Origin of the sequence: Thalassotalea hakodatensis, from assembly GCF_030295995.1 — a bacterium.
GTDB lineage: Bacteria > Pseudomonadota > Gammaproteobacteria > Enterobacterales > Alteromonadaceae > Thalassotalea_C > Thalassotalea_C hakodatensis.
The window spans coordinates 57,672-288,357 of the sequence record NZ_AP027365.1; the positions used below are offsets into that span (position 1 = coordinate 57,672).

Consider the following 230,686-nt stretch of genomic DNA (forward strand, 5'->3'; position numbering starts at 1 on the left):
GAAGAAAAGCAGCCCATCATTTATTATTAGCACATGGATTGGCAATGCAGGTACTCGCCAAAGAAAGCCCAAACACGCTAAATGGTATTGTTCTTAATTTTACCCCGGGATATCCCGCAAGCAAAAGTATGGCAGATATTAGAGCGACTGAAATGGCGAATGAATACCATAATTATTGGTATGCTAAACCTATTTTTGATGGTGAATACCCTGCGTTAATTGACTCATTACCCAAAGCACATTTACCTGATATTTTTGATGGCGATATGGCGATTATTTCCCATGAAATTGATTTTATCGGGGTAAATTTCTATACCCGAGCCGTATATGAAGCTGATGAAGAAGAAGGCTTTAAAGAAGTAGCGTTGCCCGATGTTGAACGTACTGATATTGGGTGGGAAGTTTATCCTCAAGCATTTACTGATTTGTTAATTGATCTCAATACCCGTTACCAGCCACCGGCAATTTATATCACAGAAAACGGTGCCAGTATTGATGATGAAATTGAAGAAGGTGTAGTAAATGATCAGCGCCGTATTAGTTATTATCAACGTCACTTAAATGCAGTACATGTTGCCATAGAATCAGGGGTTCCTGTTAAAGGTTACTTTGCTTGGAGTTTGATGGATAATTTTGAGTGGGCAGAAGGGTATTTAAAACGTTTTGGTATTGTTTATGTTGATTATCAAACTCAACAACGCACGATTAAACACAGTGGCTTAGCCTATCGTGAGTTAATGACTAGCCGTAAAAATTAATCTAGGAATATTATGCATAAATTAGCGATCGGAGAGAAGCTCGGTTATGCCGTAGGAGATGCTGCAGCAAACCTTGTATGGAGAGGAGCTTTAGCATATTTAGCGGTGTTTTATACTGATACTTATGGTATTAGCGCTGCCGCTGCGGCCATGTTATTTCTCGTGGTTCGCTTATCCGATGGTGTCACTGACATCATTATGGGCATGATTGCCGATCGTACAGAAACTCGGTGGGGGAAATTTAGACCATGGATTTTATGGTCTGCTCCTGCACTTGGATTATTGATGGTACTTTGTTTTACCACGCCAAATTTTTCGGATACTGGTAAACTGATATACGCCTATATAACCTATATTGGCTTAACATTAGCGTATACCATCAATAACGTGCCGTATTCTGCATTAATGGGGGTTATCACACCATGTGATACAGAAAGAACGAGTCTTTCTAGTTATCGATTAGCTGGCGCATTTGCTGGTGGTTTGTTGGTAATGGGCTTCTTGCCCGATCTTGTTGCTTACTTTGGTCAAGGTGATGATGCGCAAGGATATCAATTAACCATGTATGTTTTTGCAGCATTACTGATCGCTTTAATGGTGATTACGTTTGCTACTACGAAAGAGCGAGTAAGTTTAGCTACAGAAAGGAAACTATCCTTAGGCCGAGAACTAACCGACTTACTAAAAAACTTACCTTTTATTATCTTACCGCTTTTGGCCGCAACACTATTTTTCTATTATCGTGGAATTTATAGCGGTATCTTTTTCTTCTGTGTGTTGATTGGCATGTGGCTTGTGGTTAAAAAGTTACTGGCGATCCCTGCAGAGCGATTAACTGGTACACAGCGCGATATGGTTGATTTGTTAACCAATAAACCATGGTTGATTATGCTCGGCATGGGCTTTATTACCATGATGTATAACGGCATTAAGTATGGCGTAATTGCTTATTATTTCAAATACTATATGGGTGATGAGCTACTGACAGGAAAATATTTTGTCGCGCTATTAGTCGTGTCAATATTAGGTGCTTTGGCAACCAGCCCTTTAGCAAAAAGGTTAGGAAAACAACGTTTATTCATAATAGCGTTGACCATCAGTGGTTTATTTACCGTGGCTTTGTATTGGGTGCCACAAGGAAGTGTGGCAGGGATATTTATCATTGGTTGTATGTCTGAATTTTTCGCTGCAATGCTACCCACATTGTTTTTCACTATGTTAGGTGATAGTGCTGATTATTCTGAATGGAAAAACCATCGAAGAGCGACGGGGTTGATATATTCGGCGGGCACATTTGTACAAAAAACAGGGGGAGGCTTTGCCGGCGCGTTAGTGTTAGTTATTCTGGCCAATTATGGTTACAACGGCATGGATCTTACAACCGTGTCAGCAGCTTTACCGGGCATGCAAATTCTAATGAGCTGGGTACCAGCTGCGTTCGCCTTTGCAGGAGCTGGTTTAATGATTTTTTATCCGTTAAATACTCAACTTGTTAAAACGGTTACTGCCGATTTAACGGCACGACGATTAAGCGTGACGCAATAGGGGATCTTAGTGGCACTTCGTACCATTATTACCTGTAATGTGTTAGCCTTGGCACCATTATATTACAGGTAACCAGTTGGTTTACAGAAACTTATGACCACCATTTATCAGGTATCAGAACTTGCCAAAGTCTCGCTTGCAACCGTATCTCGTGTGATGAACGGTAATCCTCGTGTAAGTGATAAAACACGCGAGAAAGTGTTAGCGGCAATGAAAGAACTCGGCTATCGTCCAAACTTAACCGCTCAATCGTTAGCTTCTAATCGCAGCAACTGTGTTGGCTTGCTTGTTTCTGAAATTCATGGGCCTTTCTTTGGGCAAATGATGAGTGCGGTGGAAACTGAACTACGTGCAGCGGGCAAGCATGTCATCATCACTGCAGGCCATAGTGATGAGGAAAAAGAAAAAGATGGCATTGAGTTTTTAATCAGCCGAAATTGTGATGCTATCATCGCTCATGTAGAGGCGGTGAGTGATGAGTATATTGAAAGCATTGCAAAAGAAAAAACACCGATGATTTTTATTAGTCGTTATGTAGCAAGTCTTGCCGATAAGTGTATCAGCTTAAATAATGAATATGGTGGTTACTTGGCAACGTCGACCATGATCAAACATGGGCATAAAGAAATCGCCTGTATTGCCGGGCCACAATCAAAAGCAGACGCAGTTGCTAGGCTTGCAGGTCATAAACGTGCAATGGCAGAGCATAACTTACCCATTAAAGAGTCGTTAATATATGAAGGTGAGTTTAAAGAAATAGGTGGTGTGCTAGGGTTAGAAAAATTTATTAAGTCTAACGATAATTTCACCGCAATTGTTTGTGCTAATGATGAAATTGCTTCTGGTGTCATGACCTATGCTCGGGAGCATGGTTTACACCTGCCTGATGATTTATCAGTTATAGGCTTTGATAACGTTGTATTTGCTTCTCATTTATATCCTAAGTTAACTACCATTGAAAATCCCGTTGATCAGATGGGGCAAATGGCGGCTAAAATAATTTTGCGTGATGTCTATAAGCAACAGCAAGACGTGATACAACACTTTTATTCACCAACGTTAATCAATAGAGATTCAATCGCTGATTTAACGTAATTTAAATCAACAGACTCTAGCTAATTGATCACTATTTAATTTCAAGGCATTGCTTGATTGGTTCAGTTGCTCTGTCATCTGCACCGATTCATCCGCCATGTTCGCTAATTTATTTATTCGAAGGTTCACTTTATCAGCGGCGTCTAATTATTGTTCAGTAAGTTCACCCTGTTGATATAAGGCATAGTAGTGCTCAGCGATACTGACAGCAGATTGCACAACTTTTTGTTGTTGATATAAAATGCTGTATTGAGGTGAAAGTAGTTTTGCACCAAGCAATAACAAACCTGATAACGTAATAGCTAAAATGATCGCTAACCGGTAGCGTATGGAAGTTTTCCGTAGTGCTTTCATATCGACTTCTCAAACGTAGGCATATATCAAGATTAGGAAATGATCGATATATTTATTAAAATGACCTATAAAAAGATCAAGTGGAGCAATTATGTTGGAAGGTAGTGCGAGTATTTGTCCGTTGTGTCAGCAACATAATCGCTGCAATGTTGATGGTAACCAACCATGTTGGTGTGTGAGCACTAACATACCTAAGGCATTGTTAGCGAACGTGCCAAAGAAGAAAAAAAATAAGGTATGTATCTGTGCTAAATGTATTGAAAAATATCATCTAGATTTAGCACAGCAAGTGAAATAATACGATAAGTTTTATCTACTGACTTTGTCAGCTGTTTACTTTTTTACCACAGTATATATTTTATTGACGATTTTCCATTCGCCGTTATGTTTCAATAATGACAAGTAGTCGACATACTTCCAGCTGCCCATATCCCACTCAGCCCGCACTGAAGCGGCGGAATTTTCAATATCCATAGCGATAATACTCGTGGTATGTTTGCCGGGTTTATCTTTACTAAAAAAGCCTAAAAAGGTCTGTAATTCGTAAACATTGTGCTTGCCGTCGGTTACTCCTTGAATTTTGGCATCAGGGTGAAACGCTTTTGCGACAATATCAGGGTCACCAAGTTTACTTCCTTCTAAGTAATAATTGACCGCTTTTTCTACCGCATCTTTTTGTGATGTGTCCCCGTGGTACTGTGTACCGCTAATTGCTTGAAAACTAAAAAGTAGTGTACATAGGATTATTGCTTTCATAATGGTTCCGTTACTGTTGATGTGTTAAATTAAAGTTTTTAAGAACTGCTTAGGTGAAATACCTATCTGTTGCCTAAACATATAAATAAAGGATGAACTAGATTGGTAACCTAACAATGCCGCTATACTGGCGATTTCATCTTTTTGCGCTAAATGCTTGATTGCTATTTGTATATTTAACCGTTGTCGCCATTGACTATAGGTTAATCCGGTTTCCTTTTTAAAATTTCTAGTTAATGTTCTTGCAGAAGTTTGAACAAATTTACCCCATGATAATAGATCACTTTTCATGGAAGGGTATTTTTGTAACTTTTCTATGATTGCGAGTAAACGTTCATCTTGTGGATAAGGTAAAAACATATCACGTTTGGTTAATTGTGGTAAATAATCTTGGAAAACAGCAATAAGCCGGTGATGTATTAAGGTTTGTTTGTTAGAGGAAGGTAGGGTGAGAAGCTCATTCATTAATGCTTTAAAAAATGTTGAAGCATGTGCGACAAAAGGTTGATCAATGGTAGTTTCAAAGATGTCATCCGTTATATAAACCGCAGTTAATGCGACATCAGTTTTTGCGAGTAACTCATGCCTAATATTCGCTGGGATCATAATACCATGACACGCGGGTATAAAATAACGACCAGACCTAGTAATGACAGCAAGTACGCCAGATTTTATATATAAAAATTGGCTTTGCGGATGCTGATAAAACTCAACTCCAGCTTGAGCGGGGATATTCAAGTGTTTAACATTGTAAACAGCGTTATTTTGCTGAATATGCATTGTCATAATATCTACACTAAGTTAATAATGATCTTAATATGACAATTAGTGTTGTTTATTTTTACGAATAAAGCAAGATGGTCAAGAGAAGAGATGAAATGAAAAAGTTACTAAAAGTCCAGACAAGTTTTATTAAAGTGTATACAATCCTAACGACCCGTCATTACAAATGCTTAAGATTATATATTTGTGATAACAGAGAAAAATAACTAATGGAACAAATCATGAAAAAGTTTTTAATGCTTAGTTTGGCAATGTTTACTCACACATGCTTTGCTAATGGTGAAACCTTCTATCAAGTGTCATTTGACAATGCCGTACACCATGAAGCGCAAATTAGCGCGACATTTACCGAGGTTGAAAATCAAGTCTTAGAAGTGCAAATGAGTCGTGCGTCACCTGGACGATACGCAATGCATGAATTTATTAAAAATGTGTATAACGTCTCTGCAGTGAATAGTGTTGGACAACCATTAAATATTAAACGTGTTAATCCGTATCAATGGAATATAGAAGGCCATGATGGCGAGGTAACGTTAACTTATACATTATTTGGTGATAGAGCAGACGGCACATATTCTCAAATCGATAGAACGCATGCTCACCTGAATATGCCAGCTACTTTTGTGTGGGCTACAGGCCATGAAGACCGTGCAATCAATTTAGAATTTACGCCGTTTAATCCTCGATGGAAAGTAGCAACACAATTGCCAAAAGGTAAGGGTAGTTATGCGTTTACTGCACCCAATTTAGCTTATTTTCTTGATAGCCCAGTAGAGTTGAGCGATCATCAGGTACGTTCTTGGCAAGTAGAGTCAAACGGCGAGAGTCAAACAATTCACTTAGCGGTTCATCACAATGGTACAGATGAAGATCTTGATAAATTTGCCAATATGGCAAAAGCGGTTGTCGCTGAACAAATAAAAGTATTTGGTGAGTTACCAACATTTGATTACGGCGAATACACCTTTATTGCTTGTTACCTACCACACGCAAAAGGTGACGGTATGGAACATAGAAATTCTACCATACTCACTAATGCTACTTCGTTAGATGAAGCTGAGTTTAGCCAGTTAGGCACCTTGTCTCATGAGTTTTTTCATGCATGGAATGTTGAACGTATTCGTCCCGCAGAACTTGAGCCTTTTAACTTCATTGGTGCAAACATGACATCAAACCTATGGCTTGCTGAAGGCTTTACGACATACTACGACAAATTATTGATAAAGCGCGCTAATGAGTGGGATGAAGAGAAATTTTTGACGCACTTAAGTAGTATAGTGAATCAAGCATATTATCAGCGTGGACGTTTATATTTGTCACCTGAAGGTGCAAGTCAAATGGCAACATTTGTAGATGCTGGCGTATCCGTAGATCGTACCAATTACAGTAATAATTACTTTAGTTATTATACATACGGTAGAGCTATGGGGTTAGCGTTAGATCTTATGATTCGTACGTCGTTTCCTGGCAAGTCACTAGATGATTATATGAAACAATTATGGAATGACTTTGGTAAAACAGAAACGCCATATACCCGTGATGATGCCCGCTTAACCTTAGGTAAAGTAACGGGTGATCAGCAATTTGCTGATACGTTTTTTGCGGAGCATATATATGGTCGCACTAAAGTCGATTTTTCTGCATTATTATCAGCGGCTGGCTTAACCATCGAGCAAAAAGATGATGAGAGTGCATTTCTAGGTAAAGTTAACTTTAATTTCGTAGGTAAAGATGCCATGGTAAGTAATACCATGTTAGTTAACTCTCCGTTATATCAAGCGGGCGTAGAATATGGCGATCAAATCGTAAAATTAGGCCGTAGAACGATTCGTTCACAAAAACTTTGGCATAAAGCACTCGCGCAATTTAAACCTGGAGATACTACCACCATTGAATATATTCAACGTGGTGAAACAGTGAAAAAATCGATCACGTTTATTGCTGATCCAGCGGTTAAAGTGTCTGTACAAGATGATGATATCACCGATCAACAAGCAGAATTTAAAGCCGCTTGGCTAGGTGAAGACAAAAAGGATGAACAAGTAGCAGAGGCTGGTATTTAGTTTTTTACTGTTCAGGATGATAATTAAAAAGGCTCAGGTAGAGCCTTTTTTAGTAAAAAGGTAAACAAGGTGTATACACAAAAGCAAATCGAACATTTAACCGCTGAGCTACGCTCAAGGTTGGGTGACAATATTATATGGAAATATGAAGATCGTTATAGGGTAATGTTGAGCGAATTTGCGCAAAACAAATCTGATGATGTGTTTGAGAGGCTTGAGCCCATATTCCCGTTTCAATGGGATCATAAAGCGGCGAAAAAACTACCTAATGTGTTAAAGAATGAATTAAAAGATTTGGCTCGCATTGGAAAAAAACAAAAACTATTGTTAACTCCAAAGAATGAGAATTCACCTGCGATAGTTGCATTTTGGTGGCCATGGGGTCATGGAGGCACCTATTCTCTAAGGCTAAAAGTCTTAGAATACAATATCTCAGTTGACGAAATAAATGAAAAGCAAAGCGGACTATTCGATCGACTATTCTCTTGGTTGAGTTGATGACATATCAATGTGGCGCAGAAGATAAGCTTATGGAAAAACGTATAAAGATATATTCGTCACCACATTGAGAGTTTTTTTGTACCTTCTCTGTCATCTTGAGAAGGTACACTGCTATTCTTCTGTCGCTCTAAGGCATTTAATCACAGGATTTGCAACATATTGCCTGATGGGTAAGTAACACCCTATAAGCGTAACACTAACCACTATAACCAGTGTGACAGACAACCAAATAATTGCACTAGCATTAATGAGATCATTGAGTTGTTCATCAAACATGAAAAACAAGCAGGAACTTGTAAATACACTGCCAATTAGGCCACAGAATAAAGCCTTCAGGTTTTCTTTAAACATCATTGATAATATATCAGAACCTTTGGCGCCTATCGCCAAACGTGTACCAATTTCATGACGTCGAAGTTGGCTTGAGTAACTTAAAATGCCATATAGACCTATTATTGCTAAAAAAAGCGTCAGTATTGTTAAACAGCCTGTGACCGCGATGGTTGTATACTGCATAAATAACAAACGGTGCTTATCATCATCAAACGGTTTAATTTCTCGAATGGTGTAGTGAATGGATACAGACTCTACCACGCTAAGCAAATCCGCCTTTTTAAGCGGGGTAGATACTATTGACTTCAACATGATATTGGCGCGCTTTCTGCTATCGGGAACGTATGCCCTAGGAGGGACATCAAGATCGTTTGGCAGCTGCAAATCTTGTACAACACCAATAACGTTATAATCACGCCCCCAAAAGCGAACTTTTTTGTTTATCACCGTCTCTGTTGACGCAAGTAAATGGGCCATTTTTTCATTGATCACCATCACAAATTCACCATCTAAAACTTGTTGTTCGGTAAAGTTTTCACCCGTGATAAACGTTTGACTAAGCATGGGAAAATACCCGTCATCAATTAATTTTACTTCTGGCGTAAATTGCGTATTTTGCTCTGGATCGAATATTGGGTAGTTACCAAACCATATTAATGGTGATAACGAAATTGTCGATTGAGCAATTTCTGGGTGTTGATTTAACGCACGATTGATTTGGATTAAATCATTGCGAAGTGTTTCCGTTGGCGTCTCTGTAGGGTTTTTCTCCATTAACCTTAATTGCCATAGGTTATCTACTGATATCCCCATTGGTTGATTAATTGTCTTATATGCCTGATTAAACATAGCAAGATTAATAAAAATTAATGTGGCGGCAATGGTGATTTGAATAGCAATTAAACTTGATCTAACGGATGCTTTAATTTGTATTCCACTACCTTTACCACTTTGGTTCAAAGCATTGTTAAGCCGATGATATGGTACCAGTTGTCGACATACTAGGGTAAAAATCGTATTGAGCAACACTAGTACGCAGGTGCTAAATGCTAATGAAAACCAAGATAAAGACAGCTCTTCAGCTCTAGGTAACACTGAGGTTAGATGTTGTTGTAGAAGATAGAAACCCAAATAGGCAAAAGCCAATACAAAAGGGAGCGCAATCAATAACAACATACCATATTCTATGAACAACAATGTAAACAGGTTAAACTTTTTAGCACCTATGGCGGCATGAATCGCTAAATTACGCTGTTGTTCAATTGTTCTCGACATAAACAAATTAGTGATGTTTGTCATTGCGATGAAAAAAATGCCTAAACAAGCAAAAAACACGTAATAAATAAGCTCTGATTGTCCTTGATAGATGGCATTACTCAGTTCAATGAGTTCGATGGATATCTGCCAATCTTGAAAACTTGGCTGATTAGCAAAAGTTTGTTGCCATAAATCACGCTGCTGATTATTCAATTGGTGTTTTAAGTTATTAACATTCTGATTTTCATGTAGTTTAAATAACGTGTGAACAGCGCCGTCTATTGAAGATAGCTCACCCCAGCCCATTTGTTCTGCCCAGTTAAAATCCCAAGCTAACCAAAGCTGTGTTTTTCGGCCAATACCTTTGATTTCTGGCTCAACAAAACTTGGCGACAACACTCCAATAATGGGATGAGAAATACCTCGGATATCAATGCTTTTTGATTGTATATTTGGATCGCTACCAAATTGCTCTTGCCAAAGTTGATAACTGAGAATAGCGCCAGGGGTAAAGCTCTCTATTTTTTGTTGATGGGAAAAATTACCGCCAACAATGAATGTTGCGCCTAATAAATCAAACCATTCATTGGTGACATAACCACTTTCAATGGTAACGGGCTCTGCCAATGAGGTGATAACATCGGTTATCAAGTAGCTAAGTGCTACGTTTTCATTCTCACCTTGGCTGTTATATAGTTGTTTTGCCGCCGGATAAGAAAATCCTTCACCGATAAAATCACCCTCTTGATTTACCATTGCTTGCTTAGCAAGATATAGTTTTTCCATTTCTGGGTAAGGTAAAGGTTTTATCAACATGAGATAAATTAGGGTGGTCGCACATAATAATGCGCCTAATGTGATCGCAATTGTTGCAACCACATTGGCACCAAACATCGGGTGTCTTGTTATCGATTGCCATGCTTGTTTCATGTGATATGTCATTGATGCAGCTATCACTATCATCCCACCCTAAGACTAAGTACTGCGGGGTGATTTATATACTTTTTCACCGGTAAGTAACTAGCGATTAGCACAATAGCGCTAACAATAATCAGGCTTATGAGGAAAGTCCATATAAGGTGTTGATTAATATATTCATTGAGTAGATTACTATAAATATAAAATCCCGCGCTTATGATGACCAAGTTGATAATTACACCTAAAATGAGTGGCTTGATGTTTTCACCACATACCAATTTTATGATATCACGTGCTTTAGCGCCTATCGCAATACGTGTACCTATTTCAAAACGTCGCATCTCGCTGTTATATTTTAAAATGCCATAAAGGCCAATTGAACATAATAGTAACGTGATAACGATAAGTGTTAAGGTCGTGATGGTTGTCGTTTTACTGGCAAATAAACGAGCATCTTTATAATGCTGAATTGGCTGATAACTAAAGATATTCAGCTGTGGGCTTATGTCAGACACTATTGCTAGAATGGCATCACGAGACAATATTTGATTTGGTTTAGTCTTTATTAATAAGATATTACGCGACGCTTGAGATAAAAAGTAGAACCTGGGCTCAGGTGCTTTTTGCCCTGGTACAATGATACTTTTTACAATACCTGAAACAAAAGATGAATTGTTGATTTTAAGCCCAATCACGTCACCGTCAGGCGCCATTTTATGCGCTAATAGATCATTTACTACGATGCCGCGCAGATCATTATTGCGATGTTTGTTCTGTACGTTTTCTCCAGTAATTAAGGGCTGGCCAACTAAAGCAAAATAATTTTCATCAATATCTTTAGCACGCTCGGAATATTTTCGTCCGGATTGTTGCTCGGTAAACGCTAAAGTGAAAAAGGCTGATGGTCGATGAGATTGGCTAACAGCTGCAACGCTAGGGTGTGCCTTAATTTTACGAATTAGGCTTTGCATTGTGTTTTCGCTCATTCCTTGATTAGCACTTGGTAAAGCCATGACCAATGAATGAATATTATCAGTTTGATACCCTAAAGGCTTCTTCATAACCTTGTAAGCATCGGTTAATAAAATACTATTAGCAAAAATAAGGAATATCGCGATAGTTATTTGGCTTGTGATCAATACGCTACGCATTTTTTTTGAAACTTGTACTTTGGTACCTTTACCGCTACTCCTTAGGTTGGTGATCAGCTGACGATAATTGGTAATACGTAAACTGAGCGCGATGAAGAATACGATGAGAATAATTAAAATAGCTAGCGCGGCACCAACAGAAAAAAAGTTTAAGCTTAATTCGGCAGCACGGGGTAAATAACTATCAAGATAAGTGCTAATAAAACTAAAACCCAATTCAGACACCATTAGGCTCAGTATTAACGCGATGGTCAGTAGAATAATTGCTTCAGCAACAACCATTGTAATAATGCCAGATGTTGGTGCTCCTACAGCAGCGTTTATAGCAAGGGTGTGCTGTTGTTGTACAGTACGTGCTAAATAAAGGTTTGCGATGTTTGCAATGGCGATAATCGCGAGTCCTAATGTACCTAATATTAATAAAAATAGCAGTTGCTCGTTATCTTGAATGAGCAGTTCGCTTAATGGAGATGTTTCGATATTAATTGACCAACCATCAAAAAAATTATGCTTTGATACATTTAATCGCCAATTATCATTAATTAACTGTGACAAACGCTGTGATGCTTGTATATGGTTCATGTTTTTCGGTAACTTTCCAACAAAGGTTAATGAACCGTCGTCGTTACCCCAACGAACCCTTTCTGAATCTGGCACAGAGTTGAAATCCCAGGGAACAAACATTGCAGATTTAACCCCTGGAGCGGCTAAATTGAGTTCATTGAAATCAGGTGCTAACACACCAATTACTTCAAACGATTTACCACCAAAACTAACACTGTAGCCAATGATATCTTCACGCGAACCAAACATATCTTGCCATGTTTGGTGGCTTAAAATAGCGACGGGATTATAGCTGTTTAGTTTTTCACTTTGTTCAAAACGGCGACCTAACTGCATTGGCGCAGCAAAAATGTCGAACCATTCGGGTGTTACATAGGATATTTCTACAAATGGCTTAGATGGTTCTGACGTTACTATTTTAGCGTCGAGGTATTGCATGGCAACTTCAGAAAAAATGCCATGATTTTCATATAAATGCATTAAGTTTGGATAAGTAAATGCCCGGCCATCTATTTTTTGTTCATTATTGATAAGCTGATGTTCAACATAGGCTAATTGCTGCTGATCTGGGTATGGTAACGGTTTGTATAACATGACAAAAGCTAACGTGAGTGCACAAATTAATGCACCTAAGGTTAACGCCAATGTGGAAATAACAGCAAAGCCATAGCTTTTATTATGTTTAAGATTTTTAAGTGCTAAAGTCAGGTGAAATAGAAATAATTTCATCACAGAACCCTTGTTTTGTTAGTTTCAATTAAATAGAGGCTTTTGTTACAGGGGCGTGTAAGACCTTACCGTCAAGCAGTTGTACTTTAATTTTTGCCATATCTGCATATCTTGGATCATGCGTCACCATACAAATAGTGGTACCTTGATTGTTCAGTTCTTCAAGTAAGTCCATGACTTGATCTCCGGCTTTTGAATCAAGGTTTCCGGTTGGCTCATCGACTAATAAAATGCTTGGATTGGCGATTAAAGCACGGGCGATGGCAACACGTTGTTGCTGACCACCTGACAATTGGTTCGGTTTATGGCTAATTCGATGTGATAGGCCAACTTGTTCTAAGCGTGCGACTACACGTTTTTCTATCTCTTTACTGCTAAATTTCTGGCTGTGATAGCGTAATGGCAAAGCGACGTTGTCAAAAACACTTAATTCATCGATCAAATTAAATGATTGAAATATGAAACCAATTTTTTCGTTTCTCATCGTTGCAGCTTGATTAAGTGTTAACGAGGTCGCATCTTGACCCTCAATAAAGTACTGACCTTTCGTTGCAAAATCTAAAAGCCCCATAATGGATAACAAGGTTGACTTACCACACCCCGAAGGTCCAGAAATTGATACGTATTCTCCTTGATGTATCGTTAAGCTAATGCCTGATAAAGCGTGCGTTTCTAATTCTTCAGTTTCAAATATTTTCGTTATTTGCTCTAATTTTAATATTTCGTTCATGTGGGGTCCTTAATTTAATGCAATTTCTGAGGCTTGGTAGTTGGTTAAATCAGTTAATATAAAGCTGTCGCCAGGTACTGCACCTTTTATAATGGCAACGTAGCGTGACGTTTTTTGACCAAAGGTAATTTCAACGCGTGTTGCCTTGTTGTTACCTTTTTCTAATCGATACATGGCTTGTTGGCTTTTAGCCTGAATATTGGCTGGTCGTTCGATATAAGCGACATTTGATAAAGTATCAGTAATGATTTCAGCATCAACGTTTTGTTCTGGGCGCATGTTGTTATCAAGAGGTTGAGTAAATGTGACATCAATCAAAACTGAGTTATCTTGGACTATCGGGTCAATGCGCGATACTTTGCCTAATAAGATAGATTGACGTGTATCTATTTCTACTTGTTGGCCTATGCGTATTGCGTTAGCTTGTGATTGTGGGATTTGAATTTCTGCAATTAAATCACTAGTGCTGCCAATTAACGCTATTTCTTGCCCTGGATTAATACTTTGACCAAGGCTTACCGGTAGCCTCTGCAAAATTCCATCAAATTTTGCGACAACATGTAATGCATCTAAGCGATCTTGAGCATTCTTGACCGTATTTAATTGCTGGTTGATGCGCTCTTGTTGAATCAGCAAAGCTTCCTGATGTACATCTTGCAAATGTTTTAAGCTTTGATTAGCTAGGGTAATTGTTGTTTTTAATTGTTTTTCATTCAGCTGAGATTCTCGAAATTTAAGGCCAGAAACGATACCTTGTTTAAAAAGTTTTTCTTCAGCTTTCCTTTTTAAACTAGCAGATTCGAGTTTTGCAGAGTATTCGGAAATTTTTGACTGTTCAGCAATTACCTCTCTTTGTTGGTTAAGCGCTAATTGTCGAGAGTTAGCTTGTAAACTAACAAGTTGTTGTTGCGCGCTAGAAAGTTGATAGCCAAGTTCAGGGTTTTCAAGTTTCACAATCAAGCTACCTTTCTCTACGACGGCACCAGGTTTTAATACGATTTGTTTCACCGTTGCTCGAGTTAACGAAGTGATTAACTCTTGTTTATGAGAAATGAGTTTGCCATAACCATCCACTGTCACTCTTAATTCACCTTGAGTAACTTGGCCGATCACTAAATCTTTTTTGTTTAAAGTAACTTGATTTACATTTTGTTTAATTAAATACATTGATAACAAGCCAAGTAAAACGATTATAGCCATGGCTATTCGTTTTACTGATTTGTTGTTAAAAGACTTTTGTTTTACAACATCCATAATATAACTATAAAAAAATTGAATCACGACGTTATATTGCGAAAACCGTGCCAGTCAAAATATTCATAAAATCAGGGGCTATAAGCCATGTTGTTCGAATTGTTAAGACAAAAAGTTCGAAATCGGACGACTTAATTTCAAAATCAGACTGATTTATAATATTGCTCTTTCGCATTTTTAACTGCACTATGATTTATACCAATTCGCATAAAGATTAAGTCAGTTCAGAGCGATGTCAGAGGTGGGAGAATAAGCGAAACGTGTGCAGGTATAGTTGTTCTACATCAAACACGTTTTGCGCAATTATCGCGCCTCTAACACGCTCCCAAAGGGCGAGTTTAAACGCTTCATAGCCTGTGTTGTTGATTTTGAAAAGGACGCTACAAGGATGTAGCTTATTAGAGAACGCAGGAGCACGTTCTCCTGCTCTGCAATCAACGCCGTGCCTCTAAAGTGTTTAATTCTCGCTGAATGACCGAATATTTATGCGAATTGGTATTAGTGAATGTTAATGAGGATAGATATGAAGCAATATTTAATTTGGGATTTACCCATTCGACTTTTTCATTGGTTGCTAGTGGGCACTTTATTAGCCCTATGGTATACATCTGAGAATGGTTTAATCGAAAATCACATCAAGTGCGGTTACTTTGCGCTTAGTCTGATTGTGTTTAGAATTGTTTGGGGGGTTGTCGGAACACGACATGCTAAATTTACTGCGTTTTTTCCAACACCATCTCGATTAAAGAAATTCCTGATAGATAAGCGAGAGCCACCTGGCCATAATCCACTAGGTGCTTTAATGATCATCCTAATGTTAGTGCTGATTGGATTACAGGCTACTTCGGGTTTGTTTATAGATGATGACATTTTTTCCTCGGGTCCTTATTACGGTGTATTAAGTAGTGAACTAGAAAAAATCATGAATACTATTCACCATAACGGCTTTGATTTTATTTTGATTGCTTCAGCAATACATATTGCAGCTATAGCCTATTATCGAGTGGTAAAAAAGCGTGATTTAATCAAGCCGATGTTAACAGGTAAGAAGCCAGATAATGATGTCAACGAAAAAGACGGAATCGCACACTCTAAAATTATTACTTTTATCGTTGCCGCTACAGCCGTTGGTTTTTTTATTTATTGGCTTGTGGTGTTAAATGCGCCGGTAATAGAAGAGTTTTATTATTAGGGCTTGTTGATTTTTCTGTGGTGTTTCATGATTTATCGGAGTCCCCTTTATTACATACGTTCAACTTGTACAATCACCAAATTAAATGCTGAAAAAGTATACTAAAAACATTAACACGCGCTAAGATATTCTTGAAAAGAACATTCTCGAGTGTTATCAGACCATCTAACCTATGTATGCATTAGGTTAGATGGTAATTGATGGTGTGATTAATCCATTTTGAAGTTATCGTGACAACCACCACAGCTTTTTCCTACACCGCTAATGGCTTTCTTGATAGCAGCTTCATTACCTGACGCTGAAACTGTTATTAGCTGCGCTGAATTTTTGGTTAATTTTTCAATCGCTTTTTCAAAACCTGCTCGGTCTTGCCATACCTTATCTAAAGCTTCCGTTGTTACATCAAAACCAGATGTATCTAGGCTAGTATGATCGTTAATCATTAATGATAATTGATTAATCCTAGTGGCATGTTTTTCTACGGCAGCTGCGTCAAATGCAATTTTTCCTTTAGCCATTGCCCCTAGTGGAGACATATTGGCGCCCAATAACTTAAATACGGCTTGTCGTGTTTCGGCCGCGCGACTTGCTTGTTTTTCAGATTTAGCTACCTGTGCATTTACCGATAAAACAGATAAAGTTAATGCACTTGTTACTGCTATTTTTGTCATTAGTTTCATGATATGCCCTTACGCATGAATGTATTTATTTACCCCTCTATCTTAACGATTTACGACGATATGCCTAGTCTTTTCATCTTAACGGATCTGCTATTTGGCGAAAAGTAAATTTTTATAAGTCGTTATAAATGTTGATTTTATATAAAATCATAATGAAAGTTTTACTTGTGAAACTTTAACTGAATAGTGTTTTACGCTAATTGAATCTCTGTTTGTTGGAAAAAGCAACAGTGTTGAATTGGTGGGGTAATGAAAAATAGTGTTATAATTCATCTAGTTGTTTTTAAACGGTTCGAAATCGAACTTTTTTATCCCATAATCGAACTTGTTTTCTTATAGCTTACGTTACTTTTTAACAGGCAGAATAATCATTACAGTAACACCTTTATTTGTATTATTGTACAATTCTATGATGCCATCATGCTGTTCAATAATATTTCTACAAAAACTTAAACCGATCCCCTGGCCATCAGGTTTAGTTGTGTAAAGCGGCACGAATAAATTATCTAAATTGTTAAAGCCATGACCATCATCTGTTACTTCTATGATGATATGTAGATCAACTTCTTCAATGTTAATATTGACTGTTGAAGCATTTGCTTCAAATGCGTTCTTAGTTAAATTAATAAGCACTTGTTCAAAAAAGCTAATGTCGACCCAAATCGTTGTTAATGAGCTCTGTAAAGAAACATTCTTGCCCTCGAAAAATTTATGTAAAAGGTTAGTAAGGTAATCAATACTTACATCATTTCTTTTAAGCTCTATTTGTTTAGAAATTGTAGAGTAACGGTCAACAAAACTTTGTAAATGTGCACAGCGATCGGTAATAACAGATAATATTTGTTTATCCCTATCAACCAATGCTTTTTCGGCGAGGGTTTCTGCCATTGATGAAACCGGCGTTAGTGAATTTCTGATTTCGTGACTTAACACACGTATGATTTGTTGCCACGCTTTAAGTTGGTTTTCACGCAGTGCTGTTTCGATGTCGATAAAAACAAGTAATAAATATTGTTCTTCGTTGTCGATAAATTCACTGTGTTTAATTTGCCACTTAGATACTGCTTTATTGAATACCCAATGATTTCCTTTGAAGCTTAAATCAAGTAGTTCAGGAGTGGCGAGTCGTTGCATTTGCCAAGGTTGGTCGTATAGTTGATGAAAAGCTTCATTGGCAAAGGTTAATTGTTGCTTTTGATTAAACACTAAAATAGGTGAGGTTAATTCAGAGATTAACTTATAAACTAAAAAAATATGTTGATCATAGCGTGATTTATTTGCTTGAAGTGTGGTGCTCAATTGGCTGAGTTGTTGATGAAAATCTTTTACTTTACCTTCAGGAAAGGGAGATTTTGCAAATTGATTAAAGTCTTCTTGTTTGATGGCGTCAAGGTGTAAACCAGCTCGGTTATATGATCGAAACACTTGAAACTTAATCGTGACCATTAATAAGGCGATAAAAAGTATATAACAGAAAAGTGCTATGGCATGCCAATGCCATAGCACTTCAAGTTTATTAAGGTAAAGCCAAATAAAAATTGCCCCTGGTAATGCAAGCAAAACAATACGTAAGGTCAGAAAGTTTTCTAGTGAACGCATATTAATTTAACCCGTATTTTTCAATGCGGCGATACATTGATGATTTAGTTAACCCTATTAATACAGCGGCTTTTGGTATATTACCGTCAGTTTGCGAAAGCGCTTTATTTATGAGGGAAATTTCAGCTTCTTTTAAGGTCATTAACGGAAGATCTATTGAAGGGGCGCTTGCGGTTAAACGTAATTCGGTATCATCTATCACGCCGGTTTTATTTAATAAAACCGCGCGTTCTATTAAGTGACTTAATTCACGCAAATTACCAGGCCAATGATAACCAACCAATGCATTCTCGGCGGAAGTTGAAAGTTCACAATGTGGCTTTTTATATTTTTGACAGAAGTTGGCAATATAATATCGGCTAAGTGGCACAATATCGATATTTCTTTCCTTAAGTGATGGAACACGCAATTCAATAGTGTTTAAACGGTAATATAAATCTTCACGGAATTTTTCTTGTTGAATAAGAACTGAAAATTCAGCATTGGTAGCACTAATGATTCGGCATTTAGCAAACTTAGTTTTGCTACTGCCTAACACTTCATATTCCCCTGATTCTAATACTCGCAATATTTTGGCTTGTTGTTCTATTGGAGTGTTAGCTATTTCATCAAGGAAAAGCGTGCTGTTTTCAGCTAATTCAAATCGACCTAAACGGTTAGCTTTAGCATCAGTAAACGCACCTTTAATGTGACCAAACATTTCACTTTCAAATAAATTGGTTGAAATAGCGCCCATATTAACTGATACCATGGGCGCATCACGCTGCTCTGAATGATTGTGAATCCAAAGAGCGAGATCGCTTTTACCTGTGCCATTTTCACCGGTCAGTAAAATATTAGCATTGGTAGCAGCTACCGTTTCGAGTTCATCAAAAAGTTGTAACATACATGAAGACTGCCACTGATATTGGTGTTGTTGCTTGTCGTCACGTTGCTGTTTAAAGCCAGCGTTTTCTTTACTTAATATTTGCAATGATAGTTGTTGTTTGATGGCATTGAGTAGTTGCCGGTTTTTCCAAGGTTTGTCGATGAAATCTGTTGCACCTAATCGCATTGCTTGTACGACTAGATCAACATTGCTCCAGGCTGTCATGGCTATTACCGGTAATGCAATGTTGCTTTGTTGCATCCAATTTAAGAACTGTAAACCTTCATCGCCAGAGGTTGTGTCTAAATTGAAATTCATGTCGAGCAAAATTAAGGCGATATCGTACTCTTTTAACAGTACTTGTGCCTGTTGTGGGCTGTCGGCCTCTCTTACTGAATAGCCATGTTGCTCTAGAAGTACAACAAGACTTAATCGGATATCAGCTCTATCATCTACAACTAAAATTTCTACCATGAGTCACCTAAATATGTATCTGTTCAATGTCATCGATTTAACTACAGCAATTGTCGAGCCAGGTTGCGGCAATTGTGAGTCATTATGTTAATTGGTTTTATCTGGGTTGTTCATTATTTCATTCTTTAGCCAATCGATGAAAATATTAATACGCGCCAACTTAGATGAATGCTGATCATATAAAAGAAAACGATACCATTGTACAGGGTGTTGAATATTAAACGGTATTACAACTTGTTTACTCGCAAAATAAGTTGAAAATAACTCAGTTGCTGCAAGAGTAACCCCATACCCTCCTAATACAGCACTTAGCGCCATATCAGTAGATGATACTTCGGTTTTCATTTTATGTTGCTCATAGCCCGTTACACCAGCCTCTTCAAACCAACGTTGCCAAGTCACCTTTCCTTGATTCGCTAAATAAATGAGTTGGCAATTGAGTAAGTCTTTAGGTGTTGTGATGTTATTTGATGAGATTAACTTTGGTGAACAAACGGGAAAAGCTTTAATGGTACCACATTGCTCAATAGTCAAATGCTCTGCTTGTAGTCTGCTTTTATCTAGGCCAAACCGTATCGCAACATCAATATGCTTTTTCGCCATGTCTTCTAAGGTATTTGAAGCAAGAATGCGAATGTTAATATCAGGATGTAATAACGAGAACTTATATAAACGAGGCATGAGCCATAAAGAACAAAAGGCCTGTGTTGACGTAATAGTGAGTTCACCCGCTATGCCGTCTTGTTTTACTTTATTTAATCCATCAATTATATACTTGAAGCCTTGACTACAAGCGTGGTAAAGCTCTTGACCTTGTTGTGTTAATAGCATGTTTCGGCCACTTCTAATAAACAACTTAACGCCTAAACTTTGTTCTAGCAGACGAATTTGTTGGCTAACAGCTGCTTGAGACACAAATAATTCTTCTGCAGCCATGCTATAGCTAGCAAGCCTAGCAGAAGTGACAAAAGTATTGAGCGCGTTAAGGTGTTTTAAACGAGCATCCATTATAAATCATATATAAGTTTAACTTATGTAAGATATTAGTTCTTATCGTTGGCTAAGTAAACCAAGGTTATTCACACTTACCTCAGTTTTATTAGGAGGATAGTCAGAATGTTAAAAGAAAAAAGAAGAAATGAAATTACCATTAAATCGAGTTTATTCGGTAAATATATCACGCTAATAAGTCGGATAAACATGTCTTACTGGCATCAATTTAAATAAGGTTAAGTTATATAAAGTTGGAGCGAAGATGAGCATCGGTTTAATGGTTACTCACTTTTTAACATGCGTTCAAATTGTTTAATCGAAAAACCATTTAAGATAGCATCGCCTATTTTTAAGACAGGAACTGCTCTATAGCCTAACCTTGCAAGCTCTTTCTGACCCGATGGTGTTTTAACATTGCATAAACGATAGGGCAAATTGCGTTTGTCTAAGTATTGTTGTGCTGTTTTACAATGTGGACAATTTTTCATGGTGTAAAGGGTAATTTTTTTCATATCAACCGGTATTTTATGAAAGAGTTTGTCGTTAATTATGAGTGATTAACATTTGGAAGTAACACGCGCTAGTGTCATAACTACGTTTACTTGTAAGCAATTGCTATAATAGCGAGGTTAACAAGAGGCGGTATTATATGAACAGAAAGAAAAAAGTAAAATCAACATTGCTTGCTAAGCAGAAAAAAGCAAACGCAAAGAAACAAAAGAGCAATAAACCAAAATATATTTCTAAAGCGGAACGAGAAAAGCAAGTGCTAGCTGAAAACACAATGGATGAGTCGAAAGCGTAAGTGCTAACTTATGTTTTCTTGGGCTTCATTGCTGCTGAGAACTGAAAAATTAAAAAGCCAATAGTTGATAATACAATAGCGATTTCATAACGACTATAAGCCACTGAAACACCAATGGCTCCAGTATTCCATAAGCCTGCGGCCGTTGCTGTACCTTTTACTCCATCATTATTTTTGAAAATAGCACCACCACCAATAAAACCCATGCCGGTAATGATAGCGTACATCACGCGAGCCTCTGCATTAGAACCTTCGTAAACACTCATACCTACAAGCATAAATGCACATGATGCAATCGTCACTAAAGGGAAAGTGCGTAACCCTGCGCCACGATCATTTAATTCACGATTTAGGGCTATCGGTAGAGATAATACAAATGCGATACTCATTTGCATAAAGTTAAACATAATTAAATTAACATCTAAGTCAATGCCAAACATTTTTAAGCCTTATATCAGTCTCTTATTATATTGATATAACGTTTATGGGATACATGTCAATTGTGAAATGCATTCAGCATAGGTCAAATTAAGTTTATCAAGTTAGAACTTAAATGAATCAACGCTTATAAACAATATTGATCTGTAAGGTTAACATTATGCGTTGGTATGCTTTTAATTCTAAGTATATGGTCTATTAATTTTCCAACATTAATTAAACCGCTTGCCCACAAGCCACGCCTTGGCTCCAGCAGGCTTGAAAATTATAGCCTCCGAGCCAACCGGTAACATCGATCACTTCACCAATAAAGTACAGATTTTTCACTTTGTTGCTTTCATAGGTTTTTGACGATAATTCATCGGTAGCAACGCCACCTAGCGTAACCTCGGCGGTGCGGTAGCCTTCAGTGCCATTAGGTTTGATTTGCCAATGGTGTAGGTAAGTACTCAATTGACTGATTTCTGCGTTAGAAAGTTGGTTAATCACTTTGTCGGTAATTTCTTGCTGGCTGATCATTGCTTCAATAAAGCTTTTTGGCAATACCGTGCAGAGTAAGTTCTTTAATGATTTCTTTGGGTGAAGTTCACGCCATTGTGTTATCAAGTCTTCGAAGGGGGTGTCGGGCAGCAAATTGATTGAGATCGACTGTCCTGCGCGCCAGAATGATGAAATTTGTAATATGGCTGGGCCAGATAAGCCACGGTGGGTGAACAAAATATTCTCTTTGAAATTTGTGCCACCTTCGCTGCTGACCATTGTGGGAACACTAATGCCTGATAAACCTTCAAAACGTTCTTTATCTTGCGGTTGTAGAGTAAAAGGTACCAGTGCGGCCATGGTAGGCAATACTTGCAAACCAAACTGTTTAGCGATGTTATAGCCAATAGGTGTAGCGCCCAATTTAGGCATAGTGAGTCCACCAGATGCTACCACCAATGACTGGCATTGATATTGGTTAGTAGAAGTATTCACCATAAAATGCTCAGCTTGTTTTTCTACACTTACTACTTCATTACGAAGATTGATATTTACGCCGGCCCAATCACATTCGGTCATCAAAATATCAACGAGATCTTGTGCGCTGTTATCACAAAATAACTGACCAAGTGTTTTATGGTGAAATTCAAGGCCGTGTCGTTCCACTAATTCAATAAAGTCTTGTGCTTGATAACGACTTAACGCTGATTTTAGAAAATGAGGGTTTTCACAGAGATAATTATCTGGGGTGGCATTTTCATTAGTAAAATTACAACGGCCACCGCCTGAGATCAGAATTTTACGTCCTGGCTTTTTCCCCATATCAACTACCGTTACCTTTTTGCCCCGATAGCCAGCTGTTGCTGCGCACATTAAACCTGCTGCGCCGGCGCCAATGATTAAAACGTCAGTATGTATCAAGTTATAAGCCTTAGATTAAATCAGGCAGGCATTATAAAAATATTTTGCTTTTATCACCAGTGTATTTACTGCGGACTGAGTCACAGACTTCTTTGAGTAACGAAAAAGTGTCAGCATTTTGTAAGGAAATACAAAGATTCAGTAAATAAACGCAAAGCTTAAGTAAAGAAGTGCAAAGATTGAGTAAATCGTTGAACGAACATAAAAATGGCTTCTCTATATGCAGACTTTTGATATCAGCTTGGTATCGATTAACGATGTATAAAAATGAGATGAAAAATGCTGAATTGTACGAAACAACGTAATGAAAAATTTTCCTATAGCACCTTAATGATTTTTTTATTATCAAGTGTGGTGTTAATTATGGCCGGCTGTGGCTCTAGTGATAGCAGTGATAATAAAGTTGGTTATTTAAAATTTTATAATGCTTCTACGAATGCACCGTCATTGTTTTTGACTGTTGATGAAAATCTAGATGAAGATGAAGACGATGAAGTTGAAATTACTTTTAGCGGTACAGCATATGGTACTGCTGATACGCGCAGAGAATTGCCAACAGGTGATTATTTCTATGAGTTAGCGTGGCAAGATGAAGATAGTGCTGCACGTGCTGATTTAGAAATGATATTTCAAGATCAAATCTCGATTGAACAAGACACTATCAAGTTCGTAGTGGCTAGTGGTGATATCAGTCAACCTCAAGTAAATGTGTATGATATCTCATTAGTAGATGATGAAGATGACTCAACGCTATCGTTATTTAATCTTCGGGTTTTGAATATGCACGGCTCTAATCAAGCGTTAGATATATATCTTTCTCAAACCGATGAAACGTTTAATGAAGCAACAATGATTGGTAGCTATTCGTTTCAAGAGCTTTCGGAAAACCAAAAGTTCGATCAAGATCAATATGTGTTTTATATTACCCACGCAGGTGAAGATGAGGTGTTGTTTCAATCGAACAATGTAAGTTTTTTATACCCGTCACAATATGTCATGGTTATTCGTGAAAACATAGGAAATAGTGATTCACCTTATATTATCGATAAGGTGTCGTCTTCGTACACTGAAACCTTTCTTGATTACAACGCAGAAGCTCATTTTCGCGTATTTAATGCCATTGACCAGCATGAGCTGATTGCAGACTACAATGATGCTATTGATGTTGAAATAACGGGTGGCAATACAACATCTTCTTTATCATCACTTGAACGCGGAACGTTTAGTGATGAAATCGTAAAAGAAAATGGCGACTTTAGCGTTAAGGTGACGGTCAGTGATAGCGAAACCATTTTACTCAATAATCATTTATTATCACTACCTGAAAATGCCAATAAAACACTCTTTTTATATTTAACAGAAGATAATGTTGATCATGATGGCGATGGTGATGTTGACGAGAATGGTGACGGCATTGTTGATGAAATTGAAATTTCTATTAACTCGTTGGTCGTTGATAATAGTGTCAGAGAAAGTATTTATGATCATCAATTACAACTCGTTAATTTAGTTGATAGTGATGACTTTGGGGTAGTTGAGTTTTATTTTGTACGTAGTGATGAAACAATCGCAACGGCTTATTATTCAAGTGCTGTTTCTTACGCAAATGCCGAATCAATCATTTTGAGAAATAATACCTACCAAGTTTTTGCGGTGGCAAAACATAACAGTAGTGAAATAGTGCTGGCTAACTTTGAGTTAACTTTAGATGAAAACAGTGATGAGTTGTTTTTAATCATTGAACAAGATGACACCGCCGCTAGCGGTTATCGGGTTACAACAGAAGAACAGTTATAGCTTAAATACCGATTAACTTTTTTATAAAAAAGGGGCTTTGTAGCCCCTTTAACATATACGAATATAATGATTATGCGGTGGGCGAATTTGTCATTATGCTAGAAGAGCCTGTTTTTGCTAGCTCTGCTAAATCTTTATCAACAAAAAATAGTGCGTGGCCATCATGGCCAACTAAGTTAATTTTATCTAAAACACTTTTAAATAAAGTTTCTTCTTCATGCTGTTCAGCCACATACCATTGTAAGAAATTAAAGGTAGAATAATCTTGGTTAGTAAAGGCTTGATGTGCGAGTGAGTTAATGCGTTCAGTAATTTCACATTCATGCTGATAGGTTTTTTCAAATACATCGGCAAGAGACTCAAACTCATGTGGTGGCGCATCAATGGCCCCTAAAATTGGCAAAGCACCGGTTTCACTCACATAGGTAAATAATCGCGTCATATGATCCATTTCTTCAGCAGCGTGTTTACGCATAAACTCAGCTGCGCCTTCAAAGCCTTGCTCCTCACACCAAGCACTCATTTGTAAATATAAGTTAGAAGAGTAAAACTCTAAGTTGATTTGCTCATTAAGCTTCATGATCATGTCTGATTTCAACATATTACACCTCGATAAAAAAGTTTGCGCATTATTACGTATCAAGTAGTGCTATTGCAAGTAAAACCTAATAAAATCAATGTCATAACAATGATAATTGTTTACGTTTGTGTTTGTTATAAGTTTTGTAATATTGATTCTCCGTCACTAACAGACAGTTCACCTGCTTCTTCAGCAGCTAAATGAATAACTGTACCGTTGTCGATAATCATCGCATAACGTCTGGAGCGGTAACCACCCAATGGCTCCATGTCGAGACCTAACCCTAATGAACGAGTATAGCTACCGTCAGCATCTGAGAGCATGGTAATATGTTCAGCGTTTTTAGCGTCTTGCCAAGCCTTCATTACAAACACATCATTAACAGCAATACAGATAATGTCATCAACTCCTTTAGCTTTAATTTGATCGGCTAAGGCGATATAACTGGGTAAGTGGTTGTCAGAACACGTTGGAGTAAACGCACCTGGCACAGCAAATAGCACGACTTTTTTGCCCGCGAATAAATCAGGTAATTGATGGGTGATAGTATCGCTATCTGTACGTTGATGAAGTTGTCCGCTCGGCATTTTTTGATTTACGTTAATCATAATTTTCCTTATCGACTTGAGTAAAAGAGAGCTTTGTTGGTTTACATAAAAAACCTTTTGAGTGTGCAGCACGCGCACAGTCTTTACATGCAAAGCGTGGCTGCACCACAATTTGAGTAATAATGTGTATGTTTTTTTCTATGTCTTTTTTCTTCCATTTACAAAGCGACTTAGTCATACACTCATTACTCAAAAAGTCTTGCTGCTGTTAGTCTAGTAGAAACTAGCAATGAACGCACGGCGACTTAGCTAAACGATTAAATAATCAGATAAAAAATCTTAAAGGTGCGTTGTTCTTGTTGTGTTGGTAACTCAGGTAAAGATATTATAATGTGCACCAACTTAATTAGCAGGGAAATACCATGATACATCGCGTTAATCAGTTTTATGCCGCAGATAACCAAGCACAATCATTAAAAGAGTTTTTTCAAGAGCTTGTTGATTACATTAACAATAGTGAAGGATGTATGGGTTGCCAACTTTTACAAGATGAGCAAGATGACTCACATTTTGTGATCTTAGAGCAATGGCAAACGAAAGAAGCCCATCAGGCATCGTTAAGTCAATATCCTGCGGATAAGATGCAAGCTGCTATGCCGCTTTTTGGCAAGCCACCAGAGGGCGATTATTACACGTTGATTAAAGAGTAATGAGATCTTGTCACTTTCTATAATGATTTTCGACGCTGTAATATTAAAAAAAGGTAAAAACTTATCAAAGTATGAATAATAAAATTGTTTTAAAAGGTATTCATCACGTAGCGATTATTTGCGCTGATTATCAACGTACTAAAGCCTTTTATGTAGATATACTTGGGCTTGAAATTATTGCGGAAAATTATCGAGCAGAGCGCCAATCATATAAATTAGATCTAGCGCTACCTGACGGTAGCCAACTCGAAATATTCTCATTTGCTAATGCGCCGAAACGCCCTAGTTACCCAGAGGCGCAAGGATTAAGACATTTAGCTTTTCGAGTAGACTCTGTTGAACAAACGGCATTATTATTGACCAAAAAAGGTATTGAAGTAGAGCCGATTCGCGTTGATGAATTTACTGGGAAGCCATTTACCTTTTTTAGTGATCCCGACGAGTTACCCATTGAAATATATCAAACATAGTAGAGGAAAAGATGTATAAAGGCAGTTGCCTCTGTGGCAAAGTACAAATAGCGATTGATGGTGCTATAAGCGATATTATTCATTGTCATTGTTCTTTGTGTCGCAAAAATAGTGGCACAGCTTATGCCACAAATGGCTTTGTTGAGCGAGAAGACTTTACCTTTGTTTCTGGTGAGCATGAACTCAGTCAATTTTCATATAAAGCTAATCGAGTGCGCCACTTTTGCAAACATTGTGGCTCTCCTGTTTATAGTGAAAACTTAGAAGATATTCAACGAATTAGATTACGCTTAGGGCTATTAGATACACCGATAATTGAAAGGCCAATGTCGCATAATTTTGTGACCTCTAAAGCCAATTGGGAAGAGATGGATGCAAAGCTTCCTCGGTATGAAGCGTTTGAACCTGAGCGACAAAAATAGCTGTTTTTAACTATCTTCGTGAAGTTGAATTCAATACAGTAAAAAGCCGTTTTATGCGTAACACGAAACGGCTTTTTTACTGTTAAAACTTGCTATTTACTAGCATATTATTTTTTTAGTGTTTCAAAGGTAAACTCTTTAGGTGGTGTTACCCCTTTTAAATGTTCAACGAAATAGTCCCAACGTTTACGCAACATAAACGGTTCACGTGCAAAACCGTGACCGCGATTCGGTAGCATGATCATGTCGAAATCTTTATTGGCGTCAATTAACGCTTCTACTACAACTAACGTGTTGTATGGTGGTACGTTAGTATCTGTCGTGCCGTGTGCAATTAATAACTTACCTTTTAAACGATCGGCAATAAGTTGATTCGCTTGGCTGTCGTAGTTGGTTGTACCGTCTTCATTGTTCACTAACATACCATGCCATTTTTCACCCCATTCATCCGCATAGTTACGGTTGTCATGATTACCTGCTTGAGACACTGCAACACTATAGAAATCTGGGTACATTAATAACGCGCGAGTAGAGGCAAAACCACCACCTGAATGTCCCCAAATACCTACTTTACTGTCATCTATCCAACTGTGTTTACTTGCAAGTTGTTTAATCGCTGCTACTTGGTCGGGAATGCCACTATCGCCCATGTTGCCATAATAAAATTCATGAAACGCTTTTGAACGACCCGGTGTACCTAACGCATCAATCTCAATGACAATAAAACCTAGTTCAGCAATGGCTTGGTTGTCACCTCGTGATGCACGAAAGTTACGGCCACGAATTGAACCTACTTGCGGGCCAGGATATAAATAGTTTACGACAGGGTATGATTGCTTAGGGTCAAAATTGCTTGGTTTATACATTAAACCGTAAATATCATGTTCACCGTTTCTATCTTTGACAATAAACGGCTCTGGTGCGACCCAGTTTTTCGCTTTTAACTGTTCGATATTCATGGTTTCAATGGCAAAACCTTTACCAGTGTTGGTGCTTCGCACGTAACTTTTTTCTGGTGTAATATACGTTGAAACGCGATCGACAAAATATTTACCATCTTCACTTAAGGTAATGCGGTGGTGTTGTTTTTCTGGCGTTAACAGCGTTAAATTTGAGCCATCAAGATTTACGCGATAAAGGTAATGAAAATATGGATCACCGCCTTCACGCCCTGCACCGGTAAATAAAATAGTGCCGCTTTCTTGGTCAACATGAAGTAATGAAATGACCGTCCAGTCACCTTGGGTAATTTGTTTTTTTACCTTACCCGTTTTTGCGTCTATTAAGTAAAAGTGTCCCCAATTTGAACGTTGAGAAAACCATAATATTTCATCGGTTTTATCAAGATACTGCCAACTAACCCCTTGAACACCGGACTCAAAAAAGGTTTCTTCGGTTTCTGTGAAAACTGTTGTTACTTTACCTGATTTGGCATCAGCAAAACGTAACGTTGCTTTTTTATGGTCACGAGAAGAAGAGACAAAAGCAAAGTGCGAACTATCTGTTGACCAATCAATATCAAGTAAACTGCCATCGCGTGCGGCAACATGGTCAGTGATAGTAGAGCGATGCTCATCAGGCGCCATATCTAATGGAATAACCTTCGCTTTATCTACGTCGATAACAACACGATGAATTTTAAAAACATGCTCATCGCCGGGTAATGGATATTTCCAAACATCAATTTTTGGGTGGCCAACAGCCGTGGATACAATACCCATGTCGCCAACTTTTCGGCCGTCATGTTTAAAGGTGGTTAGCTTGCTTGAATCAGGTGACCAGGTCACAACAGGTTTGCTACTACGCACCCAGCCAGCATTGTTTGTTGCATAGCCGAAATCTTCAATGCCATCAGTGGTCAGTTGCGTTTCTGTATTATCAGCAAGGTTTCGTAACCATAAGTTATGCTCACGAATAAATACTGACTTATTACCATCAGGCGAAACAAATTCACTACGCTTTATTGATGTTTCATCTTTTTTACAAAGATAATTACTTAATGGACACTGGTAATTAGTACCTTTGTAGTTGACGTTGAGTACGTTATCGTCACTTATAGTGACTTGATAAAAGGGTAATTTATTTTGGTTTACTTCACTTTCAGAAATACGTGCAAGTGACTCAGCAAGTTTTTGATGATCAAAGGCAGGTGCTTTAGTTTGCTTGTTAGCATCTACTTTAAAAAATCGTAACCCTTCAGGGGTTTGGCTTCGATAAATTAAGGTATTGTTGTTAGACCATTTTGGATAGTCGACGGTACCAGTCACCAGTTTTGTGGTGGTGGTTGATAATTGTTGTTCTGCGCGTTGATAATCGGCTTTTGTTACGTCAGCGTGTGCAACGCCTGAAACCGATATCATCGTTGCAGCCAAAGACAAATATTTGTTCATGGTGAAGAAACCTGCATTTTAGTTGTTATAAATCACGCTAGTTAAGCGTAATTGTCGCTGACAAAGAGCTTAGCATACATTCGTAAGAAAAAAGCTGGCACACTCGACCAAAGGTCATGAATATACGATAAAAAGTCCCATGCTTTTATCGATTAACAATCTTTTGTTAGCGAGTAAATATCTTTGGAATACGACTAAAGTCTAATGATAAATGTCACTCTTATAGACTTAGGTCTAATTTCTAAATGGCTGTTTAGCCTCTACGGTTATACCCAGAAAAAAAATAACAGTTTAAAAAAACGATAAATAGCTGACAGATTGTTAAGTTTTCTTTCTCAGGCTATACACGAAATATGGGGAAAGTAGAGATGAAAATTGATAAAGCCGGTATACTGGCGACAGGCTTATTAACGATTGCAAGTTCAGCACATGCAGGATATGAAATTCAATTAACGGAAGAAGATAAAATTACCTTCGGAGGGTTTATACAAGGTGATATTCGTTACATTGATGGTAATGCATCTTCAACGTTAACCAATGATGATTTTTGGATTGGTCATGTGGTTAATGATGATATTTCAAACACCCGCTTTTCTGCCAGTTCAACACGCTTCAATACAAAATATCAACATGGTGATATCACCGGTTTCATTGAGATGGATTTTTATGGCGGTGACGGTAACGAGCGCTTAACGAATTCTCGCCACCCGCGCTTACGTCATGCGTTTATTAAATACAAAAATTGGACTGTAGGTCAAACTTGGTCAACGTTCGTCAATACTAGCGCTTTAGCTGAAGCTGCCGACTTCGGCGGACCTTTAGTTGCTGCGGCATTTATTCGTCAAGACTTGATCCGTTATACCAACGGTAACTTTCAGATTGCGATTGAAAATCCAGAATCATACGGTGGCTATACAGGAGCAGGTGGTTATGGTTCACAAGATTCAGTGCCTGATGTTATTGCTAAATATACCTTCTCAGGTGATTGGGGTAATGTTTCAGTTGCGGGTGTCGCCAAACAATTAGAAACAGTCAGTGGCGAATCAGAATCAGGGTTTGGCTATGGTATTGCCGGTAGAATCAAAACGGTGGGTAAAGATGATTTTAGGTTTCAACTTCATGGTGGCAATACCGGTCGTTATGTAGGAGCTGCTGCCGCGACTGACCTTGTCGGTGAAGAAGTCGAGGAAACAACATCTATTTCTGTTGCTTATCGCCATTTCTGGACTGAAACCTTAAGAACGAATGTATTTTACGGTAGAACTGAAACAGAAGAATCTGATCGCGAGCGTACACACTGGGGCGTAAACCTGTTTAAAAACATTACGCCAAAACTTTCGTACGGTGTTGAGTTTGGTAATTTTGATGCAGAAGATCTCGCTGCAGATTCTAATTACGCACAACTTTCTGTGAAATATGTTCTATAACGTTACTGTGTTAACACGTCTTTGCGTTAGTTAGCCTCACTGAGGTTATCTTTATAGGGAAGCATTGCTTCCCTTTTTTTGTGTTAACTTTGAGCTTGTTATTATTCCGTAAATTTATTGTGGCTATTAAATAACCTGATCTCGGGATAACAACTTACTTTCTAGCAGTTGTTTTTCCTTATTACTGCGTTAAATTTATTTGCAATAGACACGTTATTGACGCACAAATCTGCCTTGCACTAAGAAAAAACTCCGTGCTAGAACAGTGTGACAAATAAAAGCTTACCGTTTCAGTTGATAAGTTAACTTCTTATCCCAGGCTCAGGTTAAGTAAACCTTTAAAAATTTTATATTTTTTTAACAATTTGGATTTTTTGCCGATATAATCTTTACTTAGATAAACCATTTACAAAACTTCAATACGGAATTTAAAACCTTAATGAATATCACAACGAATGAAGTTACTTTTTCACCTTCTGAGCAGCTTGTTTCGATTACTGACACTCAAGGTGTGATTTTATATGCCAATGAAAATTTTTGTCGAATAGCGGGATATTCACAATCTGAACTAGAAGGGCAGCATCATAATATTGTTCGTCACCCTGATATGCCAAAAGCGGCTTTTGCTGACTTATGGCAAAAACTTAAACGAGGTGATTCTTGGCGAGGCATGGTAAAAAACCGTTGTAAAAACGGTGACTTTTATTGGGTAGATGCCTACGTTACCCCTTTATACGAGGGAAATAATATTGTTGGCTACCAATCTGTTCGTTGTTGTCCTACGGCTGAACAAAAACAAAAGGCACAGGCGCTGTATCAACAGATCAATCAAGGGAAATCGATAAATGAATTTTCTACGAATGTGTCTTTAAAGCGTAGCCTGGCAGCTGCACTTGTTTTATCAATCACACTATTACTAGCGTGGTTTATCTCTATGTACGCGGCAGGGGCATTATTACTGACTGTCGCGTTACTGGTTATAATTTTTAAAGATGAGTTTATTGCTATACCTGATCAAATTTCACAATATAAACAAGAGTTCGATAGTCCATCTAGGTTGGTGTTTAGTGGTAAAGGCATTGCCGCGTTAATGCGATACCCGTATTTAATGCAGCAGGCAAAAATAAGAACAATTTTAGGAAGAAGCCGTGATTCAGGTGAAGGGCTTGTTAATCTTGGTGTGAAATTAAAAGATACCTCTGCTCGTTCTTTGGAAGGTCTATTTAATGAGAACTCGCAGTTAGATCAATTGGCAACGGCAATGACAGAAATGTCTGCCACCGTTCAAGATGTCAGCCAAAGTACTACAGATGCTTACGATAAGGTCGTGGTAATGCAGTCTGAATGTAATCAAGCAATTAGTGTTATTGATCATAGTCAGAAGAAAATCACCGTATTATCCGGTGAGGTAGAATCTGCGGCAAATACTGCAACTAACCTTGTTACTGATATCACCCGTATTTCAGATATCATGACTGAAATTCAAGGCATTGCTGATCAAACGAACTTATTAGCTTTAAATGCAGCTATAGAGGCTGCTCGTGCTGGTGAACAAGGACGAGGTTTTGCTGTTGTCGCAGATGAAGTGCGAACCCTTGCTGGTAGAACGCAATCTGCTACCGAGCAAATACAAGGTTCAGTGGTCGAGCTCCAGCAAACGCTTCAACAATGGAGCGCAACCATGGTCTCAAGTCAAGGTGAAGCTGAATCATGCGTAGAAGATGCAACAGAAGCAAAAGCTGGTATGGATCGCATCAAAGGTATGATGGATGAAGTAACAGATATTGCGGGGCAAATAGCAACAGCTACTGAACAACAAAGTGCTGTCGCTGCAGAAATGACCCAAAGCGTGCATAGTATCGATGGTATTTCAAAAGAAAACACTGAAATTGCTGAACAAGTTAACCGTTACGGTATTGAGGTGAATAAAAGTGCCGAAACGTTAGAGTCGCTAAGCTCAACGTTCCGATAATGTAAAAGTGTAAAGCATCTTATTGATCATGAAATAAGATGCTTTATTATACCAAAAATACACCGTTATGGTTTCAATTAATCTGATTTAAATCTGCTTCAGTGAAGTTACTTTTAAAGGTAAATGCGTAGGGTGAATCCCCTTGTTTTCTTAAATGCATCAATCGTTCAATCGCCTCTTCTACTGTAGGTATATGATTAACGGGTATCCACCATAATACGTACGAGTCTTCGGGTATGCGATGAAACCACTCTTGTTTTCTTTTGAGAAAATCAATGTGATGAGTTCTGAACATAAAATTCTTTAATGATTCAATATCTTGCCACACAGACATGTTTACGATGATATCTGGATCATCCATTACCTTGATATCTGTTGCGTCACCACTGTCATCTTTTAAGCGCCAAACAAAGCCATCGCTGATTTCTGCAATAGCATTGATCGGTTCTAAATTGTTGATGAATTCTGCTATTTCTGGTGCGTCTAGTGCGTATTTTGCTTTTGCAATATTGAGCTGTGCAAGATTCATTTTCTCTCCTTAGATTAGAATAATACAGCCTAGAAGGCCTTATTTTTTTAGCTTGGCAAAGGCATCAGCAAAGGCATTTCCCATGGCGGCATTTTCTACCGGTTTCGGTTTTTTGTTGTGATGCTGTTGTTTCGCTTGGTGTTTACTTTTCGTGTTACTCTTCGGTGTATGAGTTGGCTGATATTTTTGTTTTGTAGGCGCAGATGCTTCATCTGTAAGTCGCATAGTAAGGCTAATACGTTTTCGTTCAACATCTACTTCCGTTACCTTCACTTTGACAATATCGCCTGCTTTTACCACATCGCGTGGGTCAGAAATAAACTTATTGGTGATCGCAGAGATATGCACTAAGCCGTCTTGGTGAACACCCAAATCAACAAATGCACCAAAGTTAGCCACATTAGATACTACGCCTTCAAGCACCATACCAACGTTTAAATCTTTGATTGATTCTACACCCTCGGTAAATGTGGCAGTTTTAAATTCAGGACGCGGATCTCGAGCCGGCTTTGCCAGTTCTTGCACAACATCTTTTACGGTAATATCACCGAATTTATCATCAACGAGCGACTGAAAATCAATTTTACTCGCTAACTTGTCTTCGTTCAGTATTTGGTCAATTGAGCTGCTTAGTTGAGCGACAATTTTATCTACAATAGGGTAGGTTTCAGGGTGAACGCCAGAAGCGTCTAGTGGATTAGTGCCATCAGAAATACGTAAAAAACCAGCGGCTTGTTCGAAGGCCTTAGGACCTAGACGTTCAACCGATTTGATATCTTTTCTACTGTTAAAACGACCGTGTGCATCTCGATAACGAATAACATTATTGGCAATGGTTTTATTTAATCCAGCCACTCTGGTAAGTAATGCCGCAGAAGCGCTGTTAATATCAACACCAACTGCATTTACACAATCTTCAATGACATTATCGAGGGCTTTACTTAATTTACTTTGACTTACATCATGTTGATATTGCCCTACACCAATGGCTTTAGGATCAATTTTAACTAATTCAGCCAAAGGATCCTGTAAACGACGAGCAATTGATACCGCGCCACGAATAGACACATCAACATCAGGAAATTCTGTCGCTGCAAGTTCAGAAGCTGAATACACAGAAGCACCTGCTTCGCTTACGATAATCTTTTTGATTTTTCCTTCGCATGCTTTTACAACTTCACCTGCTAACTTATCGCTTTCTCTTGAGGCAGTGCCATTGCCGATAGCAATCAGGTTAATCTTGTATTGGCGAGCTAAATTAACCAGAGTACGAACAGATTTATCCCAGTTATTTTGTGGTTCATGCGGGAAAATAGTAGCCGTTTTTAGTAACTTGCCGGTTGCGTCTACCACTGCTATTTTACAGCCAGTTCTAAAGCCTGGGTCGATCCCCATTGTTACTTTTGGCCCAGCAGGTGCAGCCATTAATAAGTCTTTCAGGTTTTTAGCAAAAACAAGAATGGCTTCTTGTTCTGCTTTTTCACGTAAAGTGCCTAAAAACTCAGTTTCTAGTGATTGACTAAATTTTACTTTCCATGCCATATGTACCACTTTGGTAAGAAATTTAGTTGCTGGCTGCGAAGATAAGTTGAGCTGATAATGCTCGGTAATAATGTGTTCTGCTGAAGAATAGTGGCTATTATCTTGCTGTGGGTCTACGTCAAGCGATAAGCTTAAAAAGCCTTCGTTTCTACCTCGTAATAATGCTAATGCTCGATGTGAGGGAATTTTTACAATTTTTTCAGAATATTCGAAATAATCACGGTATTTAGCACCTTCTTTTTCTTTTTTCTTTAGCACCTTACTTTTTAAGTGCGCTTGTTTGGCAATTAATCTACGTAGTTTTGCCAGTAGTGCTGCGTCTTCGGCGAAGCGCTCGATTAGAATGTATATAGCTCCCTCTAACACCTTATCAGTATTTTCAAAACCTGCTGGAATATTAATGTACTGCTCAGCCTCTATTTCAGGGACGAGTTGCCATTGCTGAAACAATGCACTAGCTAAAGGTTCGAGGCCGGCTTCTATGGCGATTTGTCCTTTAGTTCTTCGTTTTGGTCGATAAGGGAGGTACAAATCTTCAAGACGTGTTTTGTTGTCTGCATCAAGAATCGCCTGTCGCAGTGGTGGTGTTAACTTATCTTGTTGTTCAATATTGGTTAATATAACGTGTCTGCGTTCTTCGAGCTCTCGTAAATATTCAAGGCGTTGTGATAAGGTTCTAAGGTGTCCATCATCAAGCCCTTTGGTTGCTTCTTTTCTATATCGAGCAATGAAGGGGACGGTTGAGCCATCATCAAGTAACGATATTGCGGCCGTTACTTGGTCTGTTTTTACATTGAGTTCTTGGGCAATTTTTGCAGCAATTGCAGACATTATGAGTTGTCCTATAGGGTAATTAGCGCTTTTTTCTATATATATGGGTGCAAATAACAATTTCTAGGCTATTGAGTAAATATCAGTGAATTTTTAAATGTCGTACATGCGATGTGATAAAGCCTAATAGCGCTTCTAATCGATAACTATTAGGCTATAAATCTAGCAATTATTCCATCATATTATTATCAAGTGCTTTCACGGGGAAGCTTTTTGCAAAGGCTAGCACAGCATCTTTATTTGCTGAATTTGATTCAAACGCTAACATGCCACCGCTTTTTAATGAAACGGTTAGCTTTGTAGAGCCATCAGTGTGCTCTAAGCTTGCATTGCGCCTTTGAATACGAACTTTATTGTTACTAGAGGTCATACCAAATTGTGCCAGAGCAGCAAAGGCAGATGCGGCAGCGCCAGTGTTTCCTGTTGTTAAGGTGACTTGTATGTATTGATCATTATGATGATATTCACGTTCAATAATATTCATTCCCATGGCAGATTGATGGGAAAGCTCATTACCCGAAAAATCGTTGATTTTATCTTTGAAAAAACTGCTAATTTGATTGTTTTTTAATTGCTCAAGTTGTGTAACACACCAACGAGCCTCTTCTAATGCGCCTTCAATATCTCCGCTTTCAAATAAGCTAGCGGCATTTTTGCAAAGCTTTGCTGGATCTTCATCATTCGCCATTGTGTTTAATGTGATTGTACAAAGTAGTAATGGGAGTAAGAGTTTCATGGTAAATATCCTTATAAAATAATTAATATGAAGTGTATGAAAAATACACAAGAATTAATAGCGTATCCATGAGTTATTTTAGTGGTGTTTCTATGTTAATGACATTTCTAGGGTCGAGATGACCACTGAAGAAGATGAAAGAAAAAAAGGCAGATATCGCGTTGTTGATAGGTAATACTTTGTGTCTTCATTTAATTGTCATGAAATTGTCACGTTTTTATCTTTCTAGTGTCATCAAAAAATATAAAAATATATCTGGTCTAGACCAGTTGTGTTTTTATATAGAGGAAATTATGAACTTTACAAAGAAAGAACTTAAGAAAGCAATTGCTTGCATTTGGGGCTTATCAGCTCTTGTGTTGGTAGGTTGTAATGATAGTGAGACTCAGCAAACTTCAATTATTACAGCGGATAAAGATCCAGAGAAAAGGGTGCTAGTTATTGGTATTGATGGTCTGATGTATGACTATATTGATGATATAGATAATGTTGATATGAATGAACCGGTGCTACAGCACTTTCCACGATTAAGCATTTCAAAAGCACTTGCTGGAGGTTACCTAGGTACTCAGAGCCACCAAGCTAGCTCGTCGGGACCATCTTGGTCAACAATTTTAACTGGGACATGGGTTGATGGACACTCAATAAGTTCGAATAATAACCAGCCAGCCAAAACGAAGACTGTTTTTGAATATCTTCACAACGCCGATAGCACTATTGATATGGCAAGTTTTGCAGCATGGTCTCCAATAAATACAGGCCATGCTGCTAATGGAATGCCGTTACTTAAGCAACGCGCTGATGGTAGCGCAAGACCAAGTAATATGTCAGTTGATGAGTTTATCGCCACAAAATTAGTAAACGAACTAAAGGATGAAGATTCAAATTTAGATTTTATCTTCACTCACCTAGATGAAATTGATGGTGCTGGGCATACGTGTGGATGGTGTACGTCATATGAGGAAGTACTGTCTAAAATTGATAACTTATTAGGTCAAGTTTTAGACGCTGTTGAATACAGAGAATCAAACCTAAATGAACAATGGTTAGTTTTAGTTGTTTCTGATCATGGTCATGTTAAAACTGGTGGTCATGGTGGGGATTCTATTGAAGAACGTACTTCGGTTATCGGAACAAATAAACCAGATTTAATGAATGAACTGTTTGCCAATAACTCGAGCGTATTTTCACTAGCTAGTGAAGAGCAAAATGTACTGATGGGATACCCTGGAATAACTGCGATAGTTCCGACTGTGTTGCATTATTTAGGCTATGAACTCAACGCTGAACATCAATTTTCTAGTCCTTCGTTGATTGGAAACGTTGGTTTAAAAAATAGTTACATACAAACAGAACAACCACTTTCAACAAGTGTTACGAATAAAATAAGTTGGCGTGCAACATCCGATGTTAATACGGTTAGTATTTTTAGGGGAGATGAGAAAATAGCAGAAGTTTCTGCTAGTGACGAATCATTTGAAGATATAATCACCTTGGATATTTTACCTGAAGGAGATCATCATCTTGCTTATACATTAAAGCCAAATACTGGGAATAGCATTACGGCTTGGACAAAGTTTGCAATAGGTGAGGCAGCATCTGTTGATACTGTGCTTGAAGATGTTGCGGAACATGTTAGCTTTCAAGAGAGTATTTCTCCATTTAGTTTTATTTCAAACAATGCAGATTCTGTGATTTATGAAAAAGGCCCTTTTGATTCAGGCAAAGCGCTCCGTATCAATAGAGATGATGGCTATTTGACAACTCCAATTTCATTCCAGGATGTTACACAGAGAACCTTGGGATTTTGGTTGAAAGTAAACGGTGAAATTACAAGTGATCCTAACGTGATTTCAAATAAAAACTGGGATAGTGGTAGTAATCCAGGATTTACAATTGCCATTACAAATTCCAGTTTAAAATTGAATATAGGTGACGGTGTAAACCGATCTGATATTTCATTACCTTATACCAAAGATACATGGATATTTGTTGTTGCAAGCTTTGATCTGATAAACAATGAAATAGCGTTATATATTCAAGATCCAAATTTAGGGTTTCAAGAAAGTAAATCTTCTTCATCTAATGTTGCATCGTTAGCCTCAGAGTTTCCGTTGAACATAGCTGAGGGTGGTGATGGCGATTATAACCTCAATTCCATCATAGATATATCAATGGCTGATTTGTTAATTTTTAATCGAGTATTAGCGAATAATGAGGCGAGAGCTTTGTCGAATATTGAAACTAGAGTGAGTTTTTAAGGGAGGGTAAGAGAAGTGATCTATAGCACTAGAACACTTCTCAGTTCTATGGCCTATTTCAATAATTACGCTGCAAATTTATTGTAAAAATCAGCAAAAGCATACTATGACTTAAATTATCTTAGCATCTTCATGCGCTTTCGGCGGGACAGGTTTCAAACGTATTTAAACGTTAATGAACATTTTTGTGTTTTATATTTTGCGCTATTGCATCGCGTTCCTTTATTAAATAATTCATATAAAGACGATATATGTATAATTTGAGCAATTACACTATTCACTAGAAAACACCCCAAATATGGGTATAATCAAGCGATTAATAATCACACAGTGTTATCTTACACAAGTGGCATGAAGGTAATAAAAATGCGCGCTAAAGAGTACTTATTTCACCATCCGGTTGCTTTTTGGCTAGGATGTTTGTTGATCACTTTAGGCGTACTCTCTCATATTCCAATGTTTATTCATGCAGCCCACATGAATTACCAGATGGCTGGCATGATGATGGATAGCACCATGCTGATTGGCATGGCATTGATTCCATTTGGTTTGGCATTGGCTTGTTATGGCTTAATGCCTCGCTTAGCAACATTAAGGGTAAATAACAGCACTGAGGAAATTCAGTTTCATGTTGCTGATAACAGCCCACTCAATGCAGAACATATTAAATTAGTGATAGCGCTATTAGTCGCAGTAATTGTTGATGTAATGAAGCCAGCTACATTAGGGTTTGTTATGCCAGGCATGACTGATGAATACCAAATAAACAGTGAGACCGTGGGAACCTTAGCACTTGTTGCCTTGACAGGAACAGCTATTGGTTCAGTTTTGTGGGGCAGAATGGCAGATCTATTGGGTCGTCGTGCTGCTATTCTACTCTCAGCATTAATGTTTATAGGTACAGCCATTTGTGGTGCGATGCCGAGTTTTCAGTGGAACCTTATTATGTGTTTTTTAATGGGTTTATCTGCAGGTGGCTTATTACCTATAACATTCACCTTAATGGCTGAAATGGTACCTGCTCATCATCGAGGTTGGTTACTTGTTGCACTGGGCGGTATTGGTACTTCTGCAGGTTATTTGCTCGCGTCAGGTGCTGCTGCATTACTTGAACCATTATTTAGTTGGCGAGCACTTTGGCTTTTAGGTTTACCAACAGGCCTTATTGTTATTATTTTCAATAAATACATCCCAGAATCCCCACGTTTTTTAGCAAATATGGGTTTGATCAATCAAGCAAAAGCGGTATTAACTAAATACAATGGCGAACTTGATGAGCCCAAACCTAAGAAAACGTTGTCGGTAAAAAGTGAAGAAATTGAATCAAGTACCTTATCTCAAATGATGAGAGGACCATATGCTTTAATTACACTAGCACTTATTGGCACTGGCGTAGCGTGGGGGGTTGCCAATTTTGGCTTTTTGTTATGGTTACCGACGAATTTGCGTGAAATGGGTATGAGTGCTCAAGCGACGAATCAGTTGTTAGCACAATCAGGTTTATTTGCGCTTCCAGGTATTCTGATGGTTGTATGGCTTTATCACCGATGGAGCAGTATCAAAACGTTAGTACTTTTTGTTGCGTTAACGGCACTCAGTTTAAGTTTGTTTATCATTGGCGATATACTTGATCAACTTAATAGTACCGTGATCATTACTTCTACAGTGTTGCTGTTAATCAGCAGTAGCGGCGTTATCGCCATGTTAATTCCTTACGCAGCGGAAATTTATCCCGTACAGCACCGTGGTATAGGGGCAGGTCTTATTGCTGCAAGCTCTAAATTTGGTGGAATAGTTGGCGCATTACTCGGTGTTCTGGGATTATTTGAACAATTAGGGCTATCTGCTTTCACGATTGCAGTTCCATTAGTATTGTGCGCTATCGTTCTTACTAAAAATGGGATAGATACCCGCGGACGTCGCCTAGAAGATATACATTTAGCGTTTGTTAATCGCACTTAGAAGCAATTATACCATGCAACCTCAGCAGCCAAAATTGATGTACATGGGTGAAGTATCAATACAAATAGGCTTATCAATTAAAGCTATTTGATTTTATTAAGAAAAGGGCTGTTCATAAAAACTAGCAGGAATGGATGATATAGAGTGAATGGCGCGATAGATATTGAGGTTTGAATCTGCTTAAAGAAGCCAAAGCGTTAAGCGCATCCTTGTCGATTCTTAAGGGAGTTATTATTTGCTATCAATATTCAAACCATTCTATTCAAGATATTGCTCTACTTGCAATACTATCGTAACGTGTTAATTTCTATTCTTAATTGACCGATCTATTTGTTGGCGGAGCTGATAAACGCTTACTCGGCTTCGCTTTTTATGCATACAATGTAAGCACATACTGACCCGCTGCCGCGGTGTTTTATAAGGATATCAAGTGAAAAAACGTTTAATACTACCATTAATATTATCTACATTGTCATTACATACCATGGCACAAGAAAAACCCATCGATGAACTTTTCAGTGTTATGGCAATGGAAAAGCAAATGGCGGGTGGGTTTGAAGCAATGCTACCTGTGATTGATCAAATGACTGCTAAATTTAAATTAGATAGTAAAGGCAAGGCAGAGCTTAAAGAAATATTTCGTACTTGGTATAACGAAGATATTGATCGTACAAAGATGATAAATGAAATGAAGAAACTGTATTCACAAGCATTTACCGCCGATGAACTTAGCGAAATTATCAGTTTTTATAAGACGCCTATCGGTCAAAAATTTTTAGAAACATCACCGAAATTAATGCAACTTGGCGCTCAAATAGGTATGCAAGAGGCACAATCTAAACAAGTTAAGCTTATGGAACGTGTGCAACCTTTTTTAGAAAAGCACGGTATTAAACGGTAAGCAAATCTATCAGATTATAGAAAACTTTACGTTATCTAGTTTTTCAACGAATGAGGTAACGTAAAGACTTTAAGCATTCATTGTTAGATTGTAATACCAAAGCGTTTAATTCTCGCTGAATGACCGAATATTTATGCGAATTGGTATAATGTACTTTATTTGTTTGTTTCTGCAACGCTGTTAAGTTGAGCATAATCCCAAACGTGCATCCATTTTCAAATTAGATTGAGAATCATCACATTAACAATGCCTGTAATCACATAATAGTTGCCGTTTATCCTGTCAAAAGCTATTTTCTGATGAAATAAATCTACAAATTGATGAATATAAAATGCATACGTTACCTATTCTATCTTTCCTGATCGCTTGTACGCTATCATTAACGGCTACAGCTAATGATGTAAGTCCTGTTACCATAAATAAAACAGCCAATATTCCACTTTTAGATGGCCACTGTGATAGTACTGAATGGCGAGGAGCAACGTTGTTGCAACTACCTGCAAATATTAATATTCATTTAATGCAGAATGAGCATTCGGTATTTATATGCGCACAAGGAAAAGCTGAAGATTACACTGTTCTCGATTTATATATAGAGCATTTTGACACGAAAACACTATATAATTTACACGCCTCAGCTCAGCTTCTAGAGCGAAAATTAATTGAACAACAGTGGAGCCAATCTGATTTTTGGAATCATAAAGAATGGGCTGGATTTTGGGTGCCTTATGCCGGTGAAGAATCTTCTGAAGATGGGAAACGAACAAAATTTCTCACTGGGTCAGCGAGAGAAATTCAAGTGTTAAAGAAAAAATTTTCCGGTGATGCGTGGCAGATGATGGTTGAAATTAGTGGTATTTATCAAAACGGTAAATATGGAGCTAGTTTTACCTATCCTAAAAATGCGATAGATACAAATAGATCAACGTGGGCAACATTCTCATTTTCAACTCATTAATCGTGTAAAGCTTGTTAAATTTTATCATCGTGGTGTGAAAAAAATTAATGTTTTACTCACAAAAAATTCACATCACATTTAAATTTTTTGAAAATACATGTCAGTTTTTTTTACAGGCATCTCAATTTCTTCTTGACGATTAAAAGTGTATTAAATTTTAATTTTATATATTACAGCGTATTACGCGGGGTGTTGATGAAGCCTTGCGATCTGGTCTGATGATTGCTTTGTTGTATATTAGTACAATATTGGAATGATATTGACGTTGTAACTTTAAGATGGATGTTCAAATGAAAAAATTTATTAGCAAACTAACCGCTGTCGTAACATTGAGTGTAGTGTCTACATTTTCAAATGCAGATTTGATCACAACAATCACGCATGACTACGGTCAACAACAATATACGCCTAACAGTTTAGCGTCTAATAATAGTTGTGATACGTTAAATGCAGATTCAGTCACGATTACCGATAACTCAAATGGTTGTGGTCGTTTTTATGACTACTTTGACTTCTCTACTGTGAATTTTAACACCATTGATAGTTTTGAATTGTCGTTAGACTTTTCGAATGTATCTGATAGGAACTTAGATTGGCTTTTTGGTTTTATCCCTGTCTGGAATAATGAGAACTGGAATGTAAGACCAGGTGCTTCGGCATCTTTAAATTCTGGTTATGACTATAGCCATGATCAAGATATTGCCACTACAATCAACATTGATGCCAATACCGTTGATGCGCAAATTTTTCAAAATATGATCACTAACCAAAACTTTTCATTAATGTTTGCGGAAGAGTCAATGGGCAGTGATAGTTTTACTTTAAATAGTGCTTCATTAAGTATTTTTGGTACGCTAGGTGAACCATTAGCTGCTGAAATACCAGAGCCGGCACCACTTGCATTGTTAGCTTTAGGAATGTTTGCCCTAGGTGCTTCAAAGCGTCGTAATGCAAAATAAGCGTTAAATACGTGTAGAAAATTATATTGTAAATAACCTCTTTCGTTGGGTGAACCAATGAGAGAGGTTTTTTTTATGCCTACTTAAATGAAGGAAATAAATTGGCTGAAGTAAAGCCTTCGCTGTAACCTAATATGTCGGCATGATGATAAAAATTACGCTGGTACATCACATCTCACAACAGGTATAATCGCCACTTTAGGCTATTCAGCCTTTTCTTCATATTTCTTATTTTCAGGGGCAATATGCCAGATTTTCTACTCTCCCAAATATTAGTGACGTTTACCTTAGTTATTGAATGCTTTGCTATGCAGCTTAAAGATAAAGATCGTATCTTGGCGTTGTTATCATTAAGTTGTTTGTTTAATGGTCTGCATTATTTGTTATTAGATCAGCCAACGGCCGGCTATATTTTTCTGTTTTCAAGTATCCGTTTCTTGTTGTCTATTAAATGGAAGTTTCAATGGATGGCTGCGGCTTCATTGTGTGTTAGCTTGTTCATCACAATCTACACGTACACGGGTTTATTAAGTATATTGGGCTTTATTGCAACCGTTTTTATTACTACTGGTTCCTTTAGCAAAAATGATAAATTTCTACGCTTGATGATGATCTTAGGTGGTTCTCTATGGTTAACGCATAACGCTATATTGTGGTCGCCAGTTGGAATTCTTGTCGAGGTTATTTTTGTGGGTAGCGGTGCAATTGGCTATTATCGTTATTACCTTGCGGGTAAGTTAAACACCTCGCACCGCGATTAATGTAGCAAGACTGAATAATGTATCTTATCAACGTTAAAACAATGGTTAATTATCATGAAACGTAGTCATTACATCACACGACAAGGCTGGGATATGCTCGATCGTGAATTAAAGTATTTATGGAAAGATGAACGTCCTCGCGTTACAAAGTCGGTGTCTGAGGCTGCAGCGTTAGGCGATCGAAGTGAAAATGCAGAATATATTTACGGGAAAAAACGTTTAAGAGAAATTGATCGCCGTGTACGATTTTTGTCAAAACGTTTAGATGAATTAACCATTGTTTACCCTGAAAAACAGCAAGAAGGCAAAGTATTCTTCGGTGCATGGGTAGAAGTGATTGATGAGCATGATAAAACATTTACCTATCGTATTGTGGGTTCAGATGAATGGGATGTATCCAAAGGTGAAATCAGTATAGATTCTCCTGTGGCACGTGCATTAATCGGTAAACAAGTTGATGACGAAGTGGTAGTGAAAACACCAGAGGGTGAGCGTATTTTAGATGTGGTAAAAATTTGGTATAAAAAATAGGGTGTATATACGGTGAGTACACCCTTCAGATGACAGTCATCTGACTATTGACACAAATAACTTAGCTGGTCTCTTTTGTAACAATTACTGTGGTATTACTTTAACGTCTACTTTTGATTGGCAAATATCTAGCACAGGTATTGGTTTTTTATAAAAGAAAGGATTATCGCGTAATCGTTTTTTATTAATTTTATTTTCATAAAGTGAGTTATCGGTATTTTCGATGGCGATTTTGAGTTGTTGTGCTTTGGGTAAATCTGCCATTACGGTCATACTTTTTATGGGAGTAAACTGCTTAGGTAATATTTCTGGCATACCTTCTATAACAGCTGTACGTTGGATTGACTGAACATGCTGCATACCGAGTACAACTCTGCCAAAAATGGTCATAATGCGGTCTAAATAACGTGGCGCTTGGCCATTGGTAATATAAAAGTGACTGGTGCCAGTATTAGGTGCTGATTCTCTTGCCATGGCAATGACGCCTGGACAATGTAACAACCACGCCTTTTGTTCTTTCTGTGAATAACCAACGGCAAAACCTTTTCTAAAGCCCGTTTGTGGTGCAAACATATCGTGTTGTTGAACTTGGGTAAACGACCAGTGTTCGTCAGTGGTTATTTCTTCTTCAATGGTTAACGGTGTAATGCCTTTGTCTTTATCTGAACCATCCTGTGGCCCCGCTTGGGCAACAAAGCCGTCAATCACGCGATAGAAGCTTTCACCTTGATAGAATCCATCTCTTACTAATTTTTTGAAACGTTTTACATGATTTGGGGCGAATTCAGGCGATAACTCTAAAACCACATCACCTTGCGGCAACGTCATAATCACGGTATTTTCCGGTGAGAGAATACGCCAATTATTATCTCGTTTTTCCTTTGCACTAGTCGTAAAGCAAATTATTAATAAACACGTTAATATGGCTTTAATCATCATAAATTCCTATGTAATGTTAGTGTTTCACGGTAACTCAACTGGCTTGGCGTGATCAAGATAGCTTGATAAAATAACATAAAATTTGCCAACGTATCTAATTGGAGACAACATTGAATAAAAGTTTAATAACCAATGTATTAGCGCTGTTAGTAACCATTAGCGGTTATTATTTTTCTATGAATGTTGTTTATGCCATGGGGATTTTTGCCTTATCGGGTGCGATTACTAATTGGCTTGCTGTGCATATGCTCTTTGAAAAGGTGCCTTTTTTGTATGGTTCTGGCGTTATACCTGCGCGTTTTGAAGAGTTTAAAGCTGCTATTCGTTATTTGATGATGGAGCAATTTTTTACCGAAGATAACATTGATCGGTTTTTATCTGACAATGCCGGTAAAGCGAGTACCTTTGATTTAGTACCTGTGATTGACAAAATAGATTTATCGCCTGCTTTTGATAATTTAGTAAAGGTGATTGAGAGCTCTTCTTTCGGGGGGATGTTAGCCATGGTAGGCGGTAAAGAAGCACTTGAACCGATGCGTGAACCTTTCATCTTGAAAATGAAAGAAACGGTAGGGGATATTTCGCAAAGTGAACAATTTAACGAAGCATTGCGGGCGCAGTTAGAGCAACCCAATGTTATTGCTGAAATGCGCGAAAAAGTGAGTAACATTATTGAAAAACGATTGAACGAATTAACCCCTAAATTAGTAAAAGAGATTGTGCAAGAAATGATTCGCCAGCATTTAGGTTGGTTAGTTGTTTGGGGTGGCATTTTCGGCGGTACTATTGGTTTAATTGCCGCACTTACGGGTAATTTTTAATCATTAGTATAGGTAAAGTGGGCTTACCAATTCATTTGTCTGTTACGTTAACCTCCTTAATTAATAGGTGATTATTTTCGTTAGTGCCTTTTGTACTAAAAGGTAACTGATTTTTCTGTCAAATTGCTTTAATTATCACTAGATAGTCGCTATGCTAGCCCTTTCAAATCGGGATTTTATTGGCATTACGTGCGATGGCGCACCGCAATGCAAAATCTCACTCTATCTATAAGGTAAATGGAGACATGTTTGGTAGCTTAAAGGCATTGCCTGCCGATCCTATTTTAGGTTTATTGGCTAAATATCGTGAAGATTCAAATCCACAAAAAATTGATTTAGGCGTGGGTGTTTACAAAGATGAAGCTGGTCATACGGCTATTTTAAAGTGTGTGAAAACCGCTGAAAAGCATCGTAACGATACCGAAGATACCAAGGTGTATATTGGCCCAACGGGCTCTCCTTTATTTAATGATGAAATGTCGAAGCTTATTTTCGGTGATCATAAAGTACTGAGTGAAAACCGTGCCCGGACCGTTTCTACCCCAGGTGGTACGGGTGCATTACGTGTAGCAGCTGAATTTATTAAATCATGTAAAGCAGGCGCAACCATTTGGGTTTCAAATCCTACATGGGCAAATCATACTGGCTTATTTGAAGCCGCAGGTCTTACAGTAAAAACCTATCCTTATTATGATCACGAGAATAAGTGTTTAGACTTTGATGGTATGTTAGCAGCACTGAAAGAAGTCAGTGCTGCTGATGCGGTTTTACTACACGCATGTTGTCATAACCCGAGCGGTATGGATTTAAATCAAGAACAATGGCAGCAAGTAACAGAAGTTGCTAAAGGTGTTGGCTTTCTACCGGTTGTTGATATGGCATACCAAGGCTTTGGTACAGGTTTAGATGAAGATGCTGCTGGTTTACGTCTTTTAGCTGACAATGTTGAAGAAATGATTGTATGTAGTTCATGTTCTAAAAACTTTGGCTTGTATCGTGAGCGTATTGGTGCCACCACCATCATAGGTAAATCAAATACTGCCGTTGATATTGCGTATTCAGTATTACTTTCGGTAGTACGAGTTATTTATTCAATGCCACCTGCACATGGTGCAGCATTGGTTGAAACAATTTTATCTTCTGATGAATTACGTTCTCAATGGCATCAAGAATTGGCTGAAATGCGTAATAGAATTAACGGTAATCGCCAGATCATTGTTGATAAACTAATAGAAAACGGCGTTGAAAGAGATTTTAGTTTTATTACACGTCAAAATGGTATGTTTTCGTTCTTAGGTATTACCCCTGAACAAGTACAACGTTTACAAGACGAATTCAGTATCTATATGGTTGGCTCTAGCCGTATGAGCATCGCTGGCATTGCAAAGAGTAATGTAGATTACTTGGCACAATCAATTGCAAAAGTACTGTAATTGAAACCTTTATTTTGTTGAGTCACTTTAAGAGCCGAGTATATTTATGCGAATTGGTATTACTCGGCTTTTTTATGTTTGGTGGTTAAGAACGACAAGGATTGGTTGGATGCTTTTCTATCTAGAAAAGCCATTGAATATCATCGTTATCTACTGATGCTTATGATTAGAGCGCATTAATAAAATGAATAAACCTGCAAATATAATCAATATAGTGGAAGGCTCAGGTACCGAAACAGATGGTGAAGCAGTACGAACGGTTTGAAAATTACCAACAAGTGCGTGATTGGTATAAAATCTAACATCATCTAGTGTTGCACCGTCGCCTGCATTAAAAGCACCTTTAGTCGCTAAAAATGTGCCACTAATATTTGCACCACCAAAATTTAATGATGAAAAGTTATCATCAATAAAATTAAACAAAACATTTGCAGACGTTAAACCATCCGATAATAATATTTGCGCACCCGAGGCAATTTGTGCGTTGCCTAAAATGTTGATAATTAAGTTATCATTACTGCTACCATTTATTTGTAAAATATCTGATGAACTCAGTGTGATTGAATCTACATTTACAACATTAAGTTGACTAGCATCTAAGGTGGTTGACTGGCTAATAGCCCCTTGAGCAACACCCGCTAAGTTCTTAGCTGCTTCGCTTGCGGAGGCAATATCTCTTGATAACTGATCAAATTGACTACTGTCATTTTTCTGTACATCGGCACAAATACTTTGCGTACCAGTAACTTTACTTGCTGACCCCATGATAAATGTGTTTGAACAAGCATTGCCGTAAACGATCGACCCTGATGCAAAACCGATATCTTTACTGGCAGCAACATTACCATAAATGTAGGCCTCACTGCCTAGCACTAATGAGCCATCTACAGGCGAACCGTGGAAGTCCCATTGCCCCACACCAATAGTGTATTTATCAGCAACACCAAGATCTACGCCTAAGTCGATCAGATCGGCTTGTGCATTGTTCATAAGAAACACGTAAAAAATAGCGGTAGTAAAAGCTTTAAACCCGTTCACGTTGTAAGTCCTTTATTTATAACTATAATGCAAAATGACAGCGCTATCATATCATAAAAAGAAATTAGAGTAATAGCTCTTAATTAAAAAATAATCAAAAAATGTGTGAAAAGCAATCGACAATTATGGTGAACATAGCCTTGTTTATGACTTAGGTAGGAGAGCGAAAAATAGTTTTCCAATCATTTTTCATGTCTACCACGTGCCAGTTTAACGCCTTGGCATAACATAGGGTATTTTTGCCCCAAAACCTAAAGCGACAATTAGGGCTGTATTTGTACTCTCTAACGCTATCAGTATGATGTATTAGCACACAAAGAGAATGTTTGTTGGATGTCCAACGTAACATGTCGACATCACCATAACTATTGCCAAAAGCAGCAATGGGTCTAATTGAAATTCGTCTTTCAATACTTAATACTTTTCGCGCACGGCTCTCAATGGAAAAGGGAATCGGCTCTAATTTAACGGTGAGATTGTTGTTTCTCTTTGATAGCTTCGTTTTTAAGCTGCTACCAATAACGCGATTTACCGATACTTGATAAGCTTCTTGTGACCAAGGTCTAACGAAGTTTGCTGTACTTCCTGTGACGATATAATTGCTAAAATTATTTTGTTGAAAGTAAGCAAGCACTTCTAACATAGGCTGATAGGTTAGGTTGGTATACTGAGTGTTAAACCTTGGGTGTTCAGCTTGGCTGATCCACCTAGCAACAGATGCGCGATACTCTTCTGTGGTCATGCCTTTACGCAAAAAGTAACAGCCAACTTTCATGATATTAAAAAAATCAACAATAGCGGTTTTGCACCAGTGACATATACGTTTTGAATGACTAGTCGTGTTCAATACGTGTTGATTAAAAAACTTTCGTTTAAAGTAGGCTACTTGCGCCATCACTGGTTTTTCAACGATTAAAGTACCGTCGTTATCGAACGTTGCAATGCGATTTTCTATTGGTACAAAATGAGGAGAGTGTTGGTCGCAAACCTGTTCGACAAATGAAATGATGCCTTGTTTAACCTTGCTATCGTGCCACGACGGCAAGGGATCGATGATATTACCCATGATGTGATTAATTAATTTTAGGAGGGATTAGAATGTTCGTATCGAAGTTAAATAACTTTCCGCTCCAAATAAATACTTGCCACACTAAAACGCCAAAAGGAATATATCCAAAGTAGCCTAATAACGGCATTTCCGAGAATATATGGATGACATCGACATACGGAATATTATAAACCCAGTAATTTGGGTTTGTGATCGGCTCTGGGTTAGGATTACTGGAACCAAAGTTCCACATTTCCCAAAATAAACCGTTCAATAATGAGGATACACCAATCAGTACGCCTGCACTCCAGTTTCCTTTGGCGATATCGGTGAAGGGGTTCCAAATGTTTAAGCGCATAAGTATACCAGTCATTACTGCGTAAGGGCCGATCCATACAACCCAAAACAACGCATACGGCCAGTAAACCATAGCGGCAATAAGTAATGCGCCGATAAAGATCATATAATTACCGTTTAATGGCATTTTGGGGCCGTTTTGGTATCGTGCGACTAGTTTAGGAAAAGTGTTTAACAAATTATACCAAGTAAGAATTACCGGGGTGACAGTTGAGTAGGTAATGAGAAATTCAATAACGATAGTTGCTCTAGACCAACCTACTTGATTCGCGTTAGGGTAAAACCAGTTACCTAATACGAAATAATCGTAGTATTCAAAGTACGCCCAGCCAACGATTGAAACCAACGCACTGATGAACAATGTTTTTGGTTTTTCTGAAAATAAGGATGCCCCGTTATTCCGCTGATATACAATGCCGTCTAGAAGGAAGATAAACCCCCACCAAAGTGGTGTAAACGCCCAAAAAACCAGATCGCCAAAGGGGGTAACGCGGGTCCACATTAACCACCAGAAAAAGCCCATTACAACGCCACCACACCAAAACCACCACGGTAGAGATACCGTTGAAGGTTGACGAGGTTTTACGGTTGCGCCCTTAAAACCGAATAGCTTTGGAAATAAAATCAGGCCAGTAATAAAAAGCGCACTGGCTGCCATGATTAAAAAGTAGGTTAAACTAAACCCTGGTACTTTTCCGGCGAAAGTGGGGGGAAATTCACCAAAGCCTGGTGGAAGGTGGTTAGGGTATACAAACCAAGCGACCACCAGAGGGACTAATAAAGTGAGTAATATTGGCCATAATAGCTGCCATGGTGTAACTTTTTGCATAAGTAAACGTCCTGTATTGTTATTATCATTGTTATTTTTTACGCATTAAACAGCATGCTTTGCTCACTTTAGCGACTTTATGATTTTCTGTCTATAAAGTGCAAACGGAAGTTAAAGGGTTAAAAGCGATATTGCAAGGTTGCCCCAAACTGTCTGGCTTCACCTTTAAGTTCAGTCACCGCACCCAATGCCGCTATAGAGTCAAAGCGTAACTCGGCAAATTCCGTTTTGGTCAGGTTTTTTCCCCATAACGTCAATGAAAAATCAGGATGAAAGGCATAATGTATACTGCCATTAAATACTGTATAACCGTTCTGTTTTGTGTAGGGGTTCTCGTTTTGATCAAAATAAAATTCAGATTGATAATCAAAACCTAATTGCATGGTTAGTGGATTGGTAAAAAATTGAAACTCAGTTAATAGATAACCTGATACATTCCACTTCGAAGAGAATGGTAGACGGTTATCGTTAACAAATAGATTTTCTTGTTGAAATTTACCTATCGATGCTTCAGGTAAATAACCAATATTTAACACAAATTCCAGTTGGTTAGTGGGTGCATAATAGAATTCGCTATCTAAACCGTAAATTTCTGAAGCCCCTGCGTTTTTTAACACGTGATAAGGGACAGCGCTATCTTGAATATTAATGAATACTTGCTGATCTTGATAGTCATAATAGAATGCGGCTAAATGCCAACGAGCATTATGATCTAACCATTGCACTTTTGCACCAGCTTCATAAGCGTTTAGTGTTTCAGGTGCATATTCAGAATTCATCGCTTGCTCTGGAGAGGTGGAGTAACCAGCATTGTAGCCACCGCTTTTATAACCACGGGTATAGCTGGCGAATAGATTTATATCATTCGCGAGTGCGTGGTTAATCGCCAGTTTACCTGAAAACTCGTTGTCGGATATGTTACCTGCTAAATCCCATAATTTAGGTACATTACCATGCACAGTATTAAGGTCAGCCTTTGCCTTGTAATCAGTTTCTTCCTTCGTAAAGCGAATACCGGTGATTAGTGTAGTGTCTTTTGTTAACGTATAGTCAAGTTGACTATAGAGTGCAGTCGAGGCATTTTCTAATGAGTTGTCATAGAAGAAGGTTGCTGGTACATCAGCCAGTGAAGGTATGCTTCTAAAATCTCGAAATAAGTCAAAGCTATTGTTTTGTTCAATGGTTTCTTTTAAATAAAAAATACCTGTTTGCCAAAAATAATTTTGCTGTGTGATACTCAAGTTCACTTCTTGTGAATACAAGTTGTTATTGGTATCAAATGTACCCTCAATTAAGTTTCTTGCTCCATCAGAATCAAAAGAATGAAAACGTGTTAGTTTTCTCACTCCTGTGATTGACGTTAACTGGCTGTGCTCCGTTAGTTGCCAATCAAGGATTAAGGCGCTACCCCAGCTATCGGTATTATGTTTTCTATCGGCAGTATCTGCGCGAACATCCCAGAAATCATCACCCCCCACTAGCTGGTCATAAGCATCAACGCAGTCATTACTACCAACGATGCTTGGTTTACATTGACCGCTGTTATCTTTTCGATAAATACCATTACTTGCAATAGGCTTTGGTTTACCCGTTGATCTTTCTTTATGCAGTTTTATAGTTGCAGTTAAATCATCAAATTGAGAGCGAACAATGAGCCTAACATTAGTTTGCTTTAAACCGCCATCAGGCTGTTCAGGCATTAAATTATTGGTAGAAAATTGATAGTCGTCGTGATCAAAGGCTATTCGAGCGGCCGTTGTATCGCTAAAAGGGAGATTAATCGCGCCATCAATAGACGTAGTTTGATATTCAGCTACGCCGGCATTTATATACCCACCAAATTGCTGCTCTGGCATCTTTGAACGCAATAAAATAGCACCGCCAGTAGTATTTCGGCCAAATAACGTGCCTTGAGGGCCCCTTAAAACTTCGACTTGCTCAAGATCAAAAATATTTGTTGCTAAATTATTGGCACTACCGCTGACAATACCATCACTATATACCGCAATGGGTGATATGGTTGATGTATTGTAATCAATCATACCGATGCCGCGAATGTTAAATGCCGGCGGTGTACCTTCGCCAGCATTGTTGGTGATTTTCATGTTTGGAGTGAATTTAGCAAGCTGCGAAGTATCTTTGATCTGTTGTCGTTGAAGAGCGTCTTCACTTACTACCGTAACCGCAACCGAAACATCTTGTAGTTTTTGCGCACGTTTTTGCGCATATACTTCTATTACTTCAACTTGTTGTAGGCTTTCTTTACTCATGACCGTCGTCGAGGAAATGATAAACAAAGAGATAAAACAACAGCGTATATATCGACCAAATTGATGCGTATTGATCATGTACAACCTTCTCACGAAACAGGCTCCGCCTAATTATAAATACCAAAAAACAGTTGTAAAAACCAAGTGTGAATGGTCAACAACCCCTAGCTTATTAAGTTATAGCTTGTGTTTACAGAAATTGCTCATAAGTTTGATTTTTGTGCAATTTTCACGCTGAATAAACAGCTTTATTTATTGCTGCTATTTTACAGTGAAGCATAGCACGGCTTCGTTTAACGCGGAATATGAAGGGGTCTATATTCGTTTAGTTATATGTATTTTTTTTTGATGAATGAATAAAGCTTGTTACATCACCTATGTTGAAGAATCTATCAATGTAATTGCGATTATCTTGTACTATCATTGAATTTTTATGGCTAAACGCTTATAACTATAGGGGAATGAATAAGGATGTACAGCTCTCATGATTGCGCTTCAAGGCTATGAAATACAACGCCACTTTTTTAGCATTTCAAACGCCATAAAAGTGTATTTAGCCAAAGATAATAAACAACAATTAGTGCTAATAAAGCAGTTTATCAAAGATGACAGAAGCCGTTCTACATCACAGTTTTTCGAGCGCGCGAAACTGGCAAATAAGCTCAATATATCGCAAGTAATACCCCCTCAACAGCAACAACAAGATCAACAAGCCTGTTATTGCGTATACCCATATCAAAAAAATTGGCTAACATTACAACAATTATGTGATGAGACAGAGCTCAGTACTGAACATAAACTAACTATATCGACAAATCTTACCCGGTTAGTTCAACGCATTCATGATAAAAAAATATTTCTCAACGGTTTATCTCCCTATAGTATTCTCATTGATAACACTACTTTTGAATGCTTTCTTATTGATTTAAGTTTCGCTAGTTCAGTTGCGGTTTTACATAAAAAATCTAAACGCATCATGTTTGATAAACAGCGTTTAAAAACACTAGCACCAGAGTCTACAGGAAGAATTAATTGGCCGGTTCAGCGCTTTGCCGATTTATATTCTTTAGGCGCGTGTTTGTTTAAACTTTTTAGTGGTCGATTTCCTTTTAATATTGAAGACGACATGGAAATGATCCATGCACATATTGCCAAATCGCCCCCTAAAGCTTGCCGAATAGATAAAACGGTGCCAAAAACGGTATCGTCGATTATCGATAAATTGCTACGTAAAAACCCTGAATCGCGGTACCGCTCAGCAGAAGGACTGCTACATGACTTGCAACGTTGTTTATTACTATGGCAAGAACATCAGAGCATTTCTACTTTCAAACTGGCCCAAAAAGATAGTAACAATCAGTTGCACTTTTCTCGTACGTTGTTTGGTCGAGAGCAAGAATTAAACATTCTATTAAACGGCTATCAAACCGCTAAAGAACAAGGCCAGTGTCAATTAAGTGTGATTAGCGGTTATGCTGGCGTAGGTAAATCTCGATTAATTAAAGAAATACAACAAAGCATCGTGACTGATGAAAATTACTTCGCTTTAGGAAAGTTTGAACAATATCAAAATAGCACAGCATATTTTGCCCTTGTAATGGCCTTAAAAGATTGGGTAGATCAATTATTATGCGAAAGTAATGAGTCACTTGCCAAATGGCGTATTACGTTAGAAAGTGCGTTAGCGGGTAACGGGCAATTATTGGTAGATTTGATCCCTGAATTAGCCTTGATTATTGGTCCTCAGCCGGTGGTGCCATCAATGGCACCCAGTGAAGAAAAAACACGCTTTAATAATGTGTTTATTGCTTTCTTAAAAGCCTTAGGCGCGACCAGTAAAACGGTCGTAATTTTTCTTGATGATGTGCAGTGGGCAGATCACGCAACCATAAAACTATTAGAACATATTGTAGAGCACCCTGATCTTGGCCACTTATATTTTATTATTTCATATAGGGACAATGAAATTGTTAAAGAGCATCCATTAAACGCGCTACTTAATTCCATTGATATTGCACCATCATTTCATAGTCATCAACAATTGCAGCCGTTGACTGTAGAGGCGGTAAAAGATTTTTTAAAAGCATCACTTGGTGGTAATAACAAAATGTTGAGTGGTTTAGCAGATACCTTGATAGATAAAACACAAGGTAACCCATTTTTTATTAAAGAATTCATTAAGTCGCTGGTAGATAAAGGTTTTTTATATCAACATGAACATGGTGAATGGCAATGTAGTGTAGAAGACATCGAACGTATTAGTGTAACAGATAACGTTGTCGACTTAATGGCTAACCGTATTCGCCGTTTAAATGACCAACAACAAGACGTGTTACATATCGCCGCTTATATAGGTGTGAATACTCACTTGCCTGTATTGAGTTATGTGCTTAATTGCAGTCAAGACGATTTAACTGATGCCATTACCGTCTTGGTTGAAGAAGGGTTTTTGTATGCCTTTGAAAGTAGTGTAGAAAACTCACAAATAGATACACTGCGCTTTATTCACGATAAAGTGCAGCAGGCGGCCTATCAGCTTAATCGGCCACTCAGTAAAACCAATATTCATTTTCGCATCGCACAGTACTACTTGCTGCACCAACCGACGACTATTTTTAAATATATTGAACATTTGAATGCAGCGTCGAGCATATTTATTGAGCGCGGTGATTTTTTGTTGTTGGCAGACGGTAACTTATCTGCAGCTAAAAAAGGCTTAGAAAGCAATGCCAGTGCAGATGCAATGTATTATCTTGAGCAAGCAGAGCAGTATCTACCTAAAGATCATTGGCAAAGTTATTATCAACAAAGTGTAGATATTACTCTTGCAATGGCAAAAGCCTGTTATCTAAATTTAGACTTTGAACAAGGCAACCAGCGTTTCGATAAAGCAGTATCTTGTATCAAAGGTGATATCGAATTTGGCTATTTAGCGCGAACTCAAGTATTAGCATTAATAGCACAAAACGAGATGCTTCAAGCGTATGAGCTTGGTGTAAAAACACTTGAAAAATTAAAGGTAAACCTTATCAGTGCAGAAAACATAGCAGAAAACTATATCGCACTTGATAACAAAAAAAGGCCTGATGAAATCGCCGCGTTAATTGACTTACCGGTAATGACCGAACCTCGATACTTAATGGCAATAGAAATATTAAACGCCATTCAAACGCCGGCATATTTACTTAATCCTATCGATTATATGCGAGTCGCGTATGCCAGCTTGTCATTATGTTTACACGAAGGTTTAAGCCCTGGCAGCAATAAAGTATTTGTCACGCACGGTTTGTTACTCTGTGGTGCGTTTTCACAATTCACACGAGGAAAAGCATATGCTGATTTAGCATCTCGATGCATTGAAAAATACCCATCTGCGCATCTGTATATTGAAGTTGAATTTGCTAAGCATGTGTCGATAGAGCATTGGAATGCTCCGCTAGCGTCCTCTTTAAAGCCACTTGAAGATAACTTTTACCGAGGTATTGAAGTGGGAAACATTGAATATGCTTTCCACTCTGCATTATTTTATTGTAAGCATTTACTGTTCTCGGGAACGCCACTACCCGTGGTTAAATCGAAATATAAGGTGATTTTACCAACCGTAATAGAAAAAAAACAAACGTATCATTTAACCTTTATTCAATTATGGCACCAATTTATCCTGAATATCAGTGAACCAACGATAAATCCAATAGCGCTTCATGGTTCCGCTTTCGACGAGCATAAAGAGTTGCCCATATTGCTTGAAACCAACAACGTAACCATTCAATTTAGTTACCATTTGGTGAAAATGAAGTTAGCGTTTTTATTTGGTGATCAAGCGCACGCTTTTTCACACTTTGAACAAGCCGAGCCGTTAATGAATACGGCATTATCTTTATATAATTATACTGAGTTTTCGTTTTACGCAGCATTAGTGTTAATCGAACGATTAAGGTGTGCAAATGCAGACGATTCGGTGTTGTTTGATAAGGTTAATCACTTCCATGAACAACTGAGTTTGTGGTCAGAAAACGCCGCTGAAAATCACCACCATAAAGTGAAACTTGTCGCAGCAGAACTCGCAGCACTCGGCGAGCAAAACAATGCATGGCATTTATATCAACAAGCGATTGATTTGTCTTCTAATAGCGGTTTTATTGAGCATCAAGCATTGTCGCAAGAGCTTGCTGGCCATTATTGGCGCCGCCAAGAAAAAGCATCTATGGCGAAAGACTATTTTCAACAAGCTTATCAAAGCTATGTAGACTGGGGAGCCAATACTAAAGCGAAGACGTTAGCGGATAACTATTTAACCACCAATGATAATCATATCCGTCAAGGTACTTTACCGCAGCAGCCAAACAGCCTTGCGTCAAACAATGAATTAGATTTCGCTTCGGTATTAAAAGCTTCAGAAACGTTAAGTGGTGAAATAGATTTACATGCTTTTTTACATCGCATGATGGTGATTATTATGGAAAATGCCGGCGCTCAAAAAGGCAGTTTACTGTTGATCACTGAAGGCATGCTTAATACCGAAATTTCGGTGTCTATGGATGGTAGTACACAAGAAAATGTTCAGTTGCCGCTAAGCTTAATTAACTATGTATCTCGTACCTTAAAGCCGCAAATTATTTCTGCTGATCATCCTCAATTTTCTCATGATATTTATTTTAAACACCATCATGCAAAATCGATTTTATGTGCTCCCATCATCGTTAAAGGCGAGCTTAAAGGTGTCTTGTATTTAGAGCATCTAGCGGTTGAAAATGTATTTAGTATAGATCGCATAAACGTGCTGCAAATGTTAGCTAATCAAACGGCAATTTCTTTTGATAATGCAACGTTGTATCAACAGGTTGTGTCATACAATCGGAACTTAGAACAACAAATTCATGAACGAACAAAAGAACTTGCAGCGGAAAAAATAAAGGCGGAACAAGCGAACCAAGCAAAATCAGACTTCTTGGCAAACATGAGTCATGAAATAAGAACACCGATGAATGCGGTTATCGGGTTAAGTCAGTTAGCACTACGTACCGACCTGAGCTCCGTGCAACATGACTACTTAACTAAAATTCAAGATTCTTCTCGTTCACTACTCGGCTTAATTAACGATATTTTAGATTTTTCTAAAATAGAAGCGCAGAAACTTACCTTAGAGCAGGTGTCTTTTTCATTACACGACATTCTGCAAAGAGTCGTCAACGTATGTACATTTAAAGTACATGAAAAAGGGTTAGAGCTAGTTGTTGATATTGCCCATGATGTGCCTAAAACGTTGGTCGGTGATCCATTACGGTTACAGCAAATCATTGTAAATTTGGCTAATAATGCGGTTAAGTTTACTGAACAAGGAATAATCCATATTAATGTTAAGCACCTACACAGTGATGAGATAACTAGCCAGTTAGCTTTTGCTGTGCATGATACAGGTATTGGCATGTCAGCACAGCAGCAAGAAACGCTGTTTCAATCGTTTTCACAAGCTGATAGCTCTGTAACCCGAAAATATGGTGGAACAGGGTTAGGGTTAGCGATTAGTAAACAATTAACCGAGCTTATGGGAGGAGAAATTTGGCTTGAAAGCACTGAAGGCGAAGGTTCTACCTTTTATTTCACCTCAACCTTTGAGCGTGCTGAACCAGATATGATAGAAACCGTAGCGATTGATAAACAATATTTGTCATCGTTAAAGGTGCTTGTGGCTGACGATATTGACATAGCGCGCAATGTCGTACTAGACGCTTTACTACAAGCTGATATTAAAGCAACAGGTGTATCTGATGGAAAAGCAGCATTAGATGCAGTACTCGCAGCCGACCGTGATGGTGAACCATTTGATTTAGTTTTCATGGATTGGAAAATGCCTGAAATGGATGGTATTGCCGCAGCAACACAAATTCATCAACATACCCGTGGGTCATTACCTCATATTTTAATGATGTCAGCGTATGATAAAGACGAGGCGAAAAAGCTCGCGGAGCAACACGTTTTCGATAAGTTTCTTGAAAAGCCTGTGACCGCCTCGTTACTCATTGATGCTGTGCTAGAAACCTTAAGTAAAGAAAGCGATCGCATGACAACGGTCAATGAAGAAGAAGTGACTATTGATATTCCTGATTTAAGCCGTTTTCATGTGTTATTAGTTGAAGATAATATGATAAATCAACAGGTCGCTTTAGAGTTTTTATCGGATACGAAAATAAAAATCACCTGTGCAGAGAACGGCGTTATCGCGCTTGATTTACTTGCAAAACAAGCATTTGATATTGTGCTAATGGATATTCAGATGCCAGAAATGGATGGCTTAACAGCAACATCTGAAATAAGAAATACGCTGAAAATTCATGATTTACCCATAATAGCGATGACAGCACATGCAATGGAAGGCGATGTAGAAAAAAGCGTCATTGCTGGGATGAACCATCATCTGACTAAGCCCATTGAACCACAAATACTCTACGATACTCTATGTAAGTACTTGCTAACTAATAGGTTGATTACTGAAACTGTTGCGATTAATGATAGTGAGGGTGAGCAACAAATGACGCAAGAAGCAATACAATTAAACACGTTAAAAAATCATACTTTGTTAAAGGTTGAGCATGCTTTAGATAAGGTACAAGGAAAACAAACGTTGTACTTACAATTAGTGCATGATTTTTGGCATAAGTACCAAACATTATCTGATAGCTTAATGTCACTCTATCATGATAATGCTAGTGAAGAACTCTATCGTGCTGCGCATTCGCTCAAATCAACTGCGCAATATATTGGTGCTTTTGATTTATCAAAGTCTGCATTATCACTCGAAAGCGAAGTGAAACAGCAAGGCAGCTATATTGAATTAACCTTAAACGAAGTCACCACTCAATTAGACTTTCTTATTGCTCAATTAAATAGAATATACCAACATAAAGAAGAAACATCAGGTGAAGAGCAACTCGATATTGCTCAAGCTCAAATACTCATCTCTTCTTTAAAGCGTTTAGTAAGTGCTGCTGATATAATGGCTGAAGATGTTTCGAAAGAGTTGCTGATGCTGGCAAGCCATACAACGGTGTATCAAGACGTAAAAACGTTTCATCAGTTAATTGCTGATTTTGAGTTTGAGCAAGCTTTATCATTAATAGACGACTTTGAAGTTTCGCTGACCCCTCAGACAGGTATTGAACATGACTGACCAGTATCTTGATACAAATCGGCGTGCAACGGATAAGCAATTTACCCTACTTTGTATTGACGATGAAAGTGCTAACTTAAAAATATTAGCGTCTATTTTCAAAGATACTTATAAAGTCGTGGTGTGCAAACAACCAACTCAGGCATTAGCCATCGCGTTAGATGTGCTACCCGATTTAATATTACTTGATGTGGTCATGCCAGATATTAATGGCTTTGAATTATACGAGCAATTCAAGGAACAGCCTGAAGTTAAACATATCCCTATTATTTTTATTACGGGCTTACAAAGTGCAGAAGATGAAGAAAAAGGCTTAGTGCTTGGCGCGTGTGATTACATTCAAAAGCCTTTTAATTACGGGATTGTTCGGGTGCGTGTTAACACGCATATGGAAATTATTCGCCAGCGCAAGTTATTAGAGTCCTTCGCGCATATTGATAGTTTAACTGAACTGCCCAATCGACGGAAATGGCAAGAGGATAGTGCTAATCAGTGGGAATTTGCTAAGGCGAACAACAAACGATTGGTATTAGGGATAATTGATATAGATTTTTTCAAAAAATATAATGACTCCTACGGGCACCAACAAGGTGATATTGTGTTGAGAAAAGTTGCCAATGCTATTCGGCGAGTGCTGTTTGAACATGACGGTGCGATTTATCGTTGTGGCGGCGAAGAATTTTATTTTTATTTTCCTTCTGAAAAGCGCATTAATATTGAAGAAATATTGGCCCAATGCTTAGAAGCTGTTAGCGGCTTAGAAATTCAACATCAATCCTCTTTAGCATCATCAATATTAACCGCCAGTTTAGGTGCCGTGGAAGTACAGCCTAATGATGAGCATTCAGTTGATAGCATGCTTGCAATTGCCGATGAAAAACTTTATCGAGTTAAAAATACCACGCGAAATGCGGTACACTTTTCGCAAATACCATAGGAATTATTGCCGACAGTCAGTGCTTTCAGGTATAGTTCGGCATTATCGTTATTGAGAAGAGAATTAAATGGCTGCCAAAGGAAATTTATTCATCCTATCTGCGCCAAGTGGTGCTGGAAAATCTAGCTTGATTTCCGCATTGCTAAAGCAAGAAAGTACACGTCCAATGCAAGTATCTGTGTCTCATACCACAAGAGCTCCTCGCCCGGGTGAAGTTGACGGTCAGCATTATCACTTTGTTTCTGTTGAAGCATTTAAACATCAAATTGCACAAAAGCATTTTTATGAATGGGCAGAAGTATTTGGTAACTATTATGGCACATCGGCGCTCGCTATTGACGATCAATTAGCGAAAGGAATCGATGTGTTTTTAGATATTGATTGGCAGGGCGCACAGCAAGTACGGATGAAAAAACCCGATGTTACCACTATTTTTATAAGCCCACCGTCAAAAAAAGAGTTAGAAAATCGATTACGTGGTAGAGGGCAAGATAGCGAAGCCGTAATTGCTGATCGCATGGCACAAGCACAATCAGAATGTTCGCATTATCAAGAGTTTGACTATATTATTGTCAACGATGACTTTACGCAGGCATTACAAGATTTAACCACGATTGTCACCAATCAACGCTTAAAACGTAGCCAACAAATCGAAAATTATAAACTTTTATTCACACAGCTATTGGCTAACGATTAAGCATTTAGTAAAATAGTCTGCTATTTTGTAAATTTATTGAATTCTGGAGTGACCAAATGGCTCGCGTAACCGTAGAAGATGCCGTAGAACAAGTTGGTAACCGTTTTGACCTAGTACTTATTGCGACACGTCGTGCTCGTCAAATTGCTACTGGGGGTAAAGAACCTTTGGTTGAATTAGAAAATGACAAGCCAACCGTTTTAGCATTACGTGAAATTGAACAAGGCTTGATCACAACAGATGTGATGGATCAACATGATCGTCATGAAGCTGTGCAACAGGAATCTGTTGAGTTAGCAGCAGTAGCAGCAATTGTTGGTGGCCAAAACCAACAATAAAACTGTTTGAAAAACGTTTAAAACGCGCAATTGTGCTTCCCATGATTGCGCGTTTTTCGTTTCTGTTCGTGGTAATTGCATTGGCAAGCGGGTTAAATCAACGTATTCTAATGTTGAGATGATTAAACGTTTCGCTAGCCTACAATACAAACGATGATCAATCACAAAAACAACGTGTCTTCTAATCTGCATTGAAGGAAGTATTGAGTGTATCTTTTTGAACCACTTAAAGAGTATGTATCGAGCTACTTATCGAAAGTACAAATTGATCTGTTAAAACAGGCATACATCGTGGCACGCGATGCGCATGAAGGACAAATGCGTTCAAGTGGTGAACCCTATATTACCCACCCCGTAGCGGTTGCGCATAATTTAGCAAAAATGCACCTAGATCACGAAACCTTAATGGCAGCACTACTGCATGATGTGATTGAAGATACGCCAGTAACCAAAGACGAATTAGCAGAATTATTTGGTCATACCGTTGCTGAACTTGTTGAAGGGGTGAGCAAGTTAGATAAACTTAAATTTGATAACAAAGAAGAAATGCAGGCGGAAAATTTTCGCAAGATGGTCTTGGCCATGACGCAAGATATTCGCGTTATTTTGATCAAATTGGCTGATCGCACCCATAACATGCGAACACTAGATGCTCTGCGCCCAGACAAACGCCGCAGAATAGCGCGTGAAACGCTTGAAATTTACGCGCCTATTGCTAATCGGCTCGGTATTCATGATATTAAAAACGAATTAGAAGTGTTGGGTTTTGAAGCGTTATACCCAATGCGTGCTCGAGCCCTGAAATCCGAGGTTAAAAAAGCACGCGGTAATCGCAAAGAAATTATTAATAATATTCGTGAAGAAGTCGGGCAACGTCTGGCAGAACACGGCATCAATGCAGAAGTGTCAGGGCGTGAAAAGCATTTGTTTTCTATTTATCGAAAAATGAAAAACAAAGAACTAATGTTTAATGAAGTGATGGACATCTATGCATTTCGCGTCATCGTTGATAACAAACTTGATGAGTGTTACCGTGCGTTAGGTGCCGTGCATAACCTCTTTAAACCAATAGAAAGCCGCTTTAAAGATTATATTGCTATCCCTAAAACGAACGGTTATCAATCATTGCATACTTCACTAGTGGGCCCGCACGGTATACCGGTAGAAATACAAATTCGTACAAAAGATATGGATCAAATGGCAGACAAAGGAGTTGCTGCTCATTGGCTATATAAACAAGACGGTGATGATGGCGGTACAACTGCTCAAATGAAAGCCCGTCGTTGGATGCAGAGCCTATTAGAACTGCAACAAAGTGCTGGCAGTTCTTTCGAATTTATTGAAAATGTAAAAACTGATTTATTCCCAGAAGAAATTTACGTGTTTACCCCGGATGGTCGCATTATTGAGCTCCCGATGGGAGCAACGCCCGTTGATTTTGCCTATGCAGTACATACTGATGTTGGTAATTCTTGTGTTGGGGCTAAAGTCGATCGTAAGCCTTATCCGTTAAGCCAAGCGATTGACTCAGGCCAAACTATTGAAATCGTCACCTCGCCTGCGGCACACCCTAATGCAACATGGTTAAACTTTGTGGTAACAGCTAAGGCGCGTTTACAAATACGCACCTATTTACGTTCACAAGAAAAAAATCATTCACACATGCTCGGTAAACGTTTACTCAGTCATGCATTAGGTAAAGTAAAGCTAGACGATATACCACCAGAAAAAATCCAACAAGTTTTGCAAGAAACTAGTAATAAAAGCTTTGACGACTTATTGATCAATATTGGCTTGGGCAACGCGCTAAGTATCGGTATCGCACGTCGGTTAACCGATGAATTTACTGAAGATAGTGAGTTAAATCCGCCAACCAGTAAAACAAAAATGCCGATTAAAGGCACTGAAGGCATGCTCGTTAATTACGGTAAGTGTTGTCGTCCTATACCAGGTGATAGCATTATGGCTTATTTAAGCCCTGGAAAAGGCTTAATGGTACACCAAGCGGGTTGTCGAAATATTAAAGGCACGCAAGAGCAGCATTTATTCCCCGTAAGATGGGATTCAGAAATAGATCGAGACTTTATTGCAAAGTTACGTATTGAAATTATCAACCATCAAGGTGCGTTAGCAAAATTAACCAATGTGGTGGCCAAATGTGACTCTAATGTGCATACCTTGAACTCTGGTGAAAAAGACACCGGTTTATACGTTATCGACTTAGAATTAACCTGTCGAGATCGTATCCATTTAGCGGATATTATTAGAAAAATCAAAGTGATGATAGACGTACAAAAAGTAGTGCGTAATAAATAATCATTTATTAAGGTTTATCTTGAGATAAACAACAAGGACAATTATGAAATCAATTATTCGTACGGAAAATGCACCTAGTGCCATTGGTACTTATAGCCAAGCCGTAAAAATTAAAAATACTGTTTACTTGTCAGGCCAAATACCATTAGTGCCTGAAACCATGGAAGTCGTCGCTGATGATTTCGCCACACAGGCTCATCAAGTGTTTAAGAACTTATCAGCAGTATGTGAAGCTGCCGGCGGCACATTAAATGATATGGTGAAAGTGAATATCTTTTTAATGGATTTATCACAGTTTTCAACCGTTAATGACATTATGTCAGAGTACTTTTCGCAACCATATCCAGCACGTGCTGCCGTGCAAGTTGCCCGTTTGCCAAAAGACGTAGCCATTGAAATTGATGGCGTTTTAGAATTGCCAAACGTTGATTAATAACAGTTTATAACAAGACGTATAAAGAAAATGACACCGGAACGCTTACGCCGAATTAACGCAATGCTGGATATGCGCCAGCCAGATCTTACTGTATGTATGGAAGGGGTGCATAAAACCCATAATCTTGCAGCGGTGGTGAGAACCGCAGATGCTATAGGTATTAGTGATGTACACGCAGTTTGGAAAAATGAACGTATGCGTGTATCAGGTGGTAGTGCTGCGGGTAGCCAACATTGGGTTGATGTGCACAATTATTCAAGCACTAAAGAGGCAATTGTTGAGTTAAAAAAGCAAAACATGCAAGTGTTAGTAACTCATTTGTCAGATACTTCGGTTGATTTTCGTGACATTGATTACACAAAGCCAACGGCGATTATTTTAGGACAAGAAAAGTTTGGCGCATCTGAGCAAGCATTAGCAATGGCCGATCAAGATATTGTTATTCCCATGGTAGGCATGGTGCAATCGTTAAATGTTTCAGTAGCAAATTCAGTCGTGTTGTATGAAGCGCAAAGGCAACGAAAAGCTGCGGGCTTGTATGATACTCCACGAATTGAAGAAGCCCGTCGTCAACGCTTTTTGTTTGAGGGGGGGCATCCTATTTTTGCTCAAGCATGTCAACGAAAAGGTTTGCCTTATCCAAACATAGATGAAGAGGGGCAAATTGTTGCGTCAGATGAATGGTGGCAACAAATGCAGATGACCCAAGAAGCGTGGCAACAACTCGACAACTAATTCAGTAAAAAGGATTTTCAATGGCGTCATCCGCAATAGGACTTGGTAACCTCGCTCGTATTGCGGTTTCATCGCTAAAGGGCGTTGGCCCTAGCATGGCAGAAAAACTCGCCAAAATAGGCATTGAGTCAGTGCAAGACTTATTGTTCCATCTACCTAATCGCTATGAAGATAGAACGCGTATTACGACAATACGCGATTGTTTCCCTGGGGTCTTTACTAATATTATTGGTGAAATTACCCATAGCCAAGTGGTGCAGGGCCGTCGACGTATGCTGGTAGTATCGGTAAATGATGGTACAGGCGGTGTGAATTTACGGTTTTTCAACTTTACGGCGGCACAAAAAAATAACTTATCTATTGGCCGTGAAATACGCTGCTACGGTGAAATGACCCGTGGCGGGCGTGGCCTTGAAATTATTCACCCAGAATATAAATTTTTAGAGCAAGATAGCGCACCAACACCGGTAGAAGAAACGCTTACGCCGGTGTACCCTACTACCGATGGGCTTAGACAAATTACCTTACGTAATTTAACTGACCAGGCTATTGTTCGCTTACAGCGTGGTGATATTGAAGATATTGTCCCTGATGAATTTATTTATGAACCTTATTCGTTAAAGCAAGCCTTAAGTTTTATTCATCGGCCAACACCAGATACTTCGGTTATTCAGCTTGAGGAAGGTAAACACCCTGCACAATTACGGCTGATCAAAGAAGAGTTATTAGCACATAATTTGAGTATGTTAAAGCTTCGACAGTCGGTAGAAAAGTTTCAAGCAGTGCCGTTAACGATTGATAAATCATTGGAAAGGAAGTTTTTAGCTACGCTGCCATTTTCACCCACTAACGCCCAAGCACGCGTGGTTAAAGAAACACGAGACGACTTAACAAAATCTCAGCCTATGATGCGATTAGTGCAAGGTGATGTTGGTTCAGGCAAAACATTAGTGGCAGCTTTAGCCGCTTTAACGGCGATAGGAAAAGGCTTTCAAGTGGCGTTAATGGCGCCAACTGAAATACTCGCTGAGCAACATGCGATCAATTTTCAGAAATGGTTTCAGCCCTTAGACATTGCCGTTAGTTGGTTAGCAGGAAAAACAAAAGCAAAAGCACGTCGAGAAGCATTAGCGCATATTGCTGATGGTAGCGCGCAAATGGTGGTTGGCACGCATGCTTTGTTTCAAGATGACGTGGTCTTTAATCAGCTCGCGCTGATTATTATTGATGAACAACATCGTTTTGGCGTACACCAGCGACTATCGCTTCGTGAAAAAGGTGCCTTTGATGGTCATTATCCGCATCAATTAATTATGACAGCAACACCTATTCCAAGAACGCTTGCGATGACAGCCTATGCTGACTTAGATACGTCAGTCATCGATGAATTACCACCAGGCAGAACGCCAATTACCACGGTAGCGTTACCTGATAGTCGCCGAGATGATGTAATAGAGCGTATTCATCAGGCATGTATTGGTGAAAACAGACAAGCTTATTGGGTGTGTACCTTGATTGAAGAATCAGAAGTACTGCAATGCCAGGCGGCTGAAGATACGGCTATTTATATACAAGAACATTTACCTGAATTACGCGTTGGTTTAGTACATGGCCGGATGAAAGCGCAAGAAAAACAAACGGTGATGGAAGCTTTCAAAGCTGGAGACGTTAACTTATTAGTGGCAACAACCGTTATTGAAGTTGGCGTTGATGTACCCAATGCAAGCTTGATGGTGATTGAAAACCCAGAACGTTTAGGTTTAGCGCAACTGCATCAATTAAGAGGACGTGTAGGCCGAGGTTCTGTGGCCTCTCACTGCGTGTTAATGTATAAAAGCCCACTATCAAAAACGGCTACTAAACGATTAGCCGTGTTACGAGAAAGTAATGATGGTTTCGTGATTGCGCAAAAAGACTTAGAAATACGTGGTCCTGGTGAATTACTAGGAACAAAGCAAACAGGGTTAGCGGATTTAAAAATTGCTGATTTAATGCGAGACGCAGACCTTATTCCTCAAGTGCAGCAACATGCATATTTATTGTGGCAACAATCACCTGATAAAGCGATGGCGTTAATCGACCGTTGGCTCGGCAGTCGCGAACATTATTCTAATGCGTGATAACGATGATTTGCCTTTGTTGTTAATAAACACGAAATACATGAGATAAACTTTGATTTGTATGAAAATAAATTTCACTACAAATAATTTTAATAGCCTTGCAGACGGAAAAATCAAATGGATGTAAATCCCCGTTTTTATGAGATTGACCTTTATCGTTTTTTAGCCGCTACTGGTGTGGTTATTTTTCATTATACCTACACTGCCTTTATGGAAGGTTATGCGCCTATCGCTAATTTTCCTGAATTAAGAGAAGTAACGCGCTACTTTTACATGGGCATTAATTTCTTTTTTGTGATCTCTGGTTTCGTCATCTTTATGAGTGTTGCTGACGGCAGTGTGAGAAAGTTTCTCATTTCACGTTTTGTACGATTATATCCAGCCTATTGGGCTGCACTTATTATGACCAGTATCGCGACAGTATATTTTGGTGGTGAGGTATTTTCTATCAATTGGCCACAGTTCTGGGCCAATGCAACCATGATTAATGAAACAATGGACTATAAGCCAATAGACGGCGCATACTGGACATTGTATATCGAATTAAAGTTCTATCTATTTATGCTGTTTATTCTAGCAACAGGTGTAATGAAGTACTTTCAATCTATTATTGCACTCGTATTAGTCGGCTCGACAGTTGCGTTATTTTTTCCTTGGGCTGTTAATATCAATATGTTTACGGCAATGTTTCCCCATTGGAGTGGTTATTTCGCTGCAGGCTGTATTTTTTATCTCATTCGTCGTGATGGCATTAACTTCTATCGCACTTTACTGTTGGCACTTGCCTATTTTTATATCATTAAGCAATCAACATTGTTTGGGGGACTTATGGGGCAATGGTTCAGTATTACTTTTGACTTGATGGTAATCGTTTGGATTAATAGTGCATTCTTTGCTTTGTTGATGGTGACAGCCTTAGTGAAAGAGAACCCTCTGCGCAAAGCCTGGTGTTACTATTTAGGGATTTTTACTTATCCTATCTATTTAGTACATCAACATATAGGTTACATGGCGTTTAATTATTTTGGTACTGAGAACAATATAACCTGGTTAGTTGTTTTGACCGTTTTAGTCATGGCAATACTTGCGTGGTTAGTACATCAATTAGTAGAAGTAGAAATAGGAAAGCGCTTGTCTGTGATCTTGAAACGTAAATGGTTAACGAATACAGATAAAGCGGTAGATTGTCAGACAGGGTAATAAATGGGTATTAATTATTACCACAAACTGCGCTAAACTAGCAGCACTTTTATTATTCAACCATTGAACGTTACCATGAGTGAAGAAAAACAACCCGTTGATGAGCAAAATGCTTCATCAACACATTTTGGGTATCAAACCGTAGATACCGAAGTAAAAGAGTCTAAAGTTGCCGGCGTCTTTCACTCTGTTGCACAACAATACGATGTGATGAACGATTTAATGTCATTTGGCATTCATCGATTATGGAAACGATTCACTATTGACGCTAGTGGTGTAAGGCCAGGTAACAACGTACTTGATTTAGCTGGTGGAACAGGTGACTTAACCGCGAAATTTTCAAAACTTGTCGGCCGAGAAGGTCGTGTTATATTGGCTGATATTAACAGCTCCATGCTCAATGTTGGCCGTGATAAATTGCGTGATAAAGGCTTAGTGCAAAATATTGAATATGTACAAGCTAACGCCGAATACTTGCCATTTGAAGACAATACCTTTGACATCATTACTATCGCTTTTGGTTTGCGTAACGTTACTCATAAAGATCGAGCATTACGCTCTATGTACCGTGTGTTAAAACCGGGTGGCCGTTTACTGGTATTAGAGTTTTCAAAACCTGAACATGAGATCATGAATAAAGCATACGATTTTTATTCGTTTAATATATTGCCTAAAATGGGTGAGTTAATTGCGAAAGATGGTGATAGTTATCAATATTTAGCGGAATCGATTCGTATGCATCCCGATCAAGAAACTTTAAAGCAAATGATGGACGCTGCCGGTTTTGAGCAAACCAGTTATAAAAATTTAACCGACGGTATTGTCGCACTACACAAAGGTTTTAAGTTTTAATTCGCATGTCTACTATTATGCATCATCAAATGTTGTGCGGCTTTATTGAAAAAGTGGTTAACGCACTCCTTAGCATGAACTTATCTAGTAACGCATCGCTTGTAGCGCTAGAACAAAAAAACCTTGTGGTCTCGTTAGCTGAGCTTAATTTTCCATTATCGTTAACGGTTAGTGATAAACAACTCCTTGTCACTTGCATTACTGAGCGCAGTGATTGTCAAATTGATACGAGCCTTGCAACACTGAAAACACTAAAAGAAGAGCAGCAACTTACCGAGTTAATTAAACAAGATAAATTGAATATTGTTGGTGATGTTAAAGTCGCACAGCAATTTTCTGATGTTTTTCAACAGTTAGACATAGATTGGCAGTCAGAAATAGCAAACTATATAGGTGATGTGCCTACATACAAGTTAGGACGGTTTCATCAATGGCTTTTGGCTAAAGTGATATTTGCTAAACAGCAAGTTTCAGCTGATGCGAGCGAATGGTTATTACATGAAAAGCGTGTATTAGTGTCAAACGGTGAACTTCAGCAATTCTATGGTCAAATTCAACAGGCTCAGCAAGCGGTTCAACAAATAGAACAACGTATTTCACAACTGGATGATGCGATTAACGCATCACATCAGGAGTCATTGTCTTGAAGAGTACACGACGGTTATATCGAATTACCGCAACGTTTTTCCACTACGGTTTAGATGAATTGATCCCACCGAAGTTGATCCCTTGGTATGTCAAAATAATGCGTTGGTCACTGTTTTGGCTTCGCAATAAGCATAAAGAAAAACCAAGAGCTGTTCGGTTTCGATTAGCGATCGAATCGTTAGGCCCCGTGTTTATTAAGTTTGGTCAAATGCTTTCTACCAGACGTGATTTACTACCCGATGACTTTGCAAATGAGTTAGCCTTATTACAAGATCAAGTACCGGCTTTTGATGGCGAATATGCTAGAAAAGTGATTATCAATGCGGTAGGCAAAGAGGTATTTGAGCAGTCATTTTCCCACTTTGAAACCCTGCCTTTAGCCTCAGCCTCCATCGCCCAAGTACATACCGCAACATTGTTACAAGATGGTCAACAACAGAATGTGGTGATCAAAGTATTGCGCCCGGGCATAGATAAAATTATCAAAGCTGATGTGAGCATGATGGCGAAGCTGGCTAAGGTTGTGTCAAGGTGGCTGCCTGATGGTAAACGATTAAGACCAACAGAAGTCGTAGCTGAATATAAGAAAACAATTTTAGATGAGCTTGATTTACAACGAGAGTCGGCAAATGCGATTCAATTAAAACGCAATTTTAGTTTAGGCAGAGAAAACGACCATATTCTGTATGTACCTGAGGTTTATAGCCAATTTTGTCATAAAAATGTACTGGTAATGGAGCGTATCTACGGCGTAAGTGTCGGTGAGGTGGAAACGCTTACTGGCCTTGGCGTAGATATGAAACTGTTAGCTGAACGTGGCTTAGACGTATTTTTTACGCAAGTATATCGTGATAGTTTCTTTCACGCTGATATGCATCCGGGTAATGTTTTTGTTGATGCAACCGATCCTGCAAACCCTACTTGGATCGCAATAGATTGTGGCATCGTTGGTACGTTAAACCGTGAAGATAAACGCTATTTAGCAGAGAATTTTGTTGCATTTTTTAATCGAGATTATCGTAAAGTAGCGCAGCTACATGTCGATTCAGGGTGGGTGCCGCCACAAACAAGTGTTGATGAATTTGAATTCGCTATACGTACAGTATGTGAGCCTATTTTTAATAAACCATTGGCTGAAATATCATTTGGCCAAGTGTTGGTAAACCTGTTTAATACCGCGCGGCGCTTTAATATGGAAGTGCAGCCTCAGTTGGTGTTATTACAAAAAACCTTGTTATATGTTGAAGGGTTAGGGCGTCAGTTATACCCGCAATTAGACTTATGGCAAACCGCAAAACCCTTCCTGGAAAACTGGGTAAAGGAACAAATGGGCGTTAAAGCGGTTTTTGCCAAAGTGAAAGAAAATTTACCTTTTTGGAATGAAAAACTACCTGAAATGCCTGATTTGGTTTATCAGTATTTAAAAGAGGGTAAACACGCGCAACTACAACAGGTTGAATTGTTAAAGCACATTAAACAACAACAACGAAAAAGCAATCATATTTTAGTTTATGCAGTTATTGCCAGTAGTCTAATTATCAGCTGCGCCATTGTGTTTGGCTGATAAGCTGACAGGGTTTTCTGAGTAAGGTAAAGTAACGTGCAAAGCGCTGATTAACCACCATCTGTTCTAAGTGATATATACATGCAACATTCTAATAATAAATCATTGCCTACGTTAATTGCTGGCCCAATTTTAAGGCATGTATCTTCTACAGAAGTCACGCTTTGGTTGGTAACATCTACACCGAGTTGTTTGTCATTATCGTTATTTACCGAGACTGAACAAGTATTTGAACAACAATTAACGCAAGAGCAACACCAAACGATTGATATTGGTAAGCATGCCTATATACACCTAGTGACGTTAACAGATGTAGCGCTTAAAACTGAACAAAACTATTATTATGACTTTACTTTTCATTATCAAACGCAGAACGAAAAACTCAGTGAAATAGCACCCGCGTTATTATATCAATCGCAGCAATATTGTAGCTTTACTGTACCTGATAAAGTAGAGCGTATGCTACATGGCTCATGCCGTAAACCGCACTTTCCTTCAGATGATGGATTAGCGCAAGTAGACGCGGTGATTGAGCAAACAATTTCAACACCAACAGAACGACCTGCATTACTCATGATGTCAGGCGATCAGGTGTATGCTGATGATGTGGCAGGTCCAATGCTATCGGCAATACATCAGGTCATAGCTTTGCTTGGCTTATATGATGAAACATGGCAAGGGGCAGTGATTAACCACAGTCAGCAACTGTATGACAGTGAGTTCTGTTATTATCATCGTGAACGTTTACTGCCTCATACGCGAGCCAATGAAGCACTTTATGATAAGTTTTTTGCTGCAAGTAAAAAGCCCATTTTTACCTCGGTGAATGCTAAGAATCACTTAGTCACCTTAGCTGAATGTTTTGCGATGTATTTATTGGTTTGGTCGTCGGCAATGTGGCGCTTAGTGGAATTTAATACGCCTGACTTATCAGCTGACGATTTAGCAAAGTTTACCCAAGAACAGCAAGTACTCACTGGTTTTCAACAAACATTACCACAAGTGGCTAGGGCACTAGCTCATATTCCAACGTATATGATTTTTGATGATCATGATATTACTGATGATTGGAATTTAACCCGTGGCTGGGAAGAAGCGGCATACGGTCATCCTTTTTCTAAGCGAATTATTGGAAACTCATTAATCGCCTATTGGTTGTGCCAAGGTTGGGGGAATGCACCGAAAAAATTTACCGCGTTAAATAAAGAGGCAAATAAATATTTTGCTCAGGGATACTTACAACTCGACGAACTGGTTGAACGCGTGCTTGATTGGCAAGACTGGCACTATAGTTTACAAACTACACCCAAAATAGTGGTGTTAGATACTCGTACGCAACGTTGGCGTTCAGAAAGCCGCTCTTCTAAACCTTCTGGTTTAATGGATTGGGAGGCTTTGTCAGAAATGCAACAAGAGCTCATTAATGAGCCTCAAGTTATACTCGTGTCAGCAGCACCAATATACGGCGTCAAGATGATTGAAACTATTCAACGTATTTTTACGTTTTTTGGTCAACCGTTAATGGTTGACGCAGAAAACTGGATGGCACATAAAGGCACTGCTAATGTCATGCTAAATATTTTTAGGCATGTTAAAACACCGCCGGAGTTTATTATTTTATCTGGCGATGTACATTATTCGTTTGTTTATGATGTTAGCCATCGTTTTCAGCGTAGCCAATCTAAAATTGTACAAATAACCAGTAGCGGTATTAAGAATAAGTTTCCTGATAAGTTATTAAATGCCTTAGATAGATTAAACCGTGCTTTATATGGACCATATTCGCCGCTTAACTGGTTTACTAAGCGACGGAATATGAAAGTGAGAGTGCGTAAACCAAGTAACAGTAAAAAAGGGCTCACTTTAGTCAATGCGAGTGGCATAGGTGAAATACGATTAACACATGATGAACATATTGTTCAGGTAAATACGTTAACTGCATCAGGAGAAGCGATTCATTTTACCGTTGACAAAGATGAAGCATCGTAAGCTTCTTTAAGTTAAGCAATTCTTATGCGAGCATATTCGCCGTAACGAAATATGCTCATCAACATATTTAAGCACTTTGTTTTTGTTGGTTAATCCAGTCTATTGTTAATTCTTCAAGTAGTGCCATCGGCAAGCTACCATTCTTTAACAGTTGATCATGAAAAGCGCGAATATCGAATTTATCGCCAAGTGTTTGCTCTGCTAATGCACGTAATTCACGGATTTTAATTTCACCAATTTTGTAAGCGAGAGCTTGAGCTGGCCAGCTGATATAACGATCAATTTGGGCGATTACATCTGCCATACTTAACGCCGTATTCTCAGCTAAATAATCGATGGCTTGTTGTCTGCTCCAGCCTTTAGCATGCATTCCTGTATCTACTACTAATCGACAGGCACGCCACGCTTCATAGGTTAAACGGCCAAAATCACTGTATGGGTCTTGGTAAAAGCCTATTTCTTTGCCGAGGCGCTCTGAATACAACCCCCAGCCTTCACCATAAGCTGCATGATAGAGGGTTTTACGAAATTCAGGCATATCGACTTCTTGTGCAATCGCACTTTGTAAATGATGTCCAGGTTCAGCTTCATGAAAGGTCAACGCTTCAAGCGTGTAAAGTGGCTGGCTTTTTAAGTTTTTAGTGTCAATAAAGTAAGTGCCTGACGTTGTGCCACTACCATCTGAGGCAACATAATAAGCTCCGCCGTTTGGTGCTGGCTTAATATCAAACGTTTGACGTGGTAGCACCGAAAACCATTTTGGCAGTTGAGCTGCCATTTTACGGGTGATATAACTGGCTTTTTCGATTAAATCTCGTTCTGTATCAGTATAAAATTTTTCGTCTGTTCTCAAATAGGCAATAAAGTCTTTAAAACTGCCATCAAAACTCACTTGTGAAATAATTGTCTCCATTTCAGCACGAATACGTTTAACTTCATCTAAACCAAGTTGATGAATATCATCCGCTTTCATGTTAGTTGTGGTATAAAATTCAATTAAATATTGATAGTAATCTTTACCACCAGGTAAATCACTAATACCGACGGTTTTACGACAGTTTGCCATGTATTGATTAATAAAAAACTGATGGAATTTCTTATATTCAGGGATGACTTTTTCAGTAATGAGTTGGCTCGTTTTTTTGGTAAAATAAGCCTTGTCTTGTGCTGAAAATGAAGCAGGCATGTTCGTTATTGGCCCATAAAAAACACTGTCTTTCGCTTGCTCAACAACATGTTTACTGATCGATTGGTCATAACCTTCAAAAGATTGGCAATAATGCACGTGACCTTGCTTAATTGCTTGGGTGAGAGTGTTAATATGTTCTTGATTGTAAAGTGGAAAATCAGCAAGGCTAATTAAATACTGTTGATAATCTTCCTTGGTTAAGAAGGACATGTTTGCTGGCGCACCTGCGAAATAACTGTGGAACCCTGAGTAATAATTTAACGGATAAAAATGATCAAGTTGTTGATAACTTTTGGCTTCTGTTTGGCGTTCATACTCAAAGAGTCGATAGGTCACTTGCTCGTCAGAAGTTAAGGCGTCTTGGTCAATTTTAGCTAAACGTTTCAGCAATTGTGCGTTATATTTTTCACGGCGATCTCTGTCCGCTTTCGACATTTCAGGCAATTTGCCATTCATGCGGAATGCGTCAGGATCTTTTCTGAAGAAAATTTGTTCTTGGTTTGCTGTTTTCCAATGGTCGTTGAGTAGTTGCGTAAAGGATTGAGAGGCAGTTTGTGCTGTTGCCGTGACACTTATGCCAAAGGCGATTACACTTGCAACAACAAGTTTATTTTTATTATTCATCTTATTATCCTGATTAATAGGTATCACGATGGATTATAAAGCATATAGTACCAAGGTATAATAAGCAGCATTAATTGGCGATAACAACTTGAAATTTGCAAGTTTACATAAAGGGGCATTATGCTTAAATTATCTCGTGCAGGTTGGAACAACGTCATTATTTTTGGGGTTTTGGCTTTTATTTTATTAATTAATGCCACCCATGAAAATGTCTTTACAGACGAGCAAGCGCTACAAAAAGATGACAGCTTTTTCCCAAACTCTGCGGTTATCTTAACCATGTCGTTAAATCAACAAGTCACCATCGAGCGTATAGGAAAAACATGGCGTGCTACTCCTGCGGTCATTGAGGGACAAGCGTTGGCGCAAATGATGCGCTCATGGCAGCAATTGTCAGTCGAGCCCACTACCCCCAATAATAATGTTGATCCGCAATTATCGTTATTAGTGAGTATCGAGATATCAGGTCAAGATGAAGCAATAAACTTACGATTAAACGCACAAACTGATCAGTTGCTCATTTATCATCAACAAAAAGAACGTTGGTATGTATTACCCTTAGCGATGTATGATCAGCTTGTTCCACAAGAAATTTTCGGGTCAAAGTTATTAAATGATAATGCGTAAATGTGCTTTTTTATCCATGGATTCGTTAGATGACTTTGAGTCTTACGATCACCTCGTTGAACCCCATTTGAATGCTTTAGGCTGGCAATTGGATACCATTTCATGGCGAAAAAAACAGGTGAATTGGTCAGACTATGAAGCAGTGATCATTAGAACGCCGTGGGATTACCAGCAAGACGAACAAGCTTTTTTAAACGTGCTAGCTGAAATAGAGCAATCGAGCGCACATTTAGAGAACCCGTTAGAGATTGTGCGTTGGAATATTGATAAAATTTATTTGCAATCGTTAGAACTGCTCGGTGCAACCTTAGTGCCTACGTTGTGGCATTCACGATTAGCAGAACAATCTTTAACAGAACAAATGGTTGATAATTTTTTTGCACATTTTTCCTGCGCGCAATTGATTATTAAACCGAGAATTAGTGCTAATGCGGATAATACCTTTTGGCTCGATAGAGATTCCGCAAAAGCGCGGTTAATTCAACTAAATAAAACCTTCAGTAATCGTGACTTTATGGTGCAGCCTTTTATGGAGCATATTTTAAATGAAGGTGAATATTCATTATTTTATTTTAACGGGCAATATAGTCACGCCATTTTAAAAACACCAAAAGAGCATGATTTTCGTGTTCAGGAAGAATTTGGCAGTCGGTTAACACAAATAACCCCTGAGCCAGCGTTGCTTAAAGCGGCACAAACGTGCATGGCTGCTATAGATAAGCTGCATGTTATGCCCTTATATGCTCGTGTCGATTTTGTTCGTCATCAGCACGGGTTTGCATTAATGGAAGCAGAACTTATCGAACCCTCTTTATATTTTAATATGGATCAACAGGCCGCAAAACGTTTCGCTGATGCGTTTGTTGAACGTATGCACCAGTTAACCTTATAAGAAATTACTATGCCTGAATTACCCGAAGTAGAAGTATGTCGTTTAGGGATCAGCCCACATATTGATGGTCAAACCGTGAAAAAGGTGACTGTTCGTCATAAACAGCTGCGCTGGCCGATCCCCGAAGAAGTATTATTGCTCAACGGGTTAACTGTATTGGCGGTTAATCGACGGTCTAAATATTTATTAATAGAATTTACTACAGGAACCTTAGTATTACACCTGGGAATGTCAGGAACCATACGTGTTATTGATGAACATACTCCTGTGGCAAAACATGATCACTTCGACCTAGCTTTTACACATGGCAAGGTATTACGATTAAATGATCCAAGGCGGTTTGGCGCGGTATTATGGTTGGCTGATCATCAGGATGAACAAGGGCTTTTTACTCGTTTAGGGCCAGAGCCCTTAAGTGATGCGTTTGCATCGGGGTATTTATTCGAAAAAGCAAAAAACAAACGAGTGGCAATAAAATCATTTTTAATGAATAACCATGTTGTTGTGGGTGTGGGGAACATTTATGCCAATGAAGCGTTGTTTTTAGCAGGTATATCGCCGCTGACAATCGCAGGTGATATTAGCGAGCAACATTATGACCGATTAACTGATATCATCAAGCAGGTACTCGCAGCAGCCATTGAGCAAGGTGGTACCACGCTCAAAGACTTTACCCAAGCTGACGGAAGACCGGGCTATTTCGCGCAAAAATTGTTGGTTTATGGCCGAAGCGGTAAGCCTTGCATAAATTGCCAAACGCCTTTACAGGAAGTCAGGCAATCTAATCGTAGCTCGGTGTTTTGTTCTCAATGCCAGCCAGTAGTGAGCGTATAATCAGTTTACTGGTTAGAGGTTTCTTCTTCCGGTGGGTTTTTTATCGCAAATATTGCATCTTCTTGTTCTGATGTGATCGGGTAAATTTTTTCAATGCGACAATTTAATGCTGGTTGCCCCGGTATTCCTATAGAATCAAATTTTGCGTGCAGTGAAGAGTCCATTGAGCGCTCTAATTTGATGGTATGTGCCCAACGAATATCTGAACAATAACCTAATAACTCTATTAAGTATTTACGTTTTGGCGATGAAGTTAATACAAGAAACTCATCAGAAATACTATTCCAACCATGAAAACGAAATGATGAAACGCGATCGACAGCGGTTATGTCATTAGCCGTAATATAGTGGCGTATATCGGTATTCATCTGTGTTAGATTGGTTGAACGATTGGCACAAGCAGTGATTACTGTTAATAACAAAAGAATGACACTGTGCTTAAACATATAAATTCTCCTTTAGGGAATCGTTAATTGTTCAATAATTTAGTTTCTAGGGCTTTTTTTACAGCAGGGTGAACAAATTCGCTTACATCACCTTGATGAATGGCGACTTCTTTAACCAGTGATGAAGATATAAATGAATTTTCTTCCGCGGGTGTAAGAAAAATACTTTCAAGTTCAGGTGAAAGTCGTCGATTCATATTGGCTAATTGAAATTCGTATTCAAAATCAGACACTGCACGCAAACCCCGGATTAATACGGTAGCTTGGTGTTCTTTTGCAAAGTTAACCAATAAACCCGTAAAGCCGACAACGGTAACATTGCTAAGGTGTTGCGTAACCTCTTGTATTAACTCAACGCGTTGCGATAAATCAAACATCGGTTGTTTGCTAGGGCTTGCAGCTACGCCTACGGTAACTGACGCAAATAATTTGCTCGCGCGTTCAATAAGATCAACGTGACCATTAGTGACAGGGTCAAATGTACCTGGGTAAATTGCTTTAACGTTCATAAAAATTCTGATTTTTCAAAGGTAATGTTTATTTTAGTCAGCAATTACATGGAAGACAACACAGGCTTATGCATTATCTGTCTTGACTATGACAAGTACAACTTAAAGTATTTACTCGAATATCTTTACCTCGAGTAATTTTTGATAGTATGATGTTAAAATTGAGCAATTAACAAAGCAATCTAATGAGCATGAAAACCCGTGATAAAATAATTCAAGCCAGTATCGAGTTATTTAATGAGCAAGGAGAGCGAAACGTAACCACCAACCATATTGCTGCTCATTTAGGTATTAGTCCAGGTAATCTTTATTATCATTTTCGCAATAAAGAAGACATTATTTTGTCGATTTATGAAGAATATGCTCGTAACTTGCTTCTTGAAACCTTTCCACAAGTCAACCCGAATACTAAGCCGCTTGATACTATTATTTTATATATGGATGCCGTATTTCAGGCGTTAATGAAGTTTCGCTTCTTTTATGCAAACCTACCGGTACTTTTGGCAAAAAGTCCACAGCTTCATGAAAAATATGTTGAAGTTCAACATACCATTTCGCAACGGTTAAGCGAGATGCTTATCGCGTTACGTGATGCTGATATGATGACTTTTGCCGATGATGAATTGGCTGATATTGTTAGTATTTTACGTTTGATAAATACCTTTTGGTTAAGTTTTTATCAAACGCAAAATGAAAACACTGAAATAAATGATTCTGTATTTTTAGATGGTGTTTTAAAAATATTAGTCATGATCAGGCCGTATATTACAGAATCAGCGATGAATGACTTTTTAACGGCTAAAGCTATGTATCAGAAACGACATAGAGATGCGTTAGCGGTAGCTTAACACGTGAAGTTACCGCTATATTTAGATTTATTACGCTAAATAGCCGGTTAATAGCGCCTTCCAGAATTCATTCTGCCAATTAAAACTGCTGTTTAATTGTTTTTCTTTATTGAATGATCTGAGTAAACGATTCATATTTGCTTGCTGCCATTGGCGCTCTGGCGTTCTTTGTTCACCGCGGTCAAAATCGATTAACCAAATTTTATCGTTGTTATCGATTAAGATGTTGTGTGCGTTTAAGTCATGATGATAAATACCATGATGATGAAACTGTCTGAGGCAGCTGCCAATCTTTTGCCATTGCTGATGGCTTATTACTTCACACTTCAATATTGCAACTAAGTCTTTTGCTTGTGCTATGCGTTCTGTCAAGATGTCTGCTTGGTAAAGCAACCCATGCTTTTTGACCTGGATGGCGACTGGTCTAGGTGCAGGCAATGATAATGCTTGCAGTTTTTTCAGTAATGCAAATTCACGTGCCGCACGGGTATTTTGATGACCAGTAAAGAAATAGCTGTCATGAATTAGCTTGCCAATTAAACCACCACGATAATAGTGTTTTAATACCCACTGATCTTTATGATGTTGCACAAAATATGTTGTACCTCTACCTTGTGCCGTGCCAACTACAGCGTTTTGCTCTTGCCAATAGCTTGGAGTAAGCATTGTAGGGGAGAAAGTCTCAATTTTATTTGCATCGTACAGGCAAAAAATATTACCTTGCTGGAAAGGTTTTTCATCACAGGGTTTTACAATTGTGGAAGGGTTCAAGATAATAGCGCCTAATATAAACATTCTATCTACTATTGTGGTGATTCCTTTATGCCGGGTCAATTAGCAGCACCAAAAACTTTATGTATTTTACGTCTTTCAGCGATCGGTGATGTTTGCCATGCTGTTGCGGTGGTTCAACAAATCCAAAAGCAGTATCCAGATATTAAGATCACATGGGTCATTGGCAAAGTTGAGGCAATGTTACTTGATAAATTACCAGGCGTAGAGTTTGTTGTTTTTGATAAATCAGCAGGATTGAGTGGCTATCGTCAGCTTTCACAGGCATTTAAAGGACGAAAATTTGATGTGCTTTTACATATGCAAGTAGCATTAAGAGCCAGTCTTGCTAGTTTATGTATTCCGGCAACAACTAAAATAGGTTTTGACCGCCAGCGCGCGAAAGAAGGGCAGTGGTTATTTACAAATAAACGTGTTGAGCCGCTTGAACAACCACATGTGTTAGATGGTTTTTTAGGTTTTGCTCAAGCAATAGGGGTAAATGTTGAAAAACCGACGTGGAACATGCCGCTTAGCGACGAAGATTTATTATGGGTAAGTGAAAAAATAGCGACGGATAAACCCATTGCGGTGATTTCACCTGCAGCCAGTAAAGTAGAACGAAATTGGCATGTTGAAGGTTATAGTAAAACGGCAGATCATTTATCAGCATTAGGTTTTCAAGTGGTGTTATGTGGTGGGCCTACTACGGTTGAAACGTTATTGGCACAACAAATAGAAAGTCAAAGCCAACACACGCTATGTAATTTGGTAGGGCAAACCACATTAACACAATTGTTATCCGTTTTAAAATTAGCACATTTAGTGATCGCGCCAGATACTGGTCCAGCTCATATGGCGGTTACTGTTGGCACACCTGTGATAGGGCTTTACGCACACTCTAACCCACATCGAACAGGGCCTTATTATTATCAGCATTATGTTGTTAGCTGTTATCAGCATAATGTACAGCAACAATATGGCAAACCTTTAGCAAAACTACCTTGGGGTATTCGAGCAAAAGGTAAGTTATTAATGAATGGTATTTCGGTGGCACAAGTAAAAGATAAAATTAGACAATTAATCGCTGATCATTACCCAGAAATGGTAGGAAGTGAATAGCGATCAACAGACTCTAGATTTACTGTTATTAAGTAGGGTAAGTATCGCTTGTTGAGTTTTACAACTCGCCCCTTGATTCTGTTTAACCACGCTTAATGCCGCCTTACCCATGTGTTGGCATTGCTCGGCGTTATTTAGCAGCGAGATAGTCTTCTCTGCTAATTGTTGACTGATGATTTCTACAGATGAGCCAGCATTATATTCAAGTTGACATAAACCACTAGCGCTGAGTAATTGTTGGGTAACCTCTTTAAAATTAGCCATGTCATGACCGACAATAATTGGCTTTTCAAATAATGCAGGCTCTAATGGGTTATGACCACCAATATTACTAAAGCTTCCCCCCATTGTAACGATATTGGCTAAAGTACAGCAGGATAATAGTTCACCAAGCGTATCAATCAACCAGATATCATGATGTTGTGTTACCGACATTTTTTCGCTGCGAGAAACTAACTGCCAGCGATGATCGAGACAGCTTTGTTTCACCATCGAGAATCGTTCAGGGTGTCTCGGAACTAAAATCATTAACAAGTTGGGTAACGCTTTTTTAATTCTTGTGAAGGCAGCAAGTATAATTTCTTCATCACCAGGATGTGTACTGGCTACTAGCCATACCGGCCGTTCATTTTCAATATACTGATTAAGCTCATTCGTTTTAGCGGTAGTTTCTTCCGTTACGCTGATGTCATATTTTAAGTTTCCGGTTACTTTGGTATTTTCAGCTTTGCTGCCTAATGAAATAAAGTTTTCTTTATTATCATTGCTTTGAGTTAATATTTGTTCGAAGTGCTGTAAGCTAGGTTTTATTAACCAAGAGAGCTTACGATAACCGTTCATTGAATTGTCAGATAATCGACCATTAATTAATAATAGTGGGATAGATTGATTAGCACACTGAGCGATGACGTTCGGCCATAGTTCGGTTTCCATCAAAATGAGTGCAGCTGGCTTGAGCTTGTTTAAAAATAACGTACTACAAGGCCAAAGATCTAATGGAAAGTAACAATGTTGTACGCTCTCACCAAATATTTTACTAACCTGGGCAGAGCCTGTGGGAGTAAATGTTGTTAAGGTGATTTGAGGGCAGTTAGCTTGTGCAATTAATTGTTGTACTAACGGTTTTAAGGCGATTACTTCACCCACACTCGCGGCATGGATCACAATCGTATTTTGTTTAAAGTTTTTTGGTACCCAGCCTAAGCGCTCAAATAATCGTTGGCGGTAGGCAACGTTATCACGTGAACGTATCAACAGCGCTAGTAAAAGCAAGGGTGACAATAATAAAAAAATAATACGGTAAAGTAATAAGCTCAAAAAAGTACGCACAATTCTTTAAATATTTTGCAATAAAGTACTCAGTATACTGGAAATGTTGTCGTTAAATAATCTGTGTTTGGTAGTTTAGTGAGAAAAAATAAGATAATCTGTTAAATAAGCATAAAGAAAAGGGGATGACAGTGCGTTTAATCAAGGTGTCTATGCAGTATTTAAAAGCAATGCGCCGGTATTGCGTTATATTCTCTTTAGTCTTAAGTGTATTTTCCGTGAATGCTTGGCAAAGTGAAGAATTGTTAGCCACTGAAACTTCTGAAAATGAAATCCCAATGCATCAAGTGACGATCACCGCGAATGATGGTTTTGAACTGGTCGCGCAATATTATCCCGGAAAATCTGATGCTTCAGGCGTATTGTTATTACATGATTGTCACCACGAGAGTAAAAGTTATCAAACATTACTAACGACCTTATCTTCATTAGGTTTACATGCACTTGCCGTTGATTTTCGCGGTTATGGGAAAAGCACGTCTGAAAAATTTTCTCACGCAACCATAAGAAGTAGCACTAAAGATTTTGCTACCTACCAATTAGAAGTGGCGCGATTAACTGCATTTTGGCCAAGTGATGTATTAGCAGCGCATCAATTTTTACGGGAAAGATTAAATAATAATGCCGAAATGGCAGTGGTATCTTCCGGCTGTTCTGCGGTACAAGCGATTGAGTTAGCGGAAAAAATGCGAATAAATGCTTTTGTTATGATTACGCCAGAATTAACGTACATGCAGAAAGAAAGCTTTAAAAATTTGATCGACATGCCTATATATTTTCTCAGCTCAGTGTATCACGCGAATACTTTTTTAACCGCTAAAGAGCTTTTTGATTGGAATGGTGATTCTCGTTCCCTGTCGCAAGTATTTAAAGGCGCAAAGCATGGTGACTCATTATTAAATGGTCGTCGTTTTATCATCAAAAATGTAGCATCATGGTTAGAAGATACACTTGATCATTAACCGATGAAAACTCTTTGTCGGGTTAACGTTCAAAGATAGTATCTAAAATAATTGAAGAATTTGTTCTTTCAACGCCATCCAATGCACAAACAATATTTAACGTATCACTGAGCTTTTCAAGTGTTGCTGCTTGTACCGTTACCAATAAATCAAATTCACCACTGATGGAATAAATGTGGCTGATTTGATGCATTTTTCGCAAGGTAATACTGATGTTCTTACGTAAATTGGGGTGTACTTTCAGCGACACATTGGCCGAAATCATTTTATTGTTGTATTCACTGCCTAACACAATGCTATAGGCTTTAATAATACCGTTGTTTTCTAGTTTATTGATGCGATTTTGAACCGCTGTGCGTGAAACGCCTGTTGCCCTGGCAATATCAGAAACACTCGCCCGTGCATTACAGCGTAAAATTGATAAAAGCTCTTCATCTTTTTCTGATAACACCATTTCAGCCTTCAATTTAACTCATATATACCCACCATGTTACATATTGACTACTTTGCCTGTCAATATGACTAAAAATAAATGCAATTTGATAATTTATGTCACTTTCTTTGTAAATTCGTCTAGGCTGATAATATTGCACATAACAGATCACTTAATAACCAAGGAATTACTGTGACAAATTCAGCATCAACAACGACGTTTTATCATCATTTAGCAGAGCAAATTGAACAAGTAAAACAAGATGGCTTATATAAAAGCGAGCGTGTGATTACTACCGCACAACAGGCAAAGATTGCCGTTAATACCGGTGAAGAAGTGATTAATTTCTGTGCTAACAATTATCTTGGCTTAGCGAATCACCCAACCTTGATTGAAGCGGCAAAAACAGGTTTATCAGAGCACGGTTTTGGTATGGCGTCTGTTCGTTTTATCTGTGGCACACAAGATATTCATAAAACCTTAGAAACTGAGCTTTCAACATTTCTTGGCATGGAAGACACCATTTTATATTCTTCTTGTTTTGACGCAAATGCGGGATTATTTGAAACTTTATTAGGCCCTGAAGACGCGATTATTTCTGATGCATTAAATCATGCGTCTATCATTGATGGCGTTAGGTTGTGTAAAGCAAAACGTTTTCGTTACGCGAACAACGACATGAATGAATTAGAGTCGCGCTTACAAGAAGCAGATGCTGCCGGTGCTCGATTTAAGTTAATTGCAACCGACGGTGTATTTTCAATGGATGGCGTGATCGCCAATTTAAAAGCGGTATGTGATTTAGCCGATAAATATGGTGCATTGGTGATGGTAGATGATTCACACGCAGTAGGTTTTGTGGGTGAACAAGGTCGAGGTAGCCATGAATATTGTGACGTAATGGGCCGTGTAGATATTATCACTGGTACATTAGGTAAAGCCATGGGTGGTGCTTCTGGCGGCTATACGTCAGGTAAGAAAGAAGTTATTGACTGGTTACGTCAACGTTCACGTCCCTATTTATTTTCAAACTCACTAGCTCCTGCCATTGTGAATGCGTCGATTAAAGTACTTGAATTATTGGCAGATGGTGACGATTTACGTAAAAAGTTAAGAGAAAATGCCAGCTATTTCAGAAATAGCATGGAAGCGGCAGGCTTTACATGTGCCGGTGCAGACCATGCAATTGTACCAGTTATGCTTGGAGATGCGAAAGTGGCTAGCGCTATGGCTGATAGACTATTAGCGGAAGGCATTTATGTGATTGGCTTTTCATTCCCTGTTGTGCCAAAAGGACAAGCACGTATTCGTACCCAAATTTCAGCGGCACATACGCAAGAGCAATTAGATAAAGCCATCGAAGCATTTATTCGTATAGGCAAAGAAATGGGAGTCATTTCATAATGAAATCATTAGCTAAGCTACATGCAAAAGAAGGCATTTGGATGACAGATTCGCCTGAGCCAACGCTTGGGCATAATGATTTACTGATCAAGATAAAAAAAACAGCGATATGTGGTACAGATATTCATATATATAACTGGGACGAATGGTCACAGAAAACGATTCCTGTTCCAATGGTTGTTGGCCATGAATATGCCGGAGAAGTTGTTGGTATTGGTGAAGAGGTAAAAGGTTTTGCGATAGGCGATAGAGTATCGGGCGAAGGGCATATAACGTGTGGCCATTGCCGAAACTGTCGAGGTGGTCGTACGCATTTGTGTCGTAATACTGTTGGTGTTGGTGTTGATCGTGAGGGGAGTTTTGCCGAATACTTAGTGATCCCAGCTTTTAATGCCTTTAAATTACCGGATGAAATTTCGGATGATCTCGCTGCTATATTTGACCCGTTTGGTAACGCTGTACATACTGCGTTATCTTTTGATCTTGTTGGCGAAGATGTACTTATAACAGGTGCCGGGCCTATCGGCATTATGGCTGCTGCAGTCGCAAAACATGTGGGTGCTCGTCACGTTGTGATCACGGATGTTAATGAATACCGCTTAGATTTAGCGAGAAAAATGGGCGCAACTCGTGCCGTAAATGTTGCTACTGAAAAGCTTGCAGATGTTATGAATGAGCTTGGTATGTCAGAAGGCTTTGATGTTGGTATGGAAATGTCGGGAGTGCCCATGGCATTTACTGACATGCTCGATAACATGAACAATGGCGGTAAAATTGCCATGTTAGGTATTCCTGGTAGTGATATGGCGATTGATTGGTCAAAGGTCATATTTAAAGGCCTAATCATAAAAGGGATTTATGGTCGCGAAATGTTTGAGACTTGGTATAAAATGGCAAGCCTTATTCAGTCTGGCTTAGATTTAACGCCGATCATTACTCATCACTTCGATATTGATGACTTTCAGCAAGGATTTGATATCATGCGTTCAGGCCAATCAGGCAAAGTGATTTTAAACTGGGAGTAACAGTATTGTGAGCGAAGTAGGGTTTAAACATATGAATATTAGCGATCTGCATCAGGTACTTGCAGATAAAAGCCACGTAGTTGTTGATATTCGCGATCCTGCTTCATTCCAATCGGGGCGAATTCCAGGCGCATTGCATTTAACCAATGACAATATCAGCGACTTTGTACGTGAAGCAGACCTAGACGCTCCTCTAGTCGTATGTTGTTACCATGGTCATTCAAGCCAACAAGCCGCACAATTCTTAGCGAGCCAAGACTTTACAGATGTGTACTCGCTTGATGGCGGCTTTGTGGCGTGGCAACAGTCTTACCCTGAGACGGTTGAAACCGCGTAAATCTTTTCTATTAGCTAGGTTCGTTTTATGTCTGATATTCAGCTTTCGCCGTTAGCTGCGGTTAAAGAGCATTCAATAGCGTTGTTATTTGCAAATTATTTACGCGCTCAGCAGATTTCGAGCGATGTTCGCCCGCATGAAGGTGAATTTGTTGTACTTTGTGATCAACAACATGTTGAGCAAGCAAAAGACTATTTTCAAGAGTTTGTACAAAACCCTTATGCGGAAAAATATCAGCAGGCGGCTTGGCAAAGTGGTGAAGCGGTACACGTTGAAAAATCAGCGTTAACAGCTAGCTTTAAACAGCAATTTTTATCGCATGCAGGCTTAGTTACCTTAGTTATTTTTGTTTTATGCTGGCTAGTTTTTATTGCATCAGCATTGGGCTGGAAACAATCATTGTTCTTTGAGCTTCGCTTTTTTACACAATTATCCTTAGCGAACTTGGTCAGTGAACCTTGGCGATTAGTAGGGGCGGCTTTTTTTCATTTTTCATTACTGCATATTGTGTTTAATACTATGTGGTGGTGGCAACTTGGCGGCGCCATTGAAAAAATGATGGGTAAAACTGAATTACTCAATGTCTTTTTTGTCTCCGCTATTTTATCCAATTTCGGCCAATATATCGTTTCAGGTCCTAACTTTGGCGGCTTATCAGGTGTGGTGTATGCTGTTTTTGGTTATGTTTGGATAGCGGGTTGGCTAGCGCCAGAAAAAGGCTTACACCTTGCCAAGCCTATCATCGGTTTTATGTTGTTTTTCTTATTGTTAGGTTTTGCAGACTTATTGCCAATTAATGTCGCGAATACTGCACATACAGTAGGCTTGTTATCAGGGTGTTTTTTGGCGTGGATGCGTTTTGGAAAATGGAGCCAGCGTTAACACTGGTGCGCTGACTTCAATTAATAATAGATTTTAGTTATCAAGCCATTGAGTAAACAGTAACTTTTTAATTAATGGTTGACCTGTTTCCTGAGTAAGCAGGCTTTTTACTTTTTCTTCACACAGCTTTTGAATTTCATGACGGCCATTAATCGATTTTATTTTGGCTTCAGGTTGTTGACCAATAATACTAATAATCGCGTCTCTTAAAAGGGGAGCATTGTGCTCTACCGCCTCATAATTAGCGGAATCTTCGATCATTAATTCTACTGATAAACGCACGTAGCCCATTTTCTTTTTAACGGCGACGTAGTTAGTCACAATCTGGGGTTCGAAGCCATAGTATGCGTAGTCAGCGGCAAGTGTTTTTGGCGCAAAAGTACTTAGCAGTAACAGGGTAAAAAGCAAAAATTTCATAAAAAACAACCTGTAATTCAGTAATATCTTAATCAATATTGTTCATTATTGTAGCCTTGTTATTGTAGTTTTTCACCATTAATTATCGATCTTGTCAGAATAATCCTGATATCATACGTTCGGCAGTTTTTATCAGAGTTTTTGAGGTAATGATCGAACAGCAGCAAGAAATGGTGACATTTCCAATTACTTTACCGGCAACATGGTGCGCCGCACACACAGCAACGCTAACACCACTATTGCGTGATTGGTTGCTTGACCCAGGCTCCTTAACACAACGTTTAAAGCAGCATTGTCAGCAGTTTAAGGTGCATGTACTTGGGCAACAGGTTGAGCCATGCTCTGCCCTTGAAGCAAATGCTGATATTATTGAAGGCGAACAAGTTTTAGTGCGTGAAGTGCTATTATGTTGCGATAACGTGCCTCAAGTATTTGCCAGAAGCCTATTGCCATTAACGTCTCTCACTGGTGATGAACAAAAATTAGCGCACCTAGGTACACAGTCGCTAGGGCATGTTTTATTTACCAATCCTAAATTGCAACGGAAAGAAATAGAGGTCGCGTGCTTTGACTCATCTACTAAAGTGGCTCAGTTAGCACGTTCATATCATTTATTCAGTGAATTACCCATCTGGGGGCGACGTTCAATATTTCTCGTTGAGCAAAAGCCGTTAATGGTTGCTGAAGTTTTTTTACCACAAGCGTTTGCATACCAACAGGCGGTGATTGATTCATGAGCCAAACGATAACCCTAAAAGAAAAATGGCAAGCCGTTAAAGACATTACCCGTATGGATAAGCCGATTGGCACGTATTTATTATTGTGGCCAACATTGTGGGCGTTATGGGTGGCTGTGGACGGTTGGCCTTCCTTACATTTACTGGCGGTGTTTACCCTAGGTGTGTATGTAATGCGCTGTGCAGGATGTATCATTAATGACTATGCCGACAGAAAAGTTGATGGTCATGTTAAGCGAACTGTTAATCGACCTTTAGTTACGGGAGCTCTTACCGAAGAACAAGCACTGTGTTTATTTGGTTTTTTTATTGGTGCAGCGTTTGCTCTAGTGCTTACACTTTCTTGGTACACAATTTCACTTTCATTGGTGGCATTGCTGTTAGCGGCGAGTTATCCGTTTATGAAGCGTTATACCCATTTCCCACAAGTCGTTCTCGGTGCTGCATTTAGTTGGGGGATGATCATGGCTTTTGCTGAAGCAACCGGTGAAATACCTACTGTTGCTTGGCTACTGTTTGGTGCCAATTTATTGTGGACGGTTTCATACGATACTATGTATGCCATGGTTGATCGCGATGATGATCTAAAAGTGGGTATAAAATCTACAGCTGTGCTGTTTGGTAAATATGATAAAAAAATCATCGGGGCGTTGCAGATAACAACGCTATTAATGTTGATGGCAGTCGCAGAAATATTGGCATTTGGTTGGCCGTTTTATTTATCACTGGTGATTGCGGCTGCGTTGTTTAGTTATCAACAAATGCTTATTGTTAATCGCCAACGAGATGCCTGCTTTCAAGCATTCCTACATAATCACTGGGTAGGGCTAGTGATTTTCATTGGCATCATCATCGAACATTTATAGAACCGATTGTGCTCCCTAGTGACTTATTCGTCACTAGGCTATGTCTTTATCGTGCAATACTTTGTAAAACTGAAATATCGACTAAGTTGTTCACGTTTTCTTTTAAGGTAATTAGCGTACTATTCGGCGTTAATTTACCACTGTCATCTTGTGCGAATATTTCTTGTTCTTTCATGCTGTTAATCAGGGTTGACTGAGCTTTCTTATCAATAAACTCTGGCGCATTAATATTATTTACCACCGATAAACGTTTTGCGATCGATACCGCTTTTTCACTTAATTCATTCTTGCTAATCGGCGCTAACCGCGTAGCAAGAGAAGTGATAATGGCGAAACGTTGTAAGGTTTCATCAGCAACTTCGCCCAACACTTGTACATAATTTTGCGTTTCGGTATTTTCAACTAAACTCCAAAAACCTGCTTTGGTTTGTTTAGCAATATTTTCTTGGCTAAGAAAGTGTAAAATATTGTCGATTTGCTTAGTTACTTCTGTTGAGCATTGCCATAAAAATAAATCATTTTTTAACAACACAATAAATTGTTGAATTTGTGTATGTATACCTTCATGACTAATTTTGGCTGTTCTATCAAGTAAACGACAGATTAACGCGGGTAGAATGTAAGCATGTAATACGTTATTGCGGTAATAACGCATTTCTAAGGCAGCAAAATCACCTAATGAAATAATGTCACCACAACTGTCTTTATCAACGATCACTTTTTTCAGTGCGATAACATCAGCTAATAAGGCGCTGCCAGATACCTCTGGAATGGTTAACTCATCGCTATAAGGTACTGCTTTTTGTAAAGATAGAAAAAAGTTAAGTAAATATTCAAGTTCACTGCGTGGTAGCGCCTTATTTTCCGTAGCATGCAAAACCATAGCTACAAGCGAGACACCATTTAGTGCAGCACATTTATTAATAGCCACCATCACTTGGTTCGCAAGTAAATTCACGCTTGGTGTTAACCAACTGGGCTTTTGAGGGTCGACAGGGTCAATATCGTCTTTCCAATTTTCAACATGTTGATTTAAAAATTGGTTGATGTTGATTGGGGTACCAAAATTGACAAAACCTTTACCGTAATTGCGTAAATTTTTGATCGCTTTTAACACGCCAAAAATAGATTCATTTTGTTTCTTACTACCGCTCAATTCCTTATAGTAAGTGCCTACTTCCATAACATGTTCGTATCCAAGGTACACCGGTACTAATGTAAGTGGTCTATTAATGCCGCGTAACAAGCTTTGAATGGTCATAGCAAGCATGCCTGTTTTCGGCTCAAGTAATTTACCGGTTCTGCTGCGACCACCTTCCGAGTAATACTTTACTGAATACCCGCGTTCAAATAATAACCCTAAGTATTCGCGGAAAATAGCGGAATACATCCTATTACCTTTAAAACTACGACGAATAAAGAATGCGCCCGCTTTTCTAAAAATAGGGCCTGCTGGCCAAAAGTTTAAGTTAATACCGGCGGCAATTCTGGGTGTAACCAAACCTTGTTGGTAAATAATATAGGTGAGTAATAAGTAGTCCATGTGGCTACGATGACACGGCACATAAATAATTTCCTGACCGTCATCAGCAAGCTCCCGCAAGGTATTAGCATTATTAACATTGATACCGCTATATAACCTATTCCACAGCCAATGTAATACCCGTTCGCCAATGCGGATCATACCTTCGCGATAATCACCGGCGATTTCATCCATAATGATCAGGGCTTGTTTTTCAATTGCCTCTTTCGATATACCTTTAGCCTGTCTTTCATCTTCCATTAATCGCACGATTGAAGGGTTTTTTAATAAGGTTTTAAACATCTGCTGCCGGTGCATTAAGCGCGGGCCGGTTGCTGCTACTTTTTGGCGATGAAAATGGAAACGAGCAACACGTAACAGCTTATGTGCGTTACTTTCGTCACTACCAAATTTATCGGTCATATAGCGGATAGATAACGGCTCGCTGAGCCTTACTAACGTATTTCGCCCTAGAAATAAGACAATAAAGAATTTTTTTAGCCAACTTGGTGATTCTTGTTCTGCAAGTACTTCTCGTACACCGGTATTATGTTTTTCTATGGTAGGTTTTCGCCCCCACACTAAGCTTGCCGGTATCAGTTGTGCGGCAAGGTTTTCATCTTGTTCGTGCGCGTTAAGAATTGATAAGCTTTGCTGCATTGCACTCGATGCTTTTCTGCTAAATAACAATGAACTGGGTGTATCTATACATATGGTACGGGGAAAAGCTTGCCCTTTGATCATGACAGTAGATAATGGATCAGGCAGTGCGAGTTTTTTGCAGGCTTTTTGCAACGCCAGCAAGTCGCTAGCAGAACGATGCCTGACAATATAAAAGATTGGCTTGCTCTCACTATCGGTGAGTTTTTCTGATAGCTCGTCGGCGACGATTCGACATTTTACCCAAAGAAATATTGGAAATTTTAATAGAAGATAAAAAAAACTTCTCAACGCTGACATCTTATTTACTCATTATTGTGTGAACAAGAATTGTAGCATTATGAAGATGTGTTGTCTTTGCTTACGCGGGTGTTGCTTTTAATGCTAATCATCAGTGCCAACGGTTCTGTGAATATCACCCCCTAGGCTTTCTAAATGACTAACCATGACGCCGTGTTCCGCTACATCATAGCCATAGTAACCTTGTAGCAAGTGTTTACTGGATTGCCCATTGCTATTCAATGGTGTTTTAACTATGAAATAATCGCCTTGCTGTCGGGTTGCATAGTATAAGTTTTTATTGAATATTTTAAGGTGGATATATCCGCGAGGCATAACAAAACCTGTATCTATGACGGGTAAATTTTCTGCAGTCAATTGTTGTTTGAATTCTTCGAGTTTCGCTTTGAAAAGCCGATTTGTTGTTTGCTCAATTAAATACACATGTTCAGGGCTTTTATGATCAAGTAAGAGTTGTTTCCAGCGTAAGTCTAACGTTTGGTTATTGTTCGAATATGTGGTGATAATAGCAGGTGATTTCTGATTCAGTGAAGTGACTGCCACGGTATGATTATCTATCCAATCGATATTTGTGATTGGAGACTGACTAGTGAAAATTTTCTCTTCTTCAGTTAAAGAGAGTGTAGGATTTTCGCGATTTAGTGCTGCACGAGAAATTTTCCATACGTTATTTTGCGTCGCTATTAATAGCGTTTTATCATCAGGGCTTAGCTGTATAAATTGGAAGACATAATATTGTTCGAAGTTAGATAAAACAACCGCGTTACCATTAGCTAGATTTCCCAAATAGAGTTGGCTTTTTCCAGAGCGTTTAGACGAAAAGATATAACGATTTTCATGATGAAATAACGCAGGGATAATATCGTATACCGTTGAATTATTGATTATTAGCTTATCATTGCTATTGGTTAACCACTGATTACTAAAATTTGGTGAGCGAGTAGAAAATAGGATCGACTTATTATCATTGTGTCTAATCATATCACGTGATAAAAAGTCAGAAACACTGACGACAGAGTGGGCAGTTTTACCCTCAAGATCTGCTAATAATATTTGATGGGATGGCGGCGGAGCAAAATAATAAACATGTTTACCATCATGATGCCATATTGCTTCCGACACAAAATAATCCAACTGTTGATGTTTAACTAATTGATTTGTTGTTAAGTGCAAAACATAAAATTGCGTATTCCGTTTGGAATTCGTGTTCATGATTAACATTCTTTCACCATCTGGTGATACATCAAAAGCATGGTTTCCCATGCCCAAAGGTGAAGGTTGAAACAGTAACGATATTTGGTTGGTGTTTAAATCGTATTCATACAATTGAAAGCTCGTTTGCTCGGGTAAACGAGCACTATAAAAAAGGTGGTTTTTATTATTATCAAAATAAATATTACCCAAGACCATTTCAGAGCAATCAAATAACGGGGTTAAATTTTCCAGTTTCTGGTGTATCACCTGTGCTTTGACGACATAACATTGTTTCTGCGCCTGATGAGCAAAATACACTGACACTTGCTTAGTGCTATCATCCTGTATCCCTGCAATCAGTTTAAACATTGACACGTTATTAAGCGCAATTTTGCTTGCTTGTCCTGAGGTTAAATCTTTAAGCCACAGTTCTGTGTTCTTTTGATTTAGTTGCTCTCTTAAATACAGTAACTGGTTAGTTGAAGGAATGATTCTGGGTGAATGCTCTTGACCAGCTTGCCTAGTGATCTCCAAGGTGTGACTAGGTTTATCAAGCTGGCCATTATCATGCTTTAATAGTGTGAATAACAAGATGCTTAGCAATATCAAGGAAAATATGGTGCTGAATAGCAATGTTTGACTATTTTTTGAGTTATTGGTGTGTTCGGCGGAAGCTGTTTCTTTTTCGAACGCTTCTATAGGACAAATTAACCGATAACCTATTTTGGGTACTGTTTGTATATAAGTCGCATTTTTAGGGTCGTCATTGAGTATTTTTCTCAGATTTGCGATTTGCTTGTTCATAGCATTATCAGTGACATAACGACCCAACCATAAACGCTCAATGATGGCTTCTCGTGTTAACACTTGATTAGGACGTTCAATAAAAAGCAGTAATAATTGAAAGAGTTTAGGCTCAATGGCTATTTCTGTTCCTTGATGAATAAGTTTGCCGTGCGTGATATCGACACAAAATTGACCTAATTTGATCATTGATTAATTACTGCTTTGAACACTAATGGTTGAGGTACTTTATTCTGTCAGAGTTTCACACAGAGTTGAAATTAATCACCTTCAAAATCGTTATAAAATGCGCAATAAACTAAAAATTCACTTTTAATTCAGCTTTTTTCCCTAAGTTTTCACAACATTACACACAAATTGTGTGATGTTGTTTGTTGTTATGTCATTCAATGTATAAACACGATGAGGGTTAGTTATGACGATGATTTTAAAAGGTTCTTGGTTGATATGGTTGCTATTAGGGATGATCGTTTTTTCACCCCATCAAGCTAATGCAAATGAAGAAAAATACTATGCTTCGCTTCGTTATAATCATGTCTCTTTACATGCAGAAACTAAAGGTATTTTACCTATTTCACCACAACAGGCTGCAAAGCAACCGCACTATGTTTTTAAGTACAATGAGGCGGAAAAGCTGGTAGAGATAATTAACAATACTTATCAAAATGCAAAACTTCATCCGTTAACGCATTTTGCAGTAAAGCGCGTAAAAATTGACTATTCTACAGGCAAAAAAACACTTACCTTTTACGATATCAACAATAAAAGAATGCCAAATATTCGCGGCGTATTTAAAGAAGTGTATCGTATTGATGATACTGGGTTTGTTGAACAGCTCAATTTTTATGATGCAGATGATAAAGCGATGGAATCGCGTTGGAACATTGCTGAGTATCGCTGGCGCAAACATAACAACTTGGTGATTGAGCAACGATTTAATACTGCAGGCGTAAAACAGCCGTTATCACCTTATTTCCCCTTTAATGACACTGCGATTGAATATGATGATGCTGGCAATCCTTACCGTCATTTTAACCTAGATAAGGCGCTTAATATTGTTAATAACAAAGACGGTATTGCTTATTACGAAGATACATACAATGAGCTGGGTTTGCATATTAAATATGCTTATTATGATCAGAACTACCAATTGACGCTCAATGCATGGGGCTTTGCTTACGCAATAAAACACTATGATAGCCAAGGACAATATACTGGCCGAACAAAATATGACTTGCAAAGCGAAAAGATACCTAATTTACTTCCTAAGGCGGTGCTGAATGATAAAAAAGAGATTGAAGCCATTAAACAAGTATCAATTGATTATCTTAACGCCTTAAAACAATTAGACCCTAAGTTAATGAAATCAGTCATGCACCCTGACTTGTCAAAACATACGGTACCACCGTTTCCTGCCCCAAATGGTGAAGTTTCTTTGCGTGAAACGACTTATCAACGGATGATTGAACATGCAACTTACTGGAACCGAAGCGGTATACGCTTTCCGCCTATTATGACGAATCAAGTCACTGTATTAGATCAACACAACAATATAGCCACGGTGAAAATGGTTTCAGATAACTGGATTGAGTACCTGCATTTAGTTAAATTGAAGGGTAAATGGCAAATTAAGAATTTGTTGTGGGATTATAATCGTTAATCATGTAAAGGTCTGTTGCTCTTCGTGTTTCGTTCGAACAAAATTTAATTTCGGAAGATCAACAGACTCAAGGAATCACTGTGCGAAAAATAAAGAGTAAAGTAACAGCGGGTGTGATTAGCATCTTGTTAATAGTTATGGGATATAACATCAGTCAACAATATAGGCAGGAATACACCTCTAGTTATATTGATCAAACCATTTATTCTGAAACACTTGATGAACATAGAAAAGTTTTTATTCGTTTACCTAAAACGTATGATCAGAACAAACAGTATCCGCTCATTATAAGATCAGACGGGAATTTTAATTTAAAACGTTGGGATGAGTCGTTGCATTCATTAAGTGAACAGCAATTAGCTGAAGATACAATTCTAGTCTCAATACCTAATCTATTTTGGCAAGATACCCGCAACCGTGATTTAGTCCCCCCTTATGCAAGAAAGGATGTGAATATAGAAGCTCGTCCAGCTACAGAAAATAACCCAGAAATCTTTGGCAAAGCAGATTTGTTTTTAGCCTTTATTGAAAAAGAACTCATACCGCATATTGAAAAACAATTTAATGTTAATCAAAACCGAATATTAAGCGGCTTCTCAGCGGGCGGAAGTTTCGTGTTATACACCCTGGTAAACAAACCAGAGCTATTTACTGGCTATTTTGCCTTCAGCCCCGCAGCTTGGTATGACGACTCCGTGGTGGTAAAACAATTTAGTAAACATTTAGCTAACACGTCAGGGAAGCCGCTGTTTTTATATTTAAGCTTAGGCGCCAAAGAGAATGATATTATAACTGGTTCATTTGAAGGGCTACTTGAAGCGTTAAAAACAAAGGCTCCTAAAAATTTGTATTGGCAATCTAGCTATAGTGCTGATGCTGGCCATGCGGACAACCCATTTATTTCAGTACCGAAAGCGTTAAAAGCATACGATAACTTTGTTGAAAGTTTAAAAAATTAAAAGTTTTAATCACACAGTTGCGATTATTTACAGGCTGTATATACTAACAGTGAAGCTGTCCATATATACAGGGAATAACCGTGAGCGAGTTTAAGCCATTAACTAACAGACAAGAACAAATTTTTGATCTGATTAAAGAGAAAATATCAGAAACTGGTATGCCGCCTACCCGTGCAGAAATAGCGACCTTTTTTGGTTTTAAATCTGCTAACGCTGCAGAAGAGCACTTAAAGGCGCTTGCTAAAAAAGGTTACATTGAAATGTTACCAGGTACCTCTCGTGGTATTAGGTTAGCTGACGATTTTGTTGAGGAACAAGGTTTACCTTTAATAGGTAGAGTAGCCGCAGGCGAACCTATTCTTGCACAAGAGCATGTTGAAGAAAGGTACCAAATTGATGGTAGTTTGTTTCACCCTGCAGCAGATTACTTATTACGAGTGAACGGCGAAAGCATGAAAGACATTGGTATCTTCGACGGTGATTTGCTTGCCGTTCATCAAACGACTGATGTACAAAATGGTCAGGTTGTTGTGGCCAGAGTTGAAGATGATGTAACGGTGAAGCGTTTGAAGCGAGATGGTAATGTTGTATACCTTCATGCTGAGAACGAAGACTTCTCACCGATAAAAGTCGATTTAACCAGCCAACATTTCAATATTGAAGGTTTGGCGGTAGGTGTAATTCGATCTGCCGATTGGATGTAAATAATTGTATTGCTGGTAAACAGGTATTATCGCTTTTTCTGGGGAATAACACCTGTTTTTCATTCTCTTGATTAAAAATCAACCTTTAATTGCTAAATCTTCATATTAACCAGTGCTCACTACCAAATAACCCTGTGTATAAGTGCTTTTCTGTTTAAATAATCGCCATCTATAATAAAGCGAAGAAAAAACTTTTTTAGAGTAAATGCTTAAAAAGTATACATTTGCGCTATGCCCTGTGTAATGCACCCTCCAGTCGTTTAGAGTTTATACTCAATTGTATTTATTATCTTTTTATTGCTTATGTCGATCAAATTAAAAATTGACCCAGATCAAATATTAAGTAATTCTAGAACAGAAAGTAAACAACACTAATAATAAGGCGAACTTTCACCTGTTTAAAAAATCGCCATAAAAAATAACAATAAAATCGCATCAAAAACATAAGTAAATAAGAGCTAAGTAATACTAAAGTACTTTGTTTTTGACTTAGAAAGGGTATAAGGAGATGTCGAGTGAAAAGACGTAACCTAGGTTGGCTGTTATCTGGAATTTTATTTCCCGGTATGGCTTGGGCTGATTCAACGTTAAACATGACCCCTGGGGTCACAGAGATAAGTAACGAAGTATACGGACTACACATGTATGCTTTGTATATTTGTACGGGGATAGGTGTTGTTGTATTTGGCGCCATGATCTGGTCAATGATTTTCCATCGAAAGTCGAAAGGCTTTAAACCTGCAACGTTCCATGAAAGCACTAAGGTTGAAGTGTTATGGACAGTAATTCCTATTATCATTTTGATCGCAATGGCATGGCCAGCAACCAATACGTTAATCGCGATGGAAAATAATGATAATTCTGATTTAACCATTCAAGTGACTGGGTCTCAGTGGAAATGGCATTATAAGTATTTTGATCAAGACATTGAATTCTACTCTGTATTATCCACTCCGCGTGAACAGTTCGATAACAGAGCGGGCTTAGGTGACGTAAAAGGCGAAAATTATCTTTTAGAAGTTGATAAACACTTGGTAATTCCAGCCAATAAAAAAGTACGTTTTCTGATCACGTCTGATGATGTAATTCACTCTTGGTGGGTACCGGCATTTGCTGTTAAACAGGATGCCAATCCGGGTTTTATCAACGAAGCATGGGCAAACGTACCTGAACCCGGTATTTATCGCGGGCAATGTGCCGAGTTATGCGGTAAAGATCATGGTTATATGCCTGTGGTTGTTGAAGTAAAAACAGAGCAAGATTACCTTGCTTGGGTTGAAGAACAAAATCGCCTGAAAGAAGAAGCAAAAGCTGCTGAAGCGGCGTCATTAAATGCATCATTGTCGATGGATGAATTAATGACCTTGGGTGAAACTACATACACCGCTTATTGTGCAGCATGTCATCAACCAAATGGTTTAGGATTACCACCAGCATTCCCAGCATTAAAAGATAGTGCTATCGCGAAAGGCGATGTAAATGCGCACATTGATATTGTGTTTAATGGTAAAGCAGGAACTGGTATGCAAGGTTATGGTAAGCAGCTGAGTTTGAAAGAAATAGCTGCGGTAGTAACTTATGAGCGTAATGCTTGGGATAATAATACTGGCGATACAGTACAAGCCAGTGATGTACAAGCAGCGTCAAGTGGTTCAGAAACCACGACCGAAGCTACACCTGTTGAATCTGATGTCACTGAAACTGAAACAGTTGAGCAAGTTGCACCGCCGGAAGAAGATCTGAGTAAAACTTATTCACTAGAAGAGCTAATGACAAAAGGTGAAGAAGTATATGCAACGCGATGTGCGGCGTGCCACAAAGCGACAGGTGAAGGCTTACCACCAGCATTTCCTTCCTTAATTGGTAGCCCTATTATCACAGGTGATGTGTCTGCCCATATTGATATTGTTGTTAATGGCAGCAAGAAAAACCCAGCGATGGCAGCTTTTAGCAGTCAGTTAACGAAAACAGAAATAGCCGCTGTTATTACTTATGAGCGAAATGCTTGGGGTAATGATTCTGGTGATCTTGTGCAACCCGCCGATGTTGATGCGGCAAGTGCTAAGTAAGGAGGACGAATAATGACTACTGATACTATTCACGACTCGCATGGGCACGATCATCATGATCATAAAATGACGGGTATTAAACGCTGGCTTTATACAACAAACCATAAAGACATAGGTACATTGTATCTATGGTTCTCTTTTATTATGTTATTAGTCGGTGGCGCTTTAGCGATGTTAATTCGCTTAGAGTTGTTCCAACCAGGTTTACAGTTTGTTGAACCAGACTTTTTTAACCAATTAACCACCGTACATGGTTTAATCATGGTATTTGGTGCCATTATGCCAGCCTTTACAGGGTTTGCTAACTGGATGATCCCAATGATGGTAGGGGCGCCAGATATGGCATTACCTCGTATGAATAACTGGAGCTTTTGGATTCTACCTTTTGCTTTTGCTATTTTGCTGTCATCATTTTTTATGGAATCTGGCGCACCAAACTTTGGTTGGACATTCTACGCTCCGCTTTCGACGACATTTTCGAATGGCAGTACAGCATTCTTTGTATTTGCGGTTCATATCATGGGTGTGTCATCCATTATGGGGGCAATCAATGTGATCGTCACTATTATGAATATGAGAGCGCCTGGTATGACATATATGAAGATGCCGCTATTTGTGTGGACATTCTTTATCACCGCCTATCTATTGATAGCCGTAATGCCAGTACTAGCCGGCGTGGTAACCATGGTGTTAACCGATACCTATTTTGGTACTAGCTTTTTTGATGCTGCTGGTGGTGGTGACCCAGTTATGTTCCAACATATCTTTTGGTTCTTTGGGCATCCAGAAGTATACATCATGATATTACCGGCTTTCGGTATTGTATCTACGATTATTCCTACTTTTGCGCGTAAAAAGCTCTTTGGTTACAGCTCAATGGTATACGCAACTGCATCTATTGCCTTTTTATCGTTTATCGTATGGGCGCATCACATGTTTACCACGGGTATGCCATTATTTGGTGAGCTGTTTTTCATGTATTGCACCATGCTGATTGCCGTACCAACAGGGGTTAAAGTGTTTAACTGGGTAGCCACGATGTGGCGAGGCGCAATGACGTTTGAAATACCGATGTTGTTTTCATTGGCGTTTGTTATTTTATTTACCATTGGTGGTTTTTCTGGATTAATGCTGGCATTAACGCCTGTAGATTTCCAATACCATGATACGTATTTTGTAGTAGCGCATTTCCATTATGTCTTGGTAACAGGTTCATTATTTTCAATTTATGCTGGCGCATATTATTGGTTACCTAAATGGACCGGCCATATGTACAACGATAGGTGGAGTAAAGCACATTTTTGGTGTTCGTTAATTTCAGTCAATATTTTGTTTTTCCCAATGCACTTTTTAGGCTTAGCGGGCATGCCTCGACGTATTCCTGATTACGCGCTGCAATTTGCTGACTTTAATAAATGGGTGAGTATTGGTGGTTTTGCGTTTGGCTTATCACAGCTAATTTTCTTAGTAGTCGTGATTAAGTGTATTCGCGGTGGTAAAAAAGCGGAAGCAAACCCTTGGGAAGCTACCGAAGGCTTAGAGTGGACCGTTGCAAGTCCTGCGCCTTATCACACTTTTGAAACACCACCAAAAATTGATTAATCAATAGTGGATAACGAGTAATAGTTTAGCAACAGTAAGGAGAAAATATGTCTAAAGGTACAGATCAAAATATTCAAAAAACGGTGAAAAAGCTTATGCTGATCGTTTTTGCAATGTTTGGTTTTGGCTTTGCTATGGTGCCTTTATATGATGTGTTTTGTGATATTACTGGTTTAAATGGCAAAACGTCTAATGTTGCTGCACAAGAGAATCAAGAGGGTATTGATAAAAGCCGCTTGATCACTGTGCAGTTTATTAGTCATTTGTCTAAAGGGATCCTATGGAAATTTGAACCAATGGTTAAGGAAATCAAGGTGCATCCAGGGGAAATGAAACTCGTTAAATTTTATGCGAAAAATGAAGCCACTCATGACATCATCGGACAAGCAGTACCTTCTGTTTCTCCGGGAAGAGCGGCTATTTATTTTCAAAAAATAGAGTGTTTTTGTTTTAACCAACAACCTTTAAAAGCGCAAGAAGATGTGGAAATGGCATTACAGTTTTATGTTGATACTGAGCTGCCAAAAGAAGTCAGTACCATCACCTTGTCTTATACTTTATTTGATATTACTGGTCGAATTGAGTCATAACGGTTAACGCGAGATCACAGGGGAAAAAAGATGACAACAAAAGAATATGAATCTTATTATGTGCCCGCCAAAAGCCATTGGCCTATTGTTGGTGCTGTAGCTTTATTTTTAATTGCCGTTGGTGCAGCAAATTACGTCACTGACCTTAAAAATGAGCAATCTGGTTTCGGCGGCTATATTTTAATAGCGGGTATCGCACTTGTTATTTATATGGTTTATGGCTGGTTTAGTAATGTGATCACCGAATCGATGGCAGGTAAATATAGCCATCAAATGGACACCTCATTTCGTCAAGGTATGAGCTGGTTTATTTTTTCAGAAGTGATGTTCTTCGCCGCCTTTTTTGGTGCACTTTTTTATGCGCGTATGTATTCCGTGCCTTGGTTAGGCGGTGATGGCAATAATGCCATGACCTTCGAAGTATTGTGGCCTGAATTTACTGCTCAGTGGCCACTCATAGCAACACCAGATGGCACAACGACGACAGCAATGGGTTGGTATGGTTTACCACTGATCAATACGGTTTTACTATTAACATCGTCTGTTACTGCGCATTTTGCACATGTTGCCTTAGAAAAAGATAATCGTGGACAACTAAAATTTTGGTTAGGTTTTACTATTTTATTAGGGGTCGTTTTCCTTTATTGCCAAGGCCTTGAGTACGCCCATGGTTATGCAGAAGAAATGAAGCTCTACTTAACCAGCGGTATATATGGCAATACCTTTTATTTACTGACAGGATTCCATGGTATGCACGTTACTTTGGGAACGGTGATGTTGATCGTGATGTTTATACGCATCATGAAGGGGCATTTTACGCCAAAAAATCACTTTGCTTTTCAAGCAACCAGTTGGTACTGGCACTTCGTTGATGTAGTGTGGGTAATATTGTTTGTGTTTGTCTATATTATCTAAAATTAATGGCACGCTGAGCGTGCCATTTTTAATATGGGCGAGGGTTTGGTGTGATCACACCTGTTAAAACCCCAACAAGTAATAACAACACAATCACAACAGAAGTCATCACGCGACGTCCAATAAACTTCGACATACTGGGCTTATTGGGGTCGTTTTTACTCATCAAGCGTAGTGCTTGAAATAGGTTATAAATCATATATATGAGTAAGCCTATAATAATTACCTTGATGATCATTGTTCCCTCTATTTAATTATCTATCGGTGTTGTATGAAGGTAGCAAAATTAAAAGATTATTTATATCAGTTAAATTGGCTATTGGTCATTTTAACTTTGCTAGTCTTTAGTGGATTAATCAAGCTTGGTTTGTGGCAGGTATCAAGAGCGGTTGAAAAAGAACAACGTATCGAACGTATCGCTGACATACAACAAAAAGAACAGCATTCGTTGGTCAGTATATTGTCGTTGATAGATGATGAAAATATTAATGATTTACCCGTCGCAGTTGTTGGCCGCTTTGATAGTAAGCACGTTTTTTTGCATGACAATCAAACCCATCAAGGGCAGGTTGGTTACCGCGTTTTACAAGTATTAACCAGCGAATATGGTAGTGTGTTAGTGAATTTGGGCTGGATAAAAGGTGATAGAAGTAGGCAAACGTTACCAATAATTAATCCTGTTGAGGGAACCCACAAGATCAATGGGCATATCAGAATGCTTGAATCCGGATTTATTTTATCGGAACAAGTTTTTTCAAACGTTAGTTGGCCGTTAATTGCTCAACAAGTCAATTTGAATAAATTTTCACAATTAATTGGTCAAAAACTGTTGCCCTTTGTCATTTACTTAGATAAAACAGAGAGCATAGGATTTGAAAAAAACTGGCAACCTATCGTGATGCCACCTGAAAAACATCGGGGTTATGCTTTTCAGTGGTTTTCGTTAGCACTTGCTTGGCTTGTGTTAATGCTAAGTGCCAGTATTTGGTTTTATAACAATAAAATCGACAATAATAATAAAAAGGATCCCAATGTCAGCAGTAAAAAATAAAAGGGCTCGACAAGCTTTTATCATAGTCATCGTAGTCTTTGCTTTGCCTGTAATACTCGCAAAATTAGCATTACACTTTCAATGGTTTGATTCAGGTGTCACCAATTATGGGCAATTATTTGCATCGGAAAAGTCGTTAACTGATTTAGCGCTAGACCAAGAAGCCATCAAAGAACAATGGTTGTTACTGTATTATCCGAATAAAAACTGTCAACAAGTTTGCCAACATGCGTTAACCACGATTAATAGTACTTATGTGTTGTTGGGGAAAGAAATTCCACGAGTAACGCCTATTATACTTACCGATACCGTATTTTTTGACAATCACCGCGATAAACTCACTCACCATAAATGGCAAAACTGGTCGTTAACAAAAGAAGCGGCATTAGAGCTGAGTGAAGGCGATGTGGTTATTGTTGATCCGCTAGGAAATTTGGTGGTGAAGCATTTAACCCCTACCGAAGATAGTGAGATAGTGTCGATGGGTAAAAAACTACTTGCTGACATGAAAAAGCTTTTAAAATATTCGAGAGTGGGGTAACGCTATGCAAGATAAGAATATTGTTACTATTCGGAAGCTTGTTTTTATCAGCATTTTGTTGGCAATTTTGGTTGTGAGCTTAGGTGCTTATACCCGATTAACTCATGCTGGACTTGGCTGTCCTGATTGGCCTGGTTGCTATGGACATTTAGATGTGCCGAATACTGAAGCACAAATCGCGAAAGCTGAACTCGCCTTTCCTGATCGTCCTGTTGAACCGCATAAAGCATGGAATGAAATGATCCATCGCTATTTTGCTGGCACGTTAGGGTTATTAATTTTAGCAATAGCATTGTTAAGCGTTAGAGCGAGAAATGCAGGCGCGCCTGTCTTTTTACCCACACTTATTTTATGCGTAGTCATTTTTCAAGCAGCACTCGGAATGTGGACTGTCACCATGAAATTAATGCCGATTGTGGTGATGGGGCATTTAATCGGTGGTTTTACCACGCTATGTTTGTTGTTCTTACTTTATTTACGATTAAAACCCTATCGTGTACCTGGTGGTGACCCTGCCATTAGAAAATATGCCCGTTATGGCATTATTGGCTTGGTATTACTGACAGGACAAATAGCGTTAGGAGGTTGGACATCGTCTAATTATGCGGCACTCGTGTGCACAGAATTACCTATATGTCAGGGAAATTGGAGTGAGGAGTTAACCTTTGAAAACTCATTTGATTTAATACCACCTGAACGAGAAAGCTATGAGTTTGGTCATTTACAGCATGATGAAAGAGTGACGATACATGTCATGCATCGCTTTGGTGCTATTCTTGTTAGTGTGTATTTATTATGGCTAGTCTTTACTATTTTCACCAAAGCGCAAAGCCAATTTTTTAAACGTTGTGCGCTTGGTTTATTGGCAACATTATTGCTGCAAATAGGGTTAGGTGTCAGTAATGTTGTCTTGTCATTACCATTGTTTATTGCAGTGAGTCATAATGTTGTGGCTGCTTGCCTAATGTTAATGTTGATTTTGCTGACATACAGCTTAAAACGGAAAACGTAGGGGAAAGTAATATGACATCAGCACAAAATGCCATTGAGCGTACTACATCGGCGTCGTGGCGAGATTACTATGAAATTACTAAGCCTCGTGTTGTTGCGTTGTTAGTACTTACTGCGCTTGTTGGTATGTGTTTGTCTGTACCGGGTGCAATTCCATGGCAAGTGCTAATTCCTTCGATAATTGGCATTGGCTTTTTATCTTCTGCAGCAGCGGCAATTAATCATATTGTTGATGAAAGAATAGACAGTGTAATGGCACGGACACATAATCGGCCTGTTGCTACTGGCCGGTTAACAACGACACAAGCCACTATTTTTGCCGCGCTATTAGCGTTAGCTGGATTTGTAATGCTGTATTTCTTAGTGAATCCATTAACGGCTTGGTTAACGCTTTCAGGGCTTGTGGGTTATAGCTTTGTTTATACGATGTATTTAAAACGTGCAACGCCACAAAACATAACCATTGGTGGGCTTGCTGGTGCTATTCCTCCTTTACTTGGCTGGACAGCGGTGACCAATGAAATTCATCCGCATGCATTATTATTAGTGTTGCTTATTTTTACCTGGACACCACCGCATTTTTGGGCACTAGCTATTCATCGTAAAGATGATTATGCCAAAGTAAACATTCCCATGTTACCGGTAACGCATGGCATCAGCTTTACAAAAACTCAGATATTGTTGTACACCATTTTATTGTTTGTTGTTGGATTACTGCCTTATCTTGTTGGCATGAGTAATTGGCTGTATCTGGTAGGAGCTATAGTGCTTAACTTGATATTTTTTGTGTATGCATGGAAGTTAAAGTTTAATGCTGATGATAATACGGCAATGGACACTTTTAAGTTTTCTATCATCCACTTAATGTTATTATTTATTATTTTATTGGTAGATCACTACCTGTTACCGGTTTAGCGAAAGGGCATCGTTGTGAATAAGTTATTGGTTGTTATTGTGGCTGTTATCGCGCTGGTTAGCGGTATATTTATCTATAAATCAGCGTTTAATAAGGTTCAGCCTGAATTTTCATTGTATTATCAAACCCCTCGAGTTATTCAACCGTTTACAATGACTAAACATACTGGTGAACAATTCAGTAATACACAATTAAAAAATAAATGGTCGTGGGTGTTTTTTGGTTATACTTCCTGCCCTGATGTGTGTCCAACAACACTACAAGAACTAAATTTTCGTTATGATGATTTAAAAGCTGTCGCTGATAATACTCAGGTAATATTAGTGTCGGTTGATCCGCAGCGTGACTCAGCAGCACGTTTAGCAAAATATATTGCTTATTTTAATCAAGAGTTTATTGCGTTAACGGCGGATCATGCATCGTTATTTCCATTTGCCCGAAATTTAGGCTTAATGTATGCCATTTCAGATGAGGCACAAAGTTCAAGTTATTTAGTCGATCATAGCGCGTCAATTGTGTTAATTAATCCTCAAGGTAAAATTGCGGCAATCTTCAAACCTAAGCATGAGCTAGGACAGGTGCCGATTATCTCTGGAGATGAATTAGTGAGCGACTTCGCTAAAATCGTAGAACTTGAAGGCTAGTGCCATAGAGCGTATCCGTTCTGAATTGGTGACTTATGCTCAAGGTAAACCGTAAGCCACCTTAAACTTGTTGTAGATTTAAAAAGAAACAGTTTTTAATGCGGATACCAACTGCCGTCTTCGTTTAAAATAAACCACGGTTTAGAATACCAGTAGTAACGTCCAGGCTGGCTAATACTTGGCGCAGTACAGTTACTACGCACTCTGCCACTGGGCAACGTTTCGGTAAAGGTAATTGACAGTTGTTTATCCTCTAACCATTTAACGGGTTGCTTGCCAACACTTGTGACATAACAATTAAGTTGCTCAGTTCGAATATCATCGCTATTAATTGTCATGGTGACATTTTTTAATGCACCTTTCGTGTAAATGGTTTGTGCATCTTGATCAGATAGTGTCACCGAGAGTGGTAGCGAGTGTAACTTATCTTTTAAGCTAGATAACTTGTCGTATGGTTGCGAAGCTGGAAACCTCGGTATGCTGGTTAAATCAGTATCTTGGCCAACAGCGCCACTTTGCTGCGAGAATGCGATAAATTGATTTTGCTCTAGCAGTTGTTGAATGCGAGGAGAAAATTCACCGTAAGGATACGCAAAGTATTGCCAAGATTGCCCTGTTTCAGTTTTTATTTTCGCTTCTGCTTTTTTGAGTAAAGCGATTTTCTGAGCGAGCCAGGTATTGAAGTTAGTGTCTTTTGGAACGCGCGTCCATGATTCATGCTCAAAGCCATGATTGGCGATCATGACGCCATCATCTGCCATTGCTTTTAACTGTGACCACGATAAATAATGCGCCGAGCCTTTATCAACAATGCCCGGGTTAATAAAAATAGTAAACGGAAATTGATGTTGATCGAGAATGGGCTTGGCATTTTCTAAAATGTTTAAATATGCATCATCAAAGGTGATAACAACGCTTTTATTTGGCAAAGGTTGTTGTTGTTTTATCGCATCAACAACTTCGTTTAGCGGAAGTACGGTAAAGTCATTGTCAGCTAAATATTGCATATGTTTAGCAAACTGTTGCGGCGAAATGCTGGTGCTTTTTGGTGTATCGTCACTAACGTGGTGATATTGTAAAATAACACTTGCATTAGTAGAGTACGTAAATAAACAAGTTGCGAGCAGCCCTAACAACATTGAGGTAAATGATTTCATATAATTAGCTTACCTATTGGTGAATTACTGATATAGTTTAGCATCATCTTTCCTGTGTCTCGAACTGAATACTCATTGTTTATAACTTTTACTTTTTACCTTTCGATTAATTGATATGACAACAGTTACTCACCGCCAACTTTTTGCGTTAGCGATCCCTATGATACTATCTAATATTACTGTGCCCTTGTTAGGCTTAGTAGATACAGCTGTTATTGGGCACTTGTCTCATGCTTATTATCTTGGCGGTAGCTCCGTTGGGGCGATGATAGTGACTGTGATCACTTGGCTGTGTGGCTTCCTTCGCATGTCTACTACGGGCCTTTCTGCTCAAGCATATGGTAAACAAGACGTTGCGCAAAGCTGTAAAGTATTAGTCAAAGGAGTGGTGTTAGCCGTTGCGATAGCGTTGGTTGTATTAATTTTTCAACAAGCCTATATATCCCTCGCGATTGAACTTGCAGGTGCAAGTGAACAAGTGGCTTTTTATGCACGCGAATACGCAGAGATTAGGATTTGGGGTTTGCCAGCAGCGTTAATAAATCTTGTATTGATAGGGTGGCTGCTGGGGAATCATCAAGCTAAAGCGGTGATGTGGCTATTAATCATTACCAATATGATTAATTTACTGCTCGATTTGTTATTCGTGGTGGTTTTTGATTGGCAAGTCAAAGGCGTTGCTTACGCGACACTAATCGCTGAATATTCATCCTTACTAATTGCTACGGTAATCGTATTCTATTATCAAAAAGCTTATTGGCGTCAGCTTACTTGGCAGATAATTTCCCAATATTTATCTTTGGTAACCTTGAAGCAATATTTAGCGCTAAATCGAGATATTTTAATACGTACTTTATCTTTACAAGCTTGTTTTGTTTTTATTACCTTTCAAGGAGCACGATTAGGCGATAATGTTGTTGCAGCTAATGCAATTTTGATGAACTTTTTACTGTTTATCTCGTTTGGTTTAGACGGTATAGCGAATGCAGCAGAAGTATTAGTCGGTAAGGAAAAAGGCGCACATAAACCAAAAATGCTAAATGATGTAGTGAAAATGAGCTTACTATGGACATTAATCTTTGCTGTGGCTTATTGTTTAGTATTTTTTATCGCGGGTCATTGGATGATCCGTCTCATTTCAAATATAGAGCCGGTGGTTAACTTTGCTGAGCAATTTATTGGCTGGATTATTATCTTACCCATTGTGGCTTGTTGGAGCTATTTATATGACGGAATTTATATTGGGCTAACACAAGCAAAAACAATGCGAAATAGCATGGTGTTTTCTACATTTGGTGTGTTTTTTCCGAGCTGGTTCATCTTTCAACACTTAGGAAATCATGGCTTATGGTTAGCTTTTACGCTCTTTATGGCAGCAAGAGGAATTGCATTAGCTATTGATTACCATCGCAAAGGTGCACGTTACCTTCAGCCATAAAAAAGCCGAGTGTCTTGTACTCGGCTAATAACAGGCGTAGATAAATACTTAACCTGAGCTCAGGTTAGTTAGTAGTATGAGTGCTCACCTCTTTCGTGCTCTGTCATATCTTTAACCCCTTTAATTTCGTCACCCATCATGTCGATTAGCTGTTTTTCAATGCCGTCTTTTACCGTAACGTCGATTTGACTACAACCATTACAGCCGCCGCCAAATTGTAATACGGCATAACCGTCGTCAGTAATTTCCATTAACGTACATTCTCCGCCATGGCCGGCTAATTGAGGATTTACTTCGGCTTTAATGAAGTAATCAATTCGGTCGAAAAGTGGAGCATCGTCAGCGACCTTTCGTAATTTAGCGTTAGGTGCTTTTAAAGTAAGTTGCGAGCCCATTTGGTCAGATACGAAGTCGATTTCGGCGTCTTCTAAAAAAGGTTTACTGTCTGCGTCAATGTAGGCTGAAAAACCTTCAAACGACATCTTAATATCTTCAGGCTCTACTGCATCAGCAGGACAATATGAGACACCACATTCTGCGCTGGCAGTTCCTGGGTTAACAACAAATACCCGAATACTCGTGCCTTCAGCTTGTTGTTCTAGCAGTTTAACGAAATGTGCTTGAGCATTTTCTGAAATGGTGATCATAATCTTTGTACACTCTTACTAATTGGAAAATGAAATAGCGGTATACCTGAGTAATTTAGTCAAGTATGACACCATTTTACTCTTGATAGACGCGATCTTCCAGTGGTGTTTTATTTGTCGGTAATATTTTCATCGATGAAATTAAGAATAGAGTTAAAAAAGAGATAACGATCAAAGCTTTTTGGCGCTATGAACTGGATGGGCGTAGAAGAGTTTGTTATGTTGTTGAAGTCAAAAATTATGGGAATTTATCTACAATGCGCATTCAAATTTTATTACTTGCCGTGCTGGTTACATGTTTTAGCGTTGCCGTTCAAGCAAAAAAAGTTACCGGCTATTTACCGAATCATGTTTTTTTGGAAGAGATTGACACGCCAGAAAAACACTTAGGATTTGAATTGGGCGAGCGCCATATTCGTCATGATCAACTGGTGCAATACATGGCAAAAGTAGCGGAACAATCTAGCCGAGTGCTGCTTACTGATATTGGTTTTACCCAAGAAATGCGTCGTCAGGTGTTAGTGACTATTTCATCGGAAGAAAATTTAAAAAACTTGCCTTCATTGCTACAACAAAAAACTAAAGGTGATAGTGAAAATGACCCGGTAGTTGTCTGGTTAGGTTATTCAGTACACGGCGACGAAATTAGTGGTGCTAATGCATCGTTAGCTGTGGCGTATTATTTAGCGGCTAGTCAAAATAAAGCGGTTAAAGATATGCTTGCTGACACGGTGATTGTTTTAGAACCAAGCATGAACCCTGATGGTATGGACAGATTTACAAATTGGGTAAATATGCACCGTGGTACAACACCAAATGCTGATCCTAATCATATTGAACATCATCAAGACTGGCGTTCTGGTAGAACTAACCACTTTGGTTTTGATTTAAACCGCGACTGGTTGTTACTGTCGCAAAAAGAAAGCCGCAATCGCATTCCATATTTTCACCAATATCAACCTCATGTGCTAGGTGACTTCCACGAGATGGGGGCAAACAGTAGTTTTTTCTTTCAGCCAGGTATTCCAACAAGAACACACCCACTAACACCCAAACGTAATACAGAGCTGACGCAATTGATGGCGACCTTCCACAGTGCCGCCTTAGATGCTGAAAATAGACTTTATTACAGCCAAGAAAACTTTGATGATTTCTATTATGGCAAGGGTTCAACGTATCCTGACATTAATGGCGGTGTAGGTATATTATTTGAACAAGCAAGTAGCCGAGGTTACCAACAACAGAGTATAAATGGCTTACTGACCTTCGAGTATGGTGTTAAAAATCAAGTATTGACCTCTTTGTCTACGATTCAAGGTGCATGGGAAAGCAAAGAGACTTTCAGAAAATATCGAGCAAAATTTTATGACGAGGCAATGCAAGCCGCTAAAGATGAGAAAATTAATGGCTATATTATTTCTGAAGCGCACGATACGCAGCGTTTAGAACATTTTCTCGATAAATTAGCTTTACACCAAATAGACGTGTATCCGTTAACAAAAGATTATCGTCTTGATGATACAACCTATGCGAAAAATACAAGTTTTTATGTGCCGCTAGCACAAAAACAGTATCGCGTTATCCAAGCGTTGTTCAGTCAAGGCACTAACTTCCAAGACAATACCTTCTATGATGTCTCTGGTTGGACTATGCCATTAGCCATGGATATTGACTTTGCGCCGGTTAAACGAAGCAGAGGCCTAGCATTAGCAGAAAACACGTGGCAACAAACACAAAATACTGTTAAACCAGTAGATCCAAATGCTTATGCCTATGCATTTGAATGGCACCATATGTATTCAGCTAAGCTGCTTAATAATGTATTAACGAACAATATTAAAGCACGAGTAGCAACGAAACCGTTCGCTTCAACGATTAATGGTAAGGTAAAGCAGTTTTCATCTGGTACTATCGTTATTCCAGCAGGAATTCAACAGGCTAAACAATGGCGTGATCTTGTTGCTCAGCTTAGTAAAGATACTGGTATTGACATGTTCAATATTGATACAGGTCTGACTATTCAAGGGATTGATTTAGGTTCTCGTTCAATGCGTGCGTTATCACCGGTTAAGCCTTTATTAGTTGGTGGCAAGGGAAGTTCACAATACGAAGCTGCTGAATTACGCTTTTATATTGATGACATGCTAAACATTCCTTTAACGGTTGTAGAGCAAACACGTTTATCAAGAATTGATCTTTCAGATTACACGCACATCTTGTTAGTTGATGGAAACTATAAAGGTTTAAGTAAGAAATTTGTTGAAAATTTCAAGCGCTGGTTAACAAATGGCGGTACCGTTTTTGCTCAAAAACGTGCTGCTCAATGGTTAGCCGAAGAAGAAATATTGAAAGTGAAAATGGTTAAGAAAAGCGTGATAAATGATTTATTCACTACCGATAGCTTAACTTATCAAGATAAAGAAAGTTTATCGGCACGTAAACGTATAGCAGGTGCAATCTTTCAATCAACATTAGATTTAAGTCACCCATTAACTTACGGTTTTAATAATGAGGGTTTACCGTTATTTAAAAACAGTACGCTAATTATGGAGCAAGCAGACGCTGCATTTAATACAGTGGCAAGTTACACACCTACACCGTTATTAAGCGGTTATACCGATAAAAACTTAGTTAATAAAATTGCACGTACTCCAGCATTAGTTGCTCACAATGTAGGGCGTGGGCGTGTTATTGCAACGCCAAATGTATTGGCTTTTAGGGGGTATTGGATGGGTAGTGCTCGATTGATTTCGAATAGCTTGTTCTTTTCAAAAGCATTTAGCGCTTCAGCAAATTAATGCTCAGGTAAAGATAGGCTGATTGCCAAGATGGTAATTGACTGAACTCCATGTTGCTTTAACAACTGGCTTATTGTGTTTACGGTAGAGCCAGTTGTTACCACATCATCAAATAATACGATATGTTTAGGCAATGAAACTTCTTCATTAAACATAAAATCTTGCGCCATTAGTCGTCGTCGCTCTTTACCTGAATATCCTACCTGACTCTTTTGTTGTTCTACTCTATATAAAGCATGGGGTAAATATTGACAGCCAATGTGTTTGGCAAATCGCCGAGCAATTAAATGACTTTGATTATAGCCGCGTTGCTGCCATTTTTTAATATGGCTGGGTACGACTAACAAGGTGGTTTCTTGTGAAACGACTTGGCAAGTATTATTAGTAGTAATAAGCAATTTTGCTAATAGTTTGCTTAATTCAAATCTATTATGAAATTTAAGTTGCGGTAGCCACTGATTGAATGGAAAAACATACGGGGCTACACACACAAGTTGATCAAAATCGCGTCTCGGAAATAAACGATCGATAGCGGGCCAATATAATAAATTTGTTCCAGATAATGAGTAATTAAATAGCGGTAAATCATTGACACAATGATGGCAAAGTAAGGGGATAGCAACAGGCTGTTGATGACATAAATCACAACTACCAAGAGAGAGCAAAAGCTGCTGATAATGCTGCATGCAACGATTGATAATGCTGTTATTGTAATATTGTAAAAATTCCATTTAACGATATCTTTAAGTAAACTATGCCCTTTAACTGTTAAGGGCTTACGCTAAAAGCATGGCAAATAAATCAGATTTTGCGAGTCAAAAACAAGGTGTACCCATTGTATTTATTCATGGCTGGGGGTTAAATGCAGGGGTTTGGCAACCATTGGCAGAAACGTTAGCGGATAAATTTCGTATTATCACTGTTGATTTACCTGGTTATGGAGAAAATCATCAACAGTTGTGTTCGCCCTATTCATTAACAAACATAGCAGAAAAAATTTGCCAAACTATTAATGAACCCGCGGTGTATGTAGGTTGGTCGCTTGGTGGTTTAGTTGCCAATCAAATTGCGCTTGAATACCCCAGTCTTGTAACCGGTTTAGTGAATGTAGCGAGTACGCCATGTTTTTTACAACAAGATAATTGGCGAGGAATTCAACCCACGGTGCTAACAAACTTTCATCGCCAATTAGCACAGGATACGCAGAAAACCATTGACAGCTTTTTAAAAATTCAAGCCATGGGTAGTCCGCATATTCGACAAGATATCAAACGAATTCGAACATTAATTATGCAATACCCGATGGCGAATAAAAACACGCTAATGCATTCTTTAACTTTGTTAGAAACAACAGATCAGCGCAATAAGTTAATTAACATTAAATGTCCGTATTTACGAATGTATGGCAAACTTGACGGGTTAGTCCCCAAAGAGGTGATAGCTAATATTGCCAGATTAGCACCAACCAGTGAGCAAGTTATTTTTGAACAATCATCGCATGCCCCCTTTATCAGTGAGTTATCGTCGTTTACTGACCAGCTACAAACATGGTTAGAAAAAGTAACAAATTAACGGTAATACAACGTACTGACTAAATGCCGCATATTCCACGCAACGCTTTACATTTTGGCTTGTTTGATTAATAATTAAACAGATTGTATTTGAGCTAGTATCAGCGGTCTTATTACCATGAATATTTGGTAAATGTGATATTAAGGAGAAGTAAATGAACATTGATTCTGCGTTTAATTCAGGCTTACAAGGGTTTCAAAAAGCAACTGAAACGGCTAATCAGGCTGCATCAGACATAGCAAGAGCTGTGGGATACAACCCAGAAGAGCCTACCTTAGGTCAGCAAGAAAATGACAACATGATGAACCAAAATACTGGTTCAGGTGAGTTAGCTGATTTGAATAAATCTATTGTGGAAATGCGAGTGGCAGAACATCAAGCAAAAGCTTCTGCTAATGTCATTCAGACGGCTGATGAAAACCTTGGCACGTTACTAGATGTTAGCGTATAACGAATGAACATTACGACGCATACTGCGAATATTCCTGTCCCGACGGTTACAAATCCGCCAACGGAAGCATTGCGTCGTGATAATGTGCAACGTGAAATTATCACGCAACCTGCTGCAGCTCAACAATCGGCAAGAGAGAAAGGCGCTGCATCGGAGAGAGAACGCGCAAGAACACCAGCCCAAAATAATGAACAAATTGATTTTGAACAACTGCGCAAACAAGCTGAGAAAGAAAGCTCTACTATCACTGAAGATGGCACGAGTGATTCAGATAACAAAGACTCTTCACAGCAAGATTCTTCACAGCAAGATAATCAAGCATCAAAAAATAACCCTGATGATAAACAACAAGCAGTTGGCGACAATGCTGTTGATGTCTCCGAAACAGATGTTGCTGATCAGCAACTAATTCGAGAATTACAAAATCGTGATAAAGAAGTGCGTTCGCACGAACAGGCACATGCTACGGCTGGTGGTGCTTATACCGGAGCGCCAAGTTATAGTTTTGAAGTGGGTCCTGATGGAAAAAAATATGCGGTAGAAGGAGAGGTATCCGTGGATTTATCGCCAATAAAAGGTGATCCACAAGCTACGATAGCTAAGCTACAAAAAGTATATAATGCCGCATTAGCGCCGGCAAACCCTTCTATACAAGACAGTCGGGTAGCAAATAAAGCCGCACAGCTTATCGCACAAGCACAATCTGAACTGTACGAAATAACTCAATCAGCGATAAATGCTACAAGCAGTGAGCGTGTTGTTGTTGATACCAGTGAGCGTTTTGCATATAACAATGCAGAGGAGGTGTCAGATAATGATTTTGATCAGCGGCTTCAACAAACACTTAATGCTCAAGAAGACATTGCACCTAATAGACCTGCTAAAGTAGAAAAGGCAGCTGTTGTGATTGAAAGTCTCTATAGTAATGTTCACAGTGCTTATGAGCAGCCATCTCGCTCTCAATTTGAGTTAACGGCATAATTTTTATCGTAAAACCCGTCACTTTTTAACAAGTATTATGGCTAAAAAAGCGATTGATATTTGGAAATAGTCGAACATACCGTTTTTTGATTTTCTTGATGCAGTTTCGGCGAGCGTTTTTTTCCTTCACAATACTCTACAAAAAAATCTTTAACTGAAGCGCGGGTAGCGGTAATTTGCTTTAAGTAGTCTTGCTCACTTTCATTAAAACGATCTAACTTGCTTTCTAAATCACGATATACTTTACTGGGGTTTAATCGCACTTTAGTATCTGTTGCATCATTAAATTCCGCTAACAGATTTTCTTTTTGTGTTAAATACCATTTTTCAAGTTCTGGTTGTGGATAAAAGTGCAAAAATATTGCAATTGCCACGATTAAGATCAATAAATTCTTCATAGCTTGTCGTATAATATAGCCCTAAAGATAGAATAGTAAATTAAGCATCAACAATACACGTATTTTTCCAATAAAAGCATAATAAAAATTACGGTATTGTCCTTTTTCGACGTTTAGATTAGGACTTATTGTGAACAAAGAGCAAGACAACGCTAACAATCGTTTAGATATCCCAGTTAAAAATATCAAAGTAGAGCGCCCAGATCCGGTTCAAGAATACAAACCTCGAGATCAAATTTATGTGCGAAAGGTCACGGGATTTTTCCAACAATTAAGACAAAAGATGAATTTCTTTTTCTTGGGGCTTTTTGCGGTATTACCGTGGTTAACTTATAACGGTGAACAAGCCATTTTATTAGACATTGCTAACCAACGCTTTACCTTTTGGGGATTAACATTATGGCCGCAAGATTTAACGTTGTTGGCTTGGTTATTTATCGTCAGCGCCTTCTTGTTGTTTTTCGTCACAACGTTCTTAGGTCGTGTGTGGTGTGGTTATTTGTGCCCGCAAACAGTGTGGACGTTTATTTTTATTTGGTTTGAAGAAAAAATAGAAGGTACGGCAAATCAGCGTAAAAAACTCGATAGCCAAAAACTTAATGCCAATAAGCTATGGCGTAAAACACTTAAGCACAGCTGTTGGTTATTTTTTTCACTCCTTACATCGTTAACGTTTGTTGGCTATTTTGCCCCAGTAGAACAAGTTTTTATCAACTTTTTTACCTTTAATAGTTCGTTTGTTATTGTGTCTGTTGTGCTGTTTTTTGCGTTGTGTACTTATGGTAATGCGGGCTGGATGCGTGAAATTATGTGCCTACATATGTGCCCATACGCACGTTTTCAATCAGCAATGTTTGATAAGGACACGCTAACAGTTTCATATGATTATAACCGTGGTGAAACAAGAGGACCCAGATCTCGTAAGCAAGACCCAAAAGAGCTAGGGCTAGGTGATTGTATTGATTGTAACCTGTGTGTTCAGGTATGCCCTACGGGTATCGACATTCGAAATGGTCTGCAATATGAGTGCATAAATTGTGGTGCCTGTGTAGACGCCTGTGATGGTGTGATGGAAAAAATGAAATATGACAAAGGTCTTATTCGTTACACCACAGAGCATGAATTAGAGGGTAAAAAAGTACACTTGATTCGCTCTAAGCTAGTGGGTTATGCGGTGGTTTTATTGGTAATGACAAGTTTGTTAATATGGGAAATTACCCACCGAGTACCTGTATCGTTAGATATTATTCGCGATCGAACTGAGCTTGCTAAAGAAAACTTTAACGGTGACATTGAAAATGTTTATACGCTAAAGGTATTGAATAAGTCGCAAATTGATAACACGTACCGCCTGAGTGTAAAAGGCATTGAGAATATTCAATGGCATGGGCCTAAAGAAGTGACTGTTAAAGCGGCTAGCGTGCAAATGCTACCGATGAGCCTTTCAGTAGACCCTTATGAGCTGGAAGAGTACATGACCGATATTATCTTTGTTATTGAGTTAATTTCTGATGAAGATGAAGTATCATTGGAACATGAATCTCGCTTTTTTAATAAACGTTAATGTCAGTATTTAATTTTAGTTCACTGTCTCCAGATCTTATTTTAGATGGAATTGAATCAACAGGCTTGATGGTAGACAGTGGCCTGTTACCACTAAACAGCTATGAGAATAGGGTGTATCAATTTCACAACGAAGCGAAAGAAAAATTTGTCACTAAATTTTATCGGCCGCAACGTTGGCAGCCCGTGCAAATTCAAGAAGAGCTCGACTTTGCACTAGAATTACAAGCGCATGAATTACCCATCGTTGCGCCTATTCAAATTGATGGACAATCGTTGTTTGAATATCAAGGGTTCCATTTTGCGTTATATCCTTGTCGAGGAGGGCGTATCTTTGAGGTAGATAATTTAGATCAACTTGAATGGATGGGGCGATTTGTTGGCAGGATCCATGCAATATCAGCTAAAAAAGCCTTTGAACATCGACCAAGCATTTCTACAGAAGCTTTTATTGTTGATGCTATTACTACGATCAAAGCGTCAGATTACGTACCTAAAACACTACATATCGCGTTTTTTACCATATTAGAGCAAGTCGCAAGTCTGTGTATTGATCAATATCAAGCTGAGCATGTTATTCGTTTACATGGTGATTGCCATGCGGGAAATATTCTTTGGCGAGATGAAGGGCCACATTTTGTTGATTTAGATGATTGTCGCATGGGGCCAGCTATTCAAGATTTATGGATGATGTTATCAGGTGATCGTCAGCAGCAATGTTTGCAGCTTGATACATTACTTTCTGGCTATGAAGAGTTTTTTGAGTTTGATAGCAAAGAACTTGCGCTTATTGAACCTTTACGTACTATGCGAGTGATAAATTATATTGCTTGGTTGTGCAGGCGCTGGCAAGATCCAGCATTTCCGATGAATTTTCCATGGTTTAATACCGAAAAATATTGGGAAGAGCAAATTTTAATGTTAAAAGAGCAATACTCGGCGCTGCAGCAAGCGCCACTTTCATTGCTTCCATAAAAGAAAAGGGGTAAATAATGCGAAGAATAGCCAGTATGTTGGTGTTAATGGTTTCGATTTTTAGTGCTCATGCAGCTGACTACGAAGAAGGAAAACACTATAAAAAAATAACACCACTTCCTGTAGAATCACCTGAAGTGAGAGAGTTTTTTTCGTTTTATTGTAAACACTGTTATAACTTCGAACATATGATTAAATCGATTAAGGCAGAGTTACCTGAAGGTGTTCCTTTGGTGAAAAGCCACGTTGACTTTTTACCTGGTGCTTCACAAAAAATGCAACGTATGATGACTAGAGCAATGATAACGGCTCAACTATTAAACATGGAAGATAAGCAAGTGGCTTCTATGTTTAATTATATTCATGAACATAACGCTGTTCCGACTTCAGAGCGTGATATGCGTAATGTCTTTGTGCTTAATGGCGCAGACGGCAAAGAATTTGACCGTTTAATGGCAAGTGATGAAGTTCATGAAAAAGCATCTAAAATGCAGTCTTATCAAAACATGTTAGCGTCAGCGAATGAATTACGAGTTGTGCCAAGTGTTGTCGTAAATGGAAAATACATGATTGATACTCATGACTTAGATCCAGAAAATTTTATCGAAGATTATAATAAATTAGTGAAATATTTATTAACGCTAGACTAGGGCGTATTTTAACGGCACACCTCGATGTGTGCCGTTCACTTTGCTAGCATGTTAGCAGCACAACTATGAAGAAAGTTTGTCGATTATTCTTGCTTTACTGCGGTTAAACTCTTCTTCACTTAGAAAACCCTGCGATTTAAGCTCTAATAACTTATTCAGCGAGTTGATTAACACTTCATCATTGTCTTCGTTTTTCGCGGTTACCTTCTGTGCGGGTTTTGCATCCTGGTGTTTTGGTGCTTTATGGTTAGTCATCGCTTTCTCTGTATGCTGAGAACTATCATGCGTTGGTGTCGTCTTTTGCTTGTTAGCTTGAGCTGATGCTGACCGAATGGATGTATGTGTTACTCGCTGTTTTTGAGTGGGCTCTACGGGCTTTGGTTTAATCACGCGCTTTTCTGTAGTGCCTTTACATAATTGATGTGAAATCAACCAGCACCAGTCAATAACTTGTTGTTGTACTTGTTCAAAGCGTGCTTTAGTTAAGCGTTGATTTCCTTCCCTTAAATATAAACATAATTGTTTTGTCTCTTGGTTTTGTAAGTGGATAATCATGACAACTTTTCGTACTTTGTTATCCACCATTTTATGACGTTTTTCTTCTTTAAACGTTTGATCTATGCGTGCCTCTGCTTTGTTACTAAAGGGGGAGTTTTTATCAATTGTACTGATTAATTCACCATTTAAATAAAGCTCGTTCTTCATAATGTTGTTAATGGCAATACGGGCACTTGCTGTTTTTTCATGGCGTTTAAATAACAACAATTCTGCTTTTTCTTTATCTATTGTAAACGTAGCGTAATGGCTACGTAATAGCTTTTTAGCGTTCTTATATTTATCATCTTGTCGAAAGAGTACCGCTACAATAGCACCGGCGATCACTAATAAAATTACAATAAAGTAAAGGCTATTTGACGGTTCTTTTTGTTCTTCAAGGGGAGTCGTTTGCACTGGACTCTCGCTAACATCACTAGTGTTATTTGTTGCTAGTAGACTTTTGTTTGCAAGATCGACAATAATAATTTGTTTTGCCGAATTAATGAGTAGTTGAGGTTTTGCATTGGCGTTAAGTAATGAAAAATCGATAGTTGCTATTGGATTACTGCTGATATTTGCCGTGATTGCGGAGGCTTTTAAAAGCCAATTATCAGATGTTTTTTCGAGAAAAATTAATGGGAAATGTTCGTTACTTAATTGCGGGTTTTTTAAATAAATACTGTTACTAAAAATGATATCTTGTTGAAGCAAGTGTTCGTCAGTGGCAGGTTGTAAAAGAAAGTTATCGCCTAATGTCGCTTTCCGTAATTGTGTAGTTTTTTTAAGTTGTTCGACAAAAACAAATTGATTTTCATCTTCTTTTAACCACGTTAGATCGAGTACATTGCCGAGCCCTGTGCTGACAACCTCGCTAGGAGAGTCGTTACTACTAAACAGTATATTATCAGGCGGGACTGTGTATTGTCGAAGGCCAAATTTTTGTGGGTTGATGCGTAATAGTGCACCAGAAAATAAAGGGTGATTTGGGTAGTGTTTTTCTGCTGAAATAACAGCAAAAAGTTGTCCATAGCCTTTTTGCCAAGATTTTATATAAGGATTAAAACTTAGCAAAGGTATACTAACGCTACTGTCAGGTAAGGGGACGCGGAGCACTTCCCGCCGGCTATCGGTTAAAATTGCAGTTGAATCTGATGATAAACTGAGTTGCCATTCAAAAATAACCGCCTCAAAAGGCATATGTTTGTCTTCATCAACGGTAAGCTTCATTGATCGGTTAGTTAACGAAGCGGACTCAATATGTGCGCTATAAAAGGTGGCGTAACCAATTTTCTCTTCTTGAGCAAAGTTAGGGTGTAAAGCTAATGCTGTGAGTCGTTGAAAATCATCTGAAAAATGCTTAGCATTTAATAGTGGTTGGTATGTAGATGCTGATTGTTTGATTAACCCAACATCGCCAAACGTTGAAAAACTGATAAATTGATGGGGATGGTGTGGTAACAGCACTACTGTTGAAATCTCCCCTCTAAAGTCTGAAGAAAGTAAAGGCTTCTGGGTAAATTCAAGCGTGTTGGCTTTCGCAAATGAAGCCAACAATAAGCCAACAGATATGATCAAGTATTTTATTATTATTTTAATGTCTATCATATTGAAATTATTCCGTTTATTACGGATTCGTTAATTATATTTTAGGTAACACCAGTTGGTGCACATCGATTAATTGAGATTTATCTTTATTATTGGTATAGCTTAAATTTCCGTCAATAATTATTTCATCACCATTTTTTGCACGGCTTTCCAAATATTCAGCCTGTTTTCCCCAAGCATGTAACGTTCGCTCTATTGAAAATTGTCGATATGCTTGTTGGTGAGCAGAATATACATTGACATGACTAAGTATTGTACACTCTGCTAATTGTGTGTTGTTTTCAGTTTCAACAATTTTAATTTCACTGTTGATAGCCCCTGATAGCTTCACTTGATTCATTGAGGGTACATAGCCTTTAGCGTACGTATGAGCATAAGTTGCGTGTATGATTTGACGGCTAGATTGTTGACTATCCACAAGATGCCCTTGAATAAATACCACATCGCCTTTATCAGCAAAATTAAGCGTTTTTTCAACCACATCACCAATCATTTTTACAATATGAAAATGCGTCCATTCTTTTTGCTGCTGTGTTTTTTTATCGAACCATTTGTGATGAGTGGCAATAGTGAATTCAGCAATAGCAACCACAGGGTTTGCTAAATACCTGATATTTGGTTTAGCAACTAAGTTACCTAACAGGGTTATTGAGCAAAGGTGATTATGAGTATGCGGGTGTTTCATTGAAGTCCGTTACAATTGAGTTAACTCAATTAATTTATAAGATGCCTCACCTTATCACAAGTTTATTCTGTTATTAGGTAGTAGATTTATACCAAATCAATTAAATATTTAGTCACTTAGCGAGAATTAAAAGGATTAGAGACAAGGCATTGATTGCAAAGAATGGTCGCTCCCTTGTTAAAATCAATAACACAGTCTATAAGCCTTTTAAACTCGCCCTTGGGAACTCATTAGCGCCCTGATAACTTCCCTAAATAATCGAACCATAGACTGACTATGCTTAAATTATTTAACTTGTTCTCAACGCGCTAATGAAATTCTAAGTTGACCAAATATTTAATAGAATTGGTATTAGTCTATTTTTTAAAGAGTATTTCCAAATTAGGGGATGAACGGGGTTTACTTGGAGTAGAGGCGTATAATGACAAAAGCGATAAAGCGAGAACATGCCACTCGTTTTTAGTGAGTAGCATGTTTAATTTAAATCATTTTTTAAATAATAGTTGAAGGTAATTCTGATACCAACCAGCCTATCACTGTGAGAGCCCCACAATACATTAAAATACCAGCATAATTAGCCATCATCACGAGTGGAATAAATGGCAGTAGTAAGCACCATGATAGAAGTTTTCTTGTTAAAGGTCGCAATACAAATGCGGCATTGCCTTTTATTTCTGCTTTATTAAATATTTTCCTGCGCCTAGGGTCTGTATAAGCAAGTAATAAAATAATGAGTAAACTAAAAATAATGGAAGGTAATGTCACCATTAAGTGATTCATTGGGCGGCCTCCTGTGTTGAAAGCGTTGGGTTATCGATAATAGTATCCTTCTTTGTCATTTGTACTGATTTGTACAGGCGATAAAAACACAAAGCAGAACAAGCTAATAACATGCATTCAATAAACATCATCGATACCATATGATATTGTATTGCATCTATCCAGCTTACGCCCGAGCTAAAGAATCGAATAAAAGGTAACAGCAAGCAGAATAACCCATTGCTGGCTAATAATACGTTTGAAAGCAGAGCAATATTTTTTATCGCTAATGTCAGTATAGTGACGACAGCGGCTGCAATTAAAAATGACAAAGGTGTCCAAACACTTTGATTTAATGCTAAATTTTCACTAATAAAAAAACCTGATGCACTACTTAAAGAGCACAGTGGCAAACCTAAAAACCCCCATGTACATAGTCGGCTAAACCAACGCCAATGTTGTTCACCTTTTTCATTTCTGTGAGCATAAAGTTGTAACCCTGTTATGGTGACATAGCATGTTGCAATACCTAAACCTACCCAGATTATTTTTGAGAACAAGCCTGCAAACGTTCCATAATGAATAGGATAGATCAATGATAAAATAGCACTCCCTGCAGAAGGCACTGTGCCGACTAACGGCTTATACTCTATAAAGTCGCCATTTGTTGCATCGTACACTAATTGCTCAAATCCAACTTCTCCTTCGTTAGGCATGAAAAAAGTAAGTAGGCTGGCTGATTCAGTAGCAAAATGAGAGATCGAAATAAAAGCTGGTACCGCTGATTGTCGCTTCGCTGCATCTGCTATCATCAGGGTTAAGTTAGCTGAATCTTTTGGCACTTCACTTTTATGTTGTTGTTCACCAACAAGCGTATGCATTAATGCTTCTTGATCTCCACCAAAAGCAACAATTCCCATTGCAGGTAAACCAAATGAATCAGAAAAACTAAAAAAACTTCCTGTAAAGGCAAGCAAAATGGCAAATGGTATGCTCCAAGTGCCTGCAACTGTATGTGAGTCTCGCTTGAGAGATTTACCGTCACGTTGTTTTCGAATTGAGAACATATCAGTAAACAAATGACGGTGCATCATGAAACCTGATACAGAAGCAATTAACATTGCTAGTCCTAAAATTCCGGTGAGAATAAGCCCCCATGGTGACGGGATATGTAATTCTGTATGGATAGACACTAAAAAACGACTTAATGCGTAGGTATCATCTTGAGCAAATAAATCGCTACCAAAACCTTGTTGCTGAGTTATTATTTCTCCCTCAGGGCTTACTTTATATTGAAAACCAAACTCATCCATATCTCCGTTGGGGTTTAGCTTATGAGTATGAAAAAAATATACTAATTGCTGACGGTCATTTTCATAGACAGAAATCTCATCAAGATATTCATCAGGAGTGATTTCTGCTAGGTGGTTCACTGTTTCATTTACATCAGTTGTCATTAATAAATTTTTCGGATAATTACTGTTAGACCACTCACCTATCTCATCTGCAATTACAGCAACCGTTCCGGTGAATATAACTGCATATAGCAACATACCTAAGACAATGCCAGACCAAGAATGTAAGCTAAGTAAGGCTTTAGCTTTAGAGCGAATATTAGATGCATTTTCAGCCATAAAAGTTAACCCAAAAATTGAAATGTTAAAATAAGGCTATTAATAATAAACAGTATTACTAGTAACCATTGCGCTTTACGCAGGTCAGTTGTTAAATAGGTATAGAAAAACAACAGGGCCCATATTAATGGGAACATGATAAGCGGCATCATAATATTATTTACATTACCTACCCCAGGTGGGAACCACACTGCCATGGCAAACATGATAAACAGAGACACTAACAGTGTTGCTGGACCACTAAGCCAGAAACGTCTGTTTTTGAAAAAGTGTAGATATGATGTATTCATACATAGATCCGAGTTAAGTCGTTAAGTGAGTTGCTTTAAATCAGCAAGCTAACTCACTCACATGAGTTAAGGTTATAACTTCCAGTGCAATGTTAAGCTAAAGTCAGTTGGCGAACCGTAAAAGGCTTGATCCGTTCGAACAGAGCTCAGGTATTTCTCATTCGTTATATTATCGAGATTGAGACTTAAAGATATTTGATCGTTGAAATCGTATTGAACATAGCCTCCGAACAATGCATAACTGTCTTGATTAACTCTTCCATAACTTGTGTCATAATAAATCTCACTTTGCCAACGAAGCGATATACCAACATTGAGTTTTTCTTGCCATTTAGGTGAATAATCTGCAAGTAGCTTTAAGGTTTTACGTGGAATAAAGGTACGCGCTTCATCACCGTTTTCATCATCCATTGTCAAGAATGTATAACCACCTTGTACTGACCACTCCTGTGAAATATTACCGGTGACTTCTAGTTCAAAGCCATTAGAGTCAACGGTGACGCCTCGATATAATGAATAATTAAAGTCATCCGAATAATCATCGTCATCAATACCGTCGCCATCGCCAAACTCAATGAAGTCATATAGATTTTCTTGTTCAGTTTTAAATGCTGCAACACTAATGAGCAAGTTGTCTTCAAAGCGTTTCTTGATACCTATTTCATAACCACGTCCTTCAGCTGAGCCAAGTGGTTCAAGTGCTTCATTTAAATAGTATTGGGGTTGATAAATGTCACTGTAACTACCGTATACATTCAAGTCGTCTAACGCTTCCCATGTAAAACCTATATACGGGCTAGAACCATCTTCAGAGGTTGAGGTTGATGCTCCCCACGAGACACCTTCATTTTCATAATCGACAAAACTTGCACCTAAAACGAAATCAAAGTTTTCAGTAGCAGCCAATTGTATTGAACCATAAAACCGGTTCAAGGTTATATCAGTAACGCCTGCTTGAAACGGAGTATCCCAAGTCGGCCTTGTTACTTCTGTTCCTGACCAATCAGGGAAGGAGGGCATTACGTCGAAACCACTTAACGCAGTATAATCAAGATCAAGCGTTTCAGAGTCCGCTAAACTCAAACCTAGGTTGAAAGAATGCTCAAACCCCCAAGCTTCGAATGTACCTTGCAGTGTATTATCCCATATCAACGTTTTGTCATCTGCATCAAACTTTCCTGGATACCCTAAAAGTCCTAACCCCGTATTTGATGCTAATCCAGTATTTGAATAAGTGTAGAAAAGTTCTGAGCGATCTTCGTACGTTGTATAATTTAATTTACTGGTAAAAATAACTTCATCAGTAATATACCAACCTAATTCAGCAAAATAATTTTCATTTAGTGTGTCCCAGTAAGTCCAGTTCATCGCGGTAGATGCAGACGCGTCAAAATCTGTCTGGGTGCCATCAGAATAAATTAACGGAGAAGCTCCCCATGTTACCCCATCACTATTGTTTTCTTGATAGGTATAACCAAAAGTAACGGTAACATCATCATTGAGTTGTCCATCAACAACGCCATATAGCACGGTACGGTTGTTGCCATAATGGTTTAGCCAACTTTCTTTATCTTGATGTACTAAAACTGCGCGTGCAGCCCAGCTTCCAGAGTCTGTTAAAGGTGTAGATACATCAACAACGGCACGCATATTTGACCATCGACCTAAGGTAAATGCGGTACTAACTTGTAGATCATTAGTTGGACGTTTCCTGACATAATTGACAGTTCCCGATGGATTACCTAAGCCAGTAATTAGCCCGTTAGAGCCTCGGATAAATTCAATTTTTTCATAGATAGCAGTATCAAGATCGCCGACAAAAATATTGCCAAATGGAATACCTGCGCCATCAACATGCATACTGGTTATGTCGAAGCCACGAGCATTAAAGTAGGTTCGGTCAGTTTCGGTTTGATCTATATTTATACCGGTCACTTGTTTAAACAAGCTATTAATGTCACTGAGATTATATTTTGAAATGGTTTCATTTTCGATAATAGACAATGATTGTGGCGTATCAAAACTGTCAAGCCCTAGGCCAGTTGCCCCAGAGCTAATACGTTGTACACGGTTCCCGAGTATGCGAATAACTTCTATTTCTTTTTCAGTAATACGTTGTGCTTCTTTGTTACTTAATTCAGCGGAATGAACAGTAGAGCTTAGAGCCAAAATAATTGGCGATAATACGAAGGTGTAAGGGGATTTCATATTATTCTCGTAATAGTTGATGTTAAAAACAAGCGCAGTATAAATACTTAATAATAGTAATGCAAATAACAATTGTTATCATTAAGTTTCAGTAAGGGGGCGATCATTTTAAAACAGTTGGCAATAGCTGATGAATTTACTGTTATTTTTGAATACGCTAACGATAAATTAATCTGAACAATCTGATTTAATAGAGTTGGTATAAGTATCCATGAGGGCTCGAATAAATGATTTAAATTCTTGAATAGTAAGCAGTAGAGAAAGCGGTTTGGTCACGTGGTAAATGCGATGATAGTTGCAAATATAGAAGGTAGTGCAAAAAAACGTGAAGTAATAATGGTGGCCCACCCGGCAGGAGTCGAACCTGCGGCCTCGCCCTCCGGAGGGGCGCGCTCTATCCAGCTGAGCTACGGGTGGATTAACTTTTTAGCCTTAATGTTATTGTTTTGTTCAAACTACACGATACCCGAAATGTTTTCTATTTCTTGCTGCTATGCAGTATCAGTATTAAGGCGGCGCAATACTAATACCTATCGTTTTTGTTGTCTACCGCTAAAAACGAAAAACGTGGAATAGAGAGGTAAATAAGCGATGGAATAAACGCGTAAAAATGATGAAATTAATGTACTTTCAGTGACTAGCAGCTTAAAGTATCACTATAATTAATGCGGGTTGCAACAACAAGACAGTACATTTGTAATTTTATGAAGCTACTTTTCCTCTTTTTCATCAGCTTTCTATTGCTTGGTGCGATAAATACCAATGCGCAGCAATATGCTACGCAAGAAATTGACGCGACTACGTTTGAAAAAAACATCGTGCGAGCTGGTAAAACGCGCTTTAAGAAAACACATGTTTTATCGTTTAAAAGTCAGGGTTATTTAACCTCTCTTACCGTTGATGAAGGCGATCGTTTTTCTGCTAAATCAGTATTAGCGAGTCTTGAAACAACCGAACTAAAAGCGTTGAAAAATGCTAACTATACTGAGTTATTGCAGGCAAAACGTGATGTTAACCGAGTTAATAAGTTAATCAAAAACGGCTTAAGTTCTCAGCAAGCCTTAGAAATGGCAAAGTTCGCTGAAGATAGCGCACGAGAGCGCTATCGAATTTCCTATTATAATCTTGATAAATCTGAAATAGTTGCACCGTTCAACGGGGTGGTTTTGTCACGCTTTACACGGGTAAATGAATTGCAATCTCCCGGAACACCAGTACTTGAAGTGGCATCGACTGAAAATAATTTCGTCGTTGAAGTGGCAGTGACCACCGATGAAATTAGGTTTTTAACGCGTGGGCAGCCAGTTGAGGTGGAAGTCATGGGGGTTCAAGGTATTGCAGGAATGGTTAGCAAAGTGCCAGTGAAAGCAAATAGTGCCGCTAATATGTATTTGGTAGAGGTAGCATTAACAAATCTACCGTCCACGTTAAAGCCTATTGCTGATCAACTTGCTACTGTACACGTGCCCTTATCGACCCAAGAAGCTGTTTTTGCAGTGCCTAATAGTGCATTAATCGAAATGGATAATAATGGTCATGCAGTTGTACTTGTTAAGCACCTCGATACTTTAAAACGTCAAGCGTTTATGGTTATTGGCCTAGATAGAGATTTTATTTATTTACATGCTGACGATTTATCATCAAATCTTTCTGTGGTAACCCAAGGCTGGCAACAATTTGAGTTGAGCGAGTTATAGGGTATGCGTTTACCTAAAGTTGCGATTAACAATAAACAGTTTACGTTAACGATTGTACTGCTATTGGTATTGGTAGGTACAATTTCTTATTTTACTATTCCTCGTTCAGAGGATCCGCAATTTGATATACCGATTACGCTCATTGAAGTGATTTATCCTGGTGCCTCACCACATGATATTGAAACCTTAGTAGTAAACCCGCTTGAAGAAGCTTTTAATAATATTGAAGGGATCAAGACTATTGAGTCACAAATTAAAAGTGATGGTGCGCGTGTTAAAGTTACGTTTTTATATGGTACCAATATTGATTTAGCTTTCAGTGAATTAAAGCTCGCTGTAGCTTCTGTTAAGCCTAATTTACCGGCTGGTGTGCAAGACGTTTTAGTGATCAAAGCAACACCAACCAGTGTCGCGGTAGTACAAATGGCTTTATGGAGTGAGCCAACCGACTATAAAGCAATGGAGTTCTATGCGAAACAACTTGAGAAACGTTTAGAAGCAATTTCAGCGATTAAAAAAGCTGATATTTGGGGTTATCCACAGCAGATTGTCGCGGTGGATGTAAATGTGGCCAAGTTACAGCATTTTGGTTTAGGTGTTAACGATGTATTAAATACGCTCAATAAGCGTGCGATGAATATTACCCCTGGTTTTATTGATGCTAATACCCGTAGGTTTAATGTGAAATCGAGTGGTAATTATAAAGATTTAGCACAGTTAAATGACACCGTTATATTGGCTAATGAACACACTGCAATCAAACTTTCTGACATTGCTCGCGTGAGCTTTTCTGGGGTTAAACCAAGTTATTTAGCTTATTTCAATGAACACCCTGTTATTTTCATTACTGCTGAACAGCGCGCAGATACCAATATTTTTGAATTAACCAAAGCAATAGAACAGCAGGTAGTTGATTTTAAAGGGTTGCTGCCAGAAAACATAAAGCTTGATGTATTTTTTAAACAGGCAGAAAGTGTTGAAACCCGTGTAAATGGCTTTTTTGATAACCTTTGGTATGGTTTAGTTTTAGTGGGTGTCATGGCGTTATTATTTTTAGGACTGCGTGAAGCGTTAGTTGTTATTGCAGTGATCCCATTATCATTTTTGATTGCTATTGGGTGGTTAGACTTTGCCGGTTTTGGTTTGCAACAAATGTCGATTGTCGGGTTGATTATTGCGCTGGGTTTGCTCGTTGATAACGCCATTGTTGTGACGGAAAGTATTCACCGACATAAAGACCCGAGTAAACCAATGCAAATCGCAGCTGCTCAAGGGGCAAGTACGGTAGGCTGGGCGATTAGCAGTGGTACAATTACTACCTTGTTTGCTTTTTTACCTATGCTGATGCTAGCAAGCAGTACGGGGGATTTTCTTCGTTCAATGCCGATTACCGTTGTACTTGTATTACTAGCCTCGCTACTATTAGCGCTTACCTTCACGCCGCTGTTGGCGAGTCTATTATTTAGTCAAAAACCGAGTAAAATTATTACTTTACAAGTGGTGATAAATCGTTTTTCATCAACGGTCTATGCGAAGGTGTTAACATGGTTTATCACGAAAAAAACACTGCTAATTTCAGTCTTTGTTATCGCATTAATTGCGATGTTTTCATTGTTTAATAACGTTGGGTTAAGCTTATTTCCAAAAGCTGAAAAACCAATGATTTTAGTCGATGTTCAAGCGCCGCCTAATTCATCACTAGCCTATACAAAAAAAGTAATGGATAAGGTAACTGTTTTATTAAAGCAGCAACCAGGTGTTTCACACGTTGCGCAAAATATTGGTAATTCAAACCCTCGTATTTACTACAATGAGATCCCAAAACGTGGGGTTGCATCGTTTGGCCAAGCGTTAGTGTTACTTGATGAATACAATGCAAACGATGCTCAAGCGCTGATTGATAAACTTCGCAAAGAGTTTTCTTCGTGGTCTCAAGCACAAATAACCGTCAAAGAGTTTACCCAAGGCCCGGTAACCGATCAGCCTGTGACCATTCGCTTAATGAGTGAATCGTTTGATGATTTGTCGCAAGTAGCAGATGATCTAGCCATGTATATGGCAACACTTGATGGCTTAATTAATATTGAAAATCCCATTGGAGTGGCAAATACAGAACTTGCCTTGTCAGTAGATTATGAAAAAGCAGGTATGCTTAATATCGATATTCAAGGGTTAGATTTAACCATACAAACGTTAGTAACAGGTAATACAGCTGGCGTTTTTAGTGATGCTAACGGGGAAAGTTATCCATTAGTGATCAGAGGGGATAAACAAGACATTTCGTTGTTTGAACAAGCCTTTATTTCAACACGAGAAGGCGCGTTAGTACCTCTAAATCAAATTGTTAACGTGTCATTGCAAAAAGGTCATACAGAATTTTATCATTATCAAAAACAGCGTATGGCGAAAGTATCTGCAGATGTAGCTACAGGTAAATCAACGGCGGTATTAACCCAGCAAGTTGTTGATTATATTGAACAGTATAACTTGCCAGCAGGCATGTACTATTCGTTAGGGGGTGAAGAAGAGTCGAGACAAGAAAATTTCGCGGGCTTGTTTCAGATTATGATCATTACCGCCATTGGCATTTTTGCGGTGTTAGTCTTGCAGTTTAAATCCTTTTTACAGCCGTTAATCATCTTTACATCTATTCCTTTCGCTATGGCGGGATCTGTTATTGGGTTGTATTTGTTTGACCTGTCTTTTTCGATGATGGCGTTTATAGGGTTGATCAGTTTATTTGGTATTGTGGTAAATAATGCGATAATTCTCATTGATACTGCGAATAAGAATTTAACACAAAATGCCGATAAACAAACGGCAATAATAGAAGCTGCTGTGGTACGCTTTACCCCTATTTTACTCACCACGATTACTACGGTGGGTGGCTTACTTCCTTTAACGCTATTTGGTGGCGGTCTATGGCAACCATTAGGTGTTGTATTAATTTCTGGGTTATGTGTTTCAGCCATTGCGAGCTTCTTATTAGTGCCGATATTGACTGAAATATTTACACGTTCTTCACCACAATTGCGAATAGAATAAAGATGGAATTTATTGGATTTGTTGGTTTTGTCTTAAGCTTTATTGCTTATGTTATTTTTACTTTCCTATTAGTTGCGGCACGTAACACACAGCTGCTTGCTCGTTGGACAATTGTCTCCGTATTAACGACCACGGTTGCTTCTGCCTTGGCGGCTTTGCAAATTAAACTTGGCTTTGGTTTACAGTGGGTATTGTTAGCTGACGGCTTAAAAGTGGCCTCTTGGGCGATTTTGGTGCTGATATGTAATACTGAGCTAACTTCAATTCGCCAGTTATTATCAAATTACCATATTAGGCAATATGTTAGCGTTTGGTCAGCATTAATGTTGGTCTGTTGGTTAGCGTCTTTCTTATTAAACTATTCTTATGAATACATTTATCTACTGTTCATTGTACTAAACCTTTGGAGCTTAGTGCTGATGGAGCAGTTATATCGCAGTGCTGATGATCAAATTCGCTGGGCAATATGGCCGTTAATTATCGCGCTAGCGAGTATCGCGATATTTGATTTTGTTATGTATGCCCAAGCAACAATGGTGGGGAGTATTGATTTCGATTTTTGGTTTAGCCGTGGTTATATTGCGGTAGCTGTGTTGCCGTTATTATTGGTTAGCACCAGAAGAATCAAAAATGGCTCTGTACGTATTTTTGTGTCAAGACAAGTTGTTTTTTATAGCTCCATTTTAATGATGGCCGGGGTATATTTATTGATCATGGCGCTTGCCGGCTATGTGATTAATTATGTTGGTGGCGAATGGGGTAGTGTCGTTAGTATTGGCTTTTTAATGCTCAGTGGTATTGTATTAGTCGCGCTATTGATCACAGAATCACTTAGACGAAAGCTTAAAGTTTTTATTGCGAAAAACTTTTTTGCTAATCGTTATGAGTACCGTGATGAATGGCTAAATCTCATCGAAAAAATAGAAACAACCAACGCAGAAAGTTATTATCAAATGGCAACATCTATTATGATGTCAAAACTCAATGCCCATAGCGGTGCCATTGTTAAACGTAAAAGCGATTTACATTTCGATAATAAATACTCTCACGGTTTAAAACTGACCGAAGCATTTGATTTACAACTGACGTTTATTAGCCAATTTTGTCAGAAAAAAGGTTGGATTATTGATGTTGAAGAGTATGAAATTACCCCGACAATGTACCCAGAATTGAACCTTGATTTAGATTTATGCCAAAGCTTTGATGTACGCTTTATTATCCCAATTTTTATTGGTAAAGCCTTTTATGGTTTGTTTTTAATTGGCGATATTAACGAAATGAAGCAACTTAATTGGGAAGACAGAGACTTGCTTTTTGCCGTATCTAAACAATTAGGCAATTTTATTTCTTTGAATGAAGCAAATGACGAGCTGGCAGAATCAAAACAGTTTGACGCATTTAACCGAATGTCAGCCTTTTTAGTGCATGATTTAAAAAATGTGCAAGCGCAATTAGCATTAATCACCACAAATGCAGAAAAACACCGAGATAACCCTGAGTTCGTTGACGATGTGTTTGAAACAGTTGAATCTGCAACAGATAGGCTGGGTAAAGTACTTTCTCAATTGCGTAATAAGCGCGTAGAAAAATCTAGAGATTCAGAGATTGATCTGGTTGAGTTACTTGAAAAAGTTGTGGAACAACGTAATGTAGAAAAACCGTTAGTGATAATTAAACAGGCGGTGCCAACAAAGCTGGCAACTAATGAAGAAAAATTACATTCGGTATTAAATCACTTGGTTCAAAATGCGCAAGAAGCAAGTAGCGAAGACACAACCGTAGAATTATCACTAAATAATAATAAAAATATTGTCACCATCACTATCACTGATCAAGGTTCTGGTATGAGTGAAGACTTTATAAAGTACCGATTATTTAAGCCGTTTGATACCACAAAGGGCAATGCTGGTATGGGAATTGGTGTGTATGAAGCGAAACAGTTTATTGAGAGTGTGTCTGGCACGATAGCGGTCAAAAGTACCGAACATTCAGGCACAACATTTACTATTCAATTACCTATTAATGCAACAGATAATGAATAAACAGGAAGAGCAAGGATTTATTTCATGGAAAAGCTACTAATCGTCGATGATGATAAAGGAATACAAAAACAATTAAAATGGAGCTTGTCTGATTACGAATCAATTTTAGCAGCGGATCGTGAAAGCGCGATAGCAGCTGTACGTCGCCATGAACCTAAAGTTGTGACATTAGATTTAGGCCTACCGCCTGATGCTGCAAATGCATCAGAAGGGTTAGCGGCATTAGATGAAATATTGCGTATAGCGCCGCATACTAAAGTAATTGTTATTACTGGCAATGATGATCGAGAAAATGCCCTTAAAGCGATTTCAATGGGAGCATATGATTTTTATCAAAAGCCGATAGAGCCAGAAGTTATTAACGTGATTGTTGCTCGCGCATTTAGTGTGGCGTCGATAGAAGAAGAAAACCGTCTAATGCGGGCTGTTGGTGGTAATGACATTGGTATTGTTGGCAATAGCAGCAGTATTGAACGATTACGTACCATGGTTAAACGTATCGCTCCAACGCAAATTACGGCCTTATTATTAGGTGAAAGTGGTACCGGTAAAGAAGTCACCGCCAACGCGATACATATTGCTAGCGAACGTAGCAAAAAGCCTTTTATTGCGATTAACTGTGCGTCAATTCCTGAAACACTCCTAGAAAGCGAGTTGTTTGGTTTTGAAAAAGGAGCTTTTACTGGAGCAGTACGCACCACAAAAGGTAAAATTGAATGTGCAGAAGGCGGCACCCTCTTTTTAGACGAAATTGGTGACATGCCCTTTAACTTGCAAGCGAAACTCTTGCGGTTCCTACAAGAAAAGAAAATAGAACGATTAGGTGGTCGACAAGAGATAGACGTTGATGTACGTGTGGTATGTGCGACGAATCAAAACCTTGAAGAAATGGTTGCTGAAAAACAGTTTCGTGAAGATCTGTTTTATCGGGTGAGTGAAATTACCTTAAATATTCCGCCATTGAGAGAGCGCGAGGAAGACACCTTAATATTGGCTCAGTTTTTTCTGCAACGCTATGCGCAAGAGTATAAATCTAACGTAAAAAGCTTTGCTGATGATGCGTTAGATGCAATCAGACATCATAGATGGCCAGGCAATATTCGTGAGTTACAAAATAAAGTAAAAAGCTCTGTGATCATGGCAACAGGCACACAAGTCACCGCAATTGATTTAGGCTTTTTTGATCATGACGGACAAGCATTACAGTTAGATTTAAACTTACGCAAAGTACGTGAACAAGCAGAATCTATTGCGATTCAAAAAGCACATGCGTTGACTGAAGGAAATATGTCTAAATGCGCTGAACTGTTGGGGGTTACAAGACCAACGCTGTACTCGTTAATTGAAAAATATTCATTAACTATTGGCGCAGAATAACAAGTAAACGTGTTATAAAAGGGTAGTATCAAATATTGATACTACCCTTTTAACTCTCGCTAAGTGACTAAATACTTAATTGAGTTGGTATTAGCCCTGTTTTACTGAGCAGCTACTTTTGAGTTTATCCACTTTTTAAGTAATGACCCATCTACAAATTTGAAGTTTTGCGGCCTTTTTGGCATAACATTATGACCATCTTGCACGACAAGTAACCCATCTGGATGTTGACTACCCAAAGCGACGCTAGTAACAGCTAATCCATCGGTTTCCGATGCACCATCTATCTGATTGTTTAGATCTGCTGAAATACGAAATACGCCCAAAAAGCTGTTGTTTTGATTAATAGCATAAACAGCGTAACGGTTATTTCCTTGGCTAGATACAATCAAGTAATGGTTACCGGCAACTGTATATAGCCCCATACCTTCAATATCAGCCTTTACACCGCTATTTAAACCAATAATGAACTCGCTCTTTTGCGTTGAGCCGATGTGTTTTAGCCAAACACCCGTTGCTTCTTCACCATAAAATAACCGCGCTGTTTTATCATCAACTACACACCCCTCAGGTTGAGAAGGTACACGCCATTCCGTCACCTTTTTGCCTTTTATCATAGGTGAATCGAAGCTTAGTTGATATTGCTGAAAGCGGCCATCAGTATCATTAATCCAAACAGAGACCTGTTCATTTATGTTGCTCATACATAAGCCATAAGGATCTGTTAAATCAGTTTTAATGTCGTTAATAAAGGTAGCGTGTCCCGTTGTTTTATCTATGGCAAAAAGGCTGATGCTATTAGTGGTGCGATTACTTGCAGCCGCGATATCAACACGTTTACCTGCAAATTGTATATCGTATCGAATATCAATATTATTAATACGACCAATAGGGATGCTTTGTTTACGTTTTCCTGTTAGATCATAAGTATTTAAGCCAAACTTTTTATCGGTTGTAAAGATGATACTTTGCGCTGAATTTTCACTATTTACCCAAATTGCGGGGTCGTCTGCCGCATCACCATAAGCGTTTACGGGTTGTGTTTGTGCGAAAGGTGTCAATGATTCAATAACGTCTGTTTCGTGTAAAACAGGTGGCATGATAGTGTGCCACTGCGATGCAACAATTGAGCTACTTTTGTCATCAAACATAAATGCCTGTAACTTATCGCCGTTACGATACAGCTGTATCGTTTTTGGTGAAATGTCCTTGGGTAAAGGCTTTTCGATAAGTATTTGGTTTCTACTATGATAATACCAAAATGTATTTACATCAGGGGAAACTATAGCAATATCACCTTCTGAGGTAGTGTCAATATACTCGACTTCTAACCCTTGTGGTAAGGCTATCAGTTCACGTACAACTTCATGCTCAGGATCTGTGGAGTATTGCCACACCCCAATGTTTTCTTCTGCTATTAGTAGTGTTTGTTGCTGATCATCAACTGCACAAGCGTTAATATTAGGCCCAACAGCGAATTGATTTATCTCAATGGGGGCTAACAAGCGACTTTTATTATATACGTTGTAATGTGTTGCTATTCCTTGGGAATCGACAGTAAATAAATCGATTTGTGAACGATTTCTTTGTAAACACATTGCTTCGAATGAAGTCATTAAAGGCTTAAATTGTTGTTTAATGGTTAACAACGGGGTATTGAGATTAACACTTATTAGCAGTATCTCACCGCTATCAACATCGAGTGTTGCTATGATACCCTCGCTATTTTGAGACGGTAACCATCGAAAATCTAAATGTTCAGCGTTTCGTGAAATAATACTCAATGCTTGATAGTTTTCATCTAATAAAGCAATACCTTGAGACTCATTAATGGCTAAAAAGTAGTGAGTGTTACTATTTGATTTAGCAATTTTTGTGAAGAACTGAGAGCTTTTAGCCCAATTATTTTGCTCAGCTGATAAACAATGAGGCGTGATTAACAGCACAAAAGATAATATGCATAGCGTATAAAAAAACTTTATGTAACTTGCCATGATTATAGTGCCTTATTACGTTGATAACGGTAGATAATTTTGCCTTGATGATCGATAAACTGGACTAAAAGTGCTTTTTTATTTATGGCTACAGCAGCAAATCCACCTGTGGCTTTTGCAAATTTAGTGAATTTTCGTTGCGCAACGGGTCGCACCTCTGAGCCGCCACCAGAAATGAAATGATCAACGGTAGTATGTTGTGGTTTATTGTGTTGCATGTCATGTTCGTGACCTGCGAAATATGCATCTACCTGATACTTTTCTAATATTGGTTCCAGTACTTGCTGAATTTCACTGGTTTTTCCAAAACGTTTACCGCTTGAGTAGAGTGGATGATGGCCGATGACTACTTTCCAATCGGCGGTCGTCGTAGCAAGCTGTTGGGCTATCCAGTGTAGCTGTTTTGCCGCATCCTGCTTCTGTGTTTCAGCATACTTAGCTTCGTTTTTATAAGCGGGGTTCAATGGGCTAGTATCAATGAATAAGTAAAGGATTTCTGTACCGTCCTTCAATACGGTGGTTTTCGCGTAGTATTGCTCAGGCATTTGCCAGCGACGGCTAACGTCAGAGTAATCAATTTGTGCTTGCCAGTTGCCACGATAGTCATGGTTTCCTAGCGTTGGATACCAATCAACGAATAAATGTGGGCCATGATAAATATTCTCAAAGGCGGTTACCCAGTAAGGATCCTGTATTGAAGCTATACCATTATCATAAAAATTATCGCCTGTCGTTGTGATAAAATCAGGATCAATTTGATAAGCGGCGATGTCCATCCATTTTGCAACATCACGTTGATAGAAGTGGCCGTTTCGTCCCCAGTCGCCTAACACAAAAAAGTGTTGACCTTTTTCAAATGCAGCAAGTTGCGCTATATGGTTGCGCTGGTAATGTTCACTGTTATACACATCGGCATAGGCACTAAGGCTTAATAGGAACAATACACTAAAAATAACGTTTTTCATTTCTTCTCTCAAAAAGTAAAAAGGGGCTAAGCCCTTTAGGGTCTGTTGATCTTTCGAGATTAAATTTAGTTGAACCCCGAGGGCAGCGTTTTATGTTATTTATACGTCGTTATTGCTCTCTCATGTGGAATAACCACACTTTTAATCGCAATACCTTGTCTAAATACCCATAAACTGCTGCAAAAATAAACACGAAAAATCAACAGATCCTAGAATTTTATAAACAGTTAACAATTACATTTGCCAACGAAAGCCAAGCTCTAAAGTTCGGCCATATTCTTCATATTGCGCATTTCTATTTCGTTTATCAAAATAGTTATAGAATGGTTCATTGGTTAAATTAACAATATTAAAATACAGTGTGATTTGTTCGTTTAGATAATATTTTGAAGTGAAATCAAGTTGTTGATGTTCGTCTTCCATACGCAACATTTCACCATCAATTTCTTCAAAATTTTCACTTTTATGTGCCATGGTTAAGCGTAGATTTACTGTGTCAGTTTCATAACCCAAAGTGAAATTCATGATAGTGTCTGATTGATTAGGTAAACGTGTTTCGTAACGTTCGCCATTTAAAAAAGTAACCGCATCGGAATCAGAAAATGTACCGTTTGCAGCCAGTAATAAGCCATTGTCAAAGGCTTTTACCCAAGATAACTCAATACCTTTTAAGTTGGCGCTTTCACCATTTATTGGCTGTATTACTTCGTCAAAACCTTGCCATGCAGGTGTGTCAGATACATCTGCGAATACAACGAAGTTATCAATTTCTTTATAGAATATTCCTGCCGACATAATGCCAATATGGCCTGGGTAGTATTCGACAGTGAAATCAAGGTTGGTTGATTCGTATGGCTTTAAGTCAGGGTTACCCACCTCTGCTTCGCGCTCAGTTACGATGTCACCATCGTCTTCTTCTGTTTTACTTTCAATAATTTGAAAGGCTGCTGCATCTTCAAAATTAGGACGAGAAATTGTTTCGCTAAAGGCCGCCCGTGCGATGAGCTTATCTGAAAACTCATAACGTAAGTTTATGCTAGGCAGTAAATGTGAATAATCTTTGTCGACGTGCCAATCGGTATTAACCACTTGTTCAATATCTGATATTTCATCTTCAATGAGTTCTACACGCATCCCTTGAGTACTGAAATCGGTATTTTCGTAACGTAAACCCGCAACAATGCGCAATTTATCTATATCGACTTTTGTCATTAAATAGGCGGCAAAAATATCTTCATTTGAGACATAAGAGGCGCCGTTAGATTCTAATTCAGAGTCGAGTTCAGCTCGTGATAATGAGCTACGATTATCGTTAAAATAAAGGCGCAACGCTTCACGACTAAGAGCCGGGCCAAATTGACCTAAACCCCAATCGGGTGATTTTCCTTGAAAGTCACTACCTAACAGGTCATCAAAGTCGCCATCAAAAATAGCAATGTTTGCATCTGCTGTTTTTTCACGACGACGGTATTTAGCACCCGTTTTGACCTCACCAATATATTGGCCAAAAGAGACTTGGCGGCTAAGGTCAAACTTAACGCTTACTTCTGTATCTTCTGCTTGATTATCTTCAAATGCGACTTCATCTAATTCATAAAGTGACAAATCTGTCGCTGAGCTATCTTGATTCACGATGGGAATTTGAGTCTCTAAGTCGGCACTTATGCTGCTGTTTTCAGTTACAAAGTCATAATAAAGTGCACTTGGTTCATTTTCATCAGACTTTGCATAGCCAAATTGATAATCTACGTTCCATAAATCAATAATATGTTCACCGCCAGCGGCGACACTTAATATGGTTTGAGTTTCTTTTCTATCTTTAGTATCTGCGACAATTTCAGAGTCTTCTTCATCGAAGGTAAAAGTATTCGCTAAGCGAAATTCATCGTCTGAGAATTTGCTGTACATAGTGCGAAGAAAGTAAGAATGATTAAAGTCTGGGCGATAATCAATATTGACGGCACTGCCAAGGCGTTCACGTGTGATATCATAAAAACGTTGTTCTACTTCATCTTCACCATTCGACTCGATATTGTCAGATCCAAACTCGCGATTTTGCCAAGACACTGCAGCTGCAACACCTAGCGTATCATTGAAAAGACGAGTGAAACTGCCAGATAATTTGGGGCTATTGTCATCACGTAAGTTATTTTGGCTGAGTTGGCCGCTGATGGTAGCGCTATCGCCATTACGATCAAAGGCACTAACACTACGCACTTCCACGGTACCACCTATAGCGTCGCCGTCCATATCGGCAGTAACAGATTTCGAAACAGCCAGTGTTTGGATTAGCTCTGATGGAATAACATCAAGTGCTACTGAACGAACGCCACCCTCAGGTGAAGGAACATTCAAACCATTAATTGTGACATTATTCAGGTTAGGGTCTATACCGCGAATACCGACAAAGCGTCCTTCACCTTGATCTCTTTCAATCGACAAGCCTGGTAAACGTTGCAAAGATTCAGCGGCATTTTGATCGGGAAATTGACCGATAGCGTCTGCTGACACGATCGAACGAATGCTGTCAGCCACACGCTTTTGGTTAATAGCACTTGCTTGACCTGAACGTTGTGCTCGCACGTACACTTCTTCTATACCTGTATTTGATAAGGTTAGTGTTAGTGGTGCATTGTCGCCGGCTGTTACATTAATCACTTTAATTAACGGTTTTGCGCCGACATAAGTCACTTTTAGTGTGTACTGGCCAACGGGTAATTGTTTAAAATTAAAACTACCACTTAAGTTGGTTTGAGTTTTTACGTTAAGTTCTTCAATTTCGATGCTTGCGCCAGCAAAAACTCGGCTATTGGCTGAGTCTGTCACCTTACCAACAATGGTTGATGATAATTGCTCAGCAAAAGCATTCGCTGAAAGCGCTGCTGCACAGGCAAGCGCTAAAACAGAAAGTTTGGCTTTCATTGTATGTTCCCAGTTATTGTGTTGTTTTTAAGTTGCCGACAATATAGGAAGTGAAAATGACAGTTTGGTTACGGACCTTTCGGAAGGCCGCTGAATTTAACTCAATACCGCATAATTTAGGCCTGTTTAATACTTTTTAGAGCCAATTGTACCTTTGGTTAATCTATTGATTTTTATGATGTATTAACAACTAACTATGTTGTTGTCATTAAACTTTAACCGTTTTCTTTATTTGTGTGAGCTAAACTGACCTGCAAAAATTGAGTGGTTCATGTTAACAGCGTTTACACTCGAACTTTTATCAACCAAGAATAAAGTGAACGAAATGAATGTTTCTTTGATTTTTCGTCATCGAGGCTTACTGGCCTTTTTTTTCATATGTTTAATGATTCCAATATGGTTGAGCCTATATTTAGGTGAGCCTAAAGTAGAATCTGATTATAAATGGACCGATATTATTGGTGAAGGTAGCGTAACATTGCTGACGACCTTTTGGCTTGTTGCTGCTTTAGTGAGTAGACCACCTGGTAAGGTCACTCGTTTACTTGTGCTTGGTCTTGCTTGTTTTATGTTTTCTAGTTTATTGGACGTACTCGATGAATTTTTTGCATACCATCCAAGTGCGAATTGGCTTTCAGTGGTAGAGTCATTTCCTGCTGCTGTCGGTATGATTATAATGACGGCCGCTCTTTATTATTGGCACTTAGAACAGGTGGCTTTAAATAAACAATTACAACGTCGAGAGCTGCAATACCGTGCGGTAGAAAAAATAGACATTATTACACAATTATATCGAGCGGATTATTGGCGTGAACGTGTTTTAGGCCTTCAACAACAAAAACAAACGGCTGCGATTATTGCGCTTGATATTAATAATTTCACGCAATTGAATGCACAGTTAGGAAATCGAGAAGGTGATCGTTTTTTACATGAAATCGCACATCTGATTTTAATGAATTTACGACCTTCTGATTTAGTATGTCGTTATGCTGGCGACCGTTTTATTGCACTTTTACCTGATGCAGATAATGCTTTCGCTGAAGATATAGCTAAGCAAGTTGAACGCAGTATTGAGCATGTTGCGTTTCGTTGTAATGAACATAATATGGCAATTTTTCAAAGCATTAGAACTGCTTCGTTAATTTTAACTCCCACGGATGATTTACAGGTACAACTGAAAAAAATAAATACTCAACTAGATCAGAAGAGTGGCTCTATGCATCAGGTGGTTGATGCAGCATGAGTAAAACGACTTATTTAAGTTATCAAGATAAGTGTTTTCCATTACAGCATTTTGCGACGCCTATTATTGAAGTTTGTGGTGCCAGAGGCGTGGATCCACAAAAATTGCTAAGGGGGACAGGAATTTTTATTGCTGATATTGTCGAAGGGCGACAAGCCAGCGCAAAACAATTATTGCTTCTATTCGCTCACGCCCAAAAGATGACGCCAGGTTATGATTGTGCATTTCAAATTGGCCATCAGTTAATCGCGAACCAGCAAAATAGTGTTTTGCAGGCGATTCAATATAGCCGAAATATTGAAGAAGTTTTCCGTTTAATAGGGATATTTGAGCATATTTTCACCCCTTTTATCGGTGCCAGCTTTATCAAAGAAAAAAGTAGGGGGTATTTTTTACTAAGACAAAAATTTGGCCTTAATAAACTCACACCTTTTATTACTGAAATATTCATAACAGCCCTTGTCAGCCTTAGCCAGCAGTTAATTGGGCGTAAACTTCCTTTCCATTTTGGTTTTGAGTGGCCGCAACCTAGCTATATACAAGAATATGAAGAAAACCTCGGTTTTGACATTCAATTTTCACAACCTACCGCATTTATTGCGTTCGACCTATCGTGGTTGAAACTGCAAAATAAACAACGTAATGATCTACGGAAGTGGCATGCCGTTCACCAAGCAAAAGCTGAATATGTATTTCAACCGACACTACTAGAACTTATTCGCCTTCAATTTAAATCAACACCGGATATCACCTTGCCAGATATCGCACGTACATTAAATACAAGTCCTGCTACGGTTAAACGTAAACTTAACGAATTGACTGTGAGCTATAGGCAATTACATCATGAAATGCGTAAACATTTAGCGATTGAATGTTTATTAGTACGAGACTTAAATAATGAGCAAAGCGCATCGGTTATGGATATTTCAGATCCAACGAACTTTCGTCGCGCGATCAAAAAGTGGACAGGGTACACACCAACAGAGCTTAAAAAAATATACACATTACTATTACGTACTGAAGCCTCTATTAACTAAGGTCTGTTGAACCGATTTCTCATGCTCAAAGCATTAATTTTTCCATTACTGAGATTGTTACACGTAGGTGTAAGTCGGTCTGTATATGACAATTTAATGAAATTTATCCTACACAGCTTGTTTCCTCTATAACGCTCCATTATTATCTGGTCTAGACCAAAATAAACAACCTTGAGATCTAAAGATGGAACATTATTTACTTCTGACACCAGGCCCCTTGACTACATCTACGTCAGTTAAGCAGGCTATGCTGAGAGACTGGTGTACTTGGGACGATGATTACAATATTGAAATTGTTGAAAGTATCAGAAAAAGCTTAGTTGAACTAGCAACTAAGAAAGCAGGTTATACTTGTACTTTAATGCAAGGAAGTGGTACCGCATCAGTTGAATCGGTGCTTGGAAGCGCAATTAGTGAGCATGACAAAGTGCTTATTATTGACAATGGCGCTTACGGCCTTCGTATGGCGGAAATTTGCACGTTAGCGGGTATAAATCATACCGTGGTTTCCTTTTCAGAAACAGAAATGCCTGATGTAGCCGACATTAAAAAACGTATCATCGAAGATGGTAATGTTACGCATTTAGCAATGGTGCATTGTGAAACAACTACAGGTATGTTGAATCCTATAAAGCAAGTTGCGCAATTGTGCCAAGAACAGAATCTGGTGTTTATTTTGGATGCCATGTCTAGCTTTGGAGGCTTAACATTTGACATTGGTGAATTAGATATTGGCTTTATGATCAGTTCTGCAAATAAATGTATTCAAGGTGTGCCAGGCTTTGGGTTTATTATTGCAAAACAAACACTGATGGAACAGTGCAAAGGAAAGGCACATTCACTCAGTTTAGATCTGTATGATCAATGGCACACCATGCAAACCTCAAATGGTAAATGGCGTTTTACTTCTCCTACCCATGTTGTCAGAGCCTTTTATCAAGCTTTGCTTGAACTTCAACAAGAAGGTGGAATCAATCAACGTGCTGAAAGGTATGAAAAAAATCAGAGAGTATTAGTTGATGGTATGCGCAAGTTGGGCTTTAGTACCTTACTACCTGATGAAATGCAATCACCGATTATCACTTCGTTCATCTCGCCAACGTCTGAACGTTACAATTTTAAATCGTTTTATCAACGATTAAAGGCAGAAGGGTTTGTTATTTATCCTGGTAAAGTTTCAAATGCTGATTGCTTTAGAATCGGTAATATTGGAGAGGTGTATCCTGAGGATATTTCCAAACTACTTAATGCAATAGAAAAAGCTATGTATTGGTAATTATTATTCACGATAAGGCGAAAATTTCACCTTATCGCTGATTTTTAATAACTATCAACTTTAATTTCTATGGCGCCATGTACCCAATATTCAATGTTATAGTCTACTAACGCTTTGTGCTGTGAAAAGCGTTGGCGAATTATTTTTAAACATGATGCGCCACTGTTTAAATGTAATAATTTGGCGACGCTTTCAGGTAAGGCGGTTACATGGATACTGCTACGTTCAGCAGTCACATTAACATTGTAATCATCCTTGAATATAGCAGTAATTGAACCTGTTAACTCTTTTTCTGCTAAACCATGGAAATGCTCAGCTTGGCAATAAATTTCTTCCACCATCACAGGTCGATCATCTAAAGAGCGAACACGACAAATTTGATAAAATTCAGCATGACTATTTAAGGAAAATGCCGACGTTATGGCTTGAGATTTTTCACCGACAAGCGCAGAGCAATCAATGGATACTAAACGAGTATCTGCATCAAAGCTTTGTTCTTTGGCTAATTGATAAAAATTTACTTTATTAACTGGGTTCCATTCTAATCTGGGAGGGCAAATAAACCAGCCTTTTCTGTTTTGTCGATAAATTATGCCTTCCACTTCTAACCGCATGAGTGCTTCTCTAACGGTAATTCGCGTTGAATTAAAATGCCCCTGTAATTCACGCTCTGAAGGTAATTTCTTCAAGGTGTTGTCTTGTGCAATTAATGTAAACAAATAATCGCGAATTTCTTGGTAAAGTAACATTTACCTGTTGTACTCCAATGTTGAACTTGTGCCTACTTCTTCTTTAAGAACTTGGATGATCAAAGGTAGCCAAGGCTTAAGCGTGGTGAAGCTTTTTAGTGAAACATGCAAGTTTGGCTTACCTAAATCGTCATATTGTCTTAACGTCAATGCTGTAGAAAAACAAGCGAGACGTTCAAAGTCTTTCAGTTCGTCGTTCGACATTTTTCCACCTTGTTGCTGCAATGTGTGTTGACTTGCTAAAGACAAGTGAGCCGTTTTTTCGTTTTGGTTAATTAACGTCACTAAATATCGTTTCGCTTGAACATGATAACGAATTGGCTGATAAACGCTAGCAGGAAAACCGCGATCTTTAAGCCAGTTTGCCCCTATGCTGGCATGCTCTTTATGACCGAAGTCATCAACACCCGTAAATTTCTGCTTGTCTGCGATAAAATGACCAATGTCATGCAGTAGTGCTGCGGTGATTAAAGTGGCACTGGCATTATCTTGCTGTGCATGCCATGCGCAGCTTACCGCATGGATGAGTTGACTGCATTGTTCACCATAGTGTAAATGCCCATACTCTGTGAATAATTGTTCAATGTCGTGAATAGTCGACATTATTTTACGCTCGTTCATCATCTGCTCTTATTTATCAGCTTTGCCTGCAGCTGCAGCGAATTTTGCTAACTGAATATCAAACCACGTTGGCTGCTGTTCTAGCGCTTCTGCTTGTTCTTTACGCATAATCGAGCGCTTGACTAATTGTGCTCCTAGATAACGGATGGGTTCTGGTGGAAATTTAGAAATAGGGCCTTTCGCCATCGGTGAACGGGTCCATTCATTATCGATACCTAATATCATAGAAGATAAAATATCGCCGCCAAGATAACTTTGCACAACGCCATTACCCGAATAACCTAACCCATAATACACATTTTTTTGACCTGCCAGAGTGCCAAAAAAAGGTAAGCCCGTGGTGGAACGATCAGATGCACCAGTCCAACTTGTGGTGAAATCACAAGGCAAACGAGGGAAAAACTGTTTAAATGCATTGGTTAATTGTTGTTGGTAACGGCTTGGTTGATCAAACGCCGGCAACATTCGGTTGTTAAATGCAAAGAGGTTCCCGCCTTTACCTAACATTAAACGGCCATCGGGCGTGCTTCGATAATAATGCACAAAAATACGTGAATCTGCGATCGCTTTACCATGGTCTAGTCCCACATTTGCTAATAATTTAGGCATGGGTTTGGTGATCACCATATCAGAAGATACTAAGGTGTAATAACGGTTAAAGTCGTTAAATAATTGTCCCATCCAAGCATTAACAGCAAACACTAATTTTTCAGATATTATTTCCCCTTGAGGGGTTTTTACCTGAATGTTCTGTTCTGTAGCTTTATGCGATAGATAAGGGCTTTGTTGATAAATGAAAATACCCATCGATAAGGCATGTTTAACCAGCCCTAATACAAGTTTCCCTGGGTGAAGACTACCAGCAGCAGGTGATTCAATGCCACTAATGGCATGTTTTGATCCTGTTACTTGGGATAAGTAGTCTTTTGTTTTCTGTTGCCATCGGTTTATATTGTGGGCTTTTAGTAGAGGAAGTGGTTGTGTCACTATTGATTGTTGTGCTGAATTTGTTGCTGTATAAATGGCACCATCAGTTCGTATATCCGCATTAATATGGTGCTGTTTACAAAAGTTAGCAATATCAAACACTGCTTGTTCTGACGCTTGTACCAAGCGCTTTGCTTCATTAATACCAAATAATTGTATTAATGAAGCAAATTTAGTTGAAAAAGTCAGCATACAACCACCATTACGGCCAGATGCACCTTGTCCGCATACCCCTTTTTCAACAATAACAACCTGTAAGGTAGGGTCTTGCTGCTTGATTTTTATTGCTGTCCACAATCCCGTATATCCACCACCTATAATACAGACATCGGCTGTAATTTTTCCTTGTAAAATAGGTATGTTGGGTATTTCACATGATGTTAATGCATCGTTAAACCAAAATGCTTGGTGTTGATTGCTCACGCTTGCCGCCTATTAGTTTAACTATGTTAAGGGCGTAAATGCCTAACTCTTGCTGCAGTAATTTTTTGAATAACTGGAATGGCATCAGCTAAAGAGTCGACCACATAATGTGCGCCAGCTTGATACAAGGTATCATAAGCTTTTTGTTTTAATGCGGCTTGTTCTGGCGTTGTTAATGCTTGCCATTCTGACTCTGTAAGACCTACTGCATTGCCTGTTAATGCAAGCCCTACGGTCCACATACCTGCGGTTAAGCCTTCTGTAATACCTGGTGCAGAATCATCAAACTTAATACAGTTTGCTACATCTGTTACGCCAAGCTCAATAACATTCTGTAAAGCCATCCATGGGCCAGGTCGAGAGCCCGCGGGTAGATCGTCACTTGCTACCCATGCATCGGGTTGATAGCCATAATCGGCTGCCACAGGTACTAATATTTCCATTACTTCACGCGGGTAACCAGAGCAAGAACCCACTTTGATATCGTGTGTTTTTAACCATTCAATTGTGCGTAAAGCACCCGCGATGGGTTGTGCATGATCAGCTACTTTTGCTTTTTGTAGGGGCATAAATGTTTGATAAATTTCATCAACAACGGTATCTGTCATCGATTGACCAAATTGCTTTTTCCATCGCGCATCTACACTGGATAGTTGGCCTAAGGTTTTAATATGATCCCATTTCCCCATACCCATCGGCACACGAGCTTCGTCAAGCGACACCTCAAAATTAAACGCTTGTTTAAAGGCTTCAACAAAGATGGTTGTTGGTGCAACTGAACCATAATCAACTACGGTGCCAGCCCAATCTAATACTACGGCTTCTATCTTAGACATTTTTTTGTTCCTCTGTTTAAATGTTTATTTACGCATTTGAGTTGACTGAGTAATGGCTTGCATTGCTCTGCATGACAACATCCACTGTTTTTTTGGCGTTGTGTTGGCGTAAACGAAATGAAAAATAAATTAATGAAGTGATAACTAACAATGCACCTGCACAGGCAACGAAGTAACACAAAAAAATAAAAAATTGTAACCAGCTTATTTCTGGCGTCGCAAAGGTGCGGTAAAGCAGCATGCCAACACTGCCAACGTATCCGGCAGAATCAGCTAAATAAATCAGAAACCCTGCATTGGCGGTAGAACCCACTGCAGAAATCATGCGGTCGAATAAAAAGCAATTATAGGGAATATAGGCAATATATAAGCCTGCACCTAACCATACCATCCAACTTTTACCGTCGATCCACTGTTGTTGAAACGCAAAAGTAGTCGCGCCAAGTAACAAGCAACCAAAGCAAATAAAGCCATGGTTAGTGAGAAAAGCTTTGCGATTGTCTTTTACTAATACCATGGCAGCTAACACCACTAAGACTACTCCAGCAATTCGTATACCTGCGTAAGTAAATATGGCAGGTTCTTCTCCATACCCAAGTGCATGCCAAATTTCAGCAGAAAAATTATCGCGAAAATCTCGAAGTCCAGTGAATAATAAAAAGCTGAAAATAAGGAGTAAAATACCAGGGGCGTATTGCGTAAAAAACTGCCAACGCTGTTTTCCTGTCATTGGTTTCCTGGCTTGACGAGCGAATTTATCACTTGCCGAAGGTGCCGGTGTTTGTGCAAGAAAATACACTGAGATAAATAAAGGAATTATAAATAACGCACCCGTAGCTGCTGGCATCCAGTATTCAGTTACTTGTAAATCTGTTAATAACCATTGTCCAACCGTTCGAACTAAACCCGATGCAACAATGAAAGTAACGCTGAGAAAGGCCCCGAGTATTTCAGATGTTTTTCGACCTTCTAAAAAGCTAAAAACAATCCCCCAAATCATGCCTAGAGGTATACCATTTGCAAACATCATTAAGGGCTTCCAAGGTTCTGGTACCACTGCAAATAGCATGAGCGCACATTGTGCTAGCATGACTAAGCTCAGCAACATAAAGGCGCGTCGCGCGGCTGGCAGTTCAGATACTACTTTTATGCCAATGAATTTAGATAACATATACCCTAGTACTTGCGCTAGAACGATCGCGACTTTGAAATCTAATGCGCCAAAAATATCGCCGCTTTCTTGGTAGGTAGCAACTGAAAAGGGCTTACGAAAGGCATACATGCAAAAGTAAGTCATGAATGCTGCTGAAGAAGCATAAATTACGAATAACAGAGTATGGCAGCGTTGAAGATAATTATGTACAGCAGACATTGATCACTTACCTGTAATATTGAATAGAGCCACCTGAGGTGTTCAGGTGGCACATTAACGTGAAGACTACTCTCCACAGGTGACAATCACATTAAAAGAAATCGTACTTAATGCCGATTTGACCACGGATACCGTAGTATTCAATTTGATTTGGTCGCTGCTCTGAACCGGTAAAATATTGTAATGGTTCATCGGTTAAGTTATTGAGTTCGAGATAAATCATGGCATTGTCTGAAATGTTATATGAGGCTGTGGCATCAACACTGGTGTAATCACCGTAGTAAGTGTCTAAACTGGTATTACTGCCATGGTCTTCAATGTATTCGCCTTTATGGTTCACAGCTACACGCGCGGCAAAATCTCCATTATCGTAATAAACTGCAAGGTTATACAGCATGTCCGCTTGTCGTGATATTTTAACGTTATCTTCACGACCCGGGATCTCCATTTCAGAATCCATCAGGGTAAAGTTGAATGAAAGGCCAAAATTATCAAGTGAATCATCAATGAAACCTAAGCTTGAATTTGTAGCAAATTCAATACCATGTAACCATGCATCATCACCATTAAGTGGACTTTTAACGGTCACTGATTGGCCACGATAAGTACCTTGATAACTTTGTGAAAACACGGGATCAATAATTTGTTTGTAGAAATAACCTAAGGTAATCACACCAGCATCATCAAAATAGTATTCATACATCAAGTCTAAGTTGTTCGCATAGGTTGGATCTAAGTCAGGGTTACCAGACTTGAGTTGATTTTCCATTTCTAGATAGGTTGCTCCTGGCGAAAGTTGGCCAAAATCAGGACGTGCAAAACTACGTGTTAATGCTAATCGAATATTGCTTAAGTCACTTTGATGATAAGTAATGTGTAGAGATGGCAATACCGACCAATAATCTTTGCCGCCTTTTTCTTGCTCGACTGATGTGCCGTCATCATTTTGAACCGCAACATAACCGTTAACATCGGTTTTAGTTTGCGTTGCTCTGATCCCACCTAAGACTGTCCATTGGTTTGAAGGCTTATACGTAGCCATACCATAGAAAGAAGTGTGGGTTTCTTCCAGATCAAAATTTCGGCTTAAACCACCACCATTTTCAACAACTTCAGAATCGCCTGATAAAAAGGTAAGTTTGTGCTTGTTATCAACCCACCAACGTTTAAGTTCTTTTACAGGAATCACCTGCGAAAAGTGCTGTTGATAATCAATGTTAAAATTATTTAAATAATCAGAGCGACCAGGCTGGTCAGTAAGGCTTACCCCTAGTTCATTGGCGACATCTGCTAGTGTTGGTGTTGCGCCATATTCTGCTTCATTCCAACCATAAAACTTGTCATAAAAGCTCGCGTTACGTTCTTTACTTCGGTATTTTGCCCCAGCTTTAATTTCGAGTTGTTCACTGGCCTGATGATAAATATCAAATTGAGCAACAATTTTATCTCGCTCTTTGATATCAATGCCGTAAAGCTCTACATCTGCTAACACTGCTTGTGTTGGATCCATTACCCAGTTATTAGGTAAATGCATACCAATGTCTAAGGCAGGATCAGTGCCGCCATCTATCTCGTTATAAATTAATCCGCTGCCCGTATCGACACCATTCCTGACACCTACATCACCGTCAAAATCTACACCTTGCTTAAATTTAACAACGTAGTAAGCGTTATCTTCGGCATTTGGTATATCACCGTATTCAAATGTATTTTCGTAGGTGCTTAATTTCCATTCGAGGCGTGTGTCGATATTAAAATCATGCTCACCACCTACTTCAAATCCTTGCATTTCGGTAATCAGTTCATCGTAGATATGTTGAAGTTCAACACGATTTTTGTTGTAACGGACACGGTGTTTATAATGGGTTTCTTCGTCTGATAAGGTGCCGTACATTGCTTTAGCATACACAAGACCGCTATCTAATAGGTATTCGCCAGCTAAATTCAGACCGTACGTTGCACGAGTACCGGTATAATCTCTAAGCTCTAATCGGTGAATACCAGCCACACCATCTTCATCTATTTCACGTCTAGGTTCGTAATTGTCTGTCGCCCAATCTCGTTCCCAGGCGGTAGCGTTGACTAAAAAGCCAAACTTTCCGTCATCTGAACGATCACCATAAAGTACATTGAACGAGTGGCTACCACCTTCGGCTTTTTCTGAATCACCAACCCCAATGTTTACTGAAAGTAGCTGTTCATCAGGAGCACGACGCGTAGTAAAATTAATATTACCGCCTATAGCATCGCCTTCCATATCCGGTGTTATGGCTTTTGATACTTCTACCAGTTCAATCATATCAGTGGGGAAAAAATCAAATGCAACTGCACGACTTGTTGTTTCCTCTTCTGCTGTCGGTAACCGATCGCCGTTAATTGATGTTGAGTTCCATTGAGCAGGAAGGCCACGAACAGCAACAAATCGCCCTTCACCTTGGTCACGTTCAATCGATACGCCGGGCATACGCTGTACCGCTTCAGCTGCATTTCGGTCAGGTAATTTGCCAATTCCATCAGCAGACATTACATTTTTAATGTTGTCTGACTCTTTTTGCATGTTCATTGCCTTCATTTGGCCACGACGCATGTAGCCAACGGCAACTACTTCTTCGAGCGTGGTTTTATCGACATTTAAAGTTAAGTTACCTAATTGAGTTAACTTATCGTCAATCACACTGATACTGAATTCAGCCGAAGGGTAGCCTAAGTAGTCCACACGAATTGTATGCTCACCAGCAGGTAAACGGTTTAAGGTGAATTGCCCCTGATTGTTGGTGGCTGTTTTGCCGTCGCTGCCAATTAATGTAATTTTAGCTCCGGATAAAGCACCTGTTTTATCCATGACAGTTCCAGAAATAGAACCATCGGCAAAAGCACTTAAACTAAAGCAGGCAAGTAAGCTGGCTGCAATTGGTGTAAGTTTTGTCATGTTAATCCCTAAAATTTTTATGATATGTATTCACTAAACCTTTTCTGGTCTAGACCAATTATTTGATACACATTCTATTAGGAGTTTGTGACAGTAATATTTCAGTAAATTGAAACAATCGTGACGGCGTTGTATTAATACGGAGAGTAATGGCTAAAAAAGTATTTGAGAGTTTGGTAGGCCGCTACTACGCTTTAGGCGACGGTCTTAACATGGAAGATACTGGGTGATGGGGTTCAACGCGATTAATGATGTTATCAACAATCATGAAGTTAGATAAAGCCACATAACTCTATTGAGCATATTTAATTCTGTGGCGTAAAGTTTAACTATTTATTTTCAGAAACGTTTTCAGCGGCATATTGTTTACTTTTTTGCTTTAACAGCTTATCAACATAACGGGCCATTTTTACTTTTTGCTTAATCGATGACTCTAAAATTTCTTCAACATCTCTAAGTACTTCTTTCATGTTTTCAACATTTTCTGTTGAATTGACGACAACTTGTTTGTTGGGCTCTTGGCTAGCAAGTGTTTTATTGTTTAACGAACCTGTTAACTCAACGTCCATTTCTTCGGCTACTGCTAAAATGGCAGCTGAGTTAATAACCTCAAGCTCTTCTAAAAAGCCAAATAACAAAAGACGGTCGACAAAAATGTTAATTTTACGGGGCACACCTAGCGTTTTTTCATGGATTAGCTCAAAGGCATCATCAGAGAACACATCATCTCGTTCACAGCCTGCTTGGTGAATACGGTGGTTAATATATTCTTTTACTTCTTCAACTGATAATGGTCTTAAATGTGCAGAAGCGATGATACGTTGTCTAAACTGCTCCATATTAGGTGCTTGAATAATCGGCTTTAATTCCTCTTGACCCAATAAAAAACTTTGAATAAGGGGTTTATTATCTAATTGAAAATTAGATAGCATGCGTAGTTCTTCAACGGTTTCTGAAGGCAGGTTTTGTGCTTCATCAACAATTAGCAGTGCGCGTTTTCCTTGCTTATTCAATGAAATAAGAAACTCTTCAATCGATTGAATTAAGTCTGCTTTACTTTCGCCTTTTGCTTTAATTTGAAATTCAGATACCACAAGGGCAAGTAATTCGTGAGGATCTAATTTAGTAGTCACTAACTGCGCAGCAACAATGCTTTCATCACCGAGTTGATTTAATAAGTTTCGTGCAATCGTGGTTTTCCCAGTGCCAATAGGACCTGTGATCACAATAAAGCCTTCGCCTTGATCCAAGCCGTACTGTAAGTATGACAAGGCGCGTTGATGATGATTAGAAGCAAAGAAAAAACGCGGATCAGGGCTTAACTGAAAGGGCTTTTCCGTAAACCCATAATGACTTTCGTACATGGTGGTTAAAAATCCTTGGTGATTTTTAAGGTCACTCGACCTTCTTCATAATTAAACTGGGATGTAGAGCTACGATTCAAATGACGTAAATCTACAGAGAATGTTAGTGATTTATTCAGTGTTTTTGTATACGTGATAGTATGCGTACGATATCTATCTTCACGCTCATTACTACTACCTACCTGATATTTTCGTTCAGAATATGATGATTTAAACGCAAAAGTAGAGCGTGCGCCTACTTTTCGTGAGATTTCGAAAGATGTGGATAGATATTCATCTATTAGGCGAGTATCTAAATCTTCTCGTTCATTAGCTCTTAAATCAAAAGTAAAAGTAGTTCTGGGTAGTGCAAGTTCAGAAGTCCAGCTACCACCTTTGTTTAACGAGAATACATTGTCTTCGATTAATTCATAATCTGAGATATTCACAAGTTGATAATCATCAAAAGAAATATCGCCTGCAGAGGGTAAGTAACAGTTCTCTATGCTACCCGTATCACCATTAGGACACCAAAAGAAACCAAGATTGATAAAGTTATAATTATCACGGGTGAATGTTTGTAATTGCTCTGAGTAGTTAATGGTATTTGTTAAACGGCGATTCTTATGTGTAAAACTAAAATCATAACTATCACCAAAGAAGCGTTGTGAATAACTAGCGGAAAGATTTGTTCTGATTGTAGGTTGCCATTTAACTGAGACTGCTACATATTCTTCTTGTTCATTGCCATCAATATCAAGATTATCGCCTATTGGCTCATTATAAGAAAAATCCATATTTAATCGTGGTGTAACTTCCCATCGAAAGCCAGCACCAATTGAATTTGATTCAGTAATTTGTCCTTGATTTAAGTTGCCTTCATTATCTTCGTCGTAATAACGGATAAAAGGATTGAACTTCCAAGCAGTTATAACGCCAATCTTTATTTCGCTTTGGTACATTTTGCTGGTGCGATTATTATTTTCTTGATCCTGATAACTTCCTTGAGCGTCCCAAAAAACTGTGCGAGCGCCTGAGCCATTAGATGTCGTGATATTAGCAGAATAGCCATCACGCTCACCGATACGATCTTCTGTTTCAGTGGTACTGTATGAAATTGAACTATCAATCTTGAAGTCAGAGTTTGTAACACTGTAGCCCAATCCTCCAACATAGTTTTCGACTTGAACTAAATCACCTGAAACAATGTCTGCAAGTGAGTTTCGTGCGCTATTTCTTGCTTGATTGTCAATTGTTGCGCTACCAAAAAGATACAAACCACGTTCACCTAGTTTCAACCGGACATTCGAAGCTAGTGAATGGAAATCGTCATCTAGGTCATGATCATGACTATACCAAGCGTATGTACTTTTTGCTTTGAGATCAAAGGTTAATAATTGAGCTTGGTAGGAAGTGTCGAGCAAAAGTGCAGCTTGGCTAACTAAGCTGTCAATTTCACTATCATTAGCTAACTCTACATTATCAGAATAAGTTTCATCGAGTGATATTTTTGGCGTAAATTCCCACTCCCCTGCAACGCTTGGTAGCGTTGCTAGGCAAATACTTATCGCAACGGCGAGTTTATTCTTTTTCACCGTATCCGTAGCCATAATAGCCATACAAATCCTTATGAGATCTTATTGCTTTATTCAGAACAAGGCCGACAGCTAAATCTTCATTTAAAGACTCAGTTGCTTCTTTAATGCTAGTGATACTAGTTTTAGACTCTTCTACTACCACTAGTGCTTGCCCCATTAAGTTTGCTAATACTAACGTTTCGGTTACGCCGACAAGTGGCGGGCAATCGAATATAACGACGCGATCAGGGTAACGATTCGCTAATTCATTTGCCAATGCTGCCATTTTTTCACTAGCAAGGAGTTCGTTTGACAAGTGATGAGGGTTACCCGCAGGAATCATTTTCAATTTATCGATATTAGTATTAAAAATAACATCGCTAACGTCTTTATCTGGGTCTAATAAAAACTCTATGAGTCCTTCTGTTTGTTCTACACCTAGCTCTCTATTGATACTTGGGCGTAATACGTCAGCATCAACGAGTAAAACGGTTTTGTCTTGCTCTAAAGCGATACTTAGTGCCAAGTTTATTGAAACAAACGTTTTACCTTCATTTGGCTTTGCACTGCTTATCATGATCAAGTTAGGGTGGTTCAATAGCTTAGACGGTGGTCCAAAAGCATTATTGAGTAACTTCCGTTTAATTTGACGAAATTCATCTTTAATACTTTTTCGCGAGCCTGTATCGATTAAGTAACCTTTGTCAGCTAAGTTGACTTTATCAATTTCAAGTACGTTGTTGTCTATTTTTGCATTAGTTATTGCTGTTTTAGGTATCGCAGGTTGCGTTACTTCTGTTTGCGTTGCTACTTTTTTATCGGTGGTTTTTTCTGTTGTAGCAGCATCGCCTTTTTTCTTAGCTAAAGCTTTTTCTATGGTACTCATGACTACAGCAATCCTCTTATCGGTGCCTGTATTTGTTCTGGGAACATGGCATATAAAATGAATAAGAATAATAACCCGATTAATACAGTATTTGAGGCGATGAAAATCAGTGTTTTCTTTTTATGCCATCTTTGTAAACCTAAGTTTTCTGTAGCAGACACGACACCAAAAACAGGAATACCTGTTTCACGAGTTACCTGTCCTCTTGAAGTTACTACGGGATTAATTTGGCTAAAGAGAAGAGATAACGCAATACCTAAGCCAAAAGCAAAGATGGTACTACCAATTAAAAACAGTATACGAGGTGGTCCGCTAGGATCTTTGGGTGCTCTAGGTTGATCGATTACACGGAAATTTATTTTACTCGTGGTTTCATCAGCTTGTTTGGCTAATTGAGCCGTTTCTTTACGTTGTAATAACTCTTCGTATTTAGTTTTAGTGATTTCATAGCCACGATTCAAACCGGTAAGTTCAGCTTCAATTTCAGGTAAAATGTGAATTTTATTTTCTAAATCTTCAACTTCTTTTGCATAGTTATCACGACGCACTTTAATGGAAGCAATTTGATTTTCTAACTGATTAATTTGAATTTGTAAACTTTGAATGACTGGGTTTTGAGAAAGTGAAATCGTTGACGAACTATCCCGAGCAGCAAGGTATTCTTTGATTTCTTTGTCTCGTTGACCAGTTAAATGAGCTAAACGATTTTGTACTTCTATTACATCTGGGTGTTTTTCAGTATATTTTAGTAATAATGAATCAAGCATTGATTCGAGTTCTTCTATACGTTCATCGAAGCTGGTTGTGACTGTATTCGAATCAACAATCGAATTTGATTGTTCTTGTGTCTCAGACTTATTTTGCCCTAATTGCGTTAACGCATTTTTGAGCTGAGACTGCGTTTCTGAAAGAATAAGTTCTATTGACTTTAAATTTTCCTTCGAATTATTTAATTTCTCATAATATCCCCCAAATTGGTTGGGGAGTACGTTACTGTATTTTTGCTTAAATTCCGTTAATTTCGCTTCATCAGCTAATAAACGATTTTCGTATTCTTTAATTTGAGTGTCTAAAAACTTTTGTGCTGTATCAGATTCACTACGGTTTTCACCCAGAGTATTTTCAATAAAAACCGTTAGCGCCGATTGCACAACATTTTTAGCCATTTCGGGATCTTTATTACTATATGAAATGGTGAAATAGTTTTCACGGCCTGCTTTTTGAATCTCTATATCGTCTTTCAACGAAATAATTAAGTTTTCGTATTCATCAGATGTTTGCACTTGCACATCTAGATCAGTCATGCGAGTAATGCGCTCTAAGTTTTCTCGAGAGAGCAACGTTCTTACCATATATGATATTTGCTCATTAGGATTGGTTTCCACAGTTAATCCACGTAGTAGTGGTCTCAAAATTGATTGTGTATCTGCATAGACTTTTGCCTCAGACTCATATACATCATCCATTTGAGAGATAACAACCCATGCGAATGGGCATATTATCCAAGTCGCTACAATAATGTAACGACGTTTTAGCCAAATTCCTTTTAAGTAATCTAAGGCTTGTTCTATAATTTCTTGCATTCCTGACCTCTGTACAACAGGTAACTAATTATCAAAAACGGTTCAGTTAAAACCAGGTTTCAGGGATGACAATAATATCACCGGGTAATACATCAACGTTAGCTGAGATTTCGCCGTTTTTAATTAAGTCTTCAATTTTGATGTTATACTGCTTTTGTTGGCCGCTTTCTACACGTACTAGTTTTGCGTCATTACCATCAGCAAATTCCGTTAAACCACCCACTTGAATCATCACATCAAGTAAGGTCATATTCTTTTTATAGTTTATTGATTGTGGTTGTGTTGCTTCACCTATCACACGAATTTGCTCGCTAAATGGGCCAACAAAATCATTGACAGTTACCGTAACAACGGGATCTCTCAAATAGGTTGACAAAATTTCTTCGATAGAGCGGGCCAGTTCAGTTGGCGTTTTACCTGAAACCGGAATATCTTCCACTAATGAGGTAGTGATCATACCGTCTGGTCTCACAACAAATGAACCCGAAACTTCAGGGTTACGCCAAACAAAAATGTTTAGCACATCACCTGAACCAATAAGGTATTTATAAGAGGCTACGTCACTTGTTTCAGATTGATGTAATGTTGCAGGAGGGAGCGAAGTAGAGCTACATCCATTTAAAATATACATCGCACTTAATACTAATATTGCTTTTATTTTCACGAAGGCTTTGTTTTCCATGGCTTCAACCTTGAGTTAGGGTTAGTCGATACTTAAGTTAATTGCTAAGCTAACAGATTTTTAACACTTTTTACAGACTGTAAATTTAATTTTAACATCTGTCATAAAATAATGAATTTTGGTATATTCTCGTCTTCTATTGTATTTGTTGATTTTAATGCAAAAGAAATTACATGGTTAATAACAAAAAACACAGATATTTTTAGCTATTTAAAGCGCTTTTTTCAGGGATTGTTTTTACTTTATGTCTAATAGTAATTTTCGTAATTTATCAACGGGAAGTAAATCATTAGTTATTATTGAACTAATACTTTTTGCTGGTGCTTTTCTCAGTGCTTATACGCTAAACCAGTATTTTTCTATCGTGAGTCACTATCCGTTAGAAAGTAATGTCATGTTTATTTATGCCATTGTGTATGCACTAGTCATCCAACTTTCCTTTCTCGCATTAGGGCTTTATAACACCAAATTACGAGAAAGTTTTCGTGGTTTAGTTAGACGCATACTAATGTCAGTCGCCATTGGTTTTTTTGTGGTTACTTTGCTTAACCCTTTTTATCCTAATGGCGGCATTGCCACTGAATTATTAGCAATCGCGTCTATTATTAGTTTTATTTTTAGCTGTATTTTCCGTTATTACACCTTGAAGATAGACTTTTTTGGTCTAAATAAGCGCAAAGTGTTAGTACTTGGTGCAGGTGAAAGAGCCTCTATTATTGAAAAGCGTATGCGCCGTGATGTAGACAGGCAAGGTTTTTCTATGCATGGCTTTTTGGTCATGAATGGTGATGCTGATATAAACGGTATCGTGAATGAAAATCGTATCGAGCTCGATGGTGCGTTAGTCACCTATGCTATAGAGCATGAAATTGATGAAATAGTAGTTGCTAGTGATGAGCGACGCGATAACTTGCCCGTTGACGAACTTTTTGCCTGTAAAATTCGCGGTATTGAAGTTACTGAAATTTTAGATTTTATTGAACGTGAAACGGGACAAATAGCCGTTAACTTAATTTATCCAAGCTGGGTTATATATTCAAACGGTTTTGCCAGCAGCAACCATTTACGTAATACGTTAGATTGGGTGTTTAATGCGAGTATTGCGTTTGTACTCTTCTTAATTACTTGGCCGGTTATGTTGATTACAACCTTATTGATAAAACTTGACGAAGGCTTTAAAGCACCTGTTTTTTACTTTCAAGAAAGAGTCGGTTTAGATGGCCAAGCATTTAAAATATACAAATTTAGAAGTATGCGTGTAGATGCTGAAAAAAATGGTGCGCAAATGGCATCAGAAAATGACGATAGAACGACACGTATTGGTAAATTTATTCGTAAATATCGTATCGATGAATTACCGCAAGTATATAATGTGATGCGTGGTGATATGGGCTTTGTAGGTCCTCGCCCTGAACGCCCTGAATTTGTGCAGCAATTAATTAAAACGATTCCCTATTATAATGAACGTCATAATGTAAAGCCGGGCTTAACCGGTTGGGCACAATTAAAATATCCATATGGGTCTACGGAAGAAGATTCATTAGAAAAATTGAAATACGATCTTTATTACATTAAACATCGCAGTTTCATGTTAGATTTATTAATTTTAATCCGCACTGTGGAAATCGTATTGTTTGGAAAAGGCCGTTAATTTTGACACAACTTAACAATGTAAACGCGATGACGGTTGACGTAGAAGACTATTTTCATGTCTCTGCTTTTGAAAACATCATTACTAAAGATAACTGGTCGCAATATGAAATGCGGGTTGAACAAAATACCTTTAAATTATTAGAATTATTTGCCAAGTATGATGCTAAATCTACATTTTTTACTTTGGGATGGGTTGCTGAGCAATGCCCGAACCTGATTAAAGAAATAGTCGCACAAGGGCATGAACTGGCAAGTCATGGATATGCACACAAACGTGCATTAGAAATGACGAAAGAGGAATTTTTTCAAGACGTAGACCGTTCTAAAAAAGCATTAGAAGATATTTCGGGGACGGCAATTAAAGGCTATCGCGCGCCAAGTTTCTCAGTCAAAGACCAAAATACCTGGGTATACGATGTATTAGTTGAGCTTGGTTTTCAATACAGTTCAAGCACCTACCCCATTGAACATGATTTGTATGGCGTACCTGATTGGCCCAGGTTTATTTATCAGCGGCCTGAAGGTATTACGGAAATTCCTATTCCGACAATTCGACAAAATGGCGCCAATACAGGCATTGGCGGCGGCGGTTATTTCAGGCTTTATCCGTATTGGATGTCGAAAAAACGTATTGAAAAATATTTATCGGTAGAACAACAACCTTATAGTTTTTATTTCCACCCTTGGGAAATAGATGCGCAACAGCCCAAAGTGGCGGGCGCATCTTTCAAATCGAAAGTAAGGCACTACATTAATTTGTCACGTATGGCAGGTAAAATTGAGCGTCTTTTACAAGATTACCAGTGGGATACCATGGAAAATGTATATCTAAAAGGAAATCGCACTCAATAACGAGGATTGAAAATTGGTTGCACGCGTAATAACAATAACAGAGCAAGATTTTACCCGATGGGATAACTATGTAAGAGCGCATAAACAAGGCTCATTTTTTCATTTATCTGGTTGGATGTCAGTTATTTCGAAAAGCTTTGGTCATCCTTGCTATTACTTAATGGCGGAAGATGACAAGCAGGTATTAGGGATATTACCTTTAGTAGAAGTTAAAAGCGCATTATTTGGTCATGCGCTTATTTCAACACCTTTCTGTGTTTATGGCGGAGCAATTGCTGATAACGATGATGTGCTTCGTGAACTAGAGTCACATGCGAAACAGTTAAGTGAATCGCTACAGGTTGATTACCTTGAATTACGCTACCGTCATGCTCAAAACAATGGCTTATTACTGAAACAACAACACAGTACGTTTGGTTGTGAATTAGCGGAAGATAGCGAAAAAATACTTGCTAACGTGAAGAAAAAGCAACGTGCTGTTATTCGACACTCATTAAAAAATGAATTGCAGCATCAGGTGACGCAAGATATTGATCAGTTTTATCAGCTGCTTTCAGAAAGTTATCGAAATCTTGGTACGCCGATTTTCAGTAAACAGTACTTTGAACACTTAATAAATGAATTTTCCCAACACGCCGACATACTTGTCGTAAGTGATAGTGAAGGTAATCCATCAAATGCAGTAATGAACTTTTACTTTAACGATCAAGTTTTACCTTATTACGGCGGGGGTAATAGTGCTGCTCGTGCCATTAAAAGTGCTGACTATATGTATTATCAAGTGATGTGTCATGCCAACGAAAATAAAGCGAGCAAATGGTATGACTTTGGCCGCAGTAAGCACGATAGTGGCCCTTATAAATATAAGAAAAATTGGGGTATGGCACCAGAGCCTCTCCATTATTATTATCACTTAGTTAATGCTAAAGAATTACCTAACTTAAGTCCTAATAATCCTAAATATAAAGTGTTTATTAATCTTTGGCAGAAGCTGCCGTTAAAGGTCAGCCAATATTTAGGCCCATTTCTTTCAAAATACTTAGGATAAGCAATTATGAACAAGGAACCGTTACTTTATCTTTGCCATCGTATTCCTTATCCGCCAAATAAAGGCGATAAGATCCGCTCGTTTAATATTTTGAAAAAATTGAGTGAAAGTTATGATGTGTACTTAGGCTGTTTTATTGATGACCCCTTCGATAAGCAATATGTATCGGCACTCAATAAGTATTGTGTAGATGTGTGTGCCATTGATCAAAATAAAACCCTATCTAAAATTAAAGGGCTAAAAGCTTTTTTTACCGGGCAAGCCATTACATTACCTTATTATGCTGATATGGCCATGAAGCATTGGGTTAATCGCACTTTCCACCAACAAAACATTAAGAATATTTTTGTCTATTCGTCATCTATGGCGCAATATTGCCAAGATGATGCGTTTTCGTTAGCAACACGGGTGATTGACTTTGTTGACGTAGATTCTGACAAGTGGCGTCAATATGCTGAGAAAAAATCAGGAATTGCTAAGTGGGTTTTTCAACGGGAACATGAAAAGCTCGCACAATATGAAGCTGAAGTAACAGAAACGTTTACTCATAGTTTATTTGTATCACCTGACGAAGCGGCACTCTTTAAATCCCTGCAAGCCGAACATGTACAAAACAAAATACATGGTGTACTCAATGGCGTTGATGTCGAGTTTTTTGATCCAGAAGCTGAAATGTCTAATGAATCTTTACCTGAAGGTCCTTTCATTTCTTTTACAGGCGCAATGGATTATTGGGCGAATGTTGACTCAGTGCTGTGGTTTGCTGAACACGTGTGGCCAAAAATACAAGAACAAGCACCTAATTGTTTATTCTACATCGTTGGTGGTAACCCTTCCGCAGAAGTAGAAAAGCTTGCAGAGCAATCAGGTATTATTGTGACCGGACGAGTACATGATATTCGACCCTATATTGCTCACGCGGCGTGTGTCGTTGCACCGATGCAAATCGCTAGGGGCATACAAAATAAAGTATTAGAGGCGATGTCTTTAAATAAACCTATTGTTACTACAACGATGGGCATGGAAGGCATTAACGCGCCAAGTAATGAACATTTAGTTATTTCAGATGATCCCGTAGAGTTTACTAATGCATGTGTTAATTTCTTGGCGGATAAAGCCCAGCCGGCGAATAGACAGTGGGTGATTGATAACTTTACATGGCAAGCAACACTGGCAAATTTGCCAGACTATTTTAGCGGTAAGTAATTAGGACGAGAGAAATGCAAAGTAGAAATGCGAAGGTTTTGCTGAGTTTTAGTCTACTGATGTTATGTTGGGGTTGGCTTTTTGCTGACGCGTTAATGGGCATGGAAGCAATATGGCGACGTTCTGACACATTTGCACATGGCTATTTTATTTTACCGATTGCCATGTGGTTAGTATGGCGCAATAGAGCGCCTTTATTAATTGTTCCGTTAAGTACGAGTTGGCAAGCACTCGTTGTATTGTTAGGGTCTGTAGGTTTAGGGTTAATAGCTGCCGTAGCCGACGTTAATGTGGTCAGCCAACTTGCAGCGGTTGTTGCCTTAATTGCTATTTTCTGGTTAGTGATTGGTAATAAGTTAGCTCGTGTTTATAAGTTTCCACTGATTTACCTTTTATTTCTCGTGCCGATGGGAGAGAACTTGATCCCATGGCTGCAAGACGTAACGGCATGGTTTACCGTATTTTTTCTGCAGTTAACTGGCGTACCTGTATTTCGAGATGGTCTTTATATTCAAACGCCGTCTGGTCTTTTTGAAGTTGCTGTAGCTTGCTCAGGTATTCGTTATTTAATCGCCTCAGCAGCTGTTGGCGCTTTATTTGCCTACTTAAATTACACCAAACTTAAAAAACAAATTATTTTCTTCTTGTTCGCGTTGATCTTACCGATATTAGCGAATGGCATTCGTGCCTATTTGATTGTGGCGATCGCCCATTATTCCGATATGAAATACGCAACAGGCGCCGATCATCTTGTGTATGGTTGGTTGTTCTTTGGTTTTGTCATCATGATGATGTTTTGGGTTGGCGGTAAATTTGTTGATGAAGAACAAAAAAATAAGACTGACTTGCCAACACAAACCGGTAGTTACCAAATGACAAGTATCATCAGTGCAAGTGTTTTGATGATCATTGCAGTATTATTATTAAGACAAATTCCAGTGGTTGAAACACCAAACACCCCACAACCTATGCTAAATGGTACTGTTGTTAAGCAATCTAATTGGGGTATCACCTTTTCAAAACCCATTGCCCATTCGTTTATTACTGACGGCACGTTTGAAGTATTTGCCGCAAAATATGCCAATAAACAAACCGAAGGTGAGTTGATTTCATTCACTAATAAATTGCACGATGCAGAACGTTGGACTGTTATTGAACAGCAAGAAATTAAGAATGAACTAGGGCAATTGCAATTTGTGTTGTTACGTAACACCTCGGGCAAAACGCGTAGTTATGTTTACCAATATGTTATTGGTCAGTATTCAAGTGTGTCTTCAATGTGGGCGAAGTTGTATCAGGTAATGTCGTCGTTAACCGGTAGCGCTCATGTCAGTTATGTTATTGCAGTATCGTTAGCACCAAGCAATGAAACAGAGCAAGATAAGCAAAAACTGATCGAAAAACTGAGTGTCGAGAAAAATCGTTTGGGATTGCCTTTGTGAGTAAACCAAAGATCATCGCGCATTTAATTTTACAGCTTGATATAGGCGGGCTAGAACGTGTCATGCTAAATTGCATTCGTCAGATGCAGCAACAAAGCGATGTTAAGCATGTCATTATCTCATTGACTACGGCGAATGACTTTTCTCAAGATGACCTGCGCGAAAAGGTGGCTGTTCATTGTTTAAATAAAAAAGCTGGCAACGACTGGAAGTTACATTTTCGCTTGTTTCAGCTATTAAGAGAAATTAAGCCTGATATCTTACATACCTACAACTTGTCGACTATTGAATATCACCCAATTGCGATGTTAGCAGGCGTGAAAGGCAGAATACATGCAGAGCACGGACGAGATATAAATGATCCAAAAGGTTTAAATAAAAAGCATAATTTTTTGCGAAAGCTGATGTCCTTTTTTATTCATCGATATGTTGCAGTCAGTGATGAATTGTTTCAATGGTTGAATACAACCGTGGGCATTTCAAAGACTAAAACGCAGTTGATCACAAACGGGATCAATACCGAGTTTTTCAATCTACCTAAACAGCCTAGCGAAAATATACGTTTTGCTAATATAGCCCGTTTGTCACCGATTAAAGACCATAAAAACTTGCTTCAAGCCTGCCAGTTGCTTCAAAAAGAGCATGACGAACTACCATGGACGCTGACAATCATTGGTGATGGACCGCTTCGTGAAGAGCTCGCCTTATTAACGCAAGAATATCAGCTTAACGAACGGGTAAATTTTCTTGGTGCACGTGATGATATTGCCGAGCTTTTAACGGAAGTTGATGTGTTTGTCTTATCATCAATTGCCGAAGGGATCCCCATGACTATTTTAGAAGCTATGTCAGCGTCAACCGCCATTATTGCAACGGAAGTTGGCGGTATACCTCAAGTCATTGAGCAGCACAAAGAAGGGGTTCTCGTGGAAAAACAAGATGCAATCGCGCTTGCGCAAGCGATGGCGTTTTATCTAAAAAATGTAGAAAAAGCAAAAGAGCATGGGAAACAAGCACGCGATAAAGTGTTGAATTCATATAACGAACAACGCATGGTGAAAGATTATTTAGCATGCTACGAGCAGCTGCTATAGAAAAGGTAAACGAAGAATGTGTGGTATTACGGGTTATTTAAAATTAGATAAGCAAGCACAAGTTGATGATGCATTACTCGCTAAAATGAACCAAGCGCAGTTTCATCGTGGACCTGATGAAGGAGATCAATATGTTGACGAGTATGTTGGCCTAGCACACCGACGTTTATCGATTATTGATTTATCATCTGGCCAACAACCGATGAAGAGTAATTGTGGTGATTATGTTATTGTGTTTAATGGTGAAGTGTATAATTTCCTTGAAATAAGAGCACAACTCATCTCGCTTGGTTATACCTTTAATACGCATTCCGACACAGAAGTTATTTTAAATGCCTACATAGAGTGGGGGCCACAAAGCGTTGAACGACTTAACGGTATGTTTTCTTATGTGATCTGGCAAAAATCGACAAATGCTTTTTTTATCACCCGTGATCGCCTTGGTATTAAACCGCTTTTCTATACGGTGATTGATCAAGTTTTTTATTTTGCATCAGAGCTGAAAAGTTTAAAACTCATCCCTAATCTTGATAAAACAGTTGATGTAAAAGCGCTAGAGCAATACTTTGCATTTGGCTACGTTGCTGAACCAAGTACCATTTATCAATCTGTTCAAAAACTACAGCCTGGTCATACTATCTATTTTGAAACGCCGCAAAGCCCAATGAAGATTAATCAATATTGGGATGTGAGCTATGCCAAACAAACTGATCTATCTGAACAAGAATATATTGAACAAGCGGTGACGCAGTTAAAGAAATCTGTTGATAGTCATATGATGGCAGAAGTACCTTTAGGTTCGTTTTTATCAGGTGGGGTTGACTCAAGCGCTGTGGTAGCAATGATGTCGCAAGTCAGTGAACAAAAAGTAAAAACTTGTTCAATCGGTTTTGATGTAAAAGATTATAATGAAACTGACTTTGCGCGTATGGTTGCTAAACGCTACAACACAGATCATCAAGAAAACATCGTAAAAAGTGATGACTTTGATCTGTTAGATATGTTGGCCGAGCTTTATGATGAACCCTACGCAGACAGCTCAGCAATGCCAACATATCGCGTATGTGAACTCGCTCGTAAAAAAGTCACCGTTTGTATGTCAGGTGATGGTGCTGATGAACTTTTAGCGGGCTATCGTCGCTACGCATTAATGATGAATGAACAAAAAGTTCGCGATAAAATACCAGCGGCAGTGCGTAAGGCCATTTTTAAACCATTAGGGAAGTTATACCCTAAGCTTGATTGGGCTCCGCGCTTTCTTCGGGCGAAAACCACTTTTCAATCGCTTGCCATGGATATTGTAGAAGGTTATTTCCATGGTGTTTCGATTATGAATGATGAACAACGTAAGGCGTTGTTTTCTCCACAAGTTCACGAACAATTAGCGGGCTATCATGCACTTGAAGTATTTAGAGAACATGAAGCTAATTTTGATGGTGATGACCCACTCTCTTTAATCCAATACCTAGATATTAAAACCTATTTAGTAGGGGATATTTTAACCAAAGTAGACCGCGCGAGTATGGCGCATAGTCTAGAGGTACGGGTACCCTTTTTAGATCACGAATTTGTCGAGTGGTCGGCGAAGGTTCCACCACGGATGCGATTAAAAGCAGGGCAAGGGAAATACGTGTTGAAAAAAGCCATGGAAGATCACTTGCCGCACGATGTACTGTATCGCAGTAAAATGGGGTTTAGAGTGCCTCTTACCGATTGGTTTAGAGGCCCGTTGAAGCAAAAACTAAGAGACGCATTATTAAGTGAAGAAATGCACGAATCAGGATTATTTAATATGAATACTATTCGTCAATGGATAGATGATCACCAGTCAGGCAGAAAAGAATATAGTGCTCCACTTTGGACCTTACTAATGTTTGCCTCTTTTTATCGTCAAGCAACGAGTTAATGGCATGAAAGCATTACACGTATTAGACCACTCAATACCCTTACATAGCGGGTATACCTTTCGTACACGTTCGATCTTAAAAAAACAACACCAGTTAGGGATTGAAACTTGTCATGTCACTAGCCCCAAACATGGTAATAGCGTAAAAGAAATAGAAACGGTCGATGATCTAGTGTTTTATCGTAGTGCGCCACCAAGTGGCGTGTTGTCAAAATTGCCTGTATTGAATCAGTTAGCATTTATCGAACCCATGGTTGAGCGCATATTAGAAGTAATAGCGATAGAGAAGCCCGATGTAATTCACGCTCATTCACCAGCCTTAAACGGTTTAGCAGCGCTAAAAGCCGGTAAAAAATCGGGCTTGCCTGTGGTTTATGAAATTCGTGCCTTTTGGGAAGATGCTGCCGTTGATCATGGTACGTGCAAAGAAGATGATTTACGTTACAAGTTAACCCGTGCAATGGAAACACACGTGGTAAAGCATGCAGATGCGGTAACAACAATTTGCCAAGGGTTAAGAAAAGACTTAATCGGTAGAGGGTTTAACGAAGATAAGTTTACCGTTATTGCTAATGCGGTAAATGTTGAGCAATTTGATGTGATTACCGAGAAAAATCAAGCATTAGAACAAGCGTTATCATTAACGAATAAAACGGTGCTAGGCTTTCTAGGTTCTTTTTACGCTTATGAAGGGTTAGATTTAGCCATCAATGCATTAGCGGAAGTGGTAAAACAACGACAAGATATACATTTACTGTTGGTTGGTGGTGGTCCACAAGAAGACAACTTAAAGGCGCAAGTAGCAGAATTAGGGCTAACTGATTATGTGACTTTTACTGGCCGAGTGCCACACAGTGAAGTTGGGCGTTATTACAGCTTAGTTGACCTGTTGGTATACCCGCGTAAATCGATGCGTTTAACTGAACTTGTAACTCCGTTAAAGCCATTAGAGGCAATGGCTCAAGGAAAGCTGTTGTTAGCGTCTGATGTCGGTGGTCACCATGAATTGATCACAGATCATAGCAATGGTTATTTGTTCAAAGCGGATAATGTCGATAACTTGGTTGAAAAAATACAACAAGTATTAACAGAAAAAGCACAATGGCCAGAAGTGATTGCCGAAGGAAGGCGCTATGTAGAGCAAGTCAGGAACTGGCAGAATAGTGTTGAAAACTATATTGACATTTATCAAAAATTAACAGGGCAGTTAGTTAAGTGAGTACATTAAAGCGCGTAGCGATTGTTGGGCCTTTACCGCCACCTGCTGGCGGGATGGCGAACCAAACAAGAAAGCTTGGTGAGTTTTTAACCGAAGAAGGGCTTGAGGTTGATATTATTCAAGTCAACCCTGCTTATTTTCCAGCGTTCATTGGCAAAGTACCTGTTATTCGCGCTGGTTTTCGGTTAATTCAGTATCTTGTTTCACTGAAACGACAACTTAAACACGTAGATGTCGTACATATAATGGCGAATTCTGGTTGGTCTTGGCATTTATTTGCCGCACCAGCAATTTGGGTTGCTCATCGCTTAAACAAACCAGTAGTGTTAAATTACCGTGGTGGATATGCGCAAACGTTTTTCGAAAAATCATGGTTTTGGGTCAAACCAAGTCTTCGTAAATGCCAACAAATATTAGTTCCTTCTGCTTTTTTACAGCAAGTCTTTGAACAGTTTGAATTACACGCTGACATTGTACCGAACGTATTGGATCAAACGAAGTTTTATCCAATGGAACAAAAGGTTGTTAATGAACAGCCGCATATTATTGTGACCCGGAACCTAGAAGACATTTACGATGTGGCTACGGCTATTAAGGGCTTTGCGCTTGTTCAAGAGCACTTTCCGCAAGCAAGATTATCTGTTGCGGGGACCGGGCCAGAACTTAACAATTTACAAGCGTTAGTGTCACAGCTAGGTATTGAAAGTCAGGTAACTTTTGTCGGAAGACTATCTCCAAATGAGATTGCAGATTTATATCGCGCAGCAGATGTGATGGTCAATACCAGTATTGTTGATAATTCGCCAAACTCGATTATTGAATCGTTAGCGTGTGGCACACCCGTTGTATCAACAAATGTAGGCGGTATACCAACCTTAGTAACAGATCAGCACGATGCAATTCTGGTAGGTATAGAAAATGAACAAGCCATTGCTGATGGTGTGATTAAGCTCTTGCAAGATGACGCATTTCGCGTGACACTGATTAAAAATGGTCAAAACACGATCAGTAAATTTTACTGGGAAAATGTCTGGCGTAACTTACAACAGCATTATTTAAAGGCTATTGCAGAAAAAGGATAAGCGCCTCGTTATGTATACTAAAATTGTTTCGTCATTGTTGTTTCCATTGCATGAAAAATTAAAAAAGCATGATACGGTGACGATAAAAAACGCCTTAGAGAAATCGCAATGGCAGAGCAAAACAGAAATTTTAGCGCAACAGGAAAAGCGCTTACATAGCTTCCTAAAGACAGCTGTTGAGCAAGTGCCTTACTATCGTCAGTTGTTTAAACGTTTGGGCCTTAGTGCGCAGGATATCAAGAGTAAAGCTGATTTAACAAAGCTACCTTTTTTAGATAAGCCTGTTATACGTGAGCATTTCGAACAATTAAAGGCTGATAATGCCGGCCCTGTCAGCCCCTTCACTACGGGTGGTTCTAGCGGTACACCGTTAACGTTTTTGCTGAGTAATGAACGCGTAAGTCATGATGTCGCTGAAAAGTGGCGTGCAACTCGTTGGTGGGGAGTCGATATAGGTGATAAAGAAATTGTTGCATGGGGCTCGCCAATTGAATTGGGCGCTCAAGATAAAGTTAGATTGTTTCGCGACAAATTATTCCGTTCCACCTTAGTACCAGCTTTTGATATGAATGACACTAAGCTGTTGAATTTTATTGACACGATAAAAGCTGAAAAACCCAAAATGCTATTTGGTTACCCGTCGGTGTTTAGTTTGATCGCAAAAACAGCGCAAAAACATAATATACGGGTAGACAACCTTGGCATAGAAGTGGTGTTTGTGACGTCTGAACGTTTATATCCCTATCAAAGGGAAACCATTGAAACAACGTTTGGTGCGCCTGTAGCCAACGGTTATGGTGGTAGAGATGCGGGGTTTATTGCGCATCAATGCCCTGACGGTAAAATGCATTTAAGTGCTGAAGATATTGTGGTTGAAATCATCGATCGTGAGGGTAACCCAGTACCTGATGGTGAAAAGGGGGAAATAGTGGTAACCCATATGGCGACATCTGACTTCCCTTTTATTCGTTATCGTACAGGCGATGTGGCGGCTATTGACCCAGAGCCATGTTCGTGTGGTCGTGGTTTACCGTGTTTAATGGATATTGAAGGTCGAACAACAGATTTTGTTATCGCGCAAGACGGCACGGTCATGCATGGCCTTGCACTTATTTACGTATTGCGAGAGCTCCAGGGTATTGGTGAATTTAAAATAATTCAAGAATCTAAATTGTTGACTCGTATTCAAGTTGTGCCGATCGAAAAGGATTTACCAGACGCATTAAAAGAAGAAATTATTGTTGGTTTCAAAAAACGTTTAGGTGATAACGTGGAAGTTGAACTGGAAGTCGTTGAGAAAATTGAGGCTGAAAAGTCAGGCAAATTTAGATACGTAATCAGTAAGGTGTCATAAAGTGATTGATTCGCTATTTTACATTGCTGATATCGTATGTTTGATTTACTTGTTTCATTGGGCAATAAAAAAAGACGCTGAAACTGACTCTTCAGATAATCCTAAACATTCAAAACGTAAAAAAAATAGGTTTAGATAATAATGCGTGATATTGCTGTTCTGATTCTTTTCATCTTTTTAGTATTCTTTGCTCTAAGAAGGCCTTTTATTGGAGTTTGCGCATGGATATGGGTAGCAATGGCGTTCCCTGCAGGTTGGGCCTGGGGTTTTTCATCGTCTTTACGCATTAACTTTACTGTCGCAATTCTCACTTTTGTTGGTTATATCTTTTATAAGAATAAAGCCAAGCTGCGGCTCGATGTCATTTCAATACTAATCGCCTTATTTTGGGTAATTGCTTTAATCAGCACAATAACGACCGAGTCACTTTTACAAGACTTTATTTGGTCAAAGTTCTTTGATGTTTCTAAGATTCTACTTCTGTATATTGCGGTTATTCTCATCATCGAGAAAAAGCTGCACATTGATACCTTAATTTGGGTTATTGTGCTGTCAATTTCTGCATATGCAGGGATGGAAGCCGTTAAATTTATTTTGTCAGGTGGTGGTCACCGAGTTGCAGGTCATGCAGGCCATGTACTAGGTGATAGAAATGACTTGGTTGTAGCAATAAATATGGGCTTACCACTCGTTATTTACCTGATAGGACAAACCAAAAATAAATTGCTTAAACAAGGTTTGATTGGCTTATTTATTTTAAATTTAGTGGCAATTATAGGTAGCTACTCACGAGGTGGTTTTATCGGTTTAACCATTTTAACCTTGTACTTTTTCCTCAAATCAAATCGTAAGTTTATTTGGACGATGCTCTTTGTTATTGCTGTTCCCATTGCTGTGCAGTTTGCGCCAAGTGAATGGACGTCGAGAATGAATACGATTGAAAGTGCATCATTAGAAGATAGATCGTTTATTGGACGTTTATGGGCTTGGAAGATTTCCACTAAAATTGCTAATGATAACTTTTTTGGTAATGGTTTTTATGCCAGCCAAGATCCTTTGGCTTGGGAGACCTATAAGCACCAAATTGATAACTTTGGTCCTATAAAAACGCCGCCAGTTGAAGATAGGATCAAACCTAAAGCTGCGCATAGTATTTACTTCCAAACATTGGGTGATTTAGGCTATCTGGGTTTAATTGTTGTACTGTTAATATTAAGCCGTTTCTTCTTCCGCTTGAGAAAAATCGCAAAACTAGCACGTGAACAAGGAATAGAATGGGCTGAAAAATTAGCAACCCTGATGTCAGTTTCTATTGTCGCTTATGGTATTACCGGCGCATCAGTAAGTTTAATTTACTTCGATTTGTTGTTTGTATTGTTTGGTATCTCATATGTGCTGCTTTATCGCGTAGTAGATAGCTCGAGTAAGGTCGTGATGCGGCCTCGATTCGCCAAATAAGGGATTATAAATATATGACTCAAAATTTGGAGCGTTGGCTGTTTGGAGTGTTTAGTAAAGCTGTTTCCTACAAGTCTTTGGGAAGAGCAACTATTCTTACATTCCATCGAGTTTCAGATAACAATTCTTTGTTTGAGCAAGAAGAAGTCGGCATTTTAGAGTTTCGCGATAAAATGCGTCTATTGAAAAAGCACTTCAATGTGGTTTCGATCGAGGAGCTATTAAACGCTAATTTTAACGGTGATCTTAAACCTTACACCGTAGCGATCACTATTGATGACGGCTATGAAGATTGTTATTCAGTTATCACACCTATATTGGATGAATTAAAACTGCCCGGCGCATTTTTCATCACGACCGAAGGTATTGAACAAGGTGGTTTGTGGAACGATAAAATTGCCAATGCTTTGTTATTAACTGAGCAACAGTCCATTCATATTGATGATGAAGAAATCTTTATAGACGATGATGTTAGTAGATGCGCTGCATTTGGAAAAATTCTTGTTAAATGTAAATACAAAAAATTGCACGAAAGATCTCAGTTTATCGCTTTGCTCAATGAACAATGTAAAACGGAATTTACTGATTACGATTTTTTAACCGAAGATAAAATCAGAGCAATGGCCAATGCCGGTATGATTATTGGCGCTCATACTCATTCACATCCCATTTTAGCGGTTGAAGATGAGCAGGTTTGCATCACTGAAATCAAAGAATCTAAAGATATTTTAGAAAACATTACCGGTACTAGCATCAAGCATTTTGCTTATCCTAACGGTATGGTTGGTCGAGATTTTAATGGTAAACATGAGTCAATGTTGAAGGAACTAGGGTTCGAAAGTGGGTTTAGTACAACCTGGGGGCATTTTAGCCCAGATAGCAACAGATTTGCTATTCCACGTTTTACCCCTTGGGACAAAAACATTTACAGGTTTGCATTTAGACTTGTTAGACATTCGTGTAAAAAATATGGCTAATGTACCTCAACATATATTGATGATTGCGTTTGATTTCCCTCCTAGGGGGGGATCAGGTGTTGAGCGTACGTTGAAATTTGCTCGCTTTCTGTCAAGTTTTGGCTGGAAGCCCGTGGTACTCACCGTGAATGAATCGACCCACGGAGATTTTGTTGATCATAGCAATCAACTTGAAAATGACATTATTGTAGAGAGAACATTTTGTTTAGATGCAAGTAGACATTTGGCGTTTCGTGGACGACATTTTGAGTTTTCAAAAAAACCCGATCGTTATTGGGGCTGGGCTTTTACAGCTGTGCCTAAAGCCATGTCTTTAATCAAGCAATATGACATTAAGTGTTTATGGTCTACTTATCCAGTGATGACTTCACACATCATAGGTTATGTATTAAATAAATTAACGAAATTGCCTTGGATAGCTGATTATCGCGATCCACTTCAATGCTATTACGATGAACTGGTTTACAACAACTCTAAAGCAGCACGATTTTTTGACAAATTAGTGGTTGAGAATACAACTAAGCTTGTTTTTGTTACCAACAATGCATTGTCACTTTATGCCAATATCTATGGGGCAAGGGTATTGGAAAAGAGTACGGTTATCGAAAATGGCTTTGATAGCAAAAACCTAGGAGCGCTTTCAAGAACCTTAGAAAATGACAAATTTGTGCTTTTTCATGGAGGATCTCTGTACGAGACAGGAAGGCAACCTCAGGTGCTATTTGATGCATTGAAATTGCTTAAAGTTAAATTAGGTAAGGATTTTGATAAGGTTAAATTGAATTTACTCGGTGCGCACAATCAGCAGTTTAATAAAGTGCGTGCAGAGCAACTTGAAATTTCACAGGCTGTAGAGTTTAAATCTCAACAGCCGTATCAACAATGTTTGCAGGCAATGCTTAATGCAGATGTTTTGGTGGTGATACAAGGGCAGGTTTTTGATAATCAGATACCCGGGAAAATATATGAGTATCTTAATACCGATTTACCCATAGTGGTTGTTACGCCAAATAACAGCGCAACGGATGTTTTAGTGAAAGAGTTTCCAGGCGTTTTAAGTTCTGAAGACCCAACAGAAATAGCAGTATTTTTAGTAAGAGCTTTCACTGAAAAAATTCGTTATGTGCGTGATACCGAAAAATTAGAGCGCAGAGAAAGAACACAAGAGCTGGCACAGCTACTCGATAGCTGTGTTTGATTTAAAAATTTCCTAATAGGAACTGACATGAGTATAACGTCTCTTTTACTTACTGGAGGAGCTGAAAAGAGCTCTTCGAAAAATGAATGGACTGGTTTTCAAAGTGCACTAGCTTTAGTGTGTGATGTTAAAACGGGTGACTGTAAAGAAGCCATCAATTATTTTACACCAGAAGAATTTAGACCACCGATGCCTGATTGTTCTGTATTGTTTAAGTCGGCAGAAATTCAACAAGGTATGTTGGTAGCAACGACACAAACAGAAGTGTTGCTATACGATATAAAAACATATCAGTTAAAAAGTCGGATTTCTTTGCCATGTTTTAATGATGTACATCATGCTAGGCTAACCGAGAGTGGTTCATTGCTTGTTTGTGCGACCGGTTTAGATGCTGTTTTTGAATTGGATCTTGAAGGCAATGTGCTTAAAGAGTATCCCGTTTTAGGTCAAGATATTTGGCACAAGTTCTCGAAAGAGCAAGATTATCGCCAGGTACTTACGACAAAACCTCACGAATCGCACCCTAATTTTTGCTTTGAGTACCAAGGTGAGTATTTTGTCACGCGTTTCAAGCAAAAAGATGCTATTAGCTTAGCCACTGATAAGGCATTTGATATCGCCGTTGGTGGTCCACATGACGGCTATGTCTTGGAGGATGAAGTTTACTTTACCACGGTTAACGGTTTTGTCGTTGGTTTTAATATTACCAGTGGTGAAAAAGTACTAGAGTGCGACTTAAACCAAATTGAAAACCCACAAAAAAAGAACTTAGGCTGGTGTCGCAGCTTATTAATGTTAAATAAAGATGAAGCTATTGTTGGTTTTAGTCGCATGAGAACCAGTAAATTCTCAGATTATCTAAGCTGGGTAAAAGAAAAAACAGGGGCTGGCACAGCAAATGCTGAACCGACAAGAATCGTAAAATATAACTTTAAAAATAGCTCGATTGATTGGTCAGTTAATATTGAATGCTTCAATATTAATGCTGTTTTTTCTGTATTGGATAATTCTGAGAACATTTAATGTCTACTATAAAAAGCCAAGTTATTTCTGGTGTTAAGTGGTCACTTTTTGCTAAAGGTGCATCGCAGTTATTTTCGTGGATTTCGACATTTTTTGTTATCAGGATTTTAACGCCAAATGACTTTGGGATCATCGAGTTAGCAACGGCTATTATCAGTTTAGCCATGGCGCTCGGTATCAGTGGTTTTTCTGATGTTATTGTGCAAAAGAAAGTACATGACACTAAGCTCTGCAACCAAGTGTTTACTATTTCCTTATTGGTAAACCTGTTGTTGTTTATTATCATTTTTAGCAGCGCAGGCGCGGTTGCTCGGTGGTTTGATGCACCAAATCTTGAACAAGTTGTACAACTACTGAGTGTCAATGTATTAACCATTGCATTTACAGTGGTTCCTTCTGGCATCCTGAAACGGGACATGAAATTCAAACCATTATCTTTGATCCAATTAGTGATGGCGCTATCTAATGCCGCGATTAGTTTAACGTTTGCACTTAATGGCTTTCAGTATTGGTCGATACCATTAGGGGCTTTTTTCAGCATGATAATTTTTGCAGTTTTAATTAACTCGCAAGTCAGACAGAAAGTAGCCATCACCTTTGATTTTTCAGGTTTTAGGGCTTATTTCAACTTCGGTATGTTTACCATTATTAATCGAACGTTGAATTTTATCTTTTTAAAAGCAGACACTTTTATTATTGGTAAGGCACTGGGTATTGCTCCACTTGGAACCTATTCCGTTGGTAGCCAGCTTGCTAATTTACCGCTGGAGAAGACCGCAGCGACGTTAAACCAAATTAGCTATTCAGGTTACGCCCAAATAAAAAATGAACCTAACTCGGTTGCTTATTATTTTGTGCAAAGTAACCGAATTTTATCGATATTAGTTTTCCCTGTTTTTTGGGGAATGGCAGCAGTAGCCGAGCTTATCATTGGTATTTTATTGGGTGAAAAGTGGCTTGGAGCAGTAGTTGTCTTTCAGTTGCTTGCGTTAGCTATGCCATTTCGCATTTTCCAACTTTCGACACATTCGGCAATAGCCGGTCTTGGCAATCCGAAATTCAATACAAAGAACCTATTTGTATTATGTTTGCTGATACCACCAAGCATTGCTGTTGGTGTCAACTGGGGAATAGCAGGGGCTGCAATAGCTTGGAGTATTGCTTACTTACTGTTTTTTGTATGGATGATGGGACGAAGCTTTGGTTACCTAAACGTTAAAGTGCAAGACTTTTTAGCGGCTATCTTTAAACCTATTATTTCTGGTATTTTGATGGTGCTCTGCACATTACAAGTTATCTCTTTTATGGGAGATAGTAGTCTAGTAACATTAATTTCTGCCATTATCGCTGGTGCAGTGACTTATACCGTTACGTTATTGGTATTGGATAGAGAAGTAATTCAAACGATCAAAAAACTGAAATCGTGATAAAGGGAGTCGCATGAAAGCAAAGTTATTCATTTATTTCATAATATGTTTAGTTGTGCTGGCATGTTCTGGTGCTTTATTTTTTCAGTATTATTTCCAAAAGCCATTTAGCGAAGCGATCAATATCAAGCCCTATAAAATGTGGCAATCTGAATTACTTGAAACAAAGCTGCTAAATCCAAATGTACCTTCAGCTCAATTCTGGTTTGATAAACCTGTGGGTCCTAAAGCGCCAATACAATGGAATCCGACCCACAACAATAGCTTATACGTAAATAGCGAAAAGGAAATAATTGCTGCGCTCAAAAAGGCAAAAGCAGGTGAAACTATCCATGTATTACCTGGTACCTACCGATTTACTGGGCACAGTTTAAATACTAAAAATTCGGGAACTCTTAGTCAGCCAATAGTTTTCATGGCGAGTCATATTGGCGATGTTACTTTTGAATTTGATCTAAAAGAAGGGCTGTTAATTGCTCATCCTTTCTGGCGAATCGGCAATATCCAGTTTAAAGGTGTGTGTGAACAAGACTATAAATGTGAACACGCTCTGCATGTTGTTGGCCAAGGTCACAATACCCATATAGAAAACAACGTGTTTTTAGACTTTAATTCCCCGATCAAAGTAAACCAGTTTAACGGTGAATATCCCGACAAAGGCCTTATTAAACACAATACATTTATTTATTCTAGGGCCCGAAAAACAGCATCTCCGGTTACCGCAATTGATATTGTTGCAGCCAACGATTGGCTTGTTAGCCAAAACTTCATCTCAGACTTCACTAAAGCAAAAGGTGACCACGTAAGTTATGCCATGTTTTTTAAAGGCAATGGCCAGGGTAATGTTGCAGAGCGCAATGTGGTCTTTTGCGAATGGTTATTCTCTGGAGGTCAGCGTGTTGGGGTATCCATTGGCGGTGGCGGCACAGGCCATAAATTTTGCCGAGATGGTAGTTGTGCGGTTGAGCAAAGTGATTCTATTATTAGAAACAATTTAATTGCTCATTGCCCAAACGATGTAGGTATATATGTAAACAAGGGTAAAAACTCTATTATAAACAATAATGTACTATATAAGACTCGAGGTATGGATATTGCGTTTGAACAGTCTTCCACCACCTTACTTTTTAATGTATACGACGGTAGAGTTTTTGTAAAACATGGAGCAAATATTGTAGAGCATAATAATGCTGGCAGCGTTGTTTCAGCGATGCTTTTAAAATCTGAAGTAGAACATCGCTATATAAATCCTGCAAGTGGAAATTTTATTGCGCTTGATGATAATTTACTACCTGTCCCTAAGGGCTTAGAATATGACCTAGGGTTAGATATTTGTGGTATACAGCGCAGTAAACGCGTATCGCTTTTTGGTATGACAAGTACACTGATGCCCAGTTGTAAATTAGATTTTACTTACTAATCAAAATGTTTATGTATGCTTGCCTAAGTCTAGCTACCGACCAATAACTTGCTGTACTTACCGGAAACCTTTTTAACCAATGTTATTATGTATGAACAAGTTAGTAGTGTTGTTATTGCTACTATAAAATATAAAACTAAATTTCCTGTTGCTGGTTCACCATTTACTTTTAGGTATAATAATTTTCCTGAAGTTAATAAATATGAGTGAATAAAAAAGACACCAAAACTTGTATCAGCAATTACACTCACAAATTTTGAGTTTAAATACGAATTAAATTTTATAAATAATCCCAAGAAGAAGATAGACATACTCAATTTTTGTAGATAATTGATATAAGTCATAGTGCCTTCCAAAAACAAAAATTCACATATAGAAAAAAATATAATAAGTGAAAACGAAAATACTATAAGTATATTGCGACTAATTATTGGATTTATAACATCTTTAAACTGACTGCAATACATTCCGAGCAAGTATGCAGAGAAAAAGTGAATAAAGCTTTGAGGAGGAAAGCCTCTGCCAATAAAGCAAGACAAAACGATGAATATAGGTAAACCCAAATAGATTAACTTATTTTTATCTGCTTTTATTAAGAGAGGAGCTATTACATAAAAAATAGCGATCATAGGTATAAACCATAGTGGGGCAAGGTGTGCTCCTGTTAGATAGAATAAACCTATTTGTTCTAATATTGAATTGTCATAAAATCCATACCAAACGGAACCACGCTTCAATATCGTTACAAAGATCACTATAGCTGGAATAGAAATAATAAAATAAGGAGCGATTACATTTTTTAGTTTAGATTTGAAGTACTTCTTTGAGTCAAATTTACTTGATAAATGCTGGAAAAGGTAACCAGCAATAAATACAAAAAGAACACTACCATTGGAAAGAAATATCCTTAGTAATCTTTCGGTATCAATATCATTCCATACAAATACATCTATAGTGTGGCCGGTAATTATGAAAAGTATAGCTAAAGCTCTAAAATAATGAATGTACCCTAGAAACAATTTATTCTCCTTGGTATTGCAACAAATCTATTTAGGTAGCTAACAATTTAGTTTTTATGCGACACGTAGTTTGTGTTACTTTATCGCTTGTTGGTCTGAGGCGCTACCCGCTCGGTGTGTCAGAGGTTTTATGCTATGGACTTTTGCTTTTTAGAAGTTATAACTCTCATAGCTAATTTAAACGAGCTTAGTTTTGATTATTTAAGCTTTCCCAGCACCACTCAGCGCTTATTATGTATTTATTACACCTAAATTTAGCCAAATAAGCAATCATCTTTTTCACTCGTACAGTGGCTATCAGTCTGGGTAGTTAAGCAAGATAACTCTTTGATTTTATTCAGCCCTTGAAGCTGCTAACTCGTTCGCTCTGTTATTAGCTGCCACTGGCTTCAAGTTGAACACCCCAATAAACCGCAAGATACCTACTTTACAGTGCTGACAGAGCCAGTGTGGCGACTGTGGTGTATTCTCTGCCTTTGGCTTGTAACCTTTGCGAACCTGTGACTTTATCAGCGCTAATTTTCGTTTGCGACAGGCATTAGGTAAAAAAACATAGTGACGAATACACATAAACCCTTTTGGCAGTAGATGCTGTAAATAACGCAGTAAAAATTATCATTGGTAAGCGTCCGGCCAATAGCGCATTTCACTAATTATAAAATGACTTCGATTTATTTGATTGGAGTAATTCTTGGCTAGTAAAACCTTTGATGATTGGAACCTCTTTGTTGAAACTCATGTAGCCAGCGGCTTGTCCGTGCCGCAATTTCGCAACCAGCATAATCTAAACCCTAAGTATTTTTATCTCTATAAATCAAAGGTCATTTTATAGCGTAGACAAAGCCCCTCAAAAAGCCAAAGCAAGTTGGAAGAAAAATCTTAACGATGAACAGGTTGAGTTTCTTTTAGATGTGATTAAAGGCATTAGAGCACAAGCGTTGATGCAGCAATAATTGTCCTAAGCTATCTTTAGTTCACATTTTGTCAGTATCTCAATTAGTCATACTGACAAGATATTCAGAACCTTAATATCAGTCTTCTATTCTGGGTAAAATTGCCCACTTCGGGTTGTTATCATAAATCGTTTTATGCAACACATTTAGCATCATATATTGCCAAGGAGCCGGTATTTCTCGGTCATAAGCATACGCAGCAGCAGCCATTCCTATACTGTAGTAACCATGCTCAGTGTCACGGCCCATAATCAAGCGATTATTAATTAACTCAAGGTAACCATCTTGATAAGTATTTGCTATAGCAAGGACACTATTAAACCATTGATTATCTTGGTTTAATGTTGGCGTAATGTAAGCGGAAAACATATAGTTTGGCAAAGCAGGGTTTTGTAATATTTGACTTAGATAGCGGCTAGAGTATTGCACTAAGTTATCAGTGTTATAACCTAATTCTTGGGCACGACCTAAGCTAATGGTTACAAAGTTTTGCATCCATGGTGCTATCGCTTGGTTAACAACTTGAGTATCAACATAATCATCGCGTACATAGGCTTGACTAGAAACCCCTTCATTCCAAAAGCCAAGAGGCGAAGGTTGCTCTGAATTTACAAATATACTATCAGCAATAAAGTTTCTCGCATGGTTATAAATGGCAGATTTACTCGGATACGCGTTTGGTAGGTCAAATAACCCTTGAAAAGCGGTAAATGCATTTTCATTTAAGGTATTAAAGTAACTTTTTTCAGGCCAATCGTCAGGCAATATGTCATAGGTATGAACACGTGTTCTTATTGCCCATGCTTGGCCTCTGACTTCGCCGGAATACAGTAGACCTTCTGAGCCAGTTTGGCCTCTACCAAGACGTGAATTAAATCCTTTAGCATTATTATTCCCTGTGACATAGGCAGCAGAGAACAACATTTGATCAAGATAAAATCTGTCACCGGTTAGTAAAAATTGCAACGAAGAGATATCGGGGTGATGTGCATTATCCGGTCGCCAATTGCTTCGGGTAAGTTCTGCAACAGGGACTATTTTGTCAGCATCATTTATTTCATGCCAATCAGGCCTTTCTGTCCAATGTGTTGGCCGTGCCCCTGGGGCAATTGAAACAATTTTACCTAGTGCATCTATACTCTGATTTAAATCAAACTTAAGGCCATCTTTGCCTTCCCTTAAATGCATAGGCCATGCACTGGCTAGATCAGCTTGGGTCAAAGCTATCTCGGTTAATCGCCAGTCACCTGAAAACAGCCATTTTACAGCCCAAGAAGGATATAAACCGATATCAGGCCTACCACCACCAACGGCCATAACTGGTTGCCATAGTCCGCTGTCGTATAAATCTTTATTTTTAGTTTGCCATATATTCCAATAGGCCTGAATGGTAGCATCAGAAATTTCACGAGAGACATCAAAATATGGTACGGAATTTGTTTGCACTAAATAACGAATATTGTGGTTGAGATTAAAAGTTGCTGTATCGAAAGTTGAAAATTGCTTTGTCCACATTGAGCGAGCTTGATGAGGTACATCAGATTTTTCATACACTTTTTGTTTGTCTTTCCCGATGAGTAATTGCAAGTCGTAGATTTGATCTTGTAAGCTGATGGTATTGGTATTTTCACTCACGTATCTAACGGTATATTGATTTAACTCCTTCCAAAAAGTAACGTGAAAAATAGGGCGGATTGAACGATGGCTATCAGCACCTAAGTCATAAACACGTTCGCTAGAATGATCTGCCAAGATCAATGTCGTAGCAACAGGGCCATCTATCCATTTAGTGTAGTGATCGTTCTGTAACATTTCTCTTGCAGATATAGCCGTTACTTGTTCACCTGAAAATGTGTATTCTTGAACGGCATCAAACTGAAAATCATTACTTAACATTTCAGTTTTAGTTAATGCATTACCCGTTGGTGGTGTGCCATTTTCAATAGAAGCGACAAATTCACCATTTGCTGGTAGTTGATCGAGAACAAAGTTAATAATGGCATGTTTAACAGAACCATCGTCATGACGTTGTTTAATTGTTGCTTGTGACACGATATTTTGACCAGTGATTTGTATTACAGGGTAATTGGCAATTTCACCTTTAATAAAAGGACGTGCAATTTGTATCGGTATATTTGTCCTTTCTTCACCAAGAGGTTCTTTGATTGTGAATGTATTGGTTGCAGGTGGAAGAGGTTCCTCTTCAAAAAATGCTGAAATGGTCAGTACGTCAGAAATATTTATTGTACATGTTGCTGCTGAAGCAGGACAATTTTCCCAAGCTAAAAAGTCAAAGCCACTGTTGCCTGTACTTTCAAAGGTTAATTGTGTGTTTTTTTCGACAGAGTATTGGCAGTAATTGGTACAGGTTTCATCTAACTGTTCAATATACACACTACCATTACCACTCACATTAAGCCTTACATCAACTTCATTCTGACTTAATGTTTCAAAGTCAGCACGAACAATGGTGTAACCATTTACAGTGACATTGCAGGTTAGTTCAGTGGTAGTACAGCCCTCACTCCAGCCGGAAAATTCTGCCCCTTCATCGGGTTGTGCAATCACAGTGACGACAGTGTCAGGCGCAAGATCATATTCGCACTCAATATCACATGTTTCAGCAAGCTGAGGAATCGATACGCTGCCGTTACCCAATGCTAATACGAGAAGTTGAGTCGCTTCCTTTGGTGCAAATTCTGCTTTAACGTTTTTATTACTGTTTAGGGTAAGTTTACATTCTTGCTGCTGACAACCTTGCCAACCATTAAATTGGAAGTCATCTGTATTAGGTGTGGCAATCAACGTAACGGTTGAGTGTGCTTTAGCGTTAATCGTACAATCTTGGGAGCAGCTTTGGTTTAATTCAACGATGTCAACTTTGCCTTCGCCATCGCCAACAAACTGAATATTAATCGAGTAGTCGTCAATTGGCGTAATAATGGCTTTTGAATCGCTGTCACCCCCTCCTCCACAAGCAGCGAGTGTACAGGTGATGAAAATCGAGAGTATTCGAGACAATTGTTGCCGAATAAAAAACATAAAAAATATATCCTAAAATTGCTGAAAAATGTACGTCACTGTATAACTATTAATTGTAGTTGCTCACGCAGTTGATGCCAATGATGAACCGAGTTTTTTAAAGCCTGTATTTCTGTATTCAAATTAGGCGCTAGTGCTTGATTATCAAGGCGCTGACCAAAATCAGATGAGCTACCTGAAAAGATACTACTTATCAGTATATTACCGAGCTCCACATTATAATGAGCAGGTTCCCAATACCATTGCATTGCTTGATGTGGCTGCATTAGTTTTTCGGGTTCTAACGTATATTGATTAAAACCACTAAAATCCCACAACGTTATGTATTGAGATTGATGATCTCGTACCACATTTGCAAGAGTTGCTTTCCATTGTAAATAGAGTTCAAAGTAACCTTGTTGATCAATAGCATGTAAGTAGCTGTAATGGTAAGGGTTAATGAATAGGTGTAGGGTGATTTTTTTACTCTGCACCACGTTTATTAATTCAAGTAACTTTTCAAATTTAGGGCTTATAGGCGTGCCCTCGTTACTGGTTAACTGCCATGGCTTTTGGCTTAACTTTTCTTTTACAAACCCCAGCTTTTGTTTAAAAAGAGGCTTTTTCCCTTCAGATTTAACAATATTAATATACGATTGGGCACTGTTGAGACCGAAAGGTCCAATACTGTCCACAACAGAATTTTGCTGGCTCATGGTAAAAAGCGATGAGATGAGCGCATCGACTGAATAGACTAATGCTAAACGTTCTGTATAACGTTTTTTGGCGTGTTTAAAACCTTCGGCTGAAAATATACGGTGTCCGTAACTCGTTTTGGTGGCATTGGTTTCATTGCCCGTGGGGGTAACCAGAAAATCAAAAAAATCTAAACCAAATACAATGGTTTCAAGGTTGGGACTCGTATTAATTGCGTGATAGATGTGATCAATTTGTGAATGCAGCGTAGCGCCAGCTAACCCTAGGTTATAGACTTTTTTACCTTCAAAAGCAGGGTGGTAGGGCGACAGTCCCATTTCAACTCGGGAATTACCCATCAATAATACATCAGGCTTAACGTGTTCAACGCGATAAGGTTTACTGATGCGCACTCGGTTGCTTGCTTCTGGTTTCACTTTATTGATATTTGAAATCGTTGGTGACCAATACATACCAAAGGGATCAATAAACCAATTAATACCGCCAACCCCAATGAGCAAAAGAATGGTAATGAAGCTGAATTTCTTTAAATAAGTCATAGTTAAAATTGAAAGTATAGAAATTCACTTACCTGGTTGAGCGTCAATAACCCTAAAACAAACGCTAACGCAGAAAGAAAAGCAAATTTTGTTGAATACGAAAATTGAAGCTGCTGTGCTATTTTTTTGGCGGGCCAAATAGCATTAGTAGTATCAAACTGTAGCGTGCTTAAAGTCGCTTTATGTTTGGCAAACATATCTTGTATATTAGGCAGTACTAATACCACAAGCGTTAATGTGATTATCCAAAGCCAAGTTTTAACAAAAACTGCACCGCCGCCGAGCGTAGGAGTAATAGCTAAAGAATCTAATACTTGATGAAGCGGAGATAATTTAACATAAATCGCGTTTGGCATGGATATGCCGTTTAACCCAGCCATACCAGATAACATGTTTAGTGCACCATCTAATGTAACGGCTCTAAAAAATACCCAACCGATGATCACGGCAATAATCGTGATAAACCAAGCCAAGTAGCGGTATAACATACTGTTTACAAAAGAAACCCCACTAGACTTTATCATGTGTTGCCAGCTGTGGTTAATAATTAAGTATGAACCGTGTAAACCGCCCCAAATGACAAAATTCCAACCTGCGCCATGCCATAAGCCACCGAGTAACATGGTAATTAATAAATTGGTATAGCGAGAAACTTGGCCTTTTCGGTTACCGCCTAAGGCAATATACACATAATCGCGTAAAAATTTAGATAAGGTCATATGCCATCGCCGCCAAAACTCTGAAATATTAGCCGCTTTATAGGGGGAATAAAAGTTCAACGGCAACACAATTCCAAAAATTCGTGCCAAGCCAACAGCCATATCTGAATAACCAGAAAAATCAAAATATAATTGAAAAGTATAGGCTAGTGCACCTCCCCAAGCAGTAAAAAAATCGATACTTTCACCAGCATCCGCCATTGAGAATATTGGGGTAGCATAAATGGCAATGCCATCAGCAATCACCGTTTTTTTGAATAAGCCAATGGCAAAAATAGACAAGCCAATGGCGACATCGTTCGCGTTTAACTGAAAGGCTTTATTTCGTTCAAATTGCGGCAACATATCTTTGTGGTGAACGATGGGGCCAGCAATAAGTTGCGGAAAAAATGACACAAATAACGCATAGTGTAAAAAGCTGTATTCTTTGGTGATACCTTTGTATGAATCAACTAAATAGGCAATTTGTTGGAAGGTGAAAAATGAAATTGCTAGTGGCAGAATAATATTGCCAATGGAGTAATCAACATCAAATACACTATTAACATTATTGAGTATAAATCCAGCGTACTTAAAATACGCGATAGCGGACAAATTTACCGCGATACCGAAAATGAGTAACCCTTTATGTTTTGAGCGACCACCCAACATCCCGCCTAATAGGTAATTAAACCCCATTGAGGCAAGTAACAATAAAAGATAAATCGGATTCCACCAACCGTAAAAAAATAAAGAGCACGCCACCAGCACCGCAATTGCAGGCTCATTGCCGTAACGCTTTGCTATTTGTAAAAACAACAAAATGGTTAATGGTAAAAAAAAGAAAAGAAATTCAACCGAATTAAATAACACCTAACTTCCTTGCGTTTCGTATTATGTTTCGTGATTGCAATTTAACTATCTGCCTATGATTGATAATACATTTAGTAAATGTACTTTCGAAGCATTAATAAATCACTTATGATGACATTATAATTAAATTCATCGTTTATGGAAGACAAATGGATCAACCTGTCATAACTCCTGTGGTGTTGTGTGGTGGAAGTGGTACTCGACTTTGGCCATTATCACGTACCTATACCCCGAAACAATTTTTACCGTTAACCTCTTCTTACTCAATGTTGCAAGAAACAGTTCTTCGATTACCTAAAACGATTAACCAAGGTATTTTTATTTGTAATGAAGAACATCGCTTTATGCTTGCTGAGCAATTAAGGAAAATTGATGCCAATAACAGCACAATTTTGCTTGAGCCCGAAGGTCGAAACACTGCACCTGCAGTCGCTTTAGCTGCTTTGCAGGCAATCAAAGATAATCCGCATGCGATGTTATTAGTGCTAGCAGCAGATCATGTAATCTCTGATCATGGCGCATTTCATCAAGCGATTGAACATGCAACAGCAGCAGCGTTGCAAGATAAATTAACCACCTTTGGTATTGTGCCGGATAAACCTGAAACAGGGTATGGCTACATTCAACATGGCAACGATGGCGAACAATTTCATTCAGTAAAACAGTTTGTTGAAAAGCCAGCGCTTGATGTCGCTAAACAATACGTCGCTTCTGGTGATTACTTGTGGAATAGCGGTATGTTTTTGTTCAAAGCGTCATGCTTCATTGATGAATTAGAGAAATACTGTCCAGAAATATTAGTTGCATGTCAGCAAGCTTTCAGTGGTGCTGAACAAGATTTAGATTTTATTCGACCAGAAAAGTCTGCCTTTTTATCTTGTGTGAGTGAATCAATTGATTATGCGGTTATGGAAAAAACGTCAAATGCCGCGGTTGTGCCTCTAAATGCTGGCTGGAGCGATGTGGGTTCATACGGGGCGTTAGCTGATGTACTTGATAAAAGTGACGAGAAATCGAATGTATTTGTTGGTGATGTATTAACGCATGAAACCTCGGAGTGTTATATCAACAGCCAACATAAATTGGTTGCTACTGTTGGAGTCGAAAATCTGGTTATTGTAGATACGCCAGATGCGGTATTAGTGGCTAATAAAGATAAAGCACAAGATGTTAAAGCCATTGTTGAACAATTAAAGCAACAAAGCAGAAGCGAAGTGTCATTTCAGCGAGAAGTGTACCGTCCTTGGGGTAAATATGACTCTATCGACATGGGCGAGCGCTTCCAAGTAAAACGCATTACCGTGAAACCAGGGGCAAAACTTTCAGTACAAATGCATCATCACCGCGCTGAACATTGGATTGTTGTCTCAGGTACTGCGAAAGTGACGATTGGTGAAACCACATCGCTTTTGAGTGAAAATATGTCTACTTATATTCCGATTGGTGAAGTTCACGCACTAGAAAACCCTGGAAAGCTCCCCTTAGAAATGATTGAAGTACAATCAGGTAGTTACCTTGGTGAAGATGATATTGTACGCTTTGAAGATAGATACGGACGTAGTTAATAGTAGATAAATCATGATGACAAAAGAAAATTTAACCTGTTTTAAAGCTTATGATATTCGTGGCAAGTTAGGCGAAGAGCTTAATGCTGATATTGCTTATCGTATTGGCCGAGCGTTTGCTCAACACACCAAAGCGAAAACTGTTGTGGTTGGTGGTGATGTTCGATTAACCAGTGAAGAATTAAAGTTAGCGCTGGCGAATGGCTTGATGGATGGTGGCACTGACGTTATTGATCTAGGTCTTAGCGGTACTGAACACATTTATTTCGCCACCAGCCATTTAAAATGTGATGGCGGTATTGTAGTGACAGCGAGTCATAACCCTATTGATTACAACGGTATGAAATTAGTCAGAGAGCATTCTAAGCCAATTTCTGGTGATACTGGGTTATTTGATATTAAAGCGCTAGCAGAAAGTGGTGAGTTTGTTACTCCTGTTTTAAAAGGAACGATAACGCCTCATTATATCTCTGACGCTTATACTGAACACTTGTTAAGTTATATTGAACTTGAGAATATCAAACCGTTAAAAATTGTCGTGAATGCTGGTAATGGGACAGCTGGCCCCGCGTTAGACTGCATAGAACAAGCATTTAACACACGCAATATTCCAATTGAGTTTATCAAGGTTCATCATCAGCCTGACGGTACCTTTCCCAATGGAATACCTAATCCTTTACTGCATGAAAACCAACCAGTTACGTCAAATGCTGTAAAAACTCATCAAGCAGATATGGGCATTGCATGGGATGGTGACTTTGATCGCTGTTTTCTGTTCGATGAAAACGGTAGCTTTATTGAAGGTTATTATATTGTTGGGTTACTCGCCGAAAACTTTTTAGCTAAGCAGCCAGGCGGGAAAATTATTCATGATCCGCGTTTAACGTGGAATACCATCGATATTGTTGAACAAAGTGGTGGTCAAGCAATACAGAGTAAAACCGGCCATGCTTTTATCAAAGAGCGTATGCGCGAGGAAGATGCAATATACGGTGGTGAAATGAGTGCACATCATTACTTTCGAGATTTCGCCTATTGTGACAGCGGTATGATCCCTTGGCTTTTAGTGGCGGAGTTACTGTGTATTAAAAAACAACCACTCTCTGCTTTAGTGCAAGATCGCATTGCTAAATATCCTTCCCCAGGCGAAATTAATAGCACCATTGCTGAACCGAAAAAGGCCATTGCTCGCGTGCTTGAGTATTACCAAGCACAAGCAGTTGAGATTGAGTACGTAGACGGTATAAGTGTGTCATTTGATAACTGGCGCTTTAATCTACGTTCAAGCAATACTGAGCCAGTCGTCAGATTAAATGTAGAAACCAAGGGAGATCTTGCGTTGATGCAAATAAAAACTGATGAAGTACTTCAATTATTACGACAATAGTAATGAACATGGAATATCGTATTCTATCGCTGAGTGACTTAAGCGAAGAATATTGGCAACAGCGCTTATCACCGCAACTGTTTGAACATTCGCTTGTTTGGTTGCAAGCTACCGAGCAATATGTAACGAAAAAGCGCTGTAAGTTACATACCTTATGGTGTGATGAACAACTGGTTGCGGCACTACCACTTTATCAAGAGCAAGGCTTTTTAGGCGCAAAGGTGTTTAAAAATTTAATGAGCTTTTATTCAACAGAAATCAGCTTATTAACTCACAGTGACTTTCCAGAAAGTGGGCAATTACTATATGACCACATTATTGAAGCTAATCGTTGGCATTTTTTTGAACTTGGCCCCATCGTTAACAATCGTCTTAAACTTCATTATTTCAATACGGTGGTTGCACAGCAAACGAATTGGTTTATTCGCGATGTTGATTCTGAAGAAGCCTATTTTTCAGCAAGGCCAAGTCGATTAAAAAACACGCTTAAACGTAAAAATAAGCAACTAACTAAACATAATTATCGTTTTCAAATTGCACAAGATCCAACAAGCGTTAAGCAAATGTTTACTGACTATCAAGCAATTTATCAACAAAGCTGGAAAGGGCAAGAATTTAGTGATGATTTTATTCTTGCTACCTGCCTAAGCGCACAGGCACAACAAAAGCTATGCTTTGCAACCTTATACATTGATGACACTCCAGCAGCGTCTCAAATATGGTTTACGCAACAAGATCAGGTTTCTATTTTTAAATTAGCCTACGACCCGCAATTTTCATCATTGTCAGTAGGGAGTTTATTATCTGAATATATGACAAAACATGTGTTAAGGCATTGTGGTATGCGTCACATAGAATTTGGTATGGGTGATGAGCGCTATAAACAAGATTGGATGAGTGAAAAGCAGTACCGTTATCGTTATTTGGTGTTTAATACCAAGTCGATTATTGGCATACTGGCGTGGTTAAGATATAGCGTATTGGTTAACATAAAAAGAACATTAACAGGATGGTTAGGAAAAAACTCGGATGACTCAACGTGACATTAAACAACAACTCATAGAAATTTTATCTGGCTTAATGCCGAGTTATAACCAACAGTATTGGCAAAGCAATCCTGAACTTATTGGCGTGGTGCCTGAGTTTGACTCCATGACTATCGTAAACCTTATTGGTGAATTAGAAGATCAATTTGATTTAACCTTAGATGACGACGATGTAACGGCTGAAAATTTTGAATCTGTCGATACTATTGTTGCGCTTGTCAGTAGCGAACGTTAATGCTTCAATCTGGCGCACATTTTTATTCAACACACTCAACTGAATTATATCGCTTTGTTCGTTTACCTGCGTTATTTGACCGTTTAGTGATGTTTTGTCCGCCATTGTTTGAAGACGCGAATAACACTCGTCACGTCTATAGTAAATTTGCCCAGCAATTAGCAACTGAGCGAATCGCGTCAGTTATTTTTGATTATTCCGGCACAGGAGATAGTCAAGGAGAGTTGGCAGAGGCTTCCATTGCTACGTGGCGTTCTGAACTTACTCAACAAATTTCCAGTATTAAACAACAGTATCCTAACGTGAATGTTACCTTACTCGCCTGTTGTTCTGCTGCGCTGGTGCTAAATGAAACACTGTTTGAATGTGCTCACGAAATTATACTGTGGCACCCAGAGCTTAATGGTAAAAAATACCTTAACCAATTAAAGCGTATGGCTAAATTGCAACCTTATGATGACCAATACATTGGTGAAGCATCGCTATCACTTATTGCCGGGTATGAATTATCAGCGTTGTTATTGAACGAATTAGCTGCGATCAATATAAGTTTACCAATAAATACAAATATTTTCTGGGGCGAGTTTTCCATGCAAGTGCCCGTATCAGCAGCACGTAGCCGCTTATATCAATCAGTAGAGCAAAATCGCAATTTTTCGCTTGAAGTGTTTCAACAAGCAAAGTTTTGGCAGGCCTCTGAATTGACTCTACCTCTTGATTTACTCAAACAAACAATGCAATGGCTTGACGATGAAAAATAGTCAAGAAACTCCTGTTAATTTTAAATGTGGTGAAGCCCAACTACAGGGTATTTTACATCAGGTAGAACATGCTAAACAGGGCGTGATCATGGTTGTTGGGGGCCCACAAACGCGGGTTGGCAGCCATCGAATGTTTGTTCAAATTGCGCGACATTTGACTCGCCAAGGTTTAAGGGTCTTACGATTTGATTATCGTGGTGCTGGTGATAGCGAAGGTGAAATACAATCTTTTGAACATACTGTTGCTGATATTTCAGCGGCAGTAACCTTTTTTAAGACCCAATACCCCAAAACAAACATCGCCCTGTGGGGTTTGTGTGATGCAGCATCTGCTATCGCTTTATTTTTAAAAACAGAGCAAGTAACTTCGATTAATCATGTGGTGTTACTAAACCCATGGGTAAAACAGCCAGCGACTGAAGCCCAAGCGTATTTAACACATTATTATTGGCATCGACTGCGTGATATCAGTTTTTGGAAAAAGCTTATGACGGGTAAGTTAAATATTTTTCGAAGTGCACAAGGTATCGCACAGCAAAAAGCATTGGCCAATCAACAGCAGGAAGACTCATTTGTTGATGGCATGTTAGCGGGGTTACAACAGTATACTGGTCAATCTCATCTCATTTTGGCAGAGCAAGACTTAACGGCACAAGAGTTTTGCCAGCTAAGGCAGCATAACGCTCAGTGGAAAACGCTAACTTTCAGTAGTGAAATCACTATTGCGGGTGCTAATCACACCTTTGCGTCGCCCCGTTGGAAACAACAAGTGGCAGAACAAACCTTTAATGCGATTATATCTAGTTAATTTTAATCATTATCGCTACAATGGTGAAGGTGTTAATATTTTGTAGCAACTTATTAACGTAAGTAAACAGCGGTTTTGTTTCGGATAGATAAAACAAAAAAGAATCACATTTTGCTTGGTAAAGAATATGGAATCAGTTTTTCAGCCTAAAATTGCAATTATTGGCTTAGGATATGTCGGTTTACCCTTAGCGGTCGAATTTGGTAAAAAGTTTCAAACTATTGGTTTTGATATCAATGGTCCTCGTGTTCAAGAACTCAATCAAGGTATTGACCGTACACTCGAAGTAAATCGAGAAGAGCTAAATGAAGCAACGCAACTTACTTGCTCATCTAACACTCAAGATATTATTGGTTGCGATTATTATATCGTTACCGTCCCAACGCCGATTGATCAACACAAGCAACCTGATTTAACGCCGCTGATTAAAGCGTCAGAAATGCTTGGTGGTGTTATCGCAAAAAATGCGACAGTGATATATGAATCAACGGTTTATCCAGGGGCCACAGAAGAAGATTGCGTGCCTATTTTAGCGCAAGTATCTGGCTTAACGTACAATCAAGACTTTTTCGTAGGTTACTCTCCAGAGCGTATAAATCCGGGTGATAAAACACACCGTTTACCCTCAATTTTAAAAGTTACTTCAGGCTCTACGCCTGAAGTTGCTGAAAAAGTCGATGCCTTATATCGCAGTATTATTACTGCCGGTACTTACAAAGCATCATCTATTCGTGTTGCTGAGGCAGCGAAAGTCATTGAAAACACCCAGCGTGATGTCAATATCGCACTTATTAATGAGCTATCGATTATTTTTAATCGCTTAGGTATTGATACGTTAGAAGTGCTTGAAGCGGCGGGTACAAAATGGAACTTTTTGCCATTTCGTCCTGGTTTGGTTGGTGGCCACTGTATTGGCGTTGATCCATACTACCTTACCCATAAGGCGCAAGCGGTAGGGTATCACCCTGAAATGATACTTGCTGGCCGACGCCTTAACGATGGCATGGGGCAATATGTGGTTTCGCAATTAGTTAAAGGTATGTTGCAAAAGCGTATTCAGGTTGATCAATCAAATGTGCTCGTTATGGGGTTAACTTTTAAAGAAAACTGTCCTGATTTACGTAATACAAAGATAATCGATATTATTCATGAGCTAAAAGAATACAATATTAACGTTGATGTTGTAGATCCGCTATGTGAAAGTGAAGAAGCACAAAAAGAATACGGTATTTCGCTCACTAAAACGCCTGAAAAAGGTAAATACGACGGTGTTATTCTTGCGGTCGCACACAGCGAATTTAAAGACATGGATATTAATGAAATTAAAGCACTTGGCCGAGAAAACCATGTGTTGTATGACTTAAAATGTGTGTTGGATAAATCACACGTAGATATGCGTCTGTAAACGTACAAAGGATTAAACAGTGTCATCATTTGAAACAGTAAAAACGCAATTATTAGCCAGTCCTAAAGTCTGGCTAGTTACCGGTGTTGCAGGGTTTATTGGCTCTAATTTATTAGAAGCGTTATTAAAACTGAACCAGAAAGTGATCGGGTTAGATAATTTTGCCACCGGTTATCAGAAAAACTTAGACGAAGTCCAACAAAGCGTTAGCAGTGAGCAATGGCAAAACTTTCACTTTATTAAGGGTGATATTCGAGATTTTGAAACATGCCAAAATGCTGCCAATAGCGTTGATTATGTTTTACATCAAGCGGCATTAGGTTCAGTGCCTCGGTCCATTGCTGACCCTATTACTACTAACGCAGCTAATATTACCGGCTTTCTCAATATGCTCGAAGCCGCGAAACAGCATTCGGTCACTAGTTTTGTTTATGCAGCCAGTAGTTCTACCTATGGCGACCACCCAGCATTACCGAAGGTTGAAGAAAATATCGGAAACCCATTGTCTCCTTATGCTGTGACTAAGTATGTTAACGAGTTATACGCAAGTGTGTATGCAAGAACCTATGATTTTAACTGCATAGGTTTGCGTTATTTTAATGTCTTTGGAAAGCGTCAAGACCCAGACGGTGCCTATGCGGCGGTGATCCCCAAGTGGACGGCTGCGATGATTAAAAACGAGCAAGTATTTATTAACGGCGATGGTTTAACCAGTCGTGATTTTTGTTACATTGAAAATACGGTGCAAATGAACATCTTAGCAGCAACGGCAGCGAAAGATGCGAAAAATGAAGTGTATAATGTTGCTGTAGGTGACCGCACTACATTAAATGATTTATTTGCATCAATTAAAACCGCGTTAATCGATAACGGGGTGAAGGTAGAGCAAGCGCCAGAATATCGAGACTTTCGTGCTGGTGATGTAAGACATTCGCAAGCTGATATATCAAAAGCAGCAACGAAATTAGGCTATACGCCAGGGTATAAAATTCAACAGGGCATCTTAGAAGCGATGCCTTGGTATCTAAACAATGTTAAATAACATTTTTAAGTCAAAGATAAGCTTATTAGTAAGGATTGAAGCATGAAAGTAGGGATTGTTGTTGGGACACGCCCAGAAATTATCAAAATGGCACCAGTAGTTCGTGAGTGTCAAAAGCGTGGTGTGGCTTACTTTATTATTCATTCAAACCAGCATTATTCAGAAGAGATGGATAGCATCTTTTTTAAAGAGTTGAACTTACCACAGCCCAATTACAATTTAGGTGTAGGTTCTGGTTTACATAGTAATCAAACCGGTAATATTTTAATTAAAATGGAACCGATTTTACTGGATGAAAAGCCAGATGTTGTTCTTGTACAAGGTGACACCAATACGGTACTTGCTGGTGCCTTAGCGGCATCAAAATTAGGTATTAAAGTCGGACATATTGAAGCAGGCTTACGTAGTTATGATCGTACCATGCCTGAAGAAACCAACCGTATCATGACGGATCACATCAGTGATTATTTATTCGCAGTTGGGCCTAATCAACATAAAATATTGTCTAAAGAGGGGATTAATGCTGACAATATTTTCACTGTGGGTAACACGGTTTCAGATTCACTATTTCAACATTTAGAAATTTCAGCGGAAAAAAGTAAGATTTTAGCTGACCTAGGTGTTACCGATAAAAACTATTTTTTAGTTACCGCTCATCGTGCATCTAATGTTGACACACCTGCAAGTTTACAAGCGCTACTCGCTTTATTTGATAAACTACACGCTAAATATAGCCAACCAATCGTGTGGCCGATTCACCCGAGAACACAGGCAAAGTTAAAAGAATTTAGCATTGAAGTTCCAAGTTACTTAAAACTATTACCACCTATTGGTTATTTAGACTTTATTCAATTACAGAAACATGCGCTATTAATTCTGACCGACTCAGGTGGTATTCAAGAAGAAGCGTGTTTATTGGGCGTACCTTGTATTACTTTACGTGAAAATACAGAACGACCAGAGTCAATTGAAGTTGGCGCTAATGTATTAGTCGGTTTAGATGGCGATAAAGCATTAGCAGCAGCAGAAAAATGGTTAGCAAAAGGTGATTTTTCTTGGGAGAACCCCTTTGGTGATGGTCATGTTGCTGAAACCATTTTAGATATTATTACTGGTACTGAACAAGTCGACTTGCAAGAGAAGATTGTTGCTAAGAATGAAACACTTGCTGTTGTTGGTATGGGCTATATGGGCTTACCTATTGCGAGTTTAATCGCACAAGCTGGATACTCGGTAACCGGTATTGATTTAAGCCAAGACAAAGTAGATTCAATTAATCGTGGTGAATGTCCGTTTGATGAAGTAGGCATGCCTGAACTGATTAAGAAAGTCGTAGAACAAGGTTTTTTGAAAGCATCAACGTCTATTCCTTCTTCTGATACATACTTGGTGGCAGTACCCACCCCCCACAAAGACAATGCTTGTGATCGTAGCTATGTGTTCAGTGCTGCAGACGCCATTGCAAAGGTAGCCAAAGATGGTCAAACGGTTATTGTTGAATCTACTATTTCGCCGCAAACCAGTTTAGCGGTTGAGCAACGCTTTGCTGATGCTGGATTGCAAATTGATGTAGTGCACTGCCCTGAACGCGCAATACCTGGCCAAACATTGCATGAGTTAGTTAACAATGATCGAATCATTGGTGCATCAAGCAGTGAAGCGCAACAAAAAGTAAAACGCATTTACCAAAGTTTTGTGAATGGTGAAGTATTCTTAACTGACCTGACAACAGCCGAATGTGTTAAATTAGTTGAAAATACCTCAAGAGATGTGGGTATTGCCTTTGCGAACGAACTTGCACAAATTGCTGAAGAATTAGATGTAAATGTGTACGAAGTGATAAAACTGGCAAATCGCCATCCGCGTGTGAATGTTTTAACACCAGGGCCTGGAGTGGGTGGTCATTGTATACCGATCGATCCATGGTTCTTAGTTGAAAACACTAAATCAGGTGATTTTGTTCGATTAGCAAGAAAGATCAATGATGAAAGACCTTATGTGATTGGTGAAAAAGCGTTAGAAATGCTTTCTGCCGTTAAGGGAAAACGTATTGGTATTTTAGGTGTCGCGTATAAGGCGAATGTTGATGATTGTAGAGAAACACCCGCTGACGCTATTTTAGACTGCTTTAATAAAGCCGGTGTTGACGTTTGTTACCATGACCCGTTTGTTCCTAAGTGGGACTGCCCTAGAAAAGATAGCATTGCTGATATTGAAGCGTGGGCTGATGTGCTCATTCTCGTAACAGACCATACCTGTTACAGTAAATTAGAGGTCAATATTCCGCTGCTTAATACTCGCGGTTAACCATAATAAAGCTCACGTAATGTGAGCTTTTCTATAAGTTAAGTAATGACATTAAAGCAAAATTAAAAAAGGTTTAGACTAGCAGTTTTACGGTAATTGCTATACAAATAGAGTAAATTATCAACAGGCTACCTTCGCTGTTAGACGCCAAGTACACAATATAAAAATAAATAGAACGAAAGAGGGAATTCTCATGTTAAATAAAAAAGCAGCAATATCATTAGCCGTTATGGTCGCACTGGCTGGCTGTGGTGAAACCCTTACTGTTGAAGATCATCTTGCACAAGCAAAACAATATCAGTCGGAAAAAAAATTAAAAGAAACTGAAATAGCGCTAAAAAATGCCATTCAATTAGACATGAAAAACCCACAAGCAAGGTTTAGTTTAGGTAAGCTTTACTTGTCGCAAGGTGAAAGTGCTGGCGCAATAAAAGAATTAGAAAAAGCTCAATCTTTGAAATTTACCGGGCGAGATTTAGTGCCATCGTTAGCCAGAGCATACCTTATTGCTGATGATAACGAGGGTGTGATTGGCTTATCCGAAGCATCAACAGCACTTCCAGATGAACAGCAAGTTGAATATTTGTCATATAAAACTTTAGCGCTAATTAAAACACAACAGCCTGATTTAGCGAAACAAGCAGCAAAAGAAGCTGATAAACGTTTACCTGCTAACCCTTATGCTATTTTATCTAATGCGTATATAGCCATGTTAGATGAAGAGCTCGATAGAGCCTCTGCATTAGTGAATAAAAGTTTAAATTTAACAGCTGACATTCCAGAAGCGGTGATGTTGCAAGGGCAAATTGCGATAGCAAAAGCTGATTATGAAACCGCTGCTCAACATTTTGAACAATATTTAGCATTGCAACCACAATCAAAATTAGTTTACTTATTACTCGCCGACACGTTAGTGAAAACCGATAGATACCTAGAAGCAGAAAAGTATGCAGATTTAATTTTATCGGCAATGTCTCAACAGCCTGTAGCCAACTATGTTAAATCGCTAGTTCGCTTTGCTGAAAAAGATTATGAAGAAGCTTTAAAATATGCTGAGGTTGGCCTCAATAGCCAATATATGAAGCCTCATTTACGCTTAGTTGCTGGCGCAAGTGCTTTTTATTTAGCAAAATATGAACAGGCCAACTTACATTTAGGGGCTATTGTTCATCAGTTAATTCCTGAGCATTCGGCCCGTAAAATGTACGCGGTTAGCCAGTTTCATTTAGGTGCTATTGAAAATATTACTGATTCTTTACAGGGCTATACACCTGTTTCTGAAAAAGATCAGGAATTCTTATCCTCGCTTAGTTTTAGCTTATTTAGTATGGGGGCAAAAGAAGAAGCTAAAATTATTGCTCAACGAGTAGCTGATTCTGAACTTTCTTCTGCTAAGTCGTCTGGCCGTAAAGGGTTGTTAAAACTATTGATGGACGATTTCTCAGGTGTTGATGATTTAAAAACCGCCCTTGAGAAAAACCCGGATTTAATTGGCGCTGAATTAGCACTGGCTTACGTTGCTTTAGATCGTGAAAACTATGAAGAAGCCGCCGATATTGCAAGGCAATGGCAAGAAAAAAATCCTGAAAAAGCTGATGGCTATAACATGTTAGCAGCTGTTCATATACGCCAAAATGAATTTGAACAAGCACATGATATGTTGAAAAAAAGCTTAGACGTTGTGCCAAATAATGCATTCGCATTAACTGAAATAACGTCAGTGTTAATGAAGCTTGATAAAAAAGCCGACGCAGAAAAAATCGCGCAACAAGCTATTCAAGAACACCCAAATAACCTGAAAGCTTTACATAACAATTATGCATTAAAACGAAATGCAGAAGCGTTAGCCGCAATAAAAATGGCATTTGAAGCCGCAGAAAATAAAAATACTTATGCCCCGTTATACATGCAAGCGTTGCTTGATGCCGACGACGTACAAGCCCTTTTAAACGTTGCAGACAAGCTAACGCTTGATTTTAAAACACCGAAAAAAGTGTGGCAGTTACAAATTTTTGCATATCACAAGTTGAAAAAAGGCGCGAAAATAAAAGCAACCCTAGATAAGTGGATAACGGCAAACCCTTATCATGTTGAACCGGTGTTTTTATTAGCTGATTATTATGTGAAAGCAAAAGATGCTGGTCGCGCATTAACGGTTATCAATAATGCATTAGCCGGCCCTCACGAAAATAATACGAATGTTCAATTAGTTAAAATGCAATTGTTACTCGATAATCGTGATGCAGCACGGGCTAAAAGGTTGTTGAATGAGATGGATACTGACGCATTAAATGAAAACTTGCTTGCCGGCATTCACGGACGTATTGCACTGCTTGACAGTAAATTACCTGAGGCGGTAAAAGGGTTAACAAAGTACTATAAAGGTTATCCAAGTAGTCAAAATGCGGTATTGCTTGCAATTGCTCGAAGTCGCTCTGGTGATCAGAAAGATGCGATAGCTGGGCTAGAAAAACACTTAGAAACTCATGAAAATGATTTACCCGCACGTAATCTGCTTGCCAATTATTATGTGAAACAAAGCAGTTCAAAAGCTATTGCTCAATATGAGCAGTTAGTGAGTAAGCAACCTTTAAACGTCGTCGCGTTAAATAATCTGGCGTGGTTGTCATTAGAAAATAACCAACTAGATAAAGCGGAAACTTATGCGAAGAAAGCATATGAACTCGCACCCAATGTGCCTAATATTGCCGACACTTATGCAAAAGTATTGTGGGCATCTGGTGATAAGCGTGAAGCGCTAAATAAATCGAAAGAAGCTTATGATTTATCTAAAGGACAAGACGTAGACATTTCGTTAAATTACGTTGAACACTTACTTGAAAATAGCCGTAAGAATGAAGCGAAATCTGTACTATTAAAAGTAAAACCAGTAACAGAAGCACAAAAAACGAAAACCACTGAGTTGTTAAATAAAATCTAGTATTGAAGGAACGATCATGAATAATAATAAAAAATTAACACTTTCTATTGCGGTAGCAGTTGCACTAGGTTTATCAGCATGCGGTGATAAATCTTCGCAAGAATACATCCAGATGGGTGAAAAATCGATTGAGAACGCAAATACTGCTGAGGCTATTGTACAATTTAAAAACGCGGTAAGGGTCGAGCCTAAAAGTGTTGCGGCCAGAACGCACTTAGGCCTAGCCTACGTTAAACAAGGTGCATACGCTAATGCTGAAAAGGAATTAGAAAGAGCACTCGAACTTGGGGCAAGTGATGACAGTGTGGTGGTGAACTTAGCACTTGCCAGAGGTAAGCTAGAAGATCATACCGGGTTGCAATTACTTATCGACAATAACAGCAACATGAGTGATGAAACCTATCAAGGGGTGCTTTATTATGCGGGCACTGCGGCTTTAGATGAAAACGATTTAGCGACTGGCCAAGACTTACTAGGCCAAGCAATCTCTATCGCACCAGAAAGTCGTTTTGGTCAGCTATCAAAGGCGTACTTATCTTATGTAGAAAAATCATATGCTGAAAGTGAACAAATCACCAAAGCATTATTAGAAAAGTCGCCAAAAGATGCGGAAGCACTGGTTATATTAGGTCATACTTACTTTGCCCAAAAGAACTTCTCAGACGCTAATGATACTTTTGCTAAGCACGTAAAAATGGTTCCAGAAGATTATCCCGTTTTACTTTTTCAAATTAATTCATTATTACACGCTGAAAAATTTACCGAAGCTGAGCCGCTATTAGATAAAGTGATGTCACGTTTCAAAAGTTTATCGTTGGCACATCAATATAAATCTCAAATCGAATATCATAAGCAAAACTATCGTGATGCTTTATTTCATGCTGAAGAGGCGAACAAAGGTAGTTTAGAATTTGCAGTGGCGCGTATGATTGCTGGGGTGAGCGCTTATCAATTAAATGAAATTGAACAGTCATATGCCAACTTAAAAATGGTAGAAGACGCATTGCCGTTAACACATCCCGTACAAAAATTATTAGCAATTGTACGTGTGAAGTTAGGATATACCGATGAAGCGGCCGAAACCTTTAATTTAATGGAAGGTTTAACGGAGGCTGATGTCGCTTTTTTACAAGAAACAAGTGCCGCTCTGGTTGATTCTAATGATTTTAATACCGCTAAAGATTTATTAGAAAAAGCCCAACAACTAGATCCTGAAAATGCGAATGTGGCAGCACAGAAAGGGGCAATGTTGTTATCTCAGCAAGATGTTTCAGGGTTAAGCTCTTTAGAGCAAGCTTTGAGCATAGATCCATCATTAGCCGATGTTGAATTTTCATTAGCTTTACAATATTTACGTTTTGATCAAGTTGAAAAAGCACAATCAATTGCAACGGAATGGATCGCAAGTACCGATAAAAAATCAACAGGTCATTTACTGCAAGGTATTATTAATACTAAAAAAGGCGCTACTAATGACGCTAAAGAAGACTTCGAAACAGTATTAACGTTAGAACCAGAGAATATTTCCGCGTTATACAACCTTGCAAGGTTAAATGAAAAAGACGATGTTGCTAAAGCAAAAACGTTATACGAAAAGTTAATCGTATTGTCTCCTAGTCACTTAGGAGGGCTGAACCGATATAGTTTATTGCAACAAGGGCAAAACAACTCTGCTGAATCGATCACTTTTTTAGAAAGGCTAATAACAGAAGAAAAAGACAACATTAATTTAATGTTAGGATTAGCGCAAAATTATCGCCTTAATAATGATTTACCAAAAGCCATTGAAACGTTAACGAATATTGAAAACAGAGATGATTTACCCGATGCTTATTGGATCATATTAGGTGATAGTTATCTTCAAAATAAGAACTTATCTGCTGCGAAAGCTACGTTTTCTAAAGCAATTGAACAGTTTCCAAAGAACTTTATCTTGCATTTACGCTATATAGGCGTCTTAGAAATAGAGCAATCGTTTGATCTTGCCTTACAAGCGGCAGAAGATGCTTATCAAGTGTTTCCTGGCAATACAAGAATAGAAATGTTGATTGCTTATTATGAGGCACGTAACAAAAATGAACGAGGCAGTAAAAAATATTTAACTAAACTAGCCGATAAAGGTGTTGAACACCCGTTTATTAATGCCATTGCCGGGCAAGTAGCAGTACTTGAGAAAGATTATGAAGCGGCGGTGGAACACTTTTCTGAAGCCTATTCGTTAGAAAATAGTGCGCAAAATGCAATCTATTTAGCGAGGGCGTTACGATTTACCGGTAAACAGAAAGAAGCAGAAACCGTGCTTGAAAAACATTTAGCAACAGAGCCAAATGTGAAAATGCGCATGTTATTAGCGAGTTTATATACTGAAAACAGCGCTGATAAGAAAATCGATCAATATGAATTGGCTTTGCAAGAATCACCAGATAATTTAATTATCTTAAATAATCTGGCGTGGGCCCATTATACGCAAAATAATCTAGCTAAAGCGAAGCAATATATTTCAAAAGCGTATGACGTTAAGTCTGATTACTTACCCGTTTTGGAAACGTATGGCGTTATATTACATGCGTTACAAGATGAGAAAAGCGAAGACATTTTGAAGCAAGCGGTAAATGCTGGCAGCACTGATGTTAAAACTCAATTAGCTTATGCTGAAGTGTTAATTCGCAAGGGTGATCACGATAAAGCTAAATTAGTTTTAGATAATATCGCCGTGAAAAATGCAGATGTTCAACGTGATATTTCTAAGTTACGTAGTCAAATGTAGTTACACATAAGGTGCACAGGATTATATCGTGTGCACCTTAGCGTTTTGTTACCACCGCCAGCCCGATTCTACTTCCCTACTGATAATAAAAAAACACCACCTTTTTTAGTAGAGTAAAATCAGTTGATTACAGCGTTATATAACTTTACCTATGTCGAAGTGACTATTTAATACTGTACTTTTTGTTATAACTTGTTAGTATCGCCGCCAAGCCAAGGGGTGCAATGCTTTTACGAGCATTTGCTGAGAGAATTTACCCTTATTACCTGATGCGGATAATGCCGATGTAGGGATGGTTAATTGAATGACCTTTATGCACTCTGCTGTATATTTCATCTCAATTGCTTCTTCCTTATCCGGCTAAGTCGAGAGTTGAATGAAGTTATCACAAATATCACTTGCTATTACCTCCTTAGTTTTTGCCCATAGCGCTATTGCTAGTGAGCAAAAAATTGAAAATCAATTGTCAGAAAACCAAGTTTCAGATGTTGAAGTGTTGACAGTTCATGGGGACTACCGAGCGAGAAATTTACAGAAAACGCCCGCTTCGTTATCTATTTTATCAACACAAGACATCAGTAATCGTCATGCACAAAACCTAGAAGATATTATTGGTGCCGTAGCGAACGTTAATTTTGCGAGTGGCTCTCAACGAGCACGTTATTATCAAATTCGTGGTATTGGTGAACGAAGTCAATTTAAAGAGCCGATAAACCAGTCAGTAGGTGTGTTGGTTGATGATATTGATTTAGCAGGTATTGCCAGTATTTCATCTACCTTTGATATGGAACAAGTAGAGTTTTTCCGTGGCCCACAAGGGACAAGATTTGGTGCAAACGCGCTTGCAGGTCTAATTTATATGACATCTAACGCGCCGAGCGACGATTTTGAAGGTGCGGTACGCGCAAGTATCGGTAACTATGGTACATACGGTACATCTTTAATGTTATCAGGCCCGGCTTCAGATTCGGTTAATTATCGATTTGTGGCTGAAAAGAATATCAGTGATGGATACATGGAGAATCAATATTTAGGTGTTGATGACACAAATAACCGTGATGAATTGACCTTACGAGGTAAGTTAGCGATTACTGCAACAGATAACTTACAAGTTGACTTAACTGTACTGTATGCAGATTTTGACAATGGCTATGATGCGTTTTCATTGGATAATAATCGTACCACGTTGTCTGATGAACCAGGTTTTGATCAACAAAAAACACGCGCAGTGAGCAGTAAGTTTACATACAGTGGTTTTGATAACATGGATATGTTAACGATTGTCACTCATGCAAATTCTGATTTAGCATATGGATTTGACGAAGATTGGAGCTATGCTGATATTCATCCTGGGTCATATGTATCTAAGGATTATTACTTCCGTGAACGAGAAAACACCACCGCCGAAATACGTTTTGTATCAAAAGACAGTGCAAAGCTATTCGGCCATTCAGATTGGGTGTTTGGTTTATACGTAAAAAATGATCAAGAAGCATTAACCCGAGAATACACCTACTTAACTAGTGATTTTACCTCAAGTTTCGACGCTGATAACTATGCCGTATATGGACAATTAGACAGTCAATTAAACGATAAGTGGTCACTTACCTCTGGTTTACGCTTTGAACAGCGTAAAACCCAATATCATAATAGCGACAATGTTGCTTTTTCTCCAAGTGATTCAGTGTTAGGTGGTAAGTTAGTACTTGCTTATCAAATTGATTCAAGGTCTATGACTTATGCATCCATTAATCGTGGTTTTAAAGCAGGTAGTGTGAATAGCGATGGTAGCTTGTCAGAACATTTGCGTAGTTTTGAACCAGAATTTTTATGGAATTACGAACTTGGCTATAAAACGTCATTTTTAAATGACAAAGCTTTTGTGCGTACTGCAGTCTTTTACATGGATCGCGATGATATTCAGATCAGCAGCTATCACTTAGATGAACGAAATGACGGTAGCTCAGAGTTTATCAGTTATTGGACGAATGCAGCCAGCGGCAAAAACTACGGTGTAGAAGTAGAGTTCTCGTGGGATGTATTAGATACCGTGAATATTTATGGTAGTGCGGGTTTACTAGAAACTGAATATCAAGGCTTTTCATATGAAGATGGCAGCATTGAAACAGGTCGAGAACAAGCGCATGCGCCAAATTATCAGTTTAGCTTCGGCGTTAATTATTATCCTAGTGAACAATGGCATGTCAATGTGAGCGTTGATGGCAAAGACAGTTTCTATTTTTCTGATAGCCATGATCAAAAATCACAGAATGTTGCGTTATTGCACGGTGCAATTCGTTATGTACAGCCAAATTGGCAAGCAAAACTATGCGTGCGTAATGTATTCGATAAAACCTACGAAACACGTGGCTTTTATTTTGGGAATGATCCACGTGACGGTTATACGCCAAAAGCATATTATCAACTCGGTGAACCCGCTGTATTTGGTGTAACCTTAGATTACCAATTTTAAACACGATAACCTATAGAAGGAGACTTTATGGATATTTCAATTGAAATTAGTCTTTATCCATTAGCACAAGAAAAGTTTAAACCTGAAATATGGGCTTTTATTCATAAATTAAGAGTTGTTGATGGTTTAAAGGTTGTAACCAATGGTATGAGCACTCAGGTCTTTGGTGAGTACGATTTAGCCGTACAAACGGTAATGACTGAAATTAAACATGTGCATGAAACGGTAGACGCTGCAGTATTTGTTTGTAAATTTATTGGCGGCGATCGTTCACAAGTGGAAGCAGAAAGCTAATGCAAGCCATTGTTGAGTATTACACCACCTTACCTTTTTGGGAATTAATTGCCGTATTTACCGCGTTATTGTACGTGGTACTTGCGGCTAAAGAAAATATTTGGTGCTGGCCAGCTGCATTAATAAGTACCGTAATTTACACCGTAATATTTTATGATGTGTACTTATGGATGGACGGCCTATTACAAGTGTATTACTTTGCGATGGCCATTTACGGTTGGTATTGTTGGAACAACGTGGTGGGTAAGAAAGCGCTGGCCATTCAACAATGGCCAATGAGTTGGCATGCAAAAGCGATTGTGCTGTTAAGTGCGTTATCTTTATTGGTTGGCTGGGTGATGGCAAACTATACACCCACGCATTTTCCGTATATTGATGCGGCTACCACGGTGTTTGCGGTATTTGCGACCTACTTGGTGGCAAAAAAAGTATTAGAAAATTGGATTTATTGGATTGCGATTGATGCGGTATCCATTTATTTATATATCGAAAAACAATTAACGCCAACAGCGGTACTTTTTGTATTGTATGTCTTCATGGCTATTTATGGTTACATTCAATGGTCTAAGCGTATGAATATGAATGATAACGCTCTTGAGCGTGACTCTATACCTTCTTCACGTTAACGATGAAGAATGTTGATATCGATAAAAAGGAAGTGCTCGCTGATATTAAACAGTTAAGCTGTTTTGCCTCGCTTTCATGCGATATTGACTTTCTCGACCAAGGTTTAAGCAGTAATAACGTAAAAGTAACTACCTTTGATCCTCAGCAACAAGTAACTGCTCAATACTTTGTAAAATGGTTTAGCGGTGCAGAGCAAGCAGCTAGAGGTGAAGTTGCAATTGCCAGACTTGCAATGCAATATGGCCTTGCACCTATGGTGATCTATTCATCTGAAGAGTACCTTGTCACTGACTTTGTTCAAGGGGAAACCCTGCAAAGCATATTATTAAAGCAACCATCACAGTTATCATCAGCAGTAGAGCAAACGGTTTCCTTGGTAGCTCAGTTGCATCAATTGCCTGCTAGTAACATGGTAGAGCCTTTTGATATCTTGGCACTATTATCCTCATTAAAAGCTGATTGTCATTTTAACTCTGCACATTTAAATGATGTTAATCATGTTATAGCGCAACTACCTGCTATTGAACGTAGCATTACGCCGGTGATTTGCCATGGAGATGCTAACTTTAGCAATGTATTAGTCGATGATACTGACAGACATTGGTTGATTGATTTCGAGTGTAGTATTTTTACCGATGCTGAGTTTGATATTGCTATGTGCATTGCGATCAACCAATTAAATGACAACGCGGTTTCTACAATGCTACAAACATATCAGCAATGCTCGGGTAAAAGATTGTCTTCACAGCTTGTTAATACATACATCCCTTATTGTGCATTAATCAACGCGCTTTGGTTTATTGCAAAAGCAAAAAAGTCGCCACAAAAGGCGACTTTTTTGAAACATGCTGAACAGCAATTAACCCAGATTGAAGCTTATACAACACCGTGTTTATTAAAGCGGTTATTTACTCACAGCACCTAGCTCTGGTGCTAATTGAGTTTCACTTGCTTTACCCATTTGTAATAAGCTTGGCAAGAATATAAGCGTGAAGACGGTGCTTACACACATTCCACCAACAATAACCGCAGCTATACCTCGATAAAGTTCTGCACCAGCGCCGGGGATCATCAGCAATGGTAACATGCCACATATACTCGTGAGTGTGCTCATTAATATTGGTCGTAAACGTAATCTAACGGCTTGTTGAACAGCATCATGTCGAGACAATCCTTCTCCTTCACCTATACGTGTTTGATAGACTAATAAAATCGCGTTGTTTACTACGAGGCCAAGTAAGATAACAAAGCCAATCATGGTTAATAAATCTAATGGCTGAAAGATAAATAGATTGGTTATTTGTAATAATGCAATGCCACCAACCGTGGCAAGAGGGATGGTCAGTACTACTAATAAGCTGTCTTTAAACGATCTGAACAGCGCTGACATCAATAAGTATAGAATTGCCAGTGCCAACAAAAAGCTTTGACTCATGCTTGACAGCGCTTCGGTAAGAGCTTCTGCTGAACCTCGATAGCTAACGGCGCCATCTTGCGACAGTTGCGCCATAATTGCAGGTTCAGCATTCGTTTTTATCATCGCGATAGCTTCTTCCAAGCTAATGTTATCTGGCGGCGTTACTTGTAAAGTAATGGTACGTCTGCGATCAACACGGCGAATAGAACTTGGCCCTGCGGTTCTTACTATTTCGACTAATTCGCCTACAGGCTGAATACCTGCTTCTGGCGTGTATAGTGGAATGCCCGCGAGTTCTTCAGGAGAATCCCAGTCAGTAGAACGCAGAAAAACATCAAGACGCTTTTGACCATTAAAGTAATCACCCACATACATACCAGTGCCTAATGCTCGTGAAATAGAAGCAACTTGCTGACGTGTCCAACCCGCTTCAGCTACTCTTCGTTCATTGGGTAGCATACGAAGTTCGGGCTCTGCTAATGACAAGCCTGGTGTTGGTTGTATCTGAGCGCCGGGAAGTGCTTGACTCACGGCACCAAAACCAACACGAGCAGCGTTGAGTAGTTCGTCTACTTCATTGCCTTGAATATCAATATCAATACGGCGACCCCCGCCTAGGTTGCCAAATAACTCTTCTTGAGAAGCAAAAGCAATAGTATCTGGAAAACCAGCAAGTACTTCGCCATTGATGATGTTAATGATGTCTTTAATGCTATCAGATTCAGCAGCACGCCCACCCATAAAGCCAAAGTTACCAAAAAATCCAAGCCATGAATGTTCAATTTTAGGTGTTTTTTCACCGGTCAAATAAGGCATTAAGCGGCGGTTGATTTCATCGCTCATTTCTTCACGAGCCGCAGCATAACTTTGCCCAGGTGGTGGTAGTAAAAAGGCATTGAAAGAGTTTTGATTACCTTTAGGTAAGTAATCCACTTTCGGGAAAAGTAAGTAGCTGCCAGCAAATGAAAATAACATTAAACCAAACACCCACGCATAGCGCTTTTTGGGGGTTGAAGTAATGTTCATGATCGTTTGGGTAATGTTTTGCCACCATCGCTCATGGGGGTCGTCAGAATTTACTTCTTTTAGAAGTCGGCGTGCGGCGGTGGGTAATACCGTTACGGCAATTAAGAGTGACGCTACTATGGCCACAGCAATAGTAATAGCGAGATCTGCGAACAGTTGGCCGGACACTTCTTCTAAAAAAACGATAGGTAAGAAAATCGCCACAGTCGTTGCCGTTGACGACATTAACGCTCCCCACACTTGGGTGGTGCCTTTAAAAGACGCTTGGTGCGCATCTTCCCCTTTTTCACGCAGTCGTACGATATTTTCCAGTACGACTATTGCGGCGTCAAGTACCATACCAACAGCAAACGCCAAACCTGCCATTGAAATAATGTTTAATGTGCGACCTGCACTATACATGACCACAAGAGTAACAATTAACGAGATAGGAATAGCAATAGCAACAATTAATGTTGCTCTGAACTTACGTAAGAACCACCACAACACGATAACAGCTAAGAAAATACCGAGTAATAAATTGTTCTTTACCAAACTCATTGAGCGGCCAATGTAGATGGTTTCATCATACATTTGGATTAATTCTAAATTTGCTCGCTTTAATGGCCCTTCGTTAAGTTCTTTCATGGCAGCTTGCAAGCCATCCATGACCTGAATAACATTTACGCCTTGCTCAACTTGCGCATTCATGGCAATAGCAGGTTCACCGTCAAGTGTGAGAATACCGGTGCGATCTGATAGCGTTAATGCCACATCAGCAACATCTTTTAATAAGATAGGCTGGCCATCGCGCCAATCTAATACCATACTTTGTAGTTGTTCTACACCGTACTTACCTGAAAAGCGTAATGTGTATTTACGGCGGCCAATATCATTAAAACCGCCTGATGTATCACTGTTGTTTGTTAGTGTTGAGGCAATCTCTGGAATGTTAAGTCCTAAATTCGCCGCTTTATAGGGATCAAAAGTGATGCGTAACTCTGTTGGCAAGCCGCCAAAGGCATTCGTTTGAGAAATACCTTCTACGCGTTCTAAACGTGTTTGTATGATTTCTTCAACATAATCTTGGTACGAGACAATATCACGGGTATTACCATCGGTAGGTTTTACCGCAAACCAAGCAATCGCTTCGAAAGTACTTGCGCCACCTACAGCAATCGTAGGCTCATTAGCATCTGGCGGATAAAAGGGCACTTGATTAAGCGCATTCATGACATCAATTAACGCACGCTCTAAGTTGATACCCGTTTTGTAACGTAGGGTAATACTACCTTGGCTTTGATTGGAGCTTGATTCAAGCAACTCTAGCCCTTGTAAGCCTTTTAATACGTCTTCTTGGCGCTCAATGATCTCAGCTTCTATTTCTTCTGGCGCAGCTGCTCGCCAGCTGGTAGAAATAACAATCTGTGGCTGACTAATTTCTGGTGTTAATTGTATTGGTAATTTAAATAAACTGATGGCGCCAAATAAAGCTATCAGTAACACAGCTACAACAACAGCTGTTGGGTTTCTAAGTGAAGCAGAGGTTAATGTCATGACTATTTCTCCGCAACGGCTGTGCCTGAAACAAGTGCATGATTATTATCTTTAATGTTAACGGCTTGGCCTGGCTGTAAACGTTCAGCGCCACGAATGATCACTAAATCACCTGCTTTAACATCGCCAATGACCTCTAATAATTCGTTTTGACTGATACCAATAGTGACAGGTACTTGTCGTGCGGTGTTATTATCATCAACAATAAAAATAGAGGTTTGATTGCGTCTTAATATTAATGCATCTCGTGGTACGGCAAGAGTTTCTTTGCTGTCGCCTGTTGCAACAGCGGCCTTTATATCTAGTCCTATTGGCCAATCTAAATGGGTCATATCTAAACGAACTTCCATCAAGTGTGAGCGAGAGTCGGCAACAGGAATGAGTGATTTGATAGGTGCTTGGCCTTCACCTAACGGAGATTTTACTGCCAGAGCACTGCTTTGTTTTAAAAAACGATACGCGGTTAAGGGAGCAAATAACGAGGCTTCAACATTAGCGGTTTCAACGAGTTGTATAATGGCATTACCATTATTAACAAACTCACCTTGGTTGCTTAAGCGTTTGGCAACAATGCCATCGAAGGGGGCACGTAATTTTGTATAGGCAAGGTCTTGTTCGATTTGCGATAACCGGGCTTTTGCTGCCGCTAAACGGGCTTTAGCTTGGCTGAAACTCGCGGTGGTTTCTTCTAAAGATTGTTGTGCAATTAATTTTTGTTTTACAAGAGACTCTTTTCGCGTGCTTTCTGACTGTTGAAACTCAAGCGTTGCTTTTGCATCTTCTACGTTTGCTTTAGCTTCTTGTCGCTGTAGCTTTAAGGGCTTGTCGTCAAGTTGTGCAATGACATCACCTTGTTTTACTTCAGCACCTAAATCGGCAAGCTGTAATAATCTGCCTGATACATTGGCAGCAATATTAGAATTATTCCTACTTACCACAGAGCCTGACACCCAAGCCACAGGGGATAATGTTGTGCTTTTTACTTCTGTTACGTTGACATTGGCAGCGCGTCCCTGAAAAGCTTGAGATGAAGAAGAAAGAAAAATTAATGGTAGTAAAAGCCCACCAGTGAGTACTTTAGAAAAGTGAAAAAAATTCATTGTTAATGACAACTCATTCGTTATTGTTAGCACGATGATGGTGGCTAACATCGTTAAAATTATGTCCCTATCGATGAAATTCGTTCAAATGTTCGTTTTGCTAATAATTTCATCTTACCGTGCGATGCCAAATATGTTGGTTATTAAACGTATTTGGCATGTTAAAAACTCATGGTTTAGCACGCAATTTATCGCGTTAAGTATAGCTCAGGTTTACTGAGAACTTCAGTTAAAACCGTAACATTTTGTGATAATTGTCGCGCGAGTCTACCTGGAAACAAGCGGTTGATAGTATCAAGCTGGTCAAATTTTGTGTGCCACATTTTACCCCATTGTTTTTCATCTTCTCGCTGACAGGCGGTTTTAGTTGATTGTTCAAAACAATCCCAGGTTTCGCTATGTGTGGTTTGCGAATAACCATCAAAGCCGTCTTCACCGTTTATCGTAAAATTTGTTGATTCAACGTAGGCGATTGGAATACCAGCACAAGCAAAAGGGGCATGATCTGACCATTCGCCTGTTACGCCTTCAGGGTAGCCAGGGTAAGCAGGATGAATTGTATACTTATGCTGCTTTCCTAGTTTCTTTTCTGAAGCTGTTAACAATGCATCTCGAATGATGGTTTCACTATTAAAGGTTATATCATCGGTAGCGCATTTATAAGGTGAGGTATGCGCACTGTGCACATAAGTAATATCACCTCCTGCAATGGTGTCAAAATTGATCATTCCGATCACTTGTGACAGTTCTTCAGGTTGCTGTGTTAATTGTTTCACATAATGCTTTGAACCTTTTAAGCCATTTTCTTCTGCACCAAAGGCAATAAAACGAATATTAATGCTTGGTTGAGTATTCAGTTGTGCAATATTTTTAGCAATCGCTAACATAGCAGCTACACCCGCGCCGTTATCAATCGCACCTAATGAGCCTTTATTTGCCGCAGTAGAGTCGTAATGCGCAGCTAATATAATAGTTTTTTTAGCGTCAGGTGCGCTATCAACAATGATATTGGCTGAATCTTGCAATAAGCCAAAGGTGAAGGTTTGTTTTATGGGGTGATACCCCATGGAGCGGAAAGTATTAACAATAAAGTCAGCGGTTTTTTTCTCTTCGGCAGTGCCTGCTTCTCTTGCCCCTATGCCTTTAGTGCCAGATATTAGTTCAAGATATTGATAGACTTCACTTTTATTTTCGTTATTTGCAATGGCCGATAGCGATACCGTTATTAGTGCAGCGGCTAACAAGTGTTTAGATCCCACAATAATTTTCCATAAATGATTGAAGATAATATGATTGTACTTGATCTTTTAGTAAAAAAGCATCGTAATTTAGATAAATCTTATTGTGTGGCTAATACTTATTTTTACCTTTGTTAGCGGTGTGCTACTGTGCAATGATAAAAAATGGTTTGGCAAGTTAATGTTTGTTGGAATGGAGTTGTGTGATGAAAAATTTAGTTCTGGTGTTTTTACTATGTATTGGGGTAAATGCTAATGCGACAGAAGCCAAGGTAGAAGCGGCTAGTTGTCCTGATTACCTTAAAACGACTAAACAAAAATTACATTCCTCGAAATCAGTTAATCTTTGTGAGTTAACCCAAGGCAAGCCTGTGCTTATCGTGAATACGGCGAGTAATTGTGGTTACACCCCCCACTTTAAGAAGCTTGAAGCAATTCATCAAAAGTATCAAAAACAAGGGTTGGTTGTGATTGGTTTTCCTTCTGACGATTTTTTCCAAGAAGAAGATGACGAAAAAGACACTGCTAAAGTTTGTTATATTAATTATGGTGTTACCTTTACTATGTTATCGACAAGTCCGGTAAGAGGTAGTGATGCTAATGATGTATTCCAATATTTAACTGAAAAATCAACATCGCCAAAGTGGAATTTTTATAAGTATCTTGTAGATGCTAACGGAAAAACAGTGAAAGCGTTTAGCCCGAAAGTAGCGCCCGATAGTAAAGAGTTTATTACTGCGCTTGAAGCAACGTTATCTGCAGAGTAATGTTACAAGGATTAACCACTGACAATGTTCGTGATTATAGAACATTGTCGGCTATCATCATGTCATTCCGTTTTAATAAGTGAAAGTAACATTGAAGTATCTTTTCATCTTGCTATGTATGTCTCTAACAGCGCATGCACAATTTATATTAGACAAGCAACCAAAGCTTTCCGGAGAGTTCTCTGTATCTGCTAATGCACTGTGCCAAGTTGCTACTAATACTTTAACGTATATGAAGCAGCAGCCAAATGATGCATTCGCTGTTCACGCGGGTAATCATGTTTTACCGCAAGCGAATTTATCACGAGTTAAAGAGACGTTAGCGTTCGTTTGCCAGCTAAAAAATAAGCCTCTCAATGCTCAGTTTTTAAAGCATCATTTTGACTTTTACCAATGGATCCCAGATAAAAAAACCGCAGATCTTTTAGCGAATAAAAGTACAAATGCGGTTAAAAAACGGTTGTTAACGAATATTCCTAAAGATCAAATTTTGTTGACTAAGTATTATACGAAACTGCTTGATGCCAGCGAAAGCGCTACAGAGGTTTATGACCAAGCGTTATATGCTTTACCTTATGACGAGCAAGGCCTAACGGAAGAACAAGCACAAGAAAAGCGCGGTGAATTAACGCGTTTTGCTTATACACGACAAGACATTATTGCTGGCGTTTTACGTGAGAAAAAGCTAGCGAAGCCACTCGTATGGCTAACAGAGGAAGCATTACATGATGTGTTGTTACAAGGCACTGGCGTAGTAGATGTTGACGGTCAACGTCGTTACTTTAATGTGCACCGAAACAATGGCATTAGCTATGATTATACCTTAGGTAAACGAGAGCAATCCCGGTATTGGTACTTTGCCGAAGTACCTAGTGTATTAGGCTATGGCACCACGATTGAGAATAAAATTGTTATTGATAAAAATGTTGCTTTTGCTGGTAACGTTAAGCAGTTAGGTTTAGGGAAACTTTTTTTAATTCAAGTGGCTAATGATGACACACAACAGTTGCAACTCGGTGTTTTAGCCGATCAGGGTGGTGCCTTTGATGATAACTTATTCCAACTGGATTGGTTAAAAGGTAGTTATTATGGTTGGCAAGACTATTACCAAGAAAATAAAGTTTATGCTGATTATGCTCACGCCTGGATTTTACTTAAAAAACAAGAGTGATGATTTACTGCTTTTGCCATATCAAGATTGACTTAACCACAATTAGGGCAAATTCTGTTGATGATTATATTGCCACTGAATGCTGCTTAGTCTTTGTAGCTAATGGCTCAGATGCGGTATTATTTTGGTGGTTAAACATGGGGCTATTTGAGTTTCCTTCGAGTTGCTCTGCTTTTAGTTCAGGGGTGTAATCTAACGGTGCAGCAAGTAAAATTTCACGAAGTTTAGCGGTGTCTTCAGCGCGCATTGCATCATTAATATCATTTAATATTCGATTAACATCTGGCCAACAAATTGAACGCTCATTTGCCGTTAAAATACGTTGATGCTGTGTGGGTTTAGCATGATCATCAATGAGCAATTCTTCATAAAGTTTTTCGCCGGGTCTTAAGCCACTATATTGGATGGGGATATCGCCGTGAGGATTTTGCTCATCTTGAATAGTTAAGCCCATTAAATGAGTGATGTTATACGCTAAATCAACAATTTTTACTGGCTCACCCATATCTAATACAAAAACATCACCACCGGCACCCATAGCACCTGCTTGGATCACTAACTGAGCAGCTTCTGGTATGGTCATAAAATAACGAATAATGTCAGGGTGGGTAATAGTAATTGGACCGCCCGCACGTATTTGTTTTTTAAATAAAGGCACTACTGAGCCAGATGAGCCTAATACATTGCCAAAACGTACCATGACAAACCGAGTATTATGATCTCGTGGCGCGAGAGATTGTAAAATTAACTCTGCTAATCGCTTTGTCGCTCCCATGACATTGGTTGGTCTAACAGCTTTATCTGTTGATATTAAAACGAAGGTTTCAACGTCGCAGTAAATTGCCGCTTGCGCGATTTCATAAGTGCCTAATACATTATTTGAAATACCAGCCATAACATTATGCTCAACTAATGGCACATGCTTATATGCGGCGGCATGATAAATAGTTTGTACTTTTTCACTGTGAAAAATGCTGCTCATTAACATGCCATTTTGTACATTTCCAATAAGAGGAATTAATGGGATATCACTGCTTATCTCTTGTAAATAGACAGTGAGTTCTTGGTTTATCTCGTATAAAAAGGCTTCGCTGACATCAAGTAGAATTAATTTTTTGGGTTGTTGGTGGATTATTTGTCTACAGAGTTCTTTACCGATTGAGCCACCAGCACCAGAGACCATTACCACTTTATTGCAAATATTGGCGCTAAGTAATTCAGGGATAGGCTCTACTGGCTCTCTGCCCAATAATTCAGTAATGGATACTTCACGAAGCTGATCTATTTTTCGTTTACCAGAAACAATATCAGCCATTGCTGGAATCGCTAGCAGTTCTAAGGCGTGAGGCTCAATCGCACCAACAATTTCTTGCATGCGCGCTTGTCCAACATTAGACACAGCAATTAATACTTTAAATTGTCCGTATTGTTTTATTAGTTTTTCAATATGGTTTAATGAGAAAATGTTTAACCCAACCACTTCTCTACCATGGTAGCGGCTTTTTTCGTCGATAAAAGCAACCGGTTGATACTGATGACCAGCTAATAGTGTATTTGCTAGTTGCCGGCCAGTACTGCCTGCGCCGTATATAACTACGGCTTCACGTTCATCAAACAATTTGTGATTGGTGATCACGCCAATAATGGCTCTAGCACCGGCGATAAACATGGCTGCAAGTACAAAGAATACAATGGGCACAGAGCGCGGTACAAAGGCGTCATAAAACAACCCTGATAAATAAAAAAGTAGGGTTGAAATGCCAAGAATACCAATCACTTTTAGCGTTGAACGAGCGTTAAAATAACGCACCACAGAACGATAAACACCCATGAAATAAAAGGCTAACATGGTGCCAATGCCCACTTGAATGAATACCGCCCATTCTGGCCAATCGAAGGAAATATTAGACGCGCCTAATCGTAATAAATAGGCAAGAAAAAACGCTACGCCTAAAGCGGTTATATCATAAGTAAGCGCAAGTAAAAGCTTTGCTGAACTTGGAATTAAATCTATTTTTCTTATCATCGGGTTAAACCCTGTGTGTATACAAACTTAAATTAACACTTTGATGCCATCTTACTGTGTTCCATCAATAAACATGTTAACTTTTTGTTATATTAACAGGATATTTTCAACTGTCTGCAATTTTGTTGCAAATTTGTTCAATAACCTGACAAGTTTTATTTATCTCTTCAGCGGTTAATGTTGGATGCACTAAAAACATTAAGCTAGTGGCACCAAGTTGCTGGGCATTTTTTAACGGTTGCTTGGGTTTGTATGATTTATTATCAAATGCTTTCTCTAAATATACCTCAGAGCAACTGCCTGAAAAACACGGTATACCTTGCTCATTTATCGCGTCAATTATCTGATCACGTGACCATGGTTTCGGTAATAAATCAGGCTTTACAAACACATAACATTTATAAAAAGCGTGCTCAATATCTTGGGGGATTTCGGGTACATGTAAAAATGAAAATTGCCGACAAGTAGAAAGAATTTTCTGGGCATATTGTGTTCTTAAGCGATGCCACTCTGGCATTTTCGTTAATTGTAGCCTGCCAATAGCGGATTGCATTTCAGTTAAACGCCAGTTTGTGCCAAAAGACTCATGTAACCAACGATACCCAGGAGGGTGTGATTTTTCGTACACCGCAGCATAAGATTTACCATGATCTTTAAATGCCCAAGCAGTTCGCCATAGTTTTTCATTATTGGTGGTTAGCATACCGCCTTCGCCACCTGTGGTCATGATTTTGTCTTGGCAAAAAGACCAAGCGCCAACATCACCAATACTGCCAACACTTTTACCTTTATATTTAGTGCCGTGTGCTTGTGCGCAATCTTCTATTACATAAAGCTGATGCTTTTTAGCCAATGACATAATGGAATCCATATCACATGGCCACCCAGCTAAATGCACGCAGATGATCGCTTTTGTTCGCTGAGATAACACAGCTTGAATAGTGCTAGCTGTAATGTTTTGCGAATCTAGATCTATATCGGCAAATACAGGTGTTGCGCCAGCGTTAATAATACAACTTACAGATGCAATAAAGGTTCTTGAGGTAACGATCACCTCATCACCTTGACCAATGTCTAAACTACGAAGAGCTAAGTCAATCGCGAGCGTTCCATTTGCTACAGCCACTGCGTATTTACTGTCAGAAAATTGTGCAAATTTTTTTTCAAACAGCCGACCTTCGTTACCTGTCCAGTAGTTCACCTTATTAGATAATAAGACTTTTGAGACGGCATCGGCTTCTTCTTGGCTGAAACTTGGCCACGGTGACATAGTGGTATTTAACACATGACTTCCTTAATCAATATCTTTAATGCGTTTAGCCGGTACACCAACATAAAGGCCATTTGCTGTGGTGGATTGAGTGACGGCAGCGCCTGCGCCAACTTGTGTATTTTCGGCTATCTCAATGTTTTGTACTGAACAGCTGCCGACGCCAAACCAACTGGCTTCAGCCACACTTACTATGCCTGCTAAGTGAACGCCAGGGGATATATGCACTGCATCTGCTAGAAGGCAGTCATGATCAATGGTTGCCGCAGTATTGATTATACAAGCATTACCTATTTGGCTACCTGGGTTGATTACCGCATTCGCAAAGATAACATTACCGGCACCTAAACTAACATGCTTACTTATCACGGCGCTTGGATGAATGATATTGGGTAATCTGGCGCTCGAACTTGATAACGCACGATACATTGCAAGACGTGCTTTATTATTACCAATGGCTAAAGCAAAATCATATTCATCTTGATAGCACTTCCATTGTGATGACTTATCAATGATAGGCCAATTAAGGTTTGAGCCTCTTTCTGGAAAGGTGTCATCTAAAAAAGCAATGTCAGAGTATTGACTACTTGCTTCAGCGCAATCAGCAATAACTTTACCGTGGCCACCGGCACCAATAATTAATAATTTACTCATGTTGACTCCCCTTGAATTTACTCATGGTGGCTTGTCCTTCGGCATTTATATCAGCTTTAGAAAAAACCTTCTTTACTGTTAATAATAAGATTTTTATATCTAACCATAATGATTGATGATCAACGTACCAAACATCAAGTGAAAATTTCTCTTCCCAACTAATAGCATTTCGACCATTAACTTGTGCCCAACCTGTGATGCCCGGTTTTACAAGGTGTCTCCGTGCCTGTTCAGGAGAATAAAGCGGTAAATATTCAACTAAAAGCGGCCTTGGTCCTACTAAGCTCATGTGACCAACAAACACATTCCACAAACCTGGTAGTTCATCTAAGCTACTTGCGCGCAGCTTTTTACCAAAGGTTGTTAAACGTGCATCGTCAGATAATACATTGCCATCTGTATCAGTTATATCGCGCATAGATCTAAATTTAAGCATATTAAACACTTTGCCATTTAGTCCAGGTCTTGGTTGTTTGAATAACACGGGTTTACCCAAGTTTTTCGATACTTTCCACGCAATGTAACCGATTAGCGGCGATAAAAGTATGAGTGCGAACCCTGAGAGTAGAATGTCTAATAGGCGTTTAATCATGTGTTTTAAATATCTTTTCAATATAGTCTACAAATTGCGTTGATAATATATCACGCGCGTATTTCTCCATTGCCAACTGTTTCGCGTTTATTGACATTGCTTTGCACTGTTCTGGATTATTGACTAATTGTAAAATGGCTTGTGAAAAAGCCTTGCTGTTTTCAGGAGGCACTGCAATTCCACATTGCTTTGTGGTAATTTCTTTAGCTAACCACCCTGGATAGTTATTGATCACAGGTAACCCAGCGGCGATATAATCAAAAAACTTATTTGGCGATGTACCATCGTAGAATGCTGGAATATTAGCAAGAACTTGTAGCCCTACGTTAGCGCGTACAAATAACTTTGCGAGTGTTTCTTTTTCTACAGGGTCAATAAATATCACATTAGTTAGTTTCTTATAGTGCGCCTGAGCGATCAGATCTGATTTGAGCTTTCCTTGACCTATAAGTATAAATTTAACTTTTTTTGTCTTTTCTTGTAACTCTTCAGCAACATTTATCACCGCGGATAACCCATTTGCTTGACCATGAGTACCAGAAAATACCGCGACAAAATCATCATCAGCAATACCTTCGGGTTGCCAAGATTCTGTAGGTGAAAATATATTCAGGTCACAGCCATTAGGTATAAGTGCAACAGTGTGGCTCTTATTTGGTAAGTGACGTTTAATACCGTTGACAATACCAGGAGATAAACCTATATGGCCGTGCGCTGAGCGATAAGCCAGCCATTCTAGGCATGACATTGCAGATAAAATAAGGGGGTTTTTAATAACACCCATAGCTTTAGGTAGTTCTGGCCATAAGTCCCTTACTTCAAATATAAATGTTTTGCGCTTTAACCACCGAGCGACCAATCCTGGAATTGCGGCGGTAAGTGGAGTTGAAGTCGCTATAACGAGATCATAGTCCTGCTTCATTACCATTTTTATAGATTGATAGGCAAATTTTAGAAAAGTAATGCTTCGTTGCATGAAAGATTGTGCGTTAGCGTAATTCAATTCAAATTCAATGACATGGATGTTGTTAACTGAACCGCTGCGTTGCCCGCTAACAAAAGAGCTATGTAAACCTGTATTGCCACCGCTATACGAACCACAAATCATGGTAACTTGGTGGCCATTAGCGATAAGTGCTTTTGCCATTTCAAAGGAACGAATGCCTGTTGCCCCTTTAGGCGTGGAAAAATGTTGGTGTAAATACAGAATTTTCATTCAACTTTGCTTACTGTCGTTGTTATTATCCCAGGCTCAACAATGGTTAATTCCAAGATGTTAATTGGGTCTTTTTTCAGATAGTAGCGTGACTGCCAGCCATCAACAAGCGCAAGTTGCTCAATGTTAACATTACTGCTAAAACGCACGATGAAATGTTTATTTTGTAAGGTATTACCTGTGAGCTGCCAATTGTCATTTGGTATATGCCAGCGTAAAGTCGCTTGCTTTTTAAAGCCTTTAAGGCGATCTTCAATCGTAATGCATGTGTTGCTTATGACTAATTTTCTATGATGAAAATGCCCTTTTTTATTTTGATAGCTGGCGTTAAGCTCATTGCTTTTATATATTCTCGTGTTTGCCTTAATCCATTGCGTATATAGAAAGCGTGAAAGTTTTGGCATTTGCTCATCATTATCAAAACTAACAGTGTTTTGTGCTTTGACGCTAGGAAAATAATCTTGCCATTTAGGCTCGCAGTTGTAACTGTAACTGCCAGAACCAATGAAAATATTGTATTGTTTATGCCATAGATCAATGTGTAATGCATCACATTGAGAGGGTCTAAATTTCGCAGTTGGTGTTCTAATAAAAATACACCATTCATCGTTATGCAATAAGTGGTAATCACTGCATAATATTGCCGGAGCGACTCTCGCTGCAGGCTTGTCACTGTGTTGAGCGGGGAAAAGCCTTGCTAACTGATTAAAGGTACCGTCAATGCTGTAACATGTTTGTGTAAAAAAAAGCTGAAATGCCCATTGTACGGATGGACGAAAATCCAAATAATCGCATGAAGTAACAGTGAGAAGTTGAGCACCGTCGTTAAGCCCTAATATGGGGGTTTTGCCTGTTTTTTGGCAAGTTGTTGCTTGTAACCATAATGTGGCTAATTGCAATTTCTTATAACAGTTTTTACTAAAAGTAGGAAGCTGATATTTTTGTCTGAAAAACTCTACAAGTGACAGGCTATCTAACATTAAGCGATGGTAATTTGTTGAGTATTGACTAAAGCAGCCATCATCAGCTATTAATTTATCGCAACGATTTTCAATAGTTTTTACTGCTAATGCCAACCACTTTTTGAGCTGTTTTTTCTGACGAATATTTGCTTGCTGTAATAACATCGCGCTGCCAATAAAAAGTGCAGCACCTTCACTGGTTCCATGATTGTTATCTTGTGCTATTGCATAACTCATCGTAGGCGCGATTCGTTGTAAATGGGCAAATAGCATTTCTTTCAGGGATGGAGCAAGGGTTAAGTCTTGTTGTAAAAGATGGGCACTTGCTGCTAAATGCATAAGTCTAATTGAAGCCTCTTGCCCACATTTCCAATGAACGCCTTGATTCGTTGGGTTTTGTTCTTGCCAATTAATAAGATGGTGGTTGATTCGGGCTAGATATTGTTGTTCATGTGTGTTGAGATAGTCGATGGATAAAGCAAATAACCAGTTAAAGCGGGACATTTCCCAAACCGCTTTAATATCACCCACATTTAAATCAAAATCGTTAAGTTTACTCCAGTGTACTTGATTGTTAGTAATTGTTTTATGGTTGGTGATTGATGATAACCAGTTGATGTCATTTGTTAAATCTATAGGTAGCCAACCAAATACTTTGTTGTCAACTTTCTGCAATGATGGACAGACTGGCTCTCCTGATATGGGTGTAAAATATTGACCTGTTTGCGGGTGATTTTTTACCGGCATTATTTTATCAAAATAACCGCGTTTTACCTTGAAACGGTAAAGCGCTACCGCAAAAAGGTTAGCAATGCCAAGGCGTAAGTAGGTCACAAAAAGACTGGTCATGAGCTGTTATTTATTCTTGTTCTCAAGCAGATGAACCACATCTAACGTGGCTTGTGATACTTCAAATAACTCATCTGCTGGAATAGGGCTTGGTTTGCCGTTTTCAATAGCATCAACAAAGGCTTTAGCGCACGCTTTTTGCCCTTTATCTTGTTGCCATAAATGCATTTTTTTAAAGCCTTTAAAACCGTAACCTGTCAGTTTACGAAAATTATCTAGCTGCAACACTTTACCTTCAACAAATACCTCAATACGTTCTTTTGGAAAAGATGCCGAACCATTCGCTAAATAATGAATAGTACCGAAACTACCGTCTTCAAAACCGAGAATAATCGCTACTTTATCATCACAAACAGCAACCGCAGTGTCATTACCCATTTTATGCGCTTGAATTGACACTATCTTGCTGCTAGCTAAGTGGCGCATCAGATCAATGAAGTGACATGCTTCCCCTAAAATTCGACCGCCACCAACTTCTGGGTTTTGCGTCCAGTGATTTACAGGAATAACACCAGCATTAACGGTGATGATAAAAGATTTAGGTGCCGATATACCTGATAATAATTGCTTCATTTTAATAATTTGCGGAGCAAAACGGCGATTAAAGCCTACCATCAATAATTGCTTTTCAGATTTTTTATATTGTGAGATCACGCTATCGTGTTGCGATTGATTAATTGCCAGAGGCTTTTCGACAAAAACATGTTTTTTGTTATCTAAAGCTTTATTGATAAATCCGGCATGGCTGTTGTGTTGAGTAACAATAGCAACTGTATTGATTGTTTCATCATTTAACATCGCGTCTGTATCGGTTGTTGCTTGTAGAAACCCATTATTTTTGCCATGGATAACACTATTAATACCGGTTGATGTGGCTAATGAATGTAAACACGCATCTGCTGCTTTAAATGCCGGTATTAATACGCGAGAAGCATAATTCCCTGCACCAATAAATCCCATTGTTACGCTACTTTTTGTTGCAGATGGTGAGTTAAGTGTTAAGTGTGTAATTGGGGGACTATTTTCTACTGTTGGGTACGTTAATAAAATCCCTAACGCCGATTTGTTTTCAGAGAGTTCTTGATAGGCATCAAGGGCCTTGTCAAAAAGATAACGATGGCTAATTAACGGCTTAACATTAAGCTTACCTAGCGACATCATATCTAATATTGCGGTAAAGTTGCGTTGTTCTGTCCAGCGAACAAAGCCTATAGGGTAGTCTTGTCCCTGGGATTCGTAATTATCATCGTAACGACCTGGGCCGTAGGAACATGATACTTGAAAGCTAAGTTCTTTTTCGTAAAACTCACTGCGATTTAGTGTTAAACCCGTCACGCCAACAAGCACAATTCTCCCTCGTTTTCGCGACATATTGGCTGCTTGAGATACAGGGTCACTTGATGATGTGCTAGCGGTAATAATCACGGCATCAACACCTTGTTGCCGGCTAAATGCTAGCCCAGATGAAACAGGGTCTTCACCAGCACTTGGGTTACATATTTCAGCACCAAATTGTTGGGCAAGTGCAAGTTTCTCGTTATCAAAATCAACGGCTAAAACCCGGCATCCGTTTGCCATTAACAATTGAATCGTTAATAGCCCGATTAATCCTGCACCAATCACAACAATATGTTCACCTAAAGTAGGCTTAACTAGGCGAATTCCTTGCAAACCAATTGATGCTAATACGGTAAAGGCTGCACTTTCATCGTCAACGTTGTCAGGTATTTTAGCGGATAAATGTTTTGCAACTCTCACAACATCTGCATGAGGCCCATTAGAGACGACTCTATCGCCAATGGCAAAGTTACTTATATTATCGCCGACACTTTTTACATTTCCAACGTGGCAATAACCAAGCGGTAATGGCTGTGCAAGTTTCGATTTAACCGCATCGAGGGTGGTAAATACACCGTCGGTTTGAATTTTATCTAATACCATTTTTACTTTATCGGGTTGTTGGCGAGCTTTATCAATGAGTGATGCTTTGCCAAAATCAACCAGCATACGTTCAGTACCTACGCTAATTAAACTTACGCTAGATTCAATCACTAAATGGCCAGCTTTATTTTGTGGTTCAGGCGCCTCAATAATTGACGTTTCACCATTTCCCATATGTTGTAGTATTTGTTTCATGATTGATTAGCTCTTGATATGCCTTGTTGCTATATAAAGGATTAAAAATGGCACAATAGAGAAAATATATCGTGCAAAAAAACCGAGGAATTCAGCATACATAAATTGTGCTGAAAACATAACGACAGAAAATAAAAAAATTAGTCGAATTATAGGCGACTGCTGCCTTTTTAATTTAAAAAGCATTAAGCTTAACGTAGCAGCAAAAATTAAACTTCCAACCAACGCACCAATGCGACCAAAGTTCATCATTAATTCGGTATAAAGCCCTGTAGTAAGTGAGGAATTACCTTTTCTACCTACAACGTAAGAGCCTGGGTAAATTGCATTTTTTAGACGTGGCCCAGCTCCTACTGGCTTTTTTGGCCAAATAGATCGTGGAATAAAGTTAGCAAAACCTGCTAGATAGGTGATGCCAAGCTCCAAATCTTGTTCGTTTTCCATTAACCAAACAATGTTTTCGTGGTTACCAAATGCACCATTAAGGGAATTGATAAGACCATACTCTGTTGTTTGAGTATTTAATGTACTTGCTTTGCTACGCATTTTGCCAATGGTATGTAGTGCAAAAACAATACTTAATATCACAAAAAGTAATGAAACGGTTTTGCGTAACTGGCTAAAAGTGAGGTGCCCTGCATACTTGCGATTAAACGATAGCGAAAAAGATAATAAACTAATAATTAAAAGAAAAAGTGAATTTCTATTACTGTTGATACCATAATAAGTTGCTGCTAAAACCAATGAAACAATGAACCCGACTAAGCTAATTTTATTTATCCAAAAGCTTTTTTTTCCATGATAAAAAACAAAGAAAAATAGCAGACATGACACGTATGTCCAATGGGCAAGTAACAAACTAAGCCCGTTACCAACTCCCATTGATATTCGATCAGTGATGTAATTTTCGTAGCCTAATGTGAGTATGTGTATGATGTTTTTTCCTGCATAATAAGCACCGACTAAAAAAATAACTGTTGTCACTTGCAACGCTCTTTTTAGAAAAGTGTGGCTTAAATTAAAGTGTAATAGCTCTGGCTTTTCATCGACTGGAAAACAAGACAGCCCAAAGATAAAAACAGCATGAAGCAAAGCAACAAAAAGTAATGAAAAAATGTATGGTTGGAGATCGTACTCAACGTTGTATCTAAAGTAACTTACGTCCCATTGCAGTAGTGGCATCATTAGATGGATCAGAAAGAAAAAGATTGTTGATAAAACAATAGGACTATTAAATAAACGTGCTACACCTAAGTTATAGACTCTAAAAAGGGCAATAAAGAGAAAGAATATACTTAATGTTAAGAACAATGAAATTACCATAAAAGTATGATTCCTTTATATGACTTGCTAATAATCAACATATTGCCTTATTAAATAAGTCGTGTAATTGTTGTTCAAAACATACTGGTTGCGTGCCCGAGCAGTTTGTTTGCTGTTCTTTAAATGTTGTTAATTTTTGCCTAAGTATTTTTATCAATAGATCAGTATCATGATACGGCACCATAATTGTTCCTGGATACTTTCGAAGTGATTTAGCGGTTTTTACTTCTGAGTTTACAATGATGTTTGTATTGGTGCTAAGTGCATCCCCCCATTTGTTCGATTGAGCAAATTTATTAATTTCGATAGCTGGATCATAGTAGGTTAAGACGTAATCAGAAGAAAAGTAAGACGCTAAAGCCATTGCATTTGACACTTTACCAAGGTAGCTAACATTATCGAGTGATATCAATTCCTGAGCAGCTTTACAATCGACTTTACCTGCGACAATAAATTTAATCTCATCTGATTGAAATTTATTGGCTATATATAAGGCAGCATTCATTCCCCTATCTTTGCCAAGCCAGCCATTTATATTAATAATGATCTTCGACGTTGGCCAATTATTTTCACGGTACAGTTTCTTTGCTTTAGATAACTCTTCTCTTGAGGGGGTATTTTTTAACGTGAACATATTTTTTGACAACTGTTTATACCTATCTTCGCCAGGGATCACATGCATTAAGACGCGTGTTGAAGTATATTCTTCTAATGCTTGAATACATCGTTTAATAAAACTGGGAAAGGGAAAAACGAGTGAAAACCTATCAGCATCATCGAAGATAATGTCAAACTTTCTGATTTTAGCTGCTAACAGTGCCGGAAAAGCTGTTTCAAATCCTAAGGCCCAAATAGGAGAGTTATCTTTTCTTAATAGGCAGTAACCAAATACACGAAGCATCCACCATATATAAAGAAGTTTAGTCAATTTACCGCCATAGCCCCCGCCAGTAATAAGAGCTTTAGTTTCGATTTTATGCGTTGGTAATTCTTTTTCTATTGCTTCACTTGCGTCTCTTATCCAAGCAATATGCTTAAGCGAGTTAACTTTTTTATCATTGAATAAAAAGTTTGCTAGTTTAAAGAGCCTAGTTCTATTGGATAATGAGGATACCGGAGCGATAATCGTGAAAGTCGTTTTTATACACATAGCTTTTCTTTTTCAATTAGGGCTAAACGTGCATATCTTTGGGAAACAAAGGCGCGCATGCTCCAATGTATTGCTGTTGTTGCACTTATTGAGGTAAATAGAATGTATATTGGCAAGCTTTTAGTTAACAAAAGGTAAATAATAGTTAGATAAATCAACATGAACAGCCAGTTAAGCTTAGCGGTAAAGGCTAGTGTCTCATGACGGGCAAAAAGACCTAGGCAAATTGAAGATACAGTATAGCTTCCTCTTGCAATACACATTATAAAGATAGAGATAATTATGCTTGGTTCTAATTGAATTCCTTTATCTTGGTAATATAGCTTGTAGATAAGAAAACCGAAGGCAATTGATAAAGTAGATAAAGCAATGGAAACTATAAAAAGTTTCACGGAGTAAGCTTTAAAAGTGTGTAAAGTAAATACATCCATTGTTTTTATTTTGGGTGCAAGGTAGAAACCGAAAAAACCAAAAAAACTAATGGCAATAGAACTGAACATAACGAAGTGTGTATAAAGAATATAGGCTGTCTTTTGGTGACCCAATGCGTTAATAAGCATTTGTTCACCATAAATTGCAACAACCAGTGTTATATTGTGAAAAAAAAATGCAAGTCCAACGTTACGATGATTAGATTCTTGAATCGTATTGTGTGTTATTGTTTTGTTAATTATTTTCGTTTTGTTCAAGTAATAAAGAGAAAACAATAGCAAAATACTTAAGCTAGCGGTGAACCAAGACTCAACATTTAAAAGTGATAAAACCATACAAGTTAATATTGCAATCTTCCAGCCATTAGTTGCTAATTGTGCAAGTGTTAATAAATGATTCGCGCGAAATATGGCTGAAATCATGGTTAAAATACTAAGAAAATAAACACTCATTATTAGCTGTAAAGTGCTGATGGCTAATGTTAAAAATACAGTAGAAGCAATGTAAAGAATGCAACAAATCAGAGTGCTTTGGACTAGAAAAGCAATGAATATCTTTTTGCTTTGATTGGGTGTTCGTATGATTACCTGATCTAACCCCAGAATGCAGACACTGGCAGCGATAAAAAGGGTTGATTTATAGAAGGCCCATTGTGTCACTATATCGCTAGGGTAATTTGCGACTATATATAAATCAGCAAGAAAAAATGACAATAAACCAAGGCCATACAAGCCAAAGCTCAACACTAGTTGCTTATTAACGTTCACCTATCCGCCTTTCACCTACTTTGACAGCTGGATTACCAGCATAGATTCCAAACGATTCAGCGTTTTTTGTTAGTACTGCCCCTGCTGCAATAATAGCGCCTTGTCCAATGAAGTCGACAGATGGGAGAATAATGGCATTTGCACCGATCCAACTGTACTTTTCGATATGAATCGCTGAAAAAGTAACGCCGTTTAAACGCCAATTTGTTTCGCCATCATGTATATTGTGATTGTGCGTATATATTTTTGCACCTTCAGAAATTGAAACTTGCTCTTCGATATGCACACCACCCGAAAAATCGATATACACATCTTTGCCGATATGAATGCTACTTGAAAGTATTAATTTACTATTATTATTTTTATGCGCTTTGACGATAGTAACTCTTGTGTCTACATGTAATTCATGAGCGTTAAAATATTTCCGATATAACCACCAACGAATGCGGCGTAAGCCTGGGGCTGAAAATATAGAAAAATCTTTAAGTAGCAATATGAGTAACTTTAAAACAATGTTCATGAGTTATTATTATTTTGTAAATAGCGTGCTTATATTTACAGAAGTTACAGTAAAAAGGAATGCCTTGTCACTTGTTTAGCTTATATAAGATGCTTTTATTGAGG

Annotated in this window: 185 protein-coding genes, 1 tRNA gene, 1 pseudogene and 1 riboswitch (1 of these 188 running past the window's edge); of the genes and pseudogenes, 108 read left to right on the forward strand and 79 right to left on the reverse strand. The window is 38.7% G+C overall.

Translation table 11 applies throughout. From position 1 onward, the window contains the following. From QUE72_RS00255 to QUE72_RS00265, 3 genes are all read left to right on the forward strand, one after another. Positions 1-758: the 3' portion of a GH1 family beta-glucosidase gene (locus tag QUE72_RS00255; RefSeq protein ID WP_286270802.1), read on the forward strand. It extends 577 nt beyond the left edge of the window; only the last 758 of its 1,335 coding nucleotides appear in the window; its start codon lies beyond the left edge, outside the window; its stop codon occupies positions 756-758. Between the two features lie 12 nt (positions 759-770). Beyond that, on the forward strand, positions 771-2,303 hold the full coding sequence (locus QUE72_RS00260; protein ID WP_286270804.1) for an MFS transporter: 1,533 nt from the start codon (positions 771-773) through the stop codon (positions 2,301-2,303). A gap of 93 nt (positions 2,304-2,396) precedes the next feature. Further along, the gene (locus tag QUE72_RS00265) at positions 2,397-3,398 is read left to right on the forward strand and encodes a LacI family DNA-binding transcriptional regulator (RefSeq protein ID WP_074497238.1); all 1,002 of its coding nucleotides are present in this window, start codon (positions 2,397-2,399) and stop codon (positions 3,396-3,398) included. A 147-nt stretch (positions 3,399-3,545) separates the two neighbouring features. Here QUE72_RS00265 and QUE72_RS00270 read toward each other — a convergent pair whose 3' ends face one another. After that, positions 3,546-3,752 carry a hypothetical protein gene (locus tag QUE72_RS00270; protein WP_286270808.1) on the reverse strand — a complete coding sequence of 69 codons (207 nt, stop codon included), beginning with the start codon at positions 3,750-3,752 and terminating at the stop codon, positions 3,546-3,548. A gap of 91 nt (positions 3,753-3,843) precedes the next feature. Between QUE72_RS00270 and QUE72_RS00275 the strand changes: the two genes are divergently transcribed. After that, the gene (locus QUE72_RS00275) at positions 3,844-4,050 is read left to right on the forward strand and encodes a cysteine-rich CWC family protein (RefSeq protein WP_286270809.1); all 207 of its coding nucleotides are present in this window, start codon (positions 3,844-3,846) and stop codon (positions 4,048-4,050) included. A gap of 35 nt (positions 4,051-4,085) precedes the next feature. Here the strand turns inward: QUE72_RS00275 and QUE72_RS00280 are convergent, their stop codons facing one another. Both QUE72_RS00280 and QUE72_RS00285 read right to left on the reverse strand, forming a co-directional pair. Next, positions 4,086-4,508: a nuclear transport factor 2 family protein gene (locus tag QUE72_RS00280; protein ID WP_074497243.1), complete on the reverse strand. Its 423-nt coding sequence runs from the start codon at positions 4,506-4,508 to the stop codon at positions 4,086-4,088. Between the two features lie 24 nt (positions 4,509-4,532). Then, positions 4,533-5,294: a helix-turn-helix domain-containing protein gene (locus tag QUE72_RS00285; protein ID WP_286270812.1), complete on the reverse strand. Its 762-nt coding sequence runs from the start codon at positions 5,292-5,294 to the stop codon at positions 4,533-4,535. A gap of 218 nt (positions 5,295-5,512) precedes the next feature. Between QUE72_RS00285 and QUE72_RS00290 the strand changes: the two genes are divergently transcribed. Together QUE72_RS00290 and QUE72_RS00295 are read left to right on the forward strand one after the other, a co-directional pair. Next, a complete protein-coding gene (locus QUE72_RS00290; protein ID WP_286270814.1) occupies positions 5,513-7,354 on the forward strand; it encodes a M61 family metallopeptidase in 1,842 nt (613 codons plus the stop codon). Between the two features lie 69 nt (positions 7,355-7,423). Beyond that, complete coding sequence (locus tag QUE72_RS00295) at positions 7,424-7,852, forward strand: hypothetical protein (RefSeq protein ID WP_286270815.1); 429 nt, start codon at positions 7,424-7,426, stop codon at positions 7,850-7,852. 114 nt (positions 7,853-7,966) lie between these two features. On the opposite strand, the gene QUE72_RS00300 is transcribed toward QUE72_RS00295, so the two are convergent. From QUE72_RS00300 to QUE72_RS00315, 4 genes are read right to left on the reverse strand one after another with little or no spacing between them, the layout of a single operon-like run. Beyond that, positions 7,967-10,402, reverse strand: a complete 2,436-nt coding sequence (locus tag QUE72_RS00300) for an ABC transporter permease (RefSeq protein ID WP_286270816.1) — start codon at positions 10,400-10,402, stop codon at positions 7,967-7,969. A 2-nt stretch (positions 10,403-10,404) separates the two neighbouring features. Beyond that, on the reverse strand, positions 10,405-12,807 hold the full coding sequence (locus tag QUE72_RS00305) for an ABC transporter permease (RefSeq protein ID WP_286270818.1): 2,403 nt from the start codon (positions 12,805-12,807) through the stop codon (positions 10,405-10,407). 28 nt (positions 12,808-12,835) lie between these two features. Next, positions 12,836-13,537: an ABC transporter ATP-binding protein gene (locus QUE72_RS00310; RefSeq protein WP_074497257.1), complete on the reverse strand. Its 702-nt coding sequence runs from the start codon at positions 13,535-13,537 to the stop codon at positions 12,836-12,838. A gap of 9 nt (positions 13,538-13,546) precedes the next feature. Continuing rightward, on the reverse strand, positions 13,547-14,737 hold the full coding sequence (locus QUE72_RS00315; protein WP_286270819.1) for an efflux RND transporter periplasmic adaptor subunit: 1,191 nt from the start codon (positions 14,735-14,737) through the stop codon (positions 13,547-13,549). A gap of 577 nt (positions 14,738-15,314) precedes the next feature. Here QUE72_RS00315 and QUE72_RS00320 point away from each other — a divergent pair. Then, complete coding sequence (locus tag QUE72_RS00320; protein ID WP_286270821.1) at positions 15,315-15,983, forward strand: cytochrome b/b6 domain-containing protein; 669 nt, start codon at positions 15,315-15,317, stop codon at positions 15,981-15,983. A gap of 209 nt (positions 15,984-16,192) precedes the next feature. Here the strand turns inward: QUE72_RS00320 and QUE72_RS00325 are convergent, their stop codons facing one another. From QUE72_RS00325 to QUE72_RS00345, 5 genes are all read right to left on the reverse strand, one after another. Next, the gene (locus tag QUE72_RS00325) at positions 16,193-16,663 is read right to left on the reverse strand and encodes a c-type cytochrome (protein ID WP_286270824.1); all 471 of its coding nucleotides are present in this window, start codon (positions 16,661-16,663) and stop codon (positions 16,193-16,195) included. Positions 16,664-17,008: 345 nt separating this feature from the next. Beyond that, positions 17,009-18,262, reverse strand: a complete 1,254-nt coding sequence (locus QUE72_RS00330; RefSeq protein ID WP_286270826.1) for a sensor histidine kinase — start codon at positions 18,260-18,262, stop codon at positions 17,009-17,011. A gap of 1 nt (position 18,263) precedes the next feature. Continuing rightward, a complete protein-coding gene (locus tag QUE72_RS00335; protein WP_286270827.1) occupies positions 18,264-19,604 on the reverse strand; it encodes a sigma-54-dependent transcriptional regulator in 1,341 nt (446 codons plus the stop codon). Positions 19,605-19,691: 87 nt separating this feature from the next. Continuing rightward, on the reverse strand, positions 19,692-20,612 hold the full coding sequence (locus tag QUE72_RS00340) for a LysR substrate-binding domain-containing protein (RefSeq protein WP_286270830.1): 921 nt from the start codon (positions 20,610-20,612) through the stop codon (positions 19,692-19,694). Positions 20,613-20,878: 266 nt separating this feature from the next. Continuing rightward, the gene (locus QUE72_RS00345; protein WP_286270832.1) at positions 20,879-21,109 is read right to left on the reverse strand and encodes a glutaredoxin family protein; all 231 of its coding nucleotides are present in this window, start codon (positions 21,107-21,109) and stop codon (positions 20,879-20,881) included. 137 nt (positions 21,110-21,246) lie between these two features. Here QUE72_RS00345 and QUE72_RS00350 point away from each other — a divergent pair, with 137 nt between their 5' ends. Further along, entirely contained in the window at positions 21,247-21,402 is a 156-nt protein-coding gene (locus QUE72_RS00350; protein ID WP_074497276.1) for a DUF2986 domain-containing protein, read from the forward strand. 8 nt (positions 21,403-21,410) lie between these two features. Here the strand turns inward: QUE72_RS00350 and QUE72_RS00355 are convergent, their stop codons facing one another. Continuing rightward, on the reverse strand, positions 21,411-21,842 hold the full coding sequence (locus QUE72_RS00355) for an MgtC/SapB family protein (protein WP_286270835.1): 432 nt from the start codon (positions 21,840-21,842) through the stop codon (positions 21,411-21,413). A gap of 214 nt (positions 21,843-22,056) precedes the next feature. After that, positions 22,057-23,241, reverse strand: coding sequence for a BaiN/RdsA family NAD(P)/FAD-dependent oxidoreductase (locus QUE72_RS00360; protein ID WP_286270837.1), 1,185 nt, complete (start codon positions 23,239-23,241; stop codon positions 22,057-22,059). Between the two features lie 279 nt (positions 23,242-23,520). Here QUE72_RS00360 and QUE72_RS00365 point away from each other — a divergent pair, with 279 nt between their 5' ends. Beyond that, positions 23,521-25,038: a hypothetical protein gene (locus QUE72_RS00365; RefSeq protein WP_286270838.1), complete on the forward strand. Its 1,518-nt coding sequence runs from the start codon at positions 23,521-23,523 to the stop codon at positions 25,036-25,038. Between the two features lie 70 nt (positions 25,039-25,108). Here QUE72_RS00365 and ftnA read toward each other — a convergent pair whose 3' ends face one another. Then, positions 25,109-25,639, reverse strand: coding sequence for a non-heme ferritin (gene ftnA, locus QUE72_RS00370; protein ID WP_074497292.1), 531 nt, complete (start codon positions 25,637-25,639; stop codon positions 25,109-25,111). A gap of 113 nt (positions 25,640-25,752) precedes the next feature. Then, positions 25,753-26,226 (reverse strand): peroxiredoxin, encoded by a 474-nt coding sequence (locus QUE72_RS00375; protein ID WP_074497294.1) that lies wholly within the window; start codon positions 26,224-26,226, stop codon positions 25,753-25,755. Positions 26,227-26,588: 362 nt separating this feature from the next. Here QUE72_RS00375 and QUE72_RS00380 point away from each other — a divergent pair, with 362 nt between their 5' ends. The 3 genes from QUE72_RS00380 to QUE72_RS00390 all read left to right on the forward strand — a co-directional run bounded on the left by QUE72_RS00380 (position 26,589) and on the right by QUE72_RS00390 (position 27,768). Next, positions 26,589-26,876 (forward strand): putative quinol monooxygenase, encoded by a 288-nt coding sequence (locus tag QUE72_RS00380; protein WP_286270842.1) that lies wholly within the window; start codon positions 26,589-26,591, stop codon positions 26,874-26,876. A 71-nt stretch (positions 26,877-26,947) separates the two neighbouring features. Then, positions 26,948-27,346: an SMU1112c/YaeR family gloxylase I-like metalloprotein gene (gloA2, locus tag QUE72_RS00385; protein WP_286270843.1), complete on the forward strand. Its 399-nt coding sequence runs from the start codon at positions 26,948-26,950 to the stop codon at positions 27,344-27,346. Positions 27,347-27,357: 11 nt separating this feature from the next. Next, on the forward strand, positions 27,358-27,768 hold the full coding sequence (locus tag QUE72_RS00390; protein ID WP_286270844.1) for a GFA family protein: 411 nt from the start codon (positions 27,358-27,360) through the stop codon (positions 27,766-27,768). Positions 27,769-27,875: 107 nt separating this feature from the next. On the opposite strand, the gene QUE72_RS00395 is transcribed toward QUE72_RS00390, so the two are convergent. Beyond that, on the reverse strand, positions 27,876-30,158 hold the full coding sequence (locus tag QUE72_RS00395; RefSeq protein ID WP_286270845.1) for a S9 family peptidase: 2,283 nt from the start codon (positions 30,156-30,158) through the stop codon (positions 27,876-27,878). Positions 30,159-30,526: 368 nt separating this feature from the next. Here QUE72_RS00395 and QUE72_RS00400 point away from each other — a divergent pair, with 368 nt between their 5' ends. Continuing rightward, complete coding sequence (locus QUE72_RS00400; protein ID WP_074497300.1) at positions 30,527-31,585, forward strand: DcaP family trimeric outer membrane transporter; 1,059 nt, start codon at positions 30,527-30,529, stop codon at positions 31,583-31,585. Positions 31,586-32,024: 439 nt separating this feature from the next. Next, positions 32,025-33,557 (forward strand): methyl-accepting chemotaxis protein, encoded by a 1,533-nt coding sequence (locus QUE72_RS00405; RefSeq protein WP_074497302.1) that lies wholly within the window; start codon positions 32,025-32,027, stop codon positions 33,555-33,557. A gap of 73 nt (positions 33,558-33,630) precedes the next feature. On the opposite strand, the gene QUE72_RS00410 is transcribed toward QUE72_RS00405, so the two are convergent. The 3 genes from QUE72_RS00410 to QUE72_RS00420 form a co-directional block, all read right to left on the reverse strand. After that, entirely contained in the window at positions 33,631-34,086 is a 456-nt protein-coding gene (locus tag QUE72_RS00410; protein ID WP_286270846.1) for a DUF3291 domain-containing protein, read from the reverse strand. Between the two features lie 39 nt (positions 34,087-34,125). Continuing rightward, the gene (locus QUE72_RS00415) at positions 34,126-36,459 is read right to left on the reverse strand and encodes a Tex family protein (protein WP_286270848.1); all 2,334 of its coding nucleotides are present in this window, start codon (positions 36,457-36,459) and stop codon (positions 34,126-34,128) included. Positions 36,460-36,628: 169 nt separating this feature from the next. Beyond that, positions 36,629-37,195 carry a hypothetical protein gene (locus QUE72_RS00420; protein ID WP_286270850.1) on the reverse strand — a complete coding sequence of 189 codons (567 nt, stop codon included), beginning with the start codon at positions 37,193-37,195 and terminating at the stop codon, positions 36,629-36,631. A gap of 134 nt (positions 37,196-37,329) precedes the next feature. Here QUE72_RS00420 and QUE72_RS00425 point away from each other — a divergent pair, with 134 nt between their 5' ends. The 7 genes from QUE72_RS00425 (at position 37,330) to greB (ending at position 45,528) form a co-directional block, all read left to right on the forward strand. After that, a complete protein-coding gene (locus tag QUE72_RS00425) occupies positions 37,330-39,456 on the forward strand; it encodes an alkaline phosphatase family protein (RefSeq protein WP_083601931.1) in 2,127 nt (708 codons plus the stop codon). Between the two features lie 366 nt (positions 39,457-39,822). Continuing rightward, complete coding sequence (locus QUE72_RS00430; protein ID WP_286270853.1) at positions 39,823-41,418, forward strand: MFS transporter; 1,596 nt, start codon at positions 39,823-39,825, stop codon at positions 41,416-41,418. Positions 41,419-41,848: 430 nt separating this feature from the next. Continuing rightward, a complete protein-coding gene (locus tag QUE72_RS00435) occupies positions 41,849-42,319 on the forward strand; it encodes a DUF2059 domain-containing protein (protein ID WP_286270854.1) in 471 nt (156 codons plus the stop codon). Positions 42,320-42,650: 331 nt separating this feature from the next. Next, a complete protein-coding gene (locus QUE72_RS00440) occupies positions 42,651-43,277 on the forward strand; it encodes a hypothetical protein (protein ID WP_286270855.1) in 627 nt (208 codons plus the stop codon). Positions 43,278-43,567: 290 nt separating this feature from the next. After that, on the forward strand, positions 43,568-44,236 hold the full coding sequence (locus tag QUE72_RS00445; RefSeq protein ID WP_286270856.1) for a PEP-CTERM sorting domain-containing protein: 669 nt from the start codon (positions 43,568-43,570) through the stop codon (positions 44,234-44,236). Positions 44,237-44,481: 245 nt separating this feature from the next. Then, positions 44,482-44,997 (forward strand): YgjV family protein, encoded by a 516-nt coding sequence (locus QUE72_RS00450; protein ID WP_074497322.1) that lies wholly within the window; start codon positions 44,482-44,484, stop codon positions 44,995-44,997. 54 nt (positions 44,998-45,051) lie between these two features. Then, positions 45,052-45,528 (forward strand): transcription elongation factor GreB, encoded by a 477-nt coding sequence (gene greB, locus QUE72_RS00455; RefSeq protein WP_074497325.1) that lies wholly within the window; start codon positions 45,052-45,054, stop codon positions 45,526-45,528. 84 nt (positions 45,529-45,612) lie between these two features. Here the strand turns inward: greB and QUE72_RS00460 are convergent, their stop codons facing one another. Then, positions 45,613-46,467: a peptidylprolyl isomerase gene (locus tag QUE72_RS00460; RefSeq protein WP_286270857.1), complete on the reverse strand. Its 855-nt coding sequence runs from the start codon at positions 46,465-46,467 to the stop codon at positions 45,613-45,615. Between the two features lie 110 nt (positions 46,468-46,577). On the opposite strand from QUE72_RS00460, the gene QUE72_RS00465 reads away from it, so the two are divergent. Both QUE72_RS00465 and QUE72_RS00470 read left to right on the forward strand, forming a co-directional pair. Then, entirely contained in the window at positions 46,578-47,288 is a 711-nt protein-coding gene (locus QUE72_RS00465; protein WP_286270858.1) for a DUF445 domain-containing protein, read from the forward strand. A 245-nt stretch (positions 47,289-47,533) separates the two neighbouring features. Then, positions 47,534-48,721 carry an amino acid aminotransferase gene (locus QUE72_RS00470; protein WP_286272931.1) on the forward strand — a complete coding sequence of 396 codons (1,188 nt, stop codon included), beginning with the start codon at positions 47,534-47,536 and terminating at the stop codon, positions 48,719-48,721. Between the two features lie 150 nt (positions 48,722-48,871). On the opposite strand, the gene QUE72_RS00475 is transcribed toward QUE72_RS00470, so the two are convergent. From QUE72_RS00475 to QUE72_RS00490, 4 genes are all read right to left on the reverse strand, one after another. Beyond that, a complete protein-coding gene (locus tag QUE72_RS00475; RefSeq protein WP_286270859.1) occupies positions 48,872-49,711 on the reverse strand; it encodes a choice-of-anchor A family protein in 840 nt (279 codons plus the stop codon). 199 nt (positions 49,712-49,910) lie between these two features. Further along, positions 49,911-50,825: an HAD family hydrolase gene (locus QUE72_RS00480; protein WP_286270860.1), complete on the reverse strand. Its 915-nt coding sequence runs from the start codon at positions 50,823-50,825 to the stop codon at positions 49,911-49,913. Positions 50,826-50,832: 7 nt separating this feature from the next. Further along, positions 50,833-51,993: a hypothetical protein gene (locus tag QUE72_RS00485; RefSeq protein ID WP_286270861.1), complete on the reverse strand. Its 1,161-nt coding sequence runs from the start codon at positions 51,991-51,993 to the stop codon at positions 50,833-50,835. Between the two features lie 119 nt (positions 51,994-52,112). Beyond that, complete coding sequence (locus QUE72_RS00490; RefSeq protein WP_286270862.1) at positions 52,113-54,341, reverse strand: TonB-dependent receptor; 2,229 nt, start codon at positions 54,339-54,341, stop codon at positions 52,113-52,115. A 406-nt stretch (positions 54,342-54,747) separates the two neighbouring features. Between QUE72_RS00490 and QUE72_RS00495 the strand changes: the two genes are divergently transcribed. The 13 genes from QUE72_RS00495 to QUE72_RS00555 all read left to right on the forward strand — a co-directional run bounded on the left by QUE72_RS00495 (position 54,748) and on the right by QUE72_RS00555 (position 75,263). After that, positions 54,748-61,431 carry a response regulator gene (locus tag QUE72_RS00495; protein WP_286270864.1) on the forward strand — a complete coding sequence of 2,228 codons (6,684 nt, stop codon included), beginning with the start codon at positions 54,748-54,750 and terminating at the stop codon, positions 61,429-61,431. Continuing rightward, positions 61,424-62,368, forward strand: coding sequence for a GGDEF domain-containing response regulator (locus tag QUE72_RS00500; protein ID WP_286270865.1), 945 nt, complete (start codon positions 61,424-61,426; stop codon positions 62,366-62,368). Before QUE72_RS00495 ends, QUE72_RS00500 begins: the two co-directional genes overlap by 8 nt. Before the next feature lie 67 nt (positions 62,369-62,435). Continuing rightward, on the forward strand, positions 62,436-63,065 hold the full coding sequence (gene gmk, locus QUE72_RS00505) for a guanylate kinase (protein WP_286270866.1): 630 nt from the start codon (positions 62,436-62,438) through the stop codon (positions 63,063-63,065). 56 nt (positions 63,066-63,121) lie between these two features. Continuing rightward, positions 63,122-63,403, forward strand: coding sequence for a DNA-directed RNA polymerase subunit omega (gene rpoZ / locus QUE72_RS00510; protein ID WP_074497354.1), 282 nt, complete (start codon positions 63,122-63,124; stop codon positions 63,401-63,403). Positions 63,404-63,610: 207 nt separating this feature from the next. Then, a complete protein-coding gene (spoT, locus tag QUE72_RS00515) occupies positions 63,611-65,719 on the forward strand; it encodes a bifunctional GTP diphosphokinase/guanosine-3',5'-bis pyrophosphate 3'-pyrophosphohydrolase (RefSeq protein WP_074497357.1) in 2,109 nt (702 codons plus the stop codon). A gap of 40 nt (positions 65,720-65,759) precedes the next feature. After that, the gene (locus QUE72_RS00520; RefSeq protein ID WP_074497359.1) at positions 65,760-66,152 is read left to right on the forward strand and encodes a RidA family protein; all 393 of its coding nucleotides are present in this window, start codon (positions 65,760-65,762) and stop codon (positions 66,150-66,152) included. A 30-nt stretch (positions 66,153-66,182) separates the two neighbouring features. Continuing rightward, positions 66,183-66,890: a tRNA (guanosine(18)-2'-O)-methyltransferase TrmH gene (trmH, locus tag QUE72_RS00525; RefSeq protein ID WP_074497362.1), complete on the forward strand. Its 708-nt coding sequence runs from the start codon at positions 66,183-66,185 to the stop codon at positions 66,888-66,890. Positions 66,891-66,910: 20 nt separating this feature from the next. Further along, a complete protein-coding gene (gene recG / locus QUE72_RS00530; RefSeq protein ID WP_286270870.1) occupies positions 66,911-69,010 on the forward strand; it encodes an ATP-dependent DNA helicase RecG in 2,100 nt (699 codons plus the stop codon). 117 nt (positions 69,011-69,127) lie between these two features. Further along, a complete protein-coding gene (locus tag QUE72_RS00535) occupies positions 69,128-70,210 on the forward strand; it encodes an acyltransferase family protein (RefSeq protein ID WP_286270872.1) in 1,083 nt (360 codons plus the stop codon). 75 nt (positions 70,211-70,285) lie between these two features. Then, complete coding sequence (gene ubiE / locus QUE72_RS00540; protein ID WP_074497369.1) at positions 70,286-71,062, forward strand: bifunctional demethylmenaquinone methyltransferase/2-methoxy-6-polyprenyl-1,4-benzoquinol methylase UbiE; 777 nt, start codon at positions 70,286-70,288, stop codon at positions 71,060-71,062. A gap of 5 nt (positions 71,063-71,067) precedes the next feature. After that, the gene (locus QUE72_RS00545; protein WP_286270873.1) at positions 71,068-71,709 is read left to right on the forward strand and encodes a ubiquinone biosynthesis accessory factor UbiJ; all 642 of its coding nucleotides are present in this window, start codon (positions 71,068-71,070) and stop codon (positions 71,707-71,709) included. Then, a complete protein-coding gene (gene ubiB, locus QUE72_RS00550) occupies positions 71,706-73,274 on the forward strand; it encodes a ubiquinone biosynthesis regulatory protein kinase UbiB (RefSeq protein ID WP_286270874.1) in 1,569 nt (522 codons plus the stop codon). Before QUE72_RS00545 ends, ubiB begins: the two co-directional genes overlap by 4 nt. 81 nt (positions 73,275-73,355) lie before the next feature. Then, positions 73,356-75,263 (forward strand): metallophosphoesterase family protein, encoded by a 1,908-nt coding sequence (locus QUE72_RS00555; RefSeq protein ID WP_286270875.1) that lies wholly within the window; start codon positions 73,356-73,358, stop codon positions 75,261-75,263. A gap of 67 nt (positions 75,264-75,330) precedes the next feature. On the opposite strand, the gene QUE72_RS00560 is transcribed toward QUE72_RS00555, so the two are convergent. Beyond that, positions 75,331-77,076 carry a DUF885 domain-containing protein gene (locus QUE72_RS00560; protein WP_286270876.1) on the reverse strand — a complete coding sequence of 582 codons (1,746 nt, stop codon included), beginning with the start codon at positions 77,074-77,076 and terminating at the stop codon, positions 75,331-75,333. A 120-nt stretch (positions 77,077-77,196) separates the two neighbouring features. On the opposite strand from QUE72_RS00560, the gene QUE72_RS00565 reads away from it, so the two are divergent. The 3 genes from QUE72_RS00565 to mutM are packed head-to-tail and all read left to right on the forward strand — an operon-like array spanning position 77,197 to position 79,429. After that, entirely contained in the window at positions 77,197-77,703 is a 507-nt protein-coding gene (locus tag QUE72_RS00565; RefSeq protein WP_074497384.1) for a hypothetical protein, read from the forward strand. Beyond that, positions 77,690-78,595: an ATP-grasp domain-containing protein gene (locus tag QUE72_RS00570; RefSeq protein WP_286270878.1), complete on the forward strand. Its 906-nt coding sequence runs from the start codon at positions 77,690-77,692 to the stop codon at positions 78,593-78,595. Before QUE72_RS00565 ends, QUE72_RS00570 begins: the two co-directional genes overlap by 14 nt. Before the next feature lie 9 nt (positions 78,596-78,604). Continuing rightward, a complete protein-coding gene (mutM, locus tag QUE72_RS00575; protein ID WP_286270879.1) occupies positions 78,605-79,429 on the forward strand; it encodes a bifunctional DNA-formamidopyrimidine glycosylase/DNA-(apurinic or apyrimidinic site) lyase in 825 nt (274 codons plus the stop codon). A 5-nt stretch (positions 79,430-79,434) separates the two neighbouring features. Here the strand turns inward: mutM and QUE72_RS00580 are convergent, their stop codons facing one another. Then, positions 79,435-79,875, reverse strand: a complete 441-nt coding sequence (locus QUE72_RS00580) for a DUF6491 family protein (protein WP_286270881.1) — start codon at positions 79,873-79,875, stop codon at positions 79,435-79,437. A gap of 23 nt (positions 79,876-79,898) precedes the next feature. Then, a complete protein-coding gene (gene coaD, locus QUE72_RS00585; RefSeq protein ID WP_074497398.1) occupies positions 79,899-80,384 on the reverse strand; it encodes a pantetheine-phosphate adenylyltransferase in 486 nt (161 codons plus the stop codon). A 185-nt stretch (positions 80,385-80,569) separates the two neighbouring features. Here coaD and QUE72_RS00590 point away from each other — a divergent pair, with 185 nt between their 5' ends. Continuing rightward, on the forward strand, positions 80,570-81,232 hold the full coding sequence (locus tag QUE72_RS00590; protein WP_254849540.1) for a TetR/AcrR family transcriptional regulator: 663 nt from the start codon (positions 80,570-80,572) through the stop codon (positions 81,230-81,232). Positions 81,233-81,262: 30 nt separating this feature from the next. Here the strand turns inward: QUE72_RS00590 and QUE72_RS00595 are convergent, their stop codons facing one another. Then, positions 81,263-82,027, reverse strand: a complete 765-nt coding sequence (locus QUE72_RS00595; RefSeq protein ID WP_286270882.1) for a 3-deoxy-D-manno-octulosonic acid kinase — start codon at positions 82,025-82,027, stop codon at positions 81,263-81,265. A 27-nt stretch (positions 82,028-82,054) separates the two neighbouring features. Here QUE72_RS00595 and QUE72_RS00600 point away from each other — a divergent pair, with 27 nt between their 5' ends. Continuing rightward, positions 82,055-83,125, forward strand: a complete 1,071-nt coding sequence (locus tag QUE72_RS00600; RefSeq protein ID WP_286270883.1) for a glycosyltransferase family 9 protein — start codon at positions 82,055-82,057, stop codon at positions 83,123-83,125. A 3-nt stretch (positions 83,126-83,128) separates the two neighbouring features. Here the strand turns inward: QUE72_RS00600 and waaA are convergent, their stop codons facing one another. Then, positions 83,129-84,454, reverse strand: a complete 1,326-nt coding sequence (gene waaA, locus QUE72_RS00605) for a lipid IV(A) 3-deoxy-D-manno-octulosonic acid transferase (RefSeq protein ID WP_286270884.1) — start codon at positions 84,452-84,454, stop codon at positions 83,129-83,131. 125 nt (positions 84,455-84,579) lie between these two features. Between waaA and QUE72_RS00610 the strand changes: the two genes are divergently transcribed. Then, positions 84,580-85,416, forward strand: coding sequence for an alpha/beta hydrolase family protein (locus QUE72_RS00610; RefSeq protein ID WP_286270886.1), 837 nt, complete (start codon positions 84,580-84,582; stop codon positions 85,414-85,416). A gap of 22 nt (positions 85,417-85,438) precedes the next feature. On the opposite strand, the gene QUE72_RS00615 is transcribed toward QUE72_RS00610, so the two are convergent. Further along, complete coding sequence (locus QUE72_RS00615) at positions 85,439-85,867, reverse strand: Lrp/AsnC family transcriptional regulator (RefSeq protein WP_074497990.1); 429 nt, start codon at positions 85,865-85,867, stop codon at positions 85,439-85,441. 174 nt (positions 85,868-86,041) lie between these two features. On the opposite strand from QUE72_RS00615, the gene QUE72_RS00620 reads away from it, so the two are divergent. The 4 genes from QUE72_RS00620 to glpG are packed head-to-tail and all read left to right on the forward strand — an operon-like array spanning position 86,042 to position 89,497. After that, entirely contained in the window at positions 86,042-87,253 is a 1,212-nt protein-coding gene (locus QUE72_RS00620) for a glycine C-acetyltransferase (RefSeq protein ID WP_074497407.1), read from the forward strand. Beyond that, positions 87,253-88,278, forward strand: a complete 1,026-nt coding sequence (gene tdh, locus QUE72_RS00625; protein WP_074497412.1) for an L-threonine 3-dehydrogenase — start codon at positions 87,253-87,255, stop codon at positions 88,276-88,278. The genes QUE72_RS00620 and tdh overlap by 1 nt, the downstream gene beginning before the upstream one ends. Before the next feature lie 31 nt (positions 88,279-88,309). Further along, the gene (glpE, locus tag QUE72_RS00630) at positions 88,310-88,615 is read left to right on the forward strand and encodes a thiosulfate sulfurtransferase GlpE (protein ID WP_175573087.1); all 306 of its coding nucleotides are present in this window, start codon (positions 88,310-88,312) and stop codon (positions 88,613-88,615) included. Between the two features lie 27 nt (positions 88,616-88,642). Further along, positions 88,643-89,497, forward strand: a complete 855-nt coding sequence (gene glpG / locus QUE72_RS00635; RefSeq protein ID WP_286270889.1) for a rhomboid family intramembrane serine protease GlpG — start codon at positions 88,643-88,645, stop codon at positions 89,495-89,497. 33 nt (positions 89,498-89,530) lie between these two features. Here the strand turns inward: glpG and QUE72_RS00640 are convergent, their stop codons facing one another. Then, entirely contained in the window at positions 89,531-89,914 is a 384-nt protein-coding gene (locus tag QUE72_RS00640) for a flagellar basal body-associated FliL family protein (RefSeq protein WP_074497423.1), read from the reverse strand. A 149-nt stretch (positions 89,915-90,063) separates the two neighbouring features. Between QUE72_RS00640 and QUE72_RS00645 the strand changes: the two genes are divergently transcribed. Continuing rightward, positions 90,064-90,651: a chorismate--pyruvate lyase family protein gene (locus QUE72_RS00645; RefSeq protein ID WP_286270891.1), complete on the forward strand. Its 588-nt coding sequence runs from the start codon at positions 90,064-90,066 to the stop codon at positions 90,649-90,651. Further along, on the forward strand, positions 90,648-91,517 hold the full coding sequence (ubiA, locus tag QUE72_RS00650) for a 4-hydroxybenzoate octaprenyltransferase (RefSeq protein ID WP_286270892.1): 870 nt from the start codon (positions 90,648-90,650) through the stop codon (positions 91,515-91,517). Before QUE72_RS00645 ends, ubiA begins: the two co-directional genes overlap by 4 nt. Before the next feature lie 46 nt (positions 91,518-91,563). Here the strand turns inward: ubiA and plsB are convergent, their stop codons facing one another. Beyond that, on the reverse strand, positions 91,564-93,999 hold the full coding sequence (gene plsB, locus QUE72_RS00655; protein WP_286270893.1) for a glycerol-3-phosphate 1-O-acyltransferase PlsB: 2,436 nt from the start codon (positions 93,997-93,999) through the stop codon (positions 91,564-91,566). An 84-nt stretch (positions 94,000-94,083) separates the two neighbouring features. Further along, the gene (locus QUE72_RS00660) at positions 94,084-96,186 is read right to left on the reverse strand and encodes a winged helix-turn-helix domain-containing protein (protein WP_286270895.1); all 2,103 of its coding nucleotides are present in this window, start codon (positions 96,184-96,186) and stop codon (positions 94,084-94,086) included. Positions 96,187-96,412: 226 nt separating this feature from the next. Between QUE72_RS00660 and QUE72_RS00665 the strand changes: the two genes are divergently transcribed. From QUE72_RS00665 to QUE72_RS00695, 7 genes are all read left to right on the forward strand, one after another. Then, a complete protein-coding gene (locus QUE72_RS00665; protein ID WP_286270896.1) occupies positions 96,413-97,657 on the forward strand; it encodes a nuclear transport factor 2 family protein in 1,245 nt (414 codons plus the stop codon). Positions 97,658-97,794: 137 nt separating this feature from the next. After that, positions 97,795-98,616, forward strand: coding sequence for an alpha/beta hydrolase (locus QUE72_RS00670; protein WP_286272932.1), 822 nt, complete (start codon positions 97,795-97,797; stop codon positions 98,614-98,616). An 80-nt stretch (positions 98,617-98,696) separates the two neighbouring features. Beyond that, the gene (gene lexA, locus QUE72_RS00675) at positions 98,697-99,320 is read left to right on the forward strand and encodes a transcriptional repressor LexA (protein WP_074497440.1); all 624 of its coding nucleotides are present in this window, start codon (positions 98,697-98,699) and stop codon (positions 99,318-99,320) included. A gap of 566 nt (positions 99,321-99,886) precedes the next feature. Further along, positions 99,887-101,389: a cytochrome c oxidase subunit II gene (gene coxB / locus QUE72_RS00680; RefSeq protein WP_286272933.1), complete on the forward strand. Its 1,503-nt coding sequence runs from the start codon at positions 99,887-99,889 to the stop codon at positions 101,387-101,389. A gap of 12 nt (positions 101,390-101,401) precedes the next feature. Then, the gene (ctaD, locus tag QUE72_RS00685) at positions 101,402-102,991 is read left to right on the forward strand and encodes a cytochrome c oxidase subunit I (RefSeq protein WP_286270898.1); all 1,590 of its coding nucleotides are present in this window, start codon (positions 101,402-101,404) and stop codon (positions 102,989-102,991) included. A gap of 47 nt (positions 102,992-103,038) precedes the next feature. Beyond that, positions 103,039-103,581 (forward strand): cytochrome c oxidase assembly protein, encoded by a 543-nt coding sequence (locus QUE72_RS00690; protein WP_286270900.1) that lies wholly within the window; start codon positions 103,039-103,041, stop codon positions 103,579-103,581. A gap of 30 nt (positions 103,582-103,611) precedes the next feature. Next, positions 103,612-104,496 (forward strand): cytochrome c oxidase subunit 3, encoded by an 885-nt coding sequence (locus QUE72_RS00695; RefSeq protein WP_074497451.1) that lies wholly within the window; start codon positions 103,612-103,614, stop codon positions 104,494-104,496. Between the two features lie 28 nt (positions 104,497-104,524). Here QUE72_RS00695 and QUE72_RS00700 read toward each other — a convergent pair whose 3' ends face one another. Then, complete coding sequence (locus QUE72_RS00700; protein WP_074497455.1) at positions 104,525-104,734, reverse strand: DUF2909 domain-containing protein; 210 nt, start codon at positions 104,732-104,734, stop codon at positions 104,525-104,527. A 33-nt stretch (positions 104,735-104,767) separates the two neighbouring features. On the opposite strand from QUE72_RS00700, the gene QUE72_RS00705 reads away from it, so the two are divergent. From QUE72_RS00705 to QUE72_RS00725, 5 genes are read left to right on the forward strand one after another with little or no spacing between them, the layout of a single operon-like run. Next, positions 104,768-105,547 carry an SURF1 family protein gene (locus QUE72_RS00705; protein ID WP_286270901.1) on the forward strand — a complete coding sequence of 260 codons (780 nt, stop codon included), beginning with the start codon at positions 104,768-104,770 and terminating at the stop codon, positions 105,545-105,547. After that, positions 105,528-106,088 carry a hypothetical protein gene (locus tag QUE72_RS00710; protein ID WP_286270902.1) on the forward strand — a complete coding sequence of 187 codons (561 nt, stop codon included), beginning with the start codon at positions 105,528-105,530 and terminating at the stop codon, positions 106,086-106,088. Before QUE72_RS00705 ends, QUE72_RS00710 begins: the two co-directional genes overlap by 20 nt. A gap of 4 nt (positions 106,089-106,092) precedes the next feature. After that, the gene (locus QUE72_RS00715) at positions 106,093-107,100 is read left to right on the forward strand and encodes a COX15/CtaA family protein (RefSeq protein WP_286270904.1); all 1,008 of its coding nucleotides are present in this window, start codon (positions 106,093-106,095) and stop codon (positions 107,098-107,100) included. Between the two features lie 11 nt (positions 107,101-107,111). After that, positions 107,112-108,014: a heme o synthase gene (gene cyoE / locus QUE72_RS00720; RefSeq protein WP_074497466.1), complete on the forward strand. Its 903-nt coding sequence runs from the start codon at positions 107,112-107,114 to the stop codon at positions 108,012-108,014. 15 nt (positions 108,015-108,029) lie between these two features. Next, positions 108,030-108,659, forward strand: a complete 630-nt coding sequence (locus QUE72_RS00725) for an SCO family protein (RefSeq protein WP_074497470.1) — start codon at positions 108,030-108,032, stop codon at positions 108,657-108,659. Between the two features lie 95 nt (positions 108,660-108,754). On the opposite strand, the gene QUE72_RS00730 is transcribed toward QUE72_RS00725, so the two are convergent. After that, positions 108,755-109,816 carry a polysaccharide deacetylase family protein gene (locus QUE72_RS00730; protein WP_286270910.1) on the reverse strand — a complete coding sequence of 354 codons (1,062 nt, stop codon included), beginning with the start codon at positions 109,814-109,816 and terminating at the stop codon, positions 108,755-108,757. A 115-nt stretch (positions 109,817-109,931) separates the two neighbouring features. Between QUE72_RS00730 and QUE72_RS00735 the strand changes: the two genes are divergently transcribed. Continuing rightward, positions 109,932-111,254 carry an MATE family efflux transporter gene (locus QUE72_RS00735; protein ID WP_286270913.1) on the forward strand — a complete coding sequence of 441 codons (1,323 nt, stop codon included), beginning with the start codon at positions 109,932-109,934 and terminating at the stop codon, positions 111,252-111,254. A gap of 68 nt (positions 111,255-111,322) precedes the next feature. Here QUE72_RS00735 and nfuA read toward each other — a convergent pair whose 3' ends face one another. Beyond that, positions 111,323-111,901, reverse strand: coding sequence for a Fe-S biogenesis protein NfuA (gene nfuA / locus QUE72_RS00740; RefSeq protein ID WP_074497484.1), 579 nt, complete (start codon positions 111,899-111,901; stop codon positions 111,323-111,325). Positions 111,902-112,158: 257 nt separating this feature from the next. Here nfuA and QUE72_RS00745 point away from each other — a divergent pair, with 257 nt between their 5' ends. Continuing rightward, a complete protein-coding gene (locus QUE72_RS00745; protein WP_286270914.1) occupies positions 112,159-114,699 on the forward strand; it encodes a M14 family zinc carboxypeptidase in 2,541 nt (846 codons plus the stop codon). On the opposite strand, the gene QUE72_RS00750 is transcribed toward QUE72_RS00745, so the two are convergent. Then, positions 114,696-115,430, reverse strand: coding sequence for a ComF family protein (locus QUE72_RS00750; RefSeq protein ID WP_286270916.1), 735 nt, complete (start codon positions 115,428-115,430; stop codon positions 114,696-114,698). The two genes, QUE72_RS00745 and QUE72_RS00750, sit on opposite strands and share 4 nt — an antisense overlap. A gap of 58 nt (positions 115,431-115,488) precedes the next feature. On the opposite strand from QUE72_RS00750, the gene bioH reads away from it, so the two are divergent. From bioH to QUE72_RS00765, 3 genes are all read left to right on the forward strand, one after another. Continuing rightward, positions 115,489-116,271 carry a pimeloyl-ACP methyl ester esterase BioH gene (gene bioH, locus QUE72_RS00755; protein ID WP_286270918.1) on the forward strand — a complete coding sequence of 261 codons (783 nt, stop codon included), beginning with the start codon at positions 115,489-115,491 and terminating at the stop codon, positions 116,269-116,271. Between the two features lie 154 nt (positions 116,272-116,425). Then, positions 116,426-116,722, forward strand: a complete 297-nt coding sequence (locus QUE72_RS00760) for a hypothetical protein (RefSeq protein ID WP_074497496.1) — start codon at positions 116,426-116,428, stop codon at positions 116,720-116,722. 3 nt (positions 116,723-116,725) lie between these two features. Beyond that, positions 116,726-117,703, forward strand: coding sequence for a putative metalloprotease CJM1_0395 family protein (locus QUE72_RS00765; protein WP_286270921.1), 978 nt, complete (start codon positions 116,726-116,728; stop codon positions 117,701-117,703). A gap of 41 nt (positions 117,704-117,744) precedes the next feature. Here QUE72_RS00765 and QUE72_RS00770 read toward each other — a convergent pair whose 3' ends face one another. After that, a complete protein-coding gene (locus QUE72_RS00770; protein ID WP_074497504.1) occupies positions 117,745-118,101 on the reverse strand; it encodes a hypothetical protein in 357 nt (118 codons plus the stop codon). A gap of 130 nt (positions 118,102-118,231) precedes the next feature. Between QUE72_RS00770 and ccoG the strand changes: the two genes are divergently transcribed. From ccoG to QUE72_RS00785, 3 genes are read left to right on the forward strand one after another with little or no spacing between them, the layout of a single operon-like run. Further along, the gene (ccoG, locus tag QUE72_RS00775; RefSeq protein WP_286270922.1) at positions 118,232-119,665 is read left to right on the forward strand and encodes a cytochrome c oxidase accessory protein CcoG; all 1,434 of its coding nucleotides are present in this window, start codon (positions 118,232-118,234) and stop codon (positions 119,663-119,665) included. Continuing rightward, positions 119,665-120,639 carry a serine/threonine protein kinase gene (locus QUE72_RS00780; protein ID WP_286270924.1) on the forward strand — a complete coding sequence of 325 codons (975 nt, stop codon included), beginning with the start codon at positions 119,665-119,667 and terminating at the stop codon, positions 120,637-120,639. Before ccoG ends, QUE72_RS00780 begins: the two co-directional genes overlap by 1 nt. 17 nt (positions 120,640-120,656) lie before the next feature. Next, complete coding sequence (locus tag QUE72_RS00785; RefSeq protein ID WP_074497516.1) at positions 120,657-121,289, forward strand: thiol:disulfide interchange protein DsbA/DsbL; 633 nt, start codon at positions 120,657-120,659, stop codon at positions 121,287-121,289. Between the two features lie 63 nt (positions 121,290-121,352). On the opposite strand, the gene QUE72_RS00790 is transcribed toward QUE72_RS00785, so the two are convergent. The 7 genes from QUE72_RS00790 to QUE72_RS00820 form a co-directional block, all read right to left on the reverse strand. After that, complete coding sequence (locus QUE72_RS00790) at positions 121,353-123,431, reverse strand: hypothetical protein (protein WP_286270926.1); 2,079 nt, start codon at positions 123,429-123,431, stop codon at positions 121,353-121,355. A 34-nt stretch (positions 123,432-123,465) separates the two neighbouring features. Then, positions 123,466-124,116 carry a single-stranded DNA-binding protein gene (locus QUE72_RS00795; protein WP_286270927.1) on the reverse strand — a complete coding sequence of 217 codons (651 nt, stop codon included), beginning with the start codon at positions 124,114-124,116 and terminating at the stop codon, positions 123,466-123,468. Positions 124,117-124,608: 492 nt separating this feature from the next. Then, positions 124,609-124,896: a hypothetical protein gene (locus QUE72_RS00800; protein ID WP_074497530.1), complete on the reverse strand. Its 288-nt coding sequence runs from the start codon at positions 124,894-124,896 to the stop codon at positions 124,609-124,611. After that, on the reverse strand, positions 124,893-126,509 hold the full coding sequence (locus tag QUE72_RS00805) for a PepSY-associated TM helix domain-containing protein (protein ID WP_286270928.1): 1,617 nt from the start codon (positions 126,507-126,509) through the stop codon (positions 124,893-124,895). The genes QUE72_RS00800 and QUE72_RS00805 overlap by 4 nt, the downstream gene beginning before the upstream one ends. Positions 126,510-126,514: 5 nt before the next feature. Next, the gene (locus QUE72_RS00810; protein ID WP_074497536.1) at positions 126,515-126,799 is read right to left on the reverse strand and encodes a hypothetical protein; all 285 of its coding nucleotides are present in this window, start codon (positions 126,797-126,799) and stop codon (positions 126,515-126,517) included. Positions 126,800-126,871: 72 nt separating this feature from the next. Next, a complete protein-coding gene (locus QUE72_RS00815) occupies positions 126,872-129,007 on the reverse strand; it encodes a TonB-dependent siderophore receptor (RefSeq protein ID WP_286270929.1) in 2,136 nt (711 codons plus the stop codon). 340 nt (positions 129,008-129,347) lie between these two features. Continuing rightward, positions 129,348-129,424, reverse strand: a tRNA-Arg gene (locus tag QUE72_RS00820). A gap of 287 nt (positions 129,425-129,711) precedes the next feature. On the opposite strand from QUE72_RS00820, the gene QUE72_RS00825 reads away from it, so the two are divergent. Genes QUE72_RS00825 through prsR form a run of 4 tightly spaced genes read left to right on the forward strand, consistent with a single transcriptional unit; the run spans position 129,712 to position 137,168 of the window. Continuing rightward, positions 129,712-130,704: an efflux RND transporter periplasmic adaptor subunit gene (locus QUE72_RS00825; protein ID WP_286270930.1), complete on the forward strand. Its 993-nt coding sequence runs from the start codon at positions 129,712-129,714 to the stop codon at positions 130,702-130,704. A 3-nt stretch (positions 130,705-130,707) separates the two neighbouring features. After that, a complete protein-coding gene (locus QUE72_RS00830) occupies positions 130,708-133,749 on the forward strand; it encodes an efflux RND transporter permease subunit (RefSeq protein WP_286270931.1) in 3,042 nt (1,013 codons plus the stop codon). 2 nt (positions 133,750-133,751) lie between these two features. After that, complete coding sequence (gene prsK / locus QUE72_RS00835; protein WP_286270933.1) at positions 133,752-135,791, forward strand: XrtA/PEP-CTERM system histidine kinase PrsK; 2,040 nt, start codon at positions 133,752-133,754, stop codon at positions 135,789-135,791. 24 nt (positions 135,792-135,815) lie between these two features. Next, the gene (prsR, locus tag QUE72_RS00840) at positions 135,816-137,168 is read left to right on the forward strand and encodes a PEP-CTERM-box response regulator transcription factor (RefSeq protein WP_074497555.1); all 1,353 of its coding nucleotides are present in this window, start codon (positions 135,816-135,818) and stop codon (positions 137,166-137,168) included. 101 nt (positions 137,169-137,269) lie between these two features. On the opposite strand, the gene QUE72_RS00845 is transcribed toward prsR, so the two are convergent. The 3 genes from QUE72_RS00845 to QUE72_RS00855 form a co-directional block, all read right to left on the reverse strand. After that, the gene (locus QUE72_RS00845; RefSeq protein ID WP_286270937.1) at positions 137,270-139,162 is read right to left on the reverse strand and encodes a phytase; all 1,893 of its coding nucleotides are present in this window, start codon (positions 139,160-139,162) and stop codon (positions 137,270-137,272) included. A gap of 2 nt (positions 139,163-139,164) precedes the next feature. Then, positions 139,165-140,127 carry a metallophosphoesterase gene (locus QUE72_RS00850; protein ID WP_286270938.1) on the reverse strand — a complete coding sequence of 321 codons (963 nt, stop codon included), beginning with the start codon at positions 140,125-140,127 and terminating at the stop codon, positions 139,165-139,167. 234 nt (positions 140,128-140,361) lie between these two features. After that, positions 140,362-143,049, reverse strand: coding sequence for a TonB-dependent receptor (locus QUE72_RS00855; protein WP_286270939.1), 2,688 nt, complete (start codon positions 143,047-143,049; stop codon positions 140,362-140,364). A gap of 271 nt (positions 143,050-143,320) precedes the next feature. Here QUE72_RS00855 and QUE72_RS00860 point away from each other — a divergent pair, with 271 nt between their 5' ends. The 3 genes from QUE72_RS00860 to phnW all read left to right on the forward strand — a co-directional run bounded on the left by QUE72_RS00860 (position 143,321) and on the right by phnW (position 146,605). Then, entirely contained in the window at positions 143,321-144,292 is a 972-nt protein-coding gene (locus tag QUE72_RS00860; protein WP_286270940.1) for a GGDEF domain-containing protein, read from the forward strand. Further along, a complete protein-coding gene (locus QUE72_RS00865; RefSeq protein ID WP_074497568.1) occupies positions 144,289-145,329 on the forward strand; it encodes an AraC family transcriptional regulator in 1,041 nt (346 codons plus the stop codon). The genes QUE72_RS00860 and QUE72_RS00865 overlap by 4 nt, the downstream gene beginning before the upstream one ends. 184 nt (positions 145,330-145,513) lie before the next feature. Continuing rightward, on the forward strand, positions 145,514-146,605 hold the full coding sequence (phnW, locus tag QUE72_RS00870) for a 2-aminoethylphosphonate--pyruvate transaminase (protein WP_074497571.1): 1,092 nt from the start codon (positions 145,514-145,516) through the stop codon (positions 146,603-146,605). Between the two features lie 44 nt (positions 146,606-146,649). Here the strand turns inward: phnW and QUE72_RS00875 are convergent, their stop codons facing one another. From QUE72_RS00875 to QUE72_RS00925, 11 genes are all read right to left on the reverse strand, one after another. Beyond that, positions 146,650-147,354, reverse strand: coding sequence for a UTRA domain-containing protein (locus QUE72_RS00875; protein ID WP_286270941.1), 705 nt, complete (start codon positions 147,352-147,354; stop codon positions 146,650-146,652). Further along, positions 147,355-147,957 (reverse strand): HD domain-containing protein, encoded by a 603-nt coding sequence (locus tag QUE72_RS00880; protein WP_175573088.1) that lies wholly within the window; start codon positions 147,955-147,957, stop codon positions 147,355-147,357. Positions 147,958-147,984: 27 nt separating this feature from the next. Then, complete coding sequence (locus QUE72_RS00885; protein WP_286270943.1) at positions 147,985-149,385, reverse strand: FAD-dependent oxidoreductase; 1,401 nt, start codon at positions 149,383-149,385, stop codon at positions 147,985-147,987. 26 nt (positions 149,386-149,411) lie between these two features. Beyond that, the gene (gene phnX / locus QUE72_RS00890; RefSeq protein WP_074497583.1) at positions 149,412-150,221 is read right to left on the reverse strand and encodes a phosphonoacetaldehyde hydrolase; all 810 of its coding nucleotides are present in this window, start codon (positions 150,219-150,221) and stop codon (positions 149,412-149,414) included. A gap of 28 nt (positions 150,222-150,249) precedes the next feature. Then, on the reverse strand, positions 150,250-151,518 hold the full coding sequence (locus tag QUE72_RS00895) for a DUF5690 family protein (protein ID WP_254849542.1): 1,269 nt from the start codon (positions 151,516-151,518) through the stop codon (positions 150,250-150,252). Positions 151,519-151,684: 166 nt separating this feature from the next. Continuing rightward, positions 151,685-154,522 (reverse strand): TonB-dependent receptor, encoded by a 2,838-nt coding sequence (locus tag QUE72_RS00900; RefSeq protein WP_286270946.1) that lies wholly within the window; start codon positions 154,520-154,522, stop codon positions 151,685-151,687. 329 nt (positions 154,523-154,851) lie between these two features. After that, complete coding sequence (locus QUE72_RS00905) at positions 154,852-155,886, reverse strand: XrtA/PEP-CTERM system-associated ATPase (RefSeq protein ID WP_286270948.1); 1,035 nt, start codon at positions 155,884-155,886, stop codon at positions 154,852-154,854. A gap of 5 nt (positions 155,887-155,891) precedes the next feature. Continuing rightward, complete coding sequence (locus tag QUE72_RS00910; RefSeq protein WP_286270950.1) at positions 155,892-157,484, reverse strand: TIGR03016 family PEP-CTERM system-associated outer membrane protein; 1,593 nt, start codon at positions 157,482-157,484, stop codon at positions 155,892-155,894. Further along, positions 157,447-158,328: an XrtA-associated tyrosine autokinase gene (locus tag QUE72_RS00915; RefSeq protein WP_286270952.1), complete on the reverse strand. Its 882-nt coding sequence runs from the start codon at positions 158,326-158,328 to the stop codon at positions 157,447-157,449. Before QUE72_RS00915 ends, QUE72_RS00910 begins: the two co-directional genes overlap by 38 nt. Before the next feature lie 2 nt (positions 158,329-158,330). Beyond that, complete coding sequence (locus tag QUE72_RS00920) at positions 158,331-159,911, reverse strand: XrtA system polysaccharide chain length determinant (RefSeq protein ID WP_286270954.1); 1,581 nt, start codon at positions 159,909-159,911, stop codon at positions 158,331-158,333. A 46-nt stretch (positions 159,912-159,957) separates the two neighbouring features. Next, positions 159,958-160,593: an XrtA/PEP-CTERM system exopolysaccharide export protein gene (locus QUE72_RS00925; protein ID WP_286270956.1), complete on the reverse strand. Its 636-nt coding sequence runs from the start codon at positions 160,591-160,593 to the stop codon at positions 159,958-159,960. Positions 160,594-160,837: 244 nt separating this feature from the next. On the opposite strand from QUE72_RS00925, the gene QUE72_RS00930 reads away from it, so the two are divergent. The 16 genes from QUE72_RS00930 (at position 160,838) to QUE72_RS01005 (ending at position 180,952) form a co-directional block, all read left to right on the forward strand. Next, the gene (locus tag QUE72_RS00930; protein WP_286270957.1) at positions 160,838-162,244 is read left to right on the forward strand and encodes a TIGR03013 family XrtA/PEP-CTERM system glycosyltransferase; all 1,407 of its coding nucleotides are present in this window, start codon (positions 160,838-160,840) and stop codon (positions 162,242-162,244) included. A gap of 29 nt (positions 162,245-162,273) precedes the next feature. Then, positions 162,274-163,098 (forward strand): XrtA system polysaccharide deacetylase, encoded by an 825-nt coding sequence (locus QUE72_RS00935; protein WP_074498008.1) that lies wholly within the window; start codon positions 162,274-162,276, stop codon positions 163,096-163,098. A 13-nt stretch (positions 163,099-163,111) separates the two neighbouring features. Then, positions 163,112-164,146 (forward strand): FemAB family XrtA/PEP-CTERM system-associated protein, encoded by a 1,035-nt coding sequence (locus QUE72_RS00940; RefSeq protein WP_286270959.1) that lies wholly within the window; start codon positions 163,112-163,114, stop codon positions 164,144-164,146. 6 nt (positions 164,147-164,152) lie between these two features. Next, positions 164,153-165,352 carry a TIGR03087 family PEP-CTERM/XrtA system glycosyltransferase gene (locus tag QUE72_RS00945; protein ID WP_286270961.1) on the forward strand — a complete coding sequence of 400 codons (1,200 nt, stop codon included), beginning with the start codon at positions 164,153-164,155 and terminating at the stop codon, positions 165,350-165,352. A 14-nt stretch (positions 165,353-165,366) separates the two neighbouring features. Next, a complete protein-coding gene (xrtA, locus tag QUE72_RS00950) occupies positions 165,367-166,794 on the forward strand; it encodes an exosortase A (protein ID WP_286270963.1) in 1,428 nt (475 codons plus the stop codon). After that, positions 166,791-167,888 carry a glycosyltransferase gene (locus tag QUE72_RS00955; RefSeq protein WP_286270965.1) on the forward strand — a complete coding sequence of 366 codons (1,098 nt, stop codon included), beginning with the start codon at positions 166,791-166,793 and terminating at the stop codon, positions 167,886-167,888. Before xrtA ends, QUE72_RS00955 begins: the two co-directional genes overlap by 4 nt. 16 nt (positions 167,889-167,904) lie before the next feature. Next, complete coding sequence (locus QUE72_RS00960) at positions 167,905-169,794, forward strand: XrtA/PEP-CTERM system amidotransferase (protein WP_286270967.1); 1,890 nt, start codon at positions 167,905-167,907, stop codon at positions 169,792-169,794. 4 nt (positions 169,795-169,798) lie between these two features. Beyond that, the gene (locus QUE72_RS00965; protein ID WP_074497633.1) at positions 169,799-171,013 is read left to right on the forward strand and encodes a TIGR04063 family PEP-CTERM/XrtA system glycosyltransferase; all 1,215 of its coding nucleotides are present in this window, start codon (positions 169,799-169,801) and stop codon (positions 171,011-171,013) included. Then, positions 171,010-172,095, forward strand: coding sequence for a glycosyltransferase family 4 protein (locus tag QUE72_RS00970; protein WP_286270968.1), 1,086 nt, complete (start codon positions 171,010-171,012; stop codon positions 172,093-172,095). Before QUE72_RS00965 ends, QUE72_RS00970 begins: the two co-directional genes overlap by 4 nt. 10 nt (positions 172,096-172,105) lie before the next feature. Further along, positions 172,106-173,449 (forward strand): phenylacetate--CoA ligase family protein, encoded by a 1,344-nt coding sequence (locus QUE72_RS00975; RefSeq protein ID WP_286270969.1) that lies wholly within the window; start codon positions 172,106-172,108, stop codon positions 173,447-173,449. A gap of 141 nt (positions 173,450-173,590) precedes the next feature. Then, entirely contained in the window at positions 173,591-174,907 is a 1,317-nt protein-coding gene (locus QUE72_RS00980) for a putative O-glycosylation ligase, exosortase A system-associated (RefSeq protein ID WP_286270970.1), read from the forward strand. Positions 174,908-174,921: 14 nt separating this feature from the next. Further along, positions 174,922-175,884 (forward strand): polysaccharide deacetylase family protein, encoded by a 963-nt coding sequence (locus QUE72_RS00985; RefSeq protein WP_286270971.1) that lies wholly within the window; start codon positions 174,922-174,924, stop codon positions 175,882-175,884. Next, positions 175,877-177,082, forward strand: coding sequence for a glycosyltransferase (locus QUE72_RS00990; protein ID WP_286270972.1), 1,206 nt, complete (start codon positions 175,877-175,879; stop codon positions 177,080-177,082). The genes QUE72_RS00985 and QUE72_RS00990 overlap by 8 nt, the downstream gene beginning before the upstream one ends. Before the next feature lie 27 nt (positions 177,083-177,109). After that, positions 177,110-178,105 carry a hypothetical protein gene (locus tag QUE72_RS00995; protein ID WP_286270973.1) on the forward strand — a complete coding sequence of 332 codons (996 nt, stop codon included), beginning with the start codon at positions 177,110-177,112 and terminating at the stop codon, positions 178,103-178,105. After that, entirely contained in the window at positions 178,105-179,532 is a 1,428-nt protein-coding gene (locus tag QUE72_RS01000; protein ID WP_286270975.1) for a lipopolysaccharide biosynthesis protein, read from the forward strand. Before QUE72_RS00995 ends, QUE72_RS01000 begins: the two co-directional genes overlap by 1 nt. Positions 179,533-179,545: 13 nt before the next feature. Continuing rightward, complete coding sequence (locus QUE72_RS01005; RefSeq protein WP_286270976.1) at positions 179,546-180,952, forward strand: chondroitinase-B domain-containing protein; 1,407 nt, start codon at positions 179,546-179,548, stop codon at positions 180,950-180,952. Positions 180,953-180,981: 29 nt separating this feature from the next. On the opposite strand, the gene QUE72_RS01010 is transcribed toward QUE72_RS01005, so the two are convergent. From QUE72_RS01010 to QUE72_RS01030, 5 genes and pseudogenes are all read right to left on the reverse strand, one after another. After that, complete coding sequence (locus QUE72_RS01010) at positions 180,982-181,971, reverse strand: acyltransferase family protein (protein WP_286270977.1); 990 nt, start codon at positions 181,969-181,971, stop codon at positions 180,982-180,984. A 333-nt stretch (positions 181,972-182,304) separates the two neighbouring features. Continuing rightward, a pseudogene (locus QUE72_RS19035) lies at positions 182,305-182,583 on the reverse strand (IS91 family transposase); the annotation flags it as partial. Positions 182,584-183,002: 419 nt separating this feature from the next. Then, a complete protein-coding gene (locus tag QUE72_RS01020; protein ID WP_286270978.1) occupies positions 183,003-185,966 on the reverse strand; it encodes an InlB B-repeat-containing protein in 2,964 nt (987 codons plus the stop codon). A gap of 35 nt (positions 185,967-186,001) precedes the next feature. After that, entirely contained in the window at positions 186,002-187,201 is a 1,200-nt protein-coding gene (locus QUE72_RS01025; RefSeq protein WP_286270980.1) for a hypothetical protein, read from the reverse strand. Between the two features lie 2 nt (positions 187,202-187,203). Beyond that, positions 187,204-188,772 (reverse strand): MBOAT family O-acyltransferase, encoded by a 1,569-nt coding sequence (locus tag QUE72_RS01030; RefSeq protein ID WP_286270982.1) that lies wholly within the window; start codon positions 188,770-188,772, stop codon positions 187,204-187,206. Positions 188,773-188,936: 164 nt separating this feature from the next. Between QUE72_RS01030 and QUE72_RS01035 the strand changes: the two genes are divergently transcribed. The 15 genes from QUE72_RS01035 (at position 188,937) to QUE72_RS01105 (ending at position 209,355) form a co-directional block, all read left to right on the forward strand. Next, entirely contained in the window at positions 188,937-190,337 is a 1,401-nt protein-coding gene (locus tag QUE72_RS01035; protein WP_456126517.1) for a mannose-1-phosphate guanylyltransferase/mannose-6-phosphate isomerase, read from the forward strand. Positions 190,338-190,350: 13 nt separating this feature from the next. After that, positions 190,351-191,724, forward strand: coding sequence for a phosphohexomutase domain-containing protein (locus QUE72_RS01040; protein WP_286270986.1), 1,374 nt, complete (start codon positions 190,351-190,353; stop codon positions 191,722-191,724). Between the two features lie 8 nt (positions 191,725-191,732). Beyond that, a complete protein-coding gene (locus tag QUE72_RS01045) occupies positions 191,733-192,767 on the forward strand; it encodes a GNAT family N-acetyltransferase (RefSeq protein WP_286270987.1) in 1,035 nt (344 codons plus the stop codon). Next, positions 192,754-193,005: a phosphopantetheine-binding protein gene (locus QUE72_RS01050; RefSeq protein WP_074497682.1), complete on the forward strand. Its 252-nt coding sequence runs from the start codon at positions 192,754-192,756 to the stop codon at positions 193,003-193,005. The genes QUE72_RS01045 and QUE72_RS01050 overlap by 14 nt, the downstream gene beginning before the upstream one ends. Further along, positions 193,005-193,766: an alpha/beta hydrolase family protein gene (locus QUE72_RS01055; protein WP_074497685.1), complete on the forward strand. Its 762-nt coding sequence runs from the start codon at positions 193,005-193,007 to the stop codon at positions 193,764-193,766. The genes QUE72_RS01050 and QUE72_RS01055 overlap by 1 nt, the downstream gene beginning before the upstream one ends. Beyond that, the gene (locus QUE72_RS01060) at positions 193,756-194,574 is read left to right on the forward strand and encodes a hydrolase 1, exosortase A system-associated (protein ID WP_286270991.1); all 819 of its coding nucleotides are present in this window, start codon (positions 193,756-193,758) and stop codon (positions 194,572-194,574) included. Before QUE72_RS01055 ends, QUE72_RS01060 begins: the two co-directional genes overlap by 11 nt. A gap of 127 nt (positions 194,575-194,701) precedes the next feature. Continuing rightward, positions 194,702-195,979, forward strand: coding sequence for a Vi polysaccharide biosynthesis UDP-N-acetylglucosamine C-6 dehydrogenase TviB (tviB, locus tag QUE72_RS01065; RefSeq protein ID WP_286270993.1), 1,278 nt, complete (start codon positions 194,702-194,704; stop codon positions 195,977-195,979). Positions 195,980-195,998: 19 nt separating this feature from the next. Next, positions 195,999-197,021, forward strand: a complete 1,023-nt coding sequence (locus QUE72_RS01070; RefSeq protein ID WP_286270995.1) for an NAD-dependent epimerase/dehydratase family protein — start codon at positions 195,999-196,001, stop codon at positions 197,019-197,021. A 42-nt stretch (positions 197,022-197,063) separates the two neighbouring features. Next, on the forward strand, positions 197,064-199,328 hold the full coding sequence (wecB, locus tag QUE72_RS01075) for a non-hydrolyzing UDP-N-acetylglucosamine 2-epimerase (protein ID WP_286270997.1): 2,265 nt from the start codon (positions 197,064-197,066) through the stop codon (positions 199,326-199,328). A gap of 193 nt (positions 199,329-199,521) precedes the next feature. Further along, positions 199,522-202,269, forward strand: a complete 2,748-nt coding sequence (gene prsT, locus QUE72_RS01080; RefSeq protein ID WP_286270998.1) for an XrtA/PEP-CTERM system TPR-repeat protein PrsT — start codon at positions 199,522-199,524, stop codon at positions 202,267-202,269. Positions 202,270-202,285: 16 nt separating this feature from the next. After that, complete coding sequence (gene prsT, locus QUE72_RS01085; RefSeq protein WP_074497701.1) at positions 202,286-205,036, forward strand: XrtA/PEP-CTERM system TPR-repeat protein PrsT; 2,751 nt, start codon at positions 202,286-202,288, stop codon at positions 205,034-205,036. Between the two features lie 205 nt (positions 205,037-205,241). Continuing rightward, a riboswitch (TPP riboswitch) is annotated at positions 205,242-205,346 on the forward strand. A 66-nt stretch (positions 205,347-205,412) separates the two neighbouring features. Beyond that, the gene (locus tag QUE72_RS01090; protein WP_286270999.1) at positions 205,413-207,509 is read left to right on the forward strand and encodes a TonB-dependent receptor; all 2,097 of its coding nucleotides are present in this window, start codon (positions 205,413-205,415) and stop codon (positions 207,507-207,509) included. A 27-nt stretch (positions 207,510-207,536) separates the two neighbouring features. Further along, positions 207,537-207,803 (forward strand): hypothetical protein, encoded by a 267-nt coding sequence (locus QUE72_RS01095; protein ID WP_286271000.1) that lies wholly within the window; start codon positions 207,537-207,539, stop codon positions 207,801-207,803. After that, positions 207,803-208,429 carry a nicotinamide riboside transporter PnuC gene (gene pnuC, locus QUE72_RS01100; RefSeq protein WP_286271002.1) on the forward strand — a complete coding sequence of 209 codons (627 nt, stop codon included), beginning with the start codon at positions 207,803-207,805 and terminating at the stop codon, positions 208,427-208,429. Before QUE72_RS01095 ends, pnuC begins: the two co-directional genes overlap by 1 nt. A 2-nt stretch (positions 208,430-208,431) precedes the next feature. Beyond that, positions 208,432-209,355 (forward strand): phosphotransferase, encoded by a 924-nt coding sequence (locus QUE72_RS01105; protein WP_286271003.1) that lies wholly within the window; start codon positions 208,432-208,434, stop codon positions 209,353-209,355. Here the strand turns inward: QUE72_RS01105 and QUE72_RS01110 are convergent. The 3 genes from QUE72_RS01110 to QUE72_RS01120 form a co-directional block, all read right to left on the reverse strand. Beyond that, on the reverse strand, positions 209,335-212,409 hold the full coding sequence (locus QUE72_RS01110) for an efflux RND transporter permease subunit (RefSeq protein WP_286271004.1): 3,075 nt from the start codon (positions 212,407-212,409) through the stop codon (positions 209,335-209,337). The genes QUE72_RS01105 and QUE72_RS01110 overlap by 21 nt on opposite strands. A 2-nt stretch (positions 212,410-212,411) precedes the next feature. Next, positions 212,412-213,560, reverse strand: a complete 1,149-nt coding sequence (locus tag QUE72_RS01115) for an efflux RND transporter periplasmic adaptor subunit (RefSeq protein WP_286271006.1) — start codon at positions 213,558-213,560, stop codon at positions 212,412-212,414. Between the two features lie 137 nt (positions 213,561-213,697). Then, complete coding sequence (locus QUE72_RS01120) at positions 213,698-214,768, reverse strand: M28 family metallopeptidase (protein WP_286271007.1); 1,071 nt, start codon at positions 214,766-214,768, stop codon at positions 213,698-213,700. Positions 214,769-214,953: 185 nt separating this feature from the next. Between QUE72_RS01120 and QUE72_RS01125 the strand changes: the two genes are divergently transcribed. Both QUE72_RS01125 and QUE72_RS01130 read left to right on the forward strand, forming a co-directional pair. Further along, a complete protein-coding gene (locus QUE72_RS01125) occupies positions 214,954-215,514 on the forward strand; it encodes a glutathione peroxidase (RefSeq protein WP_074497721.1) in 561 nt (186 codons plus the stop codon). Between the two features lie 118 nt (positions 215,515-215,632). Then, positions 215,633-216,685, forward strand: a complete 1,053-nt coding sequence (locus QUE72_RS01130; RefSeq protein WP_286271008.1) for an MltA domain-containing protein — start codon at positions 215,633-215,635, stop codon at positions 216,683-216,685. A 64-nt stretch (positions 216,686-216,749) separates the two neighbouring features. On the opposite strand, the gene QUE72_RS01135 is transcribed toward QUE72_RS01130, so the two are convergent. From QUE72_RS01135 to QUE72_RS01185, 11 genes are all read right to left on the reverse strand, one after another. Next, a complete protein-coding gene (locus QUE72_RS01135) occupies positions 216,750-218,711 on the reverse strand; it encodes a polysaccharide biosynthesis protein (protein ID WP_074497726.1) in 1,962 nt (653 codons plus the stop codon). Positions 218,712-218,817: 106 nt separating this feature from the next. Beyond that, positions 218,818-219,996 carry a DegT/DnrJ/EryC1/StrS family aminotransferase gene (locus tag QUE72_RS01140; protein ID WP_286271011.1) on the reverse strand — a complete coding sequence of 393 codons (1,179 nt, stop codon included), beginning with the start codon at positions 219,994-219,996 and terminating at the stop codon, positions 218,818-218,820. Between the two features lie 9 nt (positions 219,997-220,005). Beyond that, positions 220,006-220,635, reverse strand: coding sequence for an acetyltransferase (locus tag QUE72_RS01145; RefSeq protein ID WP_286271012.1), 630 nt, complete (start codon positions 220,633-220,635; stop codon positions 220,006-220,008). Beyond that, on the reverse strand, positions 220,628-221,227 hold the full coding sequence (locus QUE72_RS01150; protein WP_286271013.1) for a sugar transferase: 600 nt from the start codon (positions 221,225-221,227) through the stop codon (positions 220,628-220,630). Before QUE72_RS01150 ends, QUE72_RS01145 begins: the two co-directional genes overlap by 8 nt. Beyond that, positions 221,220-222,443, reverse strand: coding sequence for a glycosyltransferase family 4 protein (locus tag QUE72_RS01155; protein WP_286271014.1), 1,224 nt, complete (start codon positions 222,441-222,443; stop codon positions 221,220-221,222). The genes QUE72_RS01150 and QUE72_RS01155 overlap by 8 nt, the downstream gene beginning before the upstream one ends. Then, entirely contained in the window at positions 222,440-224,254 is a 1,815-nt protein-coding gene (locus tag QUE72_RS01160) for a heparinase II/III domain-containing protein (protein WP_286271015.1), read from the reverse strand. Before QUE72_RS01160 ends, QUE72_RS01155 begins: the two co-directional genes overlap by 4 nt. 6 nt (positions 224,255-224,260) lie before the next feature. Next, the gene (locus QUE72_RS01165) at positions 224,261-226,390 is read right to left on the reverse strand and encodes a bi-domain-containing oxidoreductase (protein ID WP_286271016.1); all 2,130 of its coding nucleotides are present in this window, start codon (positions 226,388-226,390) and stop codon (positions 224,261-224,263) included. 6 nt (positions 226,391-226,396) lie between these two features. Continuing rightward, positions 226,397-227,713 (reverse strand): hypothetical protein, encoded by a 1,317-nt coding sequence (locus QUE72_RS01170; RefSeq protein WP_286271017.1) that lies wholly within the window; start codon positions 227,711-227,713, stop codon positions 226,397-226,399. A gap of 34 nt (positions 227,714-227,747) precedes the next feature. Continuing rightward, positions 227,748-228,863: a glycosyltransferase family protein gene (locus tag QUE72_RS01175; RefSeq protein WP_074497744.1), complete on the reverse strand. Its 1,116-nt coding sequence runs from the start codon at positions 228,861-228,863 to the stop codon at positions 227,748-227,750. Then, entirely contained in the window at positions 228,854-230,062 is a 1,209-nt protein-coding gene (locus QUE72_RS01180; RefSeq protein WP_286271018.1) for a hypothetical protein, read from the reverse strand. Before QUE72_RS01180 ends, QUE72_RS01175 begins: the two co-directional genes overlap by 10 nt. Further along, positions 230,052-230,582 carry an acyltransferase gene (locus QUE72_RS01185; protein WP_074497748.1) on the reverse strand — a complete coding sequence of 177 codons (531 nt, stop codon included), beginning with the start codon at positions 230,580-230,582 and terminating at the stop codon, positions 230,052-230,054. Before QUE72_RS01185 ends, QUE72_RS01180 begins: the two co-directional genes overlap by 11 nt. Between the last annotated feature and the right edge of the window lie 104 nt (positions 230,583-230,686).

What these genes read in the sequence shown, in the direction of transcription:
- QUE72_RS00260 (WP_286270804.1), top strand. Translation starts at nt 771, where the DNA reads ATGCATAAATTAGCGATCGGAGAGAAGCTCGGTTATGCCGTAGGAGAT.
- QUE72_RS00265 (WP_074497238.1), top strand. Translation starts at nt 2,397, where the DNA reads ATGACCACCATTTATCAGGTATCAGAACTTGCCAAAGTCTCGCTTGCA.
- QUE72_RS00270 (WP_286270808.1), bottom strand. Translation starts at nt 3,752, where the DNA reads ATGAAAGCACTACGGAAAACTTCCATACGCTACCGGTTAGCGATCATT.
- QUE72_RS00275 (WP_286270809.1), top strand. Translation starts at nt 3,844, where the DNA reads ATGTTGGAAGGTAGTGCGAGTATTTGTCCGTTGTGTCAGCAACATAAT.
- QUE72_RS00280 (WP_074497243.1), bottom strand. Translation starts at nt 4,508, where the DNA reads ATGAAAGCAATAATCCTATGTACACTACTTTTTAGTTTTCAAGCAATT.
- QUE72_RS00285 (WP_286270812.1), bottom strand. Translation starts at nt 5,294, where the DNA reads ATGACAATGCATATTCAGCAAAATAACGCTGTTTACAATGTTAAACAC.
- QUE72_RS00290 (WP_286270814.1), top strand. Translation starts at nt 5,513, where the DNA reads ATGAAAAAGTTTTTAATGCTTAGTTTGGCAATGTTTACTCACACATGC.
- QUE72_RS00305 (WP_286270818.1), bottom strand. Translation starts at nt 12,807, where the DNA reads ATGAAATTATTTCTATTTCACCTGACTTTAGCACTTAAAAATCTTAAA.
- QUE72_RS00310 (WP_074497257.1), bottom strand. Translation starts at nt 13,537, where the DNA reads ATGAACGAAATATTAAAATTAGAGCAAATAACGAAAATATTTGAAACT.
- QUE72_RS00315 (WP_286270819.1), bottom strand. Translation starts at nt 14,737, where the DNA reads ATGGCTATAATCGTTTTACTTGGCTTGTTATCAATGTATTTAATTAAA.
- QUE72_RS00320 (WP_286270821.1), top strand. Translation starts at nt 15,315, where the DNA reads ATGAAGCAATATTTAATTTGGGATTTACCCATTCGACTTTTTCATTGG.
- QUE72_RS00325 (WP_286270824.1), bottom strand. Translation starts at nt 16,663, where the DNA reads ATGAAACTAATGACAAAAATAGCAGTAACAAGTGCATTAACTTTATCT.
- QUE72_RS00330 (WP_286270826.1), bottom strand. Translation starts at nt 18,262, where the DNA reads ATGCGTTCACTAGAAAACTTTCTGACCTTACGTATTGTTTTGCTTGCA.
- QUE72_RS00335 (WP_286270827.1), bottom strand. Translation starts at nt 19,604, where the DNA reads ATGGTAGAAATTTTAGTTGTAGATGATAGAGCTGATATCCGATTAAGT.
- QUE72_RS00340 (WP_286270830.1), bottom strand. Translation starts at nt 20,612, where the DNA reads ATGGATGCTCGTTTAAAACACCTTAACGCGCTCAATACTTTTGTCACT.
- QUE72_RS00345 (WP_286270832.1), bottom strand. Translation starts at nt 21,109, where the DNA reads ATGAAAAAAATTACCCTTTACACCATGAAAAATTGTCCACATTGTAAA.
- QUE72_RS00350 (WP_074497276.1), top strand. Translation starts at nt 21,247, where the DNA reads ATGAACAGAAAGAAAAAAGTAAAATCAACATTGCTTGCTAAGCAGAAA.
- QUE72_RS00355 (WP_286270835.1), bottom strand. Translation starts at nt 21,842, where the DNA reads ATGTTTGGCATTGACTTAGATGTTAATTTAATTATGTTTAACTTTATG.
- QUE72_RS00365 (WP_286270838.1), top strand. Translation starts at nt 23,521, where the DNA reads ATGCTGAATTGTACGAAACAACGTAATGAAAAATTTTCCTATAGCACC.
- ftnA (WP_074497292.1), bottom strand. Translation starts at nt 25,639, where the DNA reads ATGTTGAAATCAGACATGATCATGAAGCTTAATGAGCAAATCAACTTA.
- QUE72_RS00375 (WP_074497294.1), bottom strand. Translation starts at nt 26,226, where the DNA reads ATGATTAACGTAAATCAAAAAATGCCGAGCGGACAACTTCATCAACGT.
- QUE72_RS00380 (WP_286270842.1), top strand. Translation starts at nt 26,589, where the DNA reads ATGATACATCGCGTTAATCAGTTTTATGCCGCAGATAACCAAGCACAA.
- gloA2 (WP_286270843.1), top strand. Translation starts at nt 26,948, where the DNA reads ATGAATAATAAAATTGTTTTAAAAGGTATTCATCACGTAGCGATTATT.
- QUE72_RS00390 (WP_286270844.1), top strand. Translation starts at nt 27,358, where the DNA reads ATGTATAAAGGCAGTTGCCTCTGTGGCAAAGTACAAATAGCGATTGAT.
- QUE72_RS00395 (WP_286270845.1), bottom strand. Translation starts at nt 30,158, where the DNA reads ATGAACAAATATTTGTCTTTGGCTGCAACGATGATATCGGTTTCAGGC.
- QUE72_RS00400 (WP_074497300.1), top strand. Translation starts at nt 30,527, where the DNA reads ATGAAAATTGATAAAGCCGGTATACTGGCGACAGGCTTATTAACGATT.
- QUE72_RS00405 (WP_074497302.1), top strand. Translation starts at nt 32,025, where the DNA reads ATGAATATCACAACGAATGAAGTTACTTTTTCACCTTCTGAGCAGCTT.
- QUE72_RS00410 (WP_286270846.1), bottom strand. Translation starts at nt 34,086, where the DNA reads ATGAATCTTGCACAGCTCAATATTGCAAAAGCAAAATACGCACTAGAC.
- QUE72_RS00415 (WP_286270848.1), bottom strand. Translation starts at nt 36,459, where the DNA reads ATGTCTGCAATTGCTGCAAAAATTGCCCAAGAACTCAATGTAAAAACA.
- QUE72_RS00420 (WP_286270850.1), bottom strand. Translation starts at nt 37,195, where the DNA reads ATGAAACTCTTACTCCCATTACTACTTTGTACAATCACATTAAACACA.
- QUE72_RS00425 (WP_083601931.1), top strand. Translation starts at nt 37,330, where the DNA reads ATGAAAGAAAAAAAGGCAGATATCGCGTTGTTGATAGGTAATACTTTG.
- QUE72_RS00430 (WP_286270853.1), top strand. Translation starts at nt 39,823, where the DNA reads ATGCGCGCTAAAGAGTACTTATTTCACCATCCGGTTGCTTTTTGGCTA.
- QUE72_RS00440 (WP_286270855.1), top strand. Translation starts at nt 42,651, where the DNA reads ATGCATACGTTACCTATTCTATCTTTCCTGATCGCTTGTACGCTATCA.
- QUE72_RS00445 (WP_286270856.1), top strand. Translation starts at nt 43,568, where the DNA reads ATGAAAAAATTTATTAGCAAACTAACCGCTGTCGTAACATTGAGTGTA.
- QUE72_RS00450 (WP_074497322.1), top strand. Translation starts at nt 44,482, where the DNA reads ATGCCAGATTTTCTACTCTCCCAAATATTAGTGACGTTTACCTTAGTT.
- greB (WP_074497325.1), top strand. Translation starts at nt 45,052, where the DNA reads ATGAAACGTAGTCATTACATCACACGACAAGGCTGGGATATGCTCGAT.
- QUE72_RS00460 (WP_286270857.1), bottom strand. Translation starts at nt 46,467, where the DNA reads ATGATGATTAAAGCCATATTAACGTGTTTATTAATAATTTGCTTTACG.
- QUE72_RS00470 (WP_286272931.1), top strand. Translation starts at nt 47,534, where the DNA reads ATGTTTGGTAGCTTAAAGGCATTGCCTGCCGATCCTATTTTAGGTTTA.
- QUE72_RS00475 (WP_286270859.1), bottom strand. Translation starts at nt 49,711, where the DNA reads ATGAACAATGCACAAGCCGATCTGATCGACTTAGGCGTAGATCTTGGT.
- QUE72_RS00480 (WP_286270860.1), bottom strand. Translation starts at nt 50,825, where the DNA reads ATGGGTAATATCATCGATCCCTTGCCGTCGTGGCACGATAGCAAGGTT.
- QUE72_RS00485 (WP_286270861.1), bottom strand. Translation starts at nt 51,993, where the DNA reads ATGCAAAAAGTTACACCATGGCAGCTATTATGGCCAATATTACTCACT.
- QUE72_RS00490 (WP_286270862.1), bottom strand. Translation starts at nt 54,341, where the DNA reads ATGATCAATACGCATCAATTTGGTCGATATATACGCTGTTGTTTTATC.
- QUE72_RS00495 (WP_286270864.1), top strand. Translation starts at nt 54,748, where the DNA reads ATGATTGCGCTTCAAGGCTATGAAATACAACGCCACTTTTTTAGCATT.
- QUE72_RS00500 (WP_286270865.1), top strand. Translation starts at nt 61,424, where the DNA reads ATGACTGACCAGTATCTTGATACAAATCGGCGTGCAACGGATAAGCAA.
- gmk (WP_286270866.1), top strand. Translation starts at nt 62,436, where the DNA reads ATGGCTGCCAAAGGAAATTTATTCATCCTATCTGCGCCAAGTGGTGCT.
- rpoZ (WP_074497354.1), top strand. Translation starts at nt 63,122, where the DNA reads ATGGCTCGCGTAACCGTAGAAGATGCCGTAGAACAAGTTGGTAACCGT.
- trmH (WP_074497362.1), top strand. Translation starts at nt 66,183, where the DNA reads ATGACACCGGAACGCTTACGCCGAATTAACGCAATGCTGGATATGCGC.
- recG (WP_286270870.1), top strand. Translation starts at nt 66,911, where the DNA reads ATGGCGTCATCCGCAATAGGACTTGGTAACCTCGCTCGTATTGCGGTT.
- QUE72_RS00535 (WP_286270872.1), top strand. Translation starts at nt 69,128, where the DNA reads ATGGATGTAAATCCCCGTTTTTATGAGATTGACCTTTATCGTTTTTTA.
- ubiE (WP_074497369.1), top strand. Translation starts at nt 70,286, where the DNA reads ATGAGTGAAGAAAAACAACCCGTTGATGAGCAAAATGCTTCATCAACA.
- QUE72_RS00545 (WP_286270873.1), top strand. Translation starts at nt 71,068, where the DNA reads ATGTCTACTATTATGCATCATCAAATGTTGTGCGGCTTTATTGAAAAA.
- QUE72_RS00555 (WP_286270875.1), top strand. Translation starts at nt 73,356, where the DNA reads ATGCAACATTCTAATAATAAATCATTGCCTACGTTAATTGCTGGCCCA.
- QUE72_RS00560 (WP_286270876.1), bottom strand. Translation starts at nt 77,076, where the DNA reads ATGAATAATAAAAATAAACTTGTTGTTGCAAGTGTAATCGCCTTTGGC.
- QUE72_RS00565 (WP_074497384.1), top strand. Translation starts at nt 77,197, where the DNA reads ATGCTTAAATTATCTCGTGCAGGTTGGAACAACGTCATTATTTTTGGG.
- QUE72_RS00570 (WP_286270878.1), top strand. Translation starts at nt 77,690, where the DNA reads ATGATAATGCGTAAATGTGCTTTTTTATCCATGGATTCGTTAGATGAC.
- mutM (WP_286270879.1), top strand. Translation starts at nt 78,605, where the DNA reads ATGCCTGAATTACCCGAAGTAGAAGTATGTCGTTTAGGGATCAGCCCA.
- QUE72_RS00580 (WP_286270881.1), bottom strand. Translation starts at nt 79,875, where the DNA reads ATGTTTAAGCACAGTGTCATTCTTTTGTTATTAACAGTAATCACTGCT.
- coaD (WP_074497398.1), bottom strand. Translation starts at nt 80,384, where the DNA reads ATGAACGTTAAAGCAATTTACCCAGGTACATTTGACCCTGTCACTAAT.
- QUE72_RS00590 (WP_254849540.1), top strand. Translation starts at nt 80,570, where the DNA reads ATGAGCATGAAAACCCGTGATAAAATAATTCAAGCCAGTATCGAGTTA.
- QUE72_RS00595 (WP_286270882.1), bottom strand. Translation starts at nt 82,027, where the DNA reads ATGTTTATATTAGGCGCTATTATCTTGAACCCTTCCACAATTGTAAAA.
- QUE72_RS00600 (WP_286270883.1), top strand. Translation starts at nt 82,055, where the DNA reads ATGCCGGGTCAATTAGCAGCACCAAAAACTTTATGTATTTTACGTCTT.
- QUE72_RS00610 (WP_286270886.1), top strand. Translation starts at nt 84,580, where the DNA reads ATGACAGTGCGTTTAATCAAGGTGTCTATGCAGTATTTAAAAGCAATG.
- tdh (WP_074497412.1), top strand. Translation starts at nt 87,253, where the DNA reads ATGAAATCATTAGCTAAGCTACATGCAAAAGAAGGCATTTGGATGACA.
- glpE (WP_175573087.1), top strand. Translation starts at nt 88,310, where the DNA reads ATGAATATTAGCGATCTGCATCAGGTACTTGCAGATAAAAGCCACGTA.
- glpG (WP_286270889.1), top strand. Translation starts at nt 88,643, where the DNA reads ATGTCTGATATTCAGCTTTCGCCGTTAGCTGCGGTTAAAGAGCATTCA.
- QUE72_RS00640 (WP_074497423.1), bottom strand. Translation starts at nt 89,914, where the DNA reads ATGAAATTTTTGCTTTTTACCCTGTTACTGCTAAGTACTTTTGCGCCA.
- QUE72_RS00645 (WP_286270891.1), top strand. Translation starts at nt 90,064, where the DNA reads ATGATCGAACAGCAGCAAGAAATGGTGACATTTCCAATTACTTTACCG.
- ubiA (WP_286270892.1), top strand. Translation starts at nt 90,648, where the DNA reads ATGAGCCAAACGATAACCCTAAAAGAAAAATGGCAAGCCGTTAAAGAC.
- plsB (WP_286270893.1), bottom strand. Translation starts at nt 93,999, where the DNA reads ATGTCAGCGTTGAGAAGTTTTTTTTATCTTCTATTAAAATTTCCAATA.
- QUE72_RS00660 (WP_286270895.1), bottom strand. Translation starts at nt 96,186, where the DNA reads ATGATCAAATTAGGTCAATTTTGTGTCGATATCACGCACGGCAAACTT.
- QUE72_RS00665 (WP_286270896.1), top strand. Translation starts at nt 96,413, where the DNA reads ATGACGATGATTTTAAAAGGTTCTTGGTTGATATGGTTGCTATTAGGG.
- QUE72_RS00670 (WP_286272932.1), top strand. Translation starts at nt 97,795, where the DNA reads ATGGGATATAACATCAGTCAACAATATAGGCAGGAATACACCTCTAGT.
- coxB (WP_286272933.1), top strand. Translation starts at nt 99,887, where the DNA reads ATGGCTTGGGCTGATTCAACGTTAAACATGACCCCTGGGGTCACAGAG.
- ctaD (WP_286270898.1), top strand. Translation starts at nt 101,402, where the DNA reads ATGACTACTGATACTATTCACGACTCGCATGGGCACGATCATCATGAT.
- QUE72_RS00690 (WP_286270900.1), top strand. Translation starts at nt 103,039, where the DNA reads ATGTCTAAAGGTACAGATCAAAATATTCAAAAAACGGTGAAAAAGCTT.
- QUE72_RS00695 (WP_074497451.1), top strand. Translation starts at nt 103,612, where the DNA reads ATGACAACAAAAGAATATGAATCTTATTATGTGCCCGCCAAAAGCCAT.
- QUE72_RS00700 (WP_074497455.1), bottom strand. Translation starts at nt 104,734, where the DNA reads ATGATCATCAAGGTAATTATTATAGGCTTACTCATATATATGATTTAT.
- QUE72_RS00705 (WP_286270901.1), top strand. Translation starts at nt 104,768, where the DNA reads ATGAAGGTAGCAAAATTAAAAGATTATTTATATCAGTTAAATTGGCTA.
- QUE72_RS00710 (WP_286270902.1), top strand. Translation starts at nt 105,528, where the DNA reads ATGTCAGCAGTAAAAAATAAAAGGGCTCGACAAGCTTTTATCATAGTC.
- QUE72_RS00715 (WP_286270904.1), top strand. Translation starts at nt 106,093, where the DNA reads ATGCAAGATAAGAATATTGTTACTATTCGGAAGCTTGTTTTTATCAGC.
- cyoE (WP_074497466.1), top strand. Translation starts at nt 107,112, where the DNA reads ATGACATCAGCACAAAATGCCATTGAGCGTACTACATCGGCGTCGTGG.
- QUE72_RS00730 (WP_286270910.1), bottom strand. Translation starts at nt 109,816, where the DNA reads ATGAAATCATTTACCTCAATGTTGTTAGGGCTGCTCGCAACTTGTTTA.
- QUE72_RS00735 (WP_286270913.1), top strand. Translation starts at nt 109,932, where the DNA reads ATGACAACAGTTACTCACCGCCAACTTTTTGCGTTAGCGATCCCTATG.
- nfuA (WP_074497484.1), bottom strand. Translation starts at nt 111,901, where the DNA reads ATGATCACCATTTCAGAAAATGCTCAAGCACATTTCGTTAAACTGCTA.
- QUE72_RS00745 (WP_286270914.1), top strand. Translation starts at nt 112,159, where the DNA reads ATGCGCATTCAAATTTTATTACTTGCCGTGCTGGTTACATGTTTTAGC.
- QUE72_RS00750 (WP_286270916.1), bottom strand. Translation starts at nt 115,430, where the DNA reads ATGGAATTTTTACAATATTACAATAACAGCATTATCAATCGTTGCATG.
- bioH (WP_286270918.1), top strand. Translation starts at nt 115,489, where the DNA reads ATGGCAAATAAATCAGATTTTGCGAGTCAAAAACAAGGTGTACCCATT.
- QUE72_RS00760 (WP_074497496.1), top strand. Translation starts at nt 116,426, where the DNA reads ATGAACATTGATTCTGCGTTTAATTCAGGCTTACAAGGGTTTCAAAAA.
- QUE72_RS00765 (WP_286270921.1), top strand. Translation starts at nt 116,726, where the DNA reads ATGAACATTACGACGCATACTGCGAATATTCCTGTCCCGACGGTTACA.
- QUE72_RS00770 (WP_074497504.1), bottom strand. Translation starts at nt 118,101, where the DNA reads ATGAAGAATTTATTGATCTTAATCGTGGCAATTGCAATATTTTTGCAC.
- QUE72_RS00780 (WP_286270924.1), top strand. Translation starts at nt 119,665, where the DNA reads ATGTCAGTATTTAATTTTAGTTCACTGTCTCCAGATCTTATTTTAGAT.
- QUE72_RS00785 (WP_074497516.1), top strand. Translation starts at nt 120,657, where the DNA reads ATGCGAAGAATAGCCAGTATGTTGGTGTTAATGGTTTCGATTTTTAGT.
- QUE72_RS00790 (WP_286270926.1), bottom strand. Translation starts at nt 123,431, where the DNA reads ATGATAGACATTAAAATAATAATAAAATACTTGATCATATCTGTTGGC.
- QUE72_RS00795 (WP_286270927.1), bottom strand. Translation starts at nt 124,116, where the DNA reads ATGAAACACCCGCATACTCATAATCACCTTTGCTCAATAACCCTGTTA.
- QUE72_RS00800 (WP_074497530.1), bottom strand. Translation starts at nt 124,896, where the DNA reads ATGAATCACTTAATGGTGACATTACCTTCCATTATTTTTAGTTTACTC.
- QUE72_RS00805 (WP_286270928.1), bottom strand. Translation starts at nt 126,509, where the DNA reads ATGGCTGAAAATGCATCTAATATTCGCTCTAAAGCTAAAGCCTTACTT.
- QUE72_RS00810 (WP_074497536.1), bottom strand. Translation starts at nt 126,799, where the DNA reads ATGAATACATCATATCTACACTTTTTCAAAAACAGACGTTTCTGGCTT.
- QUE72_RS00815 (WP_286270929.1), bottom strand. Translation starts at nt 129,007, where the DNA reads ATGAAATCCCCTTACACCTTCGTATTATCGCCAATTATTTTGGCTCTA.
- QUE72_RS00825 (WP_286270930.1), top strand. Translation starts at nt 129,712, where the DNA reads ATGAAGCTACTTTTCCTCTTTTTCATCAGCTTTCTATTGCTTGGTGCG.
- QUE72_RS00830 (WP_286270931.1), top strand. Translation starts at nt 130,708, where the DNA reads ATGCGTTTACCTAAAGTTGCGATTAACAATAAACAGTTTACGTTAACG.
- prsK (WP_286270933.1), top strand. Translation starts at nt 133,752, where the DNA reads ATGGAATTTATTGGATTTGTTGGTTTTGTCTTAAGCTTTATTGCTTAT.
- prsR (WP_074497555.1), top strand. Translation starts at nt 135,816, where the DNA reads ATGGAAAAGCTACTAATCGTCGATGATGATAAAGGAATACAAAAACAA.
- QUE72_RS00845 (WP_286270937.1), bottom strand. Translation starts at nt 139,162, where the DNA reads ATGGCAAGTTACATAAAGTTTTTTTATACGCTATGCATATTATCTTTT.
- QUE72_RS00850 (WP_286270938.1), bottom strand. Translation starts at nt 140,127, where the DNA reads ATGAAAAACGTTATTTTTAGTGTATTGTTCCTATTAAGCCTTAGTGCC.
- QUE72_RS00855 (WP_286270939.1), bottom strand. Translation starts at nt 143,049, where the DNA reads ATGAAAGCCAAACTTTCTGTTTTAGCGCTTGCCTGTGCAGCAGCGCTT.
- QUE72_RS00860 (WP_286270940.1), top strand. Translation starts at nt 143,321, where the DNA reads ATGTTAACAGCGTTTACACTCGAACTTTTATCAACCAAGAATAAAGTG.
- QUE72_RS00865 (WP_074497568.1), top strand. Translation starts at nt 144,289, where the DNA reads ATGAGTAAAACGACTTATTTAAGTTATCAAGATAAGTGTTTTCCATTA.
- phnW (WP_074497571.1), top strand. Translation starts at nt 145,514, where the DNA reads ATGGAACATTATTTACTTCTGACACCAGGCCCCTTGACTACATCTACG.
- QUE72_RS00875 (WP_286270941.1), bottom strand. Translation starts at nt 147,354, where the DNA reads ATGTTACTTTACCAAGAAATTCGCGATTATTTGTTTACATTAATTGCA.
- QUE72_RS00880 (WP_175573088.1), bottom strand. Translation starts at nt 147,957, where the DNA reads ATGTCGACTATTCACGACATTGAACAATTATTCACAGAGTATGGGCAT.
- phnX (WP_074497583.1), bottom strand. Translation starts at nt 150,221, where the DNA reads ATGTCTAAGATAGAAGCCGTAGTATTAGATTGGGCTGGCACCGTAGTT.
- QUE72_RS00895 (WP_254849542.1), bottom strand. Translation starts at nt 151,518, where the DNA reads ATGACTTACTTTTGCATGTATGCCTTTCGTAAGCCCTTTTCAGTTGCT.
- QUE72_RS00900 (WP_286270946.1), bottom strand. Translation starts at nt 154,522, where the DNA reads ATGACAAAACTTACACCAATTGCAGCCAGCTTACTTGCCTGCTTTAGT.
- QUE72_RS00905 (WP_286270948.1), bottom strand. Translation starts at nt 155,886, where the DNA reads ATGTACGAAAGTCATTATGGGTTTACGGAAAAGCCCTTTCAGTTAAGC.
- QUE72_RS00910 (WP_286270950.1), bottom strand. Translation starts at nt 157,484, where the DNA reads ATGGCTATTATGGCTACGGATACGGTGAAAAAGAATAAACTCGCCGTT.
- QUE72_RS00915 (WP_286270952.1), bottom strand. Translation starts at nt 158,328, where the DNA reads ATGAGTACCATAGAAAAAGCTTTAGCTAAGAAAAAAGGCGATGCTGCT.
- QUE72_RS00920 (WP_286270954.1), bottom strand. Translation starts at nt 159,911, where the DNA reads ATGCAAGAAATTATAGAACAAGCCTTAGATTACTTAAAAGGAATTTGG.
- QUE72_RS00925 (WP_286270956.1), bottom strand. Translation starts at nt 160,593, where the DNA reads ATGGAAAACAAAGCCTTCGTGAAAATAAAAGCAATATTAGTATTAAGT.
- QUE72_RS00930 (WP_286270957.1), top strand. Translation starts at nt 160,838, where the DNA reads ATGTCTAATAGTAATTTTCGTAATTTATCAACGGGAAGTAAATCATTA.
- QUE72_RS00935 (WP_074498008.1), top strand. Translation starts at nt 162,274, where the DNA reads ATGACGGTTGACGTAGAAGACTATTTTCATGTCTCTGCTTTTGAAAAC.
- QUE72_RS00945 (WP_286270961.1), top strand. Translation starts at nt 164,153, where the DNA reads ATGAACAAGGAACCGTTACTTTATCTTTGCCATCGTATTCCTTATCCG.
- xrtA (WP_286270963.1), top strand. Translation starts at nt 165,367, where the DNA reads ATGCAAAGTAGAAATGCGAAGGTTTTGCTGAGTTTTAGTCTACTGATG.
- QUE72_RS00960 (WP_286270967.1), top strand. Translation starts at nt 167,905, where the DNA reads ATGTGTGGTATTACGGGTTATTTAAAATTAGATAAGCAAGCACAAGTT.
- QUE72_RS00965 (WP_074497633.1), top strand. Translation starts at nt 169,799, where the DNA reads ATGAAAGCATTACACGTATTAGACCACTCAATACCCTTACATAGCGGG.
- QUE72_RS00975 (WP_286270969.1), top strand. Translation starts at nt 172,106, where the DNA reads ATGTATACTAAAATTGTTTCGTCATTGTTGTTTCCATTGCATGAAAAA.
- QUE72_RS00980 (WP_286270970.1), top strand. Translation starts at nt 173,591, where the DNA reads ATGCGTGATATTGCTGTTCTGATTCTTTTCATCTTTTTAGTATTCTTT.
- QUE72_RS00985 (WP_286270971.1), top strand. Translation starts at nt 174,922, where the DNA reads ATGACTCAAAATTTGGAGCGTTGGCTGTTTGGAGTGTTTAGTAAAGCT.
- QUE72_RS00990 (WP_286270972.1), top strand. Translation starts at nt 175,877, where the DNA reads ATGGCTAATGTACCTCAACATATATTGATGATTGCGTTTGATTTCCCT.
- QUE72_RS00995 (WP_286270973.1), top strand. Translation starts at nt 177,110, where the DNA reads ATGAGTATAACGTCTCTTTTACTTACTGGAGGAGCTGAAAAGAGCTCT.
- QUE72_RS01000 (WP_286270975.1), top strand. Translation starts at nt 178,105, where the DNA reads ATGTCTACTATAAAAAGCCAAGTTATTTCTGGTGTTAAGTGGTCACTT.
- QUE72_RS01005 (WP_286270976.1), top strand. Translation starts at nt 179,546, where the DNA reads ATGAAAGCAAAGTTATTCATTTATTTCATAATATGTTTAGTTGTGCTG.
- QUE72_RS01020 (WP_286270978.1), bottom strand. Translation starts at nt 185,966, where the DNA reads ATGTTTTTTATTCGGCAACAATTGTCTCGAATACTCTCGATTTTCATC.
- QUE72_RS01025 (WP_286270980.1), bottom strand. Translation starts at nt 187,201, where the DNA reads ATGACTTATTTAAAGAAATTCAGCTTCATTACCATTCTTTTGCTCATT.
- QUE72_RS01040 (WP_286270986.1), top strand. Translation starts at nt 190,351, where the DNA reads ATGATGACAAAAGAAAATTTAACCTGTTTTAAAGCTTATGATATTCGT.
- QUE72_RS01045 (WP_286270987.1), top strand. Translation starts at nt 191,733, where the DNA reads ATGGAATATCGTATTCTATCGCTGAGTGACTTAAGCGAAGAATATTGG.
- QUE72_RS01050 (WP_074497682.1), top strand. Translation starts at nt 192,754, where the DNA reads ATGACTCAACGTGACATTAAACAACAACTCATAGAAATTTTATCTGGC.
- QUE72_RS01055 (WP_074497685.1), top strand. Translation starts at nt 193,005, where the DNA reads ATGCTTCAATCTGGCGCACATTTTTATTCAACACACTCAACTGAATTA.
- QUE72_RS01060 (WP_286270991.1), top strand. Translation starts at nt 193,756, where the DNA reads ATGAAAAATAGTCAAGAAACTCCTGTTAATTTTAAATGTGGTGAAGCC.
- tviB (WP_286270993.1), top strand. Translation starts at nt 194,702, where the DNA reads ATGGAATCAGTTTTTCAGCCTAAAATTGCAATTATTGGCTTAGGATAT.
- wecB (WP_286270997.1), top strand. Translation starts at nt 197,064, where the DNA reads ATGAAAGTAGGGATTGTTGTTGGGACACGCCCAGAAATTATCAAAATG.
- prsT (WP_286270998.1), top strand. Translation starts at nt 199,522, where the DNA reads ATGTTAAATAAAAAAGCAGCAATATCATTAGCCGTTATGGTCGCACTG.
- prsT (WP_074497701.1), top strand. Translation starts at nt 202,286, where the DNA reads ATGAATAATAATAAAAAATTAACACTTTCTATTGCGGTAGCAGTTGCA.
- QUE72_RS01090 (WP_286270999.1), top strand. Translation starts at nt 205,413, where the DNA reads ATGAAGTTATCACAAATATCACTTGCTATTACCTCCTTAGTTTTTGCC.
- QUE72_RS01095 (WP_286271000.1), top strand. Translation starts at nt 207,537, where the DNA reads ATGGATATTTCAATTGAAATTAGTCTTTATCCATTAGCACAAGAAAAG.
- pnuC (WP_286271002.1), top strand. Translation starts at nt 207,803, where the DNA reads ATGCAAGCCATTGTTGAGTATTACACCACCTTACCTTTTTGGGAATTA.
- QUE72_RS01105 (WP_286271003.1), top strand. Translation starts at nt 208,432, where the DNA reads ATGAAGAATGTTGATATCGATAAAAAGGAAGTGCTCGCTGATATTAAA.
- QUE72_RS01110 (WP_286271004.1), bottom strand. Translation starts at nt 212,409, where the DNA reads ATGACATTAACCTCTGCTTCACTTAGAAACCCAACAGCTGTTGTTGTA.
- QUE72_RS01115 (WP_286271006.1), bottom strand. Translation starts at nt 213,560, where the DNA reads ATGTTAGCCACCATCATCGTGCTAACAATAACGAATGAGTTGTCATTA.
- QUE72_RS01125 (WP_074497721.1), top strand. Translation starts at nt 214,954, where the DNA reads ATGAAAAATTTAGTTCTGGTGTTTTTACTATGTATTGGGGTAAATGCT.
- QUE72_RS01130 (WP_286271008.1), top strand. Translation starts at nt 215,633, where the DNA reads ATGTCTCTAACAGCGCATGCACAATTTATATTAGACAAGCAACCAAAG.
- QUE72_RS01135 (WP_074497726.1), bottom strand. Translation starts at nt 218,711, where the DNA reads ATGATAAGAAAAATAGATTTAATTCCAAGTTCAGCAAAGCTTTTACTT.
- QUE72_RS01145 (WP_286271012.1), bottom strand. Translation starts at nt 220,635, where the DNA reads ATGAGTAAATTATTAATTATTGGTGCCGGTGGCCACGGTAAAGTTATT.
- QUE72_RS01150 (WP_286271013.1), bottom strand. Translation starts at nt 221,227, where the DNA reads ATGATTAAACGCCTATTAGACATTCTACTCTCAGGGTTCGCACTCATA.
- QUE72_RS01155 (WP_286271014.1), bottom strand. Translation starts at nt 222,443, where the DNA reads ATGAAAATTCTGTATTTACACCAACATTTTTCCACGCCTAAAGGGGCA.
- QUE72_RS01160 (WP_286271015.1), bottom strand. Translation starts at nt 224,254, where the DNA reads ATGACCAGTCTTTTTGTGACCTACTTACGCCTTGGCATTGCTAACCTT.
- QUE72_RS01165 (WP_286271016.1), bottom strand. Translation starts at nt 226,390, where the DNA reads ATGAAACAAATACTACAACATATGGGAAATGGTGAAACGTCAATTATT.
- QUE72_RS01170 (WP_286271017.1), bottom strand. Translation starts at nt 227,713, where the DNA reads ATGGTAATTTCATTGTTCTTAACATTAAGTATATTCTTTCTCTTTATT.
- QUE72_RS01175 (WP_074497744.1), bottom strand. Translation starts at nt 228,863, where the DNA reads ATGTGTATAAAAACGACTTTCACGATTATCGCTCCGGTATCCTCATTA.
- QUE72_RS01185 (WP_074497748.1), bottom strand. Translation starts at nt 230,582, where the DNA reads ATGAACATTGTTTTAAAGTTACTCATATTGCTACTTAAAGATTTTTCT.